General features: G+C 62.2%; 193 protein-coding genes, 5 tRNA genes, 1 rRNA gene and 1 pseudogene (2 of these 200 only partly in view). 101 read left to right on the forward strand and 99 right to left on the reverse strand.

The window, feature by feature from the left end:
- The 5 genes from N008_RS06905 to N008_RS06925 form a co-directional block, all read right to left on the reverse strand.
- Positions 1-632: ribosomal RNA gene (locus N008_RS06905) — 16S ribosomal RNA — on the reverse strand (it extends 881 nt beyond the left edge of the window).
- Positions 633-1412: 780 nt separating this feature from the next.
- Positions 1413-2984, reverse strand: coding sequence for a DHA2 family efflux MFS transporter permease subunit (locus N008_RS06910; protein WP_044014776.1), 1572 nt, complete (start codon positions 2982-2984; stop codon positions 1413-1415).
- A gap of 70 nt (positions 2985-3054) precedes the next feature.
- On the reverse strand, positions 3055-4167 hold the full coding sequence (locus tag N008_RS06915) for an HlyD family secretion protein (RefSeq protein WP_052381287.1): 1113 nt from the start codon (positions 4165-4167) through the stop codon (positions 3055-3057).
- Positions 4168-4279: 112 nt separating this feature from the next.
- Positions 4280-4711, reverse strand: coding sequence for a universal stress protein (locus N008_RS06920; RefSeq protein WP_044014779.1), 432 nt, complete (start codon positions 4709-4711; stop codon positions 4280-4282).
- A 114-nt stretch (positions 4712-4825) separates the two neighbouring features.
- Positions 4826-6166, reverse strand: a complete 1341-nt coding sequence (locus N008_RS06925) for a TolC family protein (protein WP_081910654.1) — start codon at positions 6164-6166, stop codon at positions 4826-4828.
- A 207-nt stretch (positions 6167-6373) separates the two neighbouring features.
- Here N008_RS06925 and N008_RS06930 point away from each other — a divergent pair, with 207 nt between their 5' ends.
- A complete protein-coding gene (locus N008_RS06930) occupies positions 6374-8461 on the forward strand; it encodes a sigma 54-interacting transcriptional regulator (RefSeq protein WP_044018417.1) in 2088 nt (695 codons plus the stop codon).
- Between the two features lie 227 nt (positions 8462-8688).
- Here the strand turns inward: N008_RS06930 and N008_RS06935 are convergent, their stop codons facing one another.
- Complete coding sequence (locus N008_RS06935; RefSeq protein ID WP_044014781.1) at positions 8689-11178, reverse strand: M1 family metallopeptidase; 2490 nt, start codon at positions 11176-11178, stop codon at positions 8689-8691.
- A 346-nt stretch (positions 11179-11524) separates the two neighbouring features.
- On the opposite strand from N008_RS06935, the gene N008_RS24015 reads away from it, so the two are divergent.
- The 11 genes from N008_RS24015 to N008_RS06980 all read left to right on the forward strand — a co-directional run bounded on the left by N008_RS24015 (position 11525) and on the right by N008_RS06980 (position 24433).
- On the forward strand, positions 11525-11647 hold the full coding sequence (locus tag N008_RS24015; protein ID WP_262489704.1) for a hypothetical protein: 123 nt from the start codon (positions 11525-11527) through the stop codon (positions 11645-11647).
- 123 nt (positions 11648-11770) lie between these two features.
- The gene (locus N008_RS06940; RefSeq protein ID WP_052381290.1) at positions 11771-13081 is read left to right on the forward strand and encodes an AAA family ATPase; all 1311 of its coding nucleotides are present in this window, start codon (positions 11771-11773) and stop codon (positions 13079-13081) included.
- A gap of 201 nt (positions 13082-13282) precedes the next feature.
- The gene (locus N008_RS06945; RefSeq protein WP_156109071.1) at positions 13283-14329 is read left to right on the forward strand and encodes a 5-methylcytosine restriction system specificity protein McrC; all 1047 of its coding nucleotides are present in this window, start codon (positions 13283-13285) and stop codon (positions 14327-14329) included.
- A 118-nt stretch (positions 14330-14447) separates the two neighbouring features.
- Positions 14448-16094: a TldD/PmbA family protein gene (locus N008_RS06950; protein WP_044014785.1), complete on the forward strand. Its 1647-nt coding sequence runs from the start codon at positions 14448-14450 to the stop codon at positions 16092-16094.
- Between the two features lie 145 nt (positions 16095-16239).
- On the forward strand, positions 16240-17574 hold the full coding sequence (locus N008_RS06955) for a TldD/PmbA family protein (protein WP_044014787.1): 1335 nt from the start codon (positions 16240-16242) through the stop codon (positions 17572-17574).
- A 77-nt stretch (positions 17575-17651) separates the two neighbouring features.
- Positions 17652-18338 (forward strand): hypothetical protein, encoded by a 687-nt coding sequence (locus N008_RS06960; RefSeq protein WP_156109072.1) that lies wholly within the window; start codon positions 17652-17654, stop codon positions 18336-18338.
- Positions 18338-18469 carry a hypothetical protein gene (locus N008_RS24020; RefSeq protein WP_262489705.1) on the forward strand — a complete coding sequence of 44 codons (132 nt, stop codon included), beginning with the start codon at positions 18338-18340 and terminating at the stop codon, positions 18467-18469. The genes N008_RS06960 and N008_RS24020 overlap by 1 nt, the downstream gene beginning before the upstream one ends.
- A 107-nt stretch (positions 18470-18576) precedes the next feature.
- On the forward strand, positions 18577-20229 hold the full coding sequence (locus N008_RS06965; protein ID WP_044014790.1) for a TldD/PmbA family protein: 1653 nt from the start codon (positions 18577-18579) through the stop codon (positions 20227-20229).
- 273 nt (positions 20230-20502) lie between these two features.
- Positions 20503-22149 carry a TldD/PmbA family protein gene (locus N008_RS06970; RefSeq protein WP_044014792.1) on the forward strand — a complete coding sequence of 549 codons (1647 nt, stop codon included), beginning with the start codon at positions 20503-20505 and terminating at the stop codon, positions 22147-22149.
- 165 nt (positions 22150-22314) lie between these two features.
- On the forward strand, positions 22315-23640 hold the full coding sequence (locus N008_RS06975) for a TldD/PmbA family protein (RefSeq protein WP_044014794.1): 1326 nt from the start codon (positions 22315-22317) through the stop codon (positions 23638-23640).
- Between the two features lie 112 nt (positions 23641-23752).
- Positions 23753-24433 (forward strand): hypothetical protein, encoded by a 681-nt coding sequence (locus N008_RS06980; RefSeq protein WP_156109074.1) that lies wholly within the window; start codon positions 23753-23755, stop codon positions 24431-24433.
- Positions 24434-24552: 119 nt separating this feature from the next.
- Here N008_RS06980 and N008_RS21420 read toward each other — a convergent pair whose 3' ends face one another.
- Complete coding sequence (locus tag N008_RS21420) at positions 24553-25167, reverse strand: porin family protein (RefSeq protein ID WP_052381291.1); 615 nt, start codon at positions 25165-25167, stop codon at positions 24553-24555.
- A gap of 216 nt (positions 25168-25383) precedes the next feature.
- On the opposite strand from N008_RS21420, the gene N008_RS06990 reads away from it, so the two are divergent.
- A complete protein-coding gene (locus N008_RS06990) occupies positions 25384-26007 on the forward strand; it encodes a DUF4159 domain-containing protein (protein WP_044014798.1) in 624 nt (207 codons plus the stop codon).
- A 7-nt stretch (positions 26008-26014) separates the two neighbouring features.
- Here N008_RS06990 and N008_RS06995 read toward each other — a convergent pair whose 3' ends face one another.
- Positions 26015-26881, reverse strand: a complete 867-nt coding sequence (locus N008_RS06995) for a hypothetical protein (RefSeq protein ID WP_156109076.1) — start codon at positions 26879-26881, stop codon at positions 26015-26017.
- Between the two features lie 191 nt (positions 26882-27072).
- Here N008_RS06995 and N008_RS07000 point away from each other — a divergent pair, with 191 nt between their 5' ends.
- The 5 genes from N008_RS07000 (at position 27073) to N008_RS07020 (ending at position 34933) form a co-directional block, all read left to right on the forward strand.
- Complete coding sequence (locus N008_RS07000) at positions 27073-28056, forward strand: AAA family ATPase (RefSeq protein ID WP_044014802.1); 984 nt, start codon at positions 27073-27075, stop codon at positions 28054-28056.
- Between the two features lie 136 nt (positions 28057-28192).
- Positions 28193-29068, forward strand: coding sequence for a DUF58 domain-containing protein (locus tag N008_RS07005; RefSeq protein ID WP_044014804.1), 876 nt, complete (start codon positions 28193-28195; stop codon positions 29066-29068).
- Positions 29069-29298: 230 nt separating this feature from the next.
- Positions 29299-30903 carry a BatA domain-containing protein gene (locus N008_RS07010; RefSeq protein WP_044014806.1) on the forward strand — a complete coding sequence of 535 codons (1605 nt, stop codon included), beginning with the start codon at positions 29299-29301 and terminating at the stop codon, positions 30901-30903.
- Positions 30903-33158: a DUF4175 family protein gene (locus N008_RS24025; protein ID WP_044014808.1), complete on the forward strand. Its 2256-nt coding sequence runs from the start codon at positions 30903-30905 to the stop codon at positions 33156-33158. The genes N008_RS07010 and N008_RS24025 overlap by 1 nt, the downstream gene beginning before the upstream one ends.
- On the forward strand, positions 33155-34933 hold the full coding sequence (locus N008_RS07020) for a hypothetical protein (protein ID WP_156109078.1): 1779 nt from the start codon (positions 33155-33157) through the stop codon (positions 34931-34933). Before N008_RS24025 ends, N008_RS07020 begins: the two co-directional genes overlap by 4 nt.
- 468 nt (positions 34934-35401) lie before the next feature.
- Here the strand turns inward: N008_RS07020 and N008_RS07025 are convergent, their stop codons facing one another.
- Entirely contained in the window at positions 35402-35653 is a 252-nt protein-coding gene (locus N008_RS07025; RefSeq protein ID WP_044014812.1) for a hypothetical protein, read from the reverse strand.
- A gap of 132 nt (positions 35654-35785) precedes the next feature.
- Between N008_RS07025 and N008_RS07030 the strand changes: the two genes are divergently transcribed.
- From N008_RS07030 to N008_RS07060, 7 genes are all read left to right on the forward strand, one after another.
- Positions 35786-36370, forward strand: coding sequence for an RNA polymerase sigma factor (locus N008_RS07030; RefSeq protein ID WP_044014814.1), 585 nt, complete (start codon positions 35786-35788; stop codon positions 36368-36370).
- A 106-nt stretch (positions 36371-36476) separates the two neighbouring features.
- The gene (locus N008_RS07035; RefSeq protein WP_197062965.1) at positions 36477-37646 is read left to right on the forward strand and encodes a S1C family serine protease; all 1170 of its coding nucleotides are present in this window, start codon (positions 36477-36479) and stop codon (positions 37644-37646) included.
- 292 nt (positions 37647-37938) lie between these two features.
- Positions 37939-39672 carry a DUF1800 family protein gene (locus N008_RS07040; protein ID WP_052381293.1) on the forward strand — a complete coding sequence of 578 codons (1734 nt, stop codon included), beginning with the start codon at positions 37939-37941 and terminating at the stop codon, positions 39670-39672.
- Between the two features lie 103 nt (positions 39673-39775).
- Positions 39776-41362, forward strand: a complete 1587-nt coding sequence (locus tag N008_RS07045; RefSeq protein ID WP_044014816.1) for a DUF1501 domain-containing protein — start codon at positions 39776-39778, stop codon at positions 41360-41362.
- A 236-nt stretch (positions 41363-41598) separates the two neighbouring features.
- Positions 41599-41919, forward strand: coding sequence for a hypothetical protein (locus N008_RS07050; protein WP_044014818.1), 321 nt, complete (start codon positions 41599-41601; stop codon positions 41917-41919).
- Between the two features lie 212 nt (positions 41920-42131).
- Positions 42132-43943 carry a peptidase gene (locus tag N008_RS07055; RefSeq protein WP_081910657.1) on the forward strand — a complete coding sequence of 604 codons (1812 nt, stop codon included), beginning with the start codon at positions 42132-42134 and terminating at the stop codon, positions 43941-43943.
- A 531-nt stretch (positions 43944-44474) separates the two neighbouring features.
- Positions 44475-44903, forward strand: coding sequence for a carboxypeptidase-like regulatory domain-containing protein (locus N008_RS07060; RefSeq protein ID WP_044014820.1), 429 nt, complete (start codon positions 44475-44477; stop codon positions 44901-44903).
- Between the two features lie 146 nt (positions 44904-45049).
- Here the strand turns inward: N008_RS07060 and N008_RS07065 are convergent, their stop codons facing one another.
- Positions 45050-45997: an HNH endonuclease gene (locus tag N008_RS07065; protein ID WP_044014822.1), complete on the reverse strand. Its 948-nt coding sequence runs from the start codon at positions 45995-45997 to the stop codon at positions 45050-45052.
- A 67-nt stretch (positions 45998-46064) separates the two neighbouring features.
- Here N008_RS07065 and N008_RS07070 point away from each other — a divergent pair, with 67 nt between their 5' ends.
- Both N008_RS07070 and N008_RS07075 read left to right on the forward strand, forming a co-directional pair.
- Complete coding sequence (locus tag N008_RS07070) at positions 46065-46469, forward strand: hypothetical protein (protein ID WP_044014824.1); 405 nt, start codon at positions 46065-46067, stop codon at positions 46467-46469.
- Between the two features lie 362 nt (positions 46470-46831).
- Complete coding sequence (locus N008_RS07075; RefSeq protein ID WP_044014826.1) at positions 46832-48454, forward strand: Na+/H+ antiporter; 1623 nt, start codon at positions 46832-46834, stop codon at positions 48452-48454.
- A gap of 197 nt (positions 48455-48651) precedes the next feature.
- On the opposite strand, the gene ettA is transcribed toward N008_RS07075, so the two are convergent.
- Positions 48652-50319: an energy-dependent translational throttle protein EttA gene (gene ettA / locus N008_RS07080; protein ID WP_044014828.1), complete on the reverse strand. Its 1668-nt coding sequence runs from the start codon at positions 50317-50319 to the stop codon at positions 48652-48654.
- Between the two features lie 311 nt (positions 50320-50630).
- Between ettA and N008_RS07085 the strand changes: the two genes are divergently transcribed.
- The 3 genes from N008_RS07085 (at position 50631) to N008_RS07095 (ending at position 53126) form a co-directional block, all read left to right on the forward strand.
- Complete coding sequence (locus N008_RS07085) at positions 50631-51929, forward strand: DUF349 domain-containing protein (protein ID WP_044014830.1); 1299 nt, start codon at positions 50631-50633, stop codon at positions 51927-51929.
- 153 nt (positions 51930-52082) lie between these two features.
- Positions 52083-52304, forward strand: a complete 222-nt coding sequence (locus N008_RS07090; protein WP_019948259.1) for a DUF2795 domain-containing protein — start codon at positions 52083-52085, stop codon at positions 52302-52304.
- Positions 52305-52382: 78 nt separating this feature from the next.
- Entirely contained in the window at positions 52383-53126 is a 744-nt protein-coding gene (locus N008_RS07095; RefSeq protein ID WP_044014832.1) for an ABC transporter ATP-binding protein, read from the forward strand.
- 153 nt (positions 53127-53279) lie between these two features.
- On the opposite strand, the gene N008_RS07100 is transcribed toward N008_RS07095, so the two are convergent.
- From N008_RS07100 to N008_RS07110, 3 genes are all read right to left on the reverse strand, one after another.
- Positions 53280-54473, reverse strand: coding sequence for a lycopene cyclase family protein (locus tag N008_RS07100; protein ID WP_052381294.1), 1194 nt, complete (start codon positions 54471-54473; stop codon positions 53280-53282).
- A 157-nt stretch (positions 54474-54630) separates the two neighbouring features.
- Positions 54631-55494, reverse strand: a complete 864-nt coding sequence (locus N008_RS07105) for a TIGR00730 family Rossman fold protein (RefSeq protein ID WP_156109080.1) — start codon at positions 55492-55494, stop codon at positions 54631-54633.
- Between the two features lie 208 nt (positions 55495-55702).
- A complete protein-coding gene (locus N008_RS07110) occupies positions 55703-56965 on the reverse strand; it encodes an ABC transporter permease (protein ID WP_044014834.1) in 1263 nt (420 codons plus the stop codon).
- 245 nt (positions 56966-57210) lie between these two features.
- On the opposite strand from N008_RS07110, the gene queA reads away from it, so the two are divergent.
- Both queA and N008_RS07120 read left to right on the forward strand, forming a co-directional pair.
- On the forward strand, positions 57211-58263 hold the full coding sequence (gene queA, locus N008_RS07115) for a tRNA preQ1(34) S-adenosylmethionine ribosyltransferase-isomerase QueA (protein ID WP_044014836.1): 1053 nt from the start codon (positions 57211-57213) through the stop codon (positions 58261-58263).
- Between the two features lie 121 nt (positions 58264-58384).
- Positions 58385-59083 (forward strand): 2-C-methyl-D-erythritol 4-phosphate cytidylyltransferase, encoded by a 699-nt coding sequence (locus N008_RS07120; protein WP_044014837.1) that lies wholly within the window; start codon positions 58385-58387, stop codon positions 59081-59083.
- An 85-nt stretch (positions 59084-59168) separates the two neighbouring features.
- Here the strand turns inward: N008_RS07120 and N008_RS07125 are convergent, their stop codons facing one another.
- The gene (locus N008_RS07125; protein WP_044014839.1) at positions 59169-60023 is read right to left on the reverse strand and encodes a hypothetical protein; all 855 of its coding nucleotides are present in this window, start codon (positions 60021-60023) and stop codon (positions 59169-59171) included.
- Positions 60024-60236: 213 nt separating this feature from the next.
- Here N008_RS07125 and N008_RS07130 point away from each other — a divergent pair, with 213 nt between their 5' ends.
- The 4 genes from N008_RS07130 to N008_RS21425 all read left to right on the forward strand — a co-directional run bounded on the left by N008_RS07130 (position 60237) and on the right by N008_RS21425 (position 62747).
- Complete coding sequence (locus N008_RS07130; RefSeq protein ID WP_044014841.1) at positions 60237-60812, forward strand: DUF4142 domain-containing protein; 576 nt, start codon at positions 60237-60239, stop codon at positions 60810-60812.
- Between the two features lie 39 nt (positions 60813-60851).
- Complete coding sequence (locus tag N008_RS07135) at positions 60852-61088, forward strand: hypothetical protein (RefSeq protein WP_044014843.1); 237 nt, start codon at positions 60852-60854, stop codon at positions 61086-61088.
- Between the two features lie 191 nt (positions 61089-61279).
- Positions 61280-61924 (forward strand): DUF4142 domain-containing protein, encoded by a 645-nt coding sequence (locus tag N008_RS07140; RefSeq protein WP_081910660.1) that lies wholly within the window; start codon positions 61280-61282, stop codon positions 61922-61924.
- Between the two features lie 136 nt (positions 61925-62060).
- The gene (locus tag N008_RS21425; protein WP_052381296.1) at positions 62061-62747 is read left to right on the forward strand and encodes a TMEM175 family protein; all 687 of its coding nucleotides are present in this window, start codon (positions 62061-62063) and stop codon (positions 62745-62747) included.
- Between the two features lie 62 nt (positions 62748-62809).
- Here the strand turns inward: N008_RS21425 and uvrA are convergent, their stop codons facing one another.
- Positions 62810-65959, reverse strand: coding sequence for an excinuclease ABC subunit UvrA (gene uvrA / locus N008_RS07150; protein ID WP_156109082.1), 3150 nt, complete (start codon positions 65957-65959; stop codon positions 62810-62812).
- Positions 65960-66229: 270 nt separating this feature from the next.
- Here uvrA and N008_RS07155 point away from each other — a divergent pair, with 270 nt between their 5' ends.
- From N008_RS07155 to N008_RS07170, 4 genes are all read left to right on the forward strand, one after another.
- Positions 66230-66895 carry a hypothetical protein gene (locus N008_RS07155; RefSeq protein ID WP_044014845.1) on the forward strand — a complete coding sequence of 222 codons (666 nt, stop codon included), beginning with the start codon at positions 66230-66232 and terminating at the stop codon, positions 66893-66895.
- A gap of 80 nt (positions 66896-66975) precedes the next feature.
- On the forward strand, positions 66976-67437 hold the full coding sequence (locus tag N008_RS07160; protein WP_052381297.1) for a hypothetical protein: 462 nt from the start codon (positions 66976-66978) through the stop codon (positions 67435-67437).
- A 123-nt stretch (positions 67438-67560) separates the two neighbouring features.
- On the forward strand, positions 67561-68982 hold the full coding sequence (locus tag N008_RS07165; RefSeq protein ID WP_044014847.1) for an MBOAT family O-acyltransferase: 1422 nt from the start codon (positions 67561-67563) through the stop codon (positions 68980-68982).
- 3 nt (positions 68983-68985) lie between these two features.
- Positions 68986-70332, forward strand: a complete 1347-nt coding sequence (locus tag N008_RS07170) for an alginate O-acetyltransferase AlgX-related protein (RefSeq protein WP_081910661.1) — start codon at positions 68986-68988, stop codon at positions 70330-70332.
- Between the two features lie 115 nt (positions 70333-70447).
- On the opposite strand, the gene N008_RS07175 is transcribed toward N008_RS07170, so the two are convergent.
- Complete coding sequence (locus N008_RS07175; protein WP_044014851.1) at positions 70448-72082, reverse strand: FAD-dependent oxidoreductase; 1635 nt, start codon at positions 72080-72082, stop codon at positions 70448-70450.
- A gap of 106 nt (positions 72083-72188) precedes the next feature.
- On the opposite strand from N008_RS07175, the gene N008_RS07180 reads away from it, so the two are divergent.
- Together N008_RS07180 and N008_RS23045 are read left to right on the forward strand one after the other, a co-directional pair.
- Positions 72189-72437 carry a hypothetical protein gene (locus N008_RS07180; RefSeq protein WP_044014853.1) on the forward strand — a complete coding sequence of 83 codons (249 nt, stop codon included), beginning with the start codon at positions 72189-72191 and terminating at the stop codon, positions 72435-72437.
- A gap of 8 nt (positions 72438-72445) precedes the next feature.
- Positions 72446-72910 carry a hypothetical protein gene (locus N008_RS23045; protein ID WP_071884499.1) on the forward strand — a complete coding sequence of 155 codons (465 nt, stop codon included), beginning with the start codon at positions 72446-72448 and terminating at the stop codon, positions 72908-72910.
- A gap of 98 nt (positions 72911-73008) precedes the next feature.
- Here the strand turns inward: N008_RS23045 and asnS are convergent, their stop codons facing one another.
- Complete coding sequence (asnS, locus tag N008_RS07185) at positions 73009-74412, reverse strand: asparagine--tRNA ligase (protein WP_044014855.1); 1404 nt, start codon at positions 74410-74412, stop codon at positions 73009-73011.
- Positions 74413-74696: 284 nt separating this feature from the next.
- Here asnS and rpoN point away from each other — a divergent pair, with 284 nt between their 5' ends.
- Both rpoN and N008_RS07195 read left to right on the forward strand, forming a co-directional pair.
- Positions 74697-76283 carry an RNA polymerase factor sigma-54 gene (gene rpoN, locus N008_RS07190; protein ID WP_044014857.1) on the forward strand — a complete coding sequence of 529 codons (1587 nt, stop codon included), beginning with the start codon at positions 74697-74699 and terminating at the stop codon, positions 76281-76283.
- A 180-nt stretch (positions 76284-76463) separates the two neighbouring features.
- Positions 76464-77087 carry a hypothetical protein gene (locus N008_RS07195; RefSeq protein WP_044014858.1) on the forward strand — a complete coding sequence of 208 codons (624 nt, stop codon included), beginning with the start codon at positions 76464-76466 and terminating at the stop codon, positions 77085-77087.
- A gap of 378 nt (positions 77088-77465) precedes the next feature.
- On the opposite strand, the gene N008_RS07200 is transcribed toward N008_RS07195, so the two are convergent.
- Both N008_RS07200 and N008_RS07205 read right to left on the reverse strand, forming a co-directional pair.
- Positions 77466-78194: a LytR/AlgR family response regulator transcription factor gene (locus tag N008_RS07200; protein WP_156109085.1), complete on the reverse strand. Its 729-nt coding sequence runs from the start codon at positions 78192-78194 to the stop codon at positions 77466-77468.
- A gap of 184 nt (positions 78195-78378) precedes the next feature.
- Positions 78379-79785 (reverse strand): FAD-dependent oxidoreductase, encoded by a 1407-nt coding sequence (locus tag N008_RS07205; RefSeq protein WP_052381298.1) that lies wholly within the window; start codon positions 79783-79785, stop codon positions 78379-78381.
- 199 nt (positions 79786-79984) lie between these two features.
- Between N008_RS07205 and N008_RS07210 the strand changes: the two genes are divergently transcribed.
- Positions 79985-80245 carry a hypothetical protein gene (locus N008_RS07210; RefSeq protein ID WP_156109087.1) on the forward strand — a complete coding sequence of 87 codons (261 nt, stop codon included), beginning with the start codon at positions 79985-79987 and terminating at the stop codon, positions 80243-80245.
- 262 nt (positions 80246-80507) lie between these two features.
- The gene (locus N008_RS07215; RefSeq protein WP_044014865.1) at positions 80508-83246 is read left to right on the forward strand and encodes a TonB-dependent receptor; all 2739 of its coding nucleotides are present in this window, start codon (positions 80508-80510) and stop codon (positions 83244-83246) included.
- Positions 83247-83518: 272 nt separating this feature from the next.
- On the opposite strand, the gene N008_RS07220 is transcribed toward N008_RS07215, so the two are convergent.
- From N008_RS07220 to N008_RS07260, 8 genes are all read right to left on the reverse strand, one after another.
- Positions 83519-84121: a hypothetical protein gene (locus tag N008_RS07220; RefSeq protein ID WP_044014868.1), complete on the reverse strand. Its 603-nt coding sequence runs from the start codon at positions 84119-84121 to the stop codon at positions 83519-83521.
- Between the two features lie 51 nt (positions 84122-84172).
- Positions 84173-84730 carry a DUF6252 family protein gene (locus N008_RS07225; protein WP_044014871.1) on the reverse strand — a complete coding sequence of 186 codons (558 nt, stop codon included), beginning with the start codon at positions 84728-84730 and terminating at the stop codon, positions 84173-84175.
- A gap of 364 nt (positions 84731-85094) precedes the next feature.
- Positions 85095-85694 (reverse strand): alpha-ketoglutarate-dependent dioxygenase AlkB family protein, encoded by a 600-nt coding sequence (locus N008_RS07230; protein WP_044014873.1) that lies wholly within the window; start codon positions 85692-85694, stop codon positions 85095-85097.
- A gap of 22 nt (positions 85695-85716) precedes the next feature.
- Positions 85717-86199, reverse strand: coding sequence for a hypothetical protein (locus tag N008_RS07235; RefSeq protein ID WP_044014875.1), 483 nt, complete (start codon positions 86197-86199; stop codon positions 85717-85719).
- A 507-nt stretch (positions 86200-86706) separates the two neighbouring features.
- Positions 86707-87990 (reverse strand): kynureninase, encoded by a 1284-nt coding sequence (kynU, locus tag N008_RS07245; RefSeq protein WP_044014880.1) that lies wholly within the window; start codon positions 87988-87990, stop codon positions 86707-86709.
- A gap of 26 nt (positions 87991-88016) precedes the next feature.
- Positions 88017-89042 carry an amidohydrolase family protein gene (locus N008_RS07250; RefSeq protein ID WP_197062966.1) on the reverse strand — a complete coding sequence of 342 codons (1026 nt, stop codon included), beginning with the start codon at positions 89040-89042 and terminating at the stop codon, positions 88017-88019.
- A 127-nt stretch (positions 89043-89169) separates the two neighbouring features.
- Entirely contained in the window at positions 89170-90483 is a 1314-nt protein-coding gene (locus N008_RS07255; protein ID WP_081910662.1) for an ArnT family glycosyltransferase, read from the reverse strand.
- The gene (locus N008_RS07260) at positions 90484-91020 is read right to left on the reverse strand and encodes a 3-hydroxyanthranilate 3,4-dioxygenase (protein WP_044014883.1); all 537 of its coding nucleotides are present in this window, start codon (positions 91018-91020) and stop codon (positions 90484-90486) included.
- A gap of 143 nt (positions 91021-91163) precedes the next feature.
- On the opposite strand from N008_RS07260, the gene N008_RS07265 reads away from it, so the two are divergent.
- Positions 91164-91955, forward strand: coding sequence for an SDR family oxidoreductase (locus N008_RS07265; protein ID WP_044018429.1), 792 nt, complete (start codon positions 91164-91166; stop codon positions 91953-91955).
- A 121-nt stretch (positions 91956-92076) separates the two neighbouring features.
- The gene (locus N008_RS07270; RefSeq protein ID WP_231569795.1) at positions 92077-92799 is read left to right on the forward strand and encodes a glycosyltransferase family 2 protein; all 723 of its coding nucleotides are present in this window, start codon (positions 92077-92079) and stop codon (positions 92797-92799) included.
- A 138-nt stretch (positions 92800-92937) separates the two neighbouring features.
- Here the strand turns inward: N008_RS07270 and N008_RS23050 are convergent, their stop codons facing one another.
- Entirely contained in the window at positions 92938-93477 is a 540-nt protein-coding gene (locus N008_RS23050) for a carbohydrate binding domain-containing protein (RefSeq protein WP_156109088.1), read from the reverse strand.
- A gap of 34 nt (positions 93478-93511) precedes the next feature.
- Complete coding sequence (locus N008_RS07280) at positions 93512-94903, reverse strand: hypothetical protein (RefSeq protein WP_044014887.1); 1392 nt, start codon at positions 94901-94903, stop codon at positions 93512-93514.
- 167 nt (positions 94904-95070) lie between these two features.
- Between N008_RS07280 and N008_RS07285 the strand changes: the two genes are divergently transcribed.
- From N008_RS07285 to N008_RS07300, 4 genes are all read left to right on the forward strand, one after another.
- On the forward strand, positions 95071-96282 hold the full coding sequence (locus N008_RS07285) for an ArnT family glycosyltransferase (RefSeq protein ID WP_081910664.1): 1212 nt from the start codon (positions 95071-95073) through the stop codon (positions 96280-96282).
- Complete coding sequence (locus tag N008_RS07290) at positions 96243-96620, forward strand: hypothetical protein (RefSeq protein ID WP_156109090.1); 378 nt, start codon at positions 96243-96245, stop codon at positions 96618-96620. Before N008_RS07285 ends, N008_RS07290 begins: the two co-directional genes overlap by 40 nt.
- Positions 96621-96708: 88 nt before the next feature.
- Positions 96709-97449, forward strand: a complete 741-nt coding sequence (locus N008_RS07295) for a class I SAM-dependent methyltransferase (RefSeq protein WP_044014893.1) — start codon at positions 96709-96711, stop codon at positions 97447-97449.
- Positions 97450-97477: 28 nt separating this feature from the next.
- Positions 97478-98431 (forward strand): glycosyltransferase family 2 protein, encoded by a 954-nt coding sequence (locus tag N008_RS07300; RefSeq protein WP_044014895.1) that lies wholly within the window; start codon positions 97478-97480, stop codon positions 98429-98431.
- A 121-nt stretch (positions 98432-98552) separates the two neighbouring features.
- Here N008_RS07300 and N008_RS07305 read toward each other — a convergent pair whose 3' ends face one another.
- Positions 98553-100307, reverse strand: a complete 1755-nt coding sequence (locus N008_RS07305) for a hypothetical protein (protein WP_044014897.1) — start codon at positions 100305-100307, stop codon at positions 98553-98555.
- Between the two features lie 121 nt (positions 100308-100428).
- Between N008_RS07305 and N008_RS07310 the strand changes: the two genes are divergently transcribed.
- Entirely contained in the window at positions 100429-101871 is a 1443-nt protein-coding gene (locus tag N008_RS07310) for an aldehyde dehydrogenase (protein ID WP_044014899.1), read from the forward strand.
- A 91-nt stretch (positions 101872-101962) separates the two neighbouring features.
- On the opposite strand, the gene N008_RS24030 is transcribed toward N008_RS07310, so the two are convergent.
- The gene (locus tag N008_RS24030; RefSeq protein ID WP_052381299.1) at positions 101963-103462 is read right to left on the reverse strand and encodes an energy transducer TonB; all 1500 of its coding nucleotides are present in this window, start codon (positions 103460-103462) and stop codon (positions 101963-101965) included.
- Positions 103463-103582: 120 nt separating this feature from the next.
- Here N008_RS24030 and N008_RS07320 point away from each other — a divergent pair, with 120 nt between their 5' ends.
- Positions 103583-103840, forward strand: coding sequence for a hypothetical protein (locus tag N008_RS07320; protein ID WP_044014901.1), 258 nt, complete (start codon positions 103583-103585; stop codon positions 103838-103840).
- A 9-nt stretch (positions 103841-103849) separates the two neighbouring features.
- Here the strand turns inward: N008_RS07320 and N008_RS07325 are convergent, their stop codons facing one another.
- Both N008_RS07325 and N008_RS07330 read right to left on the reverse strand, forming a co-directional pair.
- On the reverse strand, positions 103850-104860 hold the full coding sequence (locus N008_RS07325; RefSeq protein ID WP_044014903.1) for a hypothetical protein: 1011 nt from the start codon (positions 104858-104860) through the stop codon (positions 103850-103852).
- A 226-nt stretch (positions 104861-105086) separates the two neighbouring features.
- On the reverse strand, positions 105087-107300 hold the full coding sequence (locus N008_RS07330; RefSeq protein WP_044014905.1) for a S9 family peptidase: 2214 nt from the start codon (positions 107298-107300) through the stop codon (positions 105087-105089).
- A 129-nt stretch (positions 107301-107429) separates the two neighbouring features.
- Here N008_RS07330 and N008_RS07335 point away from each other — a divergent pair, with 129 nt between their 5' ends.
- Positions 107430-108383 carry a hypothetical protein gene (locus N008_RS07335; protein ID WP_044014907.1) on the forward strand — a complete coding sequence of 318 codons (954 nt, stop codon included), beginning with the start codon at positions 107430-107432 and terminating at the stop codon, positions 108381-108383.
- Between the two features lie 72 nt (positions 108384-108455).
- Here the strand turns inward: N008_RS07335 and N008_RS07340 are convergent, their stop codons facing one another.
- Positions 108456-110000, reverse strand: a complete 1545-nt coding sequence (locus tag N008_RS07340; protein ID WP_044014909.1) for an OmpP1/FadL family transporter — start codon at positions 109998-110000, stop codon at positions 108456-108458.
- A 67-nt stretch (positions 110001-110067) separates the two neighbouring features.
- The gene (locus N008_RS21435; RefSeq protein WP_052381300.1) at positions 110068-111414 is read right to left on the reverse strand and encodes a hypothetical protein; all 1347 of its coding nucleotides are present in this window, start codon (positions 111412-111414) and stop codon (positions 110068-110070) included.
- A 195-nt stretch (positions 111415-111609) separates the two neighbouring features.
- Between N008_RS21435 and proS the strand changes: the two genes are divergently transcribed.
- The 3 genes from proS to floA all read left to right on the forward strand — a co-directional run bounded on the left by proS (position 111610) and on the right by floA (position 114887).
- Positions 111610-113085 (forward strand): proline--tRNA ligase, encoded by a 1476-nt coding sequence (gene proS / locus N008_RS07355; RefSeq protein ID WP_044014915.1) that lies wholly within the window; start codon positions 111610-111612, stop codon positions 113083-113085.
- 238 nt (positions 113086-113323) lie between these two features.
- On the forward strand, positions 113324-113791 hold the full coding sequence (locus N008_RS07360; RefSeq protein ID WP_044014917.1) for an NfeD family protein: 468 nt from the start codon (positions 113324-113326) through the stop codon (positions 113789-113791).
- Positions 113792-113885: 94 nt separating this feature from the next.
- Complete coding sequence (gene floA / locus N008_RS07365) at positions 113886-114887, forward strand: flotillin-like protein FloA (RefSeq protein ID WP_044014920.1); 1002 nt, start codon at positions 113886-113888, stop codon at positions 114885-114887.
- A gap of 266 nt (positions 114888-115153) precedes the next feature.
- Here the strand turns inward: floA and N008_RS07370 are convergent, their stop codons facing one another.
- On the reverse strand, positions 115154-117196 hold the full coding sequence (locus tag N008_RS07370) for an OmpA family protein (protein WP_044014922.1): 2043 nt from the start codon (positions 117194-117196) through the stop codon (positions 115154-115156).
- Between the two features lie 395 nt (positions 117197-117591).
- Between N008_RS07370 and N008_RS07375 the strand changes: the two genes are divergently transcribed.
- Positions 117592-119556 carry a hypothetical protein gene (locus N008_RS07375; protein WP_044014924.1) on the forward strand — a complete coding sequence of 655 codons (1965 nt, stop codon included), beginning with the start codon at positions 117592-117594 and terminating at the stop codon, positions 119554-119556.
- Positions 119557-119712: 156 nt separating this feature from the next.
- On the opposite strand, the gene N008_RS07380 is transcribed toward N008_RS07375, so the two are convergent.
- Positions 119713-120528, reverse strand: coding sequence for a hypothetical protein (locus N008_RS07380; RefSeq protein WP_231569796.1), 816 nt, complete (start codon positions 120526-120528; stop codon positions 119713-119715).
- A 151-nt stretch (positions 120529-120679) separates the two neighbouring features.
- Between N008_RS07380 and N008_RS07385 the strand changes: the two genes are divergently transcribed.
- Both N008_RS07385 and chrA read left to right on the forward strand, forming a co-directional pair.
- Positions 120680-121657, forward strand: a complete 978-nt coding sequence (locus N008_RS07385; protein ID WP_044014928.1) for an isopenicillin N synthase family dioxygenase — start codon at positions 120680-120682, stop codon at positions 121655-121657.
- A 219-nt stretch (positions 121658-121876) separates the two neighbouring features.
- A complete protein-coding gene (gene chrA / locus N008_RS07390) occupies positions 121877-123082 on the forward strand; it encodes a chromate efflux transporter (protein ID WP_052381847.1) in 1206 nt (401 codons plus the stop codon).
- Positions 123083-123233: 151 nt separating this feature from the next.
- On the opposite strand, the gene rfbA is transcribed toward chrA, so the two are convergent.
- From rfbA to prmC, 7 genes are all read right to left on the reverse strand, one after another.
- Positions 123234-124112 carry a glucose-1-phosphate thymidylyltransferase RfbA gene (gene rfbA / locus N008_RS07395; protein WP_044014930.1) on the reverse strand — a complete coding sequence of 293 codons (879 nt, stop codon included), beginning with the start codon at positions 124110-124112 and terminating at the stop codon, positions 123234-123236.
- 73 nt (positions 124113-124185) lie between these two features.
- A complete protein-coding gene (locus N008_RS07400) occupies positions 124186-125193 on the reverse strand; it encodes an SDR family oxidoreductase (protein WP_044014932.1) in 1008 nt (335 codons plus the stop codon).
- A 124-nt stretch (positions 125194-125317) separates the two neighbouring features.
- Complete coding sequence (rfbB, locus tag N008_RS07405) at positions 125318-126370, reverse strand: dTDP-glucose 4,6-dehydratase (RefSeq protein ID WP_044014933.1); 1053 nt, start codon at positions 126368-126370, stop codon at positions 125318-125320.
- A gap of 134 nt (positions 126371-126504) precedes the next feature.
- The gene (gene galE / locus N008_RS07410) at positions 126505-127530 is read right to left on the reverse strand and encodes a UDP-glucose 4-epimerase GalE (RefSeq protein WP_044014935.1); all 1026 of its coding nucleotides are present in this window, start codon (positions 127528-127530) and stop codon (positions 126505-126507) included.
- Positions 127531-127672: 142 nt separating this feature from the next.
- Positions 127673-128971, reverse strand: a complete 1299-nt coding sequence (locus N008_RS07415; protein ID WP_044014937.1) for a nucleotide sugar dehydrogenase — start codon at positions 128969-128971, stop codon at positions 127673-127675.
- A 75-nt stretch (positions 128972-129046) separates the two neighbouring features.
- Entirely contained in the window at positions 129047-129640 is a 594-nt protein-coding gene (locus N008_RS07420) for an acyltransferase (RefSeq protein ID WP_044014939.1), read from the reverse strand.
- A 135-nt stretch (positions 129641-129775) separates the two neighbouring features.
- Positions 129776-130633, reverse strand: coding sequence for a peptide chain release factor N(5)-glutamine methyltransferase (prmC, locus tag N008_RS07425; protein WP_044014941.1), 858 nt, complete (start codon positions 130631-130633; stop codon positions 129776-129778).
- A 185-nt stretch (positions 130634-130818) separates the two neighbouring features.
- On the opposite strand from prmC, the gene ribD reads away from it, so the two are divergent.
- The 3 genes from ribD (at position 130819) to N008_RS07440 (ending at position 133090) form a co-directional block, all read left to right on the forward strand.
- The gene (gene ribD, locus N008_RS07430; RefSeq protein ID WP_044014943.1) at positions 130819-131859 is read left to right on the forward strand and encodes a bifunctional diaminohydroxyphosphoribosylaminopyrimidine deaminase/5-amino-6-(5-phosphoribosylamino)uracil reductase RibD; all 1041 of its coding nucleotides are present in this window, start codon (positions 130819-130821) and stop codon (positions 131857-131859) included.
- A 202-nt stretch (positions 131860-132061) separates the two neighbouring features.
- Entirely contained in the window at positions 132062-132544 is a 483-nt protein-coding gene (locus N008_RS07435) for a GAF domain-containing protein (RefSeq protein ID WP_044014945.1), read from the forward strand.
- Between the two features lie 12 nt (positions 132545-132556).
- Positions 132557-133090 (forward strand): dihydrofolate reductase family protein, encoded by a 534-nt coding sequence (locus N008_RS07440; RefSeq protein ID WP_044014947.1) that lies wholly within the window; start codon positions 132557-132559, stop codon positions 133088-133090.
- 76 nt (positions 133091-133166) lie between these two features.
- Here N008_RS07440 and N008_RS07445 read toward each other — a convergent pair whose 3' ends face one another.
- The 4 genes from N008_RS07445 to N008_RS07460 form a co-directional block, all read right to left on the reverse strand.
- Positions 133167-133847: a phosphatidylserine decarboxylase family protein gene (locus N008_RS07445; protein ID WP_044014949.1), complete on the reverse strand. Its 681-nt coding sequence runs from the start codon at positions 133845-133847 to the stop codon at positions 133167-133169.
- Positions 133848-134117: 270 nt separating this feature from the next.
- Entirely contained in the window at positions 134118-135407 is a 1290-nt protein-coding gene (locus N008_RS07450; RefSeq protein WP_044014951.1) for a Glu/Leu/Phe/Val family dehydrogenase, read from the reverse strand.
- 212 nt (positions 135408-135619) lie between these two features.
- Positions 135620-136567, reverse strand: a complete 948-nt coding sequence (locus N008_RS07455) for a phosphatidate cytidylyltransferase (RefSeq protein ID WP_052381301.1) — start codon at positions 136565-136567, stop codon at positions 135620-135622.
- Between the two features lie 67 nt (positions 136568-136634).
- Complete coding sequence (locus tag N008_RS07460; RefSeq protein ID WP_052381302.1) at positions 136635-137681, reverse strand: CPBP family intramembrane glutamic endopeptidase; 1047 nt, start codon at positions 137679-137681, stop codon at positions 136635-136637.
- 185 nt (positions 137682-137866) lie between these two features.
- Between N008_RS07460 and dusB the strand changes: the two genes are divergently transcribed.
- Both dusB and N008_RS07470 read left to right on the forward strand, forming a co-directional pair.
- Entirely contained in the window at positions 137867-138856 is a 990-nt protein-coding gene (gene dusB, locus N008_RS07465; RefSeq protein WP_044014953.1) for a tRNA dihydrouridine synthase DusB, read from the forward strand.
- A gap of 150 nt (positions 138857-139006) precedes the next feature.
- Entirely contained in the window at positions 139007-139966 is a 960-nt protein-coding gene (locus N008_RS07470) for a DMT family transporter (protein ID WP_052381303.1), read from the forward strand.
- A gap of 154 nt (positions 139967-140120) precedes the next feature.
- Here the strand turns inward: N008_RS07470 and N008_RS07475 are convergent, their stop codons facing one another.
- The 4 genes from N008_RS07475 to N008_RS07490 all read right to left on the reverse strand — a co-directional run bounded on the left by N008_RS07475 (position 140121) and on the right by N008_RS07490 (position 148585).
- Complete coding sequence (locus N008_RS07475; RefSeq protein WP_044014955.1) at positions 140121-141089, reverse strand: lipid A deacylase LpxR family protein; 969 nt, start codon at positions 141087-141089, stop codon at positions 140121-140123.
- A gap of 161 nt (positions 141090-141250) precedes the next feature.
- Positions 141251-141838 (reverse strand): hypothetical protein, encoded by a 588-nt coding sequence (locus N008_RS07480; RefSeq protein ID WP_044014957.1) that lies wholly within the window; start codon positions 141836-141838, stop codon positions 141251-141253.
- 97 nt (positions 141839-141935) lie between these two features.
- On the reverse strand, positions 141936-146702 hold the full coding sequence (locus N008_RS07485; RefSeq protein WP_044014959.1) for a DUF3320 domain-containing protein: 4767 nt from the start codon (positions 146700-146702) through the stop codon (positions 141936-141938).
- A 122-nt stretch (positions 146703-146824) separates the two neighbouring features.
- Positions 146825-148585 carry an amino acid permease gene (locus tag N008_RS07490; protein WP_231569797.1) on the reverse strand — a complete coding sequence of 587 codons (1761 nt, stop codon included), beginning with the start codon at positions 148583-148585 and terminating at the stop codon, positions 146825-146827.
- Between the two features lie 182 nt (positions 148586-148767).
- On the opposite strand from N008_RS07490, the gene N008_RS07495 reads away from it, so the two are divergent.
- The 3 genes from N008_RS07495 to N008_RS07505 all read left to right on the forward strand — a co-directional run bounded on the left by N008_RS07495 (position 148768) and on the right by N008_RS07505 (position 151659).
- Positions 148768-149475, forward strand: coding sequence for a carboxypeptidase regulatory-like domain-containing protein (locus tag N008_RS07495; RefSeq protein ID WP_156109092.1), 708 nt, complete (start codon positions 148768-148770; stop codon positions 149473-149475).
- Positions 149476-149685: 210 nt separating this feature from the next.
- Positions 149686-150456, forward strand: a complete 771-nt coding sequence (locus tag N008_RS21440) for a carboxypeptidase-like regulatory domain-containing protein (RefSeq protein ID WP_052381304.1) — start codon at positions 149686-149688, stop codon at positions 150454-150456.
- A 39-nt stretch (positions 150457-150495) separates the two neighbouring features.
- A complete protein-coding gene (locus N008_RS07505) occupies positions 150496-151659 on the forward strand; it encodes a lipocalin-like domain-containing protein (protein WP_044014963.1) in 1164 nt (387 codons plus the stop codon).
- Between the two features lie 10 nt (positions 151660-151669).
- Here N008_RS07505 and N008_RS07510 read toward each other — a convergent pair whose 3' ends face one another.
- The gene (locus N008_RS07510) at positions 151670-152851 is read right to left on the reverse strand and encodes an ATP-binding protein (RefSeq protein ID WP_044014964.1); all 1182 of its coding nucleotides are present in this window, start codon (positions 152849-152851) and stop codon (positions 151670-151672) included.
- 309 nt (positions 152852-153160) lie between these two features.
- Between N008_RS07510 and hemA the strand changes: the two genes are divergently transcribed.
- Positions 153161-154432: a glutamyl-tRNA reductase gene (gene hemA / locus N008_RS07515; protein WP_044014965.1), complete on the forward strand. Its 1272-nt coding sequence runs from the start codon at positions 153161-153163 to the stop codon at positions 154430-154432.
- Between the two features lie 307 nt (positions 154433-154739).
- Here the strand turns inward: hemA and N008_RS07520 are convergent, their stop codons facing one another.
- Positions 154740-155048: an ArsR/SmtB family transcription factor gene (locus N008_RS07520; RefSeq protein ID WP_044014970.1), complete on the reverse strand. Its 309-nt coding sequence runs from the start codon at positions 155046-155048 to the stop codon at positions 154740-154742.
- A 242-nt stretch (positions 155049-155290) separates the two neighbouring features.
- On the opposite strand from N008_RS07520, the gene N008_RS07525 reads away from it, so the two are divergent.
- Together N008_RS07525 and N008_RS07530 are read left to right on the forward strand one after the other, a co-directional pair.
- Positions 155291-156520, forward strand: coding sequence for a Glu/Leu/Phe/Val dehydrogenase dimerization domain-containing protein (locus N008_RS07525; protein WP_044014974.1), 1230 nt, complete (start codon positions 155291-155293; stop codon positions 156518-156520).
- A 102-nt stretch (positions 156521-156622) separates the two neighbouring features.
- Positions 156623-157765, forward strand: a complete 1143-nt coding sequence (locus N008_RS07530; protein WP_052381305.1) for a mechanosensitive ion channel family protein — start codon at positions 156623-156625, stop codon at positions 157763-157765.
- Between the two features lie 97 nt (positions 157766-157862).
- Here N008_RS07530 and N008_RS24035 read toward each other — a convergent pair whose 3' ends face one another.
- On the reverse strand, positions 157863-158786 hold the full coding sequence (locus N008_RS24035; protein WP_044014975.1) for a TerB family tellurite resistance protein: 924 nt from the start codon (positions 158784-158786) through the stop codon (positions 157863-157865).
- 111 nt (positions 158787-158897) lie between these two features.
- Positions 158898-161432 carry an AsmA-like C-terminal region-containing protein gene (locus N008_RS07540; protein ID WP_156109094.1) on the reverse strand — a complete coding sequence of 845 codons (2535 nt, stop codon included), beginning with the start codon at positions 161430-161432 and terminating at the stop codon, positions 158898-158900.
- A gap of 152 nt (positions 161433-161584) precedes the next feature.
- On the opposite strand from N008_RS07540, the gene N008_RS07545 reads away from it, so the two are divergent.
- The 4 genes from N008_RS07545 to N008_RS07560 all read left to right on the forward strand — a co-directional run bounded on the left by N008_RS07545 (position 161585) and on the right by N008_RS07560 (position 164688).
- Positions 161585-161659: transfer RNA gene (locus tag N008_RS07545), tRNA-Val, on the forward strand.
- A 27-nt stretch (positions 161660-161686) separates the two neighbouring features.
- Positions 161687-161761, forward strand: a tRNA-Val gene (locus N008_RS07550).
- A gap of 75 nt (positions 161762-161836) precedes the next feature.
- Complete coding sequence (locus N008_RS07555; protein WP_156109096.1) at positions 161837-163444, forward strand: hypothetical protein; 1608 nt, start codon at positions 161837-161839, stop codon at positions 163442-163444.
- A 71-nt stretch (positions 163445-163515) separates the two neighbouring features.
- Complete coding sequence (locus tag N008_RS07560) at positions 163516-164688, forward strand: GNAT family N-acetyltransferase (protein WP_044014978.1); 1173 nt, start codon at positions 163516-163518, stop codon at positions 164686-164688.
- A 176-nt stretch (positions 164689-164864) separates the two neighbouring features.
- Here the strand turns inward: N008_RS07560 and coaE are convergent, their stop codons facing one another.
- The 8 genes from coaE to N008_RS07600 form a co-directional block, all read right to left on the reverse strand.
- The gene (coaE, locus tag N008_RS07565; protein ID WP_044014980.1) at positions 164865-165458 is read right to left on the reverse strand and encodes a dephospho-CoA kinase; all 594 of its coding nucleotides are present in this window, start codon (positions 165456-165458) and stop codon (positions 164865-164867) included.
- Positions 165459-165661: 203 nt separating this feature from the next.
- Entirely contained in the window at positions 165662-166648 is a 987-nt protein-coding gene (locus tag N008_RS07570) for a hypothetical protein (RefSeq protein ID WP_156109098.1), read from the reverse strand.
- Between the two features lie 83 nt (positions 166649-166731).
- Positions 166732-167055 (reverse strand): preprotein translocase subunit YajC, encoded by a 324-nt coding sequence (gene yajC / locus N008_RS07575; RefSeq protein ID WP_044014989.1) that lies wholly within the window; start codon positions 167053-167055, stop codon positions 166732-166734.
- A 173-nt stretch (positions 167056-167228) separates the two neighbouring features.
- Positions 167229-167744, reverse strand: a complete 516-nt coding sequence (locus N008_RS07580; RefSeq protein WP_044014990.1) for a DUF1573 domain-containing protein — start codon at positions 167742-167744, stop codon at positions 167229-167231.
- 132 nt (positions 167745-167876) lie between these two features.
- Positions 167877-168878, reverse strand: a complete 1002-nt coding sequence (locus tag N008_RS07585) for an isocitrate/isopropylmalate dehydrogenase family protein (RefSeq protein ID WP_044014991.1) — start codon at positions 168876-168878, stop codon at positions 167877-167879.
- Between the two features lie 174 nt (positions 168879-169052).
- Complete coding sequence (locus N008_RS07590; RefSeq protein ID WP_044014992.1) at positions 169053-169364, reverse strand: YtxH domain-containing protein; 312 nt, start codon at positions 169362-169364, stop codon at positions 169053-169055.
- Between the two features lie 151 nt (positions 169365-169515).
- The gene (gene nusB / locus N008_RS07595) at positions 169516-170700 is read right to left on the reverse strand and encodes a transcription antitermination factor NusB (protein WP_044014994.1); all 1185 of its coding nucleotides are present in this window, start codon (positions 170698-170700) and stop codon (positions 169516-169518) included.
- A gap of 135 nt (positions 170701-170835) precedes the next feature.
- Entirely contained in the window at positions 170836-171924 is a 1089-nt protein-coding gene (locus tag N008_RS07600) for a Glu/Leu/Phe/Val dehydrogenase dimerization domain-containing protein (protein WP_044014996.1), read from the reverse strand.
- A gap of 271 nt (positions 171925-172195) precedes the next feature.
- On the opposite strand from N008_RS07600, the gene N008_RS07605 reads away from it, so the two are divergent.
- Positions 172196-173983, forward strand: a complete 1788-nt coding sequence (locus N008_RS07605; RefSeq protein WP_044014997.1) for an ABC transporter ATP-binding protein — start codon at positions 172196-172198, stop codon at positions 173981-173983.
- A gap of 5 nt (positions 173984-173988) precedes the next feature.
- Here N008_RS07605 and N008_RS07610 read toward each other — a convergent pair whose 3' ends face one another.
- The 3 genes from N008_RS07610 to N008_RS07620 all read right to left on the reverse strand — a co-directional run bounded on the left by N008_RS07610 (position 173989) and on the right by N008_RS07620 (position 176249).
- The gene (locus tag N008_RS07610; protein ID WP_044014999.1) at positions 173989-174471 is read right to left on the reverse strand and encodes a hypothetical protein; all 483 of its coding nucleotides are present in this window, start codon (positions 174469-174471) and stop codon (positions 173989-173991) included.
- Entirely contained in the window at positions 174468-175610 is a 1143-nt protein-coding gene (locus N008_RS07615) for an NAD(P)/FAD-dependent oxidoreductase (RefSeq protein ID WP_044015001.1), read from the reverse strand. Before N008_RS07615 ends, N008_RS07610 begins: the two co-directional genes overlap by 4 nt.
- 102 nt (positions 175611-175712) lie before the next feature.
- Positions 175713-176249 (reverse strand): T9SS type A sorting domain-containing protein, encoded by a 537-nt coding sequence (locus N008_RS07620; RefSeq protein WP_044015003.1) that lies wholly within the window; start codon positions 176247-176249, stop codon positions 175713-175715.
- Positions 176250-176673: 424 nt separating this feature from the next.
- On the opposite strand from N008_RS07620, the gene fbaA reads away from it, so the two are divergent.
- The 4 genes from fbaA to N008_RS23055 all read left to right on the forward strand — a co-directional run bounded on the left by fbaA (position 176674) and on the right by N008_RS23055 (position 179142).
- Positions 176674-177756, forward strand: a complete 1083-nt coding sequence (gene fbaA / locus N008_RS07625; protein ID WP_044015005.1) for a class II fructose-bisphosphate aldolase — start codon at positions 176674-176676, stop codon at positions 177754-177756.
- A 271-nt stretch (positions 177757-178027) separates the two neighbouring features.
- Positions 178028-178101: transfer RNA gene (locus N008_RS07630), tRNA-Pro, on the forward strand.
- A 107-nt stretch (positions 178102-178208) separates the two neighbouring features.
- A tRNA-Pro gene (locus N008_RS07635) sits at positions 178209-178282 on the forward strand.
- A gap of 179 nt (positions 178283-178461) precedes the next feature.
- On the forward strand, positions 178462-179142 hold the full coding sequence (locus tag N008_RS23055) for a hypothetical protein (protein WP_156109099.1): 681 nt from the start codon (positions 178462-178464) through the stop codon (positions 179140-179142).
- Between the two features lie 86 nt (positions 179143-179228).
- Here N008_RS23055 and N008_RS07640 read toward each other — a convergent pair whose 3' ends face one another.
- The 6 genes and pseudogenes from N008_RS07640 to N008_RS07660 all read right to left on the reverse strand — a co-directional run bounded on the left by N008_RS07640 (position 179229) and on the right by N008_RS07660 (position 184785).
- The gene (locus tag N008_RS07640; RefSeq protein ID WP_044015007.1) at positions 179229-179753 is read right to left on the reverse strand and encodes a hypothetical protein; all 525 of its coding nucleotides are present in this window, start codon (positions 179751-179753) and stop codon (positions 179229-179231) included.
- A gap of 175 nt (positions 179754-179928) precedes the next feature.
- Positions 179929-181638: an ABC transporter ATP-binding protein gene (locus tag N008_RS07645; RefSeq protein WP_052381848.1), complete on the reverse strand. Its 1710-nt coding sequence runs from the start codon at positions 181636-181638 to the stop codon at positions 179929-179931.
- A gap of 338 nt (positions 181639-181976) precedes the next feature.
- Positions 181977-182768, reverse strand: coding sequence for a tRNA pseudouridine(38-40) synthase TruA (truA, locus tag N008_RS07650; RefSeq protein ID WP_044015012.1), 792 nt, complete (start codon positions 182766-182768; stop codon positions 181977-181979).
- Positions 182769-182943: 175 nt separating this feature from the next.
- Positions 182944-183264, reverse strand: coding sequence for a GNAT family N-acetyltransferase (locus N008_RS24250; protein ID WP_410471200.1), 321 nt, complete (start codon positions 183262-183264; stop codon positions 182944-182946).
- Positions 183164-183547: pseudogene (locus N008_RS24255) on the reverse strand (GNAT family N-acetyltransferase); the annotation flags it as partial. The gene N008_RS24250 and the pseudogene N008_RS24255, both read right to left, overlap by 101 nt.
- A 35-nt stretch (positions 183548-183582) precedes the next feature.
- Entirely contained in the window at positions 183583-184785 is a 1203-nt protein-coding gene (locus tag N008_RS07660) for a thiolase family protein (protein ID WP_044015014.1), read from the reverse strand.
- A 92-nt stretch (positions 184786-184877) separates the two neighbouring features.
- Between N008_RS07660 and N008_RS07665 the strand changes: the two genes are divergently transcribed.
- Positions 184878-185354: a DUF4293 domain-containing protein gene (locus N008_RS07665; RefSeq protein ID WP_044015017.1), complete on the forward strand. Its 477-nt coding sequence runs from the start codon at positions 184878-184880 to the stop codon at positions 185352-185354.
- Positions 185355-185440: 86 nt separating this feature from the next.
- Here N008_RS07665 and N008_RS21455 read toward each other — a convergent pair whose 3' ends face one another.
- From N008_RS21455 to N008_RS07690, 5 genes are all read right to left on the reverse strand, one after another.
- Positions 185441-186355, reverse strand: a complete 915-nt coding sequence (locus N008_RS21455; protein WP_052381309.1) for a DUF4476 domain-containing protein — start codon at positions 186353-186355, stop codon at positions 185441-185443.
- Between the two features lie 224 nt (positions 186356-186579).
- Positions 186580-188508, reverse strand: a complete 1929-nt coding sequence (locus tag N008_RS07675; RefSeq protein WP_044015019.1) for an OmpA family protein — start codon at positions 188506-188508, stop codon at positions 186580-186582.
- Between the two features lie 101 nt (positions 188509-188609).
- Positions 188610-189104: a hypothetical protein gene (locus tag N008_RS07680; protein WP_044015021.1), complete on the reverse strand. Its 495-nt coding sequence runs from the start codon at positions 189102-189104 to the stop codon at positions 188610-188612.
- Positions 189105-189298: 194 nt separating this feature from the next.
- On the reverse strand, positions 189299-190195 hold the full coding sequence (locus tag N008_RS07685; protein WP_231569798.1) for a (Fe-S)-binding protein: 897 nt from the start codon (positions 190193-190195) through the stop codon (positions 189299-189301).
- Between the two features lie 127 nt (positions 190196-190322).
- Positions 190323-191720, reverse strand: a complete 1398-nt coding sequence (locus tag N008_RS07690) for a 4Fe-4S dicluster domain-containing protein (protein ID WP_044015024.1) — start codon at positions 191718-191720, stop codon at positions 190323-190325.
- 178 nt (positions 191721-191898) lie between these two features.
- On the opposite strand from N008_RS07690, the gene N008_RS07695 reads away from it, so the two are divergent.
- Positions 191899-191971: transfer RNA gene (locus N008_RS07695), tRNA-Phe, on the forward strand.
- A gap of 153 nt (positions 191972-192124) precedes the next feature.
- A complete protein-coding gene (locus N008_RS07700; protein WP_044015026.1) occupies positions 192125-192352 on the forward strand; it encodes a hypothetical protein in 228 nt (75 codons plus the stop codon).
- Between the two features lie 36 nt (positions 192353-192388).
- Here N008_RS07700 and N008_RS07705 read toward each other — a convergent pair whose 3' ends face one another.
- The 12 genes from N008_RS07705 to N008_RS07760 form a co-directional block, all read right to left on the reverse strand.
- Positions 192389-193150, reverse strand: coding sequence for an enoyl-CoA hydratase/isomerase family protein (locus N008_RS07705; RefSeq protein WP_044015028.1), 762 nt, complete (start codon positions 193148-193150; stop codon positions 192389-192391).
- Between the two features lie 126 nt (positions 193151-193276).
- On the reverse strand, positions 193277-195328 hold the full coding sequence (gene paaZ, locus N008_RS07710) for a phenylacetic acid degradation bifunctional protein PaaZ (RefSeq protein ID WP_044015030.1): 2052 nt from the start codon (positions 195326-195328) through the stop codon (positions 193277-193279).
- 384 nt (positions 195329-195712) lie between these two features.
- Positions 195713-196918, reverse strand: a complete 1206-nt coding sequence (pcaF, locus tag N008_RS07715) for a 3-oxoadipyl-CoA thiolase (protein WP_044018442.1) — start codon at positions 196916-196918, stop codon at positions 195713-195715.
- Positions 196919-197109: 191 nt separating this feature from the next.
- Positions 197110-197547 carry a hydroxyphenylacetyl-CoA thioesterase PaaI gene (paaI, locus tag N008_RS07720; RefSeq protein ID WP_044015032.1) on the reverse strand — a complete coding sequence of 146 codons (438 nt, stop codon included), beginning with the start codon at positions 197545-197547 and terminating at the stop codon, positions 197110-197112.
- Positions 197528-198703 (reverse strand): 3-hydroxyacyl-CoA dehydrogenase NAD-binding domain-containing protein, encoded by a 1176-nt coding sequence (locus tag N008_RS07725; RefSeq protein WP_044015034.1) that lies wholly within the window; start codon positions 198701-198703, stop codon positions 197528-197530. The genes paaI and N008_RS07725 overlap by 20 nt, the downstream gene beginning before the upstream one ends.
- Positions 198704-198850: 147 nt before the next feature.
- A complete protein-coding gene (locus N008_RS07730; protein ID WP_044015036.1) occupies positions 198851-199636 on the reverse strand; it encodes an enoyl-CoA hydratase-related protein in 786 nt (261 codons plus the stop codon).
- A gap of 172 nt (positions 199637-199808) precedes the next feature.
- Complete coding sequence (paaD, locus tag N008_RS07735; RefSeq protein ID WP_044015038.1) at positions 199809-200303, reverse strand: 1,2-phenylacetyl-CoA epoxidase subunit PaaD; 495 nt, start codon at positions 200301-200303, stop codon at positions 199809-199811.
- Between the two features lie 119 nt (positions 200304-200422).
- On the reverse strand, positions 200423-201223 hold the full coding sequence (gene paaC / locus N008_RS07740) for a 1,2-phenylacetyl-CoA epoxidase subunit PaaC (RefSeq protein WP_052381311.1): 801 nt from the start codon (positions 201221-201223) through the stop codon (positions 200423-200425).
- A gap of 3 nt (positions 201224-201226) precedes the next feature.
- Positions 201227-201517: a 1,2-phenylacetyl-CoA epoxidase subunit PaaB gene (gene paaB, locus N008_RS07745; RefSeq protein WP_408613550.1), complete on the reverse strand. Its 291-nt coding sequence runs from the start codon at positions 201515-201517 to the stop codon at positions 201227-201229.
- Between the two features lie 138 nt (positions 201518-201655).
- Positions 201656-202612, reverse strand: coding sequence for a 1,2-phenylacetyl-CoA epoxidase subunit PaaA (paaA, locus tag N008_RS07750; protein ID WP_044015040.1), 957 nt, complete (start codon positions 202610-202612; stop codon positions 201656-201658).
- A gap of 212 nt (positions 202613-202824) precedes the next feature.
- Positions 202825-203904 carry a 1,2-phenylacetyl-CoA epoxidase subunit PaaE gene (gene paaE, locus N008_RS07755; RefSeq protein ID WP_044015042.1) on the reverse strand — a complete coding sequence of 360 codons (1080 nt, stop codon included), beginning with the start codon at positions 203902-203904 and terminating at the stop codon, positions 202825-202827.
- 107 nt (positions 203905-204011) lie between these two features.
- On the reverse strand, positions 204012-204602 hold the full coding sequence (locus N008_RS07760; RefSeq protein ID WP_044015044.1) for a TetR/AcrR family transcriptional regulator: 591 nt from the start codon (positions 204600-204602) through the stop codon (positions 204012-204014).
- A 607-nt stretch (positions 204603-205209) separates the two neighbouring features.
- On the opposite strand from N008_RS07760, the gene N008_RS07765 reads away from it, so the two are divergent.
- The 11 genes from N008_RS07765 (at position 205210) to N008_RS07800 (ending at position 217825) form a co-directional block, all read left to right on the forward strand.
- Entirely contained in the window at positions 205210-206562 is a 1353-nt protein-coding gene (locus N008_RS07765; protein WP_044015046.1) for a sigma-54-dependent transcriptional regulator, read from the forward strand.
- Between the two features lie 431 nt (positions 206563-206993).
- Positions 206994-207347: a hypothetical protein gene (locus N008_RS21460; RefSeq protein WP_052346111.1), complete on the forward strand. Its 354-nt coding sequence runs from the start codon at positions 206994-206996 to the stop codon at positions 207345-207347.
- Positions 207348-207482: 135 nt separating this feature from the next.
- Positions 207483-207560 (forward strand): K(+)-transporting ATPase subunit F, encoded by a 78-nt coding sequence (gene kdpF, locus N008_RS24260; protein ID WP_125422174.1) that lies wholly within the window; start codon positions 207483-207485, stop codon positions 207558-207560.
- Positions 207561-207690: 130 nt separating this feature from the next.
- On the forward strand, positions 207691-209391 hold the full coding sequence (gene kdpA / locus N008_RS07770; protein WP_044015048.1) for a potassium-transporting ATPase subunit KdpA: 1701 nt from the start codon (positions 207691-207693) through the stop codon (positions 209389-209391).
- A gap of 131 nt (positions 209392-209522) precedes the next feature.
- Complete coding sequence (kdpB, locus tag N008_RS07775) at positions 209523-211571, forward strand: potassium-transporting ATPase subunit KdpB (protein ID WP_044015050.1); 2049 nt, start codon at positions 209523-209525, stop codon at positions 211569-211571.
- A 145-nt stretch (positions 211572-211716) separates the two neighbouring features.
- Positions 211717-212277, forward strand: a complete 561-nt coding sequence (gene kdpC / locus N008_RS07780; RefSeq protein ID WP_044015053.1) for a potassium-transporting ATPase subunit KdpC — start codon at positions 211717-211719, stop codon at positions 212275-212277.
- A gap of 3 nt (positions 212278-212280) precedes the next feature.
- On the forward strand, positions 212281-212415 hold the full coding sequence (locus tag N008_RS24040; RefSeq protein ID WP_262489707.1) for a hypothetical protein: 135 nt from the start codon (positions 212281-212283) through the stop codon (positions 212413-212415).
- Positions 212416-212652: 237 nt separating this feature from the next.
- The gene (locus tag N008_RS07785; RefSeq protein ID WP_044015055.1) at positions 212653-213762 is read left to right on the forward strand and encodes a porin; all 1110 of its coding nucleotides are present in this window, start codon (positions 212653-212655) and stop codon (positions 213760-213762) included.
- 240 nt (positions 213763-214002) lie between these two features.
- A complete protein-coding gene (locus N008_RS07790; RefSeq protein WP_044015057.1) occupies positions 214003-215184 on the forward strand; it encodes a histidine kinase in 1182 nt (393 codons plus the stop codon).
- Between the two features lie 114 nt (positions 215185-215298).
- Entirely contained in the window at positions 215299-217074 is a 1776-nt protein-coding gene (locus N008_RS07795) for an ATP-binding protein (RefSeq protein ID WP_197062967.1), read from the forward strand.
- Between the two features lie 178 nt (positions 217075-217252).
- Positions 217253-217825: a fasciclin domain-containing protein gene (locus tag N008_RS07800; protein WP_044015061.1), complete on the forward strand. Its 573-nt coding sequence runs from the start codon at positions 217253-217255 to the stop codon at positions 217823-217825.
- 134 nt (positions 217826-217959) lie between these two features.
- Here N008_RS07800 and N008_RS21465 read toward each other — a convergent pair whose 3' ends face one another.
- On the reverse strand, positions 217960-219099 hold the full coding sequence (locus N008_RS21465) for a J domain-containing protein (protein WP_081910669.1): 1140 nt from the start codon (positions 219097-219099) through the stop codon (positions 217960-217962).
- Positions 219100-219247: 148 nt separating this feature from the next.
- Here N008_RS21465 and N008_RS07810 point away from each other — a divergent pair, with 148 nt between their 5' ends.
- From N008_RS07810 to N008_RS07820, 3 genes are read left to right on the forward strand one after another with little or no spacing between them, the layout of a single operon-like run.
- The gene (locus tag N008_RS07810; protein ID WP_044015063.1) at positions 219248-219634 is read left to right on the forward strand and encodes a phage holin family protein; all 387 of its coding nucleotides are present in this window, start codon (positions 219248-219250) and stop codon (positions 219632-219634) included.
- Between the two features lie 6 nt (positions 219635-219640).
- Positions 219641-220402, forward strand: a complete 762-nt coding sequence (locus tag N008_RS21470) for a hypothetical protein (protein ID WP_052381313.1) — start codon at positions 219641-219643, stop codon at positions 220400-220402.
- A complete protein-coding gene (locus N008_RS07820; RefSeq protein WP_044015065.1) occupies positions 220380-221147 on the forward strand; it encodes a geranylgeranylglyceryl/heptaprenylglyceryl phosphate synthase in 768 nt (255 codons plus the stop codon). The genes N008_RS21470 and N008_RS07820 overlap by 23 nt, the downstream gene beginning before the upstream one ends.
- Before the next feature lie 125 nt (positions 221148-221272).
- On the opposite strand, the gene N008_RS07825 is transcribed toward N008_RS07820, so the two are convergent.
- From N008_RS07825 to panC, 7 genes are all read right to left on the reverse strand, one after another.
- Complete coding sequence (locus tag N008_RS07825; RefSeq protein ID WP_044015067.1) at positions 221273-222196, reverse strand: helix-turn-helix domain-containing protein; 924 nt, start codon at positions 222194-222196, stop codon at positions 221273-221275.
- 158 nt (positions 222197-222354) lie between these two features.
- A complete protein-coding gene (locus N008_RS07830) occupies positions 222355-223494 on the reverse strand; it encodes an acyl-CoA dehydrogenase (protein ID WP_044015069.1) in 1140 nt (379 codons plus the stop codon).
- Positions 223495-223702: 208 nt separating this feature from the next.
- Entirely contained in the window at positions 223703-224386 is a 684-nt protein-coding gene (locus N008_RS07835) for a zinc metallopeptidase (RefSeq protein WP_044015072.1), read from the reverse strand.
- Positions 224387-224492: 106 nt separating this feature from the next.
- Positions 224493-224972, reverse strand: a complete 480-nt coding sequence (gene rfaE2, locus N008_RS07840) for a D-glycero-beta-D-manno-heptose 1-phosphate adenylyltransferase (protein ID WP_044015074.1) — start codon at positions 224970-224972, stop codon at positions 224493-224495.
- A complete protein-coding gene (locus tag N008_RS07845; protein WP_052381314.1) occupies positions 224956-226026 on the reverse strand; it encodes a lysylphosphatidylglycerol synthase transmembrane domain-containing protein in 1071 nt (356 codons plus the stop codon). The genes rfaE2 and N008_RS07845 overlap by 17 nt, the downstream gene beginning before the upstream one ends.
- A 94-nt stretch (positions 226027-226120) precedes the next feature.
- A complete protein-coding gene (gene panD, locus N008_RS07850; RefSeq protein WP_044015077.1) occupies positions 226121-226468 on the reverse strand; it encodes an aspartate 1-decarboxylase in 348 nt (115 codons plus the stop codon).
- 118 nt (positions 226469-226586) lie between these two features.
- Positions 226587-227432, reverse strand: coding sequence for a pantoate--beta-alanine ligase (gene panC, locus N008_RS07855; RefSeq protein WP_044015079.1), 846 nt, complete (start codon positions 227430-227432; stop codon positions 226587-226589).
- 119 nt (positions 227433-227551) lie between these two features.
- On the opposite strand from panC, the gene N008_RS07860 reads away from it, so the two are divergent.
- The 3 genes from N008_RS07860 to glmS form a co-directional block, all read left to right on the forward strand.
- Entirely contained in the window at positions 227552-228373 is an 822-nt protein-coding gene (locus N008_RS07860) for a glycogen/starch synthase (protein ID WP_044018448.1), read from the forward strand.
- Positions 228357-229922 carry a DUF4270 family protein gene (locus N008_RS07865; RefSeq protein WP_044015082.1) on the forward strand — a complete coding sequence of 522 codons (1566 nt, stop codon included), beginning with the start codon at positions 228357-228359 and terminating at the stop codon, positions 229920-229922. Before N008_RS07860 ends, N008_RS07865 begins: the two co-directional genes overlap by 17 nt.
- Before the next feature lie 99 nt (positions 229923-230021).
- A protein-coding gene (gene glmS / locus N008_RS07870; RefSeq protein WP_044015084.1) for a glutamine--fructose-6-phosphate transaminase (isomerizing) crosses the window boundary here: on the forward strand, positions 230022-230686 show its 5' end (the start). Its footprint extends 1171 nt past the window's final position; 665 of the gene's 1836 nt are visible here — the first part of the coding sequence; the start codon lies at positions 230022-230024; its stop codon lies off the right edge, out of view.

Genomic DNA, 230686 nt, shown 5'->3' on the forward strand with positions numbered 1-230686 from the left:
GCCCGCCAGTATCCAGGGCAGTTCCACAGTTGAGCTGTGGGCTTTCACCCCGGACTTAACGGGCCACCTACGCACCCTTTAAACCCAATAAATCCGGACAACGCTTGCACCCTCCGTATTACCGCGGCTGCTGGCACGGAGTTAGCCGGTGCTTATTCCTCAGGTACCGTCAGTTTGTGACGCATCACCTTTTTCTTCCCTGAGAAAAGCCGTTTACAACCCAGAAGGCCTTCATCCGGCACGCGGCATGGCTGGGTCAGGCTCTCGCCCATTGCCCAATATTCCCTACTGCTGCCTCCCGTAGGAGTCTGGCCCGTATCTCAGTGCCAGTGTGGGGGATCACCCTCTCAGGTCCCCTAGACATCGTCGCCTTGGTGGGCCGTTACCCCGCCAACTAGCTAATGTCACGCAACCCCATCCTGAACCAATAAATCTTTAACTAACCACTGATGCCAGTGAGAAGTGTTATGCGGTATTAATCCGCCTTTCGGCGGGCTATCCCCCAGTTCAGGGCAGGTTGGTTACGCGTTACGCACCCGTGCGCCACTAGTATATTGCTATACCCGTTCGACTTGCATGTATTAGGCCTGCCGCTAGCGTTCATCCTGAGCCAGGATCAAACTCTCCATTGTAAGAAATTCTCTACACCTATCCGAAGATAGGCTGATGTCAAGTGCTGATCCGACCCGGTATTGTTGACGTGTCTTGTCCAAACCCGTCACGCTTCTTTGCTTGTTGCGCCTGCCCTTCCGAAGAAAAGCCGGCCGCGAAGCTTACCTATTTGTCATTTCCATCCATTCAAAGAACGTGTGTTTCACCCAATTGGTGAAACTCGGTGACTCAGCGAGTGAGTCGGTAAGCTTGTCTTTCGTTTCCCTCTCCCGTGTGAAGCGGGCTGCAAAGGTAAGCAGCTTTTTGCAATCGGCAAGAAAAACTTTTCGTGTTTTTCGCTGCTCTTTCTTTCTCGTAATCCCCTTCCGAACGAAGCGGGCTGCAAAGGTAAGAAGCGGTTTCTGATTTGCAAGAAAAACTTTTCATGTTTTTCTGTGCCGTGTTTTTCAGTGGCCGCCTCCGGTTGAAGCGGGGTGCAAAGGTAAGACGCCTTTTTGCTTTTACAAGTGGCCTTTGACAAAAACTACGTTAAACATACCTTATAGCGTCGTTTTATCAGATGCCAATTCCAATAAAAAGCCTCACAGCCAATCCTTTTGGCTTAGGGCTGGCGGTGAGGCTTCATACTTAAAAACTTGATCGGCTATCTGGAACAGCCTCAGTAACCGCTTTTATCTGGTAGCAAACATTACCGCTCATTGCTGCAAACTATGCTGAGCAGGCCTGTGACTGGGCAGATAGAGCCGGGTGATACTGCTGGCCAGAACACGCTACTATATACTATATGGTATGTCGTGGGCTTAGTGGGCTGCGTTCAAGTCAATCTTTTCGCCGGGGCGGGCGCGTTTGATGATCAGTACTAATGGCAGACACGCCAGGAAGAACAAGCCAATCAACAGGAAGGTCTGGCCGTAGGTGATGATAGCGGTCTGTTTCATGAGCATGCCTTCCAAAGCTGCGTAGGCTTGCTGCTGGGCCTGCATCAGAGAAGCGCCTTTGGCCATGAAGCCGGCGGTGAGGCCCTGGACACGCTGCTGCGTTTCGGGGTCGTAGAGGGAGATGTTGGGCAGCAAGGCCACGCGGTTGTGGAAGGAGGTGCGCTCTATATAGGTACCGACTAGGGCGACGCCGAACGAGCCGCCCAATTGCCGGATCATGCCGGTGAGGCCGGCGGCCTGGCCGGCATCTTTGCCGCTGATGCCCGATAGCGACATAGTAGTAATAGGCAGGAACAGCAATGCTAGGCCGAAGCCGCGCAGCATCAGGGGCCAGAAGAAGTCGCTTTCGCCGGCCAGGGGCGTGATGCGGCGGCTCATCCAGTAGGAGAAGATGAAAAAGACGCCGAAGCCGATGGGCAGCATGAACTTCTGAGGCACGCCTTTCTGGATCATCTTGCCCACGATGGGCATCATGAAGCCGGAGAGCAGGGCGCCTGGCAGCAGCAGCAGGCCTGTTTGGGCGGCGGTGAAGCCCAGAATGCGCTGGCAGAAGATGGGGAACACGAAGACGGAGGCGAACAGGCCGAACCCGAGGATGAACGACAGGAACGCACCGACGGCCAGGTTGCGGCTTTTGGTGAGCACGCGCAGATCCACGATGGGCTGCTCGGCGGTTAGCTCGCGCCAGATGAATCCGACGACTCCTATAATAGAGGCAGCGGTGAAGGCCAGAATGTAGGCGCTTTCAAACCATTCTTCCCGCTCGCCCTGCTCCAGGACCAGCTGCAAGGAGCCAACGCCCAGAATCAGCAGGAAAATGCCGGTCCAGTCGATGTCGCGCAGGGGCCGGGGAATGGCGTTTTTGATGCGTTCCGGGTCGCGGATGAAGAGCACGGTGCAGAAGGCGGCGATGATGCCCACGGGCACGTTCACGTAGAAGATCCAGGGCCAGGAGTAATTGTCGACGATGAAACCGCCGAGCGTGGGGCCGATGGTGGGGCCGATAATCACGCCCATGCCGAACAGAGCCTGCCCGAGCGCCAGCTGCTTGGGCGGAAACGTATCAATGAGAATAGCCTGCGAGGTGGCCATGAGGGCGCCCCCGCCAATACCCTGGATGAAGCGGAACGCCACCAGCTCCCAGATGTTGGTGCTCTGCCCGCAGGCCATGGAAGCCAGCGTGAACAGAATCACGGAGAAGAGGTAGTAGTTGCGGCGGCCGAACTGCTCAGCCAGAAAGCCCGTCATCGGGATGACGATGACGTTGGCAATGCCGTAGGAGGCCACCACCCAGCTTACCTCCTGCTGGGTGGCGGAGAGGTTGCCCATCATTTGCGTGAGGGCCACGTTCACGATGCTGGTATCGATAAGCTCCAGCAGCGTGCACAACACCACCGTCGCCACGATGATCCATTTCGTTAATCCGGTTTCCATTTAGTTGTGCTTAGTTGTTGGTGCTTCGTGCTTGGGGCGGGCTGATTTTATCCGACCCGAAAGCCAGGCACTATTTTACCTTCACCGTGGCTACCACGCTCATGCCGGCGCGGAGGGGGTGTTCGGGGTCGGCTTTGTCGAGCACGATTTTGACGGGGACGCGCTGGGTCACTTTCACGAAGTTGCCGGAGGCATTATCGGGGGGCAGCAGGGCGAAGCGGGCGCCGGTAGCAGCCGACAGCGACTCAATGTGGCCCTGGAACTCCTCGTTGGGGTAGGCATCTACCTCTACATTCACAGGCTGGCCCACTTTCATGTTTTCCAGCTGGGTTTCCTTGAAGTTGGCGATGATCCAGGTTTGCTCGGAAGCTACCAGGCCCATCATCTGCTGGCCGGGGCTTACTACCTGGCCGGGCTGCACGCCTTTCTTGCTGACCACGCCGTTGCCGGGAGCCGTGATAGTGGTGTAGCTGAGCTGGAGCTTGGCGTTATCGAGGTCGGCCTGGCGCTGCTTTACTACGGCTTCGGCTACGGCAATCTGCTGGCGGGCGGCGGCTACCTGCTGCTGAGCTACGCGCACCTGCTGCTGGGCCGTGGAGCGCTGGGCGCTGGTCGACTTCAGATTGGCCTGCACGGCGTCGTACTCGCTCTGCGGGATGATGTCTTCTTTGCGCAGGAAGGCGCTGCGCTTCAGGTCTTTTTCGAGGCGGGAGCGGTTGGCGTCGCTGACGCCGATGGCCGACTGGGCGCTGCTCACGTTGGCCTGCGCGGTACCTACGCCGGCCTCGGCGGCCACTACATTGGCGCGGGCGGCAGCCAGAGCGGCCTCAGCGGCATTCACGCGCTGCTGGTAGTCGGCGGGGTCGAGGGTGACGAGGACGTCGCCTTTTTTCACGGCCTGGTTGTCCTGCACCTTCACTTCTACCACCGGCCCACCGATGCGCGGCAGAATCGGGTACACGTCGCCTTCCACTTGGGCGTCGTCGGTTTCTTCGTGGCTGAGGCCAAACTGGTAGCGCTGCCAGCCGAAATAGCCGCCAACCAGCAGCACCAGCGCCACAATAATCAGAATGATAGGACGCTTGGAGCGGCCGACGGGCTGTTCGTCCACGGCGGGCTCGTAGGCGGGAGCAGCAGGACGAGAAGTAGCTACGGCCGGATCTTGTTGAACGGGAGTTGCCATGTCAGAATAAGAAGGAGGTTTTTTTGGGAGTTGTTAGTTGTTGGTTGGCCGTTGCTGGATGCTGGTCGTCAGGCTTCAGTTGTTCTGAAATCTGAAAACCAGCAACTAACCACTAAGCCGAGGCCCGGTAGGACGTATCCACCGGCGACTTCACCAGCAGCGTGACGCAGGAGGCGGTACGCACGACAGTTTCGGCCGTGCTGCCCATCAGAAACCGGTTCAGGCCGGTGCGACCGTGCGCCCCGATTACGATGAGGTCGGCAGGGTGCCGGCGGGCTTCCGCCACAATGGCCTGGGCCACATCAGGCGCGTGCACCACGGCCGTGCTGACGCGGGCCCCGGCGGCCGTAGCCAGCGCATGATAATGGGCCAGCTGCTGGGCCAGCGCCAGATCGGGCAGGTTTTCCAGCACCGGCTGCGGCTCCAGCACGTGCAGCAAGCGCAGCTCGGCGTGGGTGCCGGCGGCCAGCGCAGCCGCATAGGCGACCAGCGGCGCCGTAGCTTCTGAGAAGTCGACTGGGCAAAGAACGGTGGCAATGGTCATGTGGAGAGTAGCTGAGTAATGGAGTAGCTGAGTAGCGGGTAGTTAAATAGAAGAGTAGGTCGTTCTGGTTCAGCAAAAGCCTTTACTCAGTTGCTCAACTACTCAGTTACTCGTCTACTTGGCAGGTGCTGTACCGGCCCAGATCTGCTCGCCGGTGGCGCGCTTGAGCTGGTACTGGCCCAGCGTGTAGTTGTAGATGGCCTGCAGCCGCGCCAGGCGGGCCTGGGCCAGCGAGGTTTCGGCGTCCAGCACGTCGAGGTTGGTGCCCACGTCGTAGCGGTAGCGGGCTTTGGCGCGGGTGAGGGCGTCGGTGGCCTGGCTGATCTGCAGCTGGGCGTTGTCGTAGCGGGCCGTGCTCGACTGCAGGTTGTTCACGGCCTGCCGCACGTCGGCGCGGATTTGCTCCTGCGTATCCTGGATGCGGGCCTGCGAGCCGCGGATGTTGGCCTGGGCCTCTACCCGCTGGTTTTTGTTTCTGCCCCCATCGTATATCGGCACCGAAAACTGCACCACGCCCACCGAGTTAGGCCGGAACTTGTCGAGGTTGGGCAGATAGCCGTTTTTCCCGCCCAGCTGCGCCCCTACTCCCAGCGTGGGCGTGTTGGCGCGCTCAATCAGCTTCAGGTTGAGGTTGGCGGTCTGCTCGGCGTCGCGGGCCAGCTTCACTTCGGGGCGGTTTTCGGTGGCCTGCGCCAGGGCCTGGTTCAGGTCGACGGCGGTGGGCTGGTAGGCGAAAGTGCCGCGCACCGGTACGTCTACGTACTCGGGCTTGTGCAGCAGGCGGGCCAGTTGCACTTGTTGGTTGCGGAGCTGGTTTTCGAGGTCGATTTTGGTATTCTGGGCCTGGGTGATGCGCACATCGGTGGTGGTCACGTCGAAGCGCGTGCTCACGCCGCCTTCCACCCGCTTCTCCATTTCGCGCTTGTGCTGCTGCAGCGAGGCAATCTGGGCGTTCTGCACCTTGATGCTTTCGCGCACAAATAGAATGTTGTAGTAGACTTGGGCGGCAGAATACGCTAGGTCGCGGCGGGTTACGTTGATCTGGTCGACGGCAGTCAGGCGGCGGCTTTCGGCCAGATTATACGTGGCGTCCTTCTTGCCGAAGTCCAGCAGGCCGTATTGCAGCGTGATGTGGGCGTCGTAGTTGTTGTTGGGCGCCAGTTGAAAGGCCGGGGCGTCGGGGCTGAGCTGCACCTGCACTACCGGGTCGATGCGGGTGTAGGTGGCCGTGCCCGTAATCTGGGGCAGGAAACCGCCGCGGCTCTGCGTTACGCGGCTGGTGGCGGCATTCACTTCTTCTTCCAGCGTCGTGATGGCCGGGTTGGCATCCAGCACCGACCGGATAGTGCCATCCAGCGTCAGCGAATCGGAGAGCACCTGGGCCTGCGCGGCACCGGCGGCGGTCAGCAGCCCCAGCATCAGGAGTGAAGCGGCAAATTGAGGTCGGGAAAGCATCGGGTTACAGCTTGTTGGTACACCGTTCTTACCCAATCCAGTGCCAAATCATTAAAACGATTTTAACCCGCGCAAAAACCGCGTTTTCATGCTTTAAAAGCAATTATTTTTTTACTCCTTCCTCAAACAACCTAATTTCGCTCGGTTGCGTTTTCCTGTTATATCAGGATTACCTGAATTTTGTTCCTGCTATTTCAGCAAAATACCATGCCACAGTCAGAAGAGTCGCTGCTGCTGTACCTCAACGAGGCCATTGCTACCACGCGCAGTAAAGACAAGCTCTTTCAGCTCGTAACGGAGAAGCTGCGGCTGATTTTTCCTTTCGACATGATTGCCATCATCACGCTCGACAGCGCCCAGCGCTACAAGCGGCTGTTCATGCGCGACTACTTGGGCGAGGTGCCCTACCCGATGCCGCAAAATGCAGCCGGCATGATGCCGGTGGAAAACTCCCCGACTGAGCTGTTTGTGCGCGACCCACGGGTGCAGCAGATTGACATCCGGGAGCTGACGGCGGACTACCCGGACTTCATGCCGTTTGTACTGCTGGAGCAGCGCAAGGTGCACTACCTGACGGTGGTACCACTGCGCACCGGCGGCCAGTTGATCGGGCTGCTGTGCATGGCGGCGCGGCGCGCCCCCGCCCTGCTGCCCGCCGACCTGACGCTGCTGGAAAAAATCGGGAGCCTAGTGGCAGTAGCCGTGAACAATGCCCTGGCCTTCGAGGAAATAGCCTGGCGGGAGCGGGAAAAATCGGTGCAGCTGTCGGTGACCAACGTGCTGCTGAGCAGCAAAGACCGGCAGGCGTTGTTTCAGACGGTAGCGGAAGAAATCAACCGCATCGTGCCGCTCGACTACTTCGGGCTGCGCATTCAGCGGCGGGAAACGGCCACGGAGGGCTTCGCGGAGTTTGCCAAGCAGCCCGACGGCACGTTTGCGCCGCTGGCCGAAAGCCGCTGGGACGGGGTAGCCGACCGGGAGCAGATGCAGCGCGAAACCTTCGGCATCTTCTCGCAGCCGCTGCTGCTCACCGGCCCCGACTACGAGCTGGCCGCCCGCCGCTACCGCATGCTGCAGTACACGATGGAGAAAAACGGCACCCGCGCCATGCTGGGCGTGCCGCTCTGGACCGACGACACCCAGGCCGCCGTGCTGGTGCTGGCCAGCCGACGCCCCGACGCCTTCACCACCGCCGACCTGGACCTGGTGGCGGGCCTGGCGCCGCAAATCACGCTGGCCATGCGCAACCTGTTTGCCTTCGAGCAGATTGAGGCCCTGCGTGCCCAGCTGGAGCGCGAAAAAACCTACCTGCTCGACGAAATCAACACCACGGCCAAGTTCGAGGACTTCATCGGGACCAGTTCGGTGATGCAGCTGGTGCAGACCCGCATCCGGCAGGTGGCGCCCACCGACACCACGGTGCTCATCCAGGGCGAAACTGGCACCGGCAAGGAGCTGGTGGCGCGGGCCCTGCACAACCTGTCGCCGCGCAAGGAGCGCGCCCTCATCAAGCTTAACTGCGCGGCGCTGCCGGCTCAGCTCATCGAAAGTGAGCTGTTTGGGCACGAAAAGGGCGCATTTACGGGCGCCCACGACCGGCGCATCGGCAAGTTTGAGCTGGCCGACGGCGGCACGATTTTCCTGGACGAAGTAGGGGAACTGCCGCTCGACCTACAGGCTAAGCTGCTGCGGGTGCTGCAGGAAAAGGAGTTCGAGCGCATTGGCGGACGGCGCGTTATCCGGGCCGATGTGCGCGTCATTGCGGCCACCAACCGCGTGCTGGAAGAGGAAGTGGCGGCCGGACACTTCCGCGCCGACCTCTATTACCGCCTCAACGTGTTTCCGATCCGGCTGCCGGCCCTACGCGAGCGGACCGAAGACATTGAGCCCCTGATGCGGCACTTTCTGGAGCGCTTCACCAAGCAGATGGGCAAGCCCGTGCGCGGCCTGCGCGAGCGGGATTTGCGCGCCCTGCAGCAGTACGGCTGGCCGGGCAACGTGCGCGAGCTGGAGCACGTGCTGGAACAGGCCGTGATAGTCAGCCAAGGGCCGTTTCTGGAGTTTCAGGGCTTTGCGGCGGCCACCCAGGCCGCTCCCGCTGCCGCCGATGCCGGGGGCCCGCTCAAAACCCTGCGCGAGCAGGAGCGCGACCATATTCTGGCGGCGCTGCACCGCACCGGCGGCCGGGTTAGCGGCCCCAACGGCGCCGCCGTCCTGCTCGACATCAACCCCAAAACGCTGGAAGCCCGCATGAAAAAGCTGGGCATCCGGCGCACGGTGGAGGCGGGCGAGTGAGTGAGTGAGCTAGAGCTAGTTCCCCTCCTTGGAAAGGAGGGGTTAGGGGTGGTTGATCTTGCGCCAGAACAGATTTTAGAATTAATTCTAGCAACCGTCCAACGACTGTCAACCACCCCTAGCCCCTCCTTTCCAAGGAGGGGAACTAGCTTTTAGCTCTATCTCTCTTCAGCAAAAAAGGCCGCTCTGCTTGCGCAGGGCGGCCTTTTCAACTCTAACAAACTGGCTTATTTCGCAGCCTGAATATCGGCAATGGCTTTTTCGGCGGTGGCCTGGTTGGCGGCGGCGGCAGGTTTGCCGGCCTGGGCTTTGGCGCCGGCCTGCAGGGCCTCAATTACGGGCTCCGCGGCGCCGTAGCGCTTGTACTTGATGGCCAGGTCGCGCAGGCGCTCCACGTCTTCGGTGAAGGCCTTGGGGTCGTTGAGGCGGGTGAGCATCGTGCCCATGCCTTCGAAGTAGCCGAACTTGTTCTGACCATCGGCGGCATCGTACCGAGTGCGCACGTAGGCCCACTGGGCGTCGCCGCCGTGCTGGCTGTAAACGCTGGCCACGGCCTGGCTGATGCCGGCGTCTTCGCTGCTTTCCAGGGCCTGCGCTTTGGTCAGGGCCAGGGCAGGCTGCACCTCACCCAGCGCCTGTAGCGCGGCCGCCTGCACCGTGTACGACGGCGCGCTCAGCTGGCGGCTGAACAGCTTTTCATCCTTCTTCTCCTTGAGCTTGGCCAGCGCCGTGAGCTCCGTAGCCAGAGCGTGCGGGTCTTTTTCGGTGGCTACCCGCTTGCGCAGCGCCGGCGCGGCTTCCTTGGCAATGTCCTTGTTGTCGAGCTTCAGGCGCTCGGCGGCCACCATGCGCAGGTTGTTGAACTTGTCGTTGAGGCCAGCCAGCAGCAGCTTGCGGGCGGCGGCATCGGTGTCCTGCTTGGCGGCAGCGGCCAGCAGAGCCTCGCGGCGCGCCACGTAGAGCGGGGCGTGGGCATACTGGTAGGCAAACTCAGCCACGGGCTTGTTGTCGGTTTGCTGCCACACCAGCGTTTTCTCGGCGTCCACGTCCACCAGGTTCGGCTTGGCCGAAAGCGGCATCGTGAAGGTCTGGGTGGCTTGGGTCATCATCACGCGCTGGCGCTGGGGCTGGCCGTTCACGTAATAATCAATGGCGAAGGGCAGCTGAAACGGCTGGCCGGGCTGGGTCTGCTTCACGGTCACGGACTGCACCTTCTGGGCGGCGTCCCAGGCGTAGTCAATCGTGACAACGGGGTGGCCGGTGCCGAAGTACCACTGGTTGTAGAACCAGTTCAGATCCTGGCCCGACACGGCTTCCATGGCCAGGCGCTGCTGGTGGGCCTCGCCGTTGCCGAATTTGTTGTCCTGCAGGTATTTCTGCAGGCCGGCGAAGAACACGTCGTCGCCGAGGTAGGTGCGCAGCATGTCCAGAATGGCGCCGCCTTTCTGGTAGCTCACCAGGTCAAACATCTCCTCCTTATCGGCATAATGGAAGCGGACCAAGTTTTTCTGGGCGTCGGGGGCGCTGCGCAGGTAGTTGCGCAGGTTGCGGTGATTGTGCGAGTCGCCGGCGTCGGCGCCGTAGCGGTGCTCGGCGTAGAGGCCTTCCGAGAAGTCGGCCATGCTTTCGTTCACCGTGAGGTTGCTCCAGCTTTCAGCCGTCACGTAGTCGCCGAACCACTGGTGGAATAGCTCGTGGGCAATGACCGATTCGTTGCCGTATTCGCGGTCCAGCAGCTGCTTGTCGGTCATCTGCACAAACTCGCCGTGCAGCGTGGCCGAGGTGTTTTCCATGGCCCCGCTCACGTAGTCGCGCACCACCACCTGGGCGTATTTATTCCACGGATACTCCACGCCGAGGCGGTTGGAGAAGAACTCCAGCATGTCGGGCGTGTTGCCGAAAATCTGCTTGGCGAAGGGCGCGTACTTGGGCTCGAGGTAGTAGCTCACCTCCTTGCCGCGCCAGGTTTCCTTGTAGATTTTGAAGTCGCCGACGGCCATCATGAACAGGTAGGGCGCGTGGGGCAGGTCCATCTTCCAGGTGTCGGTGCGCAGGCCCGCGCCGGCGGGCGTCTGGCTCACCAGCGCGCCGTTGCTCAGCGTCACGTACTTGCTGGGTACCGTCAGGCTGATTTCCGAGGTGGTTTTCTGGTTGGGCCGGTCGATGGTCGGAAACCACGCCGAGGAGGCTTCCGTCTCGCCCTGGGTCCAGATCTGCACGGGCTTGCCGGCCACGGCGCTGTCGGGGTTGATGAAGTACAGGCCTTTGGCGTCGCTGATAGCCGCGCTGCCCTGCACCTTCAGCTCGTCGGGCTTGGCCGTGTACTCGATGTAGACGGTGTAGCTGGTGCCGGGCGCCATGGCCTTGCCCAGGTAGATGCGCAGGTTGTTCTGGTCGGTGTAGTCGAACTTCAGCGGCGTCAGCTGCTGGCCGTTCACCAGCGCCACCTGCTTGATGTCCATGCCTTTGGCGTCGAGCCGCAGCGAGTCGGTGGCGTAGGCGTGGGGCTTCAGCGTCACCCATTCCTTGCCGTAGAGGTAGCGCTTGGCGTAGTCGAAGCGCACATCGAGCTTGGTGTGCACCAAGTCGTTGACCTTGGTGGCGGAGGCGCGGTAGATCTGCAGGGTCGGGTTGGCGGACGGCGTGGATGGGGCCTGTTGGGCCAGCGCCGCCGTGGTAGCCAGCACGCAACCGGCAGCAGTAAGCAGGTTTTTCATGAGTATGGAAGGAAGGGAAGGGAAAGCAAGGGCACCGCAATGGCGCGGAGGCTGCAGCTTTTGGGGAAGTTATTGCGCCCCGGACTAGCTGCAACAAACATATAAAACGGTACTATGCAAAACAAGGTACTATGTAAATAAATAATCAATTTAACAGATATTTCTAATCGGCACAGCTGCTTCTGCCGTGCTGAAGGATGGATTCCGGCGCTGTTGCTGCATCACTGAAGGAAAGGTAAACAACAGCCGGAATATGCGGGCAAGGCTACAAAATCCCGGCTTTTAGCAGCCTTGCAGGGGCTTGCTGCGTACACTCCTGCATCCATTCACCTTAGCTTATACCCCCATGGCCCAGACCGCCTCCACCCCCAAGCATACCGACCCCGAAACCAAGCGCGACGAAAAGAAGAACGAGGAAACGGTGAAGGACAAGCCCGACGGCAAAAAGAAAACCACGCAGCAGAAGTAAGCTGCCCCGCATTCCCGGACGCCCGGCTTCCTCCCAGGAAGCCGGGCGTTTTTGTGGCGCACCACTGCCCGTTTCCGGCATTTTATTCGGCCCGCCGCTGTTTTGCGTGTACTTTAGACCCGCATGCCCACTCCCGACCTCGACCCCACGCAGCTCACCCGCGAGCAGGTGCTGCGCGCCCTGCGCCACCTCGACCGCGAAGGCCCGCGCATGCCCCTGAGCACCGTCTACGACCTGGTGTACCGGGGCCGACGCTACGCGCCACGGGCCGTGGCGCAGCTGGCGTTTCGGCTGGCGCTGGGGCAGCCCGAGGCCGCGTGGCCACTGGCTGCCGGCGCGCCCACCAACCGCGTGCTGGAGCGCCTCGACTTCACTATTGCCACCAAGCGCCCCACCCTCGCCAACTCCCCGCTGGATGGCGACGTGGCCGCCCAGCAGGATATGCAGGCGCTGTACGTAGGCCCCGAAGCCACCCCGAAACCACCGAAACCAGCCCCGGCCCCCACCACTGAAACGGAGACGCAGGCCCACGAGCCCGCCCCCGCCTACACGCTGCCCACCGAGCCGTACGGCCGTGAGCAGGCACTGCAGGAGTTGTTTGTTTCGGAAGGCAAGCTGGCCGATGCGCTGGCCGGTTTGCGCCGCCGCCGCAACCTGATTCTGCAGGGTCCGCCCGGCACTGGCAAAACCTTCCTGGCGGGGCGCCTGGCCTGGCTGGAGCTGGGCGCCACCGACGCCACGCGCGTGGAGATGGTGCAGTTTCACCCGAGCTACAGCTACGAGGATTTCGTGCAGGGCTTCCGGCCCGATGCGCAGGGCGTATTCCGGCTGCAGGAAGGCATTTTGCCCGACTTCTGCCGCCGCGCCGCCCAGGATCCGGAGCGGCCCTATTTTCTGCTGATTGACGAGCTGAACCGCGGCAACCTGAGCCGCATCTTCGGGGAGCTGCTGCTGCTGCTGGAGGCCGACAAGCGCGGCCCGGCCCACGCCGTGCGCCTGCCCTACAGCCCGGCGGAAGCCTCGCGCTTCTTCGTGCCCGAAAACGTGTACCTCATCGGCACCATGAACCTGGCCGACCGCAGCCTCGCGCCGCTGGACTATGCCCTGCGGCGGCGGTTTGCCTTCGTGGAGCTGGAGCCGGAGTTTGGGGAACCGCTCCAGCAACTGCTGGCGGCGCAGGGCGTGCCGGCCGCCGTGGTCCAGCGCCTCACGCAACACCTCACGGCCCTCAACCAAACCATCACCGACGACCCCGACCTGGGCCCGGAGTTCCGCATCGGCCACAGCTACTTCTGCCAGCCCCCTGCATCTGCCGCCGAGGCCGAATCCTGGCTCACCCTGATTCTGGAGCAGGAAATCGGGCCGCTGCTTGATGACTACTGGCTGGACCAGCCCGCCAAGGCCGCCGCCCAGAAAAGGAAGCTGCTGGGTTAGGTGAATGGCTGAATTGCTTGATGGTTAAATGGCTGGTTGTGGAGAGTCCGCTGGCCCCGGTCTGCGCGGCACAGCCGCAAGACCGGTGGCCGGCGTATCGCCCCGGTCTCCGACCGGAGGACGCGCAGTGGCCAGTTGAACCCGCGCCGTCCGCACTTACACCGCCACTCACCAGCGCGAACAAGCTAAAGCGTGTTCTACATGATTCCGATTCAGAACCTCTACTACCTGCTTTGCTACGCCTGGAACCGCCTGCCGGAACCGGCCGAGCAACAGACCGTGGAGGCGGCCGCTTTCCACCGGCCGCTGGAGCTTCTGGCGCACCTGCTGCTCACGGGCACCCGGCGGCTGCTCCGGCAGGGCCTGCCCACCGGCTATTCCGAGCAAACGCAGGAGCTGCCCGAACTGCGCGGCCGCCTGTTGCTGGCCTCTACCCTGGCCCGTAACCTGCTGCCCCAGGGCCGCGCCATCTGCACCTACGATGAGCTGAGTGTGGCCACGCCCGCCAACCAACTCCTGCTGGGCACCCTGCAGCAGCTGGCCCGCACCCGAGCGCTGCCGGCCACCCTCCGCCACGAAGTAAAGCGAGTGCTACAACGGTTTCCGCCGGCCGTGGCGCCGCTGCCGCTTTCGGCCGCTACGCTGCGCGCCGTGCGCCGGCTGCGGCCCACCGGGCTGCCTGCTTTCCTGCTGAACGTGTGCGAGTTGATTCACCACAGCGCCCTGCCCACGCCCGAGGCAGCCGGCGCCTCCCGCTTCCACGATTTCCGCCGCGACGAGCGGCTGATGGCGCAGCTGTTCGAGCAGTTTGTGCGCAACTTCTACCGCCTGGAGCAGCGGCAGTTCCGGGTGTCGTCGGAAACCATTCCGTGGCAGGCCCAGGCCGAAACCGCCGAGGCCCTGGCCCTGCTGCCGGCCATGATTACGGATACGTCGCTGGAAAGCCCCGACCGCAAGATCATCCTCGATACCAAGTACTACGCCGCCGCCCTGCGCCCACGCTACCACCAGCAAAAGCTGATTTCGCCCCACCTCTACCAACTCTACGCCTACCTGCAAAACCAGCCCGCACTACCCGGCCAGCAGCTGGAAGGCATCCTGCTGTATCCGGCCGCTGCCCAAACCTTGGATGTGCGCTACACGCTCGGCGGCCACCCCGTGCGCGTGGTCACGCTGGATCTGGCGCAGCCGTGGGAAGGTATTGCGGCGGATTTGCTGGGGTTGCTGCAATTGCCGGATCAGCAATAAAATTGTGGGTTTTATGAACGAATGCAGCCCTGAAACCGCAGTTGCGTCAGTAGATTGCAACAGCTAGTTACCCCGCTTCCTCTGTCCTTCCACTTCCTATCACCAAACCTCTACTCTTTTGAAAAGACGCGAATTTGTGGGCCTCACCGGCCTGGCAACCGGCGCCCTGTTTCTGCCCGCCATTCCGGGCCTGAGCGCCACGCCCGTTGATCCGCTGCGGCTGCTGGAAACCGTAGACCCGGCCATCAAGAAGCGGCTGGCCGATGCGGCCCTGAACGCGGCCAAATCGGCCGGCGCCACCTACGCCGACGTGCGCATCGGGCGCTACCTCAACCAAAGCATCTTCACCCGCGAAAAGCAGGTGCAGAACATTGCCAGCGGGGAAAGCTACGGGGCCGGCATCCGGGTAATTGCCAACGGCACCTGGGGATTTGCCTCCACCAACACCGTGACCGAGGCGGGCATGGCCAAGGCCGCGCAGCTGGCCGTGCAGATTGCCAAGGCCAACGCCAAAGTGCAGAAAGACCAGGTGAAGCTGGCGCCGCAGAACGGCTACGGCGAGGTAAGCTGGAAAACGCCCATCGAGAAGAACTCCTTCGAGGTGCCCGTGAAAGAGAAAGTGGAGCTGCTGCTGGCCGCCAACGCCAAGGCCCTCGACAACGGTGCATCGTTCGTGAATTCGTCGCTGTTCCAGATCAACGAGCAGAAGTACTTCGCCAGCACCGACGGCTCCTACATCGACCAGGACATCCACCGCATCTGGCCCACGTTCAGCGCTACGGCCATTGACCGCAGCACCGGCAAGTTCCGCACCCGCGAGGCCCTGAGCGCGCCGATGGGCCTGGGCTACGAGTACCTCACGCCCAAAGCCGCCGACCGCATCAACGGGCCGGCTGGCACCGGTCTGGTGGGTTACCGCAACTCCTATGACATCCTGGAAGATGCCGCCCTGGCCGCCAAGCAGGCCAAGGAAAAGCTGACGGCTAAATCCGTGACGCCGGGCAAGTACGACCTCGTGCTCGACCCCAACCACCTGGGCCTGACCATTCACGAAAGCATCGGGCACGCCACCGAGCTGGACCGCGTGCTGGGCTACGAGGCCAACTACGCCGGCACCAGCTTCGCCACGCTGGAATGGAAAGCCAAAAACGCGCCCTACGGCTCCAAGCTGGTGAACATTGTGGCCGACAAAACCCAGCCGGGCAGCCTCGGCGCCGTGGGCTACGACGATGAGGGCGTGAAAACCGGCCAGTGGGACATCATCAAGGAAGGCAAGCTGGTGGACTACCAGAAAACCCGCGACCAGGCCCACATCGTCGGGCAAAACCAGTCCGACGGGTGCTGCTACGCGCAGTCGTGGCAGGATGTGCAGTTCCAGCGCATGGCCAACATCAGCCTCAAGCCCGGTTCCTCGCAGATGAGCGTGGACGACATGGTAAAGGGGGTGGACAAAGGCATCTACATTGCCGGCCGCGGCTCGTTCAGCATCGACCAGCAGCGCTACAACTTCCAGTTCGGCGGCACGGTGTTCTACGCCATCGAGAAAGGCAAGATTGCTGGCATGCTCGAAGACGTGGCCTACCAGGCCAACACCCAGGAGTTCTGGAACTCCTGCAACGCTATCTGCGACCAGTCGGACTACCGGCTGTTCGGCTCGTTCTTCGACGGCAAGGGCCAGCCCTCTCAGGTGTCGGCCGTGAGCCACGGCTCTGCCACTACCCGCTTCAACGGCGTCAACGTCATCAATACGGCCCGGAAAGTATAATGCGACTCTCAGCAGAACGTCATTCCGAGCAGCGCGAGGAATCTCGCTAGTGTGGTAGAATTACTACGCTGGCGAGATGCTTCGCTGCGCTCTGCATGACTGTCTGCTGACCCATCCACTCATCCAACATCAGCACATCAACCATATGGCAATTCTTTCCAAAGACGAGGCGCAGGCTATCCTGAAAAAGGTGCTGAGCTTTGCTACCGCCGACGAGTGTGAAGCCACGCTCACCGGCGAAACCGGCGGCAACGTTCGCTCGGCCCGCAACTCCATCAGCACCAGCGGCGCCGTGGATAACGTGAGCTTGGGCGTGGAAGCCCGTTTCGGCAAGCGCAGCGGCGTAGCTACCTGCAACGAGTTCGACGACGCTACCCTGCGCCGCTGCGTGCAGCGCGCCGAGGAAATTGCGCGCCTCGCCCCCGAAAGCTCCGAGTACATGCCTTTCCTGGGTGCTCAGCAGTACGTGGGCGCGCCCAAGTCGTACGCGGCCAGCACGGCCGGCATCACGCCTGACTACCGCGCCCAGCAGGTGGGAGCCAGCATGAAAATCTGCGACGAGAAGAAGCTCTCGTCGGCGGCCTTCCTCAACGACGGCGCCTCCTTCATTGCCAAGCGCAACAGCAAGGGCTTGGAGGCCTACCAGCAGCTCACCAACCTGGAGTTCAGCATCACGGTGCGCACGCCCGACGGCACCGGCTCGGGCTACGCCACCGCCGACTACAACGACTCCGGCAAGTTCGATGCCGCCGCCCTCACCCGCGTAGCTGCCGATAAGGCCGCCATGTCGCGCAATGCCAAGGCTTTGGAGCCCGGCAAATACACCGTGATTCTGGAGCCCGCCGCCCTGGTAGCCAACACCGACGCCTCGCTGCTGCAGGCCCTGATGAGCGCCATGGACGCCCGCAGCGCCGACGAAGGCCGCTCGTTCCTGAGCAAAAAAGGCGGCGGCAACAAGAAGGGTGAAAAGCTCTTCGACGAGCGGGTAACCATCTACTCTGACCCCACCAACCCCGAAATTGCCAGCCTCAGCTTCTCCGGCGACGGCCGCCCGCAGAAGAAAACCACCTGGATTGAGAAGGGCGTGGTGAAGAACCTGTACTCGTCGCGGTTCTGGGCCCAGAAAGCCGGCATTCCCGACCTGCCCCGCCCCGATGGCTGGGTGATGGAAGGCGGCACCCAGAGCGTGCAGGACATGATCAAGGGCACGGCCAAGGGCATCCTCGTGACGCGCCTGTGGTACATCCGCCCCGTCGACCCACAAACGCTGCTCTACACCGGCCTCACCCGCGACGGAACGTTCTACATCGAAAACGGCCGCATCAAGCACCCGGTGAAGAACTTCCGCTTCAACGAGTCGCCGATTATCATGCTTAACAACCTGGAAGCCATCGGCAAGCCGGTGCGCGTGGGCGGCAACCTCGTACCCCCGCTCAAGATCCGCGACTTCACGTTCACCAGCCTGTCGGACGCGGTGTAGGGCCTTGGTTTACTTCCGAAGTAAACGGCTTCCTCCAACCTGGAGGAGCCGTTTATTTCTTGTTTACACCTATCCGCATGAAGCACTTCTTTTACGCAGCTGCTTTTCTATTTCCTTGTGCAGGTGCCGCTCAGCAAACCACCTCTTCTGTTGCAGCGGTTTCTGATACGGCTGTGTACCACGGCACCTTTGTATCCTACCTGCCCGGCACTATACGCTTGCTCGACGGACAGCTTATTCAGGGCTACGTGCCCATCCCTACCACGTACCCCGGCATTGGTGCTGACTTCAGTTATTACCCGGCGCATCCTCAAAGTAAGCCTAAGCCGAAAAAGCAAAATATGCAGGTTTCCCGGGTACACAGCATCACGGCCGGAACCCATTATTTGGAAACCATGCTGCTGCCCGACGGGGAGGAGCTGTACGACCAGGAAATACTGGCTGAGCGGTTTGTAAATGGCCCAGTGGAGATTTTTCTGCAGGCTGAAGCCCAGCGTATCCCGGTGGCTTTGCCTGCGGGCGGCGCTATTTTAGGGGCAGCCATACCGTATACCAACAGCCACTTTTTTGTTCGGCGCAATGGCGTCTTGATGCAGGTATACCGGGGATCTTTCAAGGAAGTAATGAGCCAGTATCTGCACGACTATCCTGAGTTAGCGGCCAAGGTGCGGGCTGGCGAAAAAGACTACCACTACCGCAACCTGATTTCTATTGTCACAGAGTTCAACGTTTACATCAGCCGAGCTTCCGGCACCAGCCGCTAATGGCTGCTGGCACCAACACCACGCTCAGCAACTTGAAAACGACTGGCAAGCCGTTGCACGAGAAAAACAACCTGGCGACTCCATCCGAAATCTGTGAATTCGCTTTCAACAGCTTCTTCAACACCGTGTAATTTGATGAGCGAATGAAGGAGCAAACAGAGGAGTGTTGAGAATTCTCACTCTACCTGAACGCATATTCATCCACTTCTTCGCTCCTTCCTCCCTTCACTTACTGACCATGAAAAGACGTGATTTTGTAGGCCTAACGGGCCTGGCTACCGGCGCTTTGCTGCTGCCTACTATTCCAGGTTTCGGCGAAGGCACGGCCGTGGACCCGTTGCGTCTGCTCGACGCGGCCGACGACCCGGCCATTAAGAAGCGGCTGTCGGATGCGGCGCTGAATGCGGCCAAGTCGGCTGGCGCTACTTACGCCGACGTGCGCATTGGGCGCTACCTCAACCAGGGCGTGTTCACCCGCGAGAAGCAGGTGCAGAACATCGTCAGCTCCGAGAGCTACGGGGCAGGCATCCGGGTAATTGCCAACGGCACCTGGGGCTTCGCCTCCACCAACATCGTGACCGAGGCGGGCATGGCCAAGGCCGCGCAGCTGGCCGTGCAGATTGCCAAAGCCAACTCCAAGGTGCAGAAGCAGCCGGTGCAGCTGGCCCCGCAGCGCGGGTTTGGCGAGGTAAGCTGGAAGGCCCCGATTCAGCAAAACGCCTTTGCCGTGCCCATCAAGGACAAGGTGGATCTGCTGCTGAACGCCAACGCCAAGGCCCTCGACAACGGCGCGTCGTTCGTGAATTCGGTGCTGTTTCAGGTGAACGAGCAGAAGTACTTCGCCAGCACCGACGGCTCCTATATCGACCAGGACGTGCACCGCATCTGGCCCACGTTCGGCGTCACGGCCATCGACCGGGCGTCGGGCAAGTTCCGCTCGCGGCAGTCGTTGAGCGCCCCGATGGGCCTAGGCTACGAGTATCTCACGCCTAAGCCCGAAGACAAGATTGCCGGGCCCGAAGGGTCCGACGTATTCGGCTACCGCAACTCCTACGACATCCTGGAAGACGTGGTGCGCGCCACCAAGCAGGTGAAACAGAAGCTGACCGCCAAGAGCGTGACGCCCGGCAAATACGACCTCGTGCTCGACCCGCACCACCTCGGCCTGACCATCCACGAATCGGTAGGTCACCCGCTGGAGCTGGACCGCGTGCTGGGCTACGAGGCCAACTACGCCGGCACCTCTTTCGCCACGCTGGAGTGGAAGGCCAAAGGCACGCCCTACGGCTCCAAGCAGGTCAACATTGTGGCCGATAAGCTGCAGCCCGGCTCACTCGGCGCGGTAGGTTACGACGACGAGGGTGTGAAAACCAAGGAGTGGGACCTGATCAAGGAAGGCACGCTCGTGGACTACGAGAAAATCCGCGACCAGGCGGCCATCGTGGGCCAGACCGAGTCGGATGGCTGCTGCTACTCGCAGTCGTGGCGCGACGTGCAGTTCCAGCGCATGCCCAACGTCAGCCTGCGCCCCAGCACCACCAAGATGAGCGTGGATGAGATGGTGAGCAAGGTGGACAAGGGCATCTACATTGCCGGCAACGGCTCGTTCAGCATCGACCAACAGCGCTACAACTCCCAGTTCGGCGGGCAGGTGTTTTACGCCATCGAGAAAGGCAAAATCACGGGCATGCTCGAAGACGTGGCTTACCAGACCAACACGCTGGAGTTCTGGAACAGCTGCGCCGGCTCCTGCGACGCCTCCGACTACCGGCTGGCCGGCTTCTTCAACGACGGCAAAGGCCAGCCTTCGCAAAGCTCGGCCGTGAGCCACGGCTCCGCCACCACCCGCTTCAACGGCGTCAACGTCATCAACACCGCCCGCAAGATTTAAGCCTACGGTTCACAGAACGTCATGCTGAGCGAAGTCGAAGCATCTCTATCTCTGGCTAATCAACGCTGTTACAACGAAGCGGTAGAGATGCTTCGGCAAGCTCAGCATGACGGCCTTGTACGTTTCATCCAGTCATAAAAACCGCCCGGAAAATTCCGGGCGGTTTTTTTATTAGCTTTTCCAAATATTACGGCGACGCCAAACAACCCTGCTCCCGGTTGCCGTATCTATTGCCTTACGTGTGTATTCCTTCTCCCCTAACATTTCCGCACTTTGAAAAGACGTGATTTTGTGGGACTCACCGGCCTAGCGGCCGGCGGTCTGCTGCTCCCCAGCCTACCGGGCATGGGCGGTATCTTCGTCGAGCCCGAGCAGCTGCTCGACGCCATCGACCCAGCCCTGAAAAAGCGGCTGGCGGATGCGGCACTGAACGCGGCCAAAGCCGCCGGCGCCAGCTACACCGACGTGCGCATCGGGCGCTACCTCAACCAGTACGTTTTCACGCGCGAGAAGCAGGTGCAGAACATCGTGAGCACCGAGAGCTTTGGGGCAGGTGTGCGGGCGCTGGTGAACGGGGCCTGGGGCTTCGCTTCTACCAACACCGTGACGGAAGCTGGCCTGGCCGAAGCCGCCCGCACGGCCGTGGCCATTGCCAAAGCCAACCAGAAGGTGCAGAAGCAGCCCGTGCAGCTGGCCCCGCAGCGCGGCTACGGCGAGGTGAGCTGGAAGACGCCCATCGAGCGCAACTTCGCCGAGGTGCCCGTGAAGGAGAAGGTAGACCTGCTGCTGGCCGCCAACGGCGCGGCCCTCAGCAACGGCGCCAGCTACGTCAACTCGGCCCTGTTTCAGGTGAACGAGCAGAAGTACTTCGCCAGCACCGACGGCTCCTACATCGACCAGGACATCCACCGCATCTGGCCTACGTTCGATGTGACGGTGGTAGACCGCACGACCGGCAAGTTCCGCTCGCGCGGCGCTATGGCCTCGCCGATGGGCCTCGGCTACGAGTACCTCACGCCCCGCGCCGCCGACAAGATGGCCGGCCCGCAGGGCACCAGCGTCATCGGCTACAAGCAGCGCTACGACATGCTGGAAGACGCCGCCCTGGCCGCCAAGCAGGCCAAGGAAAAGCTCACCTGCAAATCCGTAACGCCCGGCAAGTACGACCTCGTGCTGGACCCTTCGCACCTGGGCCTGACCATCCACGAAAGCGTGGGTCACCCGCTGGAACTGGACCGCGTGCTGGGCTACGAGGCCAACTACGCCGGCACCTCCTTCGCCACGCTGGAATGGAAGGCCAAGAACCTGCCTTACGGCTCCAAACAGGTCAACATTGTGGCCGACAAGCTGCAGCCCGGCTCACTCGGCGCCGTGGGCTACGACGACGAAGGCGTGAAGACCAAGGAGTGGGATTTGATCAAGGAAGGCAAGCTGGTGAACTACCAGAAGATCCGCGACCAGGCGGCCATCGTGGGCCAGACCGAGTCCGACGGCTGCTGCTACGCCGACTCCTGGAGCAGCGTGCAGTTTCAGCGCATGCCCAACGTGAGCTTGCGCCCCGGCACCGAAAAGCTGAGCGTGGACGAGATGATCAGCAAGGTGGACAAGGGCATCTACATTGCCGGCGAGGGTTCCTACTCCATTGACCAGCAGCGCTACAACTTCCAGTTCGGCGGCAAGGTGTTCTACGCCATCGAGAAAGGCAAAATCACGGGCATGCTCGAAGACGTGGCCTATCAAGCCAACACCCAGGAGTTCTGGAACTCCTGCGCCGGCTCCTGCGACGCCTCCGACTACCGTTTCCTGGGCACCTTCTTCGACGGCAAGGGCCAGCCCAGCCAGGTGTCGGCCGTGAGCCACGGCTCCAGCACCACCCGCTTCAACGGCGTCAACGTCATCAACACCGCCCGGAAAATCTAGCGGCGAGGACCTCACCCCAACCCCTCTCCAAAGGGAGAGGGGAACTAGCTCTAAAAAGATAGTCCAGCTAGAACACTAGAGCTAGAGCCCCTCTCCCTTTGGAGAGGGGTTGGGGTGAGGCAACTACAGCTAGGGCTACTTCCCATCCAAACGACATCAAACTACATGGCAATTCTTTCCCAAGACGAAGCCCAGGCCATCCTGAAAAAGGTGCTGAGCTTTTCCACCGCCGACGAGTGCGCGGCCCAGCTTGATGGGCGCACTACCGGCAACATCCGCTACGCCCGCAACAACGTCAGCACGGCCGGCTCGTCCAGCAACGTGAGTCTGGCTGTGGAGGCGCGCTTCGGCAAGCGCAGCGGCGTGGCCACCTGCAACCAGTTCGACGACGCCACCCTGCGCCGCTGCGTGCAGCGGGCCGAGGAAATTGCGCGCCTCGCCCCCGAAGACCCCGAGTACATGCCCATGCTGGGGGCCCAGCAATACCTGACGCCCACCACCTACGCCGCCAGCACGGCCGGCATCACGCCCGACTTCCGGGCCCAGGTGGCCCAGGACAGCATTGCGCTCTGCGAAGCCCGCAAGCTCACGGCCGCCGGCTACCTCGAAGACGGCCCCAGCTTCACGGCCATCCGCAACAACAAGGGCCTCGAAGGCTACCAGCAGCTCACCAACCTCGACTTCTCCGTAACGGTGCGCACGCCCGACGGCACCGGCTCGGGCTACGCCGTGGCCGACTACACCGACGTGACCAAGTTCGACGCCAAGGCCCTCACCAAGCGCGCCGCCGACAAGGCCTCGGGCTCGGTGAATGCCAAGGCCATTGAGCCGGGCAAGTACACGGTGATTCTGGAGCCGGCCGCACTGGTGTCGGACGAGGGCATGCTGAACCGCCTGATTTACGCGCTGGGCGCCCGTGAGGCCGATGAGGGCCGCTCGTTCCTGAGCAAAAAGGGAGGCGGCAATAAGCTCGGCGAAAAGATGTTCGACCCGCGCGTGACCATCTACTCCGACCCGCTGAACGCCACCGCCCCCGGCCGCGTGTTCGACGGCGACGGGCTGCCCGTGAAGCGCATGAACTGGGTGGAGAAAGGCGTGGTGAAAAACCTGTTTTACTCGCGCTTCTGGGCCGAGAAAAACAAGAAGCAGGCCACGGCTTTCCCGAGCGGCTTCGTGATGGAAGGCGGCACCCAAAGCGTGGAAGACCTCATCAAAGGCACCGCCAAGGGCATCCTCGTCACGCGCCTATGGTACATCCGCGACGTGGACCCGCAGACGCTGCTCGTCACGGGCCTGACACGCGACGGAACGTTCTATATCGAGAACGGCAAAATCAAGCACCCCATCAAAAACATGCGCTTCAACGAAAGCCCGGTGATTATGCTCAACAACATCGAGGCCATCGGCAAGGCCCAGCGGCTGGGCGGCAACATGGTGCCCCCGCTGAAAATCCGCGACTTCACGTTCACCAGCCTCTCCGACGCGGTGTAGGGTGATGTCGATACGTCAGGCATGACAGTACTTTGTATCTTCGGCCTCTTTGTGTTGCCTGGCAGCGCGGAGAGGCCGTTTTTGTAGTGTCTTATTTTATTCCTTCTGTCTGATGAAGCATTTTCTACCCGGCGTATTTTTATGGATGGCCACCACCGCAGGCCACGCCCAGCAAAGCCCGGCCGTGGCGCCGGCCGACACCGCCCGGCAGCTAGCCGATACCAGCAACCGGAGCGGCTACGCGCTGGGCGAGGTAACGACGCCGGAGAGCCGGTTGGTGAAAGCCTACTTCCCTAAAAGTGTGAATGGCTTCGCCCGGAGCATTTCCTTCTACTACGAGCACCCGGAAGCGCGGCCAGTGCCGAAAGTGCACACCATCAGCGTCGACAAAATCCGGAGCATGATGGTGCACGAGCAGTACTCCGAAACGCTTGTTATAGGTGGCAAAAGCCTGCACCTCCTGGCGGCCCGACTGGTAGACGGCCCGGTGGAGCTGTTCAATTTTGCTGAGGCCAGGGCTGTACCGCTGCCCATTCCAATACCGGGCGCGGCGCTGATTCCGGTGTTGAGCATCCCGTACACCAACAACCGCTGGTTTCTACGGCGCGGCGGCGAACTGGTGGAAGTAAAGCGCAGCCACTTCATGGAACAGCTCAGCCAGTACCTGAGCACGCAGCCCACACTTGCCGACAGAGTGCGCAACAACACAGAAGGCTACCGCTACCAAGATATGGTGCGCATCATCGGTGAGTACAACCAGCAGCAGACCGCCGCCGGCAACACCGGCAACTAACCACTCCACCCGCCACACGCAAAGTCAGCCTCCACCACAAAGTGCGTCCCATCCACCACGAAGTGCGAGCCATCCACAAAATCCGTGAAATCCGCTTAAATCCGCGCTAATCCGTGATCCTAGTGGCCGAACTTCAAGCCCACTGACACCTGAATCACGCGGTTTTTCAGGCGCGGGTCGTTGGCGCCGTTCAGGTCGGCCACGTCGTTCACGTCGTTGAGGCCGGCCGTGTAGCGGGCCCCCAGAATAAACGACCCGACTTCGAGGCCGGCTCCGGCGGCCAGACTGAAATCGGTCTTTTTGTAGTTGTTGGCGGCGTCGCGGTCTACTGGGCCGTATCCGTCGGCGGCGCTGATGAGCAGCGTGCCGTCTTCGCGGGCGCCTAGCAGCAGGCCGAATTGCGGGCCGCCCTCCACGTACACCGGCCCCACTTTCACGTGAGCCAGCAGCGGTACGTTAAGGTAGTGCAGCTTGGTGTCGTAATTGGCCAGCGTGGAGCGGAACTCGGAGCCCTGCAGCGAGTACAGCACCTCGGGCTGGATGGACAGCGGCCCCAGCACCGGAATACGCGCGAAGACGCCTACGTGGTAGCTGGTTTTGTAGCGCGTGTCCATCCCGATGTTTTCGCCGTTGAGAATGGCGCCATTGACGCCGGCTTTGATGCCGACCTGAGCGTGGGCCGTGGCCGCCGCCGCCAGCAGCGGGAGCAGTAGCAAGAAGGTGTGTGTTTTCATAGCGCGCAGTAGCTTGTTGTTGCAGAATACTTTAACGCATCCAGCCGCCGGTACGCATATATCCCGGCGCATAACTTTTCGCCGCTGGCCTCTCAGGTAACACCTCGGCAGTATTTTGCTGCCCAAGCCACCTTACGGCCACTGCTGCGTCTGTAGCTGTTGGCTGCCGCAAAACCTGCTACTTCATCACTCCATCACCTCATCACCCCAAAATAAATGCCCGCTCCCTTCACCTTCGTGCGCCTGCAATACCGCTCCGGCGACTGGAACGGCGTAGACGAGCGGATGCCCACCAACCTACTCCACTCCATGATTCAGTACACCAAAGTGCCGGTGGTGCAGAAGGAGAAAGTAGTGGCCCTCGACTCGGCGGAGCTATTCCGCTACCCGTTCTGCTACCTATCGGGGCACCGGCTGGTGCAGTTTTCGGCCGCGGAGAAAAAGAACTTCATCCAGTACGTGCGCAACGGCGGCTTCGTGTTCGTGGATGACTGCAACCACGACATCGACGGGCTGTTTGCGCGCAGCTTTGAGGAGCAGATGCGGCAGTGCTTCGGGGCGGGGGCGCTGAAGAAAATACCCAAGACCCACGCCATCTACTCGCAGTTTTTCCAGTTTCCGGATGGCCCGCCACCCACCTCGTTCGAGCTCAACGGCTGGGGCGACGACCTGGTGCACGACTACCTGAAAGGCATCGAAATCAACGGCCGCCTGGGCGTGCTCTACTCCAACAAAGACTACGGCTGCGAGTGGGACTACGACTTCCGCAACAAGCGGTTCCTGGCCGAAGACAACACCAAGTTCGGGGTGAACATTCTGCTGTATGCCCTCACGGCGTAGTGGCGCCCTAAAACTGCACGCCCAGCCCGATGCGGGCATCCAGGGCGGTGCGGGTGCGGGTCCAGCGGTACTCGTAGGTATTTTCCACGGCGGCCTCGTTGTTGAAGGTGGTGCTGGTGGGCATCCAGTGCATGGCCCCCACCGCCACGTCCAGAATCAGGCGCCGGCCGTGGGCGTTAGGGCGGGTGCCGGCCTGCCAGCCGCCGTACACGCCAGCCCCGGCGGCACGCACCATGGCGTAGGGCTTGCCGGCCAGAATCCGCTCATCCTGAAACCCAATCTTGCGGTACGACACCGTAGGAGCCACGTAGAAACCCGCCAGCGCCGACACCCGGCGGCTGGGCACGGCGTAGTAGCGCAGCTGCAGCCCGCCGCCGCCCCGGCGCTGCTCGGAGTTGCCGCCGTTCAGCAGCACCTCCAGGCCCGCGCTGGTGCGCTTGCCCAGCTGCCGCTCGTAGCTGAGCAACAAGGGCAGCGCCCAGGGCTTCGGGGTGAACAAGTCATAGTTGACCGCGTTTTCGAACACCATGTTGGCCAGATCCACGCGCAGCACGTTGCGGCCCGCGGTGGCAGGAGTGGCTGCTGGCGCCGGGGTGCCGGCGTCGGCGGCCCGGCCCGGGGCATCTGCCGGCTGCTCGTATCTTGGCGACGTGGCACGGTTGGAGTCGTTGCTGGCGAAGACACTAGCCACAGGGCCGGTGGCGCCCGCTGGGCCGGCCAGCAGCTGCCGCAGCTGTTGCGCGCTGATGGCACTGGGGTTGGCCGTTTCCTGGTGCCGGTGCTGGGCGGCAGCAGCAAAGGCCATTCCCGATGCAGCCAACAGCAGCAAAGCGCGTTTGTAGAAGAGCGTCCGGCAACCAGTAAACGTGTTCATAATGCAGTGAATGTGGCGAGGTGGATAAGGATGAATCAAAAGTGCACGAAGGGTGGCCGGTGGGCAAACCATTCGGGCCGTTCCTCCGACTTTACCTTTCCATCAGCTTCCTGCCTTATGGCCGTTTAGAAGCCGAAAAACCAACCTTGCATCAGACTTTATAAGCCTTCCTCTACCTTCTGTTTTTCTCTGTGATTTCAACTGAAACTGCTGTTCATGCCCTGCTGGCGAAGCTGCCGCCGCTGCGCCAGGAAATTGCCAAGGTGATTGTGGGCCAAGAGGCCGTGCTGGATGAGGTGCTGGTGGCGCTGCTGGCCGGCGGCCACGCCCTGCTGGAAGGCGTGCCGGGCCTGGCCAAAACCCTGCTCGTGCGCACCCTGGCCCAGGCCACCGACTTGCCCTTCCGCCGCATCCAGTTCACGCCCGACCTGATGCCAACCGACATCCTCGGCACCGAGATTCTGGAGGAAGACCACGGCACCGGCCACCGCTCATTCAAGTTCAACGAAGGCCCCATTTTCGCCAGCCTAGTGCTGGCTGACGAAATCAACCGGACGCCACCCAAAACGCAGGCGGCGCTGCTGGAAGCCATGCAGGAAGGCCACGTGACCTACGCCGGCCAGGAGCACGCGCTGCCCAAGCCGTTCTTTCTGCTGGCCACCCAGAACCCCATCGAGCAAAGCGGCACCTACCCGCTGCCCGAGGCCCAGCTCGACCGGTTTCTGTTGTATATCCGCATCGGCTACCCCACCGAGCAGGAGGAGCTGGCGGTGCTGAGCGGCACCACCGGCACGGCGCGTCCAGAGGTGAAGTCGGTGCTGGCGGGCGAGGATGTGCGGCAGCTGCAGCAGCTGGTGCGGCAGGTGAGCTTGAGCCCCGAGCTGCTGAGCTTCGTGAACCGGCTGGTTCGGGCTACGCGCCCGGCCACTTCGGAGGTACAGTTCATCCGCGACTACGGCCGCTGGGGCGCCGGTCCGCGCGCCGGGCAGGCGCTCATTCTATGCGCCAAGGCCCGCGCCCTGCTGCAGGGCCGCTTCGCCGCTACCCTCGACGACATCCGGGCGCTGGCCCCGGCCGTGCTGCGCCACCGCGTGCTGCTCAACTTCAACGCCGAAGCCGAAAACCTAACCTCCGACGACGCCGTGGCCGCGCTGCTGAAGGCGGTGGCGGTGTAGGGCTTGGGGCGGTCTAAAAGCACGTCATGCTGAGCTTGCCGAAGCATCTCTACCGCTTCGTTGCAATAGTAAATCAACGAAGCGTAGAGATGCTTCGGCAAGCTCAGCATGACGTTCACTCCTTGCACTTAACCACATGCTTTCCCCCGAACTCCTTCACGCCTTACACAACCTGCCGCTGGCGGCCAAGCGGGCGGCTGAAGGCTTTCTGCATGGCGCGCACCTGAGCCGGCGCAAGGGCGCGGGCATGGAGTTCAGCCAGTACCGCCCCTACCAGCCCGGCGACGACCTGCGCCGCCTCGACTGGCGCCTGGCCGCCCGCTCCGACCGTTATTACCTGCGCGAGTCGGACGTAGATACCAGCCTGACCGTGCACCTCGTGCTGGATGCCACCGCCAGCATGAACCACCCCGACGACAACGGCCTCACCAAGCTCGACTACGCCCGGCTGCTGCTGGGCGCGCTGGCCTACCTGGCCCAGCAGCAGGGCGACGCCGTAGGCCTCACGATTCTGCACCCGGCCGGCCTGCGCCACCTGCCGCCCCGCGCCGACGCCCGCCAGCTGCCGCGCCTCTACCACGCCCTGGAAACCGCCGAAGCGGCGGGCACCTTCCCCACTCAGGAAACCCTGGCGCCCCTCACGGCCCGCCGCCAGCGCGCCCTAGTGGTGTGCGCCACCGATATGTATGAGCAGGATGCCGAAATGGAGCGCCTGCTCACGCGCCTGCGTGCCGCCTCGGGCGAGGTGCTGCTGCTGCATCTGATGGCTGGCAACGAGCTCAACTTCAGCTTCCGCGGCGCCGTGACGTTCGAGGACCTGGAAACCGGCCAGCGCCTGCAGCTCAACGCCGACCAGCAGCGCGCCACTTGGCAGCCGCAGCTGCAACAGTGGCTGCGCGCCACCGCCCAGCAGGCCCGCCGCCACGGCTTCGACTACCACCAACTCAGCACCGCCGAACCCCTCACCCAAGCCATCCGCGAGTTCCTGCGCCGCCGGGTTTCTATGGGGTAGCAGGTTGGCAGAGTAATGAAGCAGTGAAGCCAAAAGAACGTCATGCAGAGGCGCAGCCGAAGCATCTCGCGTGCTGACGTTGCAATAGTAATCCTACATCAGCACGCGAAATGCTTCGTCTGCGCCTCTGCATGACGTTCCTTTATTACGCCACAACTTCACTCACCCACCACACGCAGCCCGCAGCTCAAATTCACGACCTTTCCTCCGCCACTTCACCGCCGTTCGTTTTGCCCACGATTCTTCTTTCTGATGCTGCTGCCGGCTGGCTGGCGCTGCTGGCGCTGGCGGTTCCGGTGGCTATTCACTTATGGAACCGGCGGCCGGGGCGCACGGTGCCTATGGGCAGTGTGCGCTGGCTGCAGGCCGCCGCCAACCGCCGCCTGCGCAACCTGCGGCTGGAGCAGCTGGCGCTGCTGCTGCTGCGGGCCGCCATCGTGGGGCTGGTAGCGCTGGCCCTGGCTGGGCCCCAATGGCAGCAGCAACGCCCGGCCCGTCCGGTGCGGGGCCTGGTACTGCTGGCTCCGGAAGTACTGCATCCCGAAGTGCTGCCCAGCCTGCGTCCGACCCTCGACTCGCTGCGCCGCCGCGGCTACGAGCTGCGGCAGTTCGCGCCCAACTTCCGCCCGATTTCCGCCGCCGCCTGGCAGCAGCCCGATTCACTGGCGCTACTCCGGCCAACAACCGGCGCCGCCCCCGACGACTACTGGCTGCGCGCCCGCCAGGCCGCCGACTCGTTTCCGGGCCGGCCGCTGCGGGTGCTGAGCGGCGCGGCGTTGCCACACTTCCGCGGCGCCCGCCCCACCCTGCCGGCGCGCCTCAGCTGGCAAACCGTCACACTACCCGATTCCAGCACGTGGCTGGCGCAGGCCGGGCAGTTTTCGCCTGATTCGCTACGCCTGCTCGTGGGCAGCAGCCAGGAAGAAGGCACAACGTTCCGGATGGTGCGCCTGGCCCGGCCGCGCAGCAACGGGCCGCTGGCGGTGGCCGGGCTGGCCGGCCTGCGCTACCAGGCCGGTAATCCGGCCAGACTGCAGCAGGACGGCCAGCCCGAGGTGGTGGTGCAAACCGAGCCGCTGCGGGTGGTGCTGTATGCAGATAGCCGCCACGCCGTCGCCGCCCGCTACCTGCGCGCCGCGCTGCAGGCCGTGACTCCGGGCCTGGCCCGGCCGCTGGAAATCCGCACCGTGACGCCTGCCGCCGATTTATCCGCCTCGCCTGACTGGCTACTTTGGCTGAGTGACGACCCAGTTCCGGCCGCGTGGCTGGCACGGGCACGGCAGGGCGGCCACCTCTGGCAAGAAACCGCCGCCGCTGGTGTGCCCGTCGCCACCCACCTCCACTTGGCCGGCCTCCTGCCCGATGCCGCCGCCCCCGTGGAGGTGCTCCGGCTGGATACCAGCCGCGTTCCGGCCAGTCAGGTCGTCGTCTGGCAGACGGGGGCCGGCCAGCCGGTGCTGCTGCGCGAGCCGGCCGGCCGCGGCAGCCGCTACCTACTGCGCACCCACCTGCAGCCCGCCGCCACCAGCCTCCCCGAAACCGCCGCCCTGCCCACCCTGCTGCTGCACCTGCTCCGCACCGAATCCGCCGATGCGCCGCTGTTTGCCGCCCGCCCCGCCCCTGGCGAGCGCCGCCGGCTGGATGCCCGGCAGCTGGGTGCAGCGCCGTGGCAGCCAGTTAGCCGTCTGCCCGCCCAGGGCCGGCGGCAGCTGCCGCCGCCGGTGCTGGTGGATGTGCGGGCCTGGGTGGTGCTGGCGGCCCTGCTGTTGTTTGCCCTGGAAAGAGGCCTGGCCTACCGTCGGTCCGTTGTTTCGCCTACCCTTGCTACCGCCTGATGCCGACCACCACCGATACCTTTTCCGGCCCGGCGCTGCTGGCCGGCATTGCCCGCCGCCAGGCCCGCCGCGCCAGCGGGGCCGTGCTGCTACTGGCGGCGGCGACCGGACTAGCCGGGTGGGCCTGGTGTCGGCACTGGCCCACCGCCGCGCCGGTGCTAATCGGCTTACTGGTGGCGCTGCTGGTTGTGGTGGCGCTGCTGCTCTACCGCCTGCACCAGCCCCGCCTGCCGGTCCTGGCCCGCCGCCTCGACCGCCTCTATCCTTCGCTGGAAGACAGCACCGGCCTGCTGCTGCCCAACCCGGCGCGCCCCCTCAACCTGCTGGAGCAGCTGCAGCAGCAGCGCATCAATGAGCGGCTGGCGGAGCTGCAGCAGGCCCAGCCGCAGCTGCTGCCGTTCGCCTGGAAGCCGGTAGCAGGCGGCGTGGGGGCGTTGCTGCTGCTGGCGGCCGGCAGCTGGCTTTATCATCCTCCCCAGCCTAAACCAGACCCGCTGCTGGCTGTGCGCTTTCCGGCGGTGGAAACGGCGGCCGCTAAACCGGGCCAGTCGGCGCCGCCCCGGCTGCTGGGCACCCGCATCCGGGTGCAGCCGCCGGCCTACACGCGCCGGGCTGCTTATGCTCCCACCGGCCTGAGCTTCAGCTGTCCAGCCGGCTCGCGGGTGCGCTGGACGGTGCAGGTGAGTGCGGCCGGTAGTGCGCCGCCCGTGCTGGAAATGGGCAAACTGCGGCGGCCGTTTCGGGCCGTGGCGGGCCAGCCCACGCAGTTTGTGGTGGAGCTGCCGGCCACGACGTCGGGGCTGTATCACCTGCGTTTCGCGGGGCAGAACTCCGAGGAATACGCCCTCGACGTGCAGCCCGACCGCGCCCCCACCCTCCAGCTCCAGACGCCCAAGCCCTACACCCTCATCGAGTTCGGCCAGCGCCCGCAGGTGGCGGTGCGCGTGGCTCTGCGCGACGACTACGGCCTGAGCGAGGCCCAATTGGTGGCCACCGTGGCCCAGGGCCAGGGCGAGGCCGTGAAGTTCAGGGAGGTAGTCACCAACCTCAGCGCCGCCCTGCGCGGCCAGCCCCGGCAGGCCACGCTGGCCTCGGTGCTGAACCTGCCGGCGCTGGGCCTCACCTACGGCGACGAAGTGTACTTCTACGTCCAGACCCGCGACAATTTCCGCCAGCTCACCCGCTCCGACACCTACCTCGTGCAGTGGGAAGACACCACCGTGCAGGACGGCCTCACCGACATTTCCCTCAGCGTGAACGTGGTGCCGGCCTACTTCCGCAGCCAGCGCCAGATCATCATCGACACCGAGAAGCTGCTGGCTGAAAAGCCCAGGCTGACGGCCACCGACTTCGCGGAGCGCGGCAACAACCTGGGCTTCGACCAAAAGGTGCTGCGCCTGCGCTACGGCAAGTTTCTGGGCGAAGAATTCGAGGGCAGCATCGGCGAAACCGCCGGCCCTTCCGCCGCCGATAAAGACGACGACGACCATAAACAAGGCGAAACCGACCACGCCACCGAAAACCCCGCCGAGCACGCCGGCCACGACGACCACGGCCACGCCGACCACTCGCCGGCCGGCGAGGCCAGCGCTGCCAGCGGCGCCGCGGCCCTCATGGATGCCTACGTGCACAAGCACGACGACTCCGAAACCGCCGACTTTCTGGAACCCGAGGTGAAAGCCAAGCTGCGCGGGGTACTCAGCCAGATGTGGGAAGCCGAGCTGCGGCTGCGGCTGGCCAAGCCCGCCGAGGCTCTGCCCTACGAGTACCGCGCCCTGCGCCTGCTCAAGCAGGTGCAGCAGCAAACCCGCGCCTACGTGCGCAACGCCGGCTACAACCCGCCCGCCCTGCCAGAAGCCACCCTGCGCCTGTCCGGTGAGTTGGGCAACGCCGCCGCGCCCCGCCACACCCGTCAGCTGCAGGCCCCGGCCACCCAGCCCGAAATTAGGGCGGCGGTGCGGCTGCTGGCGGCCCTGCGCGCCGGCCAGCCCGCCACATCTGCTGATGCCGTGCTGCTGGACCGCGCCGGGCAGGCCGTAGCCCAGGCCGCGCTGCAGCGACCCGGCGCCTACCTGGCCGCCGTGCGGGCCCTGCGCCAGCTGGCTGCCGATGCCCGCGCCGCCCGCCCCACCTGCGCCCCCTGCTTCGCGCCCGCCGAAAAAGCCCTGGCCGCCCTGCTCCCGGCGCCGCCGGCCGCACCCACCCGCTCGCCCCGCCCCGACCGCCTGGGCCAACGCTACCTGCAAGCGCTATGATGTTTTACGTTTTGTTGAGCGCCTGCCTGCTGGCGGGCTTGGGCGTGGCCCTGGCCGCTTTCTACCGCCCCGATCGGCGCCGCCGGCTGCTGCGTGTGCTGGCCGGGCTGGTGGCCGTAGCCGCGCTCTGGCTGCTTGCCTTCCCGCCCCGGCACACCGTATCGGTGGCGCGTTCCGAAGCCATTCTGCTCACCCCTGGCTACCAGCCCGACACGCTACGGACCCTGCTGCGCCGCCTGGGACCGGCTACACGTGTTTGGTTTTATGCGCCTGATTCCGGTGCGGCCGTTCCAACCGTGGCCGTGGCCGTGGCCCGACTGGGCGCGCTGGCCGAGCAGCGGCCGGCGCTGCGCTACCTGCACCTGCTGGGCGCCGGGCTGCCAGCCGCCGTAGTGCCAGAGCTGGATTCCATTCGACTGCTTTGGCACACGCCGCCTGCCCCGGCCGGCTTTCAGGCCGCCGCCTGGAACCGACGTTTGGAGCTGGGCCAGCCGCTGGTGGTGGAAGGCCGCTACCGCGCCGCCGCCCCCGGCCCGGTGTGGGTGCGGCTGCAAGCTGCCGGCGCCACCCACGACTCGGTGCAACTCCCGGGCGGCAGTGGCAGGTTTCAACTGCGCTACACGCCCAAGGCTGCCGGCCGGTTGGTAGCCACGGTTTCGGCCGGGCCGCTGCGCCGCCTGCTGACTGCTGAGCCGGTGCCCGCTGAAGTACTGCCGACTCGTCCGCTGCGGGTGCTGCTGCTGGCGGCCACGCCTTCGTTTGAGTTGAAGTTCCTGCGCAACCACTTGGCCGCGCGGCAGCACGCCGTGGCCTGGCGCACCGGCATCAGCCGCGGCCTCACCCAAACCGAGTTCAGCAACCAGCCCGCCACCGACCTCAGCCGCCTGACGCCGGCGCTGCTGGCCCGCTACGATGTAGTAGTGGCCGACGCGGCCGCTTTGGGCGGCCTTGCCGGCCCCGAGGCGCAGGCCGTACACACGGCCCAGCGCACGGCGGGCCTGGGCCTGGTAGTGCTGGCCGAAACCACCACGCCCCCACGCAGTCTGGGCGGTGCCACCACCATGCGCGTGCTGCCCCAGCCCGCCACCGACCGGCCGCAGCGCCTAGCGTGGCCGGCCACCAAAGCCGTGGTGCCCGCTACCCTGCAGCTAAGTGCCCCAGCCCGGCTGCTGGTGGGCATTGCCAATCCGGCCCGGGCGGTGGTGGCGGCCCAGCGCCTGGGGGTGGGCACGGTGGTGGTTTCGGTGCTGCCTGAAACGTATCCGTGGGTGCTGCAGAACGAAACCGCCACGTACGCCGCCTATTGGAGCCGGCTGCTTTCTGCGGCCGCCCGGCCGGAAACCGCCGCCACCGAGTGGATGGCGCTGGAGCCCTGGCCGCGCGCCGGGCTGCCGGTAGCGCTGCAGCTGGCCGGCGGCGCTGCATCCGCTACCCGGCCAGCGCTGGTATCGAATGCCGCTGGTGGGCCGCTGGGCCGGCTGGCGCTACGCCAGGATGCCTTGCTGCCGGAGTGGAGCACTGCCACCTATTGGCCAACCCAATCCGGCTGGCAGCAGTTGCAGCGGCCCGGCCTGCCGGCGCAATGGTTGTATATTTTCGGAGCACAGGACTGGCAGGCGGCAGAGCAGTTACGCCGTGCGTCTGCCCTACTCCAACCAGCAGGTATTGCTGCTGCATCAACCCCGGCACAGCAGCAGATAGCGTGGCCCGCCGGCTGGTTTGTAGCGCTGTTTGTGCTGGCTGCCGGCTTTTTGTGGCTGGAGGAAAAACTCTAATCGGCCAGTATAGAGCCCTTAACGATTCACCCTCTCTTTACTTCCGGTGGGAGCAGTTTGACAGTTGCTAATACCGGATATCAGGATGACCACCAAGCTTGGCATCCTCACCGTCTCCTACCAAATAATCGCCTATCATAAACACAGAATTGGCTACGGGCGCTTCTTCAGCCGGCGTGGTAGGCACTTCTGAGCTTACTGGCTCTGTGGCGGCTAGTTCACTCGCAAAGGCGTTTAGCGGAGTGGTAATACGATTCGAAGCACGCGGCACGGCGAGGGTACGTTAGATAAACTATGTGGCGGCGGCAACAACTCAGCAAGCCAACGCGCAAAGTTTGCATTTTAAATACCAAATACTTAAATATTTTTAGATTATTTCTAGCTGTGCAACCAAAAAGCAAAAAGCCCGGCTTCCACGAAGGAAGCCGGGCTTCTGCAGGAGTCTGACCTAAGTCAGCTCCTTGTCAATTACTTCTGCTCGGTGGTGGTGGTCGTCGTGGTCGACGAAGCCTCCGTGGTGGTAGCAGGAGCCTCGGTGGTAGCCGGAGCAGCCATAGCCGTGGTGTCGGTAGCCATAGCCGTCGAGTCCATAGCAGGAGCCGTGGTTTCTACGGTGCCGGTTTCGGTGGTGGTGGTAGCTTCGGTGGTGGCAGGCTTAGACTCGCAAGAAGCCAGAGCTACGGCGCAGAACAGAGCGGATACCTTCAGGAGGTTGTTCATCGTTGTGGTAAGTTTGGAAAATTTGTCTGAAAACCCCGTTCATCCGGAAAAAGCCAGAAGGTAACCCACCCTTGAAATTTATTTTCGTAGGGGGTTACCCCACTGCTTCCAGGGTATTAACTGCTAAAGTGAATGGCGAAGGCCACTGCTTCTTATACTGACGACGAGTTCGTGGCGGCCATCCGCCGCGGCGACGACCGCGCCCTGGCGCAGCTCTACCGGCTGCATCTGCCCATGGTGTCGCACTATGTGCTGCAGAACAGCGGCACCGAGGACGACGCCCGGGACGTGTACCAGGAAGGCGTAATGGTGTTTTACGAGAAGGTGCGCGACAACTCCCTGGAGTTGAGCTGCCAGATCAAAACCTACCTCTACGCCGTGTGCCGCCGCCTCTGGCTGAAACGCCTCGCCGAGAAAACCCGCTTCGGCACCCGCCTCGACGACCACGAGCCTTTCCTGGAAACAGGGGCCGAGGCCGACCTGGAGGAAGCCGAGGAGCGGGACCGGCGCTTCACCACCATGAACGAAGCCATGGAACGCCTCGGCGAACCGTGCCGCTCGTTGCTGGAAGGCTTTTATCTGCTCGACAAATCGATGCAGCAACTCACGGCGGACTTCGGCTACACCAACGCCGACAATGCCAAAAACCAGAAGTACAAGTGCCTAGTGCGGCTGAAAAAGCTCTTTTTCACGCAGTACCAGGAAAGTGAGACATGATTACTACGAAGCTTGTTGAAGAAATACAGCTGCCCACCGGCAGCCACCCTTTTTCTTTCTCAGGCTTTACCAGAAAATGGCGGACCTCACCCACCCGCTTAGCCCTATGATGACGGAAGCTGACTATTACGCTTTATTTGAGGCCTACCAGCGTGGCGAGCTGGCGGCGCCGGCGCGCACCGACCTGGAGCGCCGCCTGTCCGCCGACCCCGTGCTGGCCGAGCGCTACGCCGATTTCACCTCCCTGACCGGCACGCTGCACAGCTACGGCCAGCGCTTGAGCGTGCGCCGCAAGCTGCGCGCCATTCAGGCCGAGCTGGACGCTGAGCAGGCTGTGAAACTGACCGACGCTGAAGACGGCGAGGTGCTGGAAACCGGCAACCCACTGATGCCGCAGCTGCACATTTCGCGCACCGAGCAGCAGCTGCGCCGGTTCTGGCAGGGCCACCGCGCCACCATGATGGTGGCCGCCTCGGTGGCCGTGCTGGCCGTGTTCACCACGCTGCTGGGCATTGAGTGGTGGCGCGCCTCGCAGAAACCGTCGCTGTATGGCTACACGGTGCTGCGCAAAGAGGTGGAGCGCATCCGCCGCACCCAGTTGGCCATGAACCGCGCCATCCGGGGCCAGGCGCCGGCACCGGAGGCCGTGAACCCTGGCAAGTTCAGCGGCACGGGCTTCGCCCTCACCGCCGATGGCTACCTGGTGACCAGCTACCACGTGATTCAGGGCGCCGACTCGCTGCTGATTGAGGGCCGCGACCGGCGCAGCTACCGCGCCGAGCCGGTCTTCACCGACGTGGCCCACGACCTAGCCATCCTGCGCATCAACGACAAGCAGTTTACGGGCTTCGGCCGCCTGCCCTACTCCTTCAAGCGCGGCACCGCCGACCTGGGCGAGAAGGTGTATACGCTGGGCTATCCGCGCGAGGACCTGGTGTTCAACGACGGCTCGCTGAGTGCCCGCTCGGGCTTCGAAGGCGACTCGGCCTTCTACCAGATCAGCATTCCGGTGAACCCCGGCAACTCGGGCGGCCCGCTGCTGGATGATCGGGGCAACCTGATCGGCATTATCAGCGGCCGCCAGATGGATGCGCAGAGCGCGGCCTTCGCTACCAAGTCGTCGTATCTGATGCGGCTGGTAGACTCGCTGAGCGCGGCCGCTACGCCGGCGCAACCCTACAACCTGCCCCGCACCAATCAGTTGGCCGGCACCTCGCGGCCCCAGCAGATCCGCAAGCTTCAGGACTACGTGTTTGTGGTGAAAGTCTACGAATAGCCCCGGCACCTTCCGTTTTTTTGCAAGCCCCGCCCTCATCCGGCGGGGCTTTTTTTGTGGATTTGTGGGCGGCACCCAAAAGCCAGGAACCGGGCTGCGGGCGCAGGGCCGGGGGTTTGGGGCGGGCGGGCGGCACTCTTTCAAGAAAGGCATGGCACCCTGAAAAGAATCGTCTATTAAACTTTCACTATTTTAATAAGTCGATAGTACACAGCCTTGTAATGTGCCGGATTAACCTCTTCCTTTCAAGGCGTTTACCAGCTGCTGCCTCTTCCACCTCAACTACCTGCCAATGGACCGTAGAGCTTTCCTCCGCAAACCCGCTTCTGCCCTGGTAGCCCCGGCCGCCGCCGTGCCGGAGCCGCCCGCCCCCGGTACCGACCCGCCCGCCGGCTCCGGCGACGAAACCGTGAGCCGCTACGCCAACACCAGCCTGCCCACCGCGCCCCGCTCTACGGCCGGCCTGAACCCCTACACGGGCCCGTGGGGCTACGCCCAGGCCGCGCACCTACTACGCCGCTCGCTGTTCGGCCCCACCCGCGCCGAAATCCTGACGGCGGCCGGCCGGAGCCTGCCGCAGGTGCTCACCACGCTGCTCACGGCTCCGGCCGCGCCCGCGCCGCCGCTCAACGTGTCGGCCACCGATACGAGCGTGCCGCTGGGCCAGACCTGGGTGACGCAGGCCTTCGATCAGAACTTTGAGGGCGTGCGGCGCTCCTCGCTGCGGGCCTGGTGGCTGGGGCAGCTGCTGGGCCAGGGGCCGTCGTTGGTGGAGAAGATGACGCTGTTCTGGCACAACCACTTTGTGGTGGAGCTCGGCGACATCAACGACGCCCGCTATGGCTACCAGTACTGCGCGCTACTGCGCCGCCACGCGCTGGGCAATATTCAGCGCCTGGCCGAAGACGTGACGGTGAACCCGGCCATGCTGCGCTACCTCAACGGCAACCAGAGCACCGCCACGGCCCCCAACGAAAACTACGGTCGCGAGCTGCTGGAGCTGTTTACGGTAGGCAAGGGCCCGCTCATCGGGACCGGCAACTACACCACCTACACCGAGGCCGACGTGCAGGCCGCCGCGCGCGTGCTCACGGGCTGGCGCGACAACGCCACCACCCAGGCCGGCTACTTCACGGCCTCGCGCCACGACACCACCACCAAAACCTTCAGCAGCGCCTTCCAGAACGCCACCATCAGCAACCAGACCGACCAGGAGTATAAGGCCCTGATTGCGCTGGTGTTCCGGCAGCAGGAAACGGCGCGCTTCCTGTGCCGCAAGCTCTACCGCTGGTTTGTGTACTACGTGATTGACGCCACCACCGAAACCCAGGTGATTGAGCCCATGGCCCAGCTGCTGCTGCAAAGCAACTACGAGGTGGCGCCGGTGCTGCGGGCCTTGCTCGGGAGCGAGCATTTCTTCGACAACGTGAACATGGGCTGCGTGATTAAGAGCCCGCTGGATTTCACGGTGGGCACGGCCCGGCAGCTGCAGGTGGCCTTTCCGGCGGCCACCAACGTCACAGCCCAGTACGCCATGTGGAACTACCTCAACGGCGTCACGAACGTGCAGCAGCAGCTGCTCGGCGACCCGCCGAACGTGGCGGGCTGGCCGGCCTACTGGCAGACGCCGCAGTACTACGAAATGTGGATCAACGCCGTGACGCTGCCCCGCCGCAACCAGCTCACCGACCTGCTCATCAGCAACAACGGCTACACCACCAGCGGCGCCACCATCAAAATCGACCCGATTGCGCTGGTGCTGGCCCTGCCCGCCGCCACCGCCGCCGACTGCAACCTGCTGATTGCGGAGCTGGCCCGGCTGCTGACGCCCATCCAGCTCACGCCCACGCAGCTCACCTACCTCAACGACACGCTGCTGCCGGGTTTGCCCGATTTCGAGTGGACGATAGAGTGGAACGAGTACCTAGCCGCGCCCACCAACGCCGCCAAGCGCGCCGCCGTGCAAACCAAGCTGCAGTCGTTGCTGCGCACCCTCATGGGCCTGGCCGAATATCATCTGTCTTAATGGCTTAATGGCTGCATGGCTTATTGGCCGACTGCTCACTCAGGCAGCGGCCATCTGGCTGTCAGCAATTCAACAATCAGCCATTTAACCATTAACACGAAGTATGAAACGCAGACATTTCCTCCAGACTACCGCGGCCGCCACCGTGCTACCCACACTGCTGGGCGGCCTGCCGATTGGGGCGTACGGCTTTTCGCCGGAGCTGTTTGAGCTGACCGGCGGCGAAACCCAGACCGACCGGGTGCTGGTGCTGATTCAGCTGAACGGCGGCAACGACGGGCTGAACATGATCATCCCGACCGACCAGTACTCGGCCCTGATGAACGCCCGCGCCGACATTGCCATTCCGCAAAACCAGGTGCTGCCGCTGCGCGCCGCCACGGGCATTCACCCGGCCATGGCGGGCGTGAAAAACCTGTTCGACGACGGCAAGATTGGCGTGGTGCAGAGCGTGGGCTACCCCAACCCCAACTACTCGCACTTCCGCGCCACCGACATCTGGACGTCGGCCTCCGACTCCAACGTCACCATCACCTCGGGCTGGGCCGGGCGCTACCTCAACTCGGAGTATGCCAACTACCCCACCGGCTACCCCAGCGCCCAGAATCCCGATCCGCTGGCCATCAGCATCGGCTCGGTGGTGAGCAACTGCGTGCAGGGCCCCAGCGTGAACATGGGCATGGCCATTGCCAGCACCACCTCGTTCTACCAGCTGCTGTCGGGCGGGGTTGATACGGCGCCCAACACGCCCGCCGGCCACGAGCTGACTTTTATCCGGCAGGTGATTTCCCAGACCCAGATCTACACCACCGCCATTCAGGCGGCGGCAGCGCGGGCCCGCAACCTCTCGCCGCTCTACCCCGCGGCCGGCCAGAACTCCCTCGCCGACCAGCTCAAGATTGTGGCCCAACTGGTGGCCGGTGGCCTGCAGACGCGGGTGTACGTCTGCAACCTCGGCGGCTTCGACACGCACGCGGCGCAGGTGCCCATTACGGGCAGCACCACCACGGGCACGCACGCCACGCTGCTGGGCCGGATTTCGCAGGCCTTGGAAGCCTTCCAGGACGATTTGCGCCGCCTCGCGGTGCAGGACCGGGTGGTGGGCATGACGTTCTCGGAGTTCGGGCGCCGCATCAAAGCCAATTCCAGCAAGGGCACCGACCACGGCGCGGCGGCCCCGCTCATCGTGTTCGGCACCAGCGTCAACCCCGTCATCCACGGCAATAACCCCGTGCTGCCCGCCAATGCCGGCGTCAACGACCAGGTGCCGATGCAGTTCGACTTCCGGGCCATCTATGCCAATGTGCTCAAGGACTGGTTCCGGGTGCCGCAGGCCACGCTCAACGCCCTGCTGCCGTCCAGCCTCGGGCAGTTCCCGAACGTGCCGGTTATCCGGCCCGGTATCGTGAACGGCACCAGCACGGCGGCCGCCACCAACGTGGCGGGCTTCAGCGTGTTTCCGAACCCCGTGCGCGACCACGCCACGGTGGAGTTTGAGAGTGAAGGCGGCCACGTGCAGGTGGTGGTGCTCGACGCGCTGGGCCGCGAAGTGGCGCGCCTCCTCGACCGGGACCAGCCCCGCGGCCGCCGCCAGCTTCCGTTTGCCACGGGCCTGGCCGCCGGATCCTACCACTGCCAGGTGCGCGAAGGCGCCCGCGTCAGCTCGCGGCTGGTTGTGGTGGAGGGATGAGGGATGAGGGATGGAGGATTAGGGATGAAGGATGAGGGAGCGTAGCAATGGCGGCGTACTGTCAGGTGGCAGCTGCTCTGCGGTCGGGCCAGTCTGCCAGGGCCCTACTCCCTTATCCACGATCCTTCATCCTTCATCCCTAATCCCCAAAAAAACCGGCGGCGGGTTTTCGCGTATAGGGGCTCCGGGGCCGCGCCACCGGCTTTGTGTTTCACTGTTCTCTCCCTTTACGCTATATGGCCACTCAACTCTCGAACGTAGAAAAGGAAATCGAAAAGATCCTGCCCGAAGACGTTATCAATGCCCTGCAAAGCGGCTACAAAGTATTCCAGGGCGAGTCCGACCAGCTCGACGACCTCATCAAGCACAGCGGAGTGCTGCTCAAGAAAGCCTCGCAACGCTTCACCACCACCCAGCTCATTTTGGGCATTGCCGGCGTAGCCGTTATTGCCATCATCGCCGCCAAGAAGGCCGCCGACGCTATCAGCGACGACAGCGAGACCAGCTACGACAGCCATAAGAAGGACGCGGCACACACCAGCGCCAAACCTGCTTAGCGCAACCGACGCCCAACTGAAAGCCTTCTGTTTCTGCGGAAACAGAAGGCTTTTTTGTGTTAGGCTCGGACCTGTTTCTGGATATTTCGCGTTTCCTGAAAGCCCAATTTTCCGGTTCCAAGCAACGGTTTACCAGTTTTGCTATCCTTGGCAACACTGCCTGGCCGGCCGCCTGAGGCGCCACCTTTCTTCTCTTTGGACTTTCTTTGTCTATGAAAAACCTGTTGCGCCTGGCGCATTCTCTGCTTGTTGTTGCTCTGCTGTCGGTGCCGCTCACGGCGCGGGCGCAGGAGCCGCTTACATACACCATTTCCATCGACCCGGCCGCCAACAGCAACGAGTTTCAGGTGCAGCTGGCCTTGCCGAAGCTAGGCAAAGAACAGGGCATCTATCAGTTTGCGGCCACGGCGCCTGGCACGTATCAGGTGATGGACATCGGCCGCTTTGTGCGCAAGTTTGAGGCCTTCGACAAGAAGGGCCGGTTGCTACCGTCCAAGCAGCTTTCCACCAACCAGTGGCAACTGCTGAAGCCCGAAAAGACGCGCGAAATCCGCTACACCATTGCCGAAACCTGGGACACGCCCGTGACCGAGCACAGCATCTACCGCATGTGCGGCTCGTCATTGGAAACCGACCACGCGCTGCTCAATGGCCAGACCGTGCTGGGCTACCCCCAGGGCTGGCAGGCCCGGCCGTTGCGCATCAAGCTCAACTACCCCGCCGCCTGGAAAATCGGGACGGCCCTCACGGCCGATGCCCAGGGCTACTACGCCGCCAAAAACTACGATCAGGCCGTGGACTCGCCGTTTCTGCTGGGCCGCCTTACGCAGGCCAGCACCCTGCTCGGCCCCACCAAAATCGACCTGTTCTGCTACTCCCGCACCGACCAGGTGCAGGCCGAGCCGCTGCTCAAGGAGATGCAGCAGATGCTGACGGCCGCCCAGCAGTTTCTGGTGCAGCTGCCGGTGCAGCGCTACACCTTCCTCTACCACTTCGATGACCGCAGCACCGGCGCCTGGGAGCATTCCTACAGCTCGGAGTACGTGCTGCGCGAAGAGCCGCTCACGCCGGAGTCGGCGGCGGGCATCACCAGCATTGCCGCCCACGAGTTTTTCCACGTCGTGACGCCGCTCAACATCCACTCCGAAATCATCCAGCAGTTCAACTTCGTGCAGCCCACCGGCTCCGAGCATTTGTGGCTGTATGAAGGCACCACCGAGTGGGCGGCCGGCATGATGCAGCTGCGCGGCGGCCTGATGCCGCTGGAAAAGTACCTGGAGGAAATGAGCGGCAAGATTGCCTACGACCGCCAGCGCACCGACACCACCTACTCGCTGAGCAAGCTGGGCCTGAACTCCTTTTCCGACGAAGGCCAGCGCCAGTACGGCAACATCTACCAGCGCGGCGCCCTCACGGCGGCCCTGCTCGATCTGCGCCTGCTGCAGCTGTCGGGCGGTAAGCGCGGGCTGCGCGAAGTCATTCTGGAGCTCACCAAGCGCTACGGCCCCGACAAGCCCTTCTCGGAAAAAACGTTCTTCCAGGACTTCACCCAGCTCACCTACCCCGAAATCGGCGACTTTTTTGCGCGCTACGTGCAGCAGGCCCAGCCCCTGCCGCTGGCCGAGTACTACGCCACCGTGGGCGTGCGCTACGAGCCGTTGCAGCGCACCGGCCGCCGCCTGGCCACGCTCGGCACCGGCTTCCGCCCCGATGCGGAGGGCCACCTTCTGTTTCAGCAGGTGAGCCCGGCCCTGCAGGCCTGCGGCTTAGCCAACGGCGACGAGTTTGTGGCTTATCAAGGTGAGCCCGTAAAACTCACCAACGCCCGCGCCGTCTTCCAGCGCATCGAAGCCAGCCCTGTCGGCCAGGAAAGCGAGCTGACCATCCGGCACGCAGGCGCCGAGAAGAAAATCCGCTGCCGCCTGCAGGCCAAAGATGAGGTGAAACGCTACCAGCTCACGGTGATGCCCAACCCCACGCCCGCCCAACTCACGCAGCGCCAGGCGTGGCTGAAAAATCAGTAAGCGCCGTTGGCCCGTAGCGCGAACTGTGTAATTAGCGCCCTCGCGCCGTTCGAGGCATAGTCGTTCGAGGGCGCGAACTACACAGTTTGCGCTACTGTGCCGGGCTTGTTTCCGACGGCTACGTGCGCAACAGCGGGCAGCCGGCCGGCTGCACACCTGCCAACTCCCGCAAAGGCCCGGTCCGCAGTTCTGCGGGCCGGGCCTTTGTGCGTCCGACTTACTACAACACTGCGCTTTTCATGATTTTATAATATGATCATTCCACTAAAATGATAGCACTATAAATAATTATCCTCCACCGCTTAATGAAAAACCGCAAGCCTACCTCCTGGCTAAAAACCGTTAATAAGCACGTTTTAAGGGCCAAAACGTTGCCTACGCAGGCCCAGGGGACGACCTCACAGCAAAATCCGCGCTTACTAACCTTTTTGAACATACCCAAGTATTACATACTTTAGATACTATTCCGCTCCACTACCTGCTACCACCTGTTGCAACGTCTTCTTGCGTCCACTCCAACCAGACAGTTGTATGAAACACTTTGCTGCCTCCTTCCTGCTGCTCGTGGCCAGCCTGTCCGCCACCAATTCCTTCGCGCAGGAAACCGACGCACCACAGGCGCAGGACCTAACAGCCCGGTTTGCCCCGGCGCCTTTGCCAGAGCCTATTGCTCCCGAAGCCGCCCCGGCTGCTGCGGCCCCGGCGTTGGTAGACCTAACCGGCTATGTACTGGACGAGCAGAAACGGCCGCTGCGTGGCGCCACCATCCTGCTGAAAGGCACCACCACCGCCGTTAGCACCGATGCCAACGGCCACTATGTGCTGCAGGTGCCGGCCGGCATTAATACCATCCGCTACGACTACATGGGCCGCGAAGGCCAGGAGCTGTCGGCCAGCAACTTCCTGCCCGTTACGGTGGTGCTGGTCCCGTCAGGCGGCAAAGGCCGCAGCCGGAAGTAGGCGCGGCGGCCACCTAGGTGTTGGTGCGCGCTCAGCCCGATGTAACTGGGTGTTTGCATCTGGGCACGTCGATTATACTGCCTGATATAACGGGCAGAAAAAGAGGCTCTGTTTGCCATCTGATGGAGTAGGCCAAGCAGGAGCTCTTACCGCCCTGCCAGCGCCTCCCACCGGGGCCACCACGCCGGCTGTTCCGGTAGCCGCAGCTTCTCGCCCTCAAACTGCAGCAGCCCGTGCTCTTGGCCGCGCAGTTCGCGGAAGGAGCTGGCTACCCGCACGCGGTAGTCTTGGTCGATGCGGAGCAGGTGGCGGTCGAAGGCGCGGTGCAGGGTGGGCGTGAGGGCCAGGCCGTTGCCGATGGTATCATCGTGCGACAGGGCCCAGGGCACGATGTGGCAGGCGTCGAGGAGCGGGGCCACGGCGCTGGTGCCGGTGCTGATGAGCTGCAGGCCCGAAATGGCACAGGTGTAGTTGTAGGCCCGCAGCACTTCGCGCTTGAATACGGCGCTACGCACGGCCGTTTCCACTTCGTCGGCGAGGTTGAGGTGGGTTTGGTAGAGGGCGGCGGGCTCCTCCAGCATCTGCCGGCCCAGGGTGTGCAGCGTTTCGGGGCCGGCGTGGGGGCGGTAGCGGAAGCGCGTCTGCGGGAAGTACCGCTCCAGCAGCGCCTCCCGGAACAGCTGGCGCGTGGCGGCCTCCTGCAGCAGCTCCCACAGCGGCGCATCGAGGACGGCACAGGCCACGGCGGCCCGCAGGTGCCCCAGGCTGCGCGGCGAGCCGGACGTAGTGAGCAGCAGCGGCAGGCCGGAATGGGTGTGCAGGTGCCAGAATCCTTCCCCGGTGAGGTGATAGAACGGCAGCGCGAAGTTGTTGGCCCGAAACCGCCCCGACACGCTCAGGTCGTGGCAGTTGCTCTGAAAGGCAGCCAGCAACTCAGGCGTGATGACTATTTGGTTGTCGAGGATCAGCCCATCTTCGATGCCTTCGAGCATGGCCAGCAGCAGGGCCGGCTTATACGGGGCTTCCTCCCCGGCCAGGCGGCTGGTGCGAAGCTTGCGGAAACGGGTAAGATACTGCGCCAGCGGGGTAGTCATGCGGGGCGCAAGGTAGATAACTGCTCGCAGTAGCACCGGGCAGTTGTAAGCTGTACTTTCACTTCAGATGAAAGCTGTTGTCCTCGCCCTGCTGCTATTGCCTTTTGTTGCCATAGCCCAAACCCACCCAGCCCCGAAAATTCCTGCTGTTGGCCGCACCTTAGCCGCCTTCGTGCCTACCCGCTACGACACGCTACCGGGTGGCCGCGCTACCGGCGACCTGAACCACGACGGCCGGCCCGATGTAGCGCTGGTACTCAGCCCAAAGGCCGAAAGCCTGGATGACTACGACGATGAAACCATGCCCGGCCGGGTGCTGCTGATCCTGTTCGGCACGGCTCAGGGCTATAAACTGGTCGCTCAGGCTAACCGGGTTATGCTTTCCAAACACGGCGGAGGCCAGTATGGCGACCCATTTGCTGGCCTGAGCATTCGTACAAGGTGTGCTAACGGTGAACCACTATGGTGGTAGCAGCTGGCGCTGGAGTGTGGTAAGCAAGTTCCGCTATCAGCAGGGCGACTTTTTTCTGATTGGCGAATCGATGTTCCTGACCCGTACCAGTGGCGACTGTGAAAGCCTCGACGGCTCCCCGGGCGGCGACTACCAGGATACCAACTTCGTGACGGGCGAGTACGAAATCCGCAAAATCTCGGAAACCTGCCAGGTACTGTTGCACCGCAAGGGCTGCCGGACGCCCGTGGCCCTGCGCCGCCTGACCGACTATGCCCCCGAACCGCAGCCTGCCTGCCGCCAGGCCAGGAGCTACGGTAGCGTTTGTGCCCGGCAGCGGCTACCTTCCGGCTTCCCTGCCGCCAACCTAACCGTTCCTGCTTATGCCCGACGCTACCCTCCACGAAAGTATTCTGCTGGTGCTGGGGCTGCTGTTTGCCATGCTGCTACTCGTGATGCTGGGCCAGAAGCTGCGCATCTCCTACCCTATTTTCCTGGTGCTGGCCGGGCTGGTACTGGGCTTCGTGCCGGGGCTGCCGCGCATCGTCATCAGCCCCGACCTCATCTTCCTGATTTTCCTGCCGCCGCTGCTTTACCAGGCGGCCTGGGAAACGTCGTGGAAGGATTTCTGGCGCTGGAAACGTCCCATTGCGCTGCTGGCCTTCGGGCTGGTATTCTTCACCTCCACCCTGGTAGCCTACGTGAGCCGGGCCATGATTCCGGGCTTCACGCTGCCGCTGGGGTTTCTGCTGGGCGGCATCATCTCCCCACCCGATGCCGTGGCCGCTACCTCCGTGCTCCGGGGCGTGCAGGTGCCGCGCCGCATCACCAGCATTCTGGAGGGTGAAAGCCTGATCAACGACGCCAGCAGCTTGATTGTGTTCCGGTTTGCCTTGGCTACGGTGCTGTCGGGCACGTTTGTGTGGCAGCAGGCAGCGTCCAGCTTTTTGCTGGTGAGCGTGATGGGCCTGGCCGTGGGTTTGGTGGTGGCGCACGGCTTCTACCTCATTCATAAGTACCTGCCCACCACGCCCAGCATCAACACGGTGCTCACGTTTATTGCGCCCTACGGCATGTATTTGCTGGCCGAGGAATTCCACTTTTCGGGCGTGCTGGCCGTGGTAAGCGGCGGGCTGCTGCTCTCCTTCCGCTCCCACCGTGTGTTCGATGCCGACACCCGCCTGCAGGCCACCAGCGTGTGGGCCAGCGTGGGCTTTGCCCTCAACGGACTGGTATTTATCCTCATCGGGCTGGAGCTGCCGGTGGTGGTGGAAGGTCTGGGCACCTACTCGCTGGGGCAGGCCATTGGCTACGGCCTCATCATCAGCGTCCTGGTTATCGTTATCCGGCTGGTGTGGATGTTTCCGGCGGCCTTTGTGCCGCGCTGGCTTTTCCGCAGCATCCGCACGCAGGAGGCCAGCCCCGGCTGGCAGGGGCCGCTGATTATCGGCTGGGCCGGCATGCGCGGGGTGGTGTCGTTGGCCTCGGCGCTGTCGGTGCCGCTGCTGCTGAGCAACGGGCAGGAGTTTCCGCAACGCAACCTGATGCTGTTCATCACCTTCGTGGTGATTCTCGTGACGCTGGTATTTCAGGGCCTCACTTTGCCGCTGCTCATCCGCTTTACCGGCGTGGAAAACCTGGAGGAGCGCATGCCCACCGACGCCCAGGAAGCCGGTATCCGGCTGCGCCTGCGCCACGTAGCCCTGGCCCACCTGGCCCAACACTACCCCGACGATATCCGGGAAAACGAGCTAATCAGCGCTTTGCAGCACCGCATGCAGGCCGAGGCCCAGCGCACCGGCAACCTACTCGAAGCCCTCGACTACGACGACACCAAGCGCCAGGCCCTGAAACGCTACCACCACGTGCTGCTGGACGTGCTGCAGGTACAGCGCGAAGAGCTGTTCGTGCTGCGCCGCGAAGATGTATTCGAGGAAGAAATGCTCCGCCACCAGGAAGCCCAACTCGACCTCGACGAAGCCAAAATCAGCCACATGCCGCATTAAGGCTGGATAAAGAACAGTGTAGAGACGCAATATTTTGCGTCTCGTAGTTGCTGACGTTGTTTATAGTACACTTTACCGCGTCGTTCAACGACGAGACGCAAAATATTGCGTCTCTACACCCTCCTCCCCCAAAACCAAAACATCCTCTCCCGGCCGAAGCCAGAAGAGGATGTTTGTAAATCAGGCTCCAGGGCCGATTAGTTCAAGCTGCGGTAGCGGACGCGCTTGGGCTCCACGTCGCCGAGGCGCTTGCGCTTGGCTTCTTCGTAGTCAGAGAAGTTGCCCTCAAACCACACCACCTGCGAGTCGCCCTCGAAGGCCAGGATGTGGGTGGCGAGGCGGTCCAGGAACCACCGGTCGTGGCTGATGATAACGGCGCAACCGGCGAAATTCTCCAGCGCGTCTTCCAGGGCCCGGATGGCATTGATGTCCAGGTCGTTGGTGGGCTCATCGAGCAGCAGCAGGTTGGCGCCCTGCTTGAGCGTGGTGGCCAGGTGCACCCGGTTCCGCTCCCCGCCCGAGAGGCTACCTACCTTCTTTTCCTGGTCGCCGCCGCGGAAGTTGAAGTTGCTGACGTAGGCCCGCGAGTTGATGGGGCGGCCGGCCAGCATCATGGTTTCGGTGCCGCCCGAAATGGTTTCGAACACCGATTTGCTGCCGTCCAGCGTGTCGTGCTGCTGGTCGACGTAGGCGTACTGCACGGTGGGGCCCACCACGAACGTACCGGCATCGGGCTGCAGTTGCTCCGTGATGAGGCGGAACAGCGTGGTTTTGCCCGCGCCGTTCGGCCCGATGATGCCCACGATGCCACCCTGCGGCAGCTGGAAGTTCAGGCCATCGAACAGCAGCTTGTCCCCGAAGGCCTTGCGCAGCCCCTCGGCCTCAATCACCTGGGAGCCCAGGCGCGGCCCGTCGGGGATGAACAGCTCCAGCTTCTGCTCCTTCTCCTTGGAGTCTTCGTTCACCATCTTGTCGTAGCCGGCGAGGCGGGCCTTGCTCTTGGCCTGGCGCGCTTTCGGGGCCATGCGCACCCATTCCAGCTCGCGCTGCAGGGTTTTCTGGCGCTTGCTCTCGGTTTTCTCTTCCTGCGCCAGGCGGTTGGATTTCTGCTCCAGCCACGACGAATAGTTGCCCTTCCACGGAATACCCTCGCCGCGGTCCAGCTCCAGAATCCAGCCGGCCACGTTGTCGAGGAAGTACCGGTCGTGGGTTACGGCAATGACGGTGCCTTTGTACTGCTGCAAATGCTGCTCCAGCCACAGCACGCTCTCGGCATCGAGGTGGTTGGTGGGTTCGTCGAGCAGCAGCACGTCGGGCTCCTGCAGCAGCAGGCGGCACAGGGCCACGCGGCGCTTCTCCCCGCCCGAGAGGTTGCCGATGATGGCGTCGGCGTCGGGGGTGCGCAGGGCGTCCATGGCGCGCTCCAGCTTGCTGTCGAGGTTCCAGGCGTCGAGCTGGTCGAGGCGCTCCTGCACGGTACCCTGGCGCTCCAGCAGCTTGTCGAAGTCGGGGTCTTCGCCGCCGAAGGCTTCGTTGATTTCTTCGAATTCCTTGAGCAGCGCCACCGTTTCGGCCACGCCCTCCTGCACTACCTCCAGCACGGTCTTGGTGGGGTCGAGCTGGGGCTCCTGCTCCAGGTAGCCCACCGAGTAGCCCGGCGACCATACCACGTCGCCCTGAATCTGCTTGTCAACGCCGGCAATGACCTTCAGCAGGGAAGATTTACCGGAGCCGTTCAGACCCAGCACACCAATTTTGGCGCCGTAGAAGAACGAGAGGTAGATGTTTTTGAGAACCTGTTTCTGGGGCGGGTACACCTTGGTGACCCCGGCCATCGAAAAGATAATAGTAGGCTGGTCGCTCATAGAGAAGAAGTGTGTAGCGGTGGCACTGAAACCCGGCAGGCTGACGCATTGGCTGAAAAATGCTATTTTCAAGCGTTGAGCCGTTTGCTCCGGCCCCGTAGCCCAACCTTCTGATTTAGGGCTACGTTCGGCCAGATGGGCCGCAATTGCCCGCCGGAGTCGCCAAAGGTAGGCAGGGGCCACGGAGTTTGCTACGCCACCCGCCGGGGCCGATTGTTGCAACATGCCGTAAACTTGCCCATCTTTCCACCCTGAGTGTTGCCCCTGCGCCTTTTCATCACACCACCTATTCGCTTCCGCGTTATCAAATTATGGAACAACAAGACCACTTGCTGGCCGATGCCCGCCTCTATGGCTATGTCGAAGGCGACCAGGTGTGGCTTCGGCCGTTTATGGATCTGCCCGCCCGCCAGGTAGGCCAGGTCAAAGAATCGCCCGATGCTTCTCTACTGTATTTTGCCAACCGTTTCCGCCTGTTCCGGGCCAAAGTAGATGACCTGCTACAGAAGATCGAGGAATCGGAAAACAAGGGCTCCTTCCTGATGAAGGCCCTGCACCTGAAAGACCAGGTGGCCAGCTACGACGGCCTCGGCGACTTCGCGAGCCTGCACCGCCGCCTCACCGAAGCCGAGGAAGCCGTGAAGGTGACCGTGGCCCGCAACCGCGAAAAAAACCTGGCCACCAAAATCAGCCTCATCGAGCAGGCTGAGGAGCTGCGCAACACTCTCGACTGGGCCACCGCCGGCGAGCAGATCCATGAGCTGCGCCAGGCCTGGATCAAGACCGGCCCCGTAGATAAGCAGCTCACCGACGAGTTGGAAACCCGCTTCCGGCTGGCTGTAGACGAGTTTTTCCAGCGGCGCAAGGCCTTCCAGAGCGAGAAGAAGGCCATGACCAACCACGCCGCCGACCAGTACAAAGTGCTGATCCGGCAGAGCGAGGCGCTGCAGTATTCCGACGATTTCGAGAACACCACGGCCAAGCTCAAGCAGCTGCAGCAGGCCTGGAAGGAAGTGGGCGGCTCCTTGCCGCGCAAGCAGGCCAACGACCTCTGGACGCAGTTCCGGGCGGCGCACAACCTGTTTTTCGAGCGCCTGAAGGTGCACATCGACAGCAAGCGCACCGACGCCAAGGAGCACTTCATGGACGACAACCTGACCCGCAAGCGCGCCCTCGTGACGGAGGCCACCGCCCTGCTGGGCCGGCCCATGCACGAGGCCGTAGCGCGGGCCAAAGAGCTGCAGGCGGCCTGGAAAACGGTGGGCCCGGTGCGCGGCGAAGAGTCGGACCGCGTGTGGGAGCAGTTTATTCTGGCCTGCGACAAGGTGTTTGAGATGAGCGCCCTGGAGCACTTCATCCGCAAGCGCCCCGAAAACGCCGCTGCCGCCCCCGAGGAGCAGATAACCCTGCGCGTGCAGGCCCTGCGCGACTTCATCAAGTACGACCAGCAGGAAAAGGAAACCCTGCAGGACAACCTCGACAAGCTGAGCGCTACGCCCGCCAACGATGCCTTCCGGCAGATGCTGCAGGGAAAAATCCGGGCTTTCGACCGGAAAATCAGAACTAAAAACGAGCTGATTACGCTATTGCGGCAACGATTGGTTGCGTAGCACAACCTTAGCGGTTAACTTACGTTGGCTGCCGAAAGCTGACAACAGGATTCACCACGCGCCAAGCCACGTTGTCAGCTTATCCGTCCCGGCCGGGTTTTTGATAGCCGGAGTTTTTCATTCGACCACCTTTTTTAAGTAGCCCACACCACTATGTATTGGACGCTGGAACTCGCTTCGTACCTTGAAGACGCTCCCTGGCCTGCCACCAAGGATGAACTGATTGACTATTCCATCCGCTCAGGTGCGCCAATGGAGGTAGTTGAAAACCTGCAGGCCCTGGAGGATGATGGCCAGCCTTACGAAAACATCGAGGAAGTTTGGCCGGACTATCCGACCAAAGAAGACTTCATGTTCAACGAAGACGAATACTAGCAGTAGTATTGAGGATGCAGTACTGAGTAGTTGGTATTGGCATAAGCCCGTTTTTCAGGCGGTACTGCCTAACTACTCATGTCTCAGTACTCAATACTTTCTGTCGAAAATCTGGTTGCGGGGTATGAACAGCGTGTTCTGCTCCGCAACCTTTTTTTGTGCGTGCCTGAGCCGGCCTTTGTCGCCATCGTCGGGCACAACGGCTGCGGCAAAACCACTTTGTTCCGGGCCCTTACCGGCCAGATTCCTTACCAGGGCACCATTGCGGTAGGCGGCCACGACCTGCGCATGCTCCGCCGCCCCGCCGCCGACGGCCACCTGGCCTACCTGCCCCAGCGCACCACCGTGGGTTTCCCGATTCGGGTGCGGGAGCTGGTGGTGATGGGCCGCTACCGCCACCACGGCCTGCTCAGCGCCTACTCCCCTGCCGATTATCAGCTGACCGAAGCCGCGCTGGCCCGCGTCGGCGGCGCCCACCTCGCCGAGCGCGACTTCACGCTACTTTCCGGCGGCGAACAGCAGCTGGTGTGGCTGGCGCAGCTCAGTTTGCAGGATGCGCCCCTTTACCTGCTCGACGAGCCCACCCAGCAGCTTGACGTCTACTACCGCCGCCGCGTGTTCGATTTGCTGACGAGCTGGGTACAGGAGCAGCAGCGCACCGTGCTCTGCATCACCCACGACCTCGACAACCTGCTGGCGCTGCCCGGCGGCTACCTGCTCAACCTATCGTCCCCAGCGCCTACCCTGCAGCCGCTCACGCCGGCTACCGTGCAGGCCGCCCGCGCGTTTCTGGAGAGCGAGGCATCGTTGGCGGTGAGGTAGCGCTTAGAAGCTATTTGAACAAGTATATTGGCAGGCAGCACGATGTAGAGACGCAATATTTTGCGTCTCGTCGTTGAACGGAAGGTCGTTTAACCAACTCCAGCAACGACGAGACGCAAAATATTGCGTCTCTACATTATTCGCCAAAGCCTCTTAGGCCTTGCGCTGCCCCGGCCGGCTGCGCAGCATGTGCCCGATGGAGCGCAGAAACGGCCACGGCGTCACGGAGTTCATCACCTGCAGATTGGCTAGGGCCGAGGTGCGCTCGTCCAGGAAGTCGAAGATGCGTTCCACGGAGTTGTGGCGGAATAGCTCGGTGAAGATGTCGCGGGTGGTTTCGCCGCGCCGCTGCATGATATCCAGCAGCAGCGCATCAAACATCCCAAACTGCCACCGGTCGCCGGTGAGGTTGCGTGGGGGCTGGCCGGTGGCCGCCAGCGCCGCCACCAGCCGCGCTGAGTGCTCCTGGATGCGCTTGAAGGCGTAGCCGGTGCTGGGCTTGGCCCGCCCGGCGCGCGTGCCCAGGTTGATGATGTTCGGCCCCGCCGCCGCAGGCATCGGATGGTCGGTCATCGGGATGGCGCCAATCTCCACGGCCTCAATCCGGAAATCCGTTACGCCCATCTGCTCCAGATAGGTGCGCATGGCGTGCTCGTACTCGGCCTGGGGCAGCACCTGCGCTGAGAACAGCGTGTACTCCACCAGCGCCCGCCGTTTGCTGAAGGGCAGCACGTAGATGAAGCGCGCCTCGTGGTGCTGCTCCCCCCGAAAATCCATGAACTCCACTGTCGCCGGATCGAACACGTCGTGCGGGGTTTCCACTTCCCAGCCCACAAAGTGCTGCAGCAGGTAGCGGTGCTTCTGCGGCTGCGGCGTTAGCTGCGGCGGGCGGCTGTCGAAGGCGTAGCGGGCGGTGTGGGTGCCGGCAGAGCCAGTGGCCTGCACGCCCTGGGGCGTGTTGGCCAGCGTGTCCACGGTGGCCTGCATTAGCGTGAATTGCTCCGGCCGGGCCAGCAGCGCCGCCCGCACGAACCGGTAGAAATCCAGCCCCCGAATCATCTTGTAGCGGTGGCGCTTCAACGGAAACACCTGCTCGAAACCGGGGCTGCGGAACGCCAGCTGCGTCCACTCGTGCGCCACAATGCCGTCGAACAGCATCGGCCCATCGGTCCAGAACGACCAGGTCCGGTCGTTCTGGTCTTTGGCTTCGGGCTCCAGCAGCAGCACCCGCTTGCCCGCCAGGCGCGGCTCCTGGCTGATGTGGTAGGCCAGGCTTAGGCCCGCCGCCCCGCCGCCCACAATCAGGTAGTCGAAGTCACGGGTTGACACGGATTCGTCGGATTTCACAGGGGCAGACACGGAAGAAGCAGGCTATGGGTGCGGGATGCGGGCACTAAAGAACAACGAAAAAGCCGCTTCGTTGGAAGCGGCTTCTCCTTACGTGCATCCGGCCTGGTCATAGGACTGCCCAAAACGAATCCGGGCAATCCGATAAATCCGTGATTTAGAAGTTCGGCGACAGCAGGTACTTGCTGTAGAAGTCGTCGATGATTTTCACGGCCGACTCGGCGTCGTCTACCAATTGCACCAGGTTCATGTCCTCGGGCGAGATGTTGTGCTCGTCTTCCAGCATCACCTGCTGAATCCAGTCGAACATGCCCTGCCAGTACTTGGTACCCACCAGCACGATGGGGAAACGGCCGATTTTCTTGGTCTGAATCAGGGTAATGGCCTCAAACAGCTCATCCAGCGTCCCAAAACCGCCCGGCATACCGATGAAGCCCTGGGCGTATTTCACAAACATCACCTTCCGCACAAAGAAGTAGTCGAAGTTGATGATTTTGTCGGGGTCGATGTAGATGTTGTTGAACTGCTCGAAAGGCAGCTCAATGTTCAGGCCCACCGAACGGCCGCCTTCCGAGTGGGCGCCCTTATTGCCGGCCTCCATGATGCCGGGGCCGCCACCCGTGATAACGCCGTAGCCGTGGCGCACCAGCTTGGCCGCAATTTCCTCGGCCATTTTGTAGTACGGGTTGTCGGCCTTAGTGCGGGCCGAACCGAAGATGGATACGCAGGGGCCGATTTTGGACATCTTCTCGAAGCCCTCCACGAACTCGGCCATCACCTTGAAGATCTGCCAGGAGTCGGCAATCTTGATTTCGTTCCAGTCCTTGTCGACGAAGGCGCGACGGATGCGCTGCTCGTCGTCTACCTGCACCGTCCGCTCGCCGTGGGTCTGCTCGCGAATATCACTGATTGTCTTAACCTTATTGTCGTTTACGTTGGGCTGCATGATAGTCTGCCCGCTCCCGGCGTTCAGCACTTCATCGGCCACTTTGGTGCGGCTGGTCTTCTTAAGCTTGGTCATAATCTGGTACGCTACTTACCATTGGCGGCCGGCAACGCGCCGGGGGCCAAAAAGGAGAAATGGGGGAATTTGAAAAAAAGAAAGCCGCCCCGCGAGAACGGGGCGACCAAAAGTACGGACGGGCAAGTTAACGATTTGTTAACACTAAATAGCTATATCATTACGAAATGGCGACAGGTCCGGGCGGCAGCAGCTTTCGCCCGGCGCGCTACTTGCTCCGGATGGCAATCACGGGGTCGAGGTTGGCGGCCAGCACGGCCGGAATGATGCCGGCCAGCATGCCAATCACCACCGACACGGTGAGGCCCAGCGTGATGTTCCAGGCCGAGAGCGTAAGTGGCATGGCATCCTGCGGCACCAGCGTAATCAGCCAGACCAAGAAGATGCCGGTGGCGCCGCCCAGCAAACACAGGAACACGGCCTCAAACAGGAACTGGAACAGAATGAAGTAGTTTTTGGCCCCCAGCGACTTCTGGATGCCGATGATGTTGGTGCGCTCCTTCACCGACACAAACATGATGTTGGCAATGCCGAAGCCGCCCACCACCATGGCAAAGCCCCCAATCACCCAACCGGCCAGCCCGATGACGGAAAAGAGCTTGCCCACCATGTTGGCAATCATTTCGGGGCGGTTGAGGGCGAAGTTGTCTTCTTCGCGGGGCTTGAGGGTGCGGATGTTGCGCAGCAGGCCCTTCATTTCGTACTCCAGGTCGAGCAGGCCGGTGTCTTCCTCGCGGCCCTTCACAGCAATGGTGGGCGTCACGCCCGTAAAGCCGTTGGTACTCAGCGCAAACATCTTGGTGAACGACCCGAACGGGATGATGCAGTTGGTGTCGTTGCTGGGCGTGTCGATGATCTTCTTGCCTTCCTTCTTCACCACCCCGATGATGGTGAACGACAGCCCTTTGGCCTTGAACTGCTTGCCCAGCGCTGAGCCGTTCGGAAACAGGTTGGTGGCAATATCGGCCCCCACGATGGCCACGTTGCGGGCGGCATCAATCTCCTGCTGCGTGAAGTAGCGGCCCTCCGCAATCGGCAGATCCGACACGGTGCGGTACTCAAACGAGACGCCCATCAGCGCGCAGCCTTCCATGCTGTTGGAGCCCATGCGCAGGGTGTTGCCGCCGGTGGCGGCGTATAGGGCCACGCCCCGCTGGTTGTCGGAGAGCATGCGCTGCAGCTCGCGGAACTCGCGCACGGTGGGTGCCGGCCGCTGGAAGTATCGCCACCACGGGTAGTCAGGCTGGTCGAAGGTCCAGGGCATCTTCATCACGTAAATCACCTTGTCGCCGACGAAGCTCATGCTCTGGCGCACGTTGGCTTCCAGCGAATCGACGACGGTGAGCACGGCAATGATGGCGAAAATGCCCACCGTGACGCCCAGCAGCGAAAGTATCGTGCGCAGGAGGTTCGCTTTGAGGGCTTGCCACGCGAAGCGGAAGCTTTCCAGAGTCAGGCGCAGGGCTTTCATAGACGAGAACGGGAGGTGGTAGTGTAAGCAAAGAACGTCATGCAGAGCCGGAGGCGAAGCATCTCGCCGGTGTGGTAACTGATTTTACTACACGGGCGAGATGCTTCGCCTCCGGCTCTGCATGACGTTCTTACGGGTCTGAATTACCTTTTCGCCCGAAAAGTACCGATTAATCCGGCAAATCTATGTACTTTCGCCGGCTCAAATTTTCGTTAGCTTCCCCAGCTATTGCCCTTCCTGACCCTATGAAGCTCACCGAATTCAAATTCGAACTACCCGAGGCCCTGCTTGCCCAGCACCCGGCCAAGAACCGTGACGAATCGCGCCTAATGGTGCTGCACCGCAGCACGGGCAAGATCGAGCACCGTGTGTTCAAGGATATCATTGAGTATTTCGGCGAAGGCGACGTATTCGTGGTCAACGACACCAAGGTGTTCCCGGCCCGGCTCTACGGCAACAAGGAGAAGACCGGCGCCAAGATTGAAGTATTCCTGCTGCGCGAGTTGAACAAGGAAATTCACCTCTGGGACGTGCTGGTAGACCCGGCCCGCAAAATCCGCGTCGGCAACAAGCTGTACTTCGATGAGGAAGGCGAAGTGGTAGCCGAAGTAATCGACAACACCACCTCCCGCGGCCGCACTATCAAGTTCCTGTTTGATGGTACCGACGAGGAGTTCTACAAGGCCCTGCACAACCTCGGCGAAACGCCGCTGCCCCGCGAGAGCATCACCCGCGAAGCCGAGCCCGCCGACAAGGAGCGTTACCAGACCATCTACGCCAAGAACACTGGCGCCGTGGCCGCGCCTTCGGCCGGCCTGCACTTCACCCGCGAGGTACTGAAGCGCCTGGAAATCAAAGGCGTAGAAGTAGCGCCCGTGACGCTGCACGTGGGCCTGGGCACCTTCCGCCCCGTAGACGTGGAAGACCTGACCAAGCACAAAATGGACTCCGAGAACTTCATCGTGCCCGGCTCGACGGCCGTGGTGGTGAACAAGGCGCTGGATGCCAAGAAGCGCGTGTGCGCCGTAGGCACCACCTCCATGCGCGCCATGGAGTCGTCGGTGTCGGCTAACCTGCGCCTGAAGGCCAACGAGGGCTGGACAGACCGGTTTATCTTCCCGCCGTACGATTTCAAAATCGCCAACTGCCTGCTCACCAACTTCCACACCCCGGAAAGCACGCTGATGATGATGGCCTCGGCCTTCGCCGGCCACGAGCTGCTGATTGAGGCGTACAAGCTGGCTATCAAAGAGAAATATAAGTTCTTCAGCTACGGCGACGCCATGCTGATTCTGTAGATTACTGCTGCAGACAGCAGCGCCCGGCCACTCGGTTGCTGCGCTACAAACAAACGCCCGACCGCTCAATGCGGCCGGGCGTTTACTTTTACAGCCAAACTGATTCATTCTTTCTTAGCCCGTGGCTTTCGCTTCCTCTTCCCCTCATCACCGTTTCGCCATTCTGGTAGCTGGCGGCAGCGGCTCGCGCATGGGCACCGAGCAGCCCAAGCAGTTTCTGCCGCTACTGGGCGAGCCGGTGCTGCTGCACACGTTGCGCCGCTTTGCCGATGCTGCGCTGGGTGTGCGCCGGCTGATTGTGGTGCTGCCCGCCGAGCAGGTGGCCACCTGGCAGGCGCTGTGCGCGGAGCACGCGCACGTGCCGCCGCACGAGCTGACCACCGGCGGCGCTACGCGCTGGGCGTCGGTGAAGCGCGGCCTGGCCCTACTGGACAACGAAGCCACCGGCACCGTAGCCGTGCACGACGGCGTGCGGCCCCTCACGCCCAACCGGGTGATAGAAGCCACTTTTGAGGCGGCCTACAACCACGGCGCGGCCGTGGCGGCCGTGGTGCCCAAGGACTCGGTGCGCAACCTGAGTCAGCAGGGCTCCTACGCCCTGAACCGGGCCCGCCTGCGCTTGGTGCAGACGCCGCAGTGCTTTGAGCTGGGGCTGCTGCGCCGCGCCTACCAGTTGCCCGAGCTGAGCACGTTCACCGACGACGCCAGCGTAGTGGAAGACCTGCACGCCATCCACATCGTGGAAGGCGACTACCGCAACCTCAAAATCACGACGCCGGAGGATATGCTGCTGGCCGAGGTGCTGCTCCGCACGCAGTAGGCATAGGACGCTTACTTCAGCCTACAACGAAATGGCCGCCCTGCAGATGCAGAGCGGTCATTTCGTTGTAGGCTGAAACCGGATTCTAGCGTCCGCCCAGGCGGATGGTGCGGGTGCGGCCGTTGCTGGTCACGGACGCAATATTGTCGCAGGCCTGGGTGCCGGTGGGGTCGTAGTTGAGGAGCAGGCTCTTGCCACGCGAATTCTCGATGTTGACGGTGCCGGCCGTGAAGAACCGGGCGCAGCCGGGCGTGAACACCTTGAGCAGCGGTTGCTGAATGGTGGCCGAGTACTGCACGCGGTTGCGGTTGGTGCCGCTGGCGCTGCCCGTCACCGAGTACTGGTCGTCGAGGATGGTGCGGGTGGCCTGGCCGGCGAGGCGGGTGTAGACGCGCTGCGAGGTCCAGGAGTGCGTGCCGTCGGCTTTGATGACGCTGGCGTTCTGCACGTCGAGCGAGTAGGAACCGTCGCCGAGGTTGCGGATGACGCGGGTGCCGGTGTGCTGGTTGTCGTTGCGGAAGTAGTCAACCAGCGTGATGGTGACGGTGGAGCCCTGCTGGCGGAACGGGCCAGTGAAGACGGCTACAATTTTGCCACGGTGCGCCACGCCGTTGGGGCTGATGCAGTTGGTGGTACCGAAGTCGAGGGTGAGGGTGCGGGTGGCGGGGTTCCAGGTGCGGGTGGCGCAGCCGGAGAGCACGCGGGCCAGGTCGGCAGGCTCGGCCACGGCGCCGTTTGGCAGGCTGGCATCGGCGGGGGCGGCGGCTTCTACTAGGTCATTGAGGCTGCCGGTTTCGTCTTCGGCGGCGCCGGAGTCTTCGGCCGACACCACGCTTTCGGGGGCGGATGGGTCGTTGTCTTTAGAGCAGGAAGCTGTGCCGAGCAGGAGGACGCTACCCATGAGGGCAGCCAGGCGGAAAGAGCGGAAGGAGGATTTCATGGGAACGAAGGGCTTGAAAAAATGACCTTGAAAGAAGCTGGCATGCGGCGAAATTCCCGGGGTTTCGTTGCTTGGAAGCACAACGCGCTATATAGTTTAACGGCATTGCGGAACTTTTTTTCACCGGCTTCATTCAGGGCAATTCCCAACCACGGACGCAGCCGGCCGTATAGCCAACCGGGCCGCTTTCAAGCCTGTCAAACTTCTGAGCATATGCGCCTTTCCTCTGTTCATTTTGCCGCAGTCCTCCTGGTCGCGCTAAGCGCCTGCAATACCGAAAGCCGCAAGGACCCGGTGGCGGAGGCCAAATTTCAGAATGAGAAGCGCATCGGCGACGCCAACGTGACCGAGAAGCAGGAGCGCGATGCCCTATTTCTGGTGACAGCCGCCAGCCGCTCGATGCTGGATATGGAAATCAGCCAGATTGCTCAACGCAAAGCGGCTTCTCCCGACGTGAAATACCTGGCGCAAATGATAGTAGGCCAGCACGGCACCATGCAGGCCGCCCTCAACCAGTTGGCCAATCAGAAAAGCATTGTGTTGCCTAAAGGACTAGGAGCCGACCAAGCCAAGACCGTAGGCGAACTAACGGCCCTCAACGGCGCGGCCTTTGACCGCAAATACGTGGAGGTGCTGGAAGACGTGCATAAAGCCAGCATCGATGATTTCGATGACATGAGCGAGGACGCCTACGACGGCGACATCCGGACATTTGCCACTACCTACCTGCCAACCCTCAAAACCCACCGCGACGCCGCCGAAAAGCTGTCCGACCAACTCCCTAAATAAATTCCCGTTCTCTTGTATCTCTAACCAATTCACCTGATTATGAAAACGCGCTTTTTTTCTTTTGCCCTTTTAGCCGCCGCTCTGTCCTTCAGCAGCTGTGGCGAAAAACGCACCGATGGTACTGCCGGCGAGGCCGTATCGAACATGGATGAGGCTGCTGCCAATGGCGGAGTTGAGGCCGATGCCACCGTTATTGACAACGAGGCCGGCCCGACCGTAATGGCTGATGCTGATTCGGCAATGGCCGCCGACTCGGCGTCAATGCCGAAGCCATAAATGCACTTGTAGGCCATTAGGCTACTGCAAAGGCCCGGTTCTGCGCTCCTGCAGACCGGGCCTTTGTTTTTCAACCAGCTGAGCAGTAGCAACCTTGCCTGAAAACGTGTCGTTTACCTTCTGCCTATACCTCCTGCAACTTTCCTAGATAGAATGTAGGCTCGTTCTTCTCCCACCCAAAACCCTTTCCCATGAAACGTATTCTTTTAAATATTGCTGCTGCTACCGTATTACTCTCAGCTGTAGCTTGTTCCAATGAGCGCCACGCCGATGAAATGGTGAATGGCGAATCGGTGGCAGGCGCCGACACGATGGGCGTGGCGTCGGAACCTTCCATGAAAAACGATTCGGCCGGTACCAACATGGCCGCTGGCGCTATGGCCGACCCAAATGGCCCCATGGCTCCGCACAAAGACGATCCGGAATTCATGATGTCGGCAGCCCACTCCGACCAAAATGAGATTCAACTCAGCAAGCTGGCGCTGGAAAAAGGAGCTACCGGTATGGCCAAAACGCACGCCGAGATGATGATAGCCGACCATACCAAATCGACGGCCGACCTGAAATCCATTGCAGCCAAGAAAAACGTGAAGCTGCCAACTGACATGGACGCTGAACATAAAACCATTGCAGCCAACATGCAGAAGCTGTCGGGCAAGGAGCTGGAAAAAGCCTTTATGGACCAGATGATAACCGACCATCAGAAAACGTTGAACACCATGGCAGCCCACCGTGCCATGACGCAGGATGCCGACTTGCAGGGCTTCATTGATAAAACGACGCCCGTAGTCACCAACCACCTGCAAATGTCGAAAGACCACGCTGGTATGATGTAGCGGAAGCTACGGCCACGGCCCATGTTGGGCAACAACTGATTGAAAGCTGCCACTCCACTAGAGCGGCAGCTTTTTTTGTGTATTTGCCAGACACTTCCACTACTTTAGGCACCCCTACTCTCTCCCTTCAAGCTATATGGACGGCAACGAAAAGGCCCAGCACAACCGCGACGCATTTCAGCTGGAACGCGTGATTCTGTTCACCGACGCGGTGTTTGCCATTGCCATTACGCTGCTGGCCATTGAAATAAAAGTGCCGGAGCTGCACCACCGCACCGAGCACGCCGCCGTGCAGGGCCTGCTCGAACTGACGGCCAAGTTCATCGGGTTCTTCCTGAGCTTTTTCATCATTGCGGTGTATTGGCTGGCTCACCACCGCATTTTCCGGTTTGTGCTGCACACCACGCCCAGGCTGCTGTGGCTGAACATCCTGTTCCTGCTCAGCATCGTGCTCATGCCCTTCACCACGGCTTTCCAGAGCGAGTACGGCATGCTGAGCACGCCGTGGGTACTATACGCGCTCAATATCATCTTCACGGGCCTGATGCAGACGATGCTGCAGCGTTACCTGCGCAACCCGGCCAGCCACCTGGTAGCCCCTCACGAGCAGCAGCACCCCGACCTCGACCCCGTGCGGCCGCTGTTGTCGCCGGCAGTGTTCCTGTTCTCGGCGCTAATAGCGTTGCTGCCGGCGGTACATCCGTCGCTGTTGCGGCTGCTGCCGCTGCTGCTGTTTCCGGTGTTTATGCTGTATCAGCGCCGCTACCGGCGGCTGATGCAGGCCTATGAGGCGGCACACTCGCCACGGCCACACCACACCTGAAAACGCCAAACGGCCGGCCCCCACGCAGGAGCCGGCCGTTTTTCTGGTAGGCAGTAGCGGCGCTACGCCTCGGCGTACTTGCTGAGCTTGAGCTCCTCGGCCAGGAAGCGGCCGGTGTGGCCTTTGCCGGCTTTGGCTACCTGCTCGGGCGTGCCCTGGGCCACAATGGTGCCGCCGGCCCCGCCACCTTCCGGCCCGATGTCGATGAGATGGTCGGCTACCTTGATCAGGTCGAGGTTGTGCTCGATGATGAGGACGGTATTGCCTTTGTCGGCGAGCTTGTGCAACACCACGGAGAGGTGGTTGATGTCCTCGAAGTGCAGGCCGGTGGTGGGCTCGTCGAGGATGTAGAACGTCTTGCCAGTGTCCTTTTTGCTGAGCTCGGTGGCCAGCTTGACGCGCTGGGCCTCGCCGCCCGAAAGCGTAGTGGCCTGCTGGCCCAAGGTAAGATAGCCTAGGCCTACTTCGTTCAGGGTCTGAATTTTGCGCAGAATACGGGGCTGAAACTCGAAGAACTCCACGGCCTTTTCCACGGTCATATCCAGCACGTCGGTGATGCTCTTGCCCTTGAAGCGGACTTCCAGCGTTTCGCGGTTGTAGCGGCGGCCTTTGCAGGTTTCACAGGGCACGTGCACGTCGGGCAGGAAGTTCATTTCGATGGTGCGCATGCCGGCCCCCTCGCAGGTTTCGCAGCGGCCGCCCTTCACGTTGAAGGAGAAGCGCCCCGGCCCGTACCCGCGGATTTTGGCCTCGGGCAGGTTGGCAAACAGCTGGCGGATTTCGGTGAACACGCCGGTGTAGGTAGCCGGGTTGGAGCGCGGCGTGCGCCCAATCGGCGACTGGTCCACCTCAATCACCTTATCAATGAACTCCAGACCCTCAATCTTATCATAGGCCAGCGGCTCGCGCTTGGCGTTGAAGAAGTGCTGGTTGAGGATGGGGTACAGCGTATCGTGAATGAGCGAGGACTTGCCCGAGCCCGACACGCCCGTGACGGCAATGAGCTTGCCCAGCGGGAACTTGGCCGTCACGTTCTTGAGGTTGTGGCCTTTGGCGCCGCGTAACACCAACTCGTTGCCTTCGCCGACCCGCTTTTTCTTGCGCAGCTCGATGTGCTTCTGCCCGCTGAGGTACTGCGAGGTGAGCGAGCCGCTGGTGAAGATTTCGGAAGGCGTGCCCTGGGCCACAATCTGGCCGCCGTGGATGCCCGCGCCGGGGCCGATGTCGAGCACGTGGTCGGCGTGCAGAATCATGTCCTTGTCGTGCTCCACCACAATCACCGAGTTGCCCAGGTCGCGCAGGTGCTGCAGGGCCTTGATGAGCCGCTCGTTGTCGCGCTGGTGCAGGCCGATGCTGGGCTCGTCCATGATGTAGAGCACACCCACCAACTGGGTACCAATCTGGGTGGCCAGACGGATGCGCTGGCTTTCGCCGCCCGAGAGCGTGCGCACCGAGCGGTGCAGGTTCAGGTAATCGAGGCCCACTTCCAGCAGGAAGCCGATGCGCTTGCGGATTTCCTTCAGCAGCTCGCGCGCAATCAGGTTCTGGCGCTCCGAGAGACGGTCTTCCAGCCCTTCAAACCAGGCGGCCAGCTCGCTCAGGTCCATCACCGAAAGCTGCCCGATGTGGTGGTCGGCAATCTTGAAGTGCAGGCTTTCCTTCTTGAGGCGGAATCCGTGGCACTCGGGGCACTCCTTGGCCTGGGTGTACTGCTGAATCCACTCCCGGATGTTGTCGGATTCCGACTCCATCTGGCGGCGCAGAAACGGGATGATGCCCTCGAAGGGCTCGGTGTAGTTGGCCTTTTTGGGGTCGGCGTCCTCGTCTTCGGGCACGCCGTAGAGCAGCCGCTCCACCAGCTCGGCGGGCAGCTTCTCGATGGGCGTACTGAGGCTGGCTTTGTTTTTCTTGAGAATCAGACCCAGCTGCTGGAAAATCCAGATGTCCCGGTATTCGCCCAAGGGCGCAATACCGCCGCGGCTGATGCTGAGCTTCTTGTCGGGCATCACCGTTTCCTCGGTGATTTCCTGCACCTCGCCCAGGCCGTTGCAGGTGGGGCAGGCGCCGTAGGGCGAGTTGAAGCTGAACGTGTTGGGTGCCGGGTCGTCGTAGGCAATGCCGGTGGCCGGGTCCATCAGGAAGCGGGAGAAGAACTGGGTGTTGTCCTTCTTCTTGTCGGCATCCAGCACCAGCATGGTGCCTTTGCCCTGCGTAAGAGCGTTCTGCACCGAGCCGCTGAGGCGGAACCGGTCTTCCTCTTTCACCACCAGCCGGTCGATGACGATTTCGATGTCGTGGATTTTGTAGCGGTCCACCTGCATTTTGGGCGTGAGGTCGAGCAGCTCGCCATCCACGCGCACCTTGGTGAAGCCCAGCTTGGCCACCTGCTGGAACAGCTCCCGGTAGTGGCCTTTGCGGCCCTTCACCACGGGCGCCAGCACCACCATTTTGCGGCCGTCGTACTCCTTCAGGATGTAGTTGATGATCTGGTCGTCGCTCTGCCGGATCATCTTCTGGCCCGTGGCGTAGCTGAACGCCTCGGCGGTGCGGGCGTAGAGCAGGCGCAGGAAGTCGTAAATCTCGGTGATGGTGCCCACCGTGGAGCGGGGGTTGCGCGAGGTGGTTTTCTGCTCGATGCTGATAACCGGCGACAAACCCTCAATCTTGTCCACGTCGGGCCGCTCCAGCCCGCCCATGAAGCTGCGGGCGTAGGCCGAAAATGTCTCCATGTAGCGGCGCTGACCCTCGGCGTAGATAGTATCAAACGCCAACGACGACTTACCCGAGCCCGAAATACCGGTAAACACCACCAGCCGCCCGCGCGGAATCTTCACGGACACATTCTTGAGGTTGTGCTCCCGGGCTCCGTACACCTCGATGTAAGGCGCTTCCAGGTCGGCGGGGCCTAGGAGCTGGCCCTGGATGCGGGCCTGGTTTTCCAGCACGGCCTCGCTCACCTGCTCCTGGCGCGGCACGGCCTGCACGGCGGCGGTGCTGTGCTCGGTGGCGTTGTCGGCCACGGCGGCGGCGGCCGACTTGGGCGCTTTGGTTGCTTTCGGGGCCTTGGCGGGCTTGGGAGCCGGCTGGGCTTCTGGCTCCACCGGGGCAGCCGCAGCGGACTTCGTTGCTTTGGCCGGACGGGGAGCTTTGGCTACCGCCGGTTTGGAGGCAGCGGGGGAAGAAACAGAAGCGGCGGTTGATTTTTTGGCCATGCAGCAGCGGAGCGGATAAGTCTGCAAAAGTACGGAAAACACGCCCGGCAGGCTACCCGCAATAGTTTATTTGCCAGCAGTTTTAGCGCTGCTGGTTGGGAAGGGGCCGTCCGGACGAAGTAGGGCAGACGGTGTGTAACACCGAGGGTAGAGGAAATGTCCCGCCGGAAGCTAAAGTTCTTGTCGGGGCGGCCAGCCGCCGGTTCGCACCGGACGGATTTGGCGTTGTTCTTGCGTAAGCATCGGTACACTCCTTTTTTGCACTGCTTTATGAAACGCTTCCTGAAATCAGGTCTGGTTCTGTTGGGACTGGGCCTGTTGCTGCACAGCCCGGCGGCCCGGGCGCAGGGTGGGTACGGCTATGGCCCCGGCATTCCGGCCTGGGCACCGGCCGTGGGGCCCGAGGTGCAGTACTACTACATCCCGGAAATCGACGGCTACTACGACCTCTACAGCCGCTCCTACCTGTTTTTCGACCCTTACTATAATTCGTGGGTGAGCGCGCCGGTGCTGCCCCAGCGCTACGCCAGCTACGACCCGCGCTTCTTCCATCCCGTCGTGATTCAGTACGTGGGCCGGCAGCCCTGGGGCTACCTGCGCGACCACCGCGCCTACTGCGACCGGTGGGGTGTGCGCCCTGGCCGCTACTACGGCAGCCGCTGGCCCGGCCGCGGCTACGTAGCCAACCCTTACGGTGGCTACCGCAACGGCTACAACGGCAACGGATATAATGGCAGCGGCTATTATAATGGTCGCTCGCAGTATCAGCAGCAGGGCCCCGCAGCCTACAGCCGCCGCGACAACGACAGCCGCAACGGCTACAACGACCGGGACAACCGTAACCAGCAGGATAATCGGGGTGGCTATGGACAGCAGGGCCCGCCCGCCCAGCCGGCTCCCAGCAACGGCCGGGGCAGCCGCGGCCGGGTATTCTAGCTTTCCAACCTGCCGCTCATTGTCTCCGTTAAGGGCATACCCTCAACTGTTCGCCTTTCCTCACCACTTCCTTCCTACCTATGAACTTCCTTCCTAAACTTGCGCTATCGGGCCTGCTGGCGCTTTCGCTACAAGGTGTTGCGCATAGCACGCAGGCCCAGGTGAATATCAACATCAACCCGCCGTCCTGGGGCCCGGCCGCGCCGGCCGGCACGCAGTATTACTACGTGCCTGAGTACGGCGGCTACTACGACCTGCGCGACCAGCAATACGTGGTGCAACGCGAAGGCCGCTGGACCCGCGTCCGCAGCCTCAATGGGTACAACCCTAGCAGCTTCCACCCGGTAGTCATCAACTACGTAGGAAGTCAGCCCTGGACGCTCATTGGCCGCCATCGCCAGCAGTATCCGGCCAGCCTACCGCCTGGCCAGGTGAAACGCCTTGAAAACGGTAAAGGCCTGCCTCCGGGCCAGGCCAAGAAGCTCGGCTACGGCCACCCCGGCAACGGGAATGGCAAAGGCCACGGCAAGGGCAAGCACTAGCGGCCCTGTTTCCGCAACTAACGGCAAAAACGCCGGCCTCATAAGGGCCGGCGTTTTTTTGGATTATGGCATCCGGTAAAACTGTATTTTCGGCCGCTCTTTTCCCTGTTCACGCCGCCCTGTATGGTTTTTAGCAGTACGCTCTTCCTGTTTTACTTTCTGCCGGGCTTCCTGCTGCTCTATTTCCTGGCCCCGCACCGGCTCAAGAATGCCGTGGCCCTGCTCGCCAGCCTCGGCTTCTACGCCTGGGGCGGGCTGCCCTTCCTGGCCCTGTTCCTGGCTTCGGTGGTCGTCAATTTCGTGCTCATCCGCTTCATGGACCGCGCTACCGTGCCCTGGCACAAGCGCCTCTACCTCACGCTCAGCATCGTGCTCAACGTGGCCATGCTGTTCTATTTCAAGTACGCCAACTTCTTCCTCGAAAACGCCAGCGCCGTCAACACGGCCCTCGGCGGGGCGGCCCTCACCTGGCAGAAGGTCGTGCTGCCCATCGGCATCTCCTTCTTCACCTTCGAGAAGCTCACCTACACCATCGACGTCTACCGCGGCGTCAACCGCCCGCTGCGCTCGTTCTGGGATTTCCTGCTCTACATCATGCTCTTTCCCAAGATGATTGCCGGCCCCATCGTGCGCTTCCACGAAATTGCCGGCCAGCTCACCGACCGCCGCGCCTTCGACACGGTCGACCACAAGCTGGCCGGTTTGTTCCGCTTCGGCATCGGCCTGGCCAAGAAAGTGCTCATTGCCAACGTGCTCGGCGCTGAGGCTGACCGCCTCTTCGCCCTGCCCCCGGCCGAGCTTTCGGCCCCGCTGGCCTGGCTCGGGGCCGTGGCCTACACGTTCCAGATCTACTTCGACTTCTCCGGCTACTCCGACATGGCCATCGGCCTGGGCCGGATCATGGGCTTCCAGTTTCCCGAGAACTTCAACAATTCGTACGTGTCGCGCTCCATCACCGAGTTCTGGCAGCGCTGGCACATCACGCTGGGCCGCTGGATGCGCGACTACCTCTACATTCCGCTCGGCGGCAACCGGGTGAGCCCGAGCCGGCTGTATGTGAACCTGTGGACCGTATTCATCCTCTCGGGCTTCTGGCACGGGGCGGCGTGGAACTTCATCGTGTGGGGCGCCTTCCACGGGCTGTTTCTGGTGCTGGACCGGCTGTTTCTGCTGCGCGTGTACCAGCGCATCGGCGCCTTGAGCATCGTGCCGACTTTCCTGGTGACGGTGGTGGGCTGGGTGATGTTCCGGGCCGAGAGTTTGGGGGCGGCGCTGGCCTACCTGCAGCGCATGTTCGGGGGCGGGCTCTCGCCGCTGCCCTACTTCACCACCGAGTTCTGGGCCGTGCTGGCGCTGGCGGCGGGCTGCTCGTTTGTGGCGGCACTGCCGCGGGTGGAGCGCTGGCAGGTGGGCCTGCTGGCGGGCGAGCGGCTGGCGCTGCCGCGGGCCGTGGGCCTGAGCGTGGCCACGGCCGTGCTGCTGGTGCTGAGCGCGGGGGCCCTGCTGGGCAGCTCGTTCAATCCGTTCATTTATTTCCGCTTCTAGGCTGTGGCTGCTTCTTTCTCTGCTTCTTCTGCTACTCAAGCCACTGCACCGCCGTCCGCGCCCCGGTCGGGGCCCAAGCGCCTGCTGTTCGGCCTGTTGCTGCTCCTGCTGCTCGCCCCGGCCCTGCAGGCTAAATTTCACTGGGTGAAGGTGGCCCCGCTTGATGGCTTCTTTGATGAGAACAAGCATCCCGATTTTGCGTGGGAGGACTTGCGAAACGGCACCTACCAGCCGCGGCTGGAAGCGTACCTAGAGGAAAACCTGGGCTTTCGGAGCTGGTTTCTGCGCCTGCATAATCAGCTGGTATACTCGCTGTTCAACCAGACCACCATTTCCACAGTAGTGGCCGGCAAAGACGACGTGCTGTTTCAGCCGCTCAGCATCGATGTATACCAGGGGCTGGGGTACGCGCCGGCAGAGATGGACAACCGGGTGCGCTGGCTCCGGACGGTGCAGGACTCGCTGCGGGCGCACGGCACGCAGTTTCTGCTGGTGATGGCGCCCGGCAAGGCCCGCATTCTGCCCCATCTGCTACCTGAGCACTATGCCAAGCGGCCGGTGAAGCCTAGCAACTACGATGCGGTGCTGCAGGCCACCCGCAAGTACGGCGTAAATGTGCTCGATGCCGCCGCCCTAATGCTGCGCTGGCAGGATACCACCAAGTACCCGTTGTTTCCACGCGGCGGCACCCACTGGAGCGGCTACGCCACGGCCCTGATGGCCGATACCATGTTCCGGCAGGTAGAGCGCCTGACGCAACTGGACTTGCCGGATTTCGCCTCCCGCGGCCGCACCATCGTCACCAGCCCCGACTCTATCCGGTTCACCGACGATGATATTCAGAAGATCCTGAACCGCATGTGGGAAGTGGCGCCGTACCCGATGGCGTATCCGAACGTACAGTTTGCCGCCGACTCGGCCACCAAAAAGAAAGCCAACGCCCTGATCATCGGCGACAGTTTCGCACAGAGCTTCTACAACTTCTACCCCTACTACCAGCGCCTGTTTACGCCGGAGGCCCGCTACTGGGCCGGCAACGAGTATGTGTTCTGGCCGGAAAAAGCCCCCGGCTCCCACACCGTGAAGGATCTGGACCTGAAACAGGAACTGCAGGGGCGCGACATCGTCATCATTATCTGCACCGAGCAGAACCTGGGACAGCTGGGCTTCGGCTTTATCAACAGCGCCTACCGCATGTATCGGCCACGCACGGCGGCCGATGAAGCCGCCATCAATCAGCTGGCTCAGGAATTGGAGAAGAAGGCATCGTGGGAAGAAATTTCCAACGACCCTAACTTCGCCCGCACCGTCCATTATAAGGCTGAGGCCATCTACGACGAGACGCACTAGGCGGTAGCCACCCGGCTGAAGACCCGCCATGGCCTGCGCCGCGAGTTGCTGTTGCAGCCCAGCCATGGAAACGCCGCTTTGGCGTTTCCATGGCTGGGCTGCCTGTTTTATGCAACTATTCCTTCTGTGCCGCCGCCAGCAACTTGGGCCAGTTCTGCTTGCGGCGTGCGGTGGTGGGCGTGGGCATCTGGCCCGCGGCCATCAAGGCTTCGATGCAGATCATGTCGTCGTCGCGGTTCATGGCGGCGGCGGCTACTATGCGGTTCTGGTGGGCGTAGAGGGCCAGGAAGTTGTGGCGGCGCACGTCGCCGTGGAAGATGATTTCGTCCCATGCTTCGGCGTGGCCCACGTAGCGCAGGCTCTTGCCGAACTGCTGGGTCCAGAAGAACGGCACCGCGGCGAAGGGTTTGGCTTGGCCCAGCATGTTGCGGGCAGCGGCGGCGCCCTGCTGCTGCGCCACGCGCCAGTGCTCTACGCGGTGCTGCCCCAAGCCAGCGGCCAGCGGGAAGCGCGCAATGTCGCCGGCGGCGTACACGTGCTCGGCGGCTAGTAGCTGGGCATCCACGCGCAGGCCACCGTCTTTTTCCAGCTCGAAGGTGTGGGCCAGAAACTCGGTGGCAGGCCGCACGCCCACGCCCAGCACCACCACATCGGCGGGCAGAAGCTGGCCTGCTTTAAGCTGCACGCCCACCACGCGGCCCTGCTCGCCTACCAGCTCAGCCACCGCGGCTTCGGGCTTGAAGCGCACCCCGTGCCGCCGATGCAGATTGCGGAACATGGCTCCGATTTTCGGGCCCAGCACCCGCTCAAAAGGCTCCTTTTCCTGCGCTACCACCGTCACATGCCGGCCTTCGGCGGCCAGGCTGGCGGCGGCTTCCATCCCGATAAACCCAGCACCGATGATAACGATGCGCGCGTCCGGACCGGCGGCTTTCCGGATGGCGTCGGCATCGGTGGGGGTGCGCAGGGGCAGCACGTTGGCGAGGTCGTGGCCGGGCAGGGCAGGCAGCAGGCTGGGGGTGCCGCCGGGAGCCAGCAGCAGCTTGTCGTAGTGCAGGGGGCCACGGCCGCTCAGCTTCAACTCGCGGGTGCGCAGGTGCAGGCCGGTGGCCCGGGTGTCGGTCAGCACTTCGATATCGTGCTGCTCGTAGAAATCGGGCTGGCGCAACGGCAGGGCCTTTTTATCGGCTTTGCCAGCCAGGTAGGGTTTGCTGAGCTTGGTGCGGTCGTAGGGCAGGGCGGCCTCGGCCGTCACCAGCATAATGCGCCCGCCGAAGCCTTCCTGCCGGAGCGTCTGGGCCGCAAACTGGCCGGCTGCGCCGCCGCCCACTACCACAAACGTGCGGTCGTCGGGCGCGGCGGCGCTGGGGGCCTGGGGCTGGCCGCCCACCAGGGCCGTAGGCGTGGCATCGGGGCTGGCGGCGGAGGCGGGCGGATTGCGGGGCACCTGCACCCACACCCGGCCTTCGTGCACGCGCACCGGGAAGGCGGGCAGGGCATCCAGCGCCGGCGGCTCGCAGAGGGCGCCATCCGCCACGCGGAAGCAGGCGTGGTGCCAGGGACATACCAGCTGCTCGCCCACCAGGCGGCCCTTTTCCAGCGGCGCGCCGTAGTGCGGGCAATGCGCGGCCAGCGCGTGGTAGCGGCCGGCGCGGCGAATCAGCAGCACGTCGGTGCCGTGGGCGGAGTAGGTGCGCATTTCGCCGTCCTGCAGGGCGTCGGCGGGGGCGAGGTTGGTCTCGGTGGGCATAGCGGTGGCAGAACTGGGGACGTGGGTTGCTTAGCCAACGCGGAACAGCGCAACCGGGTTGAGTGGCCGTTGCGTATGCAGACTTCCCACCATCCTCACCACTGCCATGCCCGCCGCCTACAAACCCATCAGCTGCAGCTTCTACGACGAGCTGGAAGCCCGCGCCACCACCGGCCAGCCCTGCACCCTCACTTACCGCACCGAGCCCGACACGCCCCCCAGCACCTACCACGGCACCATCCAGGACCTCTACATCCAGGACAAAGTGGAATACCTGCGCCTCGCCGACGGCTTCGAACTGCGCCTAGACAACCTGCTGGCCGTGGACGATAAGGAGCTGCGGAATTACTGTTAGATTACCAAATGCTTAAAAAACTCTTCTGCATTGCCATTGCCCTAACACCCTGCGTTGGCTATGCATGTTCTTGTAAAAAAAGCAGTGTTAGTCACGCCTTTAAGGACGCTGATTTAATTTTCAACGGAAAGTTAATTGATAAAAAAACGTACACATATCCGGATACAATAGCCCAACGCGAGGGAGTATATATTACAAAACCTCGTCAGCTTGTAAGGTCATTATTTAGAATAACTAATCTTTACAAAGGAGCTTTAAAACAAGATACTATCACCATTACAACATCAGGTTTAGAGTACGACTGTGGATATAGTTTTCACGCAAGCTCCTCCTACCTGATATATGCCCACAGTACAGAATACCTGCCCAATAACACAAAAGTGCGTCCCTACCTTTCTGCCAGCGTGTGCTCCAGAACAAAACCTGACAGCTTTTTTTCTTTTTATGAGAAGCTGCTACTGAGAATATTTTAAATACACAACGGCCGCCCCACTTGCGTGAGGCGGCCGTTGCCGTCATAATCGTCCACAAAATCCGTGTAATCCGAAAAATCCGGCTGAATCCGTGATTCTTAAAACTCCGCCGATTTCGGGAAGCGGGGGAAGGGTATGACGTCGCGGATGTTGGCCATGCCGGTTACGAACAGGATGAGGCGCTCGAAGCCCAGGCCGAAGCCGGCGTGCGGGGCGCTGCCGTAGCGGCGCGTATCGAGGTACCACCAGAGGTCTTCCTCGGGCACGTGCATTTCCTGCATGCGCGTACGCAGCTTCTGCAGGTCTTCCTCGCGCTGCGAGCCGCCGATGATTTCGCCGATGCCGGGAAACAGCACGTCCATGGCGCGCACGGTGCGGCCGTCGTCGTCGAGCTTCATGTAGAAAGCCTTGATATCCTTGGGGTAGTTGGTCAGGATAACCGGCTTCTTGAAGTGCTTTTCCACGAGGTAGCGCTCATGCTCGCTCTGCAGGTCGGTGCCCCAGTCCACCGGAAACTCGAACTTCTGCTTGGCCGATTTCAGGATTTCCACGGCCTCGGTGTAGGTGAGGCGCTTGAAGTCGTTGTCGACCACAAACTGCAGGCGGGCCAGCAGCTCCTTGTCGTACTGGTCGTTGAGGAACTGCAGGTCGTCGGGGCAATGGGCCAGGGCGTAGCGCACGAGGCTCTTGAGGAAGTCCTCGGCCAGGTCCATGTTGTCGTGCAGGTCGTTGAAGGCCACTTCGGGCTCAATCATCCAGAACTCGGCCAGGTGGCGGGCCGTGTTGGAGTTTTCGGCCCGGAACGTGGGGCCGAACGTGTAGATTTTGCCCAGCGCCATGGCCGCCAGCTCGCCTTCCAGCTGCCCCGACACGGTGAGGTTGGTGGCTTTGCCGAAAAAGTCCTGCTTGTAGTCTACGTGGCCGGCATCATCCAGCGGCGGGTTCTGCTCGGGCAGCGTGGTTACGCGGAACATCTGGCCGGCGCCTTCGGCATCGGAACCGGTGATGATGGGCGTGTGGACGTAGAAGTAGCCGTGGTCGTTGAAGTACTGGTGCACCGCAAACGCCATGGCGTGCCGGATGCGCAGCACCGCCCCAAACGTGTTGGTGCGGGGACGCAGGTGGGCAATTTCGCGCAGGAATTCCAGGGTGTGGCCCTTCTTCTGCAGCGGATATTCGGCGGTATCGGCCGAGCCGTAGACCGTAATTTCGGTGGCCTGGATTTCCACCGTCTGTCCTTTGCCCTGCGAGGCTACCAGCTGGCCGCGCACGGCAATGGCGGCGCCGTTTTCCACGCCGTCGGCCTTCAGCTTTTCCTCCGGAAACTGCTCGGCGTTGGCCACCACCTGGATGGAATTGAAGCCGGAGCCGTCATTCACGGCAATGAACTGCACGTATTTGTTGCCGCGGCGGGTGCGGACCCAGCCTTTCACCAGCACTTCGCGGTCCAGGTCGGTGCTGCGGAGCAGGTCCTGCACGCTGGTCTTTCGGAGGTCGGACATGAGGTAGTCGGTTCTCGGAGGTTTGGAAATAGATAAGAAAGCAAAGGTAGCGGATTTGGCAGCCCGTTTATATCCTTCTGGCTGTCGTCCTGCGCGAAACGCGGGTGCCGGCCACGGCCAGGGCGCCCCGAAACGGTTTCGCGCAGGCCTGCTACCAGCTGGCGCTGCGCCCGGAATGCCGGCCGCAAGCCAACATTTTCCCCGGAACGCAAGTACAGAAAGGCCTATCTTTGGCTACCATACCCCGTTTTCTATCTGAACAGGGTGCACGCGCTTTTCAGAGTATGCAACGACTGGACATGAAGCAGCTTCTCTCGCAGAAGCTGAGCCCGCAACAGATACAATTCATTAAGCTGCTGCAAATCCCGACGGTGGAGCTGGAAGCCCGCATCAAGGAGGAGCTGGAAGCCAACCCCGCTTTGGAAGAAGGCGACGAGGCCGACGACGACTTCGAGGACCAGGAAACCGGCGACGATAGCAGCGACGACACCGACGACTTCGACGACCCGGACGCCGAGTTCGACAACCCCGACAACACGCTGGAGGAGGACTTCGACCAAGGCAGCGAGGAGCAGCCCGAAATCGAGCTGCCCGCCAAAGACGAGCCCGTGGAGCAAAAGGAGTCGGACAGCGCCGACGACCTCGACCTGAGCGACTACCTCAACGACGACGAAATAGCGGGCTACAAAATGCAGGGCGACGGCCCCGGCGACGACGACGACGACCGGGAAATGCCCCTGGCCGACACCAGCGGCTCGCTCATCGACAGCCTGCTCGACCAGCTGGGCTTCGCCAGCCTCGACGAGAAACAGGAAGCCATTGGTCGCCAGCTCATTGGCTCCATCGACGGCGACGGCTACATCCGTCGCGACCTGTCGGCCATTGCCAACGACCTGGCCTTTGCCCAGAATATTGAGGCTACCGAGGCTGAGGTGGAAAGCGTGCTGCACGTGGTGCAGAGCTTCGACCCGGCCGGCATCGGGGCCCGCGACCTGCAGGAGTGCCTGCTGCTGCAGCTGGAGCGCCGCCCGCAGGACGAGGCCACCGAGCACGCCGAGCAGATCCTCAACGAAACCTTCGACGAATTCACCAAGAAGCACTACCCCCGCATTCAGCAGCGCCTCGACCTCGAAGACGACGAGCTGAAGGAAGCCATTGCCTTGATTCTCAAGCTAAACCCCAAGCCCGGCGGCACCGGCCCGGTGGGCATGGGCAAGGTACAGTACATCATCCCCGACTTCATCCTGACCAACGACAACGGCAGCTTCAACCTCACACTCAACTCGCGCAACGCCCCCGACCTGCGCGTAAGCCCGGCCTACACGGAGATGTTCCGGGCCTACGACAAGGGTGCCAAGAAGGACAAGAAGCTCAAGGAAGCCGTGACGTTCGTGAAGCAGAAGCTGGACTCGGCCAAGTGGTTTATTGATGCCATCCGGCAGCGCCAGAACACGCTGCTGCGCACCATGGACGCCATTGTACGCTACCAGCGCGAGTTCTTCGCCGAGGGCGACGAGAGCAAGCTGCGCCCGATGATTCTCAAGGACATAGCCCAGGAAATCAGCATGGACATCAGCACCGTAAGCCGGGTGGCCAACTCGAAATCGGTGCAGACGGAGTTCGGCATCTACCCGCTCAAGTACTTCTTCTCCGAAGGCATTGCCACCGACTCGGGCGAGGACGCCAGCTCGCGCGAGGTGAAGCACATCCTGAAGGAAATCATTGAGGGCGAGAAGAAAGACCGGCCCCTGAGCGACGACAAGCTGGAAAAGATGCTCAACGCCCGCGGCTACAACATTGCCCGCCGCACTGTGGCCAAGTACCGCGAGCAGCTCAACATCCCGGTGGCCCGCCTGCGCAAGGAGCTGTAGGGCATCGACTTAAGAGAAACGTCATGCAGAGGCGTAGCCGAAGCATCTCGCCAGTGTGGTAACCTCCTTGATTACTACGCTAGCGAGATGCTTCGGCTGCGCCTCTGCATGACGTGCTTTGTTTATGACGTTCTTTCTGCATAACGTTCTTTGTGCTTCACCCCTTTGCCTCCTGCTTCCTTGACCCGCACACTCGCCACGCTCCTATCGGCCGTTCTGCATCCGCTGCTGGTGCCCAGCTATCTGGTGGCCGTGCTGGCGTATGGGTTTCCGCCGGCCTTGCTGCCGCTGGAGGCGCGCTGGCAGGCGCTGCTGCTGGTGTGGGGGCTTACGTTCTGGCTGCCGGGGCTGGCGGTGTGGCTGCTGGTGCGTAGTGGCCGCGTGAGCTCCGTGGAGCTGTATGAGCGGCGCCAGCGCCCCCTGCCGCTGCTGCTGGCCGCCACCGCCTTTGCCGCGGCCACTGCCCTAGTGGCCTCGGTGCCGGCCTTTCGGGCGCCGCTGTTGCCGCTGGTGCTGGGCGGCATCACGGCGGCCGTGCTCCTGACGCTCCTTATTACGTTGTGGTGGAAAATCTCGGCGCACGGCGTGGGACTGGGCGGAGCCGTGGGGCTGCTGGCGCTGCTGGTGGCGCGCCCTGGCTTCTACCCCACCGATGAGCGCGCGGCGTGGTGGCTAGCGGCGGCGGTGCTGGCGGCGGCGGCGGTGTACTGGGCCCGGCTGCGGCTGCAGGCCCACACGCCCGCCCAGCTATGGGCCGGGCTGGGTCTGGGCGCGGCGCTGGTATTGGCTGCCGGCCTGGGCTGAGGCCCGGCATTGTTCGTCGGGTTTAGAAGCTGGTTGACCTGCTGAGAATACAGATTGGTCCAAATGAGAGCCTAGAGACAAATCCGGGAAGTGCTACCATTAGTATGTAGCTACATCAATCAACCTTTCTGCTATGTCCTTCTTTCGTACTCTCGCTCTGGCCGCTTTCCCTCTCTTCTTGGTAGGTCTCTTGTTTCTGGAGTTGGTAGGCCCGGTGGCGCCAGCTACGCTACGTGCTGTCCGTCCGGCCCATACTTCCCTGGTGCAACGGTCTTCGCCGGTGGCTCCGGTTGCTACAAGCCGTCTGGTGGCTTCCTGATACCGGCTGATGCCGAGGCGGCGGCGCGGAAAGCCAGGCCGGCCCCACGCGCTCAAGCCTCACACCCGGATCAGGTACCGGTAAAAACTGTCGCGGTACGACTTGCCAATAGGCAGGCGGATGCCCTTCGTGAGGTTTACTGTGTTTTCCTCGATGCTGATCAAGTGGTCTACGTTGACAATGTAGGAACGATGGATCCGCTGAAACTGCCCCATTGGCAACTGCGCTGCCAGCAGTTTCAGGTTGCTGCTGACCAGTAGCTTCTGCCGCTCCGTCACCACGCTGGCGTAATCGTCTACGGCCTCTATGCAGACAATGTCGGCCATGTCCAAGCGTAGCAGCCGCGACCCACTTTTCACGAATAGGGCGGATGTGTAGCGGGGCATTTGCTCGGGCACAGTGCCCAGAGTGGCTGCCAGCAGCTGTTCGCGCACACGCTGCACGGCTTGCCGTAGCAATACCAGACTGACCGGATACTGCAAAGAAAGGACTGCCGGCAGTTCAAGGGCCTGCGTGGCATGGTGCTCTTGGCTGACCAGTACTATTAGTTCCGACTGGCTACGCAACAATGTCAGCGTATCCAGCACGTTCAGGCCGTCAATGTCGGCTGCTACGAACAAAATATCGGCTTGGCCGCCTTGTCGGAAGAAAGTAAGGGCCTCTTCGGCAGTAGCGCAGGAGGCGACCAGCGTCAGGTCGTCGAGTTGCTGAAGGAGATGTGTGAGGGCAATGCGCTGGTGTTCGTCGCCATCCAGCAAAGCACACGTGAGGGGGGAGGCAGGGTACACAGGTCGGATAAGGGGTAGCCAAATACTCACAGCGCCACGCAATCCATTGCCTTGTGCTTCAAGGATTTCATGCCTGTACTGTTGAGTCTCCGCCCGATACGGTGCCTGACAAAGTGGGTTCAGCCTAACTCGGTGAATCCCCTATATTCACCGGTCAACACGTCTTCCTTATCGTTCTGCGCGCTCAAGCGCTATGTAGCGGAGCCTCACTGGCCATTTGTTGCATCTGCTGGCGTATCAATTCCTGCACCGCTGGCAGGTCGTAGTCGGCTTCCTGCCGGATGTGCTCCATCAGGCCCCGCATGATGCGCTCCTGGCGCTGCCCATTGGCCAGGGCTTCGGCGTAAGGCGTATCGGGTGAGAACGTTACCTGCGAATAAAGTGGCAGCCACTGGTCGGGGTACTGGGCCGAGATGCGGCTTTCAATCTTTTTCTGGAGCAGAAACCGCGGGTCGGCCACCCGGTCGCGCATCTCCTCGAAGTTGTAGATGGCCAGGTCGGCCATGGCGTCGGCATTGGGCTTGCGCTGCTGCTGAAACTGCTGGAAGATGGTGTGCCAGTCGGGACCGTGCTGGTCGAGCAATTCGCTGAGCACGCGGCAGTCCTCAAACCCGGCGTTCATGCCCTGCCCGTAGAACGGCACGATGGCGTGCGAGGCGTCGCCGATAAGCACTACCTCATCCTGGTACGACCAGGGGTAGCAGCGTACCGTCACGAGCGAGCCGGTGGGGTTCTGGAAGAAGTCGTCGGTGAGCTCCGGCATCAGCGGCAGCGCATCGGCAAACACTTCCCCGAAGAAAGCTTCCACCTGGGCCGGGGTCTGGAGCGCAGCAAAGGAGTGCGGGCCCTCGTACGGGAAGAATAGCGTACAGGTGAAAGAGCCGTCGAGGTTGGGCAGCGCAATCATCATGTACTGGCCGCGGGGCCAGATGTGGAGGGCGTTCTTTTCCAGTTGCCAGCTGCCGCCGGGGCCGGGCGCGATGTTGAGCTCCTTATAGCCGTAATCGAGGTAGCTCTGCGAGTAGTTGTAGCGGTCGGTTTTCTGCAGGGCCCCGCGCACGGCGGAGTACGCCCCGTCGGTGCCGAACAGGCGCTGGTAAGGCTGCACGTACTCCTCGTTGGTAGCGGTGTCGCGCAGGTGTAGCTCCTGGTCGCGCAGGTCTACGTGCAGGCATTGCTGGTCGAAGCGTAGCGTCACGCCCGGCTCGGCCTCGGCCAGGTCCAGCAGCACTTGGTTCAGCCCTGCCCTCGACACCGAGTAGATGGCCTGTTGGTTGTGGCCGTAGGGCTGGTGCGTGAGTTGGCCACGCAGGTCGTGCATCACGCGCCGGTACATCGGAATGGCTACCTGCCGCACTTGCTCGCCTACGCCTACACCTTCCAGCGCCCGCCAGCCCCGGTCGGAAAGCGCCAGATTGATGGATCGGCCCTCCGCCGCCCCTACTCGGCGCGGGTCGGGGCGGCGCTCCAGCACCTGCACCGTATGCCCGCGCCGCGCCAGATACAGCGCCAACAACGAGCCTACCAGGCCGCCTCCCATCAATGTGAGCGACTCAGAACCAGTGGAAACAGGGCGAACAGACGCAGACATAGGGCAGACAGGCTGGTGGTGGAACAACTACGAAGCTACAGCTTACCGGCGGATTCTCTGCCGGCCTTGCGCTGGGCTTCGCCTGAAACCCAGTGCGGTTCGACGGGCACCAACCCTATTTCGACGGAAAGCCCAAACCCTGGAGCCTACGCTCAGTAAATTTGAATTATTAAATGAAATTTTATAACATCAACCCTCTATGACACCTCTCGCTGCCTGCCCTGCTTGCCTGCGGTTCCCGATGCTGCCCGTGTCTACCGATCCGGCCACTTGGTGGTCATACCTACGGTCGGCCATGCAGCCAGCCGGGCCGGACGAGGTGCCGGAGCCCCAACCTGCTGCCGAGGTGCCAACTGACACCTCCGCTTCGGTTGCCTCCGACACGTTACGCATCGGCGACTACACTGTCGGTGAGGAGAATTGCCCGGAGCTATACGGGCACCCTGACATCCGTTACTAACCTTGCTGCCGCCTTCGGGCGGCTTTTTTTGCCTTGTAAAATCATCGATTCTGCTCCACTGAGTAGGACTGCGTTCCAGCGAAGCCATAGCATATAAAATTATACGTGTTTAATATTTGTTAAATACCATTATTTGCTTAACAATAAAGATTTGATCTTCAAACGCTTGTGGTATTTTTTGTTAGGCATAACAACTATAATTTTGCGGGATATTCTCTTTTCAACTTTCTCAAATTTCGCTCCTTTTGCGTCTAAATTCCCTATGAAAAAACCTTACTATCTGCTTCTCACTCTGCTGTTTCTGCTGCTGCAGGTAGCCCCGTTGCTGGCGCAGGATGCCGCCGTTACGGTGAGTGGCATTGTGCAGACCGACACGGGCGAGCCGCTGCCTGGCGCCACAGTTTTCGTGAAGGGCACCTTCATCGGCAGCAGCACCGACCGTGAAGGTCGGTTCCAGCTGCGGGCCGATTTCTCCGAGCCGCCGGTGGTACTGTCGGTGTCGTTTGTGGGCTACGAGACGCGCGAAGTGTCTTTGCCCCAGCCCGACAACGCCGTGCAGGTGACCCTGAAAGTGAATGCCACGCTCACCAGCGAGGTAATTGCCTCGGCCTCGCGAGTGCAGGAAGGCATCCTGCAGGCGCCCGTGACGGTGGAGAAGCTCAACACCCAGCAGGTGGAGCGCATCCCGACGGCCGACCTGCAGGTGGGCCTCAACCACTACAAAGGCATCGACGTGAACAGCAGCAGCCTGCTGATGAACTCGCTGAGCACCCGCGGCTTCAACTCGGCCAAGTCAGAGCGTCTGATTCAGCTCACCGACTACTTTGATACCCAGTCGCCGAGTTTGAACGTGAACACCGGCAACCTGACCGGCTTGCCCGAGCTGGACGTGGAAAGCATTGAAATCATTCACGGGCCGGCCTCGGCGCTGTATGGCGCCAACGCCTTCAACGGCGTACTGCTACTCAACTCCAAAGACCCCTTCGTGACGGAGGGCCTGAGCGTGCGCGTGCGCGGCGGGCAGCGCAGCTTCTTCGACGGGCAGGTGCGCTACGCCCAGAAGCTGGGCGAGAAGTTCGCCTTCAAGGTGGTAGGCTCGTACCTGACGGCCGACGACTGGCTGGCCAGCAACTATGCCGCCACCAGCACGCTGGTAGAGCGCCGCAACAACGCCGAAGGCTCCAGCCTGGGCTACGACGCCGTGAACCGCTACGGTGAGCTGGGGGGCTTCACGTTCACCAACAACCCCCAGGACCCCTCCTACTCCACCACGCCCGCCACGCTGCGCGGCAAGACGGTGTTCATGCCCGGCTTCACGGAGCAGGACCTGATTGGGGGCGACGACAAGGCCAAATCGGTGAAAATCCACCCTTCGCTGTCGTACCTGCTCACGAGCAGCGTGAAGCTGACGGCCGGCTTCAACTACAGCCGCGGCACGGCCAGCTACCAGAGCAGCAGCCGCTACCGCTTCAAGGATTTCGGTACCAACCAGTTTCACGGCGAAATCAAGGGCAACCGCTGGTTTTTGCGGGGCCAGTCGGTGCAGGACTTCGGGGCGCAGTCGTATGACCTGAGCTTCCTGGGTTCGTTTATCCAGACTTCGTCCACCAACAACGCAAACCGGCCGACTGAAACCTACGCCAGCCGTTTCTACGAAACGTACGTGGGCACCTTCCGGGCTACCGGCTCGCTGGAGCGCGCCCAGACGGCCGCTAACGCCACCCAGCTGCTGCCCGGCGACCCGCGCTTCCAGCAGCTGCGCAGCCAGATCATCAGCGACGCGACGCCGGGCCGCGGCGCGCGCCTCAACCCCAGCTCGCTGCTGAACGAAGGCAACGCCCAGTACAACCTGCCGCTGGCCGAAGGCACCGACCTGATTGTGGGCGCCGCCTACCGCAAGTTCCGCCTGGGCTCCAACGGCAACCTCTTCGCCGACGACGATGCCCGCATCCAGAACCGCGAAATGGGCGGCTACGCCCAGCTCACGCAGAAGCTGCTGGACGAGCGCCTGAAACTGGCCGTGGCCGGCCGCGTGGATGCCTTCAAGAACTTCGACGCCGCCTTCTCGCCCCGCGCCTCGGTGGTGTACTCGGCTGGTGCCAGCAAGCAGCACAACTTCCGCGCCTCCTACGGCCGCGCCTTCCGCTCGCCCACCCAGTTCGACCAGTACATCCGCCTCGACGTGGGCCAGGTGCTGCTGCTGGGCAACGTAGACAATGGCTTCCAGGGCTACAGCCTGACCAATGCCGCCGGCCAGCCGTTTGGCGCACCGGGCGCGGCCCTCACGTCGTTTGAGTACACGGCCGAAGCCCTGAAGCTGGAGCGCCTGAGCACTTACGAAGCCGGCTACAAAGGCTCCCTGGGCGAGAAGCTGGCCCTGGATGTGAACTACTACCAGAGCTACTATAACGACTTCATCGGGGCGCAGCGCTTCATCGGCAACCGCGACGGCAGCCGCCCCACGGCCACGCAGCTCACCCAGGAGCTGACCCGCCCGCAGCAAAACCCGGCCGGCACGCCCTTCCAGGAGCGTACGTCCCAGACCCGTATTCTGCAGGCCTGGACCAACGCCCGCCAGGAAGTGCGCACCCGCGGTGCCGCCGTGGGCGCCAGCTACAGCGTAGCCCAGCCCCTGACCCTGACGGCCAACTACTCACTGAACGTGCTGGACAAGAGCAACCTGCCCGAGGGTTTCCAGTCGTTCTTCAACACGCCCAAGCACAAGTACAACGTGGGCGCCAACGGCCTCGTGAACAGCCGCCTGAGCTACGCGGTGAACTACCGCTGGGCGCAGGGCCACCTCTACGAGCTGCCCTTCGCCGTGGGTGAGCTGGCCGACTACAGCAGCGTGGACGCCTACGTGGGCTACACTATTCCGCAGTTCTACACCACGCTGCAGGCCGGCGGCTCCAACCTGCTGGACGCCACCAACACCCAGGTATATGGCGGCCCGAACATCGGTCGTCTCGTGTTTGTGGGCGTGCAGGTGGATATCAAGTAGCAGCCGTAGGCTTCGGCCATGCAGTACGGCTACTTGTCCAGAACAGGGAGCCCCCATAAAAAAGACAGGAGGCCGGGTACTATTTACCCGGCCTCCTGTCTTTTTTATGCGCGGCCGGATGAATTTTACACGAGGTCGGATAACATTTATCCGGCCTCGTGTAAAATTCATCCGGCCGCGCGTGAATTTCATGGGAGGCCGGATAAGTTTTACGCGGCCTCCTGTAAAATTCACGCGAGGCCGCATAAACCAGACGCGGGGCCGGATGAAGTTCATCGGGCCCCGCGTGCTGGTTTACACGCTGTAGGGTGCGGGGCTTGCCCCCGCCCGTCGTTGCCCGGAATCGTTGTAGCGGTGCCAACAATTCCGGGCAACGGCGGGCGGGGGCAAGCCCCGCACCCTACCTGGCGGCTTTTCTGGCCGCGCTTTGCTCGAAGCGGGTTTTTGAGCGTGTCGCGGGCGTCCTGGGCGCCGGATATGCCCTGTTTGGCGGCCTGCTGCACCGAGCTGTAGAAAGCCAGCGCCGTGACGTAGGCCTCGCTGCCCAGCTTGATGTTGGTACTGGCCAGGTTGGAGGCCAGCGGCTCCAGACGCCGCGCCACGCGCTGCAGCTGCTGCCAGGCCGCCAGATCCAGGCGCAGACCCGGAATATCCACGTAGCCGGGCGCGAACTGCGGCTGCTGCTCGGCCAAATCCAGGGCCTTCTCAATAAAGGGCAGCGAGGCGTCGGAGGCTTTGGGCAGGCGCTTGATTTCGGTGCCGGTGAGCGTGATGAGCACCGGCGCCAGCGCCGCGTCCAGCGCATCCAGCGCGTCGTTGATTTTCTTCAGGTCGGCGTCGGAGAGCTTGATTTGCAGGTTGTCGGAGGAAGGCATACTGTGGGGAAAGGGAATAAGTGAAAGAAAAACGAGTAGTAGAAAAAGCGGTTAGCGCCGTTCTAGGCGCATATCAAAGCGTCCTTCAGTGACCTGCACAGCGCTTCCGTTGGCGGCTCGACCAGTGAAGTTGAATGTACCCGAGACAATACGCGCCGTGGTATCGAAGCGTGTGATATTCAACTGACCTATAGCGGTGGGGCCGGTCAGATAGGTAATATCTGGGGCGCTTTGGGTATCTATATAGCTACCGTATGACGGGTTAGCAGAAGTAAGCATGGGATTAGCTGGTTGATTTAGTTCAATCAAACCAGGGCTTGAAATATCAGGCACATATATGTAAATGGCCGAGGCATCTCCATCTGTTTGTCTATCGAAGAACATCGTCAACCTAATCCGCCCGTTGCCCACACGCCAGTACACGTTAAATGGGTCACCAGCTCCTAGCTTCGGTGCTTCATAGGGCTTCCAGGCTTTGCCATTAACGAGGCAGCCCATGGTGTTTTTGCCTTCCTGCGTGGCTTTAGGCAGAGCGTCTACTTCCTCTTTTTTACAAGAGGCGCTGAGGAAAACGAGTAGAAGAGTGAGTAAGGTGAATGCTGGCTTCATGGCGAAAAGGGAAAATGAGTTCAACGAAAAAGCCCCAACTACACGGCGTCATCAAGCCGCCAACGTGGCAGCAGGATAACGAGTGAAACAGGGGCAAACGGTGTGTGAAGCAGGGGCGGCACCGCCCGGCGCGGTAGAGGATAGATGCGGGCGGCGGCAGTAGAAGCAGGTAGCGGTAACTATCGGTAGGGATAAGGCTTTTTAGCGCTACGTGATGCTCTCTTGACAAAAAGAATATCTACCTATCTGACTTTATAACTTCAAGGATTCTGCAACAGATAGAGAAGCATCTGCAGCTTATGGGCAAACAGCATCGATTTGTGAGGTTTAATTCCCTGACTTTACGCGCTTCCACTACCCGACCTTACCCGCCCACAATCAACCGAAACGTGAGGTTGAGGCGGGGGCCGGCGAAACGGGCGGTTTTGGGCACGGCGTGCAGCCAATGCTGCTGGGTGGCGCCACGCATCAGCAGCAAGCTACCACTGGGCAAATCCAAGGAAACGGGGGCGTGGGGCGTGCGGGCCGGGTCGCGGGGGCGCAGGCGGAAGCGGCGGGTGCTGCCGAGGCTGAGCGAGGCAATGACGGGCGCAGGCCCTAGTTCGGGCTCGTTGTCGGCGTGCCAGCCCATGCTGTCCTGGCCGGAGCGGTAGAGGTTGAGCAGGACGCTGTTGAAGCGGGCGCCGCTGGCGGCTTCTAGCTGCTGGCGGAGCTGCTGCAGCGCGGGCGTCCAGGGCTGAGGCTCCAGCGCGAGGCCGGAGTAGCGGTAGCGGGCCGTGGGGTCGCCGTGCCAGGCCGTGAGGCGGGGCTGCAGCACTTCCTTGCCGAACAGCTTAATGGGCTCGTGCCGCCAGGCAATGGTGTCGGTCAGCTCCCGGAGCAGGGCCCCGGCGGCGGCGGGCGTCAGGAACGCCTCGTCGAGCAGCACGTCGGCGTCGGGTAGGTGCAGGGAAACCAGCGGCACGGGCGGGGCGGTTAGCGGGCCGTTACTGGCGCTTCATAATCTGCTCCATCTGCTGCTTCACGTCCGGAGGCTGGTTTTTCAGGATGTAGGGCATCAGCAGCTGCAGGCCCCAGACGAGGGCGAAGCAGATAATCATGGGCGGCACCAGGCTGCGGCTGCGGTACGTGGCCGTCTGCACGTAGCGGGGCCAGAACCAAAGCAGGTAGGCCAGCACGGCCGGCACGTTGAACAGCACGATGGCCAGGTACGGGTTCAGCCCTTGCAGCATGGCCCAGGCCATGACGTTGGACACCACCAGCAGATACACCACCATAAACAGCAGCAGCCCCAGCACCGCGCGCTTGCGCCCCAGCCGAAACAGGTTCATGGCCATTAGCACGCCCCCGCCAATCATCATCGACATGGGCAGCATGGAAAACAGCACAATGGTACCTGGCGAGTACAGCGCCGGCTCTTCGGCCGCAACCGGCTGGCCGGCCGCCGTGGCCGGGCGGCTGCCTGGCACCGGCGCGGCGGTGGCTTCGCGGGATTTTTTTCTTTTCCTGCTTTTCCACAATCGGGCCGTATTCGGCCCGGATTTCGGCGGCTTCGGGCTGGGGCAGACCGCGCCGGTCCAGCTCTTCGAGAGCGGCCAGCACGGCATCTTCCCGGTACTCAGCGCGGTTGCGCACGTACAGGAGCAGCTCAGACAGGTTTTTGCGGGGCATTTTCTCCGCGTACTCTTCAGACATGGTACTGGGGGTCAACTAGGAAACCATCGAAGGTCGGTGGTATTACGCAGAACAGCACGGCCGGGGAAATGATGCCCTAAATATTACACGAGCGAGTAGCTGAGTAAGGGAGTAACTGAGTAGTCAGTAGCGCGAACTTTGCAGTTCGCGCCTCCGCGCCGTCCAAAAGATTCCAAGCGGCGCGGCGACGCGAACTACAAAGTTCGCGCTACTGCGCTGTCCACACAAAACCGGCTAAGAGGCGCGAACTACAAAGTCCACGCTACTACTCAGCTACTCCTTTACTCAGTTACTCTCCACTCCGCCAGGGCGGCGCCTACGCGCTGCACGTCCTGGAAGGAGTTGTAGAGCGGCACTGGGGCCAGTCGGATGACGTTGGGCTCGCGCCAGTCGCCGATGATGCCTTTGCCCATCAGGTAGTCGAATAGCTGGCGGCCATCCTTTTGCACCAGGATGGACAGCTGGCAGCCGCGGGCGGCAGGGTCCTGGGGGGTGATGATTTCCAGCGTGCCGGCCGGCAGCGCCAGCCCCCGGATCAGGAACTCCAGATAGGCCGTGAGCTGCTCGCTTTTGCGGCGCAGGGCGGCCATACCGCCGGCAGCTTCGTGGATGTTGAGGGCGGCTTCGTGGGCGGCCAGCGTGAGCACGGCGCCGTTGGAGAGCTGCCAGCCGGCCGCGCCCCGCATGGGCCGGAAACCCTTTTTCATCTTGAATCGCTCCTTCTCCTCATAGCCCCACCAGCCGGCCAGGCGCAGCAGCTCGGGCTGGTCGGCGAACCGCTCGTGCACAAACGCGCCCGACACGCCGCCGGGGCCCGAGTTGAGGTACTTGTAGGAGCACCAGCAGGCAAAATCCACGTCCCAGTCGTGCAGCTGCAGCGGAATGTTGCCGGCGGCGTGGGCCAAGTCGAACCCCACGCGGGCGCCCACGGCGTGGCCGGCCTGCGTGATGGCCGCCATGTCGTATACCTGCCCGGTGTAGTAGTTGATGCCGCCCATGATGATGGTGCACAGCGAATCACCGAGCTCGGCAATCCTGGCCACGATGTCCTCGGTGCGCAGCGTATGCTCGCCGGGGCGCGGCACCAGCTCCACAATGGCGTCGTCGGGGCGGAAGCCGCGCATCTGCACCTGCGTTTCGAGGGCGTATTGGTCGGACGGGAAAGCGCCGCCTTCCATGAGCACCTTATAGCGGGTGGGCGTGGGCTGGTAGAACGACACCAGCAGCAGGTGCAGGTTGGTGGTGAGGTTGTTCATCACCGTCACTTCCAGCGGCTTGGCGCCCACAATGTGGGCCGTGGCCTGCTCCAGGCGCTCGTGGTAGGTCATCCAGGGCGTGTCGCCGCGGAAGTGGCCTTCCACGGCCAGCTCCTGCCAGTTCTGCATCTGGCGCTCCACGGCGGCGCGGGCGGTTTTGGGCTGCAAACCCAGGGAGTTGCCGCACAGGTAGATGCTGTCCTGCCCATCGGGGCCGGGCGGGATATGAAACTGGTGGCGGAAGTCGCGCAGCGGGTCCTGCGCATCAAGTTGGGCGGCGAATTCGGCGGTGGGTTCGAAGGAGGTCATCAAGGCAAAGATACGGTGCCCGCCGCCTATCGGCCCGCCAGAATTTGGGCCACCTGCGCCTTGGGCAGCCCCAGCCAATCCAGCGCGTTTTGGCCCAGCATTTGGGCCTTCAGGTCGGCTGAGAAAGGCATACTCGCAATCAGCTCGCCCGGCACCAGCTCGCCCAGCGGAAACGGGTAGTCGGTGCCGAGCGTGATTTTGTCGGGCCCCAGGGTTTTCACCAGGTAGTCCAGCATCAGCGGGTCGTGCACCAGCGAGTCCACCCAGAAGCGGCCCAGGTAGTCGCGCGGATTCACGGGGTTATCGACGGCGCACAGGTCGGGGCGCACCTTGAAGCCGTGCTCGATGCGCCCGATGGTGCTGGCGAAGGTGCCGCCGCCGTGGGCCACGGCCACCCGCAGCTTCGGCAGGCGCTCCAGCACGCCCCCAAACACCAAAGAGCAAAGTGCCAGAGTGCTTTCGGCGGGCATACCCACCAGCCAGGGCAGCCAGTATTTCGGCATTTTCTGCTGCGCCATCATGTCCCAGGGGTGCACAAACACGCAGGCGCCCAGTTGCTCCGCCGCCTGAAACACCTCGAACAGCTCGGGCGCGTCCAGGTTCCAGTCGTTGACGTGCGAGCCAATCTGGATGCCGGCCAGCCCGATGCGCATGCACCGCTCCAGCTCGCGCACGGCCAGGTCGGGGGCCTGCATCGGCACGGTGCCAAGGCCCACGAAGCGCGTGGGGTAGCGCTGCACCACGCCGGCAATGTGGTCGTTGAGCAGCTGGCTCAGGTCGAGGGCGTCGTGGGGACGGGCCCAGTAGCTGAACATCACGGGCACGGTGCTGAGCACCTGCACCTGCACCCCAAACTGGTCGTACTCGCGCAAGCGCACCTCGGGGTCCCAGCAGTTGTCCTGGATTTCGCGGAAGAACTTGTCGTCCTGCATCATGCGGGCGCAGCAGGGCTTGTGGTGCTCCAGCCGGATGAAGCCGCCGTAGCCGTACCGCTCCCGCAGATCGGGCCAGCGCTCCGGCAGAATGTGGGTATGGATATCGACGGACAGCATGAAAGAGTATTGAGTATTTAGCAGAGAGTATTTAGTAGGGAGTGTTGGGTATTCGATATTGCGCTGATGGACGTAGCCTGGCATCCGGCACTTACTACTCAATACCCAATACTCAGTACTCTCCCCCTCACAGCTTCACGTTGAAAAAGTGGCTGAAGTACGCTTCCGCGGTGGTACCGTCCCAGCTTATAATTCCGGCGCCGTACTGCCGGGTTTGCCACAGGTTCAGCAAGATGCCCAGCACCAGCAGGGTCCGCAACAGCGTGTAGGCGGGGCGGCCGTGGGTGCGGGCGCGCACCAGCAGCGCGGCCAGCCCCAGCGCCAGCAATGGGTACAGGCTGATCAGCGGCCGGGCACTGAAGCCGCCGCCGTACCACCATTGCTCCCAGCTGAACGTGACGTACACCACTGCCACGGCCGTGACCAGGGCCGGCAGCCAGGCAGCGGCCAACTGCCGCCGCAGCGCCCCCACCACGCCCAGCAGCGCCAGCCCGGCCAGCGGCGTGTACAGCAGCCAGCCTTTGCGGAAACTTAGCAACCCATCGAACAGGTGCGGATGCAGAAAGTCAAAGTGCTCGTTGCGGTAGGAATAGAACAGCCAGTGGCCGGTGGTAGTGCGCCAGAACAGCGGCTGCAGCCCCACCACCAGCCCAAACACCAGCCCCGCCGCCAGCAGCGGGCCGCGGTGCTGCCACCACAGCGCCACCCGCGCCCGCAGGTCGGCTACGGAAGTCAGGCCCCAGAGCAGCGGCACCAGCGCGTAGAGGACTTCGGTGGGGCGCGTGAGCACCGCCAGCCCCAGAAACAGCCCGATGCCCAGCATAAACTGAGGCCGCCGGCTTTCGTACCACCGCGCCGTACAATACAGCAGCGACGCCTGCCACAGAAACAGCGGCGCGTGCGCCATGGCCGCCTCCAGGCTGGCGTAGCAGAACAGGTTGGTGCCCAGCCCGATGGCTGCCAGTGTCCAGGCTACGGTGGGCTCGTCGGCGGGGAAGCAGCGGCGCAGTAGCTTCCGCAGCACCCACAGCCCCAGCAGCGCGTGCGCCAGCCCCGCCACCATAATGATTTGCTGGTAGGGCCGCGAGAAGCCGTCGGGCGCGTATTTGCCCGCCGACAGCCCGGCGTAGAGGTGAGCGCCCAGAAACCACGGCACATCGGCCAGGGCCACGCCCAGCGGATACTTGGTGATGTAGCCGCCCCGCTCCGGCACCGGCACCAGCCCGATGTTCACGTCGGTGCCGGGCTTGTAGGTGCGGTGCAGGATTTCCAGCGAGTCGGCGCGGGCCAGATCGTGGAAGATAAAAGCCGACGGCAGGTACACGTAGTAGCCGCCAGGGTCGGTACCGAACACCTCCAGCGGCTTCCAGCGACGGTTTTGAAACATGAGCAGCGCCAGCAGCGCGCCCGTCAGCAAGAGCAGATAACCAGAAGCCCGCATCTACTCCGCAGCCACTACCGGCGTGGGAGGCGCCATTACGGTGCCGCACACCTGGCAGGTGCGCTTGTGCTCGTCCTGCCAGAACCGGTTCATGATGGGCGGCAGCTGGCTCACGATGTCCGTGATTTCGGCGTACTCCTCGTAGAGCTTGTGGCCGCAGTTTTCGCAGTACCACTGGAAGCCGTCCAGCTCGCCGGCCGTGCGGTAGCGCTCCAGCACCACCCCCACCGAGCCCGCCGGGCGCCGCGGCGAATGCGGCACACCGGGCGGCAGCAGAAACATGTCGCCGGCTTTGATGTGGATATCCACCGGCTTGCCGTCCTCAATGATCTTCACCACGATGTCGCCTTCGATCTGCAGAAACAGTTCCTCGCCTTCATCCACGTGGTAGTCTTTGCGGGCGTTGGGGCCGCCTACTACCATCACAATGAAGTCTTTGTTGTCTTTGAACACCTGCTGGTTGCCGACGGGCGGCTTCAGCAAATGGCGGTGTTCGTCAATCCAGTGCTGCAGGTTGAAGGGGCGGGCGACGGGCATAGTGGCGGAGTAGATGAAGGAGTGGACCGAAAAACAGGTGGGAGTACGAATGTAGGCGTTTGGCCGATTCTATGGTAAAGCCGCTCGCGGCATTGTCCGTTGCGGCTCGCCCCGTAATTTGCCTCTCTTCACCTCTGCACCCTATTTCTATGGATTTCCTTTCCCAACGCGTCCTGGTGGGCGGCAGCACACAGGGCATCGGCCGGGCCGTGGCCGAAGAGCTGGCGCGCCGCGGCGCCACCATCGTGCTGCTGGCCCGCAACGAAGACCGCCTGCGCGAGGTGGCCGCCGCCCTGCCCACGCCCCACGGCCAGCAGCACCACTACCTCGTGGCGGATTTTGCCCGGCCCGACGAGCTGCGCCAGGTGGTGCACACTTACCTGCAGCAGCACCCCGACGGCTTCCACATCCTCGTCAATAACACCGGTGGCCCGGCGGGCGGGCCAATTCTGGACGCGCCGGTGGAGAACTTCCGGGCCGCGTTTGAGCAGCACCTGGTGTGCAACCACCTGCTGGTGCAGGCGGTGGTACCGGCTATGCAGGCGCGGCGGCACGGGCGCATCATCAACATCATCAGCACCTCCGTGAAACAGCCGCTGCCGGGGCTGGGCGTGAGCAACACCATCCGGGGGGCAGTAGCTAGTTGGTCCAAAACGCTGGCCAACGAGCTGGGCCCGCACGGCATCACCGTCAACAACGTGCTGCCCGGCGCCACCCTCACCCAGCGCCACACCTCGCTCATCGAGAAGAAAAGCGCCCAAACCGGCCAGACGGCCGAAGAAATAGAAGCAGGTATGCTGAAGCTGATTCCGGCCGGCCGCTTTGCCCAGGCCGAAGAAGTGGCGGCCGCTGTGGCGTTTCTGGCCTCGGAAGCGGCCGGCTACATCAACGGCACCAATATGCCCGTAGACGGCGGCCGCACCGGCAGCCTGTGATTTGCTTGGTCGAATGGCTGGTTGGTTCAACCTGATTGTTGAACGACCAGCCATTTACCCATGCCGCTATTACATCATTTACCCTACTTTTGCTTACTCTCCGCTTAATACGTTCTACCCTTTGGTACACATCGACAAGCTCTCCATCGTCATTCCGGTTTATAATGAGGGCCGCACTATCCACCAGATTCTGGACCTGCTGCGGGAGCTGAAGCTCGTTAACGACATCCAGAAGGAAATTATCCTGGTAAACGACTGCTCTACTGACAACTCGGTACAAGCTATTGAGGCGTATGCCGCCCAATACCCTGAAATGGGTTTACGGCTGCTGCAACACCCAGTAAACAAGGGCAAAGGCGCGGCCCTGCACACCGGCATCCGCGAGGCCACCGGCGACTACGTCATCATTCAGGACGCCGACCTGGAGTACGACCCCGAGGAGTATAACGTGCTGCTCAAGCCCATTCTGAAGGGCTTTGCCGACGTGGTATTCGGTTCGCGCTTCATGGGGGGCAAGCCGCACCGCATCCTGTTCTTCTGGCACAGCATCGGCAACAAGATGCTCACCTTCATGTCCAACATGTTCACGGACCTGAACCTGACCGACATGGAAACCTGCTACAAGCTGTTCCGCCGCGACATCATTCAGGGCCTGAAGCTAGAGGAAAACCGCTTCGGCTTCGAGCCCGAGGTAACGGCCAAGGTGTCGCGGGTGAAAGACGTGCGCATCTACGAAGTAGGCATCAGCTACTACGGCCGCACCTACGCCGAGGGCAAGAAAATCGGCTGGCGCGACGGGTTCCGGGCCATCTACTGCATCGTGAAGTACGGGCTGTTCGGGTAGGCGCAACAGGCAGCCCAAACACCGCACAGCATACAGGCTTTTTCGCTAAAAAACCAGACCAGCACGCTACGTGCCGGTCTGGTTTTTTGCTGGAGGGGTAAGAAGGCGTTTTCTCAGAAGCAACTGCTAATCACACCCCTATTCGGCAATCGTCAAGCGGATATCATCCATGTAGGCCGCGTCGGAGGCGGAAGCGCGCCACAGGAATACCTTCAATAGCTGGGTAGCGGTGATATTCTCTGGCAGGGTTATCTCCTTGCTTACTTCCACCCACTTCTTGTATTCTTTTACCTGATCGGTCAGGGTGATGCCGTCGCCGAATACCTCTTGGCCGCTAACCGGATCCGACACCTGAACACCCAGACGGGCCTGCGACTTTGCGCTTGGCAGATATACCCATGCCTGCAATGTTATTTTGCGCAGCTTGCTCGGGCTGACTTTACCCAGCAGGTTGCTGTAACCCAAGCTGAACTCTGTGTTTCCATCTACACGGGTGGAAAACTTGCCTGAGTGTGCCTGCTCACGGCTCAATGCCGGGGTAGGCGGCATCCATCCTTCTACGCTTTCAAAATCATTGGCAGTAATAAGCTTGGCGTTATCAGGTGCACTAGAATCAGATCCAGAGCAAGCCGCCAGCACAACACCTAGCATTGCGAAAGAGAGAAGATTTTTTTTCATGAAAGTAGAAAGTGGAAGAGCCATTAAGGTGCAATTAATCTTTTGGGGTTGGAGCATGGCCGAGCGTGAAACGTGCTTTTGCAGCAAGCAAATACGATACTACCAGGCAAAGCACAGAAAAAGGGAGAATCCAAACAACCCTTGTTTGTAGCCGGCTCAGCACATTGGCCAGCCCACCGGTTACGCCTGCATTGGTTACCACTCCCAGCAGGCATACCAGCAACCATAGCCGCTGCTCTGCGGGCAGCCGCCTGCGAAAAACAGTTCCCAACCCGACACAGAGCAATCCGACGGTCAGCAGCAACGATGCCTCGTTACGGCTGTTTATGGATGCGAATTCCAGCTTGCTCTGATTCTGGCGCGAAGAGAGATACTCCCGCAACTCGTAAGGGAATGACTCTTGGACTTTCCAGAACGGATTGGTGTTGTCTCGATGAGCACTTAAGCCGTCCCCTAGCTCAACACTCACTATCTGTCGCAACGTAGCCTGCACCGCCTCCGACAGTAGCGCAGGATAGTAGCGCGGCGAGGTGAGTACATCCCGAATAATATAGCTGTACTCTGCTTGGTGCACTTCCCAGCCACCCGTTCGGTTTGGTACGCTCTGGCTATCCCAGAGGAAGGTGATGGCATCGTTGGGCAGTTCAGTGCGGTACTTACACAGTTCCGGAAAACCTCCCGCGTCACAATGGTCAGCCAAATATTTGTCAAGAATACCGCTTTCTACCAGCCGTCCCATCAAAAACATATAGGAGCTGCGCGAAACGGCGAAGCCGCCGCCGAATGCCCAATGCACACTAGGCAGCACTAGCCAGCCAATTAGCACGATACCTGCTACTGTGGCCAACCGCCTCCACGCCAATGCCTGCATCTGGCGCCGCACGGCTTTCAGCCCTATTACCAGCATGGCCACTAAAGAGAAGGTCAGCAGGTTGGAGGAGTGCATGACGGTACATAGCAGCAGCAATAGCGCCAGCCACGGCAACTGCCAGCGCTTCAGATGCGCATCGAAATAGAACAGCAAAATGGTGAGCAGCCCAATGGCGGTGAAGATATCCGGCATGAGCTGGCCACTAAACCAAGCAGCTCCGGTGGCCCAAGTACTGAGCAGGATTACCGCTACCCTGATGCCGGGGGCATTAATGGCAGGCATCAATACGCGTGTGGCCCGCAGGAGCACTGCAGCCAGCAATGCGGCTTGCGCGCCAATCACCAACCAGAGAGAAAACCGCAAGCTGGTCAGCCGCAAAAACAGCCCGTACACAATAGGCCGGTCACGGGGCACCTCCAGATGAAAGCCACTATTGATGTACGCGCCCGTGTCGGAAGTAACCAGCGGAAAACCATTGTAGAGGGCTGCACTAAGTAGTATCAGCACGATACAGCCGTACCAGAAGGCGGCTTCAACTCGGGTAGTGAGTGACATATAGGAAAGTGAGCTATGGCAAAAGTACAGATTCCGCAGAGCCGACCGGGAAAATAGCCCAGAAACCTTTTATCTATCTTTGTTCGGGGCGTTTGCCGCAAGTAGTCCTGTCGTAGCTATAAGAGGCGCACTATAGAGAGTAGTGCGTCGTTCATTCCAATTCACGCATGTTGCCTAGCTGGTTTACTTTATCCCCTGAGTTGCGTCATCGTTTCATACCAAGTATCAGCAAGTGGGCGCGTGCATCGGAGAATCAGTTGCTGCTATTGCTACTGGCATTGGTTGCCATTCCGCTATGGTATGAGTTGGGCCGCAACCCGGTACAACTCTGGGACGAGTCACGGCTAGCTGTAAACGCGGCCGAAATGGTCTATAACGGCAACTGGCTGGTAACCCACTTTGAGGGTCAACCCGACCACTGGAACACCAAGCCTCCGCTGATGGTGTGGCTGCAGGCTTTAAGCTTCAGCACCTTTGGATTTTCCACCTGGGCGCTACGCCTGCCTACTGCCCTTGCCAGTCTAACTACTATTGTGCTGGTGTTTCGCTTTGCAGCACGCGACTTACGCCTGCCAGTCGCCGGCTTCCTGAGTGGCTTGGTACTCGCTACCAGCGTAGGGTATATCCGGCTGCACGTTGCCCGCACTGCCGACTATGATGTACTGCTTACCCTCTGGGAAGTGGTAATCTGGACTTCTTTGTTTCGCTACCTAGAAAGTGGTAATTCTCGTGCTTTGGTTTGGTTGACTGTAGGCTTAACAGCCTCTGTGCTCACCAAAAGCATTGCCGGCCTGCTGGGCCTGCCCGCCCTGTTTATCTACACTATTTTCCGGGGCAAATTATTCTGGCTACTCCGGCAGGGGCGCCTCTATATTGCTGTCAGTGTATTCTTGCTGATTATCGCCAGCTATTTTGGAGGGCGCGAACTGGCCGACCCAGGCTACTGGCAGGCAGTTATGGCAAACGACTTGGGTGGCCGATACCTGACGGAGCAACAGATTCATGGTCATCCCTGGGACTATTACTTGGTGAATATCCAGAACGGCCTCTTCCACCCCTGGCTCTGGCTACTGGGTCCGGCCCTCGTGCTCCTCACCTGGCAGCCCGAGAAACGGTTGCGGTGGGCAGCTTGGCTGCTGGCCCTGTTTGCCGCTGGCTGGCTGGCTATTCTGAGTTCGGCCAGCAGCAAGCTGGAATGGTACGATGCCCCAATCTATCCGGCCATGGCCTTACTAGTGGGCCTAGCGCTGGCGCTAGTTGCGCATGCCTTGGCCGCCCGCTACCTTAATGCGACGTCGGTAATCAGCCAGTGGGTAGCTGGAGTGGTTGCGGTATTTTTTTGTTTTATGTTCCCTATGAAACGGTTGTCAGGCGCATAATTGCGGAGCGCCACACCGATTATGGTATCGGGCCAGATGGGTATGTAGCCGGCTACACGGGGGCATTGCTACGTCAGCAACCACAGCTCGACAGCGTAACCATCCTCTACAGCGGCGGCTACAATGCCACTCTCACTTTCTATAAGTTTACCTACAAGCACCAGCAACAAAAAGAGCTGACTATCTTTCCGGGTACGGCCATCCGGGCACTGAAGCCTGGCATGGTTACGCTGCTGTGTAACGCAGAATACCGTGCTCGGCTGGATTCCGTGTTTCAGGTAATGGAACTGCATCAGGACCAACCCTGCCAAACACTGCTTTTACTGAGTCACAAGTAACCTTAACCTTCCTTTTCACCGAGACCAGAAGTGCAGCCGGCAACTTGCCCTTCGGATTTCACCTGAGTTTCACGGCTTATTTTCGCATATGAATACGCAGTACGAAGCCCTCTACCACCAGCTGGAAGAGCAACACTGGTGGTTTCAGGCCCGCCGAGATATCGTCTTTAATCAGATCCAAGGCTTGAATCTACCCAAGGAGGCTAGTATTCTGGAAATAGGCTGTTCCGGGGGGCCGCTGCAGCAGCGCCTGCGCGCAACGGGCTATCAGGCCGTAAACGGCATCGACATTAGCGAGACGGCCATTGCGCTGGCCCAACAGCGTGGTATCCCCAACGTGAGCGTCATGGACGGTAGCCAGCTGGCGTTTGCCGACAGTAGCTTTGATCTGGTAGTGGCGTCGGATGTGCTGGAGCATATTCAGGACGAAACCCGGGCACTACAGGAGTGGCAGCGGGTGTTGAAACCCAATGGTAAGCTGCTGGTGTATGTACCGGCGCACCCTTCGCTCTGGAGCCGCCACGATGTAGCCAACCATCATTTCCGCCGTTACACGTCCGGCACACTGCGCCGTGCGCTGACTGCAACCGGATATACGCTTCTGCGGCAATCTTACTGGAATTTTTGGCTATTTTTTCCGACTTGGCTGCTCAGGCGCTGGCAGCGTCCCACCAACAATCCTGCGGGCCTGAGCAGTGACCTAATAAGTCTTCCAGCGTTTGCCAATCAGGCACTTTTACGTTTGGTGAAAGCAGAAAACAAGTGGCTTAGTCGGTTTAATCTACCTACCGGCGTAAGTGTATTTGCGCTGGCCAGTAAGTCGGCCTGATTTCTTTCCTTCCCCTGCCCTGCTCCCCGTGGATCTGTCCGTCATTATCCCCATCTACAACGAAGAAAGCAACATCCCGACGCTCTACGACCGGTTGCGCGGGGTGCTGGATCCAATGGGGCTGCACTACGAGTTTATCTTCATCAACGACGGCTCACGCGACAAGTCGCTGCAGCTGGTGCAGACGCTGGCTGTGCGCGACGAGCGGGTGCGCTTCATCGATTTCAGCCGCAACTTCGGCCACCAGATTGCCGTGACGGCCGGCCTGGACCTGGCCGCCGGCGAGGCCGTGGTCATCATTGATGCCGACCTGCAGGACCCGCCCGAACTGATTGTGCCGCTCTACCAGAAGCTGCACGAAGGTTACGAGGTGGTGTATGCCAAGCGCCGCTCCCGGCAGGGCGAAAGCGCCGCCAAGAAGCTCACGGCCAAGCTGTTCTACCGGATTTTGGCCAGCATCACCAACATTTCCATTCCGGTGGATACCGGCGACTTCCGCATCATTTCGCGCAAGGTAGTGGATGCCCTCAAGCAGATGCCGGAGCAGAACAAGTTCATCCGGGGCCAGATTTCCTGGATCGGCTACCGCCAGACCTACGTGGAGTACGACCGGGCCGAGCGGGCCGGCGGCGAAACCGGCTACACTTACCGCAAGATGATCCGGCTGGCCCTGGACGGCATCACCGGTTTCTCCGACGCGCCACTTAAAGCTGCTACCATCGGGGGCTTTATCGTGTCGGGCGTGGCCTTTCTGGTGATGCTCTATACGCTGTATGCGCGCTTTGTGAGCGAAGATTACGAGCCAGGCTGGGCCTCGCTAATGGTGAGCATTTTGTTTCTGGGCGGCGTGCAGCTCATTGCGGTGGGTATTATCGGCGAGTACATTGCGCGCCTTTCGGCCAACGTACGCCAGCGCCCGCTCTACATCATCTCCGATACCAACATCACCCACGCCCCGCAAACTGACAAGCAGCTGCGGTAATAGGAGACTGAAGGTATAGCCCGTCATGTTGAGCCTGTCGAAGCATCTCTAGCGCTTCGTTATAGTAGCATTGGTTAGCCAGCGGGAGAGATGCTTCGGCAAGCTCAGCATGACGTTCCACTTACTTCCGCTTCGGCGCCAGCACCACGTAGCCGTCGGGGAAGCGCTGCTCGGCATAATCCGGAAATACGGCGCGCAGGTAGCGGTGCGCGGGGCCGTCGCGCCAGGCGGGGCTGACGAGCACGGCGGCGGGCTGGTAGTGCTGCCGGAACCGGGCCGCAGCCGTGGCCGAAGGCGCGGTGAACGTGGTATCGGTGGGGGCGCGCTGCAGCGCCAGCAGCGCGTGCACCACAGTATCGGCCTCGAAGCGGGCAAACTGCTCGGCCCCAACGCGCGAAATGTAGGCGGAGGGCAGCTTCTTGCGGTAATAAGGCTGATGCAGAAAGCTGCGCAGCTCCACTTTGCCGAGTTGGCGGTAGCCATCCACCAAGCCAAACGGCACCGTGAACAGGGCCTCGCCGGGCAGCGCCGCCACCGCCCGGTAGGCCGCCGGCATCTGCCTGGACGAGTCCAGCGGCGGCGGCACGGGCCAGAACTCCACCAGCACTACCAGCACCAGCGCCGCGCTCAGCAGCGCGCGTAGCAGTGGGCGGCGCGACGCATCCCAGGCGGCTTCCAGGGCCCCAAACCCCACAATAGGCAGCAACAGCGTTACCATCAGTACCCAGCGCGTGGGGCAGCGGATGTTGTTGAAGAACGGGATGAAGTGCAGCAGGCCGTTGGGCAGGTTGAGCTTGACGTGGCCCAGCACCCGCAGCGCCGGCAGCGTGAGCAGCACAAAAAACAGCAGCACCCACGCCAGTGGCCGGCCCTGATGGTCGAGGTGGCGCACGGTGGCCGGCCGGCGCGGCCACAGCGCCGCCAGCGCGCACACCAGCGGCACCGCGTAGCCCAGGAACATAACGTTTTCCACGGAGCCCGGCATATTGAACATCTTCGGGTTGTGGTAGAGTTGCTGGGCCCAGTCGAAGTTCAGCCAGCGGCTGTTGTCGGCTGGCAGGAAGAAGCCCGCTAGGTCGCCGCCCCACCAGAAGCCAGCGTTGTCGGGCACGTCGCGCAGGCGCATGAGCCGGATGACAAGGTGGCTGACGACCAGCACGGCAGCCAGTATCAGCCAGGGGCGGCGGTGGCGCCAGTTGATGCTGCCCAGCTTCAGCCAGAACCAGGCGGCGTAGGCCAGCGAGAAGTAGAGCAGCGCAAACAGGACATAGTAGTCGCTGAATAGCGTGATGATGCCCAACCCGAAGCAGGCCGCCACGGCTTTCCAGCTGCGCACCTGCGGCCAGAATCGGCCCGGCTCAAACCAGAAGGCGCTCAGGAAAGCCAGCAGGTAAAAGGGCACCGTGGCCGTGAGCACCAGATCAAAGTGATACGGCAGCCGCACAGTTTTGTAGGGCGAAAACGCGAAGAATAGCCCCGCCAGCCACGCCAGTGCCGGCTGGTGCAGCCAGCGCCGCGCCAGCAGCCACGCCCCCGCCCCCGACAGCGCATACTCGGCAGCCAGCGTGAGATTGAGAGCCAGCATTTCGTTGTTGATCAGCACGTTGACCATGCCCACCACCGGAATGTAAGTGTGCAGCCAGAGTCCCGCGCCTTCGGGGTAGAGCAGCCAGGTGGAGTAGAACGGGTTGTGCCCGGCCACTACCTGCTCGCGGAAATGCCACACGTTCCAGAGCTGCATGTAGCCATCCTGGTCGGCGAAGGCGGGGAAAGCGGTGCTCAGGTGCGCGGCCAGCGGCCAGGTCCAGGCCACGAACACGGCCAGATAGGAAGCTACTACCAGCGCCAGCCGCCAGCCGGAGGTTGCGTGAGGCATACAGATGCGGAAATCAGCGAAGAAAGAAGGCCGGCCAGCTTAAAGCCGGGGCGGGCAAAGGTAGCCGTTGCTGGCTAAGTCGTACCTTTTCGGGCTTTCCCGCCGTCCCGTCCGCTTTGCTATGCTTCACCTCCAAAACTACCTTAACGGCCAGCTGGTGCCGCCCGCCGCCGGCCGCTACCTGCCCAATATCGAGCCCGCCACCGGCCAGGTGTTCAGCTACATTCCGGATTCGGATGCTGAAGACGTAGCCCGCGCCTCGGCCGCCGCCGAGGCTGCCCTGCCCGCCTGGCGCCGCCTGCCGGCCGAAGACCGGGGCCGGCTGCTGGTGCGCATCTCGGAGCTGATTGAGCGCGACCTGGAGCGCCTGGCCCAGGCCGAAAGCCAGGACAATGGCAAGCCTGTCAGCCTGGCCCGCACCGCGGACATCCCGCGCGCCGCCAGCAATTTCGCCTTCTTCGGCACGGCGGCGCAACACTTCGCCTCCGAAACCCACTTTCAGGAAGGCGTGGCGCTGAACTACACGGTGCGGCACCCGCTGGGCGTGGTGGGCTGCATTTCGCCCTGGAACCTGCCGCTGTATCTGTTTACCTGGAAGATTGCGCCGGCGCTGGCCGCCGGGTGTACGGTGGTGGCCAAGCCCTCGGAAATCACGCCCTACACGGCGTTTCTGCTGAGCGAATTGTGCATCGAGGCCGGGCTGCCGGCGGGCGTGCTCAACATCGTGCACGGCACGGGGCCGGGCGCGGGCCAGCCCATCATCGAGCACCCAAGCATCAAGGGCATCAGCTTCACGGGCGGCACCAAAACCGGCGAGCAGATAGCGCGCACCGCCGCGCCCATGTTCAAGAAACTCTCGCTGGAGCTGGGCGGCAAAAACCCTAATATCATCTTCGCCGACTGCGACCTGGCTGAGGCCGTGCGCACCAGCCTGCGCAGCAGCTTTGCCAACCAGGGCCAGATCTGCCTGTGCGGCTCGCGCATCTTCATCGAGCGCAGCATCTACGAGCAGTTCAAAACTGATTTCCTGGCGGGCGTAGCGGGCCTGACCGTAGCCGACCCGCAGCTGGAAACCAGCCGCCAGGGGGCCCTGGTGAGCGAGGCGCATCTGCAGAAGGTGCTGGGCTACATTGCACTGGCCCACGAGGAAGGCGGCACCCTGCTGGCCGGCGGGCAGCGCGTGCAGCTGCCGGGCCGCTGCGCCGAGGGCTACTTCCTGCAGCCCACCGTGTTCGAGGGCCTCGCGCCCGACTGCCGCGTCAACCGCGAAGAAATCTTCGGCCCCGTGGTCACGCTCACGCCCTTCGACACCGAAGAGGAAGTGCTGACCTGGGCCAACGGCACCGACTACGGCCTGGCCGCCACCATCTGGACCCGCGACCTGAACCGGGCCCACCGCGTGGCGCACCAGCTGCACAGCGGCATCGTTTGGATCAACACCTGGCTGCACCGCGACCTGCGTACGCCTTTCGGGGGCATGAAGAACTCCGGTGTGGGCCGCGAAGGGGGCCTGGAGGCGCTACGTTTCTTCACAGAGGCACAAAGCGTGACCGTGAAGCTGTAAAGCTGTCATTCCGAGCACAGCGAGGAATCTGAGGATGATCCATTCAACGGATTAACCCAGATTCCTCGCTGCGCTCGGAATGACAGCCGGATTACAGCCGCTCCAAGCGCCGTTCCAGCTCGTCCAGCGTGACTTCCTGAAACTCCAGCGGGTCGGGCTCCTGGCCGGTGGTGGTTTCCTGCCAGGCGAGGTAGGGCGTGCCGGCCTCGTAACGCAGGCCGATGAGCACGGCGCGGCGGCCGGCCGGTACGTTCTCGAACTGGTAGCTGCCACTGCCGGCCTCAGCGGCCAGAATGGTGGGCGTGGCGCCGCGCAGCACCAGCCGTACCGAGGTGCCGTCGGGGGTGTTGGCCGAGGACGTGACGGACTCGGTGGCTTGCAGCGAGGTGGTGGCGCCAGCCTGCGGGCGGTCGGCGTTCAGCCAGCCCAGCTGGGCGCAGTGGAACACGTAGCGGTCCGTAGGCTCGGGCTCGGGGGCCGTGGGCTCGTCGGCGGGGAGGTCGGCGGCCAGGGCCTGCTCGGCGGTGGGGGTGCTGTCGGCGGTGGAGAGCTGGCCTTCGTTGAAGGAGAAGCGTACGGGCAGCATCATTTTCACCTTCACGAACTCGCCGTTGCGCTGGCCGGGCGTCCAGTGGCCGGAGGTCTGGCGGAGCACGCGCAGCACCTCTTCGTCGCAGCCGTGGCCGAGGCCGTAGAGCACTTTGGGGTTGAGCACTTTGCCGCCTTCATCGACCACAAACGAGGCGAATACCACGCCCTGGGTTCGGCTGGCCAGCGCCTGCTGGGGGTAGCGGATCAGGCGGTTGATGTCGGCGGGGCCGCTGCCGTAGGCGGGCATGGGGCGGGCGTCGGTGTATATGGTTTCGGCGGTTTCGGGCGCGGGGGCGGCGGTTTCGGGTGCCAGCTCCCAGCGAACAGGCGCGGTGCCCTGGCCGTGGTAGAGGCGCATGTCGGGTAGGGGGCGGCCGTTGGCGGCGGGCAGTTCCAGGCGCACGGTGCGCCCGGCGGCGACTTGCAGGGGCTGGCCGTTCTGGGAGGCTTTCAGCAGCACCATGCCGGCCGTCTGGAGAGGCTGGCCATCGGTGGTGATGGTGCTGAGGTTGGTGAGCAGCATCTCGGCGGGCGTCAGGCACTCCTTCAGCTCCACCCACACGGGGCCGGTGGCCGCTTTCTGTTGGGCATCAACCAAAGTGCCGGCGCTGATGCGGACCACGGTGCCGGCGCGGCCGCGCACTTCGGCGGCCTGGGTGGGGTCGATCTGGAAATACTCGCTGGCTTTGCGGGCCACGTCGAACAGGGTGGCATCGCCGGGCGGCGGCGCGTTGTCCTGGAGGCCGGCTGGGGCGCGGCGTACGCTGCGGTAGACGATGAGCGGGGCCGTGCGCGAGGTGGGCCGGGCTAGGCGGTGCCAGTCGCGGCGTACGGGGGTGGTATCGAGGATGCCGACGGGGTCGGACAGGGAATCGAGGGCCAGGGAATCGGCCAGGGCGGGGGTGCGCCGCTCGGTGGTGGCGGGCTGGTCGGGCTGGCAGGCCGCGGCGGCCAGCAGCGTCAGGCCAAGCAGGAAAGAGGAAAGCCGGGGTATTCGCATTGCTAGGGGTCTACGCACAAACGAACAAAAGGCTAGGCTGCGTGTACGGAATAGATGATTGGCTGGAATTATTGGTTCAAGTATAGGTATTTACCCGCGAAAGAATTGTGCTGACAGGCAGTGGATGGTGTCTGGCAGGTGGTGGATGCTAGCTGGCAGGTAGTAGATGACAACTGGCAGGCGGTAGATGGTATCTGGCAAGTGGTGGATGCTATCTGGCAGGCGGTGGATGGTGTCTGGCAAGCAGTAGACACTGTCTGGCAAGTGGTAGATGTTATCTGGCAGATGGTAGATGATAACTGGCAAGTGGTGTATGGTAGCCATCAATTCTTCTTATCCGATGACTTGTATCAAAAACTAGCTTATTGCTTACCGTAAGCACCTTTATCAGGCGCCTGCTCTTTCTCTCTTGGGCCTCAATCCGCTACGAAAGCCACTGTTGGCTTCCCATTCATTGACCGCTTCCATCGTTTTCTTCTCCACGAAGGCTCCTGTCCAGGGGTTGAAGACATACACGTCATAATAGGTCGTGATACGGGAACGGCCCTTCGGATGCAGTTCTTGGCGGGTACCCGTCCGAACAGAGACATAAAAGCGGTATTGGCCCTGGAAGTAGCCAGACGGATACCAGGACGGGTGCCAAGACGGGTCAGGGACCCGCTCCCATGTTAGGTAGCCGGTTAACGAACCAGTCTTCGCCCCGCTTTTCCGCTCTGCGGTGGCAAGCGCGTCGCGGTAAACCAGTCTCATGCCTTTGGCGGGGAAAGTGGTCAATCTCTCAAACCCGTAGGATTGGTCCACGTCGTCGGGGATGAACGTGCCTATGGCGTCGAACTGCAACTCGATGAGTTCAGGGTAGACGTGCTCCTCGTCTAGGCGGATGTCGTAACGCAACAGGTACCGGGTAGGCTTTTCCCCTAAGACATCGGTCCAGTTGCCGCCGAGGGTGCTGTTGTAGATGGCCGACCCCCAAACATTCCACACCGCATGTTGGCGCAAAAACTTCTCCCCATACATGGTCGCAATCAGGTGGTCGGCCTTGGCCTTGATGCGCGCCTGCAGGGTATAATGAGGGTAGTCTTGCGGATTAGGTACCAGCCACTGCCCGTGGTCGTGGTCAATTGAGTAGCGCAGGGTGCCGCGGTCGTCGTACTCGCGGGTCATGCCCACGGGCCGCTCGGCTTTGGTATAGGTTGAGGTGGTGGTGACGTTGCCCCGGTTATTCCGATAAAACCGGAAGTACACTCGGTCTTTGTGCGTCAGGTATTCCTTGACTTCTTTTCCGCCGGGATACAGGCGGGTCACGATGCGCGAGGAGTCGGTTCGAACGATATTGGGTTGTTGCGCGTGTGCGGCTACACCGCAGAGGAGCAAGAAGGCATGGAGCAACGAATTCATGGGTGCCAACGAGCAGGAAATGAGATCAAACGTACTCGATAGTCCATCAAGTATAAGCAGTAAAGACGTGCCACAATGGTTTAAGCAAACGGCCTGCCACCGCCTCTTAACAGCAAAGCCCTCCGGCGGTAGGTTATTGGCCTACTGCCGGAGGGCTTGCTGCTTAGGGTCGTTTTCAGCATTGAGAGGAAGGATTGCTTCGCTTCGCTCGCAATGACAGGCTTGCCTACAAATTCTTCAGGACGAAATCGGTCATCTGGCGGTAGAGGTGCAGGCGGGTGGTGCCGCCGTAGATGCCGTGGTTGCGGTTGGGGTAGTAGAGCGTCTGGTAGTCTTTGTTGGCCTTGATCATGGCGTCGGTGAAGGCCACCGAGTTCTGGAAGTGCACGTTGTCGTCGCCGGTGCCGTGGACGAGCAGGAGCTTGCCTTTGAGCTTGTCGGCGTGCTGCACGGGCGAGTTGTCGTCGTAGCCGGCGGGGTTTTCCTGGGGCGTTTTCAGGAACCGCTCGGTGTAGACGGTGTCGTAGTAGCGCCAGTTGGTGACGGGGGCCACGGAGATGCCCATCTTGAACAGGTCGGCGTTTTTGGTGAGGGCAAGGGCGGTCATGTAGCCGCCGAAGCTCCAGCCCCAGATGCCGATGCGGCCTTTATCGACGTAGGGCAGCGAGGCCAGGTACTTGGCGCCTTCGCCCTGGTCCACGGTTTCGAGCTTGCCGAGGTTGGCGTAGGTGACTTTCTTGAAGGCCGCGCCGCGGGCACCGGTGCCGCGCCCGTCCACAATCACCACGATGTAGCCGTTTTCGGTCAGCATCTGGTGCCAGAGGTAGTTGGTGCCGCCCCAGGAGTCGGCGTTGGTCTGGGAGCCGGGGCCGCCGTAGACGTGCATGAGCACGGGGTATTTTTTGGTGGCGTCGAAGTTGGTGGGCTTCAGCATCTGGCCGTTCAGCTCCACGCCTTCGCTGGTTTTGAAGCTGAAGAACTCGGGCGTGGCCAGGTTGTACTGGCTGAGCTTGTCGCGCAGCTTGGCGTTGTCTTCCAGCACTTTCACCAGCTTGCCATCCTGGCCGTTGCGCAGACTCACCACGGCGGGCACGCCGGCTTCGGAGTGGTAGTTGAGGTAGTAGCGGGTATCGGCGCTCATGTTGGCGGCGTCGGTGCCGCGGCCGGCTTCGCTGAGGCGGGTTTTGCCCTTGCCTTTCAGATCGACGCGGTAGAGGTGGCGCTGCAGCGGCGAGGCTTCGGTGCTGGTGTAGTACACGAGGCCCTTTTTCTCGTCGAAGCCGTCGATGCTGGTGATTTCCCAGGGGCCTTTGGTGAGCTGGCGTACCAGCTTGCCGCCCATGGTGTAGAGGTAGAGGTGGCGGTAGCCGTCTTTCTCGCTGCTGAACAGGAACTCCTTGCCGCCCTGCAGGTAGCGCAGGTCGTCGTTGACTTCCACGTAGGCCTTGTCGGTGTCGGTGAGGACCACCTGGCTCTGGCCGGTGCGGGCGTTGGCGTGCAGGATTTCCAGCTTGTTCTGCAGGCGGTTCATGCGCCGGATGCTGAGCAGGTCGGGCGTCTGGGTCCAGAGGATGCGCGGGATGTACTGGTCCGGCTCGGGGCCCACGTCCAGCTTGGTGGTTTTGGCGGCGGCTACGTCGTAGGCCGAAACGCTCACGACGGAGTTTTTCTCGCCGGCTTTGGGGTATTTGTAGCGGTAGTCCTTGGGGTAGAGCGTGCCCCACTCCTGCATGTTGTACTCGGGCACCTGGCTTTCATCGAAGGTGTAGAAGGCCACGTAGCGCGAATCCGGCGACCATTGGAAGCCCTGCGCAAACTCGAACTCCTCCTCGTACACCCAGTCGGTGCCGCCGTTGATGATCTTGTTCAGCGCGCCGTCGGTCGTCACGGCGGTTTCGCGCATGGTGGCCAGGTCCGTCACGTACAGGTTGTTGTCGCGCACGAAGGCCACGCGCTTGCCATCAGGCGAGAAGGTGGCGTAGAGCTGCTTGCCGGGCGCCTGGCTCAGGGGCGTAAGCTGCTTGCTCTGGCGGTTGTAGATGTAGAACGTGGACTTGCTGGAGCGGCGGTAAATCGGCTCGGTGGCAGTGCTGAACAGCACCTGCTGCTCGTCGGCGTTGAAGCTGTAGCCGTCCACGGGCAGCGGCTGGCTCTGGCCGGGCAGTTGCAGGGCGGTGGCGGCCACCAGCGTCTGCACGGGCTGACCGGTGGTTACGTCGTGCTGCACGAGGTTGCCCTGGTCGAGCGAGGAGTAGAAGCGGCCGTCGTTCATCCAGTTGAAGCCGGGCACCGACCTGGCGGCAAACGTACCTTTCTGCCAGATGTCTTCGAGGGTGATGTTCTGTTTTTGCTGAGCCGAGGCGGCGGGCAGCAGGGCGGGCACCAGCGCGGGGCCGGCGGTGGCCAGCCACAGGGCCAGCGTGAACGAGCGAAATTTCATGCAGAAGGAAAATGTCTGGGGGAATCGGGACGTTAAGGTAGCCAATGGCGCGGGCTTGGTTGCACAGGCCACCCGGCAAAACCCGGCGGCGTGGCACATCCGCCCGAAACTCCGACCTTTACCGAACCTATGCGTTATCGTCTGTTTCCGCTTCTTGCCTCGCCCCTGCTGCTGCTGGCCGCCTGCAACCCCGAGCCCAACCCCGGCCCGCGCATCGATTTGGTGGGCAGCACCACGCCGGCGCTGCTGAGCGCCAGCCGCACCAGCGCCGTGCCCGCCGACACGTTCTCGACCCGCGTGTTTGCCGAAGCCCGCGACACCGTAAGCGGCCCGGCCCTCACCCGCCTGCGCATCACCGTCGACTACTTCCGCAACCGCAACCCCTACATCTACCCCTCTCCCTTCGACCCCGACCGGGTGCCCACCGAAAAGGAGCCGCTCGTGTTTCTCGACTCGCTGCTGCCGGCGGGCAAGCGGGCCCAAGTGTTTCAGTACACGGCCGGCACGCGCAGCACCTCGGGCCGCGAAACCTGGAATTTTCAGGTGGAGGACACCGACGGCGCGTCCAACCAGCGCAGCTACATCCTCACGCTCCGCAACCCCGACTCGCTGCTGACTTACCACCGCTACACGCTGCGGCTGCAGGCCCCGCTTACGCGCAAGTCGCGCAGCTACCTGGCGCTGTCGGCGGGGCTGGCGCTGCCCGCGTTTGCGCTGGGCCCGCGCACCGCCCAGAACCGCGACTCCATCGACGTGGTGTATCTGCCACTGGCGGCCGGTGCCCGGGCCCTGGCTGCCCCCGCCGACCCGGCCCTGACGCTACGCGCCTGGACCACCCGCCGCCGCACCGAGTTCCGCGGCACCACCCTCAACCAGGCCGGCTTTGCCGCCGCCGACAGTGAGGCTGAGCTGCTGGCCGCCTTCAACACCGGCACGCCCCCCACCACCAACACCGGCGTGCTGACCAAAGGCCAGGTGGTAGCCTTCCGCACCATCACCAACAAGACCGGCCTGCTCTACATCGAGGATTTCCCGACGGCTCCCCGCCCGGCCGTGCTGCTGCAGGTACGCATCACGAAGTAGGTCGGCGCCAAACGCAAAAAGCCCCCGCACTGTCTGGTGCGGGGGCTTTTTTGTTGTGCTAATGCTGACCGCCTAGAACAGGAAGCCGGCCGTAACGGTGGTCGTGAAGCGGCTTGCGTCCACGCTCACCACCGGCGTATTGTTGGTGCTCAGGGTGTAAGGGCTGTAGAACCGCTTGCTGGTGCCGTACACGCCGGCCACGTCCAGGAAGAAGTTGTTCTGCCGGATGCCGGCGCCGCCGGTGTAATAGTTCTGGGTGCGGTCGAAGTCGCTCTGGCGGTAGGCGTCGCCGTAGCGGGCGTAGCCGGCACGCAGCCGGAAGGCATCGAGGCGCAGTTCGCCCCCCACCCGCACGTTCACGGCCGACTGGTACAGGCCCTTGATGGCGGTATTGTCGGAGCTGAAATCGGTTTCCTGCTGGTTGCCTTGGGAGCTGAGTCGGGCCTGCCCATAGTTTAGGTATTCCACGTCGCCGGTCAGGAAGCCATACTTGCCCACTACCACCGCCACCCCGCCCGAGGCCCGGAATGGTGAAGTCAGGGTGTAATCGAAGCCCACAGAGCCGGTGCTGACCTCGCGGCTGGTGTAGCTCTGGCCACCCACCCGCACCGGCCGGTCGAAGTTGGCGCTCAACGACGAACTGTAGGTTTCCGACAGCGTCATCAGTGTCGGAGTCTGAATAGAAGCGCCGAAGCGCACGGCATCGTTGAAGCGGTAGATGGCCCCGATGCGGGCGTTGATACCGCTGCCTCGCGTTTCCAGTATTTCGCGGTACGTGAGGCTGTTGAAGGCGGTGTTGCCGTCGGGCGTTGCCTCCGAAGCCGTAAGCGTACTCGTAGAGTTGTAACGGGTGCTCACGATGCCAATGGCCCCACCCACATACAGCCGGTCGCGGTAGCTGGCGCCGTAGCCGAAGTCAAACTGTGTCTGGGAGCCCGTGGTCAGCACGGTTTCATCCTGCGTGAGCCGGCCGGTGTCCTCAAACGGCCGCGACAGGCCCAGGACACTGTCCTGCGGCTGGCCGTTGGCAGGATAATAGTCTGTCAGAAAGGCTCCGTACGCCAAGCCATCGAGGTTCTGATAGCCACTGTTGAACTGCTGCTCAGCAAAGGCTACGCTGATTTCCGGGTCGTTGAAGCGCTGCAGAATATCCTGGCTGGGGTCGGGCTGGCCGCGGTAGCGGAAGCGTTGGTTGTAGTCGTTGGTGCGGTTGAAGCCAATAGCAAACGTGCCCCCGCGCCACGCGTTGTTATCGGCATCGGGCCGGCGCCGCACAAAGGCGGCGCCCAAGCTGGCCACGTGCAGGCTGTTGCGCGAGTCGGAGGTAGTGGAGCCGAAGCCTGTGGCGTCGGTGTTGCCCAAACCCAGGCCAGGCGTGAAGCTGAACTCGGAGCGCTGATAGAGGCCCAAACCGGCCGGGTTCGTTACGAGGCTGCTCAGGTCGGCGCCCACGGCCACATTGGCTCCCCCGATGCCAAGGGTGCGGGCTGTGCCGCTAGGCTGGGTCTGCGAGAAGCGCAGGGCATCTATTTGGTAGCCCTGGGCTACTTGTTGGGCAAAGCCGTAGCTAGCCTGGCCCGCAAAGGCCACGGCAAGCCAGTATTTCAGGTTTTTCATCTGAGGGAAAGGAAGGCGGCCGCCATGCGGCCCGTCACAGATTCGGTTTCAGGATGCAGCAGGCTGCTTAGTTCACACGGCCCCGGCCGCCGCCGCCGCTGTTGCCGCCACCGCCGGAAGGCGGCGAGTAGCTGCGCGAAGGCTCTGAGGACCGGCTAGGTGCCTCGTAGCTACGCTGGGGAGCTTCATACGAGCGCTGAGCACTGCGCTGCGGAGCCTCATAGGTGCGTTGCGGAGACGACCGGCGAACCGGCTGCTCCGTGGCTTGCCCACTGCTGCCCTGGGGCTGGCTTTGGTTGAAGATGCTGCGGTTGCTGCGGCGCGACTGCGAATAGTCGGTAGAAGGTTGTGGCTGTGTTGCGCTACCGGCACCATCCTGCGCTACGCGCCAACGGCGACCTTCGTAGCTGCGGGTAGGCCGTTCAGTGGCAGCATCCTGCAGCGCCGGGCTGCGCGTGATGCCATTGTTGCGGTCGGGGACCGTTTGGCCGGCGGCCCCATCGGTACCAAGATCAGGGTTGCGGGTGCCCCGGACGCCGGGCGTACCGCTGGTAGCGGCATCCGTCATGCGCACGTTGCGGCGGCCGGGCATGGTAGCGGGGGTGCTTCCCACCACGTTGCCGGACGTGTTGCCGTCCGGAGCCACCAAGCCACCTTCCGTGACGCGACCCCGGCCTCCACCGGTGCTCGTACCCACACCACCGACACCGGTGCCGGAGCCCGTGCGGCCCGACGTAACGGCTTCGGCGCTACGGCTGCTGCGCGGCCCGTAGCGCTGGTTCACTGAGCGGCCGCCACCGGAATAGCCACCGAAGCCACCACCGTAATAACCGCCACCGTAACCGCCGTAGCCGCCGCCGTAGTAGCCGTTATAGAAGCCATCATAATAGCCACGGCCGTAGCCGCCCCAACGGTTCCAGCCCCAGGGCCGGCCCCAGCCCCACGGGCTGCCAAAGCCGATATTGATATTGATGCCGCTGCCGTAGGCGCCATAGCCCCAGAAGGGGTCGTAACCGCCGTAGCCGTAGCTGGGACCCCAGGCAGAGTAGTAGCCGGGGCCGCCGTACCAGAAGGGGTCAGCAAACACGAAGTCATTGTAGCCGTAGCCGAAGCTGCGGTAGTAGGGCTGATGGAAGCGCCGGATGCGCGACGAATACGCGTAGTCATCGTCGTAGTATTCGGTGCTTTCGTCGGTAGCGGCCGAGTTGCCTTGCTCCGTGTAGTCAGGGTTCGTTAGCTCGTCGCGGGTGGCGGGCGTGGCCGCCGCTACCGCCGCCGCGCTTTGCGTGGTGCGGTCAGAGGAAGAATAATAGACGCCGTCGCTTTCCGTAGTGGAAAGCCCGGCGGTGCTTGCGCAGCCTCCCAGCGTGAGCAGGGAGAAGGCAGGCAGCAGGGTAGAGAGGATTTTTTTCATGACGGCTAACAAAAAAGGAGGCGGGCGAAAGAAAGCAGCTACTCAAACACCGAAGACTTGCCTACACCAGTTGCAGACCGAGACGACAGGCTCCGGTTTAATAACGTAATTTGGCGACGAAACGGTGCCGAAATGTCTAGCACAAATCTTGGGCCAAAACGGGAACTTTTTCAACTTACCAAAGATACCTGAAACATGAGCAAAAGTTTGCCCAAGCGGAGCGAGGATTATTCCCTGTGGTACAATGAGTTGGTGAAGCGCGCCGGCCTGGCTGAGAATTCCGCTGTACGAGGCTGCATGGTGATTAAACCATACGGGTACGCCATCTGGGAGAAAATGCAGCGTACGCTCGACGATATGTTCAAGCGCACGGGCCATCAAAACGCTTATTTCCCGCTGTTTGTCCCCAAAAGTTTGTTCGAGGCGGAAGAAAAAAACGCCGAGGGTTTTGCCAAGGAATGCGCCGTAGTAACCCACTACCGCCTGCAGACCGACCCCGACAACCCCGGCAAGCTCCGCGTCGACCCCAACGCCAAGCTGGAAGAGGAGCTGGTGGTGCGCCCCACTTCGGAGGCCATCATCTGGAGCACCTACAAAGGCTGGATCCAGAGCTACCGCGACCTGCCGCTGCTCATCAACCAGTGGGCCAACGTGGTACGCTGGGAAATGCGCACCCGCCTGTTTCTGCGCACCGCCGAGTTTCTGTGGCAGGAAGGCCACACCGCCCACGCTACCGCCGAAGAAGCCGTAGCCGAAACCCGCCAGATGCTGGAGGTGTACGCCCAGTTTGCCGAGGAGTGGATGGCGCTGCCCGTAGTGAAGGGCGTGAAAACCGAAAACGAGCGGTTTGCCGGCGCCGAGGACACCTATTGCATCGAAGGGCTGATGCAGGATGGCAAGGCCCTGCAGGCCGGCACCTCGCACTTCCTGGGCCAGAACTTCGCCAAGGCGTTTGACGTGCAGTTCCAAAGCAAGGAAGGCGGCCTGGAGTACGTATGGGGCACCAGCTGGGGCGTGAGCACGCGCCTGATGGGTGCCCTCGTGATGGCCCACTCCGACGACGAAGGCCTGGTGCTGCCACCCAAGCTGGCCCCCATTCAGGTGGTCATCGTGCCCATCTACAAGTCCGGCCAGCTCGACGAGCTGCTGGAGCGCATCCGCCCGATGCAGATGGGGCTGCTTGAGCGTGGTATTTCGGTGAAAGTGGACGACCGCGACACCGAGCGCCCTGGCTACAAGTTTGCCGAGTGGGAGCTGAAAGGCGTGCCCGTTCGCCTGGCCGTGGGCATGCGCGACCTCGACGCCGGTACCGTGGAAGTGGCCCGCCGCGACACCAAGGAAAAGATGAACCTGCCCCTGGCCGACATCGTGAACAGCGTAGCCGCGCTGCTCGACGACATCCAGACCAACATCTACAACCGCGCCCACAAGTTCCGCGAGACGCACACGCACCGCGTGGATACCTACGAGCAGTTCAAGCAGGCGCTGGAAGGCGAAGGCGGCTTCGTGGTGGCCCACTGGGATGGCACCCCCGAAACCGAGGAGCGCATCAAGGAGGAAACCAAAGCCACCATCCGGTGCATGGCCCTCTCGGAACCCGACGAGGACGGCACCTGCATCCTGACCGGCAAGCCCAGCAAGCGCCGCGTGTACTTCGCCCGGGCCTACTAAATCACGGATTTTTTCGAATTAGGCGGATTTCACGGATTTTGTGAACGGCTACCGTTCTGTTACAGCAAAAGAGGCTTGCCCATCAGCAAGCCTCTTTTCATTGGGTTCCAACTAATTTCCGTTGGTTTTCGGCTGAAGAAAGCAACACAGCGCCGTCCACAAAATCCGTGAAATCCGTCTAATCCGAAAAATCCGTGAACCTGTGCTTATCTTTTCCTGACCTAACTCCTCCCCTGCTATGGACTGGCTTACCGTTGCGCTGCTTTTGCTTTTTGGCCTGATGTTTCTGGCGGCCGAAGTCATCTTTATTCCGGGCACGACGGTGGTGGGGCTGCTGGGCTTTGCGCTGCTGGCGGCCGGCGTCTGGTTTGCCTACCGCGACCTGGGCTCCGGCACCGGGCACGTACTGCTGGCCTCGTCGGTGGTGGTGGCGGGGCTGCTGGTGTACGTGGGGCTGCGGCCCAAAAACCTGGCCCGCGTGGCCCTCAACGACGTGAACAGCGGCCACGTGCGCGACGCCCGCCTGCCCGACGTGCAGCCCGGCACCACCGGCCGCACGCTCTCGGCCCTGCGCCCGGCCGGCACCGTGCTCTTCGCCGAAAACCGCCGCGAGGTAACTACCCGCGGCGAGTTTGTAGCGGCCGGCACCGAGGTGCGCGTGCTGCGCATCGAGCAAAACCGCATTGTGGTGGAAGCAAATAGTTGAATGGCTGAATGGTTAAATGGCTGTCTGTTCTGACGAGTGATTCAGAAAAGACAGCCATTTAACAATCCAACCATTTAACCACTACCTTACTCGCATGAATCCTCCCTTCCTTCCGATTATCGTCGGGGCCGTTGTGCTGCTGGTGTTTCTGTACTTCTTCCCCATCAGCCTCTGGATTACGGCGCTGTTTTCGGGGGTGAAGGTGAGTTTGTTCCAGCTGGCGTTTATGCGGGTGCGCAAAGTGCCGCCGTCCCTCATCGTCAATTCCATGATTACGAGCACCAAGGCCGGCCTGGAGCTGACTGCTAACGACCTGGAAACCCACTACCTGGCCGGCGGCAACATTCCCAGCGTCATCAAGGCCCTGATTTCGGCCGATAAGGCCAACATCCCGCTCACCTTCAAGCAGGCCACCGCTATCGACTTGGCCGGGCGCGACGTATTCGAGGCTGTAACGACCAGCGTAAACCCCAAAGTCATCAACACGCCCAACGTGGCGGCCGTGGCACAGGACGGTATCCAGCTGATTGCCAAGGCCCGGATTACGGTGCGCGCCAACATCACGCAGCTGGTGGGCGGCGCCGGCGAGGAAACCATCCTGGCCCGCGTTGGCGAAGGCATCGTGACCAGCATCGGCTCGTCGAAGTCGCACAAGGAAGTGCTCGAAAACCCCGACAAGATTTCCAAGCTCGTGCTCAGCAAGGGCCTCGATGCCGGCACCGCCTTCGAAATCCTGAGCATCGACATTGCCGACATCGACATCGGAGAGAACATCGGCGCCAAGCTCCAGATCGACCAGGCCACTGCCGACCTCAAAGTGGCCGAAGCCAAGGCCGAGGAGCGCCGCGCCATGGCCGTGGCCGTGGAGCAGGAAAACCGCGCCAAAACCCAGGAAGCCAAAGCCCGCGTGGTGGAGGCCGAAGCCGAAATCCCGAAGGCCATTGCCGAAGCCTTCCGCTCCGGCAACTTGGGCGTGATGGACTACTACAAAATGCGCAACGTACAGGCCGACACCGACATGCGCGACTCCATCGCCAACCCCGGTGGCCAGAGCAGCAGCAGCAAGCCCGGCCGCGACGAAGGGCGGCTGTCGTAGAGCCTCACCCCCCGGCCCCCTCTCCCGTGGAGCGGGGGAGCCTGACGACTACAACGCCGCCACGTCGGCTGGCGCCTCCGCAACTGCTCACCAATTTTGTTTAGAGCACTAAACGCAAAGCGCCCCTACCACAAGGTAGAGGCGCTTTGCAGTTTATAGTAGCGGCATCTGAGGCGTCAGCCGAAGGTGCTGCGTTGCAGTCGGCTGGCTCCCCCTCTCCACGGGATAAGCGCATCAAGCATTTGCTGGGCCGGGGGGGTGAGGCCCTACTTCTTCGTAATCCGGAACTCCACGCGGCGGTTGAGCTTGCGGGTTTCTTCCTGGTCGTTGCTGGCAACGGGCTTGGTGTCGCCGTAGCCTTCGGTGGCAATGCGGGTGCTTTTGATGCCCTTCTGCACCAGAAACTTCTTTACCTCGTTCACGCGGTCCTGGCTGAGCTTCAGGTTTAGGGCCGGGTCGCCTTGGTTATCGGTGTGGCCTTCCAGCTTGATTTCCACGTTTGGGTACTCCTTGAGCGTGCGCACCAGGCGCAGCAGCTCGGGGTAGGAGTTTTCGCGCAGGTAGTACTTGCTCTGAGCGAAGAAGATGTTGTTCAGCTTGATGGTCTGGCCCACGGCGAAGGGCACGAGGTACAAATCCTGCGTGACTTCGGAATACTTCTGGCGGTCCGTCACATCGAGGTTGTCGGCTTCGGCCAGGTAGTTGGGGGCCTCGGCGCGGTAGCCGTACTGAATGCCCGAGGGCAGCACGATGGTGTAGGAGCCGTCCACCGGGTTGGTTTCGGCCACCCCGATTTCCTCGCCCGTGAGCAGGTTTTCGTATTTGATGGTAGCCGGCACCGGCTTTTTGGTGGCAGCGTCCAGTACCCGGCCGCGCACCAACGTCACCACTTCGGGCTTGAACTGGGGCGTGAGGCCGATGCGGAAGATGTCTTTGGAGTTGCCGGTGCCATTGCGCGTGGAAACCAAGTAGGCATCCTCGCCGGCCGCCGACACCACGTAGTAGGCGTCGAAATCGGGGGAGTTGACGTTGGGGCCCAGGTTGCGGGGCTTGGTCCAGTTGGTCCAGCTGTCGTCGAGGCGCTTGCTGTAGAATACGTCGCTCTTGCCGTAGCCGCCATGGCCCTCCGAGGCGAAGTACAGCGTCTTGCCATCCGAAGCCAAAAAAGGCGCAAACTCTGGCTTTTTGGTGTTGATGCTGGGCCCGAGGCTGCGCGGTTTGCTCCACGATTTGCCGTCGGCGTTGCGGAAGCTCACGAAAATATCCTGGCCGCCCTGCCCGTCTTTGCGCTCCACGGCCATCAGCAACACCTTGCCCGAAGTGCCCAGGAAGTAGTCGACGTTTTCCTCGTCGTCGTTGTAGAAATCCTCAATGTTGATCTTCTCGGGGCGGCTCCAGCCGGTTTTGGTGCGCTTGCTCATGCTCACGCCCTTGGGGTCGAGCGTGCCGTCTTCGTTGTAAACGTTGATGAGCACGGCCGTATTGCCGTCCGACGACACCGAGGCCAGGCCGTTGGGGCCGGGCGTGTTGATGGGGCCGCCGATGTTCTTGGCCGGGTTCCAGGGCTTGCTTTTGGCGTTGCCCAGGGTGCTGTACCACACGTCCTGCACGTCATTAGCGCCGCCCACATTCTGGGGGCTTTCCTGGCGCGCAAAAAACAGCGTGCGGCCGTCGGGCGAGATAACCGGGTGCGTGTCCACGTACTTGGAGTTGACGTTCGGGCCCAGGTTCACCATGGCCGAGTCAATCTTCACGCCCTCCGACTCGCTCTTAAACTCCTTCTTCACCATCGTTTCGGCCACGTCGGCAATGCCGATGGCGTCGATCTGGTTGACGCCGTTCACGGCCTTGGTGTTCATGGTCACGAGCACGCCGATGGTGCGGTAGGTGCCCGGCGAAAACGTCACCTGCAACGAGCGAAACTGCTCCGGAATCGGGCCTGGGCTGTCGTTGGCGTACACCTGGTGCTTGCCGCCGCGGGTATCAATCAGCTCAATCTTGACCACGGAGCCGGGGTTGAAATTCTCCACCACCGTCACCTGTTTGGCAATCAAAGACTTGCCAAAGCGCACCTCAATAAATTCGTCGTTGCTTTCCTTGCGCGGAATCCAGGCTTCGTTGCTGACCTGACCCAGCGGCTGGGCATTGGGCTCGCCCAATACTTTCTCCGGCGAGAAGGCCTCTTTACCCTCCGCTTTCTGCGACGATACCGCCGCTACTTTCGCCGCCCACACGGCGTGTTGTGCCTGTACGCTCACGAACCCTCCCACTACCAACCCTACCGACAGTAGAAATTTCTGAACACTCATAAGCTGATTGGCAAAACTAGAGCTTGTGCCCCCGCGCAAGCCGGAAGCAGGAGCTTCCCAGCCATTGGAGACGTGAGGTAGGGCTCCGAAGTTGCGGATACCCGATACATGAACCTCAAAGGTACGCACATACGATGCCTGGCCCTGTTAATTTTTGATGAAAGGGTAAAAATCAGCGCCGGTTGCGGCGCGCCAGCCGATGAAGTAACTTGCTTGACGTCTGGCGCTGCGCTGTATTTATCATGGAGTTTTTCTATTCCGTTGCAAATTCTGCGGGCGCCGGAACAGGGCTGCTAACAGCCTGTCGAACAGCCGAAAAATGGTGGGGGTTCCTCGGGCAAGTTCTACTGGTTGGCACCTTCCTTTTCGCCTCTCTTCCTGGCCGGTCGCAGGCTTTGGTAGATGCCGGCACGCAGCCGCTGCTGGCCCGCACCATTGCTCCCACCCCCGACTCGCTGCTGTTGCTCACCACACAGGCCCGGCGCGTGGGTGTGAGCACCTACGCCCAGCGCACGGCCGCGCTGGGCACGCTGCACCTGGGCCGCCGCCAGCAGCTACGTTACCGCCTCCTGAGTGAGTGGATTTACGACTCGCGCGGCCAGCCTCCGTTTGTGCGTGAGGACTACGCCGCCGATGCCCTGCACACCGTGGATCTGGGCCAGCGGGGCTGGCGCGCGGGGCAGTTTGTGCGCTACGAGCAAAGCCGGGCCAACGCCACCCGCACCGGCCTCTGGCTGGCCCGCCTCGGCTACGAGCAGGCCCTGCCCCGCCTGCTGCCCTCCCAGGCCACCGACTCGCTGTCGGTGCTGCGGCTGATTGGGTTTGGCGGCGTGGTGCAGGACGCGCGCAACGGCCGCCAGGACACCGGCCCGGCCTACGGCTTCGACTTCTCGACGCTGGCGTTTCTGCGGGGTGCCGCCGCGCCGCCGCTGTCGTTGCGCGTGCTGGGCACCCGCGCCCAGCTGGGGCCGCGCGTGTGGCAGCGGCTGCTGGCCGAGGGCTACTACGAGCACACCTTCGACCAATACTCCAGCGGCACGTTGCGCGGTGCCTATCGCGCCCACCGCGCCGAAGACTACGTGCCCGGCAACGTGCAGCGCATCCAGAGCGACACGCTGGCCGGCGAGCTAACCTGGGCCTACCGCCTGTCGGATAAGGTGTCGTTCCGGTCGGTGAATGCCGTGGCGCTGCCCAGCCGGGCCTTCGCCTACCGCCGCCTGGGGCCCGAGGCCGACACGCTGCAGAACCTGGGCTACCGCCAGCGCGAGCTAGACACGCGCCAGGAGCTGCGCCTGGGCTCGCGCAAGGTGCAGGCCGTGCTGAACTTCAACTACCGGCAGCGCAACCGCGCCTACGACCTCCGCAACACCCGCAACCTCGCGCCGGCCCAGTACGAGCTGGCGTTGGCCCGGGAGCGAATCAAGGACATCACCGAGCAAACCACCCAGTGGCAGGGCGAGCTGACCTGGGTGCCACTGCCGCGCCACGCGCTTTCCCTGACCGGCGCGGCCCAGCTGCTGCGCGTGGCCGCCCCCAGCAAAGACAACCAGCAGGACCGCGACGAGGCCCAGCACCAACTGCGCCTCACCTGGACCGGCCGCTGGCGCGGCAACTTCCGCACCAGCCTGGCCATGGCCGGCGAGTACCGGCAGTTTGTGTTTATCCGGGCCGCCCTCAGCGCTGAAAACTACACCGACCGGCTGCTGCACTGGGAGCCGGGCTTTACGTGGGCCCCCGGCCGCTTCAGCATTCGGAGCACCTACCATCTGTGGGTGAGCTACCAGGTGCGCGACCGGGCCAGCGAGCAGCTGCGCAACCGCGCCAGCCGGGTGCTGGAGCAGCAGCAGAACCTCACGTATCAGCTCACGCCCCACCTGCTCACAGTGCTGGACTATGCCCGCCGCGAAAACCGCGTAGGGCTGCTGCGCTGGCCCGCCTTCAAGGAAAGCCCCCTCGACACCACCATCACCCACGACCTGCGCGGCGGCCTGCGCTACGGCTGGACGGGCCGCCGCCGGCCGGTGGCCAGCGCCAGCAGTCTACGCCTCGGCTACCGATTTCTGGAGCAGCGCACCCACGCCCGCGCCGCGCTGGTGCAGAATGCGGGTGGCTCCTCGCTCATCTACCTGCGCGCCCTCACCCGCCAGCAAGGCCCCGATGTAGCCTACGAGCGGCGGGCCGGCGCCCTGGCTCTCTCGGCCAGCCTATGGCTGCAGGAGCTGCGCACGCTCTACCGCTACCGCCCCGGCACCGGCCCCTTCGTAGGTCCCAGCTACACCCCCGACGACCTGGACCGCGCCACCCACAACCTCTACCCCTATTTCGAAGTGGCCCTGGCCTGGCGCGTGCGGCAGTTTTAGATATGGGGCATAGGAAATAGGGCCTGGGGCTTAGGAACCAGGGATTCGCCATCCAGTAACCGATGACGAACCTCTGTGTCCTAAGCCCCAGGCCCTATTTGCCAAGTTCTAAGCACTATTGCCTAAGCCCCAAGCCCTATTTTCTAAACCCTGAACCTACGGCTGCAGTGAGAACGTGCGGGTGACGGAGTTGTAGGGGCCAGGAATGAGGTTGCCGCTGGCGTCTACCAGCTCCAGCTTCACGGTGTTTTCGCCCACTGGCAGGCCTTCCATCATGTAGGGAGCCCACTGGTCCAGCATGAACTCGGCGCCGTTGATGGTGGCGCGCACCTGCGTGCCGCCGGGCTCCAGCGTGGTGTTTACGAGGTAGAAATCCAGCATCACCTTCTCCTTGTCGGCGCCGGTGTACACGTCTTTGGGGCGACTGTAAAACAGGTGCGGCGCTTTCAGGTCGAAGGTGGGCGTGCCGGGGGCGGCCTTGCCTACCGTCACCACGCGCAGGTCGTAGGCGCCGCGGTGCTTGAGGCTTTCGTGGTAGGAGCGCGACAGAAACGACAGCACCACGTGCTGGCCGTCGGATATGGGCTTGCTGAACTCGGTTTCGTAGTGGGCCGAGTAGGGCTGGTTGTCTACGATGTTGTGGATGTGCTGGCCTTTCTGCGAGTTGGCCAGGTGGCCGGCGTGCGCGCCGCCAGTCATTTTGGTGAGCTGAAAGTTGCTCAGGTCGTAGTCGAAGGCCACGGTGCCGCTGGGCACCACCGAGCCAGCCGGCGGCGACTTCAGCGCCAGCTGCGCCTCCGGGAAGCGGGGCGAGTTGGTGAAGGGCGTGAGCCGGATGCCGTTTTTTTCCAGCGTAGCGGCCGTGTTGGCCATGGTGGCGGCGGCGGTATCGGTGGTGGAGGCCGAGGATTCCGTGGCCTGCTTGGCGGTGTCGCAGGCAGCCAGACCCAGCAGCACAACCGTGCCAAGCATAAGAGGAGAGAAGTTCATACTACGCTGAAAACAGGTGTGAAAGTGGGAAAGAGCGAAGCCTCCGGAAACATCCGGCGCCGGTAAAACGTTGGTTTTTTAAGTACCTTGCGCGGTACGCATTCATTGTCCAAAAGTATAGTGATTTTCTAAGATGGAAGAAAAACTGCTGGAAGAAATTCCCTCCCTCGACCTGGCCGACTTCCGTTCCGGTGACCCGGAGCGCAAGGCCCGCTTCGTACAGCAGCTCGGCGAAGCCTATCAGAACATTGGCTTTGTGGCTCTCAAGAACCACGGCCTCACCGATGAGCAGACTGCCTCGCTGTATGCCGACGTGAAAAGCTTCTTTTCTCTTCCCGACGAAACCAAGCAGCGCTACGAAAACCCGGAGCTGGCCGGCCAGCGCGGCTACATCAGCAAAGGCAAGGAGCACGCCAAAGGCCGCAACACCGGCGACCTGAAGGAATTCTACCACGTGGGCCAGGAAGTGGAAGACGACACCGACCCCATCGGCAAAGAATATCCGGCCAACATCTGGCCGTCAGAAGTACCCAGCTTCCAGAAGAGCACTTTCACCACCTACCGCACCCTGGAAGCAGCCGGCAAGGACGTGCTGCGCGCCATTGCACTGTACCTGGAGCTGCCCGAGAACTACTTTGACGACAAGGTGCGCAATGGCAACTCCATCCTGCGCCCCATCCACTACTTCCCCATCGAAGACCCGGACGCCGTTCCGGCCGATGCCGTTCGGGCTGCTGAGCACGGCGACATCAACCTGATTACGCTGCTCATGGGCGCCTCGGCCGATGGCTTGCAGGTGAAGCGCCGCGACGGCAAGTGGATTCCGATTACGGCCCTGCCCGACCAGATTGTGGTGAACGTAGGCGACATGCTGCAGCGTCTCACCAACGGCGTGCTCAAGAGCACCATTCACCGCGTGGTGAACCCCGCCCGCGAGAAAATGAACTCCTCGCGCTTCTCGGTGCCGTTTTTCATGCACCCACGCTCGGAAATGAGCCTGGCCGCGCTGGAAAGCTGCGTAACGCCCGAAAACCCCAAGAAGGAAGCCGACATCACGGCCGGCGAGTTCCTGAACGAGCGCCTGATTGAGCTGGGCCTGAAGAAGAAGTAAGGTACTCTGTACTGTCATTCCGACGAAGGAGGAATCTGAGTAAAACCGTTCAGCGGCTTTATCCAGATTCCTCCTTCGTCGGAATGACCGTTTTTAAGGCCTTCCTTTTTCCGGGTCAGCCGCATATTTCGCCTGGTGTCTGCCGGCACAAACTAAAGCTTCTGCTACCTTAGGTCTGTGCTTTCCACTCCGCCCCTTCCGCCCCCCGATGACGTGCAGCTGGCCCCGCCGCCCCGCCGCCGGGGTGCCCGGACGCGTCGGGTTCGGGGCATTATCTTTCTGAAAGACGTGGCCGCCCTGGCCGTCACGGCCTTTGGCGGCCCGCAGGCCCATACCGCCATGATGCTGCGCCTGCTCGTGGACAAGCGGCGCTACCTCACCTCGGCTGAGCTGCTGGAAATTATGGCGCTCTGCCAGCTGCTGCCCGGGCCTACGTCCACCCAAACCATCACAGCCATCGGGTTTCGGCTGGGCGGGCCCAACCTGGCTTACCTCACCCTGCTGGTCTGGATGCTGCCCGCCGTGGGCATCATGACGGCCGCCGGCGTGGCCATGAGCTACCTCGATAAAGAGCAGGTGACGCAGCTGGTCCGCTTCGTGCAGCCCATTGCGGTGGGTTTTGTGGCGTACTCGGCCTATAAGATTTCCGAGAAAGTCATCCATACCAAAACGTCAGTGGCGCTGATGGTAGGCGCGGCCATGCTGGCATACCGCTTCCAGCTGCCGCAGGTGCTGCCGCTGCTGCTACTCGGCGGCGGCCTGGTTACCACCTTCCGCTACCGCAAGCACGCCCCCATCCTCGACAAGCAGCCGCTGCGCATCGAGTGGGCCAACTTCATTTTGTGGGGCGGCGTGTTTATTGGGGCGGCCGTATTGGGCCACTATACCCGCGAGCTGCCGGTGCTGCTGTTCGAGAACTTTTACCGCAACGGCAGCCTCGTATTTGGGGGCGGGCAGGTGCTGGCGCCGCTGCTATTTGCCGAGTTCGTGGAGTTCAAGCAGTACCTGTCGGCGCCAGAGTTTCTGTCGGGCTACGGCCTCACGCAGGCGCTGCCGGGCCCCAATTTCGCCTTTGCCTCCTACATCGGGGCCCTTGCCATGCGCGACTACGGCATTGGCGGGCAGGTGATAGGGGCGCTGGTGGCGGCGGCCGGCATCTTCATGCCCGGCACGCTGCTCATTTTCTTTCTAATCCGCTTCTGGGACCAACTCAAGCAGTACCGCGTCGTGAAGGCGTCGCTGGAAGGCGTGAATGCCGTTTCGGCCGGGCTAGTGTGCGCGGCCGTGTTTCTACTCTACCACCCGCTACCCGATACGCCCATCAACCTCACCCTCATCGGCGTCACGTTTTTCGTGCTGCTCTGGGAGAAGATGCCGTCTTATATGATTGTGCTGGCGGGTTTGTTGGCCGGGGCGGTGTTTTGAGGCAGAACGTAACGAAAGAACGTCATGCAGAAGCCCGTCATGCAGAGGCCGGAGGCCGAAGCATCTCGCCAGTGTGGTAAATGAATCTACTACACTAGCGAGATGCTTCGGCCTCCGGCCTCTGCATGACGGGCTTGGTTTCGCGCTGCTGCTAGCCTTTCAGCATCAGCTGCTCGGGCAGGCGCATGAGGTAGTCGCCGTAGCCGCTCTTGCGCAGAGGCTCAGCAATTTTGCGCAGCTGGTCGGCGTCGATGAAGCCCTGGCGGTAGGCCACTTCCTCAATCGAGCCCACCTTCAGGCCCTGGCGCTGCTCCAGCACGCGCACGAATTCGCCAGCCTGCATCAGGCTTTCGAAGGTACCCGTGTCGAGCCAGGCGGTGCCGCGGCCCAGGATGCCTACTTTCAGCTTGCCGCGGCGCAGGTACTCCTGGTTCACGTCGGTGATTTCGTACTCGCCGCGGGGGCTAGGCTTCAGGTCGCGGGCAATCTGCACTACGTCGTTGTCGTAGAAGTACAGACCGGGTACGGCGTAGTTGCTCTTGGGCTTGGCAGGCTTCTCCTCGATGCTGAGGGCCTTATTGTCGGCATCGAACTCCACCACGCCGTAGCGCTCGGGGTCGTGTACGTGGTAGGCGTACACCACGCCGCCGTCGGGGTCGTTGTTGCTCTTGAGCAGCTCCTCCATGCCTTCGCCGTGGAAGATGTTGTCGCCGAGCACCAAGGCCACTTTATCGGTACCGATGAAGTCAGCCCCGAGCACGAAGGCCTGGGCCAGGCCGTTGGGCACTTCCTGCACCACGTACTCGAAGCGGCAGCCCAGCTTGGAGCCGTCGCCGAGCAGCTTTTTGAACTGCTCCTGGTCGTGGGGCGTGGTGATGATGAGGATTTCCCGGATGCCGGCCATCATCAGGATGGACAGCGGGTAGTACACCATCGGCTTGTCGTACACCGGCATCATCTGCTTGGATACGGCCAGGGTAAGGGGGTGCAACCGGGTGCCGGAGCCGCCGGCGAGGATGATGCCTTTCATAGTAGGGTCTTGAGGGCTTGGGGACTTGGATAAAAGAACGTCATGCTTCGGCAAGCTCAGCATGACAGACGGACTAATTCCGCTCGGCAATAAACTCCTGGTTGGTTTTGAACCACTCCAGCGTTTTTTGCAGGCCTTCCTGAATACGGATCTGGGGCTGGTAGCCGAGCAGGTTGTTGGCCTTGCTGATGTCGGCTAGGGAGTCGCGGATGTCGCCGGCGCGGTCGGGGCCGTACTCGGGGGTGATGTCGGAGCCGGCTTCGGCCTTCAGGATGTTGAACAGGTCGTTGAGCGAGGTGCGGTCGGCCACGGCCACGTTGTACACCTGGTTCACGGCCTCAGGGTTCTGCACCAGCGCCGCCTTGATGTTGGCCTGCACGCAGTTTTCCACAAAGGTAAAGTCGCGGGTCTGGCCCCCGTCACCGTTCATGCGGGGCGGCCGACCTTCCAGCACGGCGTCAATGAACAACGGAATCACGGCGGCGTAGGCCCCGTTCGGGTCCTGGCGCGGGCCGAAGATGTTGAAGTACCGCAGCCCGATGATTTCCATGCCGTAAGTCTTGCCAAACACGTCGGCGTACAGCTCGTTGGCGTACTTGGTGACGGCATAAGGCGAGAGGGGCTTACCGATGCGGTCCTCCACTTTGGGCAGGGCCTTATGGTCGCCGTAGGTGGAGCTGGAGGCCGCGTACACGAAGCGCTTCACGCCCGCTTCCTTGGCTCCTACCAGCATGTTCACGAAGCCGCCCACGTTCACGTCGTTGCTCGTGATGGGGTCGTTGATGGAGCGCGGCACGGAGCCCAGGGCCGCTTGGTGGAGCACCACATCAATACCCTTGCAGGCGTCGATGCAGGTCTGCCGGTCGCGGATGTCGCCTTCGATGACGCGCAGGGCCGGATTGCTTTCGAACAGCGCCACGTTTTTGCGGAAGCCGTTGGAGAAGTTATCCAGCACACGCACCTCTTTGGCGCCGTACTTGAGCAGGTATTCCACCAGGTTTGACCCAATGAAGCCGGCTCCGCCGGTAACGAGGAAGCTCAGGTTATCGAGCGGCTGGTCGTGAAAAGGAGTGTTGTACATTTCTTGGGGATAATCAGCACGTCATGCTGAGCTTGTCGAAGCCTCTCTACCGCTTCGCTTGAATACTACTCAAACGTCAGCAGTAGAGATGCTTCGGCAAGCTCAGCATGACGTTCTTTCTGACCTAGCGGTTATACTGCTTCTGGTAGTACTCCTGATACTGGCCGCTGGTGACGTTGTTCAACCACTCCTGGTTTTCCAGATACCAATCTACCGTCTGGCTCAGGCCCTGCTCGAAGGTAACGGACGGTTTCCAGCCCAGCTCGTTCATGATTTTGCTCGAGTCGATGGCGTAGCGCAGGTCGTGGCCGGCGCGGTCGGTTACGAACTTAATGAGCTTGCGCGAGGTGCCTTTCTCCTTGCCGGTTTTCTCGTCCAGGGTGTCGCAGAGCAGATGAATCAGCTCCAGGTTGGCCCACTCGTTCACACCGCCGATGTTGTAGGTTTCGCCCACGGTGCCCTTGTGGAATACGGCGTCGATGGCGGTGGCGTGGTCTTTCACGAACAGCCAGTCGCGCACGTTTTCACCCTTGCCGTACACCGGAATGGCTTCGCCGTGCTGAATGCGGTGGATGGCCAGCGGAATCAGCTTCTCGGGGAAGTGGTTGGGGCCGTAGTTGTTGGAGCAGTTGCTCAGCTTCACCGGCATGTGGTAGGTGTGGTGCCAGGCCCGCACAAAGTGGTCCGACGACGCCTTGGAGGCCGAGTAGGGCGAGCGGGGGTCGTAGCTGGTTTCCTCCGTGAACATCTCGGGGCCGAAGTCCAAAGAGCCGTACACCTCGTCGGTACTCACGTGGTAGAACACTTTGCCCTCGTAGTTGAGCGGCTTCCACAGGTTTTTGGCGGCGTTCAACAAGTGCACCGTGCCCAGCACGTTGGTCTTCACGAAGGCCAGCGGGTCGGTGATGCTGCGGTCCACGTGGCTTTCGGCAGCCAGGTGGATCACGGCGTCGGGCTGCTCCGTGGCGAACAGGTTGTCCACGAAAGCTTGGTCGGTGATGTCACCTTTCACCAGACGGTAGTTGGGCGCGTTTTCAATGTCGCGCAGGTTTTCGAGGTTGCCGGCGTAGGTCAGCGCATCCAGGTTCAGAATCTGATACTCCGGATACTTGGTCACGAACAGGCGCACCACGTGCGACCCAATGAAGCCGGCCCCGCCGGTGATGATGATTTTCATATTGATTTCGTTTGTATTTAGAACGTCATGCAGAGGCGGAGCCGAAGCATCTCGCGTGCTGATGTTGAGTTACTAATCCTGAGTCAGCACGCGAGATGCTTCGCTCCGCTCAGCATGACGTTCTTTTTTCTCGTTTACTTACCCAAGGCCTGCTGCCACTTCCAGGAGCTGGCCAAGGCTTCCTCCAGGGAGGCAGATGTCTGGAAGCCCAAAGTTTCCACCGAGCGGGTGACGTCGGCGTAGATGGCCGGCACGTCGCCGGGGCGGGCGGGGCCGATTTTGTAGTTCAGCTTCTGGCCGGTGGCGCGCTCGAAAGCCTGCACCACTTCCAGCACCGAGTTGCCGCGGCCGGTACCCACGTTGAAGGTTTCCACCGTTTCGCCGGTTTTGTCCAGCAGGCGCTGCACGGCTACTACGTGGGCCTTGGCCAGGTCCACCACGTGCACGTAGTCGCGGATGTTGGTACCGTCGGGCGTGTCGTAGGTGTCACCATTCACCGTGAGCTGCTCGCGGATGCCGGCGGCCGTCTGGGTCACGTACGGAATCAGGTTCTGGGGCACGCCCAGCGGCAGCTCCCCGATTTTGGCCGAGGCGTGGGCCCCGATCGGGTTGAAGTAACGCAGCAGAATGGTGCGCAGCGTGTTCTCGGGCGCGGCGGCTACGTCGCGCAGGATATCCTCGCACATCTGCTTGGTAGCGCCATAGGGCGAGTTGGCCTTTTTGGTGGGCGTCTGCTCGGTGACGGGCAGCGCGTCGGGCACGCCGTACACGGTGCACGACGACGAGAACACCAGGGCCTCCACGCCAAACTCGCGCATCACCTGCAGCAAGGTAAGCAAGGAGCCGACGTTGTTCTGGTAGTATTCCAGCGGCTTATGCATCGACTCGCCCACGGCTTTGTAGGCCGCGAAGTGAATCACGCCACGCAGACTGCCTTCCTCGGCAAACACCGCCCGCAACGCCTCGGCGTCGTTGCAGTCGATGCGGTGCAGCGGCACTTTCACGCCCAGAATTTCCTCTACGCCCGTCAGCGCCGACTCCCGCGAGTTACTGAAATTGTCGATGATAATCGGCTGAAAACCGGCCTCGTACAACTCCACCACCGCGTGCGAGCCAATGTAGCCCGCGCCTCCCGTTACTAGTATTTTCGTGCGTTCCATAGCAGTTCGTTGTGTGTCATGCTGAGCGCAGCCGAAGCATCTCTACCGCTTCGTTGTGGTAGTAATTAATTACCCTTGGTAGAGATGCTTCGACTGCGGCTGCGCCTTCGCTCAGCATGACGTTCTTATTTCACTCAAACCCTTACAGGCTCCAGTACTGCATGTCCTGCACCTTGCCGCGGAACAGGCCCTTCAAATCCACCAGCACTGCGTTTTCGCTGGTGATGGACTGGAAGTAGGCTTCGTCGTGCTGGGTGTAGGGCTGGTGGCTGACGGCCACGATGACGGCGTCGTAGTCGGTGCGGACTTCGGCGGCGGGCGTCAGGCGGAAGCCGTACTCGTGGTGCAGCTCGTCGCTATCAGCATGCGGGTCCACGATGTCCACGTTCACCGAGAAGTTCTTCAGCTCCTGAATCACGTCGGCCACCTTGGAGTTGCGGATGTCCTCCACGTTTTCCTTGAAGGTCGCGCCCATTACCAGCACGCGGCTTTTGGCCACGTCCTTGCCTTTTTTGATCATCATCTGCACGGTTTTCCGTGCGATGTAGGCGCCCATGTTATCGTTGGTGGTGCGGCCGCTCAGAATCACCTTGGCGTCGTAACCCAGCTCCTTGGCCTTGTAGGTCAGGTAGTAGGGGTCCACGCCGATGCAGTGGCCGCCCACCAGACCGGGCGAGAACTTCAGGAAGTTCCACTTGGTGCCGGCGGCTTCCAGTACCTCGTACGTGTTGATGTTCATGCGGTCGAAAATCATCGACAGCTCGTTCATCAGGGCAATGTTCACGTCGCGCTGGGTATTTTCGATGATCTTGGCGGCCTCGGCTACCTTGATGCTGCTGGCGCGATGCACGCCGGCTTTCACTACCAACTCGTAGGTCTTGGCAATTTCCTCCAGCGACTCTGCGTCGCAGCCGGCTACTACCTTGATGATGCTGCTGAGCGTGTGCTCTTTGTCGCCGGGGTTGATGCGCTCGGGCGAGTAGCCCACTTTGAAGTCGCCGTTGGCGAAGCTCAGGCCCGAGTGCTTTTCCATCACCGGAATGCAGTCATCCTCGGTGCAGCCGGGGTACACGGTGCTTTCAAACACCACGTAGTCACCCTTCTTGAGCACCTTGCCCACCGACGACGAAGCGCCTAGCAGCGGCTTAAGGTCGGGCTGGGCGTGCTCGTCGATGGGCGTAGGCACGGCCACGATGTAGAACGTGGCTTCGCGCAGCACGTCCAGCGAATCGGTAAACGTGATGTCGCAGCCTTCGAAATCCTTGGCTTCCAGCTCGCCGCTGGGGTCCACGTGGTTGCGCATCATGTCCACGCGCTTGGCGTTGATGTCGAATCCGATAACCTGAATTTTGCGGGCGAATTCGAGGGCGATGGGCAAGCCGACGTAGCCGAGGCCGATAACGGCCAGCTTGGCCTCTTTGCGAAGTAGTTGCTCGTACACGATTGGAATCTTAGGGACGTAAAGTCTTGAATTTCGGAGAGTTGAAAGCGGAGTTCCGGCGGACAGCCAGTGGCGTCAGGAATCGGGGCTAATACGAGAAACCTGCCCTTCGGTTAGGAGGTATTCGGCCCCGCTGCCCGGGCAGAAGGCCCGGCCGGCGGCGTCAAACACCAGTGCATAGCCCTGCTCGCTCATCCAGCCGCGTTGGCGGGCCGGATTGCCGTAGGCCAGCGCGTAGGCCGGCAAGCTGCGCGTGACCACCGAGCCGGCGCCCACAAACGCGTATTTTCCCAGCCTGACGCCGCACACCACGGTGGCATTGGCCCCGATGCTGACGCCCTGCTCCAGCACGGTGGGCTGGTACTCGTGGCGGCGCACCACGGCCGCCCGCGGATTGAGCACGTTGGTAAACACGGCCGAAGGCCCGATGAATACATCATCGTGGCACTCGACGCCAGTGTAGAGGCTCACGTTGTTCTGCACCTTCACGTTGCGGCCCAACGTCACGCCGTCGGCCACAAATACGTTCTGGCCCAGGCTGCAGCCTTCGCCCAGCACCGCACCCGCGCTTACGTGGCAGAAGTGCCAGATCCGGCTGCCGGCCCCGATACGGATGCCCTCGTCGAGGACGGCAGTAGGGTGCGCGTAGTAGGCAGGGGCGTCAGTCATAGAGGGCAACTGGTTCAGCGGGCAAAGGTAAGGCTTTATGCCCATGTAGCATAAGCCTTGGCCTGAGCCATGCCCGGGGCTGCCAGGCGCAAGCAGCCAGTTCAGCCACCGGCAGCGTGTCGGGCCGGGCGCGGCTTACTCCCAGCTGGCCCGCACCAGCCGTTGTTTGCCGAAGATGTCGGCCCGGGCGGCGGCCTGCGTGTAGCCGAGGCCGGTGAGCAGGGCCAGCGTCTGGGCGGCGTACTGCTCGTTGATTTCAAAGTAGAGCGCGCCGCCCGGCCGCAGCAGCGTGGTGCCCAGTTCGGCAATGCGGCGGTAGAACAGCAGCGGGTCGTGGTCGGGCACGAACAGGGCGGTGGCGGGCTCGTAGTCGAGCACGTTAGGGCGCATCAGGGGCCGCTCGTTTTCCAGCACGTAGGGCGGGTTGCTCACCAGCACATCCAGGCTGTGGGGCTCGATTTTGGGAGTTTGGGTCAGGATATCAAGCTGCTGAAAGTCGATTTCGCAGCCGTAGCGGCAGGCGTTGCGGCGCGCCACGGCCAAGGCCTCGGCCGATACATCGACGGCTACAGTACGGGTGGGCTCCAGCGCCTGGCACAGCGCCAGCGGAATACAGCCGCTGCCCGTGCCCACATCCAGCACCGACAGCGCCGGACGGTGGCGCTGCTCCTCCACAATCAGCTGCACCAGCTCCTCGGTTTCGGGGCGCGGAATGAGCGTGGCGGGCGTCACTTCCAGCTCCAGACCCGCAAAGTGGGCCACGCCCAGCACGTACTGCATCGGCTCGTGGCGCAGCAGCCGTGCCTGCAGCGTCGGCAGCTGCTCGGCCACGTCGGGCAGCACGGGCGCGTCGGCCTGCATGCGGCGTTGCAGGGGCGTGAGCTGCAGCAGGTGCTCCAGCACCTGCCCCGCAATGCTGGCCGCTTCCGAAGCCGGGTAGATGGTTTCCAGGGCAGAAGAAAAGTCGTGGGTGAGCTGGCGGAGCGTGGGCATGGCCCAAAAGTACGACCCAGCGCCCGCACCGGCCGGCCGCCGCCCACGCAGGACGCCACACCGGGCTTTGAAGCGCTGCCGAACAGGGCCGGAGCCGGCCGGACTGAATTCTATACCCGGCCGGTGCGCCGCCAACCGGCTGCTTCGCGCTACTTTCGCTTTTCCGCAACCCCACCGCCCCGCCAATGCCTGCTTCCCCCGACTTCGACCTGCTGATGATGCGCCGCGCCCTGGACCTGGCCCGCCTCGGTACCGGCTACGCCCGGCCTAACCCGCTGGTGGGCTGCGTCATCACCCACGAGGGCCGCATCATCGGGGAAGGCTGGCACCGGCAGTACGGCGGCCCCCACGCCGAGGTGAATGCCGTGGCGGCCGTTTCGGACCCGACACTGCTGCGCCACAGCCGCGCTTACGTGACGCTGGAACCCTGCGCCCACCACGGCAAAACCCCGCCCTGCGCCGATTTGCTGATTGCGCACGGCATCCCGGAAGTGGTGGTCTGCAACCTCGACCCCAACCCGCTGGTGGCCGGGCGCGGCCTGGAGAAGCTGCGGGCGGCCGGCATCCAAGTGGAAACCGGCGTGCTGGAAGCGGAGGGCCGCTGGCTGAACCGGCGCTTTTTCACGTTTCAGGAAAAGAAGCGGCCCTATGTGGTGCTGAAATGGGCTGAAACCGCCGACGGCTACCTGGCCGGGCCCTACTTTCAGCCGGTGGCCATCAGCGGCGAGCTGGCCCGCGTGGCGGTGCACCGCTGGCGCAGCGAGGAGCACGGCATTCTGGTGGGCACGCGCACGGCCCTGCACGACAACCCCCACCTGAACGTGCGCGAGTGGCCCGGCCCCGACCCCATTCGGCTGGTCATCGATAAAAACCTGAGCTTGCCGCCCACCCATCACCTGTTCGATGGCCGCCAGCCCACGGTGGTCTTCACCTACCGCGAGCGGGCCACCAAAGACAACCTGGGCTTTGTGCGGCTCTCGGAAGCCGAAGACCTGTTTCCGCAGATTTTCCACAACCTCTACCAGCGCAACGTGCAGTCGGTGCTGGTGGAAGGAGGGCCTACGGTGCTCAACTCGCTGCTGAAAGACGGCCTCTGGGACGAAATCCGGATTCTGCGCAGCCCCCGCCGGCTGGGCGGCGGCGTGGCCGCCCCCAGCCCCGGCCTCTGCGGCCTGCGCCAGCACACCCGCCTCGGCGACGACGAGCTGTTTGTGTATGTAAACTGAGGTGATTTTTGGTGATGAGGTGATGAGGTAATGGAGTGATGAAGTGACAGGCAGAGGGCTCATCTGCAGGCAGTATCTTTGTCGAGGGCAAGCTGCTTTGATGCCGCCAATTCCATAATAGCCTGTTACCTACTCCCTATCACCTGTTACCCCATTACTTCATCACTTCATTACCTCACCACCCCAACCCACTCACCAAGCCATGGCCGAAGAACTCACCCTTGACACCACGCTCACCAAAGCCGAGCAATACCGCCAGCTGCTCCCGCAAATTGAAGCCCTGACCACCGGGGAGCCCGACCTCACCGCCAACCTGGCCAACACGGCCGCCGCCCTGCGGCAGGCATTCGGCTTCTTTTGGGTGGGCTTCTACCTCGTGAAGGGCGAAGAATTGGTGCTGGGGCCATTTCAGGGGCCTATTGCCTGCACCCGCATCCGGCACGGCAAAGGCGTGTGCGGCGCCAGCTGGGCCCAGGCCGCCACGCTGCTCGTTCCCGACGTGGAGCAATTCCCCGGCCACATTGCCTGCAGCTCGGAAAGTAAGTCGGAAATCGTAGTGCCGGTAATGAAAAACGGCCAGGTAGTAGCCGTGCTCGATGTCGACAGCGACCAGCTCAACGACTTCGACCACGACGACCAGCAGGCCCTGGAGCAGCTGATGCAGTTGGCCGCCACCTGGTTTTAGGCCCGCACTGCTATGCGCAAACTCGTATTATACATTGCTACCAGCCTCGACGGCTACATTGCGTCGCCGGATGGCTCGGTGGAATGGCTGCCTACGCCCCCACCCGGCGAGGACTACGGGTACGCCGATTTTCTGGCCACCGCCGACGCCACGCTGCTGGGCCGCGCCACCTACGAGCAGGTGCTCATGCTGGGCGAATGGCCCTACCCCACCCTCACCAACTACGTATTCAGCCGCAAGCCGCCCACTGAGTCGCCCGAGCCTTCGGTTCAGTTCGTCAGCACCGATCCGGTGGCCTTCGTAACGCAGCTGCGGCAGCAACCGGGTGGCACCATCTGGCTGATTGGCGGCAGCACGCTGGCGTCGCCGTTGTTGGCCGCGGGCCTTGTAGATGAATTGATGCTGTTTGTGGTGCCGCGCCTGCTTGGGGCTGGCATTCCGCTGTGGCGGCATCAGGACCACCCGCAGCCGCTGCAGCTACTGCACACCCAAACCTGGCCCGACGGGATGGCGCTGCTGCATTACCGCCTGAATACTGCCGAGTAAGCACAAGACATAAAAAAAGCCGTTCCGCTGGCTAGCGGAACGGCTTTTTTGTGGTTCTTCCAACTAAATAGCTAGGTTAGAACAGCGACGGGGCGTTGGTTTTGAGCTGCGCCACAATCGTCTGGCCGCCTTTCACTTTCTCGCCAATCTGCACTTTCACTTCGGTGTCGATAGGCACGAAAATGTCTACGCGGGAGCCGAACTTGATGAAGCCGAACTCTTCGCCCTGGCTTACTTCGTCGCCTTCGTTCACATACCACACGATGCGGCGGGCCATGGCGCCCGCAATCTGGCGGAACAGCACAAACGGGCCGGCCTCCGACTCTACCACCACGGTAGTACGCTCGTTTTTGGTGCTACTTTTGGGGTGCCAGGCCACTAGGTAGTTGCCGGGATGGTACTTGAAGTAGCGCACGATACCCGAAATCGGGTTGCGGGTGATGTGCACGTTGATCGGCGACATGAAGATGCTGATCTGTTTGCGCATGTCGTCGAAATACTCCGGCTCGAACACGTCCTCAATCACCACCACTTTGCCGTCGGCGGGCGCGATGATGAGGTCTTCGTGGGTGAACAGGCGGCGCGCCGGGCTCCGGAAAAACTGCAGCAGAATCAGAAACGCCACCACCGAGGCACCAGCAAAAATCTGGTTGAACAGCAGGTTGCGCGCATTCACGCGAAACAGCAGCAGGTTGACAGCCAGCAGCGCCAGCAGGGTAAAGAACAGTATCCGTCGCCCTTCTTTATGAATCTTCATGTATCGCAGATTTGCGCTGATTACGTTGATTTCGCTGATTCAGACGACTTTCTAAAAATAAAAGTACGCGCCCGAGCCTCGGTACCGTCCCGGCAGCCCGGTTGGGTTCAGCTGACACAAAGATAGCCCGAGCCACCGGCCCGGGCTATCCGAAAGCAAATATAAGCAGCGGCGGCCAGATAGGCCACTGCGGCACACCCCACCGCCACCAGACGCTGATTTCACCGAAGCACTCAGCGAAAGGCGCCTGATCTGCGGGAGGCTAAGCGGTTAGAAGCCGCCGCGGAAGCGGTAGGTCTGGGCCACTTTGTCGATGGCTACCACGTAGGCCGCGATGCGCATCGGGATGTTGTATTTCTGGCTGGTGGCATACACCTTCTCAAACGCGTCGGACATGATCCGGTCGGCGCGCTCGGTCACCATTTCCTCGGTCCATTTGAAGCCCTGGCGGTTCTGCACCCACTCGAAGTAGGAAACCGTCACGCCGCCCGAGTTGGCCAGGATGTCGGGCACCACCATGATGCCTTTCTCGTTGATGATGGGGTCGGCGGAGGCCGACGTCGGGCCGTTGGCGCCTTCCACAATCAGCTTGGCCTTGATGGCGTGGGCGTTGTGCTCGGTGATGACGTCTTCCACGGCAGCCGGTACCAGCACGTCCACGTCGGAAGTCAGCAGGTCGTCGGCATTGTCCATGAGGGTGGCGCCGGTGAAGCCGTCGAGGCGGCCTTTGTGGGCGTTTTTGTAGGCCACGGCCTCATCGATGTTGATGCCGTTGTCGTTCCAGTACGCGCCGCTTACATCCGACACGCACTTGATTTTCACGCCCTGCTCGCTCAGGAGCTTGGCAGCCCAGGAGCCCACGTTGCCGAAGCCCTGCACCGCAGCCGATACCTCGTTGGGGTTGAGGTTCAGCTTTTTGAGGGCGGCCAGCGCCGACACCATCACGCCGCGGCCGGTAGCCTCGGTACGGCCCAGCGAGCCACCCATTACCAGCGGCTTGCCCGTTACAACAGCCGGCGACGTAGCGCCTACCGTCTTGCTGAACTCGTCCATCAGCCACGCCATTTCGCGCGGGCCGGTGCCCATATCGGGGGCCGGAATGTCTTTATCGGGACCGAATACGTCTTTCAGGGCCAGCGTGTAGCCACGGGTGAGGCGCTCGATTTCGCCGGCGCTCATGCTCGTGGGGTCACAGATGATGCCGCCTTTGGCGCCGCCGTACGGAATGTCTACCACGGCGCACTTCCAGGTCATCCAGGCCGCCAGGGCCTTCACCTCGTCGAGGTGCACGTTTTTGTCGTAGCGGATGCCGCCTTTCGAGGGGCCCAGGATGGTGTTGTGCACCACGCGGTAGCCTTCAAACACGCGCACTTTGCCGTTGTCCATCGTGACGGGAATGTGCACGATAACCTGCTTGTCAGGGGCTTTGAGTACGTCGTAGGTTTCTTCATCGAGGCCGAGAATCTCGGTGGCCACGTTGAAGCGCGACATCATGGATTCGAGCGGATTTTCGGCATCTACTCTAGGGGCCGGTTCTTTGTACACCGTGGTGGCAGCCATGCGGAGTGGGGTTTGGGGGGTGGTGGTGGGGATAACACGGCCGGTTTTGCGGGGGATGCGCCGCCGGCTATGCGGGAATTTGTGGCGTCAAAGGTAAACGGTTTACGTGGAGTTGAATGGTTGAGTGGTTGAATGGCTGCATTGTTAAATGGTTGGCCGTTCAACGTCACGCCAGAACAGCCAACCATTTAACAATGCAGCCATTCAACCACTCAATGAAAGAGCAGCTGCAGCAGCGCCAGCACCGGCAGAATAAACAAGAAGGCATCAAACCGGTCGAGCAGGCCGCCGTGGCCGGGCATGATGCGGCCGGAGTCCTTCACGCCCACGCTACGCTTGAGCATGGATTCGGCCAGGTCGCCGAGGGGGCCGAAGATGGCGACGGCCGTGGCTACCACGAGGCGGTAGGTCAGCGAAAGTTCGGGCAGCAGATAGCCCAGCGCCCAGCCCATGGCCAGCGTCAGCAGAAAGCCCCCGATGGCGCCTTCCCAGGTTTTGCCGGGCGAGATTTTAGGGGCCAGCTTGTGCTTGCCGAAGGTTTTGCCGGCCGCGTAGGCACCCGTATCGGAAGACCAGACCAGGAACAGCAGCGCCAGCACGCGGCGGTAGTCGTAGCCGGTTTCGGTGAAGGCCACCACGTTGAGCAGGCTCATGGGCAAGCTCACGTAGAGCAAGCCGAGCAGCGCCACGCCCACGTTGGAAAACGGCGAGAAATTCTGATTCTCGCGCGGCCAGGCGGCCATTTCACGCAGGATGAGAATGGTGGGCAGCAGCAGCAGCGGCAGCCCCAGCAGCGCACCCATCGTTTTTGAAGGATAGATAACCGTGTGCCAGCCCGGCTCTATTTGGCTGAGGCCGGTAGCTGTGGTGGCCCCTGCGCTCATCAGGAAGAGCGACGCGAATATTATGATGCTAATACCCCCGCCCAGCAGCGCGGCCGGCTTGTAGCCGGCTTCGCGCATCATGCGGTAGAACTCCCACAGCATCCGCATCTGCACGGCCCCAAAGAACAGGGCGAACGTCCAGGCACTGTACCAGATGCTGCCCAACAGCATAGCGGCCCCAATCAGCCCGAAAACGACCCGCTGCGCGAGGTTGGACATAGGCTTTTTGCCGGGCGCGGCGGGGTTGGGGGGGGCAGTGGTAACGGTATCGGACAAGGGAAGGAACGTAAGGGCGGGCGAGGCGCGCCGAAGTCGGGAGAGAAAGAGTGAAACGGGAAAGGCGCTACCGGGTGGTATCCACGCCGTCGTGGCTGATGGTACGGGCGGCGGGCAGCGGCGTTGTGGGCCGGGCAATAGCCGTGCCGCCACTGCCGAGCGTGTGCATCTGGGTGGGCAAGGGGTCGGGGCGCAACTCGCGGGTGCGCTTGTAGAGCAGCCACAGCACGGCCCCGCTCAGCAGCAACGACAGCACCTGCCACCACCACGGCAGCGCCTCCGTCGAATCGGGGTCGAAGCCGGCGCCGGCCAGCGCGCCCCGCTGCTGGGCGTAGAGCAGGATGATCTGGAAGGCATTCTGGGTGAAGTGAGCCGCCATGGGCACCAGGATGTTGCCGCTCCACTCATATAAGTAGCCCAGCACCAGCCCCAGCACAAAGCGCGGCACGAAGCCGAAAAACTGAAAGTGAATGGCGCTGAATACGGCCGCCGCCAGCCAGATGCCCACGTGCCTTGAGTTGGTCCACTGCACCAGGTTGCGCTGCACCACGCCCCGGAACACCAGCTCCTCGCTGATGGCCGGCACCACGCCAATCACTATCAGCCCCACCACAAACCGGGTGGCGGTGCTGAACTGCGTGAGGTAGCGCGTCAGGTCCTGGGCGCGGTCTTCCATCTCGCGGGCCTCAGCTTCCCAGCCTTGCAGAAAGCCCGGAAAGTGCGCGCCGGCGTTCCACTCAATCAGCCCCGACATAAAGGGCACGCTCAGGATGATGAGGCCGGCAGCAGCCAGCAGCCACTCCAGCGGCACCGGCCGGCGCGGCGTGAAATAGTCGGCAAGCGAGTAGCCGGTGAGGCGCGGCAAAGCCAGCGCGGCCCCGCCAAACCCCACCAACAGCAGCACGCCTTGGCTGAGCATCGACACGCCCCAGCCCTGCGGGTGGCCCGAGGGCTCCTTCGTGACGTCGCCAATCTCGCGCAGCCCCACCCCAAACAGCAGGTAGTTGCCTACCATCACCAGAAAGCTGCCAATACAGAACGCCAGCAGCATCAGCCCCACCAGCAACAGCAGATTGGCCGCTGGGTGCAAGCGGCTGGACACGAAACCTTTCATGGGCAATTGGTGCTTAGTGCGTAGTGTCATTCTAAAACGTCATTCCGAACGGAGTGAGGAATCTCGCTAGTGTACTAACTGATTCTGCTACACCAGCGAGATTCCTCACTCCGTTCGGAATGACGTTCTGCTGCCAAGACGCTGAAAGACGTAAATTTGCGTAAAATCCGCTAACTCCCCTACCCGTGGTCTACATCCGCGACATTGCTTTGCCCGATTTCCCGTTGCTGCTCGCGCCCATGGAGGACGTGTCGGACCCGCCTTTCCGGGCGGTCTGCAAGGCCAACGGGGCCGATTTGATGTACACCGAGTTCATCTCCTCGGAAGGCCTCATCCGCGACGCCGCCAAAAGCCGCAAGAAACTCGACGTGTTCGACTACGAGCGGCCCATCGGCATTCAGCTCTTCGGCTCCGACGTGGAGACGATGGGCGAGTGCGCCCGCATCAGCACGCTGGCCGGCCCCGACCTCATCGACATCAACTACGGCTGCCCCGTGAAGCAGGTGGCCTGCCGCGGTGCCGGCGCCGCCCTGCTCCGCGACGTGCCCAAGATGGTGGAAATGACCAGCGCCGTGGTGCGCAACACCCACCTGCCCGTAACCGTGAAAACCCGCCTCGGCTGGGATGAAAACACCAAAAACGTGGAGGACGTGGCCGAGCGCCTGCAGGACATTGGTATTGCGGCCCTCACCGTGCACGGCCGCACCCGCGTGCAGATGTACAAAGGCGACGCCGACTGGCGCCTGATTGCGGCCATCAAGAACAACCCGCGCATCAACATCCCCATCTTCGGCAACGGCGACATCGACTCGCCGCAGAAAGCCGTGGAGTACAAAAACCGCTACGGCGTGGATGGCGTGATGATCGGGCGCGCCAGCATCGGCTACCCCTGGATTTTCCGGGAGGTGAAGCACTTTGTGGCCACCGGCGAGCTGCTGGCCCCGCCCACCGTGGAGGAGCGCGTGAACATGTGCCGCATGCACTTCGAGAAAAGCATCGAGTGGAAAGGCCAGCGCGTGGGCATCTTCGAGATGCGCCGCCACTACGCCCAGTATTTCCGCGGCCTCGAAGGCGCCAAGCAGTGGCGCATGCGCCTCGTCGAAACCGACTCCATCGAGGAAGTACACGCCATCCTCAACGAAATCATTGCCGCCGAGCCGGTTTTGGTGGGGTAGTTCTTTATCATCAGAACGTCATGCTGAGCTTGCCGAAGCATCTCTACCGCAGTGCTAATCAAGAAAATTAGCCAGCGGTAGAGATGCTTCGGCAAGCTCAGCATGACGTTCTTTCTTTATTCCGGTTCTGCCGGATCAAGTTTCCCGCCCATGCCCACCCCTCCTACCCCGGCCGTTGCCACCGCTCCTACCCTGCCGCCCGTAGCGCCGCCACCGCCGCCGCGGATTACAGCTTCGGCCTGGGGGCTGCTGCTGGTGCTGGCCACCATCTGGGGCACCTCGTTTATCTTGATGAAGAAGGGGCTGGTGGTGTTTTCGGCCATGGAGCTGGGGGCGGCGCGGGTGAGCATTGCAGCGCTGCTGCTGCTGCCGTTTGCGCTCCGCAACGTACGCCGCGTCGATGCCGGCCGCTACAAGTGGCTGCTGCTGAGCGGCGTGGTGGGCACATTTTTTCCGGCCTTTCTTTTCGCCTACGCCGAAACAAAGCTGGCCTCGGGGCTGGCTGGGGTGCTTAATGGCCTGACGGCCGTGTTTACGCTGGTGGTGGGCGCGGTGCTGTTTGGGCAGAAGCTCACCAGCCTGCGGGTGCTGGGCATTGCGCTGGGCCTTGTAGGCACGGTGGTGCTGATGCTGCTGGGCGGCAGCGGCGGCGCGGCCACCCCCTCCGGCGACTCCAACGCCTGGTACGGGCTCTACATCGTGGCCGCCACCATCGGCTACGGCATCAGCGTGAACGTGATAAAGCAGCACCTGCACGGCCCGTCGCCGGTGGCAGTTACCAGCCTCACGCTGCTCAGCATCGGGCCGCTGGGGCTGCTGTACCTGTTCGGCTTCTCCGATTTCACGCACAAGCTGGCCACCGTGCCGGGTGCCTGGACGGCCCTCGGCTACATTGCCCTGCTGGCCACCATGAGCACGGCCGTGGCCATGGTGCTCTTCAACAAGCTGATTCAGCAGAGCACCACGCTGTTTGCGGCCTCCAACACCTACCTCATCCCCATCGTGGCCCTCACCTGGGGCGTGCTCGACGGCGAAGCCTTCAACCTCTGGCATCTGCTGGGCATGGTCATCATCCTGGCCGGCGTCTTCATCATTCACCGGGCGAAGTGAGGTGGCTTTGGGTGATGAGGTGATGAGGTGATGAAGAACGTCATTCCGAGCCTGCGAGGAATCTCGCGTGCTGACGTTGTGATGCTATTTTTTACTACACTAGCAAGATTCCTCGCAGACTCGGAATGACGTTCTGCTTTGCTGTTCCAGTTCCTCAAAACCCTACCCGCACGCCGAACTGCACCCATTTGTGGGAGCGGGCACCATCGAACTCCGGGGAAATGTGGACGGCGGAGGCTTCCAGGCGCACGCCGGCGTAGCCGAGCCCGAGGGTGGCGGTGCGGCGCGCCACGGTGCGGCGGATGGCGCTGGCAGGCAGCGTGTAGGGGTTGTCGGAGCGGAGCAGGCCGCCCTGCATGGTGGCGTCGTAGCCGATGAGGCGGCCTTCCAGCTGGCCTTCGGCGTAGAGCTGCACCCGGCGCTGACCGGCGCGGGTGGCCGGGCCGCTCACGCCCAGGTTATTGAAATACGGGTTGAGCAGCCCCACCCGCAGGCGCGCGCCGGCCCCGGCGTAGGTGTAAAGCGTGCCCAGGGAAGCATCCGCCGCCCCAATCAGCTCGGCCCCGCGCCCGACGGCCAGCAGCTGCTTTTCGGCGTGGGCCTCGTACCCCAGCACCAAGTCGTTGCGGATCTGGTAGTCCCAGCCGCGGGGCGTGGGCGAATCCAGCCACTCGTGCAACTTGGTCTGGAAGCCCTTGGCGCCGGCCGCCGGCCCCATAAAGCCCAGGTTGAGCGCCGTGGTCAGGCGGAACCTGCGTGCTGGCTGGTTGGCGATGCGCAGGAAATCGGCGTACCAATACGAAGCATATGGCCGGTCGCCGACCCGGATGAACGGGTCCTGGATGCGCAGCGGCGTGAAGCCGTCGTAGTGCAGCCGGATGCCGTGGTAGCGGGTGCTGCCCGCCGGCACGGGGCCCAGCAGGCGGTTTACGGGCGAGCAGCTAAGCCCCGGCAGCACCAGCATGAGCGTCTGGCCCTGGGTGAAGTAGTAGTCGGAGCGGAAAAAGGCGTCGTTGGCAAAAGTGTAGTACACCAGCCGGTCGGGGCTGGTTTGGGCGCTGTCCGGGCGCTGGGCCTGGGCGAGGCGGGCGGTAAGGCACAGCAGCAGAAGAAAGAAGCGCATCAGCAGAAATACTTTCCGCTACCTACGCAGCCGCCCGCACTTCGGCCTTGCCCCCCTGTGGCACGGACTTCAGTCCGTAGCCCGAACACGTTGCCCGGAATGGTTGCGCAAAGTAGCCGGTGCCGGCGGGCTACGGACTGAAGTCCGTGCCACAGATTGGGCTACTCCGGCAGATAGGGCCAGCTGTGAAACTGCTCGGGCAGGCGCAGGCGCTGCGGATGAGCCAACAGATACGCTTGCACGCGGTTCAGCTCGGCGGTATCCAGTATGGGCAGCTCGTGGAAGCCTGTTTGCCAGAAGTCAGCTTCGGGCGGGAGCTGACCGCGCAGCAGGCGGCGGGCCTGAGCGGCGGTGCGCTGGTGCAAAAGCTCCACAGCTTTGTAGAGCGAGAGGCCCGCGCCGGCCGGCAGCTGCAGCACGGCGTGCAGGTGGTTGGGCAGCACCACGAAGCACGGCACCCGCAACCCCTGCTCCTCCAGCATCAGCAGCTCGCCGGCCACGGTCTCTGCTACCTTCTCCCGGGCCAGATAGTCGGGCCCCACGGTGCGGGCATCCAGCAGCGCATCAAACCCCGCAAAAAACACCTTCTCGGCCCGGCGGTGGGCCGCCTGGGCGTCGGCTTCGGTGGCGGCGCCACGCGCAGTTTCTTGGGCGGCAACGCGCTGGGCGTGCAGTTCGCGGCCCGCCCGCGCCGGCACGGAGCCCGCCAGACGCAGCGTGAGCAGGATGGTTTCGGGAGGTGGAAGCATCGTTCGGTTTGCTGACCTGTGGCACGGACTTCAGTCCGTAGCCCGCATCGTTGGTTAAGATAGTGCAGAGCCGGGCAGCTACGGACTAAAGTCCGTGCTACACAGCTGGTTTCACGACCCCATTCACTTCCACCAGCTCGCCCCGCTCCAGCAGGCCGGCCAGCAAGGGCTCCAGCTGCTGGCGCATTTCGTCGCTGAGGCGGGCGAAGCCGAGCAGGCGCACGGCCGGCAGGAACACAGCTTCCCGCGGCAGCCCGAAGCTTTGCGTTACCACGGTGCGCAGGGCCAGGGCCAGTTCTTCGGAAGCCACCAGGGCCAGCCGGCGCGAGTTGGCGGGTAGGTGGCTTCGGTCGCGGAGCGGGGGCTGCTGCATGGTGTTTTCCCAGAGGAAGTCACCGTGGCGGCGCAGGTGGCGCAGGTTGGCGGCCAGCAGCGCGGCTGCTTCGCCGGCTTTGCGGATGCGGGCCCCCACCTGCGTGGCGCCGCTGGCCTGCGCCAGCCGTCGGGTGGCTTCCTCGATGTGCACCGGGCTTTCGATGCGCACCACCTGGGTCAGCCATAAGGCCAGCTGGCTCAGGCCGTGCTGGTGCAGCGCCCGGTGCGCCACGGCGGCCGGCAGCTGCGCCACCTGGTAGGGCACCGCCACGGCAGCCGGTGCGGCTGCAGGTTCCTCGCGCACAACGGCTACCAAGTCCGCAATGGTTGTATCTGCCGCATCTTCCGCTGCCGGGGCCGGCCGACGGGCCGCTTCAATAGCCTGCACGGCCCGCTCGGTGGCGGCGGCCGGGTCGCGCAGCCAGTCGGTGCTCCAGATGTGGTGCAGGTGCCAGCCCATGGCTTCCAGCACCTGCGGGCGCAGCCGGTTTCGGTCGCGGGCCGAGCGGGCGTGGTGGTACATGGTTCCGTCGCAGCTGATGCCCAGCAGGTAGCGGCCGGGCTGGGCTGGGTCGACTACGGCCAGATCGAGGTAGAAGCCCTGGCTGCCCACCTGCGGCTGCACCGCGTAGCCCCGTGCCGCAAGGGCGCGGGCCACTACGGTTTCAAACGGCGCATCGGTGGACAGCATCGGCGGGCGCCCGGCCGGGCCGTACTGCGCGAAAGTCAGGAAGGCTTTCAGGGCCGCCACGCCTTTGGCTGGCGTGCGGTCTAGGTCGAGGTCGTCGGCGGTGAGATTGGTGAATACCTCGCAGCGCTGCCGGGCACGGCTGATGAGCACGTTGAGGCGCCGCTCGCCGCCGTCGCCGTTCAGCGGGCCAAAGTTCATGGTAAGCTGCCCTGCCGCCGTGCGGCCGTAGCCGAGGCTGATAAGCACCACGTCGCGCTCGTCGCCCTGCACGTTTTCCAGGTTTTTGATGAAAAACGGCTCATGCGGGTGCTGGCTGAAGAACGGCTCCGTTTCGGGGTGCTGGCGGCGGCTGGCTTCCACGGCCAGCTCGATGGCCTGCCGCTGGGCCATGCTGAACGCCACCACGCCCAGCGTGCGGCCGGGTGCGGTGCGGGCGTGGTGCAGCACGGCCGCCGCCACAGCCTGCGCCTCCAGCGGGTTGGTGCGCGTGGTGCCGCGCTCGTAGTGCGTGTGCGGCAGATGATGGTAGACCAGCCCCAGGTCGCCCGGGCCGCCGGGGCTCGGAAAAACCACCAGTTTGTTGTCGTAGAACAGCTGGTTGGAAGGCGCAATCAGCGACTCGTGCTGGCTGCGGTAGTGCCAGCGCAGCATCAGTTCGGGCATCTGGCGGGCGCGGCACAGCTCCAGGATGCTGGGGATGTCGGCCGTCACGTTGTCGGCCGGCAGGTCGGTGTCGTCGCCGGTCAGGGAGTCGAAGAACGAGGTGGGCGGCAGCTGCCGCGAGTCGCCGACCACCACCAGCTGGCGGCCGCGGGCAATGGCGCCCAGCGCCTCCACGGGCTTCACCTGGCTGGCCTCATCGAACACCACCAGATCAAACATCAGCGCGCCCGGCGGCAGGTAGCTGGCCACTGACAGCGGCGACATCATAAATACCGGCTTGATGGCCTGCACCGCCTGGCCAGCCTGCTGCATCAGGCGGCGCAGGGGCAGGTGGCGCGTTTTCTTGGCGAATTCGTGGCGCAGCAGCAGCATCTGGCCGGCGGCCTGCAGGTTGGGCAGGCGGGCGTGGTGCTGGCGCAGCGCCCGCACCCGGTTGAGGTGCAGCGCGGCCTCGTCGGCGAGGCGGAAGCGGGCGGTGGCTTCTTCGTGGCTGGCCTGCTCGAACTGCCGCAAAGCCGGGTGCCGGGCGTAGGCGTGGCGCTGCAGAAACTCCAGCCACGTTTGGTGTACGGCGGCCGCCAGGTGCTGCGCCGCCAACTCCCAGCGCTCGGCCAGCAGCAGCAGCTCCGGCAGGTTTTCGGCCTGCACGGTGGCCGCCACGTTGTTCCATTCGATGGTGAGGCGCAGGGCCGGCAGCTCGGCAGCCCAGGCGGCCAGCGTGGTCTGCTGCTGCCCGAAAGCCTGAAACTGTAGCCGGCCGTCGGGCCCGAACCGCCGGGCCTCGTTGAGCTGCAGCGCCTCGGCTACGACCTGCACGGCGGTGCGGTGCCGGGTTAGCGCGTCCTCCAGCGCCGCCACCAGCGCCGGCAAACCCGCCTCCAAACCGGTTCCTGCCGCTCCGCCGCCAGCGCCGGCCAGATACGCCAGCAGCTCCGGCGGCAGCTCGCCCCGCCCGATGCGCTGGTGGGTGCGCGTGAGGTATTCCTGAGCCTGCATCAGCAGCGGCCAGCCGGAGTCTAGCCCCCGCCAGGCGGCCCCAAACAACTGCCGGCCCAATGCCGCGGCGGCGCCCACTACTTGGGCGTAACGCGCAGCGTCCTGCACGGCGTCTGCGCCGGCCAGCATATCGGTGGCGGCTTTGGGCAGGGGGCCGCGCCACAGCTGTTGCAGCCGGCGGCGGGCCCGGCGGTAGTCGCCACTCAAGAACCGCCACCACTTTTCGCCATAGGTAAGCACAGCGGCGCGCTCGGCCTGCAGATCCTGCTCCCAGGCTTCGGGCAGCAGGTACGCGGCGTACTGCTGGCGCAGGGTTTGGTAACGGGTGCCTGCCTGAAATACCTCGGTCAGGTGTGCTGGCTGCTGCGTCCAGGCGGCATCGGCTACGGCGGTACCGGCCAGCGGCGGGGCCAGCAGGGCGTGGCGGGCCGCCGGCAGCAGCTGTTCGGCGGCGGCGCGGTCGGCGGGTGCGGGCAAGCCCAGGCGCCCGGCCAGCTGCTGAGCGGCGGCCTGCAGACTGGTTACTGCCGCGTGGGCCGCGGGCAGCAGCGCCGCCAGCGCATGGAGCTCGGCCGGCAGCAGCACCGTCAGCTCGCTGCCCCAGAACGGCAGGCGCTGCGGCACGCCGGTTTTCCGGAGAGTGGCCTGCAGCCGGGCGGCCAGGATTTCGGCGTGGGCGGCGTCGGCATCGGTCCAGGAGGCCATATCTGGGAAAGGCACGCGGGGCAGCTCCACTCCTTCGGTTTGCTCCTGCAGGAGCAGCAGCTCGCCGGCCACCTGCTGGGCGGTGCGGCGGCTGCCGGCAATGGGCGAATTCACGGCCTGCGCGTACTCGTTGAGAGTGGCACGGTAGCGCGGCAGGTTCGCCAGCTGGTCTTCCAGCGCGGGAGCGGCGGCCGGGCGGCCCAGCTGCAGCGTGCCTTTCAGCTCTTCCAACACCGCCTTTTTGTTGGTTTTATGGCTGTGCAGCTCCAGGCAGGCCACGCCCAGCCCCAGCGCATCCAGGCGGCGTTTCACCACTTCCAGCGCCGCCATTTTCTCGGCCACGAACAGCACTTTCTTGCCGGCGCCAATGGCCTCGGCCAGCAGGTTGGCAATGGTCTGCGACTTGCCGGTGCCGGGCGGACCCTGAATGACGAGGTTGCGGCCTTCGTGCACGGCCAGCAAAGCCAGCAGCTGCGAGCTGTCGGCATCCAACACCTGGTGCAGCTCGGCGGCAGGGCGGGCGTCGTCGAGAAAATCGGTTTCACTGAAGGTGGGCGGCTGGTCCTGAAAGCCGGTTTCGGGGCCGAGCAGCGCCTGCAGGGCGGCGTGCCGGAGCAGCGGGCTTTCGGCGGGCCAGGCGGCCGGGTCCAGGTCGCGGTAGAGCATCAGCTTGCTGAAGGAAAAGAAGCCCAGCGTGATGCTGTTGGGGGCCACTGCCCAGCGCGGCAGGCCCGCTACGGCGGTCTGCACGGCGGCCACGTAATCGGGCCAGGGCTGCTCGTCGAGGTCGGGCAGCGGCAGGTGCACGCCGAAATCGGCTTTCAGGCGGGCCTGCAGGCTGAGGTTGCCTTCGGGCTCGGCGCCGGAATACAACAGCCGAAACCGCTCGGCCACGGTGCCGCGCTCCAGCACCACCGGCAGCAGCAGCAGCGGCGCCTGCCGCGGCTCGGGGCTGGTGGGGGTTTCGTACCAGGTGAGGCAGCCCAGCGCCAGGTACAGGATGTTGGCGCCGGTTTCTTCGAGGCTGGTGCGGGCCGTGTAGTAGGTGTTCAGCAGCCGGCTTTCCAGCTGGTCGGCGGTTTCGGCGGTTTGCAGGCGGCTGTCGAGCGGGTCTACCACCGGCGGTAGCGGGGGCGCGGCCGGAACCGGCTCCGGGAGCGGCAACCCCAGGGCTTCAGCCCGGCGGGCGGCGCGGGCGGGGTCGCCTTTCCAGCCGAGGCGGGGCGCGGCCGGGGCTTCGGGCAGAGGCGCAAACTGCAGCACCCGCAGCCGGCGCACCAGCAGCTCGTACACCGCCGCCGCGTCTTCGCCCACCACTGCCACCCCGCGCACCTTCGAGGACCGGAAGTTGAGCAGCGGGTTGCGCAGCCCCAAATCCAGCAGCTCCTGGCGGGCGGCTTCCAGGCGGGCAGCAAGGAGGGAATCAGCAGGCATAAAGCACCATAAAAATCAATGAAGGCAAGCCGACAGCTTCGGTTTCCTGACACAACAAACCCGCCTACTGCAGCAGCGGGCGGGTTTGTAAAAAGGGTGGCCGAACTGTAGAACTACCGCTACTACGCGGCCTTTTTCAGCCCCAGCTTGCTGTGCTTGTAGCCGTAGTTGAAGTACAGGAACAGCCCGATAATCAGCCAGCCGAAGAACAGCAGCCAGTTGTTGATGCCGAGCTGGGTCATCAGGTAGAGGTTGGTGAGGAGGCCCAGGGTGGGCAGCAAGCTCAGCTTCTTGCGGAACGACAGCCACGCCAGTCCGATGCAGAACACGATGAACACCAGCATCGGGATGTAGTGGCGGAACTCCTCGTAGCCGCCGTCGCCGCGCACGGCGCTGCCGAAGGCCGCGAGGCCAACCTGGTTGTAGGAAAACAGCAAGCCCAGCCCGATCAGCATGATGATCGGCACCAGAAACTGGCCGTTGATGTAGGGCACCTTGAAACGGGCGTCACTCTGGCCGTGCGGGTCGATGACGAGGATGCCGCCGCACACCAGCGCGAAGGCAAACAGCGTCCCGATGCTGGTCAGGTCAATCACCAGGTCCATGTTGAGCAGCAGCGCCGGCACGCCCACGAAAAAGCCCGTGACGATGGTGCTGAACGACGGCGTGTGGAAGCGCGGGTGCACGCGGGCAAACACCGGTGGCAGCAGCCCGTCGCGGCTCATAGTCATCCAGATGCGGGGCTGCCCGATCTGGAACACCAGCAGCACCGAGGCCATGGCGAAGATGGCCGATACGGCCACCACGCCCGCCAGCCAGTTGAGGCCCACTTTCTGGAACACGAACGCCAGCGGGTCGCCCACGCCCAACTCGGTGTAGCTCACCATGCCGGTGAGCACCAGCGTAATCACCACGTAGAGCACGGTGCAGATGATGAGGGCATAAATCATGGCCCGGGGCAGGTCGCGCTGGGGGTTTTTGCACTCCTCGGCCGTCGTCGAAATGGCGTCGAAGCCGATGTAGGCGAAGAACACCGCCGACACGCCTTTGAGCACGCCGCCCACGCCGTTGGGCGCGAAGGGGGTCCAGTTGTCGGGGTTCACGTAGAACACACCCACGGCAATAACCGTGGCCACCACCAGCAGCTTGAGCAGCACCAGCAGATTGGAGGCGTTCTTGGATTCCTTGATGCCGATGTACACCACGGCCGTGATGAGCAGCGTGATCAGGCCGGCCGGCAGGTCAATCACCAGCTTCAGGTCACCGAAGAGCGTGGGGGCCGAGTTCCAGGCGTTGTAGCCTTCCAGCTGGGTGGCGGTGGCGGCCGAGAGCGGCTGGCCGGCCTGCATCAGGGCCAGTACTTCGCTGTAGTGCTTGTGGGCGCTTTGCATGCCCATCGTGAGCCATACGGGCATGTCCCAACCTACGCCCGAGAGCAGCCCGGTGAAGTAGTCCGACCACGAAATAGCCACCACGATGTTACCGACGGCATATTCCATAATTAGCGCCCAACCGATAATCCAGGCCACCAGCTCGCCAAACGAGGCGTAGGCATAGGTGTAGGCCGAGCCGCTGACCGGGATGGTGGCGGCGAACTGCGCGTAGCACAGCGCCGAAAACGCGCAGGCAATGGCGGTGAACACAAACAGCAGCGACACAGCCGGGCCGCCGTCGTGCGAGGCGTTGCCGATGGTGCTGAAAATACCGGCTCCGATGACGGCCGCAATGCCCAGCGCCGTCAGGTCGCGGACGGTGAGGTGGCGCGCCAGGCCCCCGCCCCCGCCGTGGCCTTCGGCGTCGGCAGGCGGGTTGTGCAGGATATCAGTGAGGCTTTTTCGGCGGAACAGGCCGCCAAAACGGGAGGGAGGTAGTGTATTAGACAAAGCAGTGGAGCGAGGTAAGAGGGGCAAAAGATACAGAATAATGCGGCTAGGCTGCGTATTGCTGCCTCACAACCCCAGCAGATGACTCTGGCCTGATTTTTCGGTAGCTTTCCCCGGCGGCGGCCGGGGCACTGCCTAATTACCTTGCCTGCTGCTACTTTCCTCCTCCTTTCCCTTCCGCTATGGCCTTCTCCGTTCCGAGTCCCTGCCCTAAAGCTTGGGCCGACATGATGCCCACCGCCGACGGCCGCCACTGCGGCAGCTGCCAGCACGAAGTCGTGGATTTCTCGCGCATGACCGAGGCCGAAGTGACGGCCTGGCTGGCCCGGCCGGCGGCGGGCAGCGTCTGCGGCTTCTTCCGGGTCGGACAGTTTGCGCCGCCTGCCGCCGTGCTGGCCCCGCCCGCCCCGCGCTGGCGCCGCTGGGTGCTCACGTCATTGGCGCTGCTCAGCTTCAAGCCCCTGGTCAGCTCCTGCCAGACCACGGCCCAAACCACCACAGCCGGCCCCGCCCCCACCTCCCAGACCGACGCCCTCGCCGACGCCCCCACCGGCCAGGTGACCGTGCGCGGCCGCGTCCTCGACGACTCCACCGGCCTGGGCGTGCCCGGCGCCGAAATCTTCATCGGCGACACGCCTTACGGCGCTACCACCGATGAGCAGGGCAATTTCAGCTTCGTGATGCTGCAGAAGTGGGCCGCCGTGCAGAACGGCAGCGTGCAGCTGCGCGTGCAGGGCAGCCCGTTTGTGTTCGTGGCGCAGCAGATAGCCGTGGCCGTGTCGCCGGCCCCCGCGCCGCTCACGGTGCGCCTGAAGTCGATAGAAGGCCGCGGCCAGATCATGGGCCGGATTGCCCAGCACGACCCACCCCAGAAGCCCCCACTGAAGTAGCCCGCTGTTTGTGTGTGGCACGGACTGAAGTCCGTAGCCCGACTGCACCGGCCCGCCCGCGCCACCCAGACGAGCCGGCTGGCGCACCATATTCGGGCTACGGACTGAAGTCCGCGGCATACACACAGCTATCCAGACAAAAAAATTTGAACACGGCTGTGGAATCGGGCTGCGGGCAGCATCAGAGGGACAACCTTTCTGCTACCCGCCATGCCACAGCCGCTTCGCCTCTCCGTTCCGCAGCCCTGCTCCGAAAGCTGGGCCGCCATGACGCCCGCCGCCCAGGGCCGCCACTGCGCTGCCTGCGCCAAAGTCGTCATCGACTTCACTACCCTCAGCGACGCCGAGGTAGTGGCGCTGCTGCACCGCACCGCCGCCCCCTGCGGCCGTTTCCGCGAAGACCAGTTGCAGCGCGTGCTATGGCCCCTGGCTGAGCCAGCACCACGATGGCGCACCTGGCTGGCCGCAGCGGCGGCCGTGCTGGGCTTGCGGGAACTGGCGGCGGAGCAAAGCGTTGGGCAGCAGAAAGCGGCTATGCAAGGCAACACGCCCATGCCAGGCCACCAAAAGACGGGCCACCAGCAGCCGCTGTTTGCCGCAGCAGAGGCATTGGCCAAGCAGAACACTGTACGGGGCAGAGTCATCGACCAGGCCACGGGCGCCAGGTTACCCGGTGTTACGGTGCTGCTTCGGGGCACGACTGTTGGTGTTTCCACAAACTTCGATGGCTCTTTTGAGCTTGCGGTTCCGCTCACTTACCAGCAAGACACAACAGCCGTGGTCAGCTTTCATTCTATTGGCTACGAAACGCAGGCAGTGAGCCTACAGCAGCTTCGCCACCGAAACGTGTCAGTGGGTATGAAGACCGACGACTACATGCTGAGTGGTATCGTTGTGGTGGATGGCTATGCTACCCGTCAACTCAAACCCTGGCACCCGCAGGCGCTGTGGAACCGGCTGCGCAACGCTTTTCGGCGCTAGCCCCAAACCTTTCCGCCCCCAAAATCCTTATTCCGGGGTATGAAGAATTTGCTGCTTGCCACCTTATTTCTGGTTTTTGCCACCTCGGGCTGCGCCCTGAAGCCCACCAATAAGTACGACGTATTCACGGAGCGGGCCCAGCTGCCGCAGGAAGAAGCCGTGCACAAGCAGAACTCGCTGGAGTGGTGGTACTTCACGGGCCACCTGCGCGACGTGAAAACCGGCGAGCAGTTCGGCGTGGAGTACGTGTTCTTCCACTTCAACATCACCGGCAAGAAGGACTGGCAGATGGTGAACTTCGCCATCACCGACCCGCAAACCAAGCAGTTCCGCTACGACTACAAAGTGGAGCGCCTACCCAAGCTGCTCGATTCGGCGCTGCCGCTCAATCTGAGCATGGAGAAAAAAGACCAGCAATGGACATTGGTTGGCCAGGAAGAAGGCCGCTATAAGTTGCAAGCCCGTATGGCCAGCCACCGCGGCCACGCTATCAATCTGGTTACTGCACTTCACAAACCTGTGCTGCTGCACAGCGGCACGGGCTACGAAAACTACGGCGACGTGGCCAAGGCCGGCTACTACAGCTACCCGCGCCTGAGCACTACTGGCACGATTGAAGTAGACGGCAAAGTGCACGAAGTGACCGGCCACTTGTGGTATGACCGGCAGTGGAACTGTAACTCCGTCACCAACAAAGGCATTGGTTGGGACTGGTTTTCGCTGCAACTCGATGAGCCTGACAAGGACATGAAGGGTTTAGGAGGCTTTACGCACCACGAAATCATGACCTACCAATTGTTCGACCGCAACTCCAGCCGGGTAGTAAGCGGCGGCACATATAATGGCAGCCAGGCAGGCCAGGCCGTAGACCTTGAAGCCAAAGACTTCCAGCTTGATGTGCTCGAATACTGGACCAGCCCGCACTCCAAGCTACGCTATCCTAGCAAGTGGCGCCTACGCATTCCTAGTCAGCAATACGACCTCACCATCACGCCCCTCGTGCCCGACCAGGAGCTGACCCTCAAGCTGTTTGCCGGTATCAAGATGCGCTACTGGGAAGGCATGTGCAGCGTGGAAGGCACCCACAACGGCCAGCCCATAAGCGGCAATAGCTACGTGGAGCTAACGAACCGAGGCAAAGCTGGCAAAGACCCACTCACTCCGCAGCCTACCGCTACCACGGCCGCGCCGGCTGCGCGCTAGGCACCGCTGCCTACCCCTTCAGCACCACCCGGAAAGTGGTGCCGCGGCCCACTTCGCTCCATTTCACGAAAAGGCGGCCCTGGTGGTAGTTCTCGATGATGCGCTTGGCCAGGGCCAGCCCCAGGCCCCAGCCGCGCTTTTTGGTGGTATAGCCGGGCAGAAACACGTTGTCGATCTTGCTCTTCGGGATGCCTTTGCCGGTGTCGGTGATGTCGATGGCAATGCCGGTTTTGTCGCGGACGGGGCGGCGCAGGTGCAGCGTGATGCTGCCGCGGCCGTCCATGGCATCCACGGCGTTTTTGCAGATGTTCTCAATCACCCAGTCGAACAGCGGCACGTTCACCAGCGCCGGCGTGTCGGTGGGCAGGTCGGTCTTGATTTCAAACGTCACCTTCTTCGACACCCGGCTTTGCAGGTAGGAAATGGCGTTCTGGGTGGTGCGCAGGATGTTTTCGGGCTTGAGCACCGGTACCGAGCCGATGTTGCTGAACCGCTCCGTGATGATCTGCAGCCGCCGGATATCCTTGCTCAGCTCCTCCACAATGGGCTCGTCCTTGAACCGCTCACTCTCGCTCAGGTAGCTCTGCCAGGCCATCAGGCTGCTCAGGGGCGTGCCCAGCTGGTGCGCGGTTTCCTTGGCCAGGCCCACCCACACGCGGTTCTGCTCGGAACGGCGCGAGTAGCTGAACGCGAAGTAGGCAATGACGCCCAGGCAGGCAATCACGGCCAATTGCACCAGCGGATACGTGCGCAGCTGCGCCAGCAACACCGAATCCTTATAGTAAATGCGGTTGCGCAGCCCGGCGCCCAGCTCAATAATAATGGGGCGGTGCTGCTGCTCCATCACCGCAATTTCGCGCCGCAGGTACGCAATGGCCGCCTTCTCCGACTTGCCTTTGGGCACGGTCACGTTTTTGGCATCCACGATGTTGCCCTCGTCATCGGTGAGGATGATGGGAATGGTGGTGTTGGCGTTGATGATTTCCTCGAACACAAAGTTGGTGTTCGAGTCGACCTCGGAGTTGATGATGAAGCGCTGGGCCTTAGCGTAGAGCGCAATCTGCTGCTGCTCCCGCTCCGACACGCGCTGTACCAGAATGTTGGTGTAGATAACGGTAGCGGCCGCAATGAGCAGCGCCACGGCTACAATCAGCAGCTTGATACGGGATTTTTGGTCGTAGATGGCTATCAAAGCACGAAGGAAACGCGGGTGAAAGTCCGGCAGCAACGGGCCGCCGGGCGCGACGCCGGCCCCGGTTTGCCCCGAAGCCCGCCGGGCGGAACGAAGGTACAACGCGCCGCCGGGCGCTGCCGTTACGCCAAAGGCCACCCACCGGGCCGCTTATCAGTTGATTTTTGTCAGTTTATCGATTCAAAAAGACGCTTTAAAGCCCTAAAACGCAATTTCAACCTTTCTCGAACCAGGATAGGTTGCTGGCTGTTTTCACGGTACCAAATTGTGCCGTAATTTTGCCTTCTGCAATTGCAGTAGCCACCCGCTATGTCCCATCCTTTCAAGGCAGTCAGTCTTTCGTTCAAAAAAGCCCCCCTGCAAATTCGGGAGCTTATTGCACTGGACGAAGCCGCCTGCCGCCGCTTTCTGCACACGCTGCACCACGAGTTGGGCCTCACCGACCTGCTGGTGCTGAGCACCTGCAACCGGACGGAAGTGTACTACTCCGCCGACCTCGACTACAGCACCGCTATCATTGCCGCCCTGGGCAAGCTTAAGGGTTTGGCCGACGCCAGCAGCTACGAGCCTTACTTCGACCTACTCACCGAGGCCGATGCTGCCGTGCAGCACCTGTTTGAGGTAGCCATGGGGCTTGACGCCCAAGTAGTTGGTGACCTGCAGATCAGCAACCAGGTGAAGCAGGCCTACCAGTGGGCTGCCGACGAAGACGCCGCCGGCCCGTTTCTGCACCGGCTGCTGCACACCGTATTTTTCACCAACAAGCGCGTACAGCAGGAAACCAGCTTCCGCGACGGTGCCGCTTCCACCTCCTACGCCGCTCTGGAGCTGGTAGAGGAACTGACCGCCGACGTAGCCAACCCGCGCGTGCTGGTGGTGGGTCTGGGTGAAATCGGGGCGGACGTGTGCCGCCATTTCGGCGACAGCAAGCAGTTTCAGGACGTGACCATCTGCAACCGCACCCGCTCCAAGGCCGAAACGCTGGCCGAAGAGTGCGGCCTGAAGGTGCTGGACTTCGAGAACTTGGTGCAGGGCATGAAGGAAGCCGACGTCATCGTGTCGTCGATTGCGGCCGCCACGCCCTTCTTTACCCGCGAGATGGTGCAGCACCTTGACGTGCTCAGCTACAAGTTTTTCATCGACCTGTCGGTGCCGCGCAGCATTGAGGCCGAGGTGGAAACCGTGCCGGGCGTACTCGTCTACAACATCGACGCCATCCAGAGCAAGGCCTCGGCCGCGCTGGAGCGCCGCCTGGCCGCCGTGCCGCATGTGCGCGCTATCATTGCCGAAAGCATTGCCGGCCTCAACGACTGGAGCAAGGAAATGATGGTTTCGCCCACCATCCAGAAGCTCAAGAACGCGCTGGAGCAGATCCGGCAGGAGGAAATGGACCGCTTCCAGAAGAAGATGAGCCCCGAGGAAGCCCGCCGCATGGACGAAGTCACGAAGTCGCTGATGCAGAAGATCCTCAAGCAGCCCGTCATCCAGCTCAAAGCCGCCTGCAAGCGTGGCGAGGCCGACCAGCTGATTGACGTGCTAACCGATCTGTTTGATTTGGAACATCAGCCAACGGTAGCCTAGTCGCCTAATCGGGAATTATATAAGTAGCTCACAAGCGCAAAGGCCTTTTTCCAGCGGAAGAAGGCCTTTTCTGTTACCGCACCTTAGCTTACAGACGAATTTCTGAATCGACCTCCATCAGTTGGCGAGCAGGCCAGCTGATGGAGTCTTAGTCTATATACTAGACTGCGGCCGCCGCTACCTATCGGTGGCGGGCGACAGCAGAGAGTCAGTAACAGTTACAGTAGTCTAAGCCTACATGCCTAGTAACGAAAAAAGACCGTCTGATGGCGGTCTTTTTCGATTAGGAAGAACGAGTAGGCAGCGCCTACATCGTGTCGCAGCATTCTTCCAGCGAGTCGATAACGTCGAGCAACTTGGGAATGGACAGCGAGTAATAGATTTTGGTACCCACCTTGAACGACGACAGAATGCCGCGGTCTTTGAGGGTGATAAGATGCTGAGAAGCAATAGCCTGTGGCAAATCGAGCGAGCGGTAGATTTCCGTTACGGTCATCTTATCCTCTTTGCCCAGCAAATCAACAATGGCCAAACGCTTCGGGTGCGCCAGCACTTTGAGCATGGCGGCAGCCTTGTCTACTTTTTTGGATTCTACGCGTGACAGCAAAGGTTTCATAAGAAAGTACTACGGTGGCGAGGTGGAGGACGTTGTCGTCAGGAATATGCCTACTACGATATTTACGCCTCAAAGAGTTCCGGTAACAGAAATCGAACCAGAAAAACAGAGGCTATACAGGGCAGGCAGGCAACGCTATTTGCTGCCCTAACGCAGCAAAGACCCCAATTCTTACGGGGGGCTGCTTACCTTTGACCAACAAAATTATTGCCTTCCCTCCCCCACCCTTTTTCCTCCCATCCATGAAAGACCTGCTGGCTAAATTCGAGAATAAGCGCCCGGAAATTGTATTTGAATGGAAAGACGCCGAAACGGAAGCCGAAGGCTGGGTGGTAATTAACTCGTTGCGTGGTGGTGCGGCCGGCGGCGGCACCCGCATGCGCAAGGGCCTCGACAAGCGCGAGGTGGAAAGCTTGGCCAAGACCATGGAAGTAAAGTTTACGGTGTCGGGCCCCGCCATCGGGGGCGCCAAGTCGGGCATTAACTTCGACCCGCAGGACCCGCGCAAGCGCGGCGTGCTGGAGCGCTGGTACCGGGCCGTCATTCCGCTGCTCAAAAACTACTACGGCACCGGTGGCGACCTGAACGTGGACGAAATCCACGACGTGATTCCGATTACGGAAGACTACGGCCTCTGGCATCCGCAGGAAGGCATCGTGAACGGCCACTACCGCGCCACCGAGCCCCAGAAGATTCAGAAGCTAGGCCAGCTGCGCCAGGGCGTGGTGAAGGTGCTGGAAGACGCCGCCTTCACGCCCGACCTGAGCCGCAAATACACCGTGGCCGACCTGATTACGGGCTATGGCGTGGCCGAGGCCGTGCGCCACTACTACGAGCTGTGGGGCGAGCGGAGCGTGGCCGGCAAGCGCGCCATCGTGCAGGGCTGGGGCAACGTGGGCGCCGCGGCAGCCTACTACCTGGCCAGCCAGGGCGCCCGCATCACCGGCATCATCGACCGGGCCGGCGGCCTGATCAAGGAAGAGGGCTTCTCGCTGGAAGAAATTCGGACGCTGTTTCTGCAGCGCGAAGGCAACGCCCTCACGGCGCCGGATCTGCTGTCGTTTGAGGAGGTAAACCAGCGCATCTGGAGCAGCGGGGCCGAAATCTTCATTCCGGCGGCGGCCTCGCGCCTCGTCACGCGCCAGCAAGTGGAGCAGCTGATTGCGGGCGGCCTGGAGGTGATTTCGTGCGGCGCCAACGTGCCGTTCCAGGACCCCGAAATCTTCTTCGGCCCCACCGGCGAGTTTGCCGACCAGCACACGTCCGTCATTCCCGACTTCGTGGCCAACTGCGGCATGGCCCGCGTGTTTGCCTACCTGATGGAAACCAACGCCGAAATCACCGACCAGGCCATCTTCGGCGACACCTCGCGCATCATCCGCCGGGCCCTGGAGCGCACCCGCTTGCAGGGCGATTCGCGCACCGGCGTGGCTCAGAAATCGTTTGAAATGGCCCTGCGCCAGCTGGTATAGTTGTTAGAGCGTCGGCAATAGGGCTTGGTGGTTAGGCAATAGACGGCCCAATATCACCAAGCCCTATTGCCTAGGCCCTATTTCCTAAGCCCTACAGATAGAATGACCCTTACCGAAATCCTACATTACCGCTTTCTGGGCAACAACGTAGCCGCCTACCTCTGGTGCTTAGGCATTTTGCTGTTCGGCTACGCGTTCAAAACGCTGCTTTCACGGCTAGTGTCGCGGGTGGTATTCCGGTTTATCCGTCGGAAAACCGAGGGAGTTAGTGAGGAACAATTTCAGGCGCTACTGATCCGGCCGTTGTCCATCGTGGTGTTTTTCGTGACGATTTACTTGGCGTTTCAGGTGCTTGATTACCCGGTACGCAGCTCGGAGCTGACCCGCAACGAACCTTGGCCGAAAGTGGCGCTGTTCCGGCTTTACCAGATCGGCATCATCTGGGGCGTGGCCTGGATTGCCCTGCGCCTCGTCGATTTTGCCGTGCTGGTGTTTCGGCGCCGCACCAGTGCCGGCGGCAGCCTGCAGGCCGAGCTGGTGCCGTTTGCCAAAGACCTGATGAAGGTACTCATCATTGTGCTGGCCTTTTTGGGCATTCTGGGCCGCGTGTTTGGGGTTGACGTTACGGCCCTCATTGGTGGCCTCGGCATCGGGGGCCTAGCCGTGGCTTTTGCCGCCAAGGAAAGCCTCGAGAACCTGATTGCCTCGTTCACCATCTTCCTCGACCGGCCCTTTGCCGTCGGCGACCTGGTGGAAGTAGGGGCCGTGTCGGGCACGGTAGAGAAGGTGGGGTTCCGCAGCACGCGCCTGCGCACGGCCGAGAAAAGCTACGTCACGGTGCCCAACAAGTCCATGATCGACAAACCGCTGGACAACCTTTCGCTGCGCACAGCGCGGCGCGTGAGCTTCACGCTGGCCCTGAGCCACACCACCTCCAGCCAGCAGCTGCACCGCATTGTGGAAGAAGGCAAGCGCCTCATTGCCGAAAATGCGCTGGTCACCAAGGACGTGCAGATGCAGTTTTCGGCCCTGACGCCGGCCGCTAAGGAAGTGACCGTGCAGTACTTCGTGGAAACTACCAACTACGACGAGTACCTGCAGGTGAAGGAAGAGCTCAACTACCGCCTTGTGGAAGTAGTAGAGCAGGCCGGCGGCCACTTTGCCAGCACCGGCAATACCGTGGTGCAGCTGGCGCCCGGCAGCCGCTTCGACGGCCTCAACTCTGCAGGCACGCCCACGGTGTAGCGACCGGGCGTCGCCATTCTGGATAAATGGAACACGAAAAAGCCGGCTACCTCAATGAGGCAGCCGGCTTTTTTATACTGAGAAGGAAGCGGGCATACTACCGGCCACCGCCGAGCAGGCCGCCGAGCAAGCCGCCCATGCCGCCGCTCATCAGGCCACCCAGGCCGCCACCGCCGGCGCTGCGGGGCTGCGAGCCGGGCTGGCCACCCAGGCCGCCCAGAATCGACATCAGCGAGCCGAGGCCTCCGCTGCCCACGTGCGAGCCCTGCTGCGGCACGCTGCCATAAGAGCCCTGCGCTCCGGCCGACGAGTTTCCACCGCCCAGCACGCCGCTCAGCAGGCCGCCACCGAGCAGACCGCCCAGCAAGCCGCCCATCGAGCTGCCGCCCATGGCGCCGCCCATCAGGCCGCCCAGGGTGCCGCCGCCCATCGCGCCGCCCAGCAGACCACCGCCGCTGCTCTGGCTACGGCCGCCGCTCATCACCTTCGACAATACCATCGGGGCCACTACGCCCAGCAGGCCGGCCATCAGTGCGCCTTTCGGGATGCCGGCGCTTTCCAGCTTGTCGGTGATGCCGCCGAAGAAGCCCTGCTTGGCCGGGTCGCTGGCATCGTGCGGTACGTGGGACGCCTGGTCTACCACCTGGTTCAGTGTCTGGGTTTGCTGAGGCGTGATGCCGAGGTAAGCCGAAATCTTGTTGATCATGGCTTCCTCATCGTTGGCGTAAGCGCCGTCGGCGCGGGCAAAACTGATGAGGTCCGTAACGAGTGAGTAGCGCAGGTCGCTGTTGCGGAGCGCGTCGAGGTTGCTCTTGATGCTTTCGTTGCTGGCGTCGCGGGCGGCGCCCAGTACCTGCTGGGTAGCGCCACCCGAGAGGCCGGCCTCATGGGCCAGCTGTTGCAGAAACTCTATTTCGGTGGCGGAGGCTTCCCGATCGGCTGAAGCGAGGCTGGCAATAACGCTCAGGTAGGCCGCTTTTTCGGAATCGGAGTAGTTCTGGAGAAGTTGGGAATTGCTCATCGTCGGGGCAGTTGGAAGGCAGTGGATAAAATTACTGCTGACCTTAACGCACGCCATCTGATTTGGTTAACGCCTTGGCTCTTCTCCTTTCGCAGGCCGATGCCCGCCACACTAAAATTCGAAATACTCGCCGGTCTGGGGCTGTGCAGGCTTCTTCGCGGGCGGCTTTTTCAGCTCGAAGGGTTTGCGCGGCTCTGGAGCCGGTATGGCCGGGGCCGCGGGGCCAGGCAAGCCGGGGCGGCTGGCGGGGCGGGCGGTTTCGCGCGGGGCAGTTGGCACCCGGCCCGGCTGCGGGCGCCGGTCGTAGCTCACCCGGAAGTTGTCTTCATCGCCCTGAATAGCCAGCAGCAGACTGGGGCCAGTGGCCATGCCCACAGTGCGCTGCAGCAGCCCGGGCAGAATCGGGATGTTGAGGTGATAGTCCATCTGCTGGTCGAAGGTGTGGGTGCCCGTCACCCGGATCAGGGAGGCGGCCCGCACGTTGGAGCGGATTTCCATTTCGGGCAGGTACACCGTGCGGCTCTGGATGTAAACCGGCGTGGTGAGCTGGGCGAAGCGCAAGTGCCGCAGCCGCTCCCGCCCGGCAATCATGAACAGCTTCTGCAGCGGCTCGAAGTTGTTGAGCTCCCCGTTGCGCACCTGCAGGTTCAGCTCGGCCTCCAGACGGTTGGTGAGCGGCATGAGGGCGCCGTCAAAGTACAGGTCCGACTCGGCAGTAGCCGTGAGGGCCCCGCGCAGGTGCCGCGCCGTAATGAACTGCTGGCCGAAATCCTCGAAGGTGTAAAAGAGGCTATCCAGCGGCAACTGCTGGCAGCTGATGGTGGAATGCAGGTGCAGCAGCCGCGGCTGGCGGGCATCGAGCGTGCCCCGGAAGCTGACCTGGCCCCCGCCGGCGCGCACCGTCAGGGAGGGCGCACTCAGCACCTGCTGCTGCAGCCGGATGGTGCCGCGCAGCTGCCGCCCCCGAAACCGCCGAAACCGCAGCCGCTCCACCTGCGCCCGCACGTTCAGGGCCAGCTGGGTGGGCAGCCGGAATTCGTAGCTGCTGGCTCCGGGCGTGCCGGCGCCGGTGGCCGTGGCAGGCCCAGCGGGCGCGGTCAGGCGCAGGAGCTGGTCGAAATCCAGGAGCCGCGACGTCAGGTCGGCGTCGAGCAGCAACGTCTGGTTGGGCAGCAGCGCCCAGGCCAGGGCATTGCGCAGCCGTCCCTGCAGCCGGAAATCTGACCCGCCCACCCGGCCCGTGAAGCCCGCCACCGCCACCTCGCGGCCCTGCAGCCGGAAGCTGCCCGTAAGGCCCGTGAGGGGCTGGCGCAGGTCGCGCAGGCGCAGCTGCACGTTCTGGAGCTGCAGCGTACCGCTGGCCTGCACCGCCGCCGTGGCCGGCCGGGCCCGAAACTGCCGCAGGTTGCCGGCAAACGCCAGCGCCAGCTGGGCCTGCCCCTGCCCGCCCGGCACGGCCGCCACCGGGTAGAACTGCAGCGCCTGCGCCACATCCAGGTCGGCGCGCACCTGCAGCTGCACGGTAGGATCCTGGAAATTGGCGTAGCGCAAGCTGCCGCTGAAAGGCCGCCCGCGCAACGTGCCGCGCACGTTCTGCAAGCTCAGCACCGAGGTGCGCGCCGCCTGGGCCGCGCCGTTGCTGAAGGTGCCCGCCAGAAACACGTGCTCCACGGCCTGCCGCAGCTCGGGGTGATAGAAGGAAGCGTCGCGGCAGCCAAACCGGGCCTCAATGCGCGGGCTGGCCCGCCCCGACAGCTCCCCGCGCACCGTGCCCCCAAAGTACACGGCCCCGCGGCTGCGGTAGGCGCGCAGCCGCCGCGCCACCCGCGCCGGCAGCAGCGCCAGCACCGACTGCACATCGGTGTTGCGGCCCGCCACCTGCAGATCCAGCTGCACGGCCCGGCGGTAGTCAATCCGGCCGCCCAGCTCGTAGGACGCGGCGCCCACCCGCAGCTCCGAGGGCTGCAGGGTCACGAGCCGCGCGTCCCGGTCCACGCGCAGGCGGGTGTTCAGGGTGAGGGGTTTGTTCTGGAAGTACGCGTCGGGGCCCAGCTGCAGGGCTTCCACGTGGGTGCGGCCCTGGGCCACGATATCCACCAGTGGACCCTGCACGTCCAGCTGGGCGCGCACGTCGTGGGCCTGCACGGTGTAGCGCTGCTGGCGCTGGTCGTCGGCGTACACGGTATTCACGCGCTCCAGCTGGATGTTTTCCAGGGCGAAGGCCAGCGGCTGGCGGCTGGGCGCGGCGGTGGTATCGAAGCGCAGCACGTCGTAGTTGGGGCGGCCCTGCGCGTCGTGGCGCACCCACACGCGGCCGTCGGCCAGCGTCACGGCCCGGATGCGGTAGTGGCCGCGCAGCATGTCCCAGGCGTCGAAGGCGCAGTAGAGGCGGCGCGCCCGGGCCAGCGGCACCGTGTCCTGCGGAAGCGAGCCGCTCACGCGCAGCTCATGCAGCGTGATGGAAACGCGCGGAAACTGGTCCAGCACCGACACCTCCATGCGGCCCACCTGCACGGGCGTGGCAAGGTAGCGGTTGGCCTCCTGCACAAACAGCGCAATGATGCGCTCCTGCCCCAGCCACACGCCCCCAACCACCGCCGCCACCAGCAAAACCAGCCCGGTCAGAAAAAAAATAGCACTCGCCACAGCTTTCCCAATCTTCGAAAATTTCTGACTCTAAAAGAGTTGCCTGCAAAACAGCCCGGTCCCGAACATTTTTCCGTGCTAAAGTTCGCACAAAGTGTTGCGTAATCAGAAACGACCTGCCATATTTGCATCCCCAACGGGACACGCCCAACGGGAGATTAGCTCAGCTGGTTCAGAGCATCTGCCTTACAAGCAGAGGGTCACTGGTTCGAACCCAGTATCTCCCACTTTTTATTTTAGTACATTACCCTATCGGGAGATTAGCTCAGCTGGTTCAGAGCATCTGCCTTACAAGCAGAGGGTCACTGGTTCGAACCCAGTATCTCCCACACCCCAAAAGGACAGCCCTACCGGCTGTCCTTTTTGTTTCCGGCCGGCTGGCTGTGGTATTGCACATGTTTTATATGATGGCTACTACTGGGCGCTGGCGCTGGCTTGTTTCCTTTGTGTTCTTTGTAACACTTCTTCTGCTAGGCATTGCGCTGCACCGTGACTATGGTGTATCGTGGGATGAGCCGAATAACCACCTGAACGGGCTCGTTACGCTCAAATACTTAGCGAATTTGCTCCCCGCCGACAATACGCTGCGGCACCACCCAACCTTTCTCACTACCCCCAACCTGCGCGAATTTCCTGACTCGCACCACGGGCCTGTTTTTGAGGTAGCAGCCATTGCAATAAGCTACCTGATTACCGACCACGACTCCCGATCGTACTTTTTTGTGCGCCACTTCATGGTGTTCAGCGTTTCTATGCTGGGGATATGGGCACTCTACAGGCTAGGCACCTACTGGCTGCGCGACTGGCGCTGGGGGCTTTTAGGGGCTAGCATATTGGTAGCGTCGCCACGCTTTTTTGCGGAATCCTTCTACAACGGCAAGGATATCGTGTATATGGGCTTCTTCACGCTGTCGATGTTCACGCTGACACGCCTGTTGCGCCGCCTCTCTTTGGGCCGGGCTATTGTGCACGGGTTTGCCACGGCACTTACAATAGACGTGCGGGTTCACGGCAGCCAGCTACTATTATTTACGGCGCTGGCCCTGTTATTAGAACGCCGCTATACTACTTCAGCGTCATCCTCAACTGCATCATTAGGCCGCCTTTTCTCGGTTTATGTAGCCACTACGCTGATAGTTGCAACGGCTGGCTGGCCTTATCTATGGGCTCATTCACTGCCTGAACTGTTGGCGGTTAGCAAGCACGCCGTCCGCTATCCATGGGGTTTCACTAATTTCTATCTGGGCCAGCACTTGCTGGTTGAGCAACTGCCGTGGCACTACATCCCCGTTTGGATACTCATTACGACGCCCATCCCATACATAGTGGCAGCACTAGCAGGACTGCTATTGGCAGCACGCCGCGTTACACAGCAACGTGCTACCGTGCTACGCACAGCTAACGGCCGTTTGGCCGCCTTGCTGGCTCTCTGGCTGCTAGCGCCACTGGCGCTGGTCATGAGCACACATGTGGTAGTATACGAAGGCTGGCGCCACCTATATTATATATACCCCTCTCTGGTGCTTTGGGCCGTTTGGGGAATACGAGAACTGGTAGACTGGGGCCGGGCTGTGGGCCTGCGCAGGAGGCTAGCACACCTTCTATTGACTTTGGGAGCCCTGGAAACCGCTCACACGATTGTTCGCATTGTTCAAATGCATCCTCATCAGAACGTGTACTTCAGCTTTCTGCCAGGCGATGTAGTTGACAAGAACTTTGAGCGAGACTACTGGTGCTTGGCTTACCGGCAGGGACTGGAATGGATCCTAGCGCACGACGCTTCGCCAAGTCTGAAAGTCAACGTGTTCTGGCACTACCCGCTACGCAACAATTCTTTGATTCTTCCTCCCCATGACCGCGCCCGCCTAAGCTACACCCCCGATTCTACCGCCCGTTACTACTTAGCCGGCTACCGTTGGCATCCACAATCCTATCTGGATTCGCTCGGCACAGAAGTATACAGTATCCGGGAAGGCGGTGTGAAGGTACTATCTGTTTTCCAACGGTACTAAGAACGGTTGCCTTGCAGTGCGATAGTACATTTTAGCGGATATTTGCCCCCTTTCCTGCTATTCTGCCTGCCATGCTCCTGCTCGAAGTTACGGATGCCGCCCGCGCCCGCCAGTTCCGCGACCTGCCCGTTCGCCTCTACCACGGCCACCCCAATTGGATTGCGCCCCTCGACCACGAGCTGGAGGCCGTTTTCGACCCAAAAAAGAACCCCAACTTCGCGCACGGCGAGGCCATTCGCTGGATTCTGACCACCGAGGCCGGCGAGGTAATGGGCCGGGTGGCGGCCTTCGTGAACGGCAGCACTGCCCACACCGAGCCGGCGCTGCCTACCGGCGGCATGGGCTTTTTTGAGTGCATTGATGACCAAGCAGCGGCCAACCAGCTCTTCGAGGCATGTCGGGCGTGGCTGGCGGCGCGGGGCATGGACGCCATGGACGGCCCCATCAACTTCGGCGAGCGAGACCGGTACTGGGGGCTGCTGACGGACGGATTTACCGAGCCCAACTACGGCATGTTTTACCACCTGCCCTACTACCAGCAGCTGTTTGAAACCTACGGCTTTCAGCTGTATTTCAAGCAGTACACCTGCTACCGCGAAATAGCCGCACCGCTGCACGCCCGCTTCTTCGAGGCCACCGAGCGCTACGCCGCGCAGTTTCCGGAGTTCCAGTTCCGGCACGCCAGCAAGCGCGACCCGGAGCGCATAGCCCGCGACTTCCACCACGTGTATAACCTGGCCTGGGCCAACCACAGCGGCATTGCGGCCATGACCCTGGAAAAGGCCCGCGACTTGGTGCGCCAGATGAAGCCCGTGCTGGATGAGCGCCTGGTGTACTTCGCCTACCACAACGACGAGCCGATTGCCTTCTTCGTGAGCTTACCCGAGCTCAACCAGCTGTTCAAGCACGTGAGCCGCAATTTCAACCTCTGGAACAAGCTGCGCTTCCTGTGGCTGAAGCACCGCTACGAGCAGCGCACCGACAAAAAAGGCTTCGGCGTGATATTCGGGGTGGTGCCGGCGTGGCAGGGCAAGGGCATCGAGCTGGCCCTGATGGTGCACGCCCGCGCCGAGATGATGCGGGCCGGCTACACCGAGTTTGAGATGAACTGGATTGGCGACTTCAACCCGCGCATGCTGGCCGTTATCCGCTCCATCGGGGCGCGCATCTACAAAACGCACATCACCTACCGCTACCTCTTCGACCGGGAGCGGCCCTTTGAGCGCAGCCCGATTATCCGGTAGTCTGGTCGGCTGTCATTGCGAGCAGAGCGAAGCAATCCTTCCTCTCGTGGCAGACACTTTCCTTACAGCAAAGCCCTCCGGCGTTAGTGTACCACACTACTGCCGGAGGGCTTTCTGCTGAGGGTCGTTTGTCTCACGGAGAGGAAAGATTGCTTCGCTCCGCTCGCAATGACAGGCTATTTGCTGAACTGTGCGTGCAGCTCAAGTACCTGCGGGATGAGCAGGTGCTCGTCGTCGTTGCGGACGATGTGATGGGCGCGCTGCATCTTTTCCTCTTCGCTGAGCTGCTTGCCGATGATGGCCAGGATGTCGGCGGGGGTGCGGTGGGGGTCGCGGCGTAGCACGCGGGCCTGGCGCACGGGCAGCGGGGCAAACACGGTGATGACCTGGTCGAGGCCCTTGTACGCCCCCGATTCAAAGAGCAGGGCGGCTTCCTTCAGCAGGTAGCGGTGGCCTTCCTGGGCACGGGCGGCGCTCCAAGCGGCAAAGTCGCGGCCGACGGCGGGGTGCACCAGCGCATTGAGGCGGGCCAGCTCGGCGGCATCGGCAAAGGCGACGCGGCTCAGGTGCACGCGGTTCAGCTGGCCGGCGGCGTCAAAGGTTTCGGGTCCGAAGGCCGCTACCAGCTCATCGCGCAGCTGCGCATCGTTGGCCATCACCCACTTAGCCCGGAAGTCTGAATCGTACACGGGCACGCCCAGCACCTGAAACAGCCGGCACACCACGCTCTTACCCGAGCCTATCCCACCCGTAATTCCAATTCGAAGCATAATCTGGTGATGAGGTGATGAGGTGATGAGGTGACAGGTGACAGGTGACAGGTGACAGGTGACAGGTAAAATAAGAACGTCATTCCGAGCGGAGCGAGGAATCTTGCGTGCTGATGTTGCAATAATAATCCAACGTCAGCACGCGAGATTCCTCGCTCCGCTCGGAATGACGTTCTTTTTTACCCTATTACTTCTTCACCCCACTACTTCATCACCTCATCATCCCCGTTCACAGATACGCGGACGGTGGGGGTGATGACGCGACGGCCCCGGACGAGGGCCGGCACCTGGGCCAGCACGGGCTGCAGGCTGGAATCGGGGCCGGCGAACTGGCCGTAGTGGAGCTGCACGCGGACCTGGCTGCGCTGCTGACTGAGGCGGGCGCTATCCTCGGGGAAGCACTGCAGGCGCACCTGCACCGTGGCCGGCCGCAGCTGGTACTCCCGGCCCGCCGGAAACCCGGATAGCTCGGGCACTACGCGCATCAGCACGCTCACCAGCGGGCGGGGCTGCAGGCGCACGCGCACCTCGGGCACACTGGTTTTCACTAGGTCGGGCCCACCGATGGGCACGCTCATGTCGCCGTTGGAGCTGCTGGCCGGGGCGCGGGGCAGGTGCACCGGGTAGGGGTTGGACAGCGCCAGCACCTGCCGCGCCGGCCCTTGAAACACCACCGAAGCCGGCGTGAAACGGGCCGCAAACGGCAGCGCCGAGCCGTCGGCGGCGGGGCTCAGGGCCAAAGGCAGCCGGCGGCTCAGCAGCCGGTCGAAGGCCACCCACAGCGTATCCGAAATCAGGTAGTTGAACTGCAGCCCTTCCATGGAGGCCTGCAATGCTGGGCGCACCACTCGGCCCGTTACGTAGCGCGTGGCGGGCAGCCCAGGCAGCGTGATTTCGGCGGGCTTCATGTCCAGCATCAGGTGCTTGCGCAGCAGCTTCCAGCCCCGCGTGGTCACGTTCACGGCTACCTCGGTAGGGAGCGGCTGCACCGGTACGTAGCGCGTGGCATCGTAGCGCCAGGCCAGCGGATAGGCAATGCGGGTGGTGTAGGTTTTGTTGAGGGCATTGAGCAGCCAGAACGTGCTGGCCGCCAGAAAGCACGCTGTTACGGCCCGCCAATAGCTCCGCTCCTGCCCGTAAAACGGGCTGAAAAACCAGCGCATCAACTGGGCAGAGCGGTTTAGCGGCATCGGGTACGGAGTAAGGTTTCGGGCTTGGCAAGCCAGGACGAAGGCAACTCCCTGTCGGCGTTGTCCTTCGTCCCGGGTCTGGCTTACGCTACAGTGTCTTTTACGCTGTCCTTGGCGGGCTTCACTTCGCGGGCAATGGCCGAACGGTCGAACTTGAGCTTGGTGCCGCGGTCCACTTCAATGATAACAGCTTCATCAGTGAGGTCCACCACTTTGCCGTGCAGGCCGCCGATGGTTACCACGGTAGCGCCTTTGCCAATCGACTCGCGGAATTTCTTGGCTTCGGCGGCTTTGCGTTGCTGGGGCCGGATCATGAAGAAGTAGAGCACCACCGCAATGGCCACCGGAAACAGATACGACATAAAGCTCTCGTTGGTAGCAGCCTGCAGCAAAAGGGTAGCAAACATGTAAAAAGGCGTGAGGAGGTGAAAAAGAATGAGGTGGCAAGGTACTGCCATCCGGGGTAACGCGAAGGACCCTATGCCAGCAGAACCGCCGACGTTGTCGCGACGCGTTCCGCTGCCATAAGGTCCTTGGCGCAGCTCAGCCTGGCGGGTCGGCCAGGCTCAGCAAAGAGGCACTACTGCCGAACCGGGCCCTGCGCGCCGTCGGGCAGGATGTTGGCCTTGATGGCAATAACCGTGGTGCTGGGCGTGGTGTTGGCCTGCACCGAAATCTGCTTGTTCTGCATGCCCGACTTGCCGTGGCTGTCGAACTGCACGTCAATCGTGCCGGTGGCGCCGGGCGCAATCGGCTCTTTGGTCCAGTTGGGCGTGGTGCAGCCGCACGAGGCGGTGGCGTTGCCAATCAGCAGCGGCGTTTTGCCGGTGTTGGTGAACGTGAACGTGTGCTTCACCACCGAGCCGGGCTGGATGTCGCCGAAGTCGTGGTCCGACTCGGTGAAGGTCATCACCGGGGCGTTGGGGTTGGGCACCTCCGTTTCGTTGGTCACGTTGGGGTTGTCCACAGTGGGGTTGGCGGCAGCCTCGGTGGCGGCGGCATTCATGCCTTCGGCGCCCACTTCCGTGGTTTTGTCGGTGTTGCAGGCGCTGGTCAGCAGAGTGCCGGCCAGCAGGAAAAGGAACGTGCGTTTCATGGAAGGAGAATTGGAATGTAGCAGAAGCTTAAGCTTGTGCCGGATAGCAACACAACAAGCGGCAGCCCGAAAACGGTCAAACACGCTTGGTCCCGCTGACGGCACAGACTAAAGCCTATGCTACAGGATGGGCTACTGCAAATTAGCAATAATCGACTGGGTGAACTCGCTGGTCGAGGCCGTGCCGCCCAGGTCGCCGGTGCATTTTTCCTTGGTCTTGAGGGTGGCTTCCAGAGCCTTCTCAATCCGGTCGGCGTGCTGGTGCTCGCCGAGGTGGTGCAGCATCATCAGGGCCGAGCGCAGCAGAGCCGTGGGGTTGGCTTTGCCCTGGCCGGCAATGTCGGGGGCCGAGCCGTGCACGGCTTCAAAGATGGCCATGTCGTCGCCGATGTTGGCACCGGCTACCACGCCCAGGCCGCCCACGAGGCCGGCACACAGGTCCGACAGGATGTCGCCGAACAGGTTGGTGGTGACCACCACGTCGAACTGCTCGGGTTTGCCCACCAGCTGCATGCACATGTTGTCGATGATCTTGTCTTCGAACACAATGTGCGGAAACTCGTTGCTGGCTTCCTTGCAGGCGTTCAGCATCAGGGTGCCGGCCATCTTCAGGATGTTGGCTTTGTGGGCCAGGGTCACCTTCTTGCGGCCGTGCTTGTCGGCGTAGGCGAAGGCGGCGCGGCAGATTTTGCGCGAGCCTTCCTTGGTGATGCGGTTGAACGAGTCGGCAATGCCCAGGCGCTCATCGTACACTTCCAGGCCCGAGTACAGGCCCTCGGTGTTTTCGCGGAACAGCACCAGATCAATGCCCTCGTAGCGCGTTTTGATGCCGTCGGTGGTTTTGGACGGGCGCACGTTCTGGTAGAGGTCGTACTTCTGGCGCAGCGTCACGTTGATGCTGCGGAAGCCCTTGCCCACCGGCGTCGTGATGGGGCCTTTCAGCGCCACGCGGTTTTTCTCCAGCGACGTCAGCAGCGCCTGCGGAATCAGCTCGCCCGACTGGTCGAAGGTGGTCTGGCCGGCGTTCTGCTCTTCCCATTGCACCGGCACCTGGGCCGCCGTGAAGATGTCCGTAACAGCTTTCGTGATTTCCGGGCCGATGCCGTCGCCTGGGATGAGGGTGATAAGGTGCATTGTATTGATTTGCTGATTGTTTGATGTACTAAGGTGCCGCTAGGACCAGCGTTGCCCATCGGCAGCGCAAAGGTACCCAAGCGCGGCCGGTGCTGAAAATGAAAATGTGCTGACGCGCTGCCGACAGTTTCCTGCACGCAGCACCTCAGCACATCGTCACGTTCGGTTGGTCACTTAAACTGTCTTGCGCGAGTTGATCTGGTTGATGAGCTGATCCACGTCGCCGAGCAGCTGCTCGGCCTTGCTCTTGGCGTCCTGAATCACGCGCTGGCCTTCGCTCTTGGCCGAGCTGGGCCCCTGGTCGGCGCGGTTGGTCACCAGATTCTCGGTGAGGTCGGCCAGGGTTTCGCGGTACTTCTCCAGCTGATAGCTCAGCCAGCTGCGGGTTTCACGGCCTTTTTCAGGCGCATACAGGAGGCCAATGGCGGCGCCGGCCAGGGCTCCGCCCGCGAAGCACAGAATACCGGTAGTGGTTTTGCTACCCATTTTTTTAGTCTTGAGTATGAAGTAGGGAGTAAGGAGACAAACTTGATGAGCTTGAGTACGAAGTAACGCACAAACGAGATGCAACTTGCCCGGGGTCAGCAAAACCGGCGCCGCCTGCTCTGCTTGCCCGATACCAGGCTCCCACCACGCCTTACTGGTTGTCGAGCAGGCCCCGGCCCGACTTGCGGATGGCGCCGCTGGCGGTCAGGTCCTGGGCTAATTTATCCAGAATCCCGTTCACGAACTGCTTGCTCTTGGGCGTGCTGTAGATTTTGCTGATTTCGATGTACTCGTTGATGGTCACTTTCACCGGAATACCCCGGAACAGGTGCATCTCGCAGAGCGCCATCTTCAGCAGAATCTTGTCGGTGAGGGCCACGCGGTCCACGTCCCAGTTCTGCACCGATTCGGCAATCAGCTTCTCGTACTTGTCGTCGTCGGCCAGGGTCTGCTGGTAGAGGCTTTCGGCAAACTCCTTGTCCTCGGCCCAGTTTGCCGACAGCGCCATCAGCTCCAGCTCCTCGGTGGCGGGCTCGTCGAGCATCTTCACCGTCTTGAGCACCAGGTTTTTCACGATGGACCGGTTTTCCTCCCAATTCAGGTCGTCTTCCTCGATGTAGCGGGGCAGGTTCTCGCCCTTGAACACGTAGGTTTTGTAGAGGTGCTTGAGCATCTCCTGGTCCTCGGTGTAGTTGCCGGCCGGGGCGGCCAGGTAGCTGATCAGCTCGGGGTCCTGGCGCATTTCGTTGCGCCAGGCCATGCGCAGGGTTTCCATTTCCTCTTCGCCGTGCCACTGCTGGGCCCGCCGGATGGTGAGGGCCTGCAGCTGCGTATTGCCGATAAGCTTCTGAATCACCAGGTTTTCTTCGAGGCGCGTGGTGTCCAGGGCCGGCTCCGCAGACGCAATGTGCTTGCGGGCGGCGCGGGCCTTATCTTCCTCAATCACCTGCAACAGCGACTCGGGGATGTTGAGCAGGTGCAGGTACTGGTCGTGAATGCTCTCGGCGGCGTGCACCATCTGGCCGCCGTAGAAGGTGCCGTCTTTGGCAATGGCCTTCTTGTAGAAGCTGATGGCATCCTGCACCGCCGAATGGATGGCAGCGTCGTCGCCCTTTTCGGGTTCTTCGCCGGTTTTGTGCCAGTCCTTGAACACCACCTCCGCCAACTTGCGCTGGCCCTGCAGCTTGCGCCGGTCCTGCGGTTCGGGCGAAGTCAGATCGGGCGCGAAGGCATCCGCAATCCGGTCATTGGCCAACAAAAAATCGGACCCGACGGCCTGATGGTAGGCGTACAGGGCCTGCATGACCTTGATGCGGAGCGTGCGACGGTTGAGCATTCTGGAGAAGATGATGAGGCCAGCGGAACGTCATTCCGAACGGAATGAGGAATCTCGCCAGTGTGGTAAAATCAGTTACTATACTGGCGAGATTCCTCGCGCTGCTCGGAATGACGTTCTTTTTTGCCTCAAGTATTAGAAAGTGGATTTGACTTTGCCGAGCGAGGCAATGCGCTCCTCAGCCTGCCGGGTGGCGGCGGCTTGCGGGTGGCTTTGCTCCTGTTCGGCTTTGTTGAGAACCTGGGTGGTGATGTCGTAGATTTTCTCGGTCTGGGTGAGGGCCGACTGACGGCTGCCCCCAATAACTTCCGAATATACGTTGATCAGGCCACCGGCATTGATGAGGAAGTCGGGGGCGTACACGATGCCGCGCTCCACAAGGGCCGGGCCGTGCGTGTTTTCGTCCTGGAGCTGGTTGTTGGCGCAGCCCGCCACCACGCGGCACTTCAGCCGGTCGATGGTGTCGTTGTTGATGGTAGCACCCAGCGCGCACGGCGAGTAGATGTCCACATCCTGGTCGTAGATTTCGTCGAGGCCCACGGCGCGGGCGCCGAAGCGGGCGGCGGCTTCCAGGGCGCGGTCTTCGTAGTAGTCGGTGAGCACCAGTTGGGCGCCTTCCTTCTGCAGATATTCCAGCAGATACGTGCCCACGTGGCCCACGCCCTGCACCGCAATGCGCTTGCCGGTCAGCGAATCAGACCCGAACGCCTTTTTGGCGGCAGCCTTCATGCCCATGTAGGTGCCGTAGGCCGTCACCGGCGACGGGTCGCCGGAGCCGCCCATGCTTTCGGGCAGGCCCGCCACGTGCTTGGTTTCCATCCGGATGTACTCCATGTCCTTGGTGGTCATGTTCACATCCTCGGCCGTAATGTACTTGCCGTTGAGGTTTTTCACGAAGCGGCCAAACTTGCGCAGCAGGGCTTCGGTCTTCAGGCTCTGGTCGCCGATGATGACGGCCTTGCCGCCGCCCAGGTTCAGACCCGAAATGGCGGCTTTGTAGGTCATGCCGCGCGAGAGGCGCAGCACGTCGTTGAGGGCTTCGGCGTCGGAGGCGTAGTGCCACATGCGGGTGCCGCCCAGGGCCGGGCCCAGCACCGTGTTGTGGATGCCGATGATGGCGCGTAGCCCGGTTTCGTGGTCGTGGCAATATACCACCTGCTCGTGCTGGTGCTCGGCAATCTGACTGAAGACCGACGTATCGGTTACTTGCTGGATTTCAACCATGGGATGAAGAAATGGGGGTGGGTGGGAGGAGGAGGGAGAGGGAAGAGAGCGGGGCGTGTAACTTTGGACGCTGTAGCGCGAAGCGAGACTTCATTTACGTTGAAGTTGAGCAGTTTGGTGCTGCCCGCTGTTTCGTACGTATAGAACCCCACGACGAGGCACAGGCCTCAATTCGGGTGCAAAAGTAACCCTATTTCCGGTTCCGGCCATCGGTTGCGCTACCTTCGTGGCTGGCGGGCCATAGAGTGGCCGGCCTCTATCCTCTTCTGCCGTGCGCGCACTTTCCGCTACCAACAAATACCTGTTTCGCTATAAATGGCACTTCCTGGGCGGCGTGCTGTTTGTGGCCCTAAGCACGCTGCTGGCCATTTTCCCGGCCCAGATTGTGCGCTACGCCTTCGATCTGGTGAGCGAGGGCATCGACCTGTACCACCTGTTTGCGGGCACGTCGGCGCAGGGCGAGGTGTACTCGCTGTTCGGGCGCAACGTGCTGCTCTACGGCACGCTCATTATTGTGCTGGCGCTGCTACGGGGCGTATTTCTGTTCTTCATGCGCCAGACGCTCATCGTGATGAGCCGGCTGGTGGAAAACGACCAGAAAAACGAAATCTACCAGCACTACCAAAGTTTGCCGCTGGCTTTCTACCGCCGCCACAGCACCGGCGACCTGATGTCGCGCATTTCGGAGGACGTGGGGCGGGTGCGTATGTACATCGGGCCGGCCCTGATGTATTTCATGCAGCTCGTCATCCTGTTCATCCTCATCGTGCCGCTGATGCTGATGGTGAACGTGAAACTGACGCTCTACACGCTGCTGCCGCTGCCGGTGCTGAGCGTGAGCATTTTCTACGTGAACACGCTGATTGAGCGCAAGTCCGACGAAATCCAACGCTCTTTGGCCGCCATGACCACCTTCGTGCAGGAGGCGTTTTCGGGCATCCGGGTGCTGAAGTCGTTTGTGCGGGAGCAGGACTCGCACCGGCAGTTTGCCATTGCCTCGGAGCACTACAAAGACAAGTCGTTGAGTTTGAACTTCGTGAACTCGCTGTTTTTCCCACTGATTCTGTTTCTGGTGGGCCTCAGCACCATCGTCACGGTGTGGCTGGGCGGGCAGGAGGTTATCCGGGGCACCATCACCACGGGCAGCATTGCCGAGTTCCTGATTTACGTGAACCTGCTCACCTGGCCCGTCACGGCGCTGGGCTGGACCAGCAGCCTGGTGCAGCGCGCCGAAGCCTCGCAGGCCCGCATCAACGAGTTCCTGGACCAGAAAACCGACATCGTGTCGCGCGAGAACGTGCAGCAGGAAATCCAGGGCGACATCGTCTTCGACAACGTCAGCTTCACCTACCCCGACACCGGCATTCAGGCCCTGCGCAACGTGAGCTTCCGCATCCGGCCGGGCCAGACGCTGGCCGTCATCGGCAACACCGGCTCGGGCAAAAGCACCGTGGCCGTGCTGCTCTGCCGGCTGTTCGACGTGAGCGAAGGAGCCATCAAAATCGACAGCGTGGACGTGCGCAACTACGCCCTCACCAGCCTGCGCGAGCAAATCGGCTACGTGCCCCAGGACGTATTCCTGTTCTCGGACAGCATCCGCAACAACATCAACTTCGGCCTCGACCAGCCCGACGAAACCCGCATGCAGCAGGCCGCCAAAGACGCCAACGTCTACGACAACATCATGCGCTTCCCCGAAGGCTTTGACACGAAAGTGGGCGAGCGGGGCATTACGCTGTCGGGCGGGCAGAAACAGCGCGTGAGCATTGCGCGGGCTTTGGTTAAAGAGCCCAAAATCCTGATCCTCGACGACTCGCTGTCGGCCGTGGATACCAACACCGAAAACGCCATTCTGGGCGCCCTGCAGCGCATCATGCACAACCGCACCAGCCTCATCATCTCGCACCGCGTGAGCTCCGTGAAGCTGGCCGACGAAATCCTGGTGCTCGACGACGGCCAGATTGTGCAGCACGGCACCCACGAGGCCCTGATGCAGGACGAAAACGGCCTGTACCGGGCGCTGTATGAGCGCCAGCTGCAAAGCGAGGACGCGGCGTAGGCGCTTTAGAAACTCTCCGCTACGCGGCACCAACGGGTTACTTGTCCGGCACCTGACAGCGCGAACATATAATGCGTCGCCCCATGCTTACCGCCCACGGCCACTCTGACAAACCACTCCTCAGCAAGCTGAGTGGCGGAGAACACCACCAGCAATGGCCGATGCTTACGGACAGTGCAGCCTCGTTTCAGCCGGGAGCTGGTCCAGGTCAGGCTCATTGACTGGCGGGGTGTGGCGGCAGCGGCGGCGCCTGCGAGTTGGTCACGAACAGAATAGCCGTCAGCCGTAAAGCACGGCGGCAGATGCTGAAATTGCGAAGCCCGTGAATCTGTTTTGCCGCAGAACGCCAAGTCAAATTGATATTGCGGCAGCACGTTTTCCACGAAGAAATCAAGCGCCGCCTGTTCGTATCGGATGACGGAGTGTTGCGCACGTAGTTCCGGCAGAGGCAGCAGTAGCATCAGGCTGAAAAGCAGAGCTGTTTTCATATTCCGTTCAGCATCTCGGCTGCCCGCCGCCCTACCCCGGCGCCCAGCGCCACGCCCATCCCGTTGCAGCGTAGCGCCCCGAACACGCCCGGCGCCAGGGGCCGCACAATTGGCTCCAAATCAGACCCGAAGGCCATCACACCACTCCATCGGTAGTCGATGCGCACGGCGCGGCCGGGCAGGATTACGTCATGCAGCAGCTCCTCCAGATACTGCTGCACCCGGGGCGTGAGGCCGGGCTTGGTGGTGGCTTCGGCGGCGAAATCAAGGTGGCGGCCGCCGCCGAGCAGGAGGCGGCCGTCAATCTGGCGGAAGTAGGTGTAGCCACGGTCGTAGTGGAAGGTGCCGGGCAGGTGCAGGTCGGCTATGGGCTCCGTGACCAGCACCTGCCCGCGGCCGGGCTGCGCGTCGAGCTCCGGGAAAAACTGCTGGCTGAAAGCGTTGGTGGCCAGCAGCACCTGCGGCGCCTGGATTTCGCCCAGCAGCGTCCGGATGCGGACCTGCGCCGGGCCCGGCTCCAGCCCCAGGGCCGCGCAGCCATGCAGCACCACTACGCCCGCGGCCCAGGCCTGCCGCAGCAGCGCCTCCATCAGCCGGCCGGTGTGTAGCGCACCTTCGGCCGTATTCTCCAGCATGGCACTGACGCCGGCAAAGCCCGTGACGGGCACCTGCGCGGTGGCGTCGCGGAACACGTCGGGGCGGCCGATAATGGGGGCCAGCAGTTCGTTGTAGTACGGCAGGGCGGCGCGGCAGCGGGCCGCCAGCTCGGCCTCGGCCGGCCGGAACAACTCGTAGCCCCCTACCGGCTGATACTGCAGCGCCTCGTCGCCGAGCAGGGCCCGCAACTCGGCCAGCCCTTCCCAGCGGGCCTGCACCACGGCCAGCAGCGCGGCCGTGCCGCCCCGCGCCTCCTGCTCCAGCAGCTCCGACACGCTGCCGAAACAGGCGAAACCGGCGTTTTTGGTGCTGGCCCCGTTGGGCAGCACGGAGCGCTCCAGCACCAGCACGCGGGCCGCCGGGCGCAGGCGGCGCAGGTGCAGCGCGGCCGTAAGCCCCACAATACCAGCCCCAATGACGACCACGTCGAAGCCCTGCAGAAACGACTGGTGCTCCCAGTAGGAAAGACTTGAGATGCTCATGCCGGAAAAATAAGGAACCGTGCGGCTTTGCGCCAGCGTGTGGGCATAGAAAAGCCCGCCCGGCGCAAGCCAGACGGGCCTCTTAGCTCCGGCAGGCAGCGCCTAGCGCCCTACCATCACGCGCTTCATGCCGCGCCGCTCGCCGGAGGTGCACTGCACCAGGTAGGCCCCGGCCGGCAGGTTGCTCACGTCGAGGGTGGCTACTTCATTGCTGTTGAGCAGGTCGCGGGTGATAACGGGGCGGCCATCGGGGCCGTTGATTTCCACGCGCGTGGGGTTGCTGGAATTGGTGCGCACCGTGAGGCGCTTGGTCACGGGGTTGGCTTCGGCGCGCACTTTCAGCGGGCCCGTGTTGGTGGGTTGCTGCACCATTTTGTCGGTGACGAGGGCCGGCGGCGCGGGAGGCGTTTCGTCCTGCTTGGCTGCCACCGTTGCCGGCTTCTTGGTAGCCGGCGCGGCGGGCTTAGCGGCCGGCTTCGCTACGGGCCGGGCAGCACCGGCGGGGGCCGGAGCCGGCTTTTTGGCGGCGGGCACGGGCTTTTTAGCAGCAGGCTTGGGGGCGGGCTTGCTTTGGGCCTGAGCAGATATCGACAGCGCCGTAGCCAGAGCCAGCCAAACGAGAGTAACGAGTGTTTTCATACGCACGCCTAACGCGAAAGGGATGAGGGGTAGTATCGGGTAAAGATAACCAATATTCGCATCAGCCTGCTACCTGACCGCTAAAGTTCTCACCATCAGAATTTTCAATATCTATTCTCTCCGATATTTTATATCGGCGGGCCTACCTGCCGTAGCCGGTTCTGGCGGAGTTAAGGCCGCCTACCAGAACCGAAATTTTGTGCCAGCCTCTCCCCACACGGCTCGGTCCCATCAGCCGCACGTAAGGCCCAGCGTATATCATTAATTACTCATTGAATATCAATATCATACACCTTAACTCAACCCTTTTGAAACGGGCCAGCGGACGGCCTGCCACCAAGCCACAAAGGCGCCCGATGGCGGCTGCTAAGCAGAAAGTGAGTAAGTTCGAAGCCTCACAAATTCCATCTCCATCTTTCCTGCAATGGCTGCACAATCACTGACCGGGCTGCGTGCCGGCGTCCTGCACGGCGACGAAGTTCAATCCCTGTTCCACTACGCCAAGGCAAATGCGTTTGCGCTGCCGGCCGTCAACGTAACGGGCACCAACACGGTAAATGCCGTGCTGGAAGCCGCGCACGAGGTAAACTCGCCGGTTATCGTTCAGTTCTCCAACGGTGGAGCCCAGTTCTTCGCCGGCAAGTATCCTTCCAATGATGGCCAGCGCGCCAGCATTGCCGGCGCCATCTCGGGCGCCCAGCATGTGCACGCCATGGCCGAGCTCTACGATGTGCCGGTGATCCTGCACACCGACCACGCCGCCAAAAAACTCCTGCCTTGGATCGACGGCCTGCTGACGGCCGGCGAAAAGCACTTCGCCCAGTATGGCCAGCCGCTCTACAGCTCGCACATGCTCGACCTGTCGGAGGAGCCGATTGAGGAGAACATCGAAATCTGCAAGCACTACCTGGAGCGCATGGCCAAAATCGGCATGACGCTGGAAATCGAGCTGGGCGTAACCGGCGGCGAGGAAGACGGCGTGGACAACTCCGACGTGGACAGCTCCAAGCTCTACACCCAGCCTTCGGAAGTGGCCTATGCCTATAAGGAGCTGAGCGAGGTGAGCCCACGCTTCACGGTGGCCGCGGCCTTCGGCAACGTGCACGGCGTGTACAAGCCCGGCAACGTGAAGCTGCAGCCCAAGATTCTGCACAACTCGCAGCTCTACGTGCAGGAGCACTTCAACACCGGTCCGCAGCCCGTTGATTTCGTGTTCCACGGCGGCTCGGGCTCGACGCAGGAGGAAATCCGCGAGGCCATCAGCTACGGGGCCATCAAGATGAACATCGACACCGACCTGCAGTGGGCGTTCTGGGAAGGCATTAAGAACAACTACGTGAAAAACGAAGGCTTCCTGCAGGGCCAGATCGGCAACCCCAACGGCGCCGACTCGCCCAACAAGAAGTACTACGACCCACGCGTGTGGCTGCGCGAAGGCGAAAAAACCTTCGTCGCCCGCCTCAAGCAGGCCTTCGAAGACCTGAACGCCGTGAACCGTCGCTCCTAGGCTTTTGCTTGGGCCAGCCCAAAAAAAACCGTCCCTTCTGCTCTGCGGAAGGGACGTTTTTTTGGGCTGGCTGATGCCGGCACAAGTTTTTTTCATTGGCTTTCGTGGTGCTGCGCCACAACACAAGCTGCAGAATATGAGGCGTATTCAGGCCAGAACCGACCCCGGAAACGAGTCCAAAAAGCCGAATACAGGCGCCGCAGACGCAATTTTCTTCGGCAGCTATTGCGCAACTCTCACTTCTTCGCTTACCTTTGTGTCTCAATTCTATCGGGGTGTAGCGTAGCCTGGTATCGCGCCAGCATGGGGTGCTGGAGGTCGTAGGTTCGAATCCTGCCACTCCGACCGAAGAATTTCTTGCCCGAAAAGCCTCTGGGAACCCCACCCGGAGGCTTTTTTCGGCAAAACCGACTGAGTTGCCCGGTGCAGATCATCGCACCAACGGCACAGTTCGGGGTGTAGCGTAGCCCGGTATCGCGCCTGCTTTGGGAGCAGGAGGCCGCAGGTTCGAATCCTGCCACCCCGACTTCGTTTTAAGAAAAGGCCCTGCTGAACACATGTTCGGCAGGGCCTTTTTTATTTGCGTTTATAACGCACTGAAAGTCTGAGTAAGAGCAACCTCTCTATAGCGTCGAGCCTCTCCTACACATATCACTGGCTTAATACTTGCAGCATCCGCCGCTGTACATTTTTATCCTTTCTTATATGAAAAAGCTCGCTACTAGCTTGCTATTACTTGGTGCGGCCACAGCGGCCCACGCGCAAACCTCTGCCGGAACTGTATTGCTTGGCGGCAGTGTCGGGTACGGGTACTCTAAAGACGAAGGCTCGTATGGCTCTTCACAATCCGAACGAACCCGTTATGAATTCAGTTTTTCGCCAACTGCCGGATATTTTGTAGCTGATAATCTTGCTGTCGGGCTCGCGGGAACCATTCAAACTGATAAGCGGAAGGAGCCTTACATTGACTATAACCAAGCATCATCTCCAGCATACTCGTTTGAGTTTACCTCGTCTTATAAATCCATAGGCCCGTTTGTCCGCTACTACAAAATGCTAAGCGAAAAAGCCGGGTTTTATGGCCAGCTAGCTGGGGGATATCGGACAGGGCACTCAAGCTCAGAAAGCAATGCTCCTCTTTTTGAGAGTTCCGATGGCAAGTACAGAGGTTCATATGCCACTCTAATGCCTGGCTTTGTCTTTTTCCCAACACCCAAATTTGGCCTAGAATTGACCTCTGGCAACCTTGGTTATTTCAACAATAAAAATACACAAGAACCAACGCAGCAACGGCCAAGGCAAGAGAATAAGTCCTCGGGCTTTGGTGCCTACTTTGGCCTGCAGAATCTTACTATTGGAGCGTCTTTTTACTTAGGCGGGAAATAGTCATCTATACCTTGCGTGAGCTAACGAAACGGCCGCCTCAACCGATGGATGAGGCGGCCGTTGCATTGGCGTTTAACTATTGATTCTTACTTCACCACGGCCCACACTTCCACGGGGCCGGTGGTGGGGAACCGCTCCAGGTAGATGTTCTGCAGGGTGAGGTTGTTCTGGTTGGCGTAGTCTTTCACGCCGGTGTAGAGCTTATCGGGGGCCACGAGGTAGCTGGCCTCGATGCGGGCGTGCAGCACGCGCTGGCCGGCGGCAAAGACGCGGTGGCGGTAGCCCTGCGGCAGCTGCTGCGACACGGTATCATCGAGGATCAGGCCCACGAATACTTTGGCGTCGTCGCTGGCCTTGACGGGGTCGTTGTAGAACAGGTTGCCGAAGGTGCCGCGCAGCTTGCCCGAGGTGCGCAGCTCGTAGGCCTGGCGGGTCAGGTCGCCGAACTGCTCGCTGTTAGCCGGGCCCTCGAAGTAGCGTCCGGCCAGGAAGATGGGCTGGCTGGTGGTTTCCAGCGTCACGTCGGCTTTTTTCAGGCCGCCCAGCATGTAGTAGGCCACGCCGGCGGCCACAATCAGCAGCAGGGAAAGCAGCAGGAAAATTCGGTTCATAAATCAGGAAGTAGGGGCGCGTTGCACGCACCCGTCGGCAAAAGAGTGTGAAAGCAGCAAAGCTACGCCGCAACTGGCATTTCTGAAGATGCCACGGTGCGTTTGGCAGCAGCGTGGGCGGGCAGGCACGGCCCGGTAGTTCCGGCAAGCCAGCCCCGGCAAACCCTGGCTGGCGCTAGCCGGCCAGCACGTCTTTGTACTGCATCTGGTAGAGCTGGCGGTAGTAGCCATCTTGGCGGAGTAGCTCCTCGTGGCGGCCCGATTCCTTGATTTCGCCGCGGTCTAGCACGATGATGCGGTCGGCTTTCTGGATGGTGCTCAGGCGGTGGGCAATGACGAGGGCGGTGCGTCCCTGCATCAGTTTCTCAATGGCCTCCTGAATCAGCTCCTCGGTTTCGGAGTCAACGGACGAAGTGGCTTCATCCAGGATGATGATGGCTGGCTGGTAGACCATGGCCCGCACGAAGCTGATGAGCTGGCGCTGGCCCACCGACAGCGTGGCGCCACGCTCCATCACGGGATAGTCGAGGGAGCCGGGCAGACGCTCGATGAAGCGGCGGGCGCCCACCAGGTCGGCGGCTTCCCAGATCTGGGCGTCGGTGATGTCCTCGTGGCCCAGCGTGATGTTGTCGCGGATGGTGCCCGCAAACAGGAACACGTCCTGCAGCACCACTCCGATGTGGCGGCGCAGCACGCTCAGGTCATAGGCGGGCAGATCCTGGCCGTCGATGCGGATGTGGCCCTTGTTGATGTCGTAGAAGCGGCTGAGCAGGTTGATGATGCTGGTTTTGCCGGCGCCGGTAGCGCCCACGAAGGCCACGGTCTGGCCGGGCTCTACCCGGAAGCTGATGTCGCGCAGCACCCACTCCTCGTCGTTGTAGGCAAACCAGACGTTTTCGAACTCCACTTCGCCGCGCAGCGTGGCCGGAGCCAGCGTGCCGTTGTTGGGCACGAATTCCTGGCTATCCAGCAGCTTGAGCAGGCGCTCGGTGCTCACGAGGCCCAGCTGCAGCGTGTTGAACCGGTCGGCAATCTGGCGGATGGGCCGGAAGAACAGGGCATTGTACATGATGAAGGCGATGAGCGCGCCCTTGGAGATGGTGCCTTCAATCTGGCCCTGGGCGGCGTACCACACCAGCAGCCCCACCCCTACCGCCGCCAGCACCTCGGCCACCGGAAAATAGATGCTGTAGTAGAGCACCGAGCGGATATTGGCGCGGGTGTGCTCCTGATTGAGGGCCTGGAACTTGCGGTATTCGCGCTGCTCGTTGTTGAAGATCTGCACCACGTTCATGCCCGTCAGGTGCTCCTGCACGAAGGCGTTGAGCCCGGCTACGGCCGTGCGCACCTCCTGAAACGACTTCTTCACCTTCTCCTTGAACACGTAGGTGCTGAACAGCAGCGGCGGAATCACGGAAAGGCTCACCAGCGTCAGGCGCCAGTCGATGTAGAACATGAAGGCCATGATGAACACAATCTGCAGAATGTCGCCGATCATGGCCGCCAGCCCCTCGCTGAACACGTCGGACAGCGTCTCGACGTCGGAGATGTTGCGCGTGACGAGCACACCGATGGGCGTACGGTCGAAGAACTTCAGGCGTAGGTTGAGGATGTGCTTGTAGAGGTCCACACGGATGTCGCGCACGATGTACTGGCCCAGCCAGCCGCCGAAGTAGGTCTGGAGGTAGCTTACGAAGGCGTGCGCCACCAGCAGCACCAGCAAAATACCGAAGCCCCGGTTCAGGCCCACCCAGTCGCTCTGCTCAATGGTTACATCGACCATGCGCTGAATCAGGAAGGGCCGCAGCGTGCCCAGCACGGCTGTGGCCACGGTCAGGAACACCAGCAAATAGAAGATGCGCCGGTAGGGCCGCACGTACACCATCAGCCGACGCAGTACCTGCCAGTCGAAGATGTTGCCGGATTTAGCGGGGGTAGCAGTAGTCGGGTCCAAAGTAGCGGGTGGGGTGAAACGTAGTAACCGGGGCCGGCGGTGGGAAGTTGCACGGCAGTCGGCAGAACGACCTTAGTAGAACGTCAGGAATAGAACGTCATTCCGAACAGAGTGAGGAATCTCGCCAGCGTAGTAACTTATTAGAGCACTAGATAAGCCAGATTCCTCATCGCTGGCTTGATGCGCCACATGTTCGGAATGACAATAGCCTAGGGCGAGATGCTTCGGCTGCGCCTCTGCATGACGTTCATGCGCCGCTGCCTAACGGGCTACCGGCCTACAAAGTACGGCAAACCGGGCGGCACCAGGTCGGCGGGCACCACATCGGGCGTGTATTCCACGCGGCTCAGATAGAGGCCCTGGGCCGGGGCGGCGCCGCTGGCGTCTACGCGGCTCTGAGCCCACAGAATCTGCTGAAACTGGGCGGGCGCAATTTTGCCGCGGCCCACGCTCAGCAGCGTGCCCACTACCAGCCGCACCATGCCCCGCACGAAGCGGTTGGCCCGGATGCGGAACACCAGTCCGCCCGGCATCGGGTGCCAGCCGGCCTCGTACACCACGCAGACGTAGTGGTTTTCGCCGCCTTTCACCTTGGAAAACGCCGTGAAGTCGCGCGAGCCGAGCAGGTGGGCGGCGGCTTCGTTCATGGCGGCCACGTCGAGGTCAAGGTCAAGATAGAGGGCGCGGCCCACGCTGAACGGGTCGGGCACTTGGCGCACGTAGTACTCGTAGGTGCGGGCATCGGCCGAGAAGCGCGCGTGGGCCTGCGGCGGCACCGGATGCAGGGCGTAGGCGGCAATGTCGGGCGGCAGGGCGCGGTTGAGGCGGTAGAGCAGGGTTTTGATGTCCAGCGTTTCTGGCAGCTCGGCCTCGAAGTGCGCTACCTGGTGGCTAGCGTGCACGCCGGTGTCGGTGCGGCCGCTGCCCAGGCAGAACACCGGCTGCCGCAGCACCTGCGACAGGCAGCGGTCCAGCTCCTGCTGCACCGTGAGCGTGTTGGGCTGCACCTGCCAGCCGTGGTAGCGGGTGCCGTCGTAGGCCAGATGAAGGAAGTAGCGCACTGTTTTGGGTGATGAGGGGATGAAGGGATGATGGGGGCCTCACCCCTTCTCCAGAAGAGAGGGGAACTAGCTGCTAATACTCTAAAACCAGAGCCCCGCTCTTTTGGAGAGGGGTTGGGGTGAGGTCCACGGCACAGGCTAAAGCCTACGCTACATTATGCGCCTATGCTACAGTTCACACAACCAGCGCGTAGAGGCGGGAGTCCAGCATCTGGCCGTCTTTCACCACGCTTTTGCGCATCGTGGCTTCCAGCGCAAAGCCGGCCTTTTCCAGCACCCGCGCCGAGGCGGCGTTGGGCTCGAACACTACGGCATACAGCCGGCAGACGTCGAAGTTCGCCAGCACGTAGGCCGCCACGGCCTGCACGGCGGCCGTAGCCAGACCCCCGCCCCCAGTACGGCCGCGCCAGCCAGTAGCCGATTTCGGCCGAGCGGCGGCGCACGTCGCTCTTGAAATGCACCCCAATACTGCCCACTGCCACGCCGTCAACGGCAAACGCCAGGTGCAGGTCGCGCTGGTTGTCGGCCACGGCGGCCAAGAAGTACTCAGCGTCGTGGGTGGTGTAGGGATGCGGAAACGTGTCGCGCAGGTTCTGCCAGATGCTTCGGTCGTTGGCGTAGCCGGCCAGGGCCGGGGCATCGGCCGGCTGCCAGGGCCGCAGGCACGCGCCCGGCTGAGGCAGAGGAAGCGTAGGCGTAAGCAGCAGGTTGGCCATTGAGTTGTTGGTTTCAGTTACTGGTTTCCATACGAACGTCATGCTGAGGCGCAGCCGAAGCATGACGTTCGTATAGAATCCCTCAACCAACAACGAACCTACATCCGCTCGTAAATCACGGAAGCGCCCTGCCCTACCCCTACGCACATGGTTACGAGGCCGTAGCGCACGTTTTCGCGGCGCTGCATTTCGTGCAGCAGCGTGGCCGTGATGCGCGAGCCGGCCGCGCCCAGCGGGTGCCCGATGGCAATGGAGCCGCCGTTTACGTTCACGATGTCCATGTTCAGGTCCAGGTCGCGGACGCAGGCAATGCTTTGGGCGGCGAAGGCCTCGTTGAGCTCAATCAGCCCGATATCCTGCAAAGTCAGGCCGGCGCGCTGCAGTACCTTCTGGGTAGCTGGCACCGGGCCCAGGCCCATGTAGGCCGGGTCGACGCCCGCCACCGCCGACGCTACCACGCGGGCCATCGGTTTGAGGTTGAAGCGCTTGAGGGCGGCCTCGCTCACCACCAGCACGCCCGCGGCGCCGTCGTTGATGCCAGCCGAGTTACCGGCCGTCACGGTGCCATCAATGGGCTGAAACGCCGGCCGGATGGCGGCCAGCTTCTCCATGCTGCTCAGGCGGGGCGGCTCGTCGGTGTCGAACAGCGCGGCGGCTCCTTTGGGGTTGGCCACGAACACCGGCGCAATTTCCTTGCGGAAACGCCCTTTCTCGGCGGCACGGTGGTATTTGCGCTGCGAATCGAAGGCAAACTCGTCCTGCTCGGTGCGCGTGATGCCGTACTTGCGGGCCACGTTTTCCGCCGTTTCGCCCATGGCAAACGGGTGGTGCATCTTGCTCAGCTTGGGGTTCACGAAGCGCCAGCCCAGGGTGGTGTCGTGGGCCGTCAGCTCGCGCCCGAAGGCGGTTTCCGACTTGGCCATCACGAACGGGGCGCGGGTCATGCTTTCGGCCCCGCCGGCCAGGTACACGTCGCCCTCGCCGGCCATGATGGCGCGCGAGGCATCGGTGATGCTCTGCAGGCCGGAGGCGCACAGGCGGTTCACGGTGCAGCCCGGCACCGTGATGGGCAGGCCGGCCAGCAGCGCCGCCATGCGGGCCACGTTGCGGTTGTCTTCGCCAGCCTGGTTGGCGGCGCCGATAATCACGTCTTCTACCGCGCTTTTATCGAGGGAAGGGTTGCGACGCAGCAGCTCGCGCAGAATGTGGGCGGCCAGGTCGTCGGGACGGACGCTGCTCAGGGCGCCTGCGAAACGGGCAATGGGCGTCCGGACGGCGTCAACTATGTAAGCGGTAGGCATTGGTAGGTTCGGATGCAGTTATTCCAGTCGTTGTTGGCTACTTTTGCCGGCCCGTCGGCACTGCCGACGGCCTAAACTGACAAAACACAAAGATGATACAAAGAATCCAAAGCGTATTCCTGCTGCTGCTGGCCCTGTGCATGATAGCCGTGCTGTTTCTGCCCCTCTGGCACAAAGCCGACCCCACCACCGGCCAGGAGTTGACCATGACGGCCCTGGGATTTAGCTACAACAAAACCGGCGCAGGCCTCACGCCGCCCGGCACGGTTTGGGTTATTGCGGCGTTTGCAGCGGCTTCGGCGGCGGTGGCGCTGTTCGAGATTTTCCAGTTCCGCAACCGGTTCTTGCAGCTCAAGCTGGGCATGCTCAACCTGCTGCTGATTCTGTGCACCATCGGGGCTGGCTTCTACTTCTCCACCCTGGGCGAGCAGGCCCTCAACGTGAAGATGCTGGGCTCCTACCAGGCCGGCTTCTACCTGCCCACGCTGGCGCTGCTGCTGAACCTGCTGGCCAACCGCTTCATCCGCCGCGACGAGCAGCTGGTACGCAGTATGGACCGCCTTCGGTAGGCAATTAACGCTGCCGAACTACACAGCAAAAAGGGCTTCCACCTGCGTGGAAGCCCTTTTTGTTGCTCGTTGAGAATCGGTGCCGCTTAACGTGGTGCCTGCTGGGCCAGGTATTCCTGCAGTTCCGTGGCCGAGTGTGAGAACGTAAACCCTTCGTTGAGGCGGTACAGATTCTGGCGGTCTACCACGCGGCTGGAGCCGTATTTGGCCAGCTCCATTCTGGAGTCCTCGAAGCTCAGCTCCTTCATCAGGCGGGTCAGGTCTTCGGCGCGCAGGCCGGTTTCGCTGAGGGCCAGGCGGGCCATGGGCAGCTTGTCTTTATCGAACGACTGGCGGTGCACGGCGGCCACCAGGGCGTCTACGTCCTGCGGCGCCATCACGCGGTTGTAGCTCACGCTGCCGCCGGGGTAGTAGCCGCCGCCGTTGTTGCCGCCGCTGGGGTAGCCATTGCCGTTAGGATAGCCGTTGCTACTGCCGCCGTTGGGGTAGCCGTTGTTGCCATAGCCGCCGGGCTGGCCGGGAGCAGGCTGGTTGCCATAAGCATCGTCGTCGTAGTTCTCATCGGTGCCTTGCTGGCCGTTGCCTTGCGCGCCACTGTAGCCGTAGCCATCGTAGCCGCCGTTGCCGTAACCGCCATTTCCTCCGTTGCCGTAGCCGCCCCGCAGCGGCACGGCGGCCACTTTGCGCAGCTCGGGCCCGCGGCCGGGGCGCGTCAGGAGCACGAAGCTGGTTTCCAGGCCGGGGTCCAGAAACACGCGGGTGCGGTAGCTGACGGAGCGGCCGTAGCCCACCGGAATCATAAACTCGGCCCAGTGCACGCCGGGCGCAACCCGGTTGAGGTGTACCTGGCGCGCGCCGCCGCGCGTGAGGGTGCGGCCATCGAAGCGCAGATTGAAGGGCACGCCGCGCTCCGAGGTGATGTTCATGTTGGCCGGAGCAGCCTGCAGGTGGGCGGCCGTCAGCAGCAGCAGGCTGAGGCAGAAGAGTAGCGCCTTTTTCATGGCAGTAGGTCGTTGGCCGGAAGCAGCCCATCTGCCTCCGTCTATATACCCAAGCCAAGGATTATGCCAACTCGCGGAACTTTGCCAGCCGACAATCAGTTTCCGCGCCCGTTCCTGCTATTGCGGCACAAGCGCACTTAAATTTCTTTCAGACCAGACGTAAAACGACAAAAACGCCCTCGCTCTGTAAGCGAGGGCTTTTTTTGGAGGATCAGCTACCCGTGTTATTCGGCAATTTTCGTCACTCGGAATTCCGTGCGGCGGTTGCGCTGGAACTGGTCTTCAGTTTTGGCGTCCTTCACTTCCGGCCGGCTCTCGCCGTAGCCTTTGGCCGTGATGCGCGCCTTGTCAATGCCCTTTGAGATGATGTAGTCTACGGCCGACTGCGCCCGGCGCTGCGACAGGGCCTGGTTGTAGGCGTCTTTGCCGCGCGAGTCGGTGTGGGAGCTCAGCTCGATGGTGATGGCGGGGTTGTCGTTGAGGGTTTCCACCAGCTTATCCAGCTCCAGCGCCGCATCCGGCCGGATGTCGGCCTTATCGTAGTCGTAGAGAATGTTCTCGACGCGGATGGCTTTATTTTTCACGATTTCCGTGAGCGTCAGCGCCACCGGAATCCGCACTTCGGTCATTTCGTTCACCAGCTGATCCTGGGCAGGCTTGCGCCCCACGGTACTCAGCGGCGCCCGGGCCGTGAAGAAGCCGGGCTGGTCGGCCACCAGCGCGTAGTTGGCCGCTGCCGAGTCCAGCTTCAGGCTGAACTTGCCTTCGGCATCTGCCGTCACGTCTTGGATTTTTTGGCCGTTGCGGCCATACAACGTCACGGTTTCGCCGCTGGCTGGGGCCATGACGCCGGTTTTCTCGTTGCGCGTCATCACCGTGCCATCGGCGTAGAAGGTCACGAGGCGCAGCGGCTTCTGGCGGAACATGTACAAGTCATCCGAGCCCTTGCCACCGGCGCGGTTGGAAGAAAATACGCCCCCATTCTTGCTGGTGAAAAACGGCGCGAAGTCGTCGCCGGCGCTATTGATGGGCGTGCCCAGGTTTTTTGCCTTGCCCTTCTCCAGCATAAAGATATCGAGCTTGCCCAGGCCGGGCTGCCCGTCGGAAGAGAAGTAGAGCGTGCCATCCGGCGCTATGGCCGGGAAGTTGTCGTTGCCGGCGGTGTTCACCTGGTCGCCCAGGTTTTCGGCGGGCGAGAAGCGGCCGTTCGGGCCCAGCGTGGCTTTGTAGATATCGTTGCCACCGAGGCCGCCTTTGCGGCCCGAGGCGAAGTACAGCGTCTGGCCATCGGCACTGAAAGCCGGCGAGAAGTCATCGGCGGTGCGGTCGTTGATGTTGGCCAGTACCGGCTCGCTCCAGGCGCCATTCTTGAAGTAAGCAATCCACAGATCCACGCTCAGTAGGCCTTTTTTGGAGCCGTTGTTGGAGCGGGCAAACACCATCGTTTTGCCGTCGGGCGTGTAGGTGGCGCTGGCTTCGTGCTTGTCTTCGGTGTTGAAGAGGGCCTCCAGCTTGCGCACCGAGCCCCCGGTCATTTTCTCGGCGTCATCAAACTTCACGGCGTACAAGTCGCTGAAGTTCTCGCCGTTGCCCAAGTATTTCTTGCCCTCGCGGCCGGAGGCAAACACCAGCTCCTTGGTGTCCGGCATCAGGGTCGAGCCGAACTCCGAGGAGGGCGTGTTCACCTGGTCCAGCGCCATCACCTCGTTGTTGGAGCGCATCGCCATGATGGTGTTGGCCATCTTGGCATTGCGGGATTCCATCTCGGCGCGGGGCGCCAGCGCGCGGCCGGCGCTGGCCTGGGTGTAGGCGTCGAACTGCTGGGCGGCTTCGTCGAACTTGCCGTTGGCCTTCAGGGCTTGTCCGTAGTAGAACACCACGTCAGGTGCCTTCACACCCCCATCAATCGCCGCCTTATAATAGCTTTCTGCCTGCTCAATGCGGTTAGACAGCCGGTATGCTTCTGCCACCCGATAGTTGGCCGTTGCCACGTTTTTACCCTTCGCAACATCGGCCTTATACAGCTCAATGGCGGTTTCGTACTCGCCCTGAGCAAAGCGCTTATCTGCTTTGCTGGCGCTGCCGGAGGTAGCACACCCGCTCAACAAGGCAGCAGAGCCGGCCGCAGCACAGACCAGTAGTAATTTCTTCATAGGTGGTGAACGATGGAGTGGATAACAAGCTAGCTGTCAAGTCAGCAAACCCGGCCCTAATAATACTAAGTTTGTACAGTATAATAGTCGAAAAACAAAAATTAGGCGACCGTCGAAAAGTACCGGGCCAGCCAGGTCTGGCCCGCCGGCCCCGGAAAAGCTGTGGTCAGTTGCCCTTTCTGCGCTACCGTAGCGTCGAAGTAGGGAGTTTCGGCGGCCAGCTGTCCCGCGGCTACGGCGCCTTTCAGGGCGGTGCGGTCAAGAAGCGTGACGGTGCCGTCCAGCAGGAACGCCATGCGCGACTTTTCCAGTAACTGGAGCCCCAAATGCTGCTCGATGCCCTGCACAAAACGGACCGAGGCATCAATGGAGCAGCCACTGGCATCGGCCACGGCTTCGTCCAGCCCCACTACCAGAAACTGCTGGTGCAGCACGGCTACTGAGGCAGCCAGGGTGCGGCCGTGGCTGGTCCACTCATCGGCAAAACGGCGCAGCGCCGGCTGCAGGTTTTCCAGCTCGGCGGCCGTGAAGGGTCGGTTGGCTTGGTATATCCAGATGCGGGCACTGGCCGGCAGTTGATCGAAAGGAACGTACATAAGACGAAAGACGTGGAAAACCGGGGCCGGACGCCCTGCGGCACCCTCCCCTACTGTTACAAAGAAACAGCCCCGCCCGGAAGTTCCGGCGCGGGGCTGTAATTAGTGCCTAATGTATGGTGCTTAGTGCTTAGGCCGTTTCTCTATCCAGAAGCAAAACAAACTAAGCACCAGGCACTACCAACTAAGCACTATTATGCATTGAGGCCTTCGGCGGAGGCAATCAGCTCGGCCAGGTCGAACACCTGCACGTCGGATTCGCGCTCCTTGTTTTTCACGCCGTCGGCCATCATGGTCATGCAGAACGGGCAGGCCACGGCAATGACGCTGCCGCCGCGGTTGGAGCCGGCGGGCAGCACGGGGGCGGTGCTTTCCACACCCTGCAGGTTCAGCAGCACGTCGGCGTCGCCGTCGAGGGTGGCCAGGGCTTCCTCGGCACGCTCCACGTTCACGTCTTTTTTGCCGGGCTCAGGCTCTTTCCACATCTGGGCACCACCGGCACCGCAGCAGAGGCCGTTGGTTTTGCAGCGCTTCATTTCCAGCAGGTCGGCGTCGAGCACCTCCAGCACCTCGCGGGGCGCTTCGTAGATGTTGTTGGCGCGGCCCAGGTAGCAGGAATCGTGGAAGGTGATGCGGCGGCCCTTGAACGACTCGCCGCCCTTGGCCGTCACCTTGCCCTCGTTGATGAGCTGCTGCAGGAAGGTGCTGTGGTGAATCACCTCAAACTCGCCACCCAACGCGGGGTACTCGTTTTTGATGGTGTTGAAACAGTGCGGGCAAGCCGTTACCACCTTCTTGATGCCGTAGCCGTTGAGGGTGGCAATGTTGGTCATGGCCTGCATCTGAAACAGGAACTCGTTGCCGGCGCGCTTGGCCGGGTCGCCGGTGCAGGATTCCTCCATGCCCAGCACGGCGTAGCTCACGCCCACGTGCTCCAGAATGCGGACGAAGGCGCGGGTCACGCGCTTGTACCGGTCGTCGAAGGCGCCGGCGCAGCCCACCCAGAACAGAATTTCCGGCGACTCGCCCCGGGCAGCCAGGTCGGCCATCAACGGAACAGATACGGGACGCTTGGCAGTTTGCTCAGCCATTATATTGAGGTGGTTAGGGTCGTCATGCAGAGGCGGAGCCGAAGCATCTCGCGTGCTGATGTCTGATTACGATTACAACGTCAGCGCGCGAGCTGTCTGCTCCGCGCGACCCGACGTTCTGCTTACACTAGGCCGTTACCGGCGTTTTTTCCGTCACGAACAGGTCGTCGGCCCAGTTGAACCGGTCGGAGGGCGAGAAGGCCCAGGGCGCGCCGTTGTTTTCGATGTTGCTGAACATCACGTTCAGGGAGTTCGGGGCGGCCGACTCTTCCAGCACCAGGAAGCGGCGCATCTCGATGATGCTTTCCAGGGGGTTGATGTTCACCGGGCAGGCTTCCACGCAGGCATTGCAGGTGGTGCAGGCCCACAGCTCCTCGGGCGTTACGTAGCCGCGCAGCAGGGTGTGGTTTTCCTTGTCGAGCTGCTCCTGGGGGTTATGCTTGGCTTCGGGGCCGTACAGGCTGGGGTGGAAAATCAGCGGCGAGTTGTACTTCTCCTCTACCCGGTCGCGGGTATCCATGATGATTTTGCGGGGCGAGAGAAGCTTGCCGGTGAGGTTGGCCGGGCACACCGAGGTGCAGCGGCCGCACTCGGTGCAGGAGTAGGCGTTGAGCAGGTTGGTCCAGGCCAGATCATCCACATCCTTGGCCCCGAAGGGCGTGGGTGCGGCGGCCGAGCCATCGGGGTTGGTAGCCGGGGCGGGCACCTGGTAGCTGGGGTCCATCATGGCTTTCACCTCGTGGGTGATGCTGTCCACGTTCGAGAACTGCCCCTGCGGCACCAGCCGGGAGTAGAACACGTTCGGGAAGGCCATGATGATGTGGAAGTGCTTGCTGCTGGGCAGGTAGTTCAGAAACAGCAGGATGCCCACAATGTGCGCCCACCAGCCCACGCGCTCCAGCACGGCCAGGGCCGTGAGGTTATCGGGGAACAGGCCCGTGAGCAGGCTGCTGACGGGAAACGCGCCGGGCAAGTCCTTGCCTTCCAGCTGGTGCAGCTTCAGGTCGGCGGCGTTCATCGTGAACAGGGCCGCCATCAGAATTACCTCCACGTAGAGAATCACGTTAGCGTCGAGCTTGGGCCAAGCCCGCAGTTCGGGGCCGGTGAAGCGGCGCACCACGCTGGCGTTGCGGCGCCACCAGAAGGCCACCACGGCCAGCACTACCAGCGCGCCCAGCACTTCGTTGGTGGCGGTCAGGGCATCGTAGAGCGGCCCCAGGAACTGCAGAAACCGGTGGGTGCCAAACAGGCCGTCCACCATGATTTCAATGACTTCGATGTTGATGACGATGAAGCCGACGTAAACAATCAGGTGCAGGATGGCCGGCGTGAGTCGCTTGAACATCTTCTGCTGCCCGAAGGCCACCAGCAGCGTCTTCCACAGACGCTCATTGACGTGGCCGCTCATATCCCGGTCGCGCCCGACGAGGATGTTGGCCCGGATCTTCCGCGCCTGCCAGGCAAACAGGCCGAAGCCCGCTACCGCTACCAGCAGGAAGAGGAGGTTTTGAATAGAGAAATGCACAGGAAAGGGTAGGTTTGGGGTTGGAGCCGAAATATACTCGGTATGCATAACAAATTATCGATTTTGCCAGCATTGTTTTCGGCCAGAAGATTTTTTTGAGTTAGTGCTTGCAGGTTGAAAATGGTTTACTACTTTTGTGCTCCCCAACGGCGGTAACGCACTCGGGGCACCCAGAGCTGGTAATGTAGCTCAGTTGGTAGAGCACAGCACTGAAAATGCTGGTGTCGTTGGTTCGATTCCAATCATTACCACTCAAAACCCTCTTTGCAAATCGCGAAGAGGGTTTTTTGTTTTCACACTATTCCCTACTGCTCATACAACTAAACCCGCTCACGGCTTTAGTTGTTTTTGCTATTTTTATTAGTATTTTTGATTACTATATGATCTGACTGCTCCTTCTCGCTATGAAACAGAACCTCAGCTACCAAGTGCACTGCCAGGTGATAACTGCGCAGACGGATTGCGGAGAAATAGTTACCGCCAAACGCACTGAACATCAGCTTCTCAGCGCCACTTCAGAAGTGAGCGAGGTCTTCGCTGACCTCTACGAACAATTCCGCAGCCCATGTTTGGTAGGCCTGCAGATTGTCTCCATCCAAAACTGCCAAACGAAGGAATTGCAAGCGGCATAAGGGTAGCGCGGGCCACAGCCTACGCTACCCTTCGTTTTACCGGCTCTTGAATTGACGGATGGCGTCGCGGGTGAAGTCGGACAGCACGAGACGGCCGCTGATGGCGGCGCGCTCCGGCAGTAGCGTATCCCAGTGGTCGGTGCCCTGCCAGATGACGCGCTTGAGGTCGGTGAGGGCCTCGGGGTTGTAGGCGGCCAGCTTGCGGGCAAAGGCCAGCACGGCCGCGTCGAGGGCTTCGGCGGAATCGTGCAACTCAGCGTAGAGGCCTTTCTGCAACGCCCACTCGGCGGGGCGGAACTCGCCGGCATCAAGGGCCAGCTGGGCAAAGGCGGCGGTGCCGATTTTGCGCTCCACGGCCGGCCCTACTACAAACGGCCCGATGCCGACCACCAGCTCGCTCAGCTTCACGCTGGCGTTGGTGGTGGCAAAGCAGTAGTCGGTGGCCGCGGCCACGCCCACGCCGCCGCCAATGGCCTTGCCCTGCACCCGCCCAATGATGATTTTGGGCGCGGTGCGGCAGGCGTTAATCACCTTCGCGAAGCCGGAGAAAAACTCCAGGCCCTGGGCCGCGTCCTCAATGGCAATCAGCTCATCGAAGCTGGCCCCGGCGCAGAATGTCTTTTCACCCTCGCTTTCCAGGATGATGACTTTGGTGACTTCGTCCTGGGCGGTTTGGGTGATGGTGGCAGCCAGTTCCGTAAGTAGCGCGCCCGGCAGCGAGTTGTGTGAGGGGTGGAAGAAGCGGATGGTGCTGATGCCTTCCGGGGTAGTGTGGGTGGTAACGGTTCCTGAGGTCATGGGGAATTAGTAACTGTCATCCTGAACGGAGCGAAGGACCTTATCACGTCTGAACGTTAATCGTAGCAACGACTCGTCCAGCTGTCATAAGGTCCTTCGCTCCGCTCAGGATGACAGACGGGTTATTTATTCCTGGTCTTTCTTTTTCACCATCGTCAAAATCGTGGCGACGGCTACGGTTTCGCCGGTTTCGTCGGACACGTCTACCAGCCAACGCACGATGCCTTTGGCTACGTCGTCGGCGTCGCGCTTTTCCTGGGCTATTTTTTCCTTGACGGTGAGCTTCACGCCGATGGTCATGCCGGGGTAGACGGGCTTGGTGAAGCGGCACTCATCGAGGCCGTAGTTGAGCAGCACGGGGCCTTTGCGCGGGTCCACGAACATGCCGGCGGCCTTGCTGAGCACGTAGTAGCCGTGGGCCACGCGGCCCGTAAACAGCGTGCCATCGAGGGAAGTGGCGTCGACGTGGGCGTAGAAGTTGTCGCCCGATACCTGCGCGAAGTTGGTGATGTCGGCCTCCGAGACGGTGTGGCGGTGGGTGGTGTAGGTCTGCCCGATTTCCAGCTCCTCGAAGTAGTGCTGGAAGGGGTGCTTGTCCTTCTCAATCTGCTTGGCCTTGGGCTGGTACACCTGGGTGATGGCCGTAATCATACTGGGCGAGCCCTGGATGGCTACGCGCTGCATAAAGTGCTCCACGCCGCGCAGACCGCCCATTTCCTGGCCGCCGCCGGCCCGGCCGGGGCCGCCGTGTACCAGCAGCGGCAGCGGCGAGCCGTGACCAGTGCTTTCCTTGGCAACCTCGCCGTTGAGCACCAGAATGCGGCCGTGGTGCGTGGCGGCACCTAGCACAAACTCGGTGGCGGTGGCGGGGCTGTTGGTGGCCACCGAGCATACCAGCGAGCCGCGGCCCATGTTGGCCAGCTCGATGGCTTCGCCTACGTTCTTGTAGGGCATGAGCGTGCTCACCGGCCCGAAGGCCTCAATTTCGTGCGAGTCGGTGAACTTGAACGGCTCGGAGTTCAGCAGCACAATCGGCGACATGAACGCGCCGGTTTTGCAGTCGCCGCCGATAACCTGCACGTTGTCCAGGTCGCCGTACACGATGGGCGTGTTCTGGGCTAGGCGCTGCACCTGCTCGCGCACGCGCTTCACTTGGTCGAGGCCGGCGAGGGCGCCCATGCGCACGCCCTCGGCCTGCGGATGGCCCACGGTGGTCTGGGCCAGGGCCTTGCCCAGGGCAATCTGCACGTCTTCCACCAGGTTTTCGGGCACGATGATGCGGCGGATGGCGGTGCATTTCTGCCCGGCTTTGGCCGTCATTTCCTTGCGTACTTCCTTGATGAACAGGTCGAACTCCACGGTGCCGGGCACGGCGTCGGGGCCCAGCACGGCGGCGTTCAGCGAGTCGGCCTCCATGTTGAACGGCACCGATTCGGCCAGAATGCGCGAGTGGCCCTTGAGCTTGCGGCCGGTTTCCGCCGAGCCCGTAAACGTCACGACATCCTGGTACGTGACGTGCTCGAGCAGGCCGTGGCCCGTGCCCACCACCAGCTGCAGCGCGCCCTCGGGCAGAATCCCCGACCGGATGATTTCACGCACTACGGCCTCGGTGAGGTAGGCCGACGGCAGGGCCGGCTTCACGATGGCCGGCATACCCGCCAGCAGGTTCACGGCAATCTTCTCCAGCATGCCCCAGATGGGGAAGTTGTAGGCGTTGATGTGCACGGCCACGCCCTCCTTGGGCACCATCAGGTGGTGGCCCATGAAGTTGCCGGCCTTGGACAGCGCAATCGGGTCCGACTCGGCGTAGAATGGCGTATCGGGGAATTTGCGGCGCAGGGAGGCGTTGGCGAACAGGTTGCCGATGCCGCCTTCGATGTCAATCCAGGAGTCGGCGCGGGTGGCGCCGCTGCGGTAGCTGAGGGTGTAGAAGTCCTCTTTTTTGCTGTCGAGGTGCAGGGCCAGGGCCTTGAGCATGCGGCCCCGCTCGTGGAAGGTCATGCGGCGCAGCACGGGGTTGCCCACGCGGCGGCCGTAGTCGAGCATGGCCGCGAAGTCGAGTCCCTCGCCGTCGGCAATGGCCACCACCTCGCCGGTGGAGGCGTCGTAGAGTTCGTGCTGGTCGCCGGAGCCCGCCGTCCAGCGGCCCAGGGCGTAGTTTTCGAGTAGTTGTGCCATTGGTGAATTTGGAGGACCTCACGTTCGCCTCACCCCCTAGCCCCCTCTCCAGGGGGAGAGGGGGGCTAGTTTTCTAGCTTTCTAGCTGGGCGGGTTGTGAGGCTTGTGGGTGGGAAGTTTGGGTTGTAGAGACGCAATATTTTGCGTCTCGTCGTTGCTGAGGTTGTTTTATATGCTTTGCCGGTCGCTCAACGGGGAGACGCAAAATATTGCGTCTCTACATCGTGCTTGGGTACCGCAAACTAACGCAAACGGCTCTTTTGTGCGTCGTTCTGACGGTATCAACCACCCCTAACCCCTCCTTTCCAAGGAGGGGAACTAGCATCTAGCTCTAGAAAACTAGTTCCCCCTCTCTTTTGGAGAGTGGGTTAGGGGGTGAGGTCCTTACGCCCGCTCCAGCACCACCGCGTAGCCCTGGCCTACGCCGATGCACATGGTCACGAGGGCATAGCGCTTGTGCTGGCGGTGCAGCTCGCGGGCGGCGGCGTTGAGGATGCGGGCGCCGCTCATGCCCAGCGGGTGGCCCAGGGCAATGGCGCCGCCGTTGGGGTTCACGCGCGGGTCGTTATCGGCGAGGTGCAGGGCGCGCAGGCAGGCTAGGCTTTGGGCAGCAAAGGCCTCGTTCAGCTCGATTACGTCGATGTCGTTGAGGGTGAGGCCGGCCTTCTGCAGGGCCAGCTGGCTGGCCGGTACCGGGCCGATTCCCATGATGCGCGGCTCCACGCCGGCCACGCCCATGCTCACGATGCGGGCCAGCGGCGTGAGGTTGTGCTGCTTGATGCCGTCTTCCGAGGCCAGCAGCAGGGCCGCCGCGCCGTCGTTGAGGCCGGAGGCGTTGCCGGCCGTGACGGTGCCGGTTTTGCGGAACGCGGGGCGCAGCTTGCCGAGGCCTTCGAGGCTGGTGTCGGGCTTCAGGAACTCATCTGCGGCGAAAAGCACCGGCTCGCCTTTGCGCTGCGGAATGGGCACCGGCGCAATTTCCTCGGCCAGGCGGCCGGCCTGTTGGGCGGCGGCGGCTTTCTGCTGCGAGTGGAGCGCAAACTGGTCCTGGTCGTCGCGGCTGATGTGGTACTGGTCCACCAGGTTTTCGGCGGTTTCGCCCATGGCGTCGGTGCCGTAGAGGGCCTGCATCTGGGGGTTGATGAAGCGCCAGCCGAAGCTGGAATCGTACATCTGCGAGTCGGTGCCGAAGCCTTTGCTGGGCTTGGATACCACCAGCGGGGCGCGCGTCATGTTCTCCACCCCGCCCGAAATGAACAGGTCACCGTCGCCGCTGCGGATGGCGCGGGCGGCGGCAATGCTAGCCGAAAGGCCGGAGGCGCAGAGGCGGTTCACGGTTTCGCCGGGTACGGTGGTGGGCATACCGGCCAGCAGCAGGGCCATACGGGCCACGTTGCGGTTGTCTTCGCCGGCCTGATTGGCGCAGCCCAGCAGCACATCGGCCACGGCGGCGGGGTCGAGGTCGGGGTGGCGGCGCAGCAGCTCCTGGATGGCGTGGGCCGCCAGGTCGTCGGGCCGCACAGCCGCGAGCGTGCCGCCAAAGTTGCCAATGGGCGTCCGGATTCCGTCGATGAGGTAGGCTTGGGTCATGGGGTGGGTGATGGTGATGATTGGGTCAGGAAAGAACGTCATGCTGAGCTTGCCGAAGCATCTCGCGTGCTGAGGTTGCTTCACTAGCCCAGGGTTTAAACCCTGGGCTACGGAGCGGTTACCATCTGCTTACTATAGCAACGTCAGCACGCGAGATGCTTCGACAAGCTCAGCATGACGTTCTACTTGCTTCACAGCACTTCCTTGCTCGTCCGGTAGGCGGTGCCTTTGAACAGGGCCAGTGGGGTGCCGTGCTGGTTGGTGAGGCGCAGCTGGTACACCCCGATTTTGTGCTTGAGGCTTTCCTCGCGGGCTTCCACGGTGATGAGGTCATCGGGACGGCCGGGTTCGAGGAAGTCGATGGTGGCGCTGAGGGCCACGCTCTGGCGGCCGTGGCTGTTGCAGGCGAAAGCAAACGCCGAATCGGCGGCGGCGAAGGCCACGCCGCCGTGCAGGATGCCGAAGCCGTTGAGCATCTCGGGCCGCACCCGGAAGTGCAGGCGGCAGTAGCCGGGGGCCATTTCGTCCACTTCCAGCCCCATCCAGTGGCTGAAAGCGTCATCCTGCAGCATCTGGTCTTTCACGGCTTCGGCGCGCTGCACGGCGGCGCTAGCGGGCGGCTGGCTCATGCTGGGCGAACGTGTGGCCGGCCCGGACCAGGCGGCGCAGCAGCGGGCTGGCGCGGTAGCGGTCCTCGTGGTAGTCGGCGTAGAGGTCGTCGAGGGTGGTCAGCACGTTCTGCAGGCCCAGCTCGTCGGCCCAAGCCAGCAGGCCTTTGGGGTAGTTGACGCCCTTGGTCATGGCCAGCTCCAGGTCCTGGCGGGAAGCCACGTTGAGGGCCAGCGCGTCGGCGGCTTCGTTGATGAGCATGGCCAGCACGCGATGCACGATGTGGCGGCCCAGGGCTTCGTCGCGGGTGGGCTCGGGCGGGGTGGCGCCGTCGCGGTAGTCGTAGAAGCCACGGCCCGATTTGCGGCCGTAGTAGCCAGCCTCGAACAGGCGTTTCTGGGTGAAGCTGGGCTTGTAGCGCGGGTCGAAGAAGAACGAGGTAAACACCGACTCCGTGACACGGTAGTTCACGTCGTGGCCGATGAAATCCATCAGCGCAAACGGCCCCATCCGGAAGCCGCCCAGCTCAGTCAGCGCCCAGTCGATGGTAGCCATATCGGCCACGCCTTCTTCCAGCAGCCGGATGGCCTCGCCGTAGAACGGCCGCGCCACGCGGTTCACGATGAAGCCCGGCGTGTCTTTGCACAGCACCGGCAGCTTGCCCCAGCTCTGCACCAGCTGGCGGATTTCCCCGGCCAGCCCGGCGCGGGTCTGAACCGCCGGAATGATTTCCACCAGCTGCATCAGCGGGGCCGGGTTGAAGAAGTGGATGCCGATAAACCGCTCGGGCCGCTGGCAGGCCGCCGCAATGCTGGCAATCGACAGCGAGGACGTATTGGAGGCCAGCACGCACTCCGGCGTCACCACCAGCTCCACTTCCCGGAACAACTGCTGCTTCACGCCCAGGTCTTCCACAATGGCTTCCAGCACCAGCCCGCAGTCGGCAAACTGGTTGATGTCGGTGGTGGGCTGCACGCGGGCGGCGGCGGCTTCGGCCGCTTCCGGGGTGATTTTGCCTTTCTCCGCGAGCTTCTGCAAGCCGCCGCGGATGCCGGCTATGGCCCGTTCCAGCGCGGCCGTGTTCTGGTCGAGCAGGCGCACCGGGTGGCCGGCCTGGGCCACCACCTGCGCAATCCCCGCCCCCATAGCCCCGCTCCCGATAATTCCGATGGTCATTCTTTTAGTGCTTAGTGCCTTGTGCTTAGTTGAACGTCATGCTGAGCTTGTCGAAGCATCTCGCGTGCTGATGTTGAGTTACTATTTCAATGTCAGCACGCGAGATGCTTCGACAAGCTCAGCATGACGTTCTTATTTCATACCGTTTTACTGCCCCGTAAACGTCGGCTGGCGCTTTTCCATGAAGGCCGAGACGCCTTCTTTGTAGTCGGCGGTGCTGCCGGCGCGGAGCTGGTAGTCGGCTTCGGCGCGGAGCTGCTGGGTGAGGGTGTTGGCGAAGGTGCCGTTGAGCAGCTGCTTGGTGTAGGCGAGGCCCTTGGTGGGCATGGCGGCCAGCTTGCGGGTCAGGGCATCTACTTCGGTGTCGAACTGGTCGTCGGCAAACGTCTTGTAGATCATGCCTATCTGCACGGCTTCTGGGGCCGATACCTTGTCGCCGGTCATCATCAGGGCCGTGGCGCGCTGCAGGCCAATGAGGCGGGGCAGGAAGTAGGTGCCGGCGCTGTCCGGAATCAGCCCGATTTTGCTGAATGCCTGAATAAACGAAGCCGACTCGCGGGCCACCACGATGTCGCAGGCCAGGGCCAGGTTGGCGCCCGCGCCGGCGGCCACGCCGTTTACGGCCGCCACTACCGGCTTGTCCAGGGCCCGAATCAGCTCCACGATGGGGTTGTAGAGCTGCTCCACAATCTCGGCCACCTCGGGGCTGTCGGGGCCGGTGATTTCCGCCAGATCCTGGCCGGCGCAGAAGGCTTTGCCGGTGCCGGTGAGCAGCACGGCGCGCACCTCGGGGTTCTGCTGGCACTCGCGTAGCCGCTGCTGCAAAGCCAGCGCCACTTCCTTGTTGACGCTGTTGAACACCTGCGGCCGGTTGAAGCGGATGGTAGCCACGCCGGCTTCGAGGGAGAAGAGAAGTGAGGAAGTTTCGGACATAGTTCAGGAGTAGGGTGGGACAGGATGAAAAACGGCCGTCATGCTGAGCGTAGCCGGAGGCGAAGTCGAAGCATCTCGCATGCTGACGTTGAATTACCGTTGCAACGTCAGCACGCGAGATGCTTCGGCAAGTGGACGCCAGATGGAGCATGACGTTTTTATGCCAGCTGCATCACGCGTGGCACTTGAAGTAGTCGAAGGGCTCCAGGCAGTCGTCGCACTGGTAGTGGGCTTTGCAGGCGGTGGAGCCGAACTGGCTGACCAAGTGGGTGTGAGTGGACTTGCAGAGCGGGCAGCGCACAGCCGTATCGGCCCCGAACAGGTTGAGGACGTGGCCGGTGGCGGTGCCATCCACGGGCGGGGCAATGCCGTAGTCTTCCAGCTTCTGGCGGCCGGCCTGGCTCATCCAGTCGGTGGTCCAGGCGGGGCTGAGCTGGTTGTGGATGTGCACCTGCGTGAGGCCCTCAGCCAGCAGCCGCAGCCGGATTTCGGTGGCAATGGTGTTCATGGCCGGGCAGCCCGAGTAGGTGGGCGTGATGGTGACGTGCACCTGCTCGCCTTCCAGCCGAACCCCGCGCACAATGCCCAGGTCCAGGATGCTGAGCACCGGCACCTCAGGGTCGGAAACCTCTTCCAGCAACTGCCAGATGTGCGCTTCGGTGGGCATTACGTGGGGTTAGTTGAGCGGCTGTAGAGACGCGACACTTCGCGTCTCATTGTTGCTGATGTTGTTTTGGCTAGTTCGTTCTTGCGGGAGACGCGAAGTGTCGCGTCTCTACAGCCAATTTACCACTGCATGCCCGGGTACGTCCGCTGCATATATTGCAGCTCGGCCAGCAGGTAGCCCAGGTGCTCGGAGTGGCGGCCGTCTTTGCCGCCTTGCTGGGCAAACACGTTTTCCGGCACGGGCAGGGTGGCTTCCTCGAATACGCGCGCGACGTGGGCGTTTATCTGCTGTTGCAACGCGGCGTAGTCGGGCACGAGGCCGGCGGCTTGCAGAGTTTGCTCGGTGGCGGTGGGCGTGGTCAGCTCGCCGCCGAAGCGCCACAGGTTGCGGATGGCCTTCTCGATGCGCCGCCGACTCTCATCGGTGCCGTCGCCAAGGCGAATCACCCACTCCGAGCTCCACTTGATGTGATAGGCCGCCTCCTTCACCGATTTCTCGGCAATGGCCGCCAGGTGCGCGTCGGGACCCTGCTGGAGCTGGAGCAGCAGGTGATAGTGGAAGGCATCGTACAAGAACTGCCGCACGATGGTGTGGGCGAAATCCTGGTTGGGCTGCTCCACCAGCAGCGGGTTGCGGTACTCCACGGCGGGCCGCAGGTAGGCCAGGTCGTCTTCGGTGCGGCCCTGGCCTTCCAGCTCGGCGGCGTACTGGTAGTAGCTGCGGGCCTCGCCCAGCAAATCCAGCGCAATGTTGGCCATGGCCAAGTCCTGCTCAAGGATGGGGCCGTGCCCGCACCACTCGCTCAGGCGGTGGGCCAGAATCAGGCTGGTATCGGCCAGCTGTAGCACGAAGGGCAGCAGCTGCCGCTGCGTTTCGGTGACAGTGGCCAGGGCCGGCGTGGGCGTGAAGTCGTCCGTCATCGGTTACATGTGCTTGATGGAATCCGGCACCTGGTAGAAGGTCGGATGGCGGTAGATTTTGTCGTTGGCGGGCTCGTAGAAAGCGGCCGCGTCGTCGGGGTTGGAGGCGTGCACGTGCGTGCTTTCCACCACCCAGATGCTCACGCCTTCGAGGCGGCGCGTGTACACGTCGCGGGCGTTCTGGATGGCCATGGCGGCGTCGGCGGCGTGGAGGCTGCCCACGTGCTTATGGTCGAGGCCCTGTTTGCTGCGGATGAAAACCTCCCACAGCGGCCATTCTTGTTGCGTCATCATTTTGTGCTTAGTAGAACGTCATGCTGAGCTTGTCGAAGCATCTTGCGTGCTGACATTGAGTTATTATTTTCAGCGTCAGCACGCGAGATGCTTCGACTTCGCCTCCGGCTCCGCTCAGCGTGACGTTCGATGATAAACTTACGCGGCCGACTTGGCCAGCTCGCGGGCGGCGCGTTTAGCGGCGTGGGCCAGGGCGGCTTCGCGCACCCAGGCGCCTTCTTCCCAGGCATCTACGCGGGCCTGCAGGCGCTCCTGGTTGCAGAGGCCGTTGCCTTTCACCACGTTCCAGAACTCCTCCCAGTTCACCTCGCCGAAGTCGTAGGCCTGGCGCTCCTCGTTCCAGCGCACCTTCTCATCGGGCACCGTGAGGCCCAGGAACTCGGCCTGGGGCACCATCATGTCCACGAATTTCTGGCGCAGCTCGTCGTTGGTGAAGCGCTTGATGCGCCACTTCATGCTCTGCTCGGTGTTGGGCGAGTCGGCGTCGGCGGGGCCGAACATCATCAGCGTGGGCCACCACCAGCGGTTGAGTGCTTCCTGCGCCATGGCTTTCTGCTCGGGCGCGCCTTCGCACAGGGTCTGCATAATCTCGAAGCCCTGGCGCTGGTGGAAGCTTTCCTCCTTGCACACGCGCACCATGGCGCGGGCGTAGGGGCCGTAGCTGGTGCGGCACAGCGGCACCTGGTTCAGGATGGCGGCGCCATCCACCAGCCAGCCCACGCAGCCCATATCGGCCCAGCTCAGGGTGGGGTAGTTGAAGATGCTGCTGTACTTGGCCTTGCCCGAGTGCAGGTCGGCCAGCATCTGGTCGCGGGTAGTACCCAGGGTTTCGGCGGCCGAGTAGAGGTAGAGGCCGTGGCCGGCTTCGTCCTGCACCTTGGCCAGCAAGATGGATTTACGCTTCAGCGAAGGGGCACGGGTAATCCAGTTGCCTTCGGGCAGCATGCCCACCAGCTCGGAGTGCGCGTGCTGCGAAATCTGCCGGATCAGCGTCTTGCGGTACGCCTCGGGCATCCAGTCCTTGGGCTCGATGCGCACATCGGCATCAATGCGGGCCTGAAACTGTTCTTCCTGGGTGAGTTCTAGGGTTTCCATGCGCCTTCAACAAAGGTTAACTAACAATCGTTAGTTAAATGTAAGGAAAATTTTGGGCTGCTGGGCTGCAGCATCTCAAAAGAACGTCATGCTGAGCGAAGCCGGAGGCGTAGTCGAAGCATCTCTACCGCTTCGTATGATTACTAGCGCAACGAAGCGGTAGAGATGCTTCGGCAAGCTCAGCATGACGTTCCTTTTTATTAGCCTCCTCTTTACTGGTCGAAATCCACCACTACCCGTTCCGAAGTGGGGCGGGCCTGGCAACTGAGGACGTAGCCCTGGGCCACTTCCTTTTCGGAAAGCGAGTAGTTCACGTCCATTTCTACGGTGCCTTCCGTCACGCGGCAGCGGCAGGTGCTGCACATGCCGTTTTTGCACGAATACGGCGCATCAGCCCCGGTTTCGAGCACCGCGTCCAGAATCGTGTCGCCGTAGTACGACATTTCTAGGATGCGCTTCGTGCCTTCCAGCTGCACCGTTACCTGGCTGTGCTTGTCGTCCTGGCCGGCGGGGCGCTGGGCCTGGCGGGCAGCGGCTTTCTGGGCGCCGGCGGCCGAGGCAAACAGCTCGAAATGCACCTTCTCGGGCGCAACGCCAGCTTCCAGCAGCACACTTTTCACCTCCAGAATCATCTCCTCGGGCCCACACAGAAACGCCTCGTCGATTTTCTGCGCCGGAATGATTTTGTCGAGGAACACGCGGGCTTTGGCGCCGTCGATGCGGCCGAACAGCAGATCGGTGTCGCCCTGCTCGCGGCTGAGCACGTGGTACACGCTCAGGCGCTGCAGGAAGCGGTTTTTCAGGCCCTCGATTTCTTCCTTGAAGATGATGGAGTTGCGGCCCCGGTTGCCGTAGATAAGCGTCACGCGGCTATTGGGCTCCGTTAGCAGCACTGTTTTCAGGATGGACAGCACCGGCGTGATGCCCGAGCCGGCCGCGAACAGCACGTACTGTTTGGCCTGTTCGGCGTGCAGCTCGGTGGTGAAATGGCCCATCGGGGGCATCACCTCCAGCTCGTCGCCCACGCGCAGTTCCTGCACGGCGTGGGTGGAAAAGCGCCCTTCCGGCACCTGCTTGATGGCCACGCGCCACTCGTTTTCCAGCGGGCTGCTGCAGATGGAGTAGCTGCGGCGCACTTCCTCGCCGTTCAGGTTCCGCCGAAACGTGAGGTACTGGCCCTGCGTGAACCGGAACGTGTCGCGCAGCTCGGCGGGCACGTCCAGCGCCACGCTCACGCAATCAGGCGTTTCGCGGGTGATGCTCTTGACTTTAAGCGTATGAAAGCGGCTCATTTTTTTAGTGCTTCGTGCATGGTGCTTGGTGCTTAGTGACTGGGGCTTTGTCCGCTCTTATCTTCATTGCCAGAGCGACCTAAGCACCAGGCACCAGGCACTAAGCCCTATAAATCCTGTTTCCTCAGCCCCGACAGGAGCATGGTGATGATGTTTTCTTCGAGCTCCTCGGCCGTGACGCCGCGGCCCGGGCGGTACCACAGTTCCACCCAGCGCACCGCCGACAGAATGGTAAACAGGGCCACCGACACGTTCACAGGCTGCAGCTCGCCGGCTTCAATGCCCTGCTCGATGAGGGCCGCGAAGCCTTTCTCGTAGTTTTTGCGGGCTTCCTTGAACTCGGTCAGGCGCGGCTCGGGCAGGTACTTCCAGTCGTTGTTGGCCACCGACACGGCCGCGCCGTCTTCCACCATCAGGCGGATGTGCAGCCGGATCAGGGCCTTGATCTTGTCGACGTACGAGGCTTCGGTGCGCTCAATCTCGGCCAGCTGCGAGATATAGGTGTCGGAAACGTGGAAGCAGATGTGGTCGAGCAGCTCGTCTTTGGAGCTGATGTGGTTGTACATGCTGGCCGCCTCCATGCCCACCTGCGCGCCCAGCTCCCGCATGGAGGCGCCGCTGAAGCCGCGGGCCTTGAACAGCTTGGCGGCTTCTTCCAGAATAATCTGGCGCTTATTGGACTTAGTTTTTTTGGCCATGAATGGAAAGTAGCACTATCTGCATGTAAGTGCTGAGCAGCCCGACAACCGTTTTATCCGGGCAGGAAACCACCAACAACTCATTCGCAAGGCCCTCAAAAGTACGTAGCGTTGAGCTCCAAACAAACATTCGTTAGTTGAACCACTTACAAAATTCCGGCTTTTGGCTTTCAGCCTGATTTGTTCAAATATCTATAAACAAATCACTTACATATTTATTAGAGATTATAAGTGAGTGAATACTCACCTAAAAAGCAGCTACTCACCATGCCGGGCCGGATTCTTTGCTTAATATTGTTCCGGCTATCGCACGGTGAATCCCCCCCGCCGGGTGGTAGCAAATTCCCACAGTGATTACCCGGACGTCTGCCCCACCCCGTCCGGTTCCTGTTCACCGAAAACCGCATTCCCTGCTTCGGCGGGTTGAGAGTCGGTTATCGAATTTCTACCCCGGCCGAAGCGGATTTATTTCTGCTTCGGCCGGGCTGTTTTTGGGCGGATTTGGTGGCGGCGGCGTTTTCCGGAGCCCGTGCGAACTGCCGGCGGTTTCGCGCCTAGCGGCCGGGCGGCTACCTTCGCGGCGCTTCCCTCCTACTGCTGCCCGCCCATGCCTAACGGAACCCTGCTGCTCATCGACGACGAAACCAGCCTGCGCCAGCTGCTGGCCCGGGTGCTGGAGCTGGAAGACTACACCGTGCTGCAGGCCCCCGACGCCCGCCGCGGCCTGGAACTGCTGCGCCAGCACGCCGAGGACGTGCTGGTAGTGCTGAGCGACGTGAAACTGCCCGACGGCTACGGCCTCGACCTGCTGCCGCGCTACAAGCAGGTGGCTCCGCTGGCCGAAGTCATTCTGATGACGGCCTACGGCACCATTCCCGACGGCGTGCGGGCCATGAAGGAGGGCGCCTTCGACTACCTCACCAAAGGTGATTCCGACGACCAGTTGCTGGTGGTGGTAGACCGCGCCGCCGAAAAAGCCCGCCTGCAACGCCGCGTGGCCGACCTCGAAAAGAAAGTAGGCGCTCAGTACAGCTTCGACAGCATGATTGGCCGCTCCCAGGCGCTGCTGCAGGCCCGCAAGCTGGCCGAGCGTGCCGCTCCCACCGACAGTACCGTGCTACTGGAAGGCCCCACCGGCGCGGGCAAAGAGCTGTTTGCCCAGGCCATCCACCAGGCTAGTCCGCGCCGCAGCAAGCCGTTTGTAGCCGTGAACTGCTCGGCTTTCCCGAAGGATTTGCTGGAATCGGAGTTGTTTGGCTATAAGAAGGGTGCGTTTACGGGCGCGCTGACGGATAAGAAGGGTCTGCTGGAAGAGGCCAACGGCGGCACCCTGTTCCTGGACGAAATCGGGGAGCTGGAGCTGAATGTGCAGGCCAAGTTCCTGCGGGTGCTCGAAACCCAGCAGTTCACCAAGCTCGGCGACACCAAGCCCACTAGCGTGAACGTGCGCATCGTGGCGGCCACCAACCGCAACCTGCGCCAGGAAGCCGAAGCCGGCCATTTCCGGCCCGATTTGTACTACCGCCTGGCCGTGTTTACGGTGCCGGTGCCGGGCCTGAACGAGCGGCGCGACGACGTGCCGCTGCTGGCCGAATACTTCCTCCAATTCTTCGCCGGTAAGCTGCGCCGCCGCCTGCGCGGCCTAGAGCCCGAGGTGCTGGAGCAGCTGCGCCGCCACGACTGGCGCGGCAATGTGCGGGAGCTGAAAAACGTGCTGGAACGCGCCGCCATCCTCGCCGACGGCGACACGCTCACCACCGACGACCTGCCCGCCGAGTTCCACTACCTGCCCGCCGCCCCCGGCACCGATGAAGCCTCCGACAACAGCCTGCGCACCCTGGAAAAGCGCCAGATCCGCCAAGTGCTCCACGATACCGGCGGCAACAAAATGGAAGCCGCCCGCCAGCTCGGCATCGGCACTAAAACCCTCTACCGCAAAATCCAGGAATACGGGCTGTAGAGACGCAATATCTTGTGTCTCGTCGTTGAACGACGACGCCTGCGCCCCAGGGCTGAAGCCCTGGGCTACGTAGCGTCTGCCCGTTCTCACTCACTAGCCCAGGGCTTCAGCCCTGGGACATAAGGACTACCAAACCGGGTTATTCTGACCAGCGCACCGGGTCAGAATGACCCGGTTTTTTTGTGCGCGGGGTGTGGGGTGGAAGATATTTAAAAATATTTTAAACTGATAATCAGACAGATAAAGGCAATTTAAAACACAGCATCCGGATGTGGGCCCGGATTGGCAAGAAGCCGCCCGAGCCATTCGTCGATTCGGCAAACGGACCGAACCGGGGCCGGTGCTGGGGTGCCTGACAACCAGCCCAGCGCCATGCCCCGCCGACGCACGGCTCACTCACGGACCCGTTCCACTTTTTTTCATCTCGTCAGATGACTTCTTCTTCCGAAACCGCCACCCTATTGCTGGAAAGCTTCCCCGAACTGGGGGCGGAACTGCAGGTGCCAGCCACGCGCCAGAGCCTGTACCGGCAGCTGAGCTGCTTTGCCACTTTCACCCGCGAAGCCGCCGAGGCCGGCCAGCTGGCCCTGCTCAAGCGCTGCTTCGAGGTGGCCGACCGCCTGCTACGCCAGGGCGACGCTTACCTGGCCCGCGCCATCGAAAATGTGTACCTGCACTGCCTGCACCTCGATGGCAGCACCTACGGCAACCAGCTGGCCCGCCAGCTCATGCCCAGCCGCCTCTACCAGACCTATCACTATCCGCACACCACCATGCTGCCCTAGGGCCGCTGCTTTTCCGCTTCGCCAATGGCTCCGCTCCTAATGATTCCCTTGCTCACGGCCGCCGGCCTGGCCGGTTTCTGGCTCTTCTACAAGTCCGTCGATTTCTTCGACCAGATCTAACCTCGTCGCGCCATGATGGTCACCCTGTTTTTCCTCTCCCTCGCCACGTTCGGCTACCTCTGCTACGTGCTGCTGCGCCCGGAGCGCTTCTAGTTGTCAGTTGCTGGTTGTCAGTTGTCAGGCGCTGGTTGTCAAGCGGTTTATCCTGCCTGATAACGATAAAGTCGACAACTGACAACGAACAACTAGCAACTGACAACCAATAACTGACAACTCACCGAAAATGAACAACGAACTACTCAGCATCGGCGGAATTTACCTCGTTACGCTGGTGCTGGCCCTGCCGCTGGGCGCGTATCTGGCCCGGGTGTTCCGGGGCGAAAAGAACCTGCTCGACTTCATGCGGCCCGTCGAGAATGGCATCTACCGGCTTTCGGGCATTGATGCCCGCCGCGAGATGACGTGGCAGCAGCACATGGTGGCGCTGCTCACCATCAACCTGGTGTGGTTCCTGCTGGCCATGCTGGTGCTGTGTACCCAGGGCAGCCTGCCGCTCAACCCCGACGGTAACCCCTCGATGTCGCCCGATCTGGCCTTCAACACGGCCATTTCCTTCCTGGTGAACTGCAACCTGCAGCACTACTCCGGCGAGTCGGGCCTGTCGTACCTCTCGCAGCTAGTGGTGATTACCTTCCTGCAGTTTGTGAGTGCCGCTACCGGCATTGCGGCGGCCGTAGTGGTGTTCAACGCCCTCCAGACGCGCACCACCGAGAAGCTGGGCAACTTCTACGACTACTTCGTGAAGAGCCTCACCCGCCTGCTGCTGCCCGGTTCGCTGCTGATTGCCCTCATCCTGGCCTTCAACGGCACGCCCATGACGCTGCAGGGCAAGCAGGAGCTGATTACGCTGCAGGGCGACTCGGTGGCCGTGAGCCGCGGGCCGGTGGCCGCCATGGTGGCCATTAAGGAGCTGGGTACCAACGGGGGCGGTTTTTACGGGGCCAACTCGGCTCACCCGCTCGAAAACCCCAACTTTATCACCAACGCCGTCGAGAACATTGCCCTGGTGATTATCCCGATTGCCATGGTGTTTGCGCTGGGCTTCTACCTGAAGCGCCGCAAGCTGGCCTACATGATTTTTGGGGTGATGACGATGGGCTTTGTGGCCCTGTTGGCCCCCACGGTGTACTACGAGATGCACGGCAACCCCGCCATTACCAAGCTCGGCGTCGATCAGGCGCTGGGGGCCATGGAGGGCAAGGAAATCCGCTTTGGAGCGGCGGCTTCGGCCTATTGGAGCATCACCAACACCATCATCAGCTGCGGCTCGGTGAACTCCATGCACGACTCGTTTATGCCGATTTCGGGCATGAGCCAGATGCTGGGCATGATGACCAACGCCTTCTACGGCGGCTGCGGCGTGGGTCTGCTCAACTTCTTCGCCTACCTTATTATTGCCGTGTTCATTGCCGGCCTGATGGTGGGCCGCACGCCCGAGCTGCTGGGCAAGAAGATTGAGGCCCGCGAGATGAAAATTGCCGTCATCGTGACGCTGCTGCACCCGCTGCTGATTCTGGCGGGCACGGCCCTCACGGCTCACCTGTACGCCGGCAACCCCACCGAGTACAGCGGCTGGCTAGCCAACCCCGGCTACCACGGCTTCTCCGAGATGCTGTATGAGTTCACCTCCGCCTCGGCCAACAATGGCTCCGGCTTCGAGGGCCTCGGTGACAACACGCCGTGGTGGAACATCAGCACCGGTGTAGTGCTGCTGCTGGCCCGCTTCCTGCCCATTGTGGGCCCGGTAGCCATTGCCGGCCTGCTGGCCCGCAAGAAGTACGTGCCCGAAAGCGCCGGCACCCTGCCCGCCGACACGGCCACCTTCGGGGTGATGGTGCTGGCCGTCATCGTCATCATCGCCGCCCTGGCCTTCTTCCCGGCCCTGGCGCTGGGGCCGCTGGCCGAGCATTTCTCGCTGTACTAGGCGGAGCCAATATCCGAGACTGTCATGCTGACGAAGGAAGCATCCTATCACGACTGCCTTCATCAGAACTAGTAATCAATGTAGCGCAGGCGTGATAAGGTCCTTCGCTACTCTCAGGATGACAATTACCCATGTCAACTAAATCTCAATCTCTCTTTCAACCCGCGCTGGTGTCGGAGGCCGTGAAACAGGCGTTCGTGAAGCTCGACCCGCGCATCATGTTCCGCAACCCGGTGATGTTCACCGTGGAAATCGGGACGGTGGTGATGCTGCTCGTGACGCTGGGGCTGCTGGTGAAGCCCGATGCCGCCCAGGGCTCGTTCGGTTACAACTTCACCGTGTTTGTGGTGCTGTTCCTGACGCTGCTGTTCGCCAACTTCGCCGAGGCCATTGCCGAGGCCCGCGGCAAGGCTCAGGCCGAAAGCCTGCGCAAAACCCGCGAGGAAACGCCCGCCCGCGTACTCGATGCCAACGGCCAGGAGTCGTCGGTTTCCTCTTCCCAGCTCCAGAAGGGCCAGATTTTCCTGGTGGAAGCCGGCGAAATCATTCCCACTGATGGCGAAATCATCGAGGGCCTGGCCACCATTGACGAGTCGGCCATTACGGGCGAGTCGGCCCCGGTGATTCGGGAGGCCGGCGGGGATAAATCCTCCGTCACGGGCGGGACCAAGGTGCTGTCGGACCGTATTAAGGTGGTGGTGACGACGGCCCCCGGCGAGTCGTTCCTGGACAAGATGATTGCCTTGGTGGAAGGCGCGTCGCGGCAGAAAACGCCCAACGAAATTGCCCTCACCATTCTGCTGGCCGGATTTACGCTGGTGTTCGTGCTGGTGTGCGTGACCCTCGCGCCGTTTGCCGAGTACTCCAAGACCCCCATTGCCATTTCGGCCTTCATTGCGCTGTTTGTGTGCCTGATTCCGACTACCATCGGCGGGCTGCTCTCGGCCATCGGCATTGCGGGCATGGACCGCGCCCTGCGCGCCAACGTCATCACCAAAAGCGGCAAAGCCGTGGAAACGGCCGGCGACATCGACGTGTTGCTGCTCGATAAAACCGGCACCATCACCATCGGCAACCGCAAAGCCACGCACTTCTGGCCTGCCCCCGGCATCACGGAGGCCCAGATGGTAGAAGCCGCCACCCTGGCCTCACTCACCGACGAAACGCCCGAGGGCAAGAGCATTGTGGAGCTGGCCGGCGAAACCCGCCGCTCCGACGTGGCCGGTCTGCGCACCCGCCTGCAAGGGGCCGAGCTGATCAAGTTCACGGCCGAAACCCGCAGCTCGGGCGTGACGCTGCCGGATGGCACCCGCCTGCGCAAGGGCGCTTCCGATGCCATCCGGCAGCTGGCCGCCCGCGCCAACCAGCCCTTCCCCCAGGAAACCACCCAGCGCGTGGAAGCCATTGCCAGCAACGGCGGCACCCCGCTGGTGGTCAGCCAGAACGACCAGGTGCTGGGCGTGGTGGAGCTGCAGGACATCATCAAGCCCGGCATTCAGGAGCGGTTTGAGCGCCTGCGCAAAATGGGCATCAAAACGGTGATGGTCACCGGCGACAACCCGCTCACTGCTAAGTTCATTGCCTCAACAGCCGGCGTGGATGACTTCATTGCCGAGGCCAAGCCCGAGGACAAGATGACCTACATCCGTCGCGAGCAGCAGCAGGGCAAGCTGGTAGCCATGATGGGCGACGGCACCAACGACGCCCCCGCCCTGGCCCAGGCCGACGTGGGAGTGGCCATGAACTCGGGTACCCAGGCCGCCAAAGAGGCTGGCAACATGGTGGACCTCGACAACGACCCCACCAAGCTAATTGCAGTAGTGGAAATTGGGAAGCAGCTGCTGATGACGCGCGGTACGCTCACCACGTTTTCGATTGCCAACGACGTGGCCAAGTACTTCGCCATTGTGCCCGCGCTGTTCATGGTGGCCATTCCAGCCCTGGGCGCGCTCAACATCATGGGCCTGAAGTCGCCGCAGTCGGCCATCCTCTCGGCCGTGATTTTCAACGCCGTAATTATTCCGCTGCTGGTGCCGCTGGCACTGCGCGGGGTGGCCTACAAGCCCATCGGGGCCTCGGCCCTGCTGCGCCGCAACCTGCTGGTGTACGGCCTGGGCGGCGTCATCATCCCCTTCATCGGCATCAAGGTGATTGACTTGGTAGTAGGGCTGTTTTTGTAGGAAATAGAAAAACAAAATCGGCTGTCATCCTGAGCGGAGCGAAGGACCTTATTACGTCTGGATTACGACTGAACGACTTGTTCAGGCGTGATAAGGTCCTTCGCTCCGCTCAGGATGACAGACAAACAATCGACGCAAAATCAACATGAAACAGAACCTGCTTCCCGCATTCCGCCTGACCCTTGTGCTGCTGGTGGTGTGCTGCCTGATTTACCCCGCCTTGGTGTGGGCCGGCGCTCAGCTGGCCCCGGCCGGCGGGCATGGCGAAACCATCAGCCACAAGGGCCGCGTGGTAGGCTACGATAACGTGGGCCAGCGCTTCACCCGGCCCGAATACTTCCAGGGCCGCCCCTCGGCCGTGGATTACAACGCCGCCGGCTCGGCCGGCTCCAACAAAGGCCCCAGCAACCCCGACTACCTGGCTACCGTGCAGGCCCGCCTCGATACGTTTCTGGTGCAGAACCCCGGCGTAACCAAGGCCCAGGTGCCGGCCGAGTTGCTCACTGCCTCCGGCTCGGGCCTCGACCCGCACCTCTCGCCGGCCGCCGCCGCCGTGCAGGTAGCCCGCGTGGCTAAAGTCCGCAACCTCGATGCCGCCAAGGTGCAGGCCCTGGTGACGGAGCACACCCAGCACAGCGCCTTCGGCCCCGACCGGGTGAACGTGCTGCGCCTGAACGTGGTCCTCGACGCCCTGCAGAACCGCTAGCCGGTGGCTGCCTCCGCGCATCGGGCCCGCGCCCACTACCGGCTGCGCGCCCACCGGCACCGCGGCCGCCGCTTCCGCCCCGGCTACACCCTGCTGGCTCTGGCGCTGCTGTGGCTGCTGCTGCAACTAGTGGTCTGAGGCAGTAGCCAGTAGCGCGAACTGTGTAGTTCGCGCCCCCGCGCCGTTGCAACGATTGTCGTTCTGGGGCGCGAACTACAAAGTTCGCGCTACTGCCTCCCGGCTCGTTTTTGTTGCTTTACATCCTCAATTCTGTATTACTTCCCCGCCATCCGCCTGATCAAAAATCGTCAGGCTCCCCCTCTCCCCGTGGAGAGGAGGCCGGGGGGTGAGGTTCTCCGCATTCTTTCTCTCCCAATGAAACCACTGGTTCTCCTTACTGCTACTGCACTGCTCACGGCTTCGGCTGCTACGGCCCAAACCACGCCCGATTCCACGGCAGCTGCGGCGGCTCCGGCCAATCCGCTGACTACCTACGGGTTTGTGGATGGCTACTACGGCTATGATTTCAAGCACGCGGCCACCAACCAGCGGCCCGGCTTTCTGTACTCGCACAACCGCCAGAACGAGTTTACGGTGAACAACGCCGTTATCGGTCTGCGCTACGACAACGGGCAGGTGCGCGGGGCCCTGGGCCTGCACGCGGGCACCTACGTATCGGCCAACTATGCGGCTGAGGACCCGGTGCTCAAGCATCTGTACGAAGCTTATGCGGGCTTTCGACCCTTCAAAAAAGCCTGGCTTGACGTGGGTATTTTCGGCTCGCACATCGGGTTTGAGTCGGCCCTGAGCAAGGACAACTGGACGCTGACCCGCTCGTTGATGGCCGAAAACTCGCCGTACTACGAGGCCGGGGCGCGGCTGACCTACGAGGTGAGCCCCAAGCTGACGCTGACCGGCCTGGCACTCAACGGCTGGCAGAATATCCGCGAAAACAACCAAGCCAAAGCCCTGGGCACTCAGATTCAGTGGAAGCCCACCGATAAGCTACTCATCAACAGCAGCACCTTCTACGGCAACGAGCAGCCCCAGGACTCGGTGCGCCGCCGCCGCTACTTCCACGATTTCTACGTGAGCTACGCCGCCACCGACCGCCTCAGCCTGGCCCTGGTGTTCGACGTGGGCAAGCAGGAAAGCGAGCAGCGCGGCGGCAAGGCCGATACCTGGCACACCGGCGCGGCCTTCGTGCGCTACAAGCTGGCCGATAAGTGGACCGCCGCCGCCCGCGCTGAGTACTACAATGCCGACCGGGGCGTCATTATCAGCACCATTTCGCCGGTAGCCGCCGCCACCGATTTCAAGGTGCAGGCCGCCTCGCTCAACCTCGACTACGCGCCCACCAGCAACGTGACGTTCCGGGTAGAGGGCCGCACCTTCCACGGCCGCCAACCCTTCCTCACCGACCGCAACGGCAACCCCACCCGCAACTACGGCAACCTCACCAGCAGCATCGTGCTGTCGTTTTAGAGTACTCAGCCAGCACGACAACATAGCACGTCATTCCGAGCAGCGCGAGGAATCTCGCGTGCTGACGTTGCCAAGCTACCTGTCATGCTGAGCGTAGCCGAAGCATCTCTCCCGCTTCGTTGAGCTACCATTTCAAGAGTCAGCACGCGAGATTCCTCGCGCTACTCGGAATGACGTTCTACCAAAGCGGTAGAGATGTTTCGGCTGCGCTCAGCATGACGTTCTATTATCTCCTTAACCATGTCAACCCCAGCCGACAACCACGACGACCAACAGCGCGACCAATCGGCCGAGCGGTTTCTGCGGCTGGTGCAGCAGCGGCGGCGCGGGCGGCTGAAGGTGTACCTGGGGCTGGCTGCCGGCGTGGGCAAAACCTACCGCCTGCTGCAGGAAGCCCACGAGCTGCGCGCCCACGGCGTGGATGTGGTGTTGGGCTACGTGGAAACCCACGGCCGCCCCGGCACCGTGGCCCAGCTGCGCGACCTGCCCACCGTGCCGCGCAAGCACATCTTCTACAAGGGCCGCCTGCTGGAGGAGCTGGACGTGCAGGGCATTCTGCAGCGCCGCCCCTCGGTGGTGGTAGTGGATGAGCTGGCCCACACCAACGTGCCTGGCTCCGAAAACGAGAAACGCTGGCAGGACGTGGAGCAGCTGGTGCGGGCCGGTATTTCGGTGCTTACGGCCGTCAACATTCAGCATCTCGAAAGCCTGCACGACCAGGTGCTGCGCATCACCGGCACCGACGTGACGGAACGCGTGCCCGACCAAGTGCTGAAGCTGGCCGACGAGGTGGTGAACGTGGACCTGACTGTGGGCGAACTGCGCGCCCGCCTGGAGGAAGGCAAAATCTACGATGCGGCCAAGGTTCCCACGGCGCTGGCTAACTTCTTTCAGGCCGAAAACCTGCTGCAGCTGCGCCAGCTAGCCGTGCGCGAAACCGCCAACCTCATCAGCCGCCAGATTGAAACCGACGGCGGCGGGGCCGCGCCCGTGGCTCCCGAGCGCCGCAACCAGGACCGCCTGCTGGCCTGCATCAACGCCAACGCCCCCGCCGCCAAGGAAATCATCCGCAAAACCAGCCGCCTCGCCGACCGCCTCTCGGCCGCCTCCTGGGCCGTGCTCTACGTGCAAACGCCCCGCGAAGCGGCCGACCGCATCAACCTGGCCACCCAGCGCCACCTGCTCAACAACCTGCAGCTCACTACCGAGCTGGGCGGCCAGATTCTGCGCGTGAAAGCCACCGACGCGGTACCCGAAATCCTGCGCGTGGCCCAGGAAAAAGGCGTCACGCTGCTGATTTGCGGCGTCACCAGCGAGAAAAGCTGGTGGCAGCGCCTGCTGCGCCCCGGCGTAACGCGCCGCCTCATCCGCGCCGTAGCCCGCTCCCCGCTGGACGTGGACGTGTTTCTGGTGAGTTACTGACTGGTGTAATCTGGTAAAAGTCTGTCATCCTGAGCGGAGCGAAGGACCTTACCACGTCGGAGTTAGTATTGAATGAGTCGCGCCGGAGTAATAAGGTCCTTCGCTCCGCTCAGGATGACAGAATTGAACAACATCCCGCCCATGAACCTCAAAACCAAAATCACCCTGGCCTTCGTCACTATGCTGCTGCTGCTGCTGGGGGTGAGTGCGTTTACCCTGTTCTCGCTCAACCGCCTCGACCGCACGGCGCGCAATGTGCTGCAGGACAACTTCTACTCCGTAGAGCTGGGCCAGCGCATGCTGCGCGCCCTTGACAGCGTGCAGACCGCGCCGCCGGTGGCGTTGGCCAGCTTCCGGGAGGCTCTTACCCGCGAGGCCGGCAACGTGACGGAAGTGGGCGAGCAGGCGGTGGTAGACAGCCTCACGGCCACGCTGGCCCGCTACGAGCGGCTGCCCCAGGCCGCCACCGCCGCCCGGCTCCGCACGCTCACCTACCGCATGATTGACCTGAACACCCAGGCCCTCACCCGCAAAAACGAAGCCGCCAACCTTACCGCTACCCGGCAGCAGCGCTACGTACTGGCGCTGCTCACCTTCGCCTTACTGACTTCCCTGCTGTTCGTGCTGAGCGTGCCTGAGGCGGCCGTGGGGGGCCTGCGCAAGCTCACGGCCAGCATCGAAAACGCCACCAACCAGGATTATTCGTCCTCCATTCCGGTGGAAAGCTACGATGAGTTTGGCACCGTGGCGCGGGCCTTCAACCGCATGCTGGTACAGCTGCAGGACTACCGCACCTCCACGCTGGCCCAGCTGATGGCCGAGCGCAACCGCGCCGCCAGCATCGTAAACAACCTCGATGAGGGCCTGCTGCTGGTGGATGAGCACCGCCGGGTGCTGCTGGTGAATCCCGTGGCTGCCGAGCTGCTGGGCCAGCCCGCCGCCGGACTGCTGGGCCAGCCGGCCGACGAACTGGCCCGCCACAACGACCTTTTCCGGGAGCTGCTGCGCCATTTGGATACGCCCGCCGCCCAGCGCCCCCAGGAGCCCGCCCCGGTGCTCACGCTGGCCCGCAACGGCGAGGAGGTATACTACCGCGTGGCCGTAAACGACGTTATCAGCTTCAACGAGGCGCTGGACAAGATGGAATTCGTGGGCTCCATTCTCACCCTGCACAACGTGTCGGAGTTCAAGAAGCTGGACCAGGCCAAGTCGAACTTCCTGGCTACGGTGTCGCACGAGCTGAAAACGCCGCTGTCGAGTATCAACTTCAGTTTGAAGCTGCTGCAGAACGGCAAGGTGGGCGCCGTAAACGAGGAGCAGCAGCGCATTCTGGCCACCATCAAGCAGGAAAACCAGCGGCTGCTGAAGCTGGTGGGCGAGCTGATTGACGTGTCGCGGCTGGAATCGGGCAACATCCAGCTCAACTTCCAGCCCACCCAGGTGCGCGACATCGTGCAGTTCGCCGCCGATACCATCCAGCTCCAGCTTCAGCCCAAGCAGCTCACCCTCGATATCCAGGTGCCCGCCGAGCTGCCCCCCGTGCGCGCCGACATCGAGAAAACCACCTGGGTGCTGCTCAACCTGCTGGCCAACGGCATCCGTTACTCACCCGAGCAGGGCCAGCTGCACATTCGGGCGGCGCTGGCCCCGGGCGGGCAGCAGGTGGAGGTGTTGGTGCAGGACGACGGCCCCGGTATTGCGCCCCAGTACCAGGAAAAAATCTTCCAGCGCTTCGTGCAGATTCCCGATAAAACCGGCTACCGCGGCGGCTCGGGCCTGGGCCTGAGCATTGCCCGCGAGTTCATCGGCAGCCAGGGCGGGCAGCTGTGGGTGGAAAGCGAGCTGGGCAGCGGCAGCACCTTCCGCTTCACGCTGCCGGTGGCCGGCTGAAAAGAGGGTCCGGTACGCTGGTGGATAACCTCCCCCGATTTATGCAGCAGCCCACGCACTTATGGGCTGCTTTTATAGGCTCAGTGAAATATTTTTCACGTCCGATAAATCCAATTATCCAGTCAGGGGCGTAAGTGCTTTCAAATCAACCACCCCCCTTCTTCTTCCTTCCTTGATTATGAAAAAGACCCTTCTTTCTTTCGCTGTAATGGCCTTTATGGGCGCTGCTTCGGTTTCTTCGGCTCAGGCTCAGGCCAAGATGACGCCCGGCACCGTATCGGTGGGAGGCCAGGCCATGTACCCGAATAAGAACATTGTGGAAAACGCCGTCAACTCGGCCGACCACACCACACTGGTAGCTGCTGTGAAGGCTGCCGGCCTCGTGGAAACCCTGCAGGGCAAAGGCCCCTTCACGGTATTCGCTCCTACCAACGCCGCCTTCAGCGCCCTGCCAGCCGGCACCGTTGAAACGCTGGTGAAGCCCGAGAACAAGGCAACCCTCACCAAAATCCTGACCTACCACGTGGTAGCCGGCAACATGACCGCCGACAAGATTATGGCCGCCATCAAAGCCGGCAAAGGCACCGCCAGCCTCAAAACCGTGAGCGGCGGCACCCTGAAAGCCATGATGAACGGCCCCAAAAACGTAGTGCTGGTTGACGAGAAAGGCAACGTCTCGACCATCTCCACCTACGACGTGACCCAGAGCAACGGCGTGATTCACGTAATCGACAAAGTTCTGATGCCCTAATCCAACCGGTGTTTTGACACCAGCAAAAAGCGCCTTTCCAGCTGGGAAGGCGCTTTTTTTGGTTGATAGTCTGTAGTTGTTCGTTGTCAGTTGTCAGAACTGTACTAACAACTGACAACTACTGTCACCTAAACTCAGGGGCAATTCTGGCGGCGGGCTTCGTCGGCGTAGGCGTAGCCGAGGCGCACGGCACGCTCGAAAAACTCGCAGGCCGCCGACGGATTGCCTTCCTGCTGCGCCAGCCGGCCCAGCAGAAAATGCACCTGCCCATTTTTTGGATTGGCTTCCAGCACTTGGCGGTAGTCGGCGCGGGCTTGGGTCAGGTCCTGCATTTTGTAGTAGGCCAGGCCCCGGTACGTCAGGTATTTGAGGGGCAACGGGCGCCCGGCGCGGGTGCGCAGGCGCAGGCCGGTGGTCAGGTCTTCGGCGGCCTTCGTGAAGGTCTGTTGCTCAAACAGGCGCACCTCGCCCCGGGCCAGCCAGGCTGTACTCTGCGTGGAATCCAGCGCCAGCGACACGGTGAAGCTCTGCTCGGCAGCATCCGCTTCGCCAAGACCCGCCAGGCACTGCCCCACCCGAAACAGCAGATGGGCCCGCTCGGCGGCCGGCTCGGCATCGGTGAGGGCCGCTTCGTAGTCGGCGCGCGCGGCGGCATAGTCGCGGTTGATGAGTTGCTCAATCTCGCCCCGGCGCCGCAGCGCGGCCCCGAACTCGGGCTTGAAGTGCAGGGCCTGCGTGAAGTAGGCGTGCGCCGCCGACCATCGCGCCCGGCGGTACGCCCGCAGGCCGTCCTCGTAGTTGCTGACGGCCGTTACGTGGTCCATGATCAGCTTGCCCCCCAGCACAAACGCCAGAATGGCGGCCAGCAGCCCAAACGTGAGCAGATAGTCGCGGCGCGTAAAGCGGCGTTGCTTGGGAATGGTGCGGTAGTGCCGCTCGCCGGAGCCGGCCGGCCGCCGGGTGCGCAGGGGCGCCGGCGGTGGCATGGGCACCCCGTACACGTGCTGCGTGGGGGCGCGGTACTGTTGCTGCCGCTGCTGCTCGGCGGCGCGCTGGGCAGCCTGGCGCAGTTGCTGGTCGTAGGCGGCGCGGCGCTGGGGGTCGCCCAGCACCCCGTAAGCCACGGCCACGGCCTTAAACCGCTCCTCGTACAAGGCGCTGCCACCGTGCTTATCAGGGTGGAGCTCCACGGCCAGCCGCTTGTAGGCACGCTTCACGTCGGTGGCGGTGGCGGTGGCGGCTATGCCCAATACGTGGTAATGATTCTGGCTCAAGATGCAGCTGCTTGCGGGTAAAAATACGCCGGGTTTCAGACACGCGCACGGTTTTCCCGTATGAAGGGGCTATCTGAAAACCAGGCCGCAGGCCCGGAGTTCAGGAGTTGCTTTCGAAACATGGTTTTCCGCAAATTATCTCCCGCTCATGGGCCTTTTCTCCGACGACGACGACGCTACTAAAACTCCCCGTACCGACAATATTATCGGCAACCTGAAGGGCTATCTGGACACGCGCATTGACCTGATGCGGCTGGAAGTACAGCAGAAAGTGAAAGTTGCTGTGGTAGGCACCATGCACGGCGCAGCTATGGCCGGCATCGGGTTGGTCTTCTTTCTGTTCCTGAATCTTTTTATTGCCCTGCTGCTTAATGAGCAGCTGGACAGCTCATATTGGGGCTTCGGCATTGTGGCCGGCTTCTATCTGGTGGTGCTCATCGTGTTTCTGGTAGGCGTTGACAAGAAACTATTCCAGGGCGTAGCCGATAAGCTGCTCGACAACACCATCTACAAATCCGACAAACGTCAAGCCTAATCCGACATGGCCGAACTGACCAACCCTTTGTTTGAAGACGAAAAAGAGTTTCTGGAGCGTCAGAAGCTGGAATACGAGCGCGCCCTGATGGGCGACGTGGAGGAGATAAAGGAGAAAACCCAGCAGGCCAGCAAGTACGTGGCCATTGGGGCTGGCGTATTGGCCGGCGCGTGGCTGCTGTCGAAGGCATTCGGCGGCAAGAAAGACAAGGTATTGCAGGGCCGTCATCAGGCGCCGCAGACTTTGCCCAGTGCGCGCGCCCCTCGCACGCTGCGCAAGCACCGCGCCACCGTTCCCGACCCCAGCACGGCCGACGACCTGGGCTTCGGCAATGGCCACCACGCTGATCGTGGCCAGCAGCCCTCCCACCACGAACGTGCTCAGATTGCGCCTGACGTGTACCACGCCTCCGCCCTGGCTTCGTCCGACACCCTCGGCTCCGACGACCCATTCCAGCCCATTGGGGCTGATGTGCAAGCATATGCCCCGGTTCGGCAGGCAGCACGTCCGCATAGCGCCGAACCCGACCCCGTAGCGTCTTCTATCGTAGCCGATACGTTTCGGGTATTCCTGCAGTCGGATACCGGCAAGATGCTGGTAGCGCAGGCAACGGCCGTGCTAATGGCCGTAGTAGCCAAAAAACTGAATGAGTATTTGCCGATGCTCAAAAATCCCGACCTTGCAACCTCCCCAGCGGAGCCGGAAACCCGGGACATCGACTTTACTTATCACCACGACGACGCGAATGCGCCTCACAAGCCTCTATGATGGCCTCAGCAAGCGCCGCTCCCACGGCCGCAAATCCCTGGCTATCCTGCTCGACCCTGATAATCTGACTGAAGCAGGCTGCCGCAAGGTGCTGGCGCTAAGCGAAACGCACCCGGTAGATTATTTCTTTGTGGGTGGCAGTCTGGTGATAAACTCGCACCAGACTGCCCTCATCCAGCAGATTAAGCAGCATTCGGCGGTGCCGGTGCTGCTTTTTCCTAGTCATAGCCTGCACCTCGATCCGCAGGCCGACGGGATTCTACTGCTGAGCTTGATTTCGGGCCGCAATCCGGAGTTCCTGATCGGGCAGCACGTCATTGCGGCGCCGCTGCTGCGCCAGAGCAACCTGCAGATTCTGCCCACCGGCTACCTGCTCGTAGATACCGGCCGCCAGACCACGGCCAGCTACATGAGTGGCACTACGCCCCTCCCCTACGATAAGCCTACCATTGCCGCCTGCACGGCCATGGCCGGCGAGCAGCTTGGCCTGCGCCTGATGTATCTCGACGGAGGCAGCGGCGCCATGTATCCGGTGTCGGCAGCCACCATCCGGGCCGTACGCCAGGCCGTCGACGTGCCCATCATCGTGGGGGGCGGCATCAACACCGCCGATAAAGCCCAAGCCGCATTGGCCGCTGGCGCCGATGTTATTGTAGTCGGCAACCAAGTGGAGAAAAACCCGGAGTTTTTGGGCGAAGTGTCCCGCGTAGTGCAATCATTCAATACAGTTGCGGACGTCGCATAACGCGATATGGCACCTGCAGAGTACCACCCGGCTCCGGCCGCCCATATCACATAAAAAGCCCCTTGCTACTCCCGTAGCAAGGGGCTTTTTGCTTCAAGAGCCACCGACAACGGCGCTGCTGAGGCCTAGATATTCATGGCCGATTCGCGGCGGCGCATTTTGCCGGCCGGAATCCCGAACATCATTTTAAAGCGACGGCAGAAGTACGCCGTATCCTTATAGCCGACCTCTTTGCCGATGTCGCGGATGCTCTTCTTGGTGGTACGCAGCAGAAACACGGCGCGCTCCATGCGCTGGTACTCGATGTAGTCCTGGGGGTTGATGCCGGTGAGCATCTTGAAATACTGCCCCACATAGTCCTCGCTCACGTTGGCCACGTTGCTGAGCACCTTGTTGCTCAGGTCGCCGCCGATGTTCTCCTTGATGTAGTTGAACAGGTCGATCAGGCGCGGGTCCTTGAAATAGGTGCTGTTGGTGGCCAGCTGCTCTACAAACATCTTGTTCTTGAGGATGTAGCGCACGATTTCCACCACAATGTTCTCGGTGTAAATCGTAATCAGCCGCTCGCGGCCGGGCAGTTCCTGCAGGCTCTCCTCCACCACCTTGATGATGAGGTTGCCCAGCTTGGAGTTGTTGGAAATCAGGAACGCGGGCACGTCCAGCGAGGCAAAGAAGTTCACCGAGTCGAACACCTTGGCCTCGAAGCTCACAAACGAGTGGCTTTCCTCGGCGTCCCCGATCAGGTCGAGGTCGGAGTTGGAGTGGAAGAACTTGTCTTTGTTGCTGATCAGGTCGTCGTTGGTGATGACCTTGCCGGCCGAGTCACCATAGTTCACCTTGGTAGCGCGGCCACCGGGGATGAAGAGCATTTCGCCTTCTTCCACCACCTGCTCTTCCTCACCGAACGTAATACGGCCTTTGTGCAGCAGAATCAGGTTGTTGCCGACATCGTAGGAGTTGCGCACCGTGAACGGCTGCTGCAGCACCAAATTCTTCGCTTTTATGTAGCGTACGCCAAGCGACTCTATCACTTTATTGTAATCTTCCATCTTCGTAGGGCAGTTTGGGTACTGAGGTAAACCCGGTATTGGGGGTGGCCGGACTTATGTAATGCAAATTAAGATATAAAAATTCACAAAAACGAAAAACCCAGCCGAAATTCGACTGGGTTTAATGCAATACTTCTGACTTTTAGGCAATTCGCCTGCTACTTCAGAATTTCCCGAGAGATTACAATTTTCTGAATCTCCGAAGTGCCTTCGTAAATCTGGGTGATTTTGGCGTCGCGCATCATGCGCTCTACGTGGTATTCCTTCACGAAACCGTAGCCGCCGTGCACCTGCACAGCTTCTACAGAGGTTTCCATAGCTACTTTCGAGGCAAACAGCTTGGCCATAGCACCGGACTTAGCGAAATCCTGGCCGGAATCCTTGTCGTGAGCAGCCTGCAGGCACAGCAGACGGGCCGCGTCGATGTTAGTAGCCATATCAGCCAGCTTGAACTGGATGGCCTGGTGCTGCGAAATCGGCACCCCGAAGGCCTTACGCTCCTTAGAGTATTTCAACGCCAGCTCATACGAGCCGGACGCAATGCCCAGCGCCTGCGCGGCAATACCGATGCGGCCGCCGGCCAGCACCTGCATGGCGAACTTGAAGCCGAAGCCGTCTTCGCCGATGCGATTGGCCTTAGGCACTTTCACGTCGGTGAACAGCAGCGAGCAGGTATCAGAGCCGCGGATGCCGAGCTTGTTTTCCTTGGGAGCCGTCTGGAAGCCTTCCATGCCCTTCTCCACAATCAGCACGTTGATGCCGCGGTGCTTCAGCTCGGGGTTGGTCTGGGCCACTACGAGGTATACCGAGGCCGTGGTGCCGTTGGTAATCCAGTTTTTGGTGCCGTTGAGCAGGTAGTAGTCGCCTTTGTCTTCGGCGGTAGTGCGCTGGCTGGTGGCGTCGGAGCCGGCTTCGGGCTCGCTCAGGGCGAAGGCGCCGATGATTTCGCCGGACGTGAGGCCGGGCAGGTACTTGCGCTTCTGCTCCTCGGTGCCGTATTTCTCCAGGCCCCAGCACACCAACGAGTTGTTCACGCTCATGATAACCGAGCAGGAAGCATCCACTTTGCTGATTTCCTCCATGGCCAGCACGTAGCTCACGGTGTCCATGCCGCCGCCGCCGTACTCGGGGCTTACCATCATGCCCATGAAGCCCAGCTCGCCCATTTTCTTGATCTGCTCGGCAGGAAACTTCTGGTGTTCGTCGCGCTCAATCACGCCGGCCCAGAGTTCGTTCTGGGCAAAGTCGCGGGCGGCCGCCTGCACGGCGAGTTGTTCTTCGGTGAGCTGGAAATCCATGCGGTAAGGGGAGGTGGGATGGGGAAAACGTCAGAGCGTATCGGCTGCACCGCAGCCAAACTGTCCTCAAAATTAAAGCGCAGATTCGGCAGATTGGGCGCGCCGCCCGGATTTTTTACCGGAATCCGGCCTGAAAAGCTGCAGACCCGCTATTTTGTTTGATAGTAGGCCAGCAACGGGCAAGCGGCCGGAAAGCCAGCCCGAACGGTTAGTCGCGGCGGCGGCCCATGAGCAGGGTGGCGTAGTAGAACAGCGTAGCCAGGGAGCCCAGCGCCGCTACCACGTAGGTCATGGCGGCCCATTTCAGGGCATCTTTGGCCATCACGTGTTCCTGCGGCGTCACGATGTTGCGCTTGTCCATCCAAGCCAGGGCCCGCTTGGAGGCGTCAAACTCCACGGGCAAGGTCACGAAGCTGAACAGCGTGGTGAGGGCGAAGAAGGCTACGCCAATGCCCAGCGGCAGTGGCGTGGTGCGCAGCATAATCACGCCCAGAAACAGCAGAATGGGCATGAACTTGGACACGGCACTCAGCGCCGGCACCATGGCCGAACGGAACTGCAAAGCGCTGTAGGCGGTGGCGTGCTGCACGGCGTGGCCGCACTCGTGGGCCGCTACGGCGGCGGCGGCGGCACTGCGCTCCGCAAACACCGCTTCGCTCAGGTTCACGGTTTTGTCAGCGGGGTTGTAGTGGTCGGTCAGGCGGCCTTCGGTGCTGATGACGCGCACGTCGGTAATGCCGTGGTCGGCCAGCATCAGCTCGGCAATCTGACGGCCGGAGAGGCCGTTTTGCAGGCCTACCCGCGAGTACTGCTCAAACTTGCTTTGCAGGCGGCGCTGGATCAGCCAGCTGGCCAGCATGGTGAGCAGAACGATGATATAGGCCGGATTCATACTGTACATCGGTGAGAGGGGTGGAAGAGGGTGAAGAACGGTAGCCGGCTGCCATTCTGACGGTTGGAAGGCCTGTGCCTCCCCCACAACCCACCAGAACCGGCAGCTACGCTCCCGTCAGGATTCGCTCGACGATGCGCGAGGTGCTGTAGCCGGCCACCAGTGGCACGGTCAGCACCTGCCCGCCATTCTGCAACACCACTTCGTGGCCTACAATTCCACTGATGGGGTAGTCGTCGCCTTTCACCAAGATGTCGGGCAGCACGGCTTCAATCAGGGCCAGCGGGGTTTGCTCATCGAAGAGCACTACGGCATCCACAAACAAAAGCGACGCCAGAATGCGGGCACGTGCCATTTCGTCCTGCAGGGGCCGGCCGGGCTTGAGGCGGCTGACGGAGGCATCGGTGTTGAGGCCCAGCACCAGCTTGTCGCCGAGGTGGCGCGCCTTCTCCAGGTAGTCGACGTGGCCCAGGTGCAGCAGATCGAAGCAGCCGTTGGTGAACACGACGCGCTGGCCTTCGGCTTTCCAGGCGGACACTACCGGCAGCAGCTGGGCGCGGGTCAGGATTTTATCTTTGCTCCACATCGGCAGATAGCTCAGTAGTTTCGAGAGGCAGCACAGCGCCGCGGCGCGCCATCTGGCCCGATTTCATCATACTCAGCAGGAAGCTGATGCCGCCCATCAGTACGATCAGCAACGTCTGGGCGCCGTGCACCACCAACGCGTAGGCAATGCCGCCTTCCTTGCTGACGCCGTACACCAGCAGCGTGCTCTGCACCAGCAGGTGGAACACCCCGATGCCGCCCTGCACTGGCGCGGCCATCCCAAAGGCCCCAAAGGTGAGAACGGCCAGCGCCGCCCGCATACCCAGGTCGTAGGTTTCGGGAAAGGCGAAAAACACCAGATAATCCATCAGGTAGTAGACCAGCCACGTGAAGAACGTATGCAGCAGGAAAGCGCCTTTGTTGGGCATGCGCACAATGCTGAACACGCCCGCCAGCAAACCTTTCACGAAGCCCAGCATCTTGTTGAACACGGTGTTCTGGCGCAGCCGCTCCAGGTTGCGCCACAGCAGGTAGCCGGAAATCAGCAGCGCCAGCAGGGCCACTACGGCCGCTGCCACCAGGGCATTGCGGTTGCGGGCCAGCGCATCGGCCTTGCCCTGGAGCAGGTAGGTATCGGCGAAGCCCCAGAACGTCTTGAAATCGAGCAGCAGCACCGTGCTCAGCAAGCCCAGCAGCACCAGCACGTCGATGATGCGCTCGGTAATCACGGTGCCCAAGGACACCTGTACCGGCACCTTGCTGGTACGCTGCAGCAGCGAGCAGCGGACCACCTCGCCTACCCGCCCAGGCAGCACCATGTTGGCCAGGTTACCGACCATCATGGCGTGGTACACGTCCCAGAAAGCCGGTTTCGGACCGGTTACGGTGGGGTCGAGCTGCATCTTCCAGCGGTAGGCCCGGCTCAGGTAGCCCAGCACCGACAGCCCCAGCGTCAGCAGCAGCCACCAGTAGTTAGCCCCCTGCACCGTATCCACGATGCGGCTCAGGTCCTGCCCGCGCACCGCGTACCACATCAGCAGCCCCGAAACGGATAGCAGCAGGGCGTATTTGAGAATGTTTAGAAGTTGCTTCACTAACGAAATCGTTGAAATAGTTAATAGCTAAATGGTTGGCTGTTTCGGAAAATCCCGCAACAGCCAACCATTTAACAATGCAGCCTTTCAGCCATTAAACCAAGCGGTTGTGCTGGTCCGGAAAGATGATGGTGGGCTGGTGCGCCCGGGCTTCGGCAAAGTCGATGAGGGCGTAGGAAATGATGATGACGATGTCGCCCACGGCTACGCGGCGGGCAGCCGGGCCGTTCAGGCAGATCATGCCCGAGCCCCGCTCGCCTTTGATGGTATACGTCTCGAACCGCTCGCCATTGTTGATATTGACAATGGTGACCTTCTCGTTTTCCACCATGTTGGCCGCGTCCAGCAGGTCTTCGTCGATGGTGATGCTGCCTACATAGTGCAGCTCGGCCTGCGTGACCTTAACGCGGTGAATCTTCGATTTGAGGACCTCGATGTGCATGAAAAAAAGCAAATGACGAATAGGGCGGCAAAGATACAAACCCGCAGATGGGGAAGCCCGCCGGCAGCCGGCGGCCCCTGGAGCTGCCTGCCTGCGCTACGCGCCTCTGCCGGCAGGGTTACTCCACCACCACGTTGTCGATCAGGCGCACGCCGCCCAGATGCGCGGCCAGACACAGCACCACCGGGCGGCCTGGCTCCCAGGCTTCCACTGGCTGCAGGGTTTGGGCATCGGCCACCTCAAAGTACTCCAGCGTGAAGGCCGGCTCGGCCTTGATGTAGGCGGCCGCCTGCTGCTGCACCTGGGTTGGCGCTACGCCGCTACGCACACCGGCCGCGGCATGCTCCAGGGCCTCATAGAGGCGCGGCGCCACCTCCCGCGCCTCCGCCGACAGCCGCCGGTTGCGCGAAGACATGGCCAGTCCGTCGGGTTCGCGCACGGTTGGGAACGACACCAGCTCCAGATCAAACGACAGGTCCTGCACCAGCTGCCGCACAATGGCCACCTGCTGCCAGTCCTTCTGCCCGAAGTAGACCTGATGCGGCCGGCACATATGAAACAGTTTGCTGACCACCGTAGCGACGCCGTTGAAATGCCCGGGCCGGTGCGCGCCCTCCATCACCCGCTCCAGCGACCCGAAATCGAAGTGCAGCACCGAGGGCTGCGGGTACATCTCCTCCACCGACGGCAGAAACAGCACGGTGCAGCCGGCCGGGCCCAGCAGGGCGGCGTCGGCCTCGGGCAGGCGCGGGTATAGCCGGAAGTCGTCGGGGTTGTTGAACTGGGTGGGGTTCACAAAAATGCTGACCACCACCACGTCGCAGGCAGCAGCGGCGGCCTGCACCAGCTGCAGGTGGCCGGCATGAAGCGCGCCCATGGTAGGCACCAAGCCCAGGCGCTGGCCGGCGCGGCGGCAATTTTCTGTGTATGCATGCAACGCGGCAGCCGTGTGCAGTATCTCCATCGATGTAGTAGCCTTGTTGGACAGGCCCCAGAGGGGTTTAGTTGAATTTTCGCCCAAATTTGTTTAATTTTGTGCTCCCCAACGTGTTGCCTTTCCCCAACTACCCTTTTCTGACTGATATGTCCAAGTTGAGAATCCTCTACGCGGCTACGGAGATTGATCCGTTTTTGCAGACCACCAAAGTAGCGGAATTTTTGCGGCGCCTCCCGCAGGGCATGCAGGAAATGGGGATGGAAATCCGCATTTTCGTTCCCCGCTTCGGCATCATCAACGAGCGGAAAAACCGGCTCCACGAAGTAGTACGCCTCTCCGGCATCAACATTGCCGTGGGCGAAGACGAGAAGCCACTCATCATCAAGGTGGCTTCCATCCCGAACGCCAAGCTGCAGGTGTACTTCATTGATAATGAAGACTATTTCCACCGCAAGTCGGTACTCGTCGACAAGAACGACAAGTTCCACGCCGACAACGACGAGCGGGCTATCTTCTTCTGCAAAGGGGTGTTGGAAACCGTGAAGAAACTAGGCTGGGCTCCTGACATCGTGCACTGCAACGACTGGATGACGGGCCTGATTCCGATGTACCTGAAAACGACCTACAAGAAGGACCCGATTTTCAAGGATGCCAAGTCGGTATTCACGATTTACAACAATGAATTCGACCACAAATTTGGCGGCGACATCATCGAAAAAGCTAAAATGCTGGATATCGATGACGATATGCTGGCCGGCCTGAAGACGGCTGACTTTGGTGGCTTCATCAAAATCGGCATGGAATACGCTGATACCATCGTGAAATCCGACGAAGACTTCAGCGACAACCTGAACGCCATCTTCACGGAGTACTCGCAGAACAAGAAGAACAAACAGATCGGGCAGGTAGGAGCCGACGAAAACCTACTAACCTCTTACTACGCACTTTATAATGAATTGGCCAATTAGCGCCTGCCGGCTCGCGTCGGTTTCCCTGCTTTCCGCAACGCTGCTGTTTACGGCGGCCGGTTGCGAAGACGCCAACGATCTGGGCGTGGAATTACCCGGCACCGCAAATGCCGATACACAATACCGCGATTTCCCCGTAACGGCCTCTACCGTCCTGCGCGACTCCACCGAAACTCAGAAAGCCGACCGGTTTCTGGTAGGCCGGGTGCGCGAAAACGTGCTGGGCTCCACCGCCGCCACGGCGTTCCTGAACCTGAAGCTGCGGCCGCTAGCGCTGGACTCGCTTCCAACTGAGGTGAAACGAGCCGAAACGGTCGTGGCATCAAACGCCATCCTAGACTCGCTTGTGCTGGAGATGCCGTTTGATGAGGTGTCAGGTTCATCTACTACGCCGCTGCGGGTGAATGTGTATCAGCTGGCACAGCCCCTGGACGACCGGACCACTTACAACTCGTCCTCTTCGGTAGCCTTGGGCCCAGAAATAGCCCGCGGGCTTTCCGCTCGTCTCAACGGCACCCGCAAAGACTCAGTTGGCACGAAGCCGAACCGCAGGCTGGTGACGGTGCCCGACCGCACGGTGCGCCTGAAGCTGCACGGCGGCGGGCAGACGTCGACGCTGGCAACCAGCGTTTTCGAGCGCCTCAAGGCCACCGGTTTCAACCAGGCCGCGCTGGATGGCCTCTGGAAAGGCATTGTGCTTCAGCCAACGGCTGACTTCAATACGGCTGTGGTAGGTCTGCGGGCCGCTGTCACGACGCGGGCCGTATTCTACTACCGTTATACGAACAAGAAAAACACCGGCCAGCTCAGCGGCCGCTACAGTATTCCGTTCAGCAAAGGCAGCTGGACCCGTCTGACGATCAACGACGCACCCCGATACTTCACACAGGTGACCAACGAATTGCCAACCGGCTCTCCTCTGAGCCGATTGGGCGGCCCAGCTGGCGCTACGCAGTCGGTGGCGGCATCCGAAACGAATGGCTTGGTGTACATGCAGGGTGGCAACGGTTTCGGGGCCAAGCTGGAAATTCCGGGCCTCGAGATACTACGCGGCCTAGCAGCCCCGCAGGCCAATGGCAGCCCGGCTATTGCCATCAACCGCGCCGAGCTTTTGATTCCGGTACGGCCCTATGCTAACCTGCTGTTTTCGCTGCCGGATAGTAGCTTCCTGTACGAAGTTAACGCCAATAATCAGTCGCTTTACCGCCCTCTGCTCAATACCCGAGTGGAGCGCATTGTACTGCGGGATGGGGTTCAGCAAACCGGAGCAGGTCTATCATCTGTTGCAGATGATTTCACGAACGGCTTGGGCTATTATCAAAACGCTGCCAACGGTCGCCTTTACACGCTGTCGGATGCCAACCAGAACTTCAGCATGATCATGACTGGTTACGTGCAGGCGTACGTGTATGATAAGCTGGGCGGCGTTTCACCGGCGGCGTTTATTCTGTCGCCGTCGCTGCGCAATTCCTATGGCCTCAGCCTGGACCGGGCCGTACTGGATGCCAACAACATCAAGCTCCGCGTATACTACTCGCAGCTGCGCTAATATTGTCTTGTTTTTGGGCCTGATGAGCCGCGGCATAGCATTTGCTATGCCGCGGCTCACTGCCATTTTTTCACGAAACTCACTTTTGCTTCCCTACTTATGTGCGGAATTGTTGCTTATATCGGTCACCGCGAAGCCTGCCCGATCATTCTTAAAGGCTTGCACCGCCTCGAATACCGGGGCTATGACTCGGCCGGCGTAGCGCTACTGAATGGTTCGCTTAATGTCTATAAGAAAAAAGGGAAGGTAGCGGAGCTTGAGGCCTTCATCAAGGAGAAGGACACGCAGGCACAGGTAGGCATGGGCCACACGCGCTGGGCCACCCACGGCGAGCCCAACGACTCCAACGCTCACCCGCACTACTCTACGTCGGAGCGTATTGCCATCATTCACAATGGCATCATTGAGAACTACGCCGCGCTGAAAGAGCATTTGCAGCAGCAGGGCCACGTGTTCCACTCGGATACCGACACGGAAGTGTTCGTGAACCTGATTGAGGAAATCCAGAAGCAGCAGAGCTGCTCGCTGGAGGAAGCTGTTCGCCTGGCGCTGCACGAAGTGGTAGGGGCCTACGCCATTGTGGTGCTGAGCCGCGACGAGCCCAACCAGCTGATTGCCGCCCGCAAAGGCTCGCCGCTGGTAATCGGGGTCGGCAAGGACGAGTACTTCTTGGCTTCGGATGCCACGCCCATCATTGAGTACACCAACGAGGTGATTTATGTGAACGACTACGAAATTGCGGTTATCAAAGACGGCAAGCTCGA

This window comes from Hymenobacter sp. APR13, from assembly GCF_000737515.1.
Lineage (GTDB): Bacteria > Bacteroidota > Bacteroidia > Cytophagales > Hymenobacteraceae > Hymenobacter.

Bases quoted from the DNA above. Each gene is read 5' to 3' on its own strand.
- N008_RS06910 (WP_044014776.1), bottom strand. From the start codon at position 2,984: ATGGAAACCGGATTAACGAAATGGATCATCGTGGCGACGGTGGTGTTG.
- N008_RS06915 (WP_052381287.1), bottom strand. From the start codon at position 4,167: ATGGCAACTCCCGTTCAACAAGATCCGGCCGTAGCTACTTCTCGTCCT.
- N008_RS06920 (WP_044014779.1), bottom strand. From the start codon at position 4,711: ATGACCATTGCCACCGTTCTTTGCCCAGTCGACTTCTCAGAAGCTACG.
- N008_RS06925 (WP_081910654.1), bottom strand. From the start codon at position 6,166: ATGCTTTCCCGACCTCAATTTGCCGCTTCACTCCTGATGCTGGGGCTG.
- N008_RS06930 (WP_044018417.1), top strand. From the start codon at position 6,374: ATGCCACAGTCAGAAGAGTCGCTGCTGCTGTACCTCAACGAGGCCATT.
- N008_RS06935 (WP_044014781.1), bottom strand. From the start codon at position 11,178: ATGAAAAACCTGCTTACTGCTGCCGGTTGCGTGCTGGCTACCACGGCG.
- N008_RS24015 (WP_262489704.1), top strand. From the start codon at position 11,525: ATGGCCCAGACCGCCTCCACCCCCAAGCATACCGACCCCGAAACCAAG.
- N008_RS06940 (WP_052381290.1), top strand. From the start codon at position 11,771: ATGCCCACTCCCGACCTCGACCCCACGCAGCTCACCCGCGAGCAGGTG.
- N008_RS06945 (WP_156109071.1), top strand. From the start codon at position 13,283: ATGATTCCGATTCAGAACCTCTACTACCTGCTTTGCTACGCCTGGAAC.
- N008_RS06955 (WP_044014787.1), top strand. From the start codon at position 16,240: ATGGCAATTCTTTCCAAAGACGAGGCGCAGGCTATCCTGAAAAAGGTG.
- N008_RS06960 (WP_156109072.1), top strand. From the start codon at position 17,652: ATGAAGCACTTCTTTTACGCAGCTGCTTTTCTATTTCCTTGTGCAGGT.
- N008_RS24020 (WP_262489705.1), top strand. From the start codon at position 18,338: ATGGCTGCTGGCACCAACACCACGCTCAGCAACTTGAAAACGACTGGC.
- N008_RS06965 (WP_044014790.1), top strand. From the start codon at position 18,577: ATGAAAAGACGTGATTTTGTAGGCCTAACGGGCCTGGCTACCGGCGCT.
- N008_RS06975 (WP_044014794.1), top strand. From the start codon at position 22,315: ATGGCAATTCTTTCCCAAGACGAAGCCCAGGCCATCCTGAAAAAGGTG.
- N008_RS06980 (WP_156109074.1), top strand. From the start codon at position 23,753: ATGAAGCATTTTCTACCCGGCGTATTTTTATGGATGGCCACCACCGCA.
- N008_RS21420 (WP_052381291.1), bottom strand. From the start codon at position 25,167: ATGAAAACACACACCTTCTTGCTACTGCTCCCGCTGCTGGCGGCGGCG.
- N008_RS06990 (WP_044014798.1), top strand. From the start codon at position 25,384: ATGCCCGCTCCCTTCACCTTCGTGCGCCTGCAATACCGCTCCGGCGAC.
- N008_RS06995 (WP_156109076.1), bottom strand. From the start codon at position 26,881: ATGAACACGTTTACTGGTTGCCGGACGCTCTTCTACAAACGCGCTTTG.
- N008_RS07005 (WP_044014804.1), top strand. From the start codon at position 28,193: ATGCTTTCCCCCGAACTCCTTCACGCCTTACACAACCTGCCGCTGGCG.
- N008_RS24025 (WP_044014808.1), top strand. From the start codon at position 30,903: ATGCCGACCACCACCGATACCTTTTCCGGCCCGGCGCTGCTGGCCGGC.
- N008_RS07020 (WP_156109078.1), top strand. From the start codon at position 33,155: ATGATGTTTTACGTTTTGTTGAGCGCCTGCCTGCTGGCGGGCTTGGGC.
- N008_RS07025 (WP_044014812.1), bottom strand. From the start codon at position 35,653: ATGAACAACCTCCTGAAGGTATCCGCTCTGTTCTGCGCCGTAGCTCTG.
- N008_RS07030 (WP_044014814.1), top strand. From the start codon at position 35,786: ATGGCGAAGGCCACTGCTTCTTATACTGACGACGAGTTCGTGGCGGCC.
- N008_RS07035 (WP_197062965.1), top strand. From the start codon at position 36,477: ATGATGACGGAAGCTGACTATTACGCTTTATTTGAGGCCTACCAGCGT.
- N008_RS07040 (WP_052381293.1), top strand. From the start codon at position 37,939: ATGGACCGTAGAGCTTTCCTCCGCAAACCCGCTTCTGCCCTGGTAGCC.
- N008_RS07045 (WP_044014816.1), top strand. From the start codon at position 39,776: ATGAAACGCAGACATTTCCTCCAGACTACCGCGGCCGCCACCGTGCTA.
- N008_RS07050 (WP_044014818.1), top strand. From the start codon at position 41,599: ATGGCCACTCAACTCTCGAACGTAGAAAAGGAAATCGAAAAGATCCTG.
- N008_RS07055 (WP_081910657.1), top strand. From the start codon at position 42,132: ATGAAAAACCTGTTGCGCCTGGCGCATTCTCTGCTTGTTGTTGCTCTG.
- N008_RS07060 (WP_044014820.1), top strand. From the start codon at position 44,475: ATGAAACACTTTGCTGCCTCCTTCCTGCTGCTCGTGGCCAGCCTGTCC.
- N008_RS07065 (WP_044014822.1), bottom strand. From the start codon at position 45,997: ATGACTACCCCGCTGGCGCAGTATCTTACCCGTTTCCGCAAGCTTCGC.
- N008_RS07070 (WP_044014824.1), top strand. From the start codon at position 46,065: ATGAAAGCTGTTGTCCTCGCCCTGCTGCTATTGCCTTTTGTTGCCATA.
- N008_RS07075 (WP_044014826.1), top strand. From the start codon at position 46,832: ATGCCCGACGCTACCCTCCACGAAAGTATTCTGCTGGTGCTGGGGCTG.
- ettA (WP_044014828.1), bottom strand. From the start codon at position 50,319: ATGAGCGACCAGCCTACTATTATCTTTTCGATGGCCGGGGTCACCAAG.
- N008_RS07085 (WP_044014830.1), top strand. From the start codon at position 50,631: ATGGAACAACAAGACCACTTGCTGGCCGATGCCCGCCTCTATGGCTAT.
- N008_RS07090 (WP_019948259.1), top strand. From the start codon at position 52,083: ATGTATTGGACGCTGGAACTCGCTTCGTACCTTGAAGACGCTCCCTGG.
- N008_RS07095 (WP_044014832.1), top strand. From the start codon at position 52,383: ATGTCTCAGTACTCAATACTTTCTGTCGAAAATCTGGTTGCGGGGTAT.
- N008_RS07105 (WP_156109080.1), bottom strand. From the start codon at position 55,494: ATGACCAAGCTTAAGAAGACCAGCCGCACCAAAGTGGCCGATGAAGTG.
- N008_RS07110 (WP_044014834.1), bottom strand. From the start codon at position 56,965: ATGAAAGCCCTGCGCCTGACTCTGGAAAGCTTCCGCTTCGCGTGGCAA.
- queA (WP_044014836.1), top strand. From the start codon at position 57,211: ATGAAGCTCACCGAATTCAAATTCGAACTACCCGAGGCCCTGCTTGCC.
- N008_RS07125 (WP_044014839.1), bottom strand. From the start codon at position 60,023: ATGAAATCCTCCTTCCGCTCTTTCCGCCTGGCTGCCCTCATGGGTAGC.
- N008_RS07130 (WP_044014841.1), top strand. From the start codon at position 60,237: ATGCGCCTTTCCTCTGTTCATTTTGCCGCAGTCCTCCTGGTCGCGCTA.
- N008_RS07135 (WP_044014843.1), top strand. From the start codon at position 60,852: ATGAAAACGCGCTTTTTTTCTTTTGCCCTTTTAGCCGCCGCTCTGTCC.
- N008_RS07140 (WP_081910660.1), top strand. From the start codon at position 61,280: ATGAAACGTATTCTTTTAAATATTGCTGCTGCTACCGTATTACTCTCA.
- N008_RS21425 (WP_052381296.1), top strand. From the start codon at position 62,061: ATGGACGGCAACGAAAAGGCCCAGCACAACCGCGACGCATTTCAGCTG.
- uvrA (WP_156109082.1), bottom strand. From the start codon at position 65,959: ATGGCCAAAAAATCAACCGCCGCTTCTGTTTCTTCCCCCGCTGCCTCC.
- N008_RS07155 (WP_044014845.1), top strand. From the start codon at position 66,230: ATGAAACGCTTCCTGAAATCAGGTCTGGTTCTGTTGGGACTGGGCCTG.
- N008_RS07160 (WP_052381297.1), top strand. From the start codon at position 66,976: ATGAACTTCCTTCCTAAACTTGCGCTATCGGGCCTGCTGGCGCTTTCG.
- N008_RS07165 (WP_044014847.1), top strand. From the start codon at position 67,561: ATGGTTTTTAGCAGTACGCTCTTCCTGTTTTACTTTCTGCCGGGCTTC.
- N008_RS07175 (WP_044014851.1), bottom strand. From the start codon at position 72,082: ATGCCCACCGAGACCAACCTCGCCCCCGCCGACGCCCTGCAGGACGGC.
- N008_RS07180 (WP_044014853.1), top strand. From the start codon at position 72,189: ATGCCCGCCGCCTACAAACCCATCAGCTGCAGCTTCTACGACGAGCTG.
- N008_RS23045 (WP_071884499.1), top strand. From the start codon at position 72,446: ATGCTTAAAAAACTCTTCTGCATTGCCATTGCCCTAACACCCTGCGTT.
- asnS (WP_044014855.1), bottom strand. From the start codon at position 74,412: ATGTCCGACCTCCGAAAGACCAGCGTGCAGGACCTGCTCCGCAGCACC.
- rpoN (WP_044014857.1), top strand. From the start codon at position 74,697: ATGCAACGACTGGACATGAAGCAGCTTCTCTCGCAGAAGCTGAGCCCG.
- N008_RS07205 (WP_052381298.1), bottom strand. From the start codon at position 79,785: ATGTCTGCGTCTGTTCGCCCTGTTTCCACTGGTTCTGAGTCGCTCACA.
- N008_RS07210 (WP_156109087.1), top strand. From the start codon at position 79,985: ATGACACCTCTCGCTGCCTGCCCTGCTTGCCTGCGGTTCCCGATGCTG.
- N008_RS07215 (WP_044014865.1), top strand. From the start codon at position 80,508: ATGAAAAAACCTTACTATCTGCTTCTCACTCTGCTGTTTCTGCTGCTG.
- N008_RS07220 (WP_044014868.1), bottom strand. From the start codon at position 84,121: ATGCCTTCCTCCGACAACCTGCAAATCAAGCTCTCCGACGCCGACCTG.
- N008_RS07225 (WP_044014871.1), bottom strand. From the start codon at position 84,730: ATGAAGCCAGCATTCACCTTACTCACTCTTCTACTCGTTTTCCTCAGC.
- kynU (WP_044014880.1), bottom strand. From the start codon at position 87,990: ATGACCTCCTTCGAACCCACCGCCGAATTCGCCGCCCAACTTGATGCG.
- N008_RS07250 (WP_197062966.1), bottom strand. From the start codon at position 89,042: ATGCTGTCCGTCGATATCCATACCCACATTCTGCCGGAGCGCTGGCCC.
- N008_RS07255 (WP_081910662.1), bottom strand. From the start codon at position 90,483: ATGCGGGCTTCTGGTTATCTGCTCTTGCTGACGGGCGCGCTGCTGGCG.
- N008_RS07260 (WP_044014883.1), bottom strand. From the start codon at position 91,020: ATGCCCGTCGCCCGCCCCTTCAACCTGCAGCACTGGATTGACGAACAC.
- N008_RS23050 (WP_156109088.1), bottom strand. From the start codon at position 93,477: ATGAAAAAAAATCTTCTCTCTTTCGCAATGCTAGGTGTTGTGCTGGCG.
- N008_RS07280 (WP_044014887.1), bottom strand. From the start codon at position 94,903: ATGTCACTCACTACCCGAGTTGAAGCCGCCTTCTGGTACGGCTGTATC.
- N008_RS07285 (WP_081910664.1), top strand. From the start codon at position 95,071: ATGTTGCCTAGCTGGTTTACTTTATCCCCTGAGTTGCGTCATCGTTTC.
- N008_RS07295 (WP_044014893.1), top strand. From the start codon at position 96,709: ATGAATACGCAGTACGAAGCCCTCTACCACCAGCTGGAAGAGCAACAC.
- N008_RS07305 (WP_044014897.1), bottom strand. From the start codon at position 100,307: ATGCCTCACGCAACCTCCGGCTGGCGGCTGGCGCTGGTAGTAGCTTCC.
- N008_RS07310 (WP_044014899.1), top strand. From the start codon at position 100,429: ATGCTTCACCTCCAAAACTACCTTAACGGCCAGCTGGTGCCGCCCGCC.
- N008_RS24030 (WP_052381299.1), bottom strand. From the start codon at position 103,462: ATGCGAATACCCCGGCTTTCCTCTTTCCTGCTTGGCCTGACGCTGCTG.
- N008_RS07325 (WP_044014903.1), bottom strand. From the start codon at position 104,860: ATGAATTCGTTGCTCCATGCCTTCTTGCTCCTCTGCGGTGTAGCCGCA.
- N008_RS07330 (WP_044014905.1), bottom strand. From the start codon at position 107,300: ATGAAATTTCGCTCGTTCACGCTGGCCCTGTGGCTGGCCACCGCCGGC.
- N008_RS07335 (WP_044014907.1), top strand. From the start codon at position 107,430: ATGCGTTATCGTCTGTTTCCGCTTCTTGCCTCGCCCCTGCTGCTGCTG.
- N008_RS07340 (WP_044014909.1), bottom strand. From the start codon at position 110,000: ATGAAAAACCTGAAATACTGGCTTGCCGTGGCCTTTGCGGGCCAGGCT.
- N008_RS21435 (WP_052381300.1), bottom strand. From the start codon at position 111,414: ATGAAAAAAATCCTCTCTACCCTGCTGCCTGCCTTCTCCCTGCTCACG.
- proS (WP_044014915.1), top strand. From the start codon at position 111,610: ATGAGCAAAAGTTTGCCCAAGCGGAGCGAGGATTATTCCCTGTGGTAC.
- N008_RS07360 (WP_044014917.1), top strand. From the start codon at position 113,324: ATGGACTGGCTTACCGTTGCGCTGCTTTTGCTTTTTGGCCTGATGTTT.
- floA (WP_044014920.1), top strand. From the start codon at position 113,886: ATGAATCCTCCCTTCCTTCCGATTATCGTCGGGGCCGTTGTGCTGCTG.
- N008_RS07370 (WP_044014922.1), bottom strand. From the start codon at position 117,196: ATGAGTGTTCAGAAATTTCTACTGTCGGTAGGGTTGGTAGTGGGAGGG.
- N008_RS07380 (WP_231569796.1), bottom strand. From the start codon at position 120,528: ATGCTTGGCACGGTTGTGCTGCTGGGTCTGGCTGCCTGCGACACCGCC.
- N008_RS07385 (WP_044014928.1), top strand. From the start codon at position 120,680: ATGGAAGAAAAACTGCTGGAAGAAATTCCCTCCCTCGACCTGGCCGAC.
- rfbA (WP_044014930.1), bottom strand. From the start codon at position 124,112: ATGAAAGGCATCATCCTCGCCGGCGGCTCCGGCACCCGGTTGCACCCC.
- N008_RS07400 (WP_044014932.1), bottom strand. From the start codon at position 125,193: ATGTACAACACTCCTTTTCACGACCAGCCGCTCGATAACCTGAGCTTC.
- rfbB (WP_044014933.1), bottom strand. From the start codon at position 126,370: ATGAAAATCATCATCACCGGCGGGGCCGGCTTCATTGGGTCGCACGTG.
- galE (WP_044014935.1), bottom strand. From the start codon at position 127,530: ATGGAACGCACGAAAATACTAGTAACGGGAGGCGCGGGCTACATTGGC.
- N008_RS07420 (WP_044014939.1), bottom strand. From the start codon at position 129,640: ATGACTGACGCCCCTGCCTACTACGCGCACCCTACTGCCGTCCTCGAC.
- prmC (WP_044014941.1), bottom strand. From the start codon at position 130,633: ATGCCCACGCTCCGCCAGCTCACCCACGACTTTTCTTCTGCCCTGGAA.
- ribD (WP_044014943.1), top strand. From the start codon at position 130,819: ATGCCTGCTTCCCCCGACTTCGACCTGCTGATGATGCGCCGCGCCCTG.
- N008_RS07435 (WP_044014945.1), top strand. From the start codon at position 132,062: ATGGCCGAAGAACTCACCCTTGACACCACGCTCACCAAAGCCGAGCAA.
- N008_RS07440 (WP_044014947.1), top strand. From the start codon at position 132,557: ATGCGCAAACTCGTATTATACATTGCTACCAGCCTCGACGGCTACATT.
- N008_RS07445 (WP_044014949.1), bottom strand. From the start codon at position 133,847: ATGAAGATTCATAAAGAAGGGCGACGGATACTGTTCTTTACCCTGCTG.
- N008_RS07450 (WP_044014951.1), bottom strand. From the start codon at position 135,407: ATGGCTGCCACCACGGTGTACAAAGAACCGGCCCCTAGAGTAGATGCC.
- N008_RS07460 (WP_052381302.1), bottom strand. From the start codon at position 137,681: ATGAAAGGTTTCGTGTCCAGCCGCTTGCACCCAGCGGCCAATCTGCTG.
- N008_RS07470 (WP_052381303.1), top strand. From the start codon at position 139,007: ATGCCCACCCCTCCTACCCCGGCCGTTGCCACCGCTCCTACCCTGCCG.
- N008_RS07475 (WP_044014955.1), bottom strand. From the start codon at position 141,089: ATGCGCTTCTTTCTTCTGCTGCTGTGCCTTACCGCCCGCCTCGCCCAG.
- N008_RS07480 (WP_044014957.1), bottom strand. From the start codon at position 141,838: ATGCTTCCACCTCCCGAAACCATCCTGCTCACGCTGCGTCTGGCGGGC.
- N008_RS07485 (WP_044014959.1), bottom strand. From the start codon at position 146,702: ATGCCTGCTGATTCCCTCCTTGCTGCCCGCCTGGAAGCCGCCCGCCAG.
- N008_RS07495 (WP_156109092.1), top strand. From the start codon at position 148,768: ATGGCCTTCTCCGTTCCGAGTCCCTGCCCTAAAGCTTGGGCCGACATG.
- N008_RS21440 (WP_052381304.1), top strand. From the start codon at position 149,686: ATGCCACAGCCGCTTCGCCTCTCCGTTCCGCAGCCCTGCTCCGAAAGC.
- N008_RS07505 (WP_044014963.1), top strand. From the start codon at position 150,496: ATGAAGAATTTGCTGCTTGCCACCTTATTTCTGGTTTTTGCCACCTCG.
- hemA (WP_044014965.1), top strand. From the start codon at position 153,161: ATGTCCCATCCTTTCAAGGCAGTCAGTCTTTCGTTCAAAAAAGCCCCC.
- N008_RS07520 (WP_044014970.1), bottom strand. From the start codon at position 155,048: ATGAAACCTTTGCTGTCACGCGTAGAATCCAAAAAAGTAGACAAGGCT.
- N008_RS07525 (WP_044014974.1), top strand. From the start codon at position 155,291: ATGAAAGACCTGCTGGCTAAATTCGAGAATAAGCGCCCGGAAATTGTA.
- N008_RS07530 (WP_052381305.1), top strand. From the start codon at position 156,623: ATGACCCTTACCGAAATCCTACATTACCGCTTTCTGGGCAACAACGTA.
- N008_RS24035 (WP_044014975.1), bottom strand. From the start codon at position 158,786: ATGAGCAATTCCCAACTTCTCCAGAACTACTCCGATTCCGAAAAAGCG.
- N008_RS07555 (WP_156109096.1), top strand. From the start codon at position 161,837: ATGATGGCTACTACTGGGCGCTGGCGCTGGCTTGTTTCCTTTGTGTTC.
- N008_RS07560 (WP_044014978.1), top strand. From the start codon at position 163,516: ATGCTCCTGCTCGAAGTTACGGATGCCGCCCGCGCCCGCCAGTTCCGC.
- coaE (WP_044014980.1), bottom strand. From the start codon at position 165,458: ATGCTTCGAATTGGAATTACGGGTGGGATAGGCTCGGGTAAGAGCGTG.
- N008_RS07570 (WP_156109098.1), bottom strand. From the start codon at position 166,648: ATGCCGCTAAACCGCTCTGCCCAGTTGATGCGCTGGTTTTTCAGCCCG.
- yajC (WP_044014989.1), bottom strand. From the start codon at position 167,055: ATGTTTGCTACCCTTTTGCTGCAGGCTGCTACCAACGAGAGCTTTATG.
- N008_RS07580 (WP_044014990.1), bottom strand. From the start codon at position 167,744: ATGAAACGCACGTTCCTTTTCCTGCTGGCCGGCACTCTGCTGACCAGC.
- N008_RS07585 (WP_044014991.1), bottom strand. From the start codon at position 168,878: ATGCACCTTATCACCCTCATCCCAGGCGACGGCATCGGCCCGGAAATC.
- N008_RS07590 (WP_044014992.1), bottom strand. From the start codon at position 169,364: ATGGGTAGCAAAACCACTACCGGTATTCTGTGCTTCGCGGGCGGAGCC.
- nusB (WP_044014994.1), bottom strand. From the start codon at position 170,700: ATGCTCAACCGTCGCACGCTCCGCATCAAGGTCATGCAGGCCCTGTAC.
- N008_RS07600 (WP_044014996.1), bottom strand. From the start codon at position 171,924: ATGGTTGAAATCCAGCAAGTAACCGATACGTCGGTCTTCAGTCAGATT.
- N008_RS07610 (WP_044014999.1), bottom strand. From the start codon at position 174,471: ATGAAAACAGCTCTGCTTTTCAGCCTGATGCTACTGCTGCCTCTGCCG.
- N008_RS07615 (WP_044015001.1), bottom strand. From the start codon at position 175,610: ATGAGCATCTCAAGTCTTTCCTACTGGGAGCACCAGTCGTTTCTGCAG.
- N008_RS07620 (WP_044015003.1), bottom strand. From the start codon at position 176,249: ATGAAAACACTCGTTACTCTCGTTTGGCTGGCTCTGGCTACGGCGCTG.
- fbaA (WP_044015005.1), top strand. From the start codon at position 176,674: ATGGCTGCACAATCACTGACCGGGCTGCGTGCCGGCGTCCTGCACGGC.
- N008_RS23055 (WP_156109099.1), top strand. From the start codon at position 178,462: ATGAAAAAGCTCGCTACTAGCTTGCTATTACTTGGTGCGGCCACAGCG.
- N008_RS07640 (WP_044015007.1), bottom strand. From the start codon at position 179,753: ATGAACCGAATTTTCCTGCTGCTTTCCCTGCTGCTGATTGTGGCCGCC.
- N008_RS07645 (WP_052381848.1), bottom strand. From the start codon at position 181,638: ATGGTGTACGTGCGGCCCTACCGGCGCATCTTCTATTTGCTGGTGTTC.
- N008_RS07660 (WP_044015014.1), bottom strand. From the start codon at position 184,785: ATGCCTACCGCTTACATAGTTGACGCCGTCCGGACGCCCATTGCCCGT.
- N008_RS07665 (WP_044015017.1), top strand. From the start codon at position 184,878: ATGATACAAAGAATCCAAAGCGTATTCCTGCTGCTGCTGGCCCTGTGC.
- N008_RS21455 (WP_052381309.1), bottom strand. From the start codon at position 186,355: ATGAAAAAGGCGCTACTCTTCTGCCTCAGCCTGCTGCTGCTGACGGCC.
- N008_RS07675 (WP_044015019.1), bottom strand. From the start codon at position 188,508: ATGAAGAAATTACTACTGGTCTGTGCTGCGGCCGGCTCTGCTGCCTTG.
- N008_RS07680 (WP_044015021.1), bottom strand. From the start codon at position 189,104: ATGTACGTTCCTTTCGATCAACTGCCGGCCAGTGCCCGCATCTGGATA.
- N008_RS07685 (WP_231569798.1), bottom strand. From the start codon at position 190,195: ATGGCTGAGCAAACTGCCAAGCGTCCCGTATCTGTTCCGTTGATGGCC.
- N008_RS07700 (WP_044015026.1), top strand. From the start codon at position 192,125: ATGAAACAGAACCTCAGCTACCAAGTGCACTGCCAGGTGATAACTGCG.
- N008_RS07705 (WP_044015028.1), bottom strand. From the start codon at position 193,150: ATGACCTCAGGAACCGTTACCACCCACACTACCCCGGAAGGCATCAGC.
- paaZ (WP_044015030.1), bottom strand. From the start codon at position 195,328: ATGGCACAACTACTCGAAAACTACGCCCTGGGCCGCTGGACGGCGGGC.
- pcaF (WP_044018442.1), bottom strand. From the start codon at position 196,918: ATGACCCAAGCCTACCTCATCGACGGAATCCGGACGCCCATTGGCAAC.
- paaI (WP_044015032.1), bottom strand. From the start codon at position 197,547: ATGAGCCAGCCGCCCGCTAGCGCCGCCGTGCAGCGCGCCGAAGCCGTG.
- N008_RS07725 (WP_044015034.1), bottom strand. From the start codon at position 198,703: ATGACCATCGGAATTATCGGGAGCGGGGCTATGGGGGCGGGGATTGCG.
- N008_RS07730 (WP_044015036.1), bottom strand. From the start codon at position 199,636: ATGTCCGAAACTTCCTCACTTCTCTTCTCCCTCGAAGCCGGCGTGGCT.
- paaD (WP_044015038.1), bottom strand. From the start codon at position 200,303: ATGCCCACCGAAGCGCACATCTGGCAGTTGCTGGAAGAGGTTTCCGAC.
- paaC (WP_052381311.1), bottom strand. From the start codon at position 201,223: ATGACGGACGACTTCACGCCCACGCCGGCCCTGGCCACTGTCACCGAA.
- paaB (WP_408613550.1), bottom strand. From the start codon at position 201,517: ATGATGACGCAACAAGAATGGCCGCTGTGGGAGGTTTTCATCCGCAGC.
- paaA (WP_044015040.1), bottom strand. From the start codon at position 202,612: ATGGAAACCCTAGAACTCACCCAGGAAGAACAGTTTCAGGCCCGCATT.
- paaE (WP_044015042.1), bottom strand. From the start codon at position 203,904: ATGAGCCGCTTTCATACGCTTAAAGTCAAGAGCATCACCCGCGAAACG.
- N008_RS07760 (WP_044015044.1), bottom strand. From the start codon at position 204,602: ATGGCCAAAAAAACTAAGTCCAATAAGCGCCAGATTATTCTGGAAGAA.
- N008_RS07765 (WP_044015046.1), top strand. From the start codon at position 205,210: ATGCCTAACGGAACCCTGCTGCTCATCGACGACGAAACCAGCCTGCGC.
- N008_RS21460 (WP_052346111.1), top strand. From the start codon at position 206,994: ATGACTTCTTCTTCCGAAACCGCCACCCTATTGCTGGAAAGCTTCCCC.
- kdpF (WP_125422174.1), top strand. From the start codon at position 207,483: ATGGTCACCCTGTTTTTCCTCTCCCTCGCCACGTTCGGCTACCTCTGC.
- kdpA (WP_044015048.1), top strand. From the start codon at position 207,691: ATGAACAACGAACTACTCAGCATCGGCGGAATTTACCTCGTTACGCTG.
- kdpB (WP_044015050.1), top strand. From the start codon at position 209,523: ATGTCAACTAAATCTCAATCTCTCTTTCAACCCGCGCTGGTGTCGGAG.
- kdpC (WP_044015053.1), top strand. From the start codon at position 211,717: ATGAAACAGAACCTGCTTCCCGCATTCCGCCTGACCCTTGTGCTGCTG.
- N008_RS07785 (WP_044015055.1), top strand. From the start codon at position 212,653: ATGAAACCACTGGTTCTCCTTACTGCTACTGCACTGCTCACGGCTTCG.
- N008_RS07790 (WP_044015057.1), top strand. From the start codon at position 214,003: ATGTCAACCCCAGCCGACAACCACGACGACCAACAGCGCGACCAATCG.
- N008_RS07795 (WP_197062967.1), top strand. From the start codon at position 215,299: ATGACAGAATTGAACAACATCCCGCCCATGAACCTCAAAACCAAAATC.
- N008_RS07800 (WP_044015061.1), top strand. From the start codon at position 217,253: ATGAAAAAGACCCTTCTTTCTTTCGCTGTAATGGCCTTTATGGGCGCT.
- N008_RS07810 (WP_044015063.1), top strand. From the start codon at position 219,248: ATGGGCCTTTTCTCCGACGACGACGACGCTACTAAAACTCCCCGTACC.
- N008_RS21470 (WP_052381313.1), top strand. From the start codon at position 219,641: ATGGCCGAACTGACCAACCCTTTGTTTGAAGACGAAAAAGAGTTTCTG.
- N008_RS07820 (WP_044015065.1), top strand. From the start codon at position 220,380: ATGCGCCTCACAAGCCTCTATGATGGCCTCAGCAAGCGCCGCTCCCAC.
- N008_RS07825 (WP_044015067.1), bottom strand. From the start codon at position 222,196: ATGGAAGATTACAATAAAGTGATAGAGTCGCTTGGCGTACGCTACATA.
- N008_RS07830 (WP_044015069.1), bottom strand. From the start codon at position 223,494: ATGGATTTCCAGCTCACCGAAGAACAACTCGCCGTGCAGGCGGCCGCC.
- N008_RS07835 (WP_044015072.1), bottom strand. From the start codon at position 224,386: ATGAATCCGGCCTATATCATCGTTCTGCTCACCATGCTGGCCAGCTGG.
- rfaE2 (WP_044015074.1), bottom strand. From the start codon at position 224,972: ATGTGGAGCAAAGATAAAATCCTGACCCGCGCCCAGCTGCTGCCGGTA.
- panD (WP_044015077.1), bottom strand. From the start codon at position 226,468: ATGCACATCGAGGTCCTCAAATCGAAGATTCACCGCGTTAAGGTCACG.
- panC (WP_044015079.1), bottom strand. From the start codon at position 227,432: ATGGAGATACTGCACACGGCTGCCGCGTTGCATGCATACACAGAAAAT.
- N008_RS07860 (WP_044018448.1), top strand. From the start codon at position 227,552: ATGTCCAAGTTGAGAATCCTCTACGCGGCTACGGAGATTGATCCGTTT.
- N008_RS07865 (WP_044015082.1), top strand. From the start codon at position 228,357: ATGAATTGGCCAATTAGCGCCTGCCGGCTCGCGTCGGTTTCCCTGCTT.